This window comes from Archangium violaceum, from assembly GCF_016887565.1.
Classification (GTDB): Bacteria; Myxococcota; Myxococcia; order Myxococcales; family Myxococcaceae; genus Archangium; species Archangium violaceum_B.
In genome coordinates, this window is record NZ_CP069396.1 from 12,924,093 (window position 1) to 13,154,778 (window position 230,686).

182 protein-coding genes and 4 pseudogenes (2 of these 186 only partly in view) are annotated in these 230,686 nt (G+C 68.7%); 84 read left to right on the top strand and 102 right to left on the bottom strand.

What is annotated here, in order from left to right; translation table 11 throughout:
• Both JRI60_RS51630 and JRI60_RS51635 read right to left on the bottom strand, forming a co-directional pair.
• Nucleotides 1–3,683, bottom strand: partial view of a hypothetical protein gene (locus JRI60_RS51630; RefSeq protein ID WP_204223536.1) — the 5' portion only. 64 nt of this gene lie to the left of the window's left edge; the window shows 3,683 of its 3,747 coding nt (coding positions 1–3,683); it begins with the start codon at nt 3,681–3,683; its stop codon lies off the left edge, out of view.
• 149 nt (nt 3,684–3,832) lie between these two features.
• Nucleotides 3,833–5,203 carry a hypothetical protein gene (locus tag JRI60_RS51635; protein ID WP_204223537.1) on the bottom strand — a complete coding sequence of 457 codons (1,371 nt, stop codon included), beginning with the start codon at nt 5,201–5,203 and terminating at the stop codon, nt 3,833–3,835.
• Between the two features lie 164 nt (nt 5,204–5,367).
• Here JRI60_RS51635 and bluB point away from each other — a divergent pair, with 164 nt between their 5' ends.
• From bluB to JRI60_RS51650, 3 genes are read left to right on the top strand one after another with little or no spacing between them, the layout of a single operon-like run.
• Complete coding sequence (bluB, locus tag JRI60_RS51640) at nt 5,368–6,048, top strand: 5,6-dimethylbenzimidazole synthase (protein WP_204223538.1); 681 nt, start codon at nt 5,368–5,370, stop codon at nt 6,046–6,048.
• 60 nt (nt 6,049–6,108) lie between these two features.
• Nucleotides 6,109–7,029 (top strand): NAD(P)/FAD-dependent oxidoreductase, encoded by a 921-nt coding sequence (locus JRI60_RS51645; RefSeq protein WP_204223539.1) that lies wholly within the window; start codon nt 6,109–6,111, stop codon nt 7,027–7,029.
• A gap of 33 nt (nt 7,030–7,062) precedes the next feature.
• Entirely contained in the window at nt 7,063–7,950 is an 888-nt protein-coding gene (locus JRI60_RS51650; RefSeq protein ID WP_204223540.1) for an AraC family transcriptional regulator, read from the top strand.
• 49 nt (nt 7,951–7,999) lie between these two features.
• Here JRI60_RS51650 and JRI60_RS51655 read toward each other — a convergent pair whose 3' ends face one another.
• Entirely contained in the window at nt 8,000–8,287 is a 288-nt protein-coding gene (locus tag JRI60_RS51655; protein ID WP_204223541.1) for a hypothetical protein, read from the bottom strand.
• Between the two features lie 204 nt (nt 8,288–8,491).
• Between JRI60_RS51655 and JRI60_RS51660 the strand changes: the two genes are divergently transcribed.
• From JRI60_RS51660 to JRI60_RS51675, 4 genes are all read left to right on the top strand, one after another.
• Nucleotides 8,492–10,447 carry a CHAT domain-containing protein gene (locus JRI60_RS51660; RefSeq protein ID WP_204223542.1) on the top strand — a complete coding sequence of 652 codons (1,956 nt, stop codon included), beginning with the start codon at nt 8,492–8,494 and terminating at the stop codon, nt 10,445–10,447.
• A 67-nt stretch (nt 10,448–10,514) separates the two neighbouring features.
• Nucleotides 10,515–14,330, top strand: a complete 3,816-nt coding sequence (locus tag JRI60_RS51665) for a bifunctional serine/threonine-protein kinase/formylglycine-generating enzyme family protein (protein ID WP_204223543.1) — start codon at nt 10,515–10,517, stop codon at nt 14,328–14,330.
• A 125-nt stretch (nt 14,331–14,455) separates the two neighbouring features.
• Complete coding sequence (locus tag JRI60_RS51670; RefSeq protein ID WP_204223544.1) at nt 14,456–15,520, top strand: ADYC domain-containing protein; 1,065 nt, start codon at nt 14,456–14,458, stop codon at nt 15,518–15,520.
• Nucleotides 15,521–15,551: 31 nt separating this feature from the next.
• Nucleotides 15,552–18,545, top strand: coding sequence for a CHAT domain-containing tetratricopeptide repeat protein (locus tag JRI60_RS51675; RefSeq protein WP_204223545.1), 2,994 nt, complete (start codon nt 15,552–15,554; stop codon nt 18,543–18,545).
• A gap of 7 nt (nt 18,546–18,552) precedes the next feature.
• On the opposite strand, the gene JRI60_RS51680 is transcribed toward JRI60_RS51675, so the two are convergent.
• The 3 genes from JRI60_RS51680 to JRI60_RS51690 form a co-directional block, all read right to left on the bottom strand.
• Nucleotides 18,553–19,482, bottom strand: a complete 930-nt coding sequence (locus JRI60_RS51680; protein ID WP_204223546.1) for a DUF72 domain-containing protein — start codon at nt 19,480–19,482, stop codon at nt 18,553–18,555.
• Nucleotides 19,483–19,508: 26 nt separating this feature from the next.
• Nucleotides 19,509–20,381, bottom strand: a complete 873-nt coding sequence (gene ypfJ / locus JRI60_RS51685) for a KPN_02809 family neutral zinc metallopeptidase (RefSeq protein ID WP_204223547.1) — start codon at nt 20,379–20,381, stop codon at nt 19,509–19,511.
• 137 nt (nt 20,382–20,518) lie between these two features.
• The gene (locus JRI60_RS51690; protein WP_204223548.1) at nt 20,519–21,301 is read right to left on the bottom strand and encodes an alpha/beta fold hydrolase; all 783 of its coding nucleotides are present in this window, start codon (nt 21,299–21,301) and stop codon (nt 20,519–20,521) included.
• A gap of 263 nt (nt 21,302–21,564) precedes the next feature.
• On the opposite strand from JRI60_RS51690, the gene JRI60_RS51695 reads away from it, so the two are divergent.
• Together JRI60_RS51695 and JRI60_RS51700 are read left to right on the top strand one after the other, a co-directional pair.
• Entirely contained in the window at nt 21,565–25,440 is a 3,876-nt protein-coding gene (locus tag JRI60_RS51695; RefSeq protein WP_204223549.1) for a DEAD/DEAH box helicase, read from the top strand.
• A 1,019-nt stretch (nt 25,441–26,459) separates the two neighbouring features.
• Complete coding sequence (locus JRI60_RS51700; RefSeq protein ID WP_204223550.1) at nt 26,460–26,861, top strand: septal ring lytic transglycosylase RlpA family protein; 402 nt, start codon at nt 26,460–26,462, stop codon at nt 26,859–26,861.
• Between the two features lie 115 nt (nt 26,862–26,976).
• Here JRI60_RS51700 and JRI60_RS51705 read toward each other — a convergent pair whose 3' ends face one another.
• From JRI60_RS51705 to JRI60_RS51715, 3 genes are all read right to left on the bottom strand, one after another.
• Complete coding sequence (locus JRI60_RS51705; RefSeq protein ID WP_204223551.1) at nt 26,977–28,206, bottom strand: FKBP-type peptidyl-prolyl cis-trans isomerase; 1,230 nt, start codon at nt 28,204–28,206, stop codon at nt 26,977–26,979.
• 35 nt (nt 28,207–28,241) lie between these two features.
• Nucleotides 28,242–29,654, bottom strand: coding sequence for a hypothetical protein (locus JRI60_RS51710; protein ID WP_204223552.1), 1,413 nt, complete (start codon nt 29,652–29,654; stop codon nt 28,242–28,244).
• A gap of 132 nt (nt 29,655–29,786) precedes the next feature.
• Nucleotides 29,787–30,725: a LysR family transcriptional regulator gene (locus JRI60_RS51715; protein ID WP_204223553.1), complete on the bottom strand. Its 939-nt coding sequence runs from the start codon at nt 30,723–30,725 to the stop codon at nt 29,787–29,789.
• Between the two features lie 101 nt (nt 30,726–30,826).
• Between JRI60_RS51715 and JRI60_RS51720 the strand changes: the two genes are divergently transcribed.
• From JRI60_RS51720 to JRI60_RS51730, 3 genes are read left to right on the top strand one after another with little or no spacing between them, the layout of a single operon-like run.
• Nucleotides 30,827–31,723, top strand: a complete 897-nt coding sequence (locus JRI60_RS51720; protein WP_204223554.1) for an alpha/beta fold hydrolase — start codon at nt 30,827–30,829, stop codon at nt 31,721–31,723.
• 50 nt (nt 31,724–31,773) lie between these two features.
• On the top strand, nt 31,774–32,496 hold the full coding sequence (locus JRI60_RS51725) for an SDR family NAD(P)-dependent oxidoreductase (RefSeq protein ID WP_204223555.1): 723 nt from the start codon (nt 31,774–31,776) through the stop codon (nt 32,494–32,496).
• Nucleotides 32,497–32,523: 27 nt separating this feature from the next.
• Nucleotides 32,524–32,739 (top strand): tautomerase family protein, encoded by a 216-nt coding sequence (locus JRI60_RS51730; protein ID WP_204223556.1) that lies wholly within the window; start codon nt 32,524–32,526, stop codon nt 32,737–32,739.
• Between the two features lie 206 nt (nt 32,740–32,945).
• Here JRI60_RS51730 and JRI60_RS51735 read toward each other — a convergent pair whose 3' ends face one another.
• Nucleotides 32,946–35,150 (bottom strand): carboxypeptidase regulatory-like domain-containing protein, encoded by a 2,205-nt coding sequence (locus JRI60_RS51735; RefSeq protein ID WP_204223557.1) that lies wholly within the window; start codon nt 35,148–35,150, stop codon nt 32,946–32,948.
• 181 nt (nt 35,151–35,331) lie between these two features.
• Nucleotides 35,332–35,646 carry a hypothetical protein gene (locus JRI60_RS51740; RefSeq protein WP_204223558.1) on the bottom strand — a complete coding sequence of 105 codons (315 nt, stop codon included), beginning with the start codon at nt 35,644–35,646 and terminating at the stop codon, nt 35,332–35,334.
• Nucleotides 35,647–35,851: 205 nt separating this feature from the next.
• On the opposite strand from JRI60_RS51740, the pseudogene JRI60_RS51745 reads away from it, so the two are divergent.
• A pseudogene (locus JRI60_RS51745) lies at nt 35,852–37,078 on the top strand (cation:proton antiporter); the annotation flags it as partial.
• A 63-nt stretch (nt 37,079–37,141) separates the two neighbouring features.
• On the opposite strand, the gene thiE reads toward JRI60_RS51745, so the two are convergent.
• Nucleotides 37,142–37,804 (bottom strand): thiamine phosphate synthase, encoded by a 663-nt coding sequence (gene thiE / locus JRI60_RS51750; protein ID WP_204223559.1) that lies wholly within the window; start codon nt 37,802–37,804, stop codon nt 37,142–37,144.
• A gap of 11 nt (nt 37,805–37,815) precedes the next feature.
• Nucleotides 37,816–38,610, bottom strand: a complete 795-nt coding sequence (gene thiM / locus JRI60_RS51755) for a hydroxyethylthiazole kinase (RefSeq protein ID WP_239470229.1) — start codon at nt 38,608–38,610, stop codon at nt 37,816–37,818.
• A gap of 139 nt (nt 38,611–38,749) precedes the next feature.
• Here thiM and JRI60_RS51760 point away from each other — a divergent pair, with 139 nt between their 5' ends.
• The gene (locus JRI60_RS51760; protein WP_204223561.1) at nt 38,750–39,721 is read left to right on the top strand and encodes an SH3 domain-containing protein; all 972 of its coding nucleotides are present in this window, start codon (nt 38,750–38,752) and stop codon (nt 39,719–39,721) included.
• Nucleotides 39,722–39,726: 5 nt separating this feature from the next.
• Here JRI60_RS51760 and JRI60_RS51765 read toward each other — a convergent pair whose 3' ends face one another.
• From JRI60_RS51765 to sitA5 (JRI60_RS51770), 3 genes and pseudogenes are all read right to left on the bottom strand, one after another.
• A complete protein-coding gene (locus JRI60_RS51765) occupies nt 39,727–39,990 on the bottom strand; it encodes a hypothetical protein (RefSeq protein WP_204223562.1) in 264 nt (87 codons plus the stop codon).
• A 27-nt stretch (nt 39,991–40,017) separates the two neighbouring features.
• Nucleotides 40,018–40,302, bottom strand: coding sequence for an HNH endonuclease (locus JRI60_RS55310; protein ID WP_430384427.1), 285 nt, complete (start codon nt 40,300–40,302; stop codon nt 40,018–40,020).
• Nucleotides 40,282–41,283 (bottom strand): annotated as a pseudogene (gene sitA5 / locus JRI60_RS51770) (SitA5 family polymorphic toxin); the annotation flags it as partial. The gene JRI60_RS55310 and the pseudogene sitA5 (JRI60_RS51770), both read right to left, overlap by 21 nt.
• 108 nt (nt 41,284–41,391) lie before the next feature.
• On the opposite strand from sitA5 (JRI60_RS51770), the gene JRI60_RS51775 reads away from it, so the two are divergent.
• Nucleotides 41,392–42,045 carry an NADPH-dependent F420 reductase gene (locus JRI60_RS51775; RefSeq protein WP_204223564.1) on the top strand — a complete coding sequence of 218 codons (654 nt, stop codon included), beginning with the start codon at nt 41,392–41,394 and terminating at the stop codon, nt 42,043–42,045.
• A gap of 153 nt (nt 42,046–42,198) precedes the next feature.
• Nucleotides 42,199–43,269: a helix-turn-helix transcriptional regulator gene (locus JRI60_RS51780; protein WP_204223565.1), complete on the top strand. Its 1,071-nt coding sequence runs from the start codon at nt 42,199–42,201 to the stop codon at nt 43,267–43,269.
• A gap of 63 nt (nt 43,270–43,332) precedes the next feature.
• On the opposite strand, the gene JRI60_RS51785 is transcribed toward JRI60_RS51780, so the two are convergent.
• Both JRI60_RS51785 and JRI60_RS51790 read right to left on the bottom strand, forming a co-directional pair.
• Entirely contained in the window at nt 43,333–44,043 is a 711-nt protein-coding gene (locus JRI60_RS51785; protein WP_204223566.1) for an iron-containing redox enzyme family protein, read from the bottom strand.
• A gap of 67 nt (nt 44,044–44,110) precedes the next feature.
• Nucleotides 44,111–44,923, bottom strand: coding sequence for a GNAT family N-acetyltransferase (locus JRI60_RS51790; protein ID WP_204223567.1), 813 nt, complete (start codon nt 44,921–44,923; stop codon nt 44,111–44,113).
• 302 nt (nt 44,924–45,225) lie between these two features.
• Between JRI60_RS51790 and JRI60_RS51795 the strand changes: the two genes are divergently transcribed.
• Genes JRI60_RS51795 through JRI60_RS51815 form a run of 5 tightly spaced genes read left to right on the top strand, consistent with a single transcriptional unit; the run spans nt 45,226 to nt 50,395 of the window.
• Nucleotides 45,226–45,828 carry an RNA polymerase sigma factor gene (locus tag JRI60_RS51795; RefSeq protein ID WP_204223568.1) on the top strand — a complete coding sequence of 201 codons (603 nt, stop codon included), beginning with the start codon at nt 45,226–45,228 and terminating at the stop codon, nt 45,826–45,828.
• Complete coding sequence (locus tag JRI60_RS51800; RefSeq protein ID WP_204223569.1) at nt 45,815–46,189, top strand: hypothetical protein; 375 nt, start codon at nt 45,815–45,817, stop codon at nt 46,187–46,189. The genes JRI60_RS51795 and JRI60_RS51800 overlap by 14 nt, the downstream gene beginning before the upstream one ends.
• A complete protein-coding gene (locus JRI60_RS51805; protein WP_204223570.1) occupies nt 46,186–46,923 on the top strand; it encodes an ImmA/IrrE family metallo-endopeptidase in 738 nt (245 codons plus the stop codon). The genes JRI60_RS51800 and JRI60_RS51805 overlap by 4 nt, the downstream gene beginning before the upstream one ends.
• On the top strand, nt 46,916–48,070 hold the full coding sequence (locus tag JRI60_RS51810) for a hypothetical protein (RefSeq protein WP_204223571.1): 1,155 nt from the start codon (nt 46,916–46,918) through the stop codon (nt 48,068–48,070). The genes JRI60_RS51805 and JRI60_RS51810 overlap by 8 nt, the downstream gene beginning before the upstream one ends.
• 24 nt (nt 48,071–48,094) lie before the next feature.
• Complete coding sequence (locus JRI60_RS51815; RefSeq protein ID WP_430384358.1) at nt 48,095–50,395, top strand: helicase HerA-like domain-containing protein; 2,301 nt, start codon at nt 48,095–48,097, stop codon at nt 50,393–50,395.
• Nucleotides 50,396–50,512: 117 nt separating this feature from the next.
• Here the strand turns inward: JRI60_RS51815 and JRI60_RS51820 are convergent, their stop codons facing one another.
• Nucleotides 50,513–53,851, bottom strand: coding sequence for an amidohydrolase family protein (locus JRI60_RS51820; RefSeq protein WP_204223573.1), 3,339 nt, complete (start codon nt 53,849–53,851; stop codon nt 50,513–50,515).
• Between the two features lie 222 nt (nt 53,852–54,073).
• Here JRI60_RS51820 and sitA5 (JRI60_RS51825) point away from each other — a divergent pair, with 222 nt between their 5' ends.
• Nucleotides 54,074–55,468: a SitA5 family polymorphic toxin gene (sitA5, locus tag JRI60_RS51825; RefSeq protein ID WP_430384359.1), complete on the top strand. Its 1,395-nt coding sequence runs from the start codon at nt 54,074–54,076 to the stop codon at nt 55,466–55,468.
• On the top strand, nt 55,465–55,851 hold the full coding sequence (locus JRI60_RS51830) for a DUF2019 domain-containing protein (protein ID WP_204223575.1): 387 nt from the start codon (nt 55,465–55,467) through the stop codon (nt 55,849–55,851). The genes sitA5 (JRI60_RS51825) and JRI60_RS51830 overlap by 4 nt, the downstream gene beginning before the upstream one ends.
• 6 nt (nt 55,852–55,857) lie before the next feature.
• Here JRI60_RS51830 and JRI60_RS51835 read toward each other — a convergent pair whose 3' ends face one another.
• The gene (locus JRI60_RS51835) at nt 55,858–57,195 is read right to left on the bottom strand and encodes an MFS transporter (RefSeq protein WP_239470230.1); all 1,338 of its coding nucleotides are present in this window, start codon (nt 57,193–57,195) and stop codon (nt 55,858–55,860) included.
• A 291-nt stretch (nt 57,196–57,486) separates the two neighbouring features.
• Between JRI60_RS51835 and JRI60_RS51840 the strand changes: the two genes are divergently transcribed.
• Nucleotides 57,487–60,456 carry a serine/threonine-protein kinase gene (locus JRI60_RS51840; protein WP_204223576.1) on the top strand — a complete coding sequence of 990 codons (2,970 nt, stop codon included), beginning with the start codon at nt 57,487–57,489 and terminating at the stop codon, nt 60,454–60,456.
• A 9-nt stretch (nt 60,457–60,465) separates the two neighbouring features.
• On the opposite strand, the gene JRI60_RS51845 is transcribed toward JRI60_RS51840, so the two are convergent.
• Nucleotides 60,466–61,704, bottom strand: coding sequence for a sensor histidine kinase (locus JRI60_RS51845; protein ID WP_239470231.1), 1,239 nt, complete (start codon nt 61,702–61,704; stop codon nt 60,466–60,468).
• Between the two features lie 289 nt (nt 61,705–61,993).
• Here JRI60_RS51845 and JRI60_RS51850 point away from each other — a divergent pair, with 289 nt between their 5' ends.
• Nucleotides 61,994–62,710, top strand: coding sequence for a tetratricopeptide repeat protein (locus JRI60_RS51850; protein ID WP_204223577.1), 717 nt, complete (start codon nt 61,994–61,996; stop codon nt 62,708–62,710).
• Between the two features lie 4 nt (nt 62,711–62,714).
• On the opposite strand, the gene JRI60_RS51855 is transcribed toward JRI60_RS51850, so the two are convergent.
• Nucleotides 62,715–63,083: an Hpt domain-containing protein gene (locus JRI60_RS51855; RefSeq protein WP_204223578.1), complete on the bottom strand. Its 369-nt coding sequence runs from the start codon at nt 63,081–63,083 to the stop codon at nt 62,715–62,717.
• Nucleotides 63,084–63,203: 120 nt separating this feature from the next.
• On the opposite strand from JRI60_RS51855, the gene JRI60_RS51860 reads away from it, so the two are divergent.
• Entirely contained in the window at nt 63,204–64,604 is a 1,401-nt protein-coding gene (locus tag JRI60_RS51860; protein WP_204223579.1) for an ArnT family glycosyltransferase, read from the top strand.
• A 224-nt stretch (nt 64,605–64,828) separates the two neighbouring features.
• Here JRI60_RS51860 and JRI60_RS51865 read toward each other — a convergent pair whose 3' ends face one another.
• Nucleotides 64,829–65,395, bottom strand: a complete 567-nt coding sequence (locus JRI60_RS51865; protein ID WP_204223580.1) for an imm11 family protein — start codon at nt 65,393–65,395, stop codon at nt 64,829–64,831.
• A gap of 11 nt (nt 65,396–65,406) precedes the next feature.
• Nucleotides 65,407–66,762, bottom strand: a complete 1,356-nt coding sequence (locus tag JRI60_RS51870; protein ID WP_430384360.1) for an AHH domain-containing protein — start codon at nt 66,760–66,762, stop codon at nt 65,407–65,409.
• A gap of 249 nt (nt 66,763–67,011) precedes the next feature.
• Here JRI60_RS51870 and JRI60_RS51875 point away from each other — a divergent pair, with 249 nt between their 5' ends.
• From JRI60_RS51875 to JRI60_RS51885, 3 genes are read left to right on the top strand one after another with little or no spacing between them, the layout of a single operon-like run.
• Entirely contained in the window at nt 67,012–67,173 is a 162-nt protein-coding gene (locus JRI60_RS51875; RefSeq protein WP_204223582.1) for a hypothetical protein, read from the top strand.
• A gap of 47 nt (nt 67,174–67,220) precedes the next feature.
• Nucleotides 67,221–67,673 (top strand): PaaI family thioesterase, encoded by a 453-nt coding sequence (locus JRI60_RS51880; RefSeq protein ID WP_204223583.1) that lies wholly within the window; start codon nt 67,221–67,223, stop codon nt 67,671–67,673.
• 3 nt (nt 67,674–67,676) lie between these two features.
• Nucleotides 67,677–68,123, top strand: a complete 447-nt coding sequence (locus JRI60_RS51885; RefSeq protein ID WP_204223584.1) for a PaaI family thioesterase — start codon at nt 67,677–67,679, stop codon at nt 68,121–68,123.
• 65 nt (nt 68,124–68,188) lie between these two features.
• On the opposite strand, the gene JRI60_RS51890 is transcribed toward JRI60_RS51885, so the two are convergent.
• The 6 genes from JRI60_RS51890 to JRI60_RS51915 all read right to left on the bottom strand — a co-directional run bounded on the left by JRI60_RS51890 (nt 68,189) and on the right by JRI60_RS51915 (nt 75,360).
• Nucleotides 68,189–69,418 carry a hypothetical protein gene (locus JRI60_RS51890; RefSeq protein WP_204223585.1) on the bottom strand — a complete coding sequence of 410 codons (1,230 nt, stop codon included), beginning with the start codon at nt 69,416–69,418 and terminating at the stop codon, nt 68,189–68,191.
• A gap of 78 nt (nt 69,419–69,496) precedes the next feature.
• A complete protein-coding gene (locus JRI60_RS51895; protein WP_204223586.1) occupies nt 69,497–70,486 on the bottom strand; it encodes an RNA ligase family protein in 990 nt (329 codons plus the stop codon).
• A gap of 84 nt (nt 70,487–70,570) precedes the next feature.
• Complete coding sequence (locus tag JRI60_RS51900) at nt 70,571–71,107, bottom strand: DUF2059 domain-containing protein (RefSeq protein WP_204223587.1); 537 nt, start codon at nt 71,105–71,107, stop codon at nt 70,571–70,573.
• 113 nt (nt 71,108–71,220) lie between these two features.
• The gene (locus JRI60_RS51905; protein ID WP_204223588.1) at nt 71,221–72,645 is read right to left on the bottom strand and encodes a protein kinase domain-containing protein; all 1,425 of its coding nucleotides are present in this window, start codon (nt 72,643–72,645) and stop codon (nt 71,221–71,223) included.
• 53 nt (nt 72,646–72,698) lie between these two features.
• Complete coding sequence (locus JRI60_RS51910; protein WP_204223589.1) at nt 72,699–73,031, bottom strand: pilus assembly protein N-terminal domain-containing protein; 333 nt, start codon at nt 73,029–73,031, stop codon at nt 72,699–72,701.
• A 1,432-nt stretch (nt 73,032–74,463) separates the two neighbouring features.
• Complete coding sequence (locus tag JRI60_RS51915; RefSeq protein ID WP_204223590.1) at nt 74,464–75,360, bottom strand: sigma-70 family RNA polymerase sigma factor; 897 nt, start codon at nt 75,358–75,360, stop codon at nt 74,464–74,466.
• Nucleotides 75,361–75,579: 219 nt separating this feature from the next.
• Between JRI60_RS51915 and JRI60_RS51920 the strand changes: the two genes are divergently transcribed.
• Entirely contained in the window at nt 75,580–76,239 is a 660-nt protein-coding gene (locus JRI60_RS51920) for a tetratricopeptide repeat protein (RefSeq protein WP_204229469.1), read from the top strand.
• Between the two features lie 328 nt (nt 76,240–76,567).
• Here the strand turns inward: JRI60_RS51920 and JRI60_RS51925 are convergent, their stop codons facing one another.
• Nucleotides 76,568–76,864 carry a hypothetical protein gene (locus tag JRI60_RS51925; RefSeq protein WP_204223591.1) on the bottom strand — a complete coding sequence of 99 codons (297 nt, stop codon included), beginning with the start codon at nt 76,862–76,864 and terminating at the stop codon, nt 76,568–76,570.
• Between the two features lie 197 nt (nt 76,865–77,061).
• Between JRI60_RS51925 and JRI60_RS51930 the strand changes: the two genes are divergently transcribed.
• Together JRI60_RS51930 and JRI60_RS51935 are read left to right on the top strand one after the other, a co-directional pair.
• Nucleotides 77,062–78,414 (top strand): RtcB family protein, encoded by a 1,353-nt coding sequence (locus JRI60_RS51930; protein WP_204223592.1) that lies wholly within the window; start codon nt 77,062–77,064, stop codon nt 78,412–78,414.
• 158 nt (nt 78,415–78,572) lie between these two features.
• Nucleotides 78,573–79,508, top strand: coding sequence for a TIGR02266 family protein (locus JRI60_RS51935; RefSeq protein WP_204223593.1), 936 nt, complete (start codon nt 78,573–78,575; stop codon nt 79,506–79,508).
• Nucleotides 79,509–79,517: 9 nt separating this feature from the next.
• Here the strand turns inward: JRI60_RS51935 and JRI60_RS51940 are convergent, their stop codons facing one another.
• Nucleotides 79,518–80,099 (bottom strand): Uma2 family endonuclease, encoded by a 582-nt coding sequence (locus JRI60_RS51940; RefSeq protein WP_204223594.1) that lies wholly within the window; start codon nt 80,097–80,099, stop codon nt 79,518–79,520.
• Nucleotides 80,100–80,245: 146 nt separating this feature from the next.
• Here JRI60_RS51940 and JRI60_RS54245 point away from each other — a divergent pair, with 146 nt between their 5' ends.
• The gene (locus tag JRI60_RS54245) at nt 80,246–80,482 is read left to right on the top strand and encodes a hypothetical protein (RefSeq protein WP_239470232.1); all 237 of its coding nucleotides are present in this window, start codon (nt 80,246–80,248) and stop codon (nt 80,480–80,482) included.
• A 3-nt stretch (nt 80,483–80,485) separates the two neighbouring features.
• Nucleotides 80,486–81,805 (top strand): DUF5722 domain-containing protein, encoded by a 1,320-nt coding sequence (locus tag JRI60_RS51945; protein ID WP_239470233.1) that lies wholly within the window; start codon nt 80,486–80,488, stop codon nt 81,803–81,805.
• 67 nt (nt 81,806–81,872) lie between these two features.
• Here the strand turns inward: JRI60_RS51945 and JRI60_RS51950 are convergent, their stop codons facing one another.
• From JRI60_RS51950 to JRI60_RS51960, 3 genes are read right to left on the bottom strand one after another with little or no spacing between them, the layout of a single operon-like run.
• Nucleotides 81,873–82,391, bottom strand: coding sequence for a hypothetical protein (locus JRI60_RS51950; protein WP_204223595.1), 519 nt, complete (start codon nt 82,389–82,391; stop codon nt 81,873–81,875).
• Entirely contained in the window at nt 82,388–83,398 is a 1,011-nt protein-coding gene (locus JRI60_RS51955; protein ID WP_204223596.1) for a M28 family peptidase, read from the bottom strand. The genes JRI60_RS51950 and JRI60_RS51955 overlap by 4 nt, the downstream gene beginning before the upstream one ends.
• Nucleotides 83,395–83,931 (bottom strand): hypothetical protein, encoded by a 537-nt coding sequence (locus JRI60_RS51960; RefSeq protein ID WP_204223597.1) that lies wholly within the window; start codon nt 83,929–83,931, stop codon nt 83,395–83,397. Before JRI60_RS51960 ends, JRI60_RS51955 begins: the two co-directional genes overlap by 4 nt.
• A 256-nt stretch (nt 83,932–84,187) precedes the next feature.
• Here JRI60_RS51960 and JRI60_RS51965 point away from each other — a divergent pair, with 256 nt between their 5' ends.
• Nucleotides 84,188–85,126, top strand: a complete 939-nt coding sequence (locus tag JRI60_RS51965) for an MBL fold metallo-hydrolase (protein WP_204223598.1) — start codon at nt 84,188–84,190, stop codon at nt 85,124–85,126.
• 76 nt (nt 85,127–85,202) lie between these two features.
• On the opposite strand, the gene JRI60_RS51970 is transcribed toward JRI60_RS51965, so the two are convergent.
• Both JRI60_RS51970 and JRI60_RS51975 read right to left on the bottom strand, forming a co-directional pair.
• On the bottom strand, nt 85,203–85,946 hold the full coding sequence (locus tag JRI60_RS51970; protein WP_204223599.1) for a hypothetical protein: 744 nt from the start codon (nt 85,944–85,946) through the stop codon (nt 85,203–85,205).
• A 60-nt stretch (nt 85,947–86,006) separates the two neighbouring features.
• Nucleotides 86,007–88,280 carry a sensor histidine kinase gene (locus JRI60_RS51975; protein ID WP_204223600.1) on the bottom strand — a complete coding sequence of 758 codons (2,274 nt, stop codon included), beginning with the start codon at nt 88,278–88,280 and terminating at the stop codon, nt 86,007–86,009.
• A gap of 246 nt (nt 88,281–88,526) precedes the next feature.
• On the opposite strand from JRI60_RS51975, the gene JRI60_RS51980 reads away from it, so the two are divergent.
• Nucleotides 88,527–90,731, top strand: a complete 2,205-nt coding sequence (locus JRI60_RS51980) for a tryptophan synthase alpha chain (protein ID WP_204223601.1) — start codon at nt 88,527–88,529, stop codon at nt 90,729–90,731.
• A 72-nt stretch (nt 90,732–90,803) separates the two neighbouring features.
• Here the strand turns inward: JRI60_RS51980 and JRI60_RS51985 are convergent, their stop codons facing one another.
• The 4 genes from JRI60_RS51985 to JRI60_RS52000 form a co-directional block, all read right to left on the bottom strand.
• Complete coding sequence (locus JRI60_RS51985; protein WP_204223602.1) at nt 90,804–91,379, bottom strand: hypothetical protein; 576 nt, start codon at nt 91,377–91,379, stop codon at nt 90,804–90,806.
• A gap of 119 nt (nt 91,380–91,498) precedes the next feature.
• A complete protein-coding gene (locus JRI60_RS51990) occupies nt 91,499–92,659 on the bottom strand; it encodes an App1 family protein (RefSeq protein WP_204223603.1) in 1,161 nt (386 codons plus the stop codon).
• 114 nt (nt 92,660–92,773) lie between these two features.
• A complete protein-coding gene (locus JRI60_RS51995; protein ID WP_204223604.1) occupies nt 92,774–93,403 on the bottom strand; it encodes a YdcF family protein in 630 nt (209 codons plus the stop codon).
• Nucleotides 93,403–93,963: a putative glycolipid-binding domain-containing protein gene (locus JRI60_RS52000; RefSeq protein WP_204223605.1), complete on the bottom strand. Its 561-nt coding sequence runs from the start codon at nt 93,961–93,963 to the stop codon at nt 93,403–93,405. The genes JRI60_RS51995 and JRI60_RS52000 overlap by 1 nt, the downstream gene beginning before the upstream one ends.
• Nucleotides 93,964–94,104: 141 nt before the next feature.
• On the opposite strand from JRI60_RS52000, the gene sitA5 (JRI60_RS52005) reads away from it, so the two are divergent.
• Together sitA5 (JRI60_RS52005) and JRI60_RS52010 are read left to right on the top strand one after the other, a co-directional pair.
• Nucleotides 94,105–95,451, top strand: a complete 1,347-nt coding sequence (gene sitA5, locus JRI60_RS52005; protein WP_204223606.1) for a SitA5 family polymorphic toxin — start codon at nt 94,105–94,107, stop codon at nt 95,449–95,451.
• 26 nt (nt 95,452–95,477) lie between these two features.
• Nucleotides 95,478–95,930: a SitI3 family protein gene (locus tag JRI60_RS52010; RefSeq protein ID WP_204223607.1), complete on the top strand. Its 453-nt coding sequence runs from the start codon at nt 95,478–95,480 to the stop codon at nt 95,928–95,930.
• Nucleotides 95,931–95,998: 68 nt separating this feature from the next.
• Here the strand turns inward: JRI60_RS52010 and JRI60_RS52015 are convergent, their stop codons facing one another.
• The 4 genes from JRI60_RS52015 to JRI60_RS52030 all read right to left on the bottom strand — a co-directional run bounded on the left by JRI60_RS52015 (nt 95,999) and on the right by JRI60_RS52030 (nt 101,033).
• Nucleotides 95,999–96,943: an HNH endonuclease gene (locus JRI60_RS52015; protein WP_204223608.1), complete on the bottom strand. Its 945-nt coding sequence runs from the start codon at nt 96,941–96,943 to the stop codon at nt 95,999–96,001.
• Between the two features lie 298 nt (nt 96,944–97,241).
• Nucleotides 97,242–98,045: a hypothetical protein gene (locus tag JRI60_RS52020; RefSeq protein WP_204223609.1), complete on the bottom strand. Its 804-nt coding sequence runs from the start codon at nt 98,043–98,045 to the stop codon at nt 97,242–97,244.
• Between the two features lie 289 nt (nt 98,046–98,334).
• Complete coding sequence (locus JRI60_RS52025) at nt 98,335–100,158, bottom strand: serine/threonine-protein kinase (RefSeq protein WP_204223610.1); 1,824 nt, start codon at nt 100,156–100,158, stop codon at nt 98,335–98,337.
• Nucleotides 100,155–101,033 (bottom strand): DUF2381 family protein, encoded by an 879-nt coding sequence (locus tag JRI60_RS52030; RefSeq protein ID WP_204223611.1) that lies wholly within the window; start codon nt 101,031–101,033, stop codon nt 100,155–100,157. The genes JRI60_RS52025 and JRI60_RS52030 overlap by 4 nt, the downstream gene beginning before the upstream one ends.
• 133 nt (nt 101,034–101,166) lie before the next feature.
• On the opposite strand from JRI60_RS52030, the gene JRI60_RS52035 reads away from it, so the two are divergent.
• The 5 genes from JRI60_RS52035 (at nt 101,167) to JRI60_RS52055 (ending at nt 106,597) form a co-directional block, all read left to right on the top strand.
• The gene (locus JRI60_RS52035) at nt 101,167–101,667 is read left to right on the top strand and encodes an SMI1/KNR4 family protein (RefSeq protein ID WP_204223612.1); all 501 of its coding nucleotides are present in this window, start codon (nt 101,167–101,169) and stop codon (nt 101,665–101,667) included.
• 67 nt (nt 101,668–101,734) lie between these two features.
• The gene (locus JRI60_RS52040; protein ID WP_204223613.1) at nt 101,735–103,516 is read left to right on the top strand and encodes a hypothetical protein; all 1,782 of its coding nucleotides are present in this window, start codon (nt 101,735–101,737) and stop codon (nt 103,514–103,516) included.
• 50 nt (nt 103,517–103,566) lie between these two features.
• The gene (locus JRI60_RS52045; RefSeq protein WP_204223614.1) at nt 103,567–104,856 is read left to right on the top strand and encodes an adenylate/guanylate cyclase domain-containing protein; all 1,290 of its coding nucleotides are present in this window, start codon (nt 103,567–103,569) and stop codon (nt 104,854–104,856) included.
• Nucleotides 104,857–105,046: 190 nt separating this feature from the next.
• Nucleotides 105,047–105,877, top strand: a complete 831-nt coding sequence (locus tag JRI60_RS52050) for an alpha/beta fold hydrolase (protein WP_204223615.1) — start codon at nt 105,047–105,049, stop codon at nt 105,875–105,877.
• 60 nt (nt 105,878–105,937) lie between these two features.
• Nucleotides 105,938–106,597, top strand: coding sequence for a TetR/AcrR family transcriptional regulator (locus JRI60_RS52055; protein ID WP_204223616.1), 660 nt, complete (start codon nt 105,938–105,940; stop codon nt 106,595–106,597).
• A 79-nt stretch (nt 106,598–106,676) separates the two neighbouring features.
• Here JRI60_RS52055 and JRI60_RS52060 read toward each other — a convergent pair whose 3' ends face one another.
• The 3 genes from JRI60_RS52060 to JRI60_RS52070 all read right to left on the bottom strand — a co-directional run bounded on the left by JRI60_RS52060 (nt 106,677) and on the right by JRI60_RS52070 (nt 110,514).
• Nucleotides 106,677–108,527 (bottom strand): glycoside hydrolase family 15 protein, encoded by a 1,851-nt coding sequence (locus JRI60_RS52060; protein WP_204223617.1) that lies wholly within the window; start codon nt 108,525–108,527, stop codon nt 106,677–106,679.
• 154 nt (nt 108,528–108,681) lie between these two features.
• Nucleotides 108,682–109,314: a cyclase family protein gene (locus tag JRI60_RS52065; RefSeq protein WP_204223618.1), complete on the bottom strand. Its 633-nt coding sequence runs from the start codon at nt 109,312–109,314 to the stop codon at nt 108,682–108,684.
• 105 nt (nt 109,315–109,419) lie between these two features.
• A complete protein-coding gene (locus tag JRI60_RS52070; RefSeq protein ID WP_204223619.1) occupies nt 109,420–110,514 on the bottom strand; it encodes a glucose 1-dehydrogenase in 1,095 nt (364 codons plus the stop codon).
• 183 nt (nt 110,515–110,697) lie between these two features.
• On the opposite strand from JRI60_RS52070, the gene JRI60_RS52075 reads away from it, so the two are divergent.
• The 6 genes from JRI60_RS52075 (at nt 110,698) to JRI60_RS52100 (ending at nt 117,063) form a co-directional block, all read left to right on the top strand.
• The gene (locus tag JRI60_RS52075) at nt 110,698–111,249 is read left to right on the top strand and encodes a hypothetical protein (protein ID WP_204223620.1); all 552 of its coding nucleotides are present in this window, start codon (nt 110,698–110,700) and stop codon (nt 111,247–111,249) included.
• A 211-nt stretch (nt 111,250–111,460) separates the two neighbouring features.
• Complete coding sequence (locus tag JRI60_RS52080; RefSeq protein WP_204223621.1) at nt 111,461–112,930, top strand: MDR family MFS transporter; 1,470 nt, start codon at nt 111,461–111,463, stop codon at nt 112,928–112,930.
• A gap of 143 nt (nt 112,931–113,073) precedes the next feature.
• Complete coding sequence (locus JRI60_RS52085) at nt 113,074–113,532, top strand: response regulator (protein WP_204223622.1); 459 nt, start codon at nt 113,074–113,076, stop codon at nt 113,530–113,532.
• A gap of 53 nt (nt 113,533–113,585) precedes the next feature.
• Nucleotides 113,586–114,896: a transporter substrate-binding domain-containing protein gene (locus JRI60_RS52090; RefSeq protein WP_239470235.1), complete on the top strand. Its 1,311-nt coding sequence runs from the start codon at nt 113,586–113,588 to the stop codon at nt 114,894–114,896.
• A gap of 140 nt (nt 114,897–115,036) precedes the next feature.
• Entirely contained in the window at nt 115,037–116,260 is a 1,224-nt protein-coding gene (locus JRI60_RS52095; protein WP_239470236.1) for a phospholipase D-like domain-containing protein, read from the top strand.
• Nucleotides 116,261–116,412: 152 nt separating this feature from the next.
• Nucleotides 116,413–117,063, top strand: a complete 651-nt coding sequence (locus tag JRI60_RS52100) for a peptidoglycan-binding protein (protein WP_204223625.1) — start codon at nt 116,413–116,415, stop codon at nt 117,061–117,063.
• Nucleotides 117,064–117,124: 61 nt separating this feature from the next.
• On the opposite strand, the gene JRI60_RS52105 is transcribed toward JRI60_RS52100, so the two are convergent.
• Complete coding sequence (locus tag JRI60_RS52105) at nt 117,125–119,185, bottom strand: PilZ domain-containing protein (protein ID WP_204223626.1); 2,061 nt, start codon at nt 119,183–119,185, stop codon at nt 117,125–117,127.
• Nucleotides 119,186–119,601: 416 nt separating this feature from the next.
• On the opposite strand from JRI60_RS52105, the gene JRI60_RS52110 reads away from it, so the two are divergent.
• Together JRI60_RS52110 and JRI60_RS52115 are read left to right on the top strand one after the other, a co-directional pair.
• Nucleotides 119,602–122,541, top strand: a complete 2,940-nt coding sequence (locus JRI60_RS52110) for a serine/threonine-protein kinase (RefSeq protein WP_204223627.1) — start codon at nt 119,602–119,604, stop codon at nt 122,539–122,541.
• A gap of 94 nt (nt 122,542–122,635) precedes the next feature.
• Nucleotides 122,636–123,340, top strand: coding sequence for a head GIN domain-containing protein (locus JRI60_RS52115; RefSeq protein ID WP_204223628.1), 705 nt, complete (start codon nt 122,636–122,638; stop codon nt 123,338–123,340).
• Nucleotides 123,341–123,415: 75 nt separating this feature from the next.
• Here JRI60_RS52115 and JRI60_RS52120 read toward each other — a convergent pair whose 3' ends face one another.
• From JRI60_RS52120 to JRI60_RS52155, 8 genes are all read right to left on the bottom strand, one after another.
• On the bottom strand, nt 123,416–124,756 hold the full coding sequence (locus JRI60_RS52120; RefSeq protein ID WP_204223629.1) for a hypothetical protein: 1,341 nt from the start codon (nt 124,754–124,756) through the stop codon (nt 123,416–123,418).
• The gene (locus tag JRI60_RS52125; protein ID WP_239470237.1) at nt 124,753–126,684 is read right to left on the bottom strand and encodes a hypothetical protein; all 1,932 of its coding nucleotides are present in this window, start codon (nt 126,682–126,684) and stop codon (nt 124,753–124,755) included. Before JRI60_RS52125 ends, JRI60_RS52120 begins: the two co-directional genes overlap by 4 nt.
• A gap of 361 nt (nt 126,685–127,045) precedes the next feature.
• Nucleotides 127,046–127,399: a DUF4288 domain-containing protein gene (locus JRI60_RS52130; RefSeq protein WP_204223631.1), complete on the bottom strand. Its 354-nt coding sequence runs from the start codon at nt 127,397–127,399 to the stop codon at nt 127,046–127,048.
• Between the two features lie 29 nt (nt 127,400–127,428).
• The gene (locus tag JRI60_RS52135; protein ID WP_204223632.1) at nt 127,429–129,084 is read right to left on the bottom strand and encodes an ADYC domain-containing protein; all 1,656 of its coding nucleotides are present in this window, start codon (nt 129,082–129,084) and stop codon (nt 127,429–127,431) included.
• 85 nt (nt 129,085–129,169) lie between these two features.
• The gene (locus tag JRI60_RS52140; protein ID WP_343213384.1) at nt 129,170–133,102 is read right to left on the bottom strand and encodes a protein kinase domain-containing protein; all 3,933 of its coding nucleotides are present in this window, start codon (nt 133,100–133,102) and stop codon (nt 129,170–129,172) included.
• Nucleotides 133,103–133,212: 110 nt separating this feature from the next.
• A complete protein-coding gene (locus JRI60_RS52145; RefSeq protein ID WP_239470238.1) occupies nt 133,213–134,652 on the bottom strand; it encodes a sigma 54-interacting transcriptional regulator in 1,440 nt (479 codons plus the stop codon).
• A gap of 52 nt (nt 134,653–134,704) precedes the next feature.
• Nucleotides 134,705–136,378, bottom strand: coding sequence for an ADYC domain-containing protein (locus JRI60_RS52150; RefSeq protein ID WP_204223633.1), 1,674 nt, complete (start codon nt 136,376–136,378; stop codon nt 134,705–134,707).
• A gap of 170 nt (nt 136,379–136,548) precedes the next feature.
• Nucleotides 136,549–138,051: a mechanosensitive ion channel family protein gene (locus JRI60_RS52155; protein ID WP_239470239.1), complete on the bottom strand. Its 1,503-nt coding sequence runs from the start codon at nt 138,049–138,051 to the stop codon at nt 136,549–136,551.
• 158 nt (nt 138,052–138,209) lie between these two features.
• Between JRI60_RS52155 and JRI60_RS52160 the strand changes: the two genes are divergently transcribed.
• Nucleotides 138,210–138,809, top strand: a complete 600-nt coding sequence (locus JRI60_RS52160) for a DUF938 domain-containing protein (RefSeq protein WP_204223634.1) — start codon at nt 138,210–138,212, stop codon at nt 138,807–138,809.
• 144 nt (nt 138,810–138,953) lie between these two features.
• Nucleotides 138,954–139,934, top strand: a complete 981-nt coding sequence (locus JRI60_RS52165; protein WP_204223635.1) for an aldo/keto reductase — start codon at nt 138,954–138,956, stop codon at nt 139,932–139,934.
• 19 nt (nt 139,935–139,953) lie between these two features.
• Here the strand turns inward: JRI60_RS52165 and JRI60_RS52170 are convergent, their stop codons facing one another.
• The 4 genes from JRI60_RS52170 to JRI60_RS52185 form a co-directional block, all read right to left on the bottom strand.
• Nucleotides 139,954–140,994, bottom strand: coding sequence for a phytoene/squalene synthase family protein (locus tag JRI60_RS52170; protein ID WP_204223636.1), 1,041 nt, complete (start codon nt 140,992–140,994; stop codon nt 139,954–139,956).
• Nucleotides 140,995–141,164: 170 nt separating this feature from the next.
• Nucleotides 141,165–141,659: a hypothetical protein gene (locus JRI60_RS52175; RefSeq protein WP_204223637.1), complete on the bottom strand. Its 495-nt coding sequence runs from the start codon at nt 141,657–141,659 to the stop codon at nt 141,165–141,167.
• Between the two features lie 28 nt (nt 141,660–141,687).
• Complete coding sequence (locus JRI60_RS52180; protein ID WP_204223638.1) at nt 141,688–142,356, bottom strand: hypothetical protein; 669 nt, start codon at nt 142,354–142,356, stop codon at nt 141,688–141,690.
• Nucleotides 142,357–142,631: 275 nt separating this feature from the next.
• Nucleotides 142,632–143,018, bottom strand: a complete 387-nt coding sequence (locus tag JRI60_RS52185) for a DUF3592 domain-containing protein (protein WP_204223639.1) — start codon at nt 143,016–143,018, stop codon at nt 142,632–142,634.
• 421 nt (nt 143,019–143,439) lie between these two features.
• Between JRI60_RS52185 and JRI60_RS52190 the strand changes: the two genes are divergently transcribed.
• The 3 genes from JRI60_RS52190 to JRI60_RS52200 all read left to right on the top strand — a co-directional run bounded on the left by JRI60_RS52190 (nt 143,440) and on the right by JRI60_RS52200 (nt 147,466).
• A complete protein-coding gene (locus JRI60_RS52190) occupies nt 143,440–143,619 on the top strand; it encodes a transposase (protein ID WP_204223640.1) in 180 nt (59 codons plus the stop codon).
• Nucleotides 143,620–144,796: 1,177 nt separating this feature from the next.
• Nucleotides 144,797–145,657 carry a DUF2381 family protein gene (locus JRI60_RS52195; RefSeq protein ID WP_343213437.1) on the top strand — a complete coding sequence of 287 codons (861 nt, stop codon included), beginning with the start codon at nt 144,797–144,799 and terminating at the stop codon, nt 145,655–145,657.
• A 12-nt stretch (nt 145,658–145,669) separates the two neighbouring features.
• Nucleotides 145,670–147,466: a serine/threonine protein kinase gene (locus JRI60_RS52200; protein ID WP_204223641.1), complete on the top strand. Its 1,797-nt coding sequence runs from the start codon at nt 145,670–145,672 to the stop codon at nt 147,464–147,466.
• A gap of 39 nt (nt 147,467–147,505) precedes the next feature.
• On the opposite strand, the gene JRI60_RS52205 is transcribed toward JRI60_RS52200, so the two are convergent.
• Nucleotides 147,506–148,057 (bottom strand): OB-fold protein, encoded by a 552-nt coding sequence (locus JRI60_RS52205; protein ID WP_204223642.1) that lies wholly within the window; start codon nt 148,055–148,057, stop codon nt 147,506–147,508.
• A 104-nt stretch (nt 148,058–148,161) separates the two neighbouring features.
• Between JRI60_RS52205 and JRI60_RS52210 the strand changes: the two genes are divergently transcribed.
• From JRI60_RS52210 to JRI60_RS52220, 3 genes are all read left to right on the top strand, one after another.
• Nucleotides 148,162–148,452: a helix-turn-helix domain-containing protein gene (locus JRI60_RS52210; RefSeq protein WP_204223643.1), complete on the top strand. Its 291-nt coding sequence runs from the start codon at nt 148,162–148,164 to the stop codon at nt 148,450–148,452.
• 137 nt (nt 148,453–148,589) lie between these two features.
• Nucleotides 148,590–149,417, top strand: coding sequence for a hypothetical protein (locus JRI60_RS52215; RefSeq protein ID WP_204223644.1), 828 nt, complete (start codon nt 148,590–148,592; stop codon nt 149,415–149,417).
• 20 nt (nt 149,418–149,437) lie between these two features.
• Nucleotides 149,438–150,658 (top strand): XRE family transcriptional regulator, encoded by a 1,221-nt coding sequence (locus JRI60_RS52220; protein WP_204223645.1) that lies wholly within the window; start codon nt 149,438–149,440, stop codon nt 150,656–150,658.
• 24 nt (nt 150,659–150,682) lie between these two features.
• Here the strand turns inward: JRI60_RS52220 and JRI60_RS52225 are convergent, their stop codons facing one another.
• Both JRI60_RS52225 and JRI60_RS52230 read right to left on the bottom strand, forming a co-directional pair.
• Nucleotides 150,683–151,927: a transposase gene (locus tag JRI60_RS52225; protein WP_204223646.1), complete on the bottom strand. Its 1,245-nt coding sequence runs from the start codon at nt 151,925–151,927 to the stop codon at nt 150,683–150,685.
• Nucleotides 151,928–153,411: 1,484 nt separating this feature from the next.
• Nucleotides 153,412–155,592 carry a tenascin-X gene (locus JRI60_RS52230; RefSeq protein ID WP_204223647.1) on the bottom strand — a complete coding sequence of 727 codons (2,181 nt, stop codon included), beginning with the start codon at nt 155,590–155,592 and terminating at the stop codon, nt 153,412–153,414.
• Nucleotides 155,593–155,792: 200 nt separating this feature from the next.
• Here JRI60_RS52230 and JRI60_RS52235 point away from each other — a divergent pair, with 200 nt between their 5' ends.
• Together JRI60_RS52235 and JRI60_RS52240 are read left to right on the top strand one after the other, a co-directional pair.
• Entirely contained in the window at nt 155,793–156,080 is a 288-nt protein-coding gene (locus tag JRI60_RS52235; protein WP_204223648.1) for a hypothetical protein, read from the top strand.
• A gap of 289 nt (nt 156,081–156,369) precedes the next feature.
• Entirely contained in the window at nt 156,370–158,241 is a 1,872-nt protein-coding gene (locus JRI60_RS52240) for a protein kinase domain-containing protein (protein WP_204223649.1), read from the top strand.
• Between the two features lie 178 nt (nt 158,242–158,419).
• On the opposite strand, the gene JRI60_RS52245 is transcribed toward JRI60_RS52240, so the two are convergent.
• A protein-coding gene (locus JRI60_RS52245) for an IS5 family transposase (RefSeq protein WP_430384330.1) occupies nt 158,420–159,237 on the bottom strand; the annotation gives its coding sequence in 2 pieces (ribosomal slippage) (nt 158,420–158,895 and nt 158,895–159,237; 819 coding nt in all).
• A 413-nt stretch (nt 159,238–159,650) separates the two neighbouring features.
• On the opposite strand from JRI60_RS52245, the gene JRI60_RS52250 reads away from it, so the two are divergent.
• The gene (locus JRI60_RS52250; protein WP_204223650.1) at nt 159,651–160,439 is read left to right on the top strand and encodes a DUSAM domain-containing protein; all 789 of its coding nucleotides are present in this window, start codon (nt 159,651–159,653) and stop codon (nt 160,437–160,439) included.
• A gap of 650 nt (nt 160,440–161,089) precedes the next feature.
• Here the strand turns inward: JRI60_RS52250 and JRI60_RS52260 are convergent.
• From JRI60_RS52260 to JRI60_RS52275, 4 genes are read right to left on the bottom strand one after another with little or no spacing between them, the layout of a single operon-like run.
• Entirely contained in the window at nt 161,090–161,404 is a 315-nt protein-coding gene (locus JRI60_RS52260) for a DUF1330 domain-containing protein (RefSeq protein WP_204223651.1), read from the bottom strand.
• 20 nt (nt 161,405–161,424) lie between these two features.
• On the bottom strand, nt 161,425–164,625 hold the full coding sequence (locus tag JRI60_RS52265; protein WP_204223652.1) for a BREX system ATP-binding domain-containing protein: 3,201 nt from the start codon (nt 164,623–164,625) through the stop codon (nt 161,425–161,427).
• Between the two features lie 34 nt (nt 164,626–164,659).
• Nucleotides 164,660–165,715: a hypothetical protein gene (locus JRI60_RS52270; protein WP_204223653.1), complete on the bottom strand. Its 1,056-nt coding sequence runs from the start codon at nt 165,713–165,715 to the stop codon at nt 164,660–164,662.
• Nucleotides 165,687–166,994: an endonuclease domain-containing protein gene (locus JRI60_RS52275; protein WP_239470240.1), complete on the bottom strand. Its 1,308-nt coding sequence runs from the start codon at nt 166,992–166,994 to the stop codon at nt 165,687–165,689. The genes JRI60_RS52270 and JRI60_RS52275 overlap by 29 nt, the downstream gene beginning before the upstream one ends.
• Before the next feature lie 144 nt (nt 166,995–167,138).
• Between JRI60_RS52275 and JRI60_RS52280 the strand changes: the two genes are divergently transcribed.
• From JRI60_RS52280 to JRI60_RS52310, 7 genes are all read left to right on the top strand, one after another.
• Entirely contained in the window at nt 167,139–167,432 is a 294-nt protein-coding gene (locus JRI60_RS52280; RefSeq protein ID WP_204223654.1) for a hypothetical protein, read from the top strand.
• 1,017 nt (nt 167,433–168,449) lie between these two features.
• A complete protein-coding gene (gshB, locus tag JRI60_RS52285; RefSeq protein WP_204223655.1) occupies nt 168,450–169,409 on the top strand; it encodes a glutathione synthase in 960 nt (319 codons plus the stop codon).
• Nucleotides 169,410–169,430: 21 nt separating this feature from the next.
• The gene (locus JRI60_RS52290; RefSeq protein ID WP_204223656.1) at nt 169,431–170,768 is read left to right on the top strand and encodes an AAA family ATPase; all 1,338 of its coding nucleotides are present in this window, start codon (nt 169,431–169,433) and stop codon (nt 170,766–170,768) included.
• Nucleotides 170,769–170,773: 5 nt separating this feature from the next.
• Nucleotides 170,774–171,442 (top strand): retron system putative HNH endonuclease, encoded by a 669-nt coding sequence (locus JRI60_RS52295; RefSeq protein WP_204223657.1) that lies wholly within the window; start codon nt 170,774–170,776, stop codon nt 171,440–171,442.
• A gap of 293 nt (nt 171,443–171,735) precedes the next feature.
• Nucleotides 171,736–173,424 (top strand): hypothetical protein, encoded by a 1,689-nt coding sequence (locus JRI60_RS52300; protein WP_204223658.1) that lies wholly within the window; start codon nt 171,736–171,738, stop codon nt 173,422–173,424.
• Nucleotides 173,425–173,544: 120 nt separating this feature from the next.
• On the top strand, nt 173,545–177,567 hold the full coding sequence (locus JRI60_RS52305; RefSeq protein ID WP_204223659.1) for a hypothetical protein: 4,023 nt from the start codon (nt 173,545–173,547) through the stop codon (nt 177,565–177,567).
• Nucleotides 177,568–177,608: 41 nt separating this feature from the next.
• A complete protein-coding gene (locus JRI60_RS52310; RefSeq protein WP_204223660.1) occupies nt 177,609–178,526 on the top strand; it encodes a hypothetical protein in 918 nt (305 codons plus the stop codon).
• Between the two features lie 15 nt (nt 178,527–178,541).
• Here the strand turns inward: JRI60_RS52310 and JRI60_RS52315 are convergent, their stop codons facing one another.
• Complete coding sequence (locus JRI60_RS52315; protein WP_204223661.1) at nt 178,542–179,051, bottom strand: hypothetical protein; 510 nt, start codon at nt 179,049–179,051, stop codon at nt 178,542–178,544.
• 120 nt (nt 179,052–179,171) lie between these two features.
• Between JRI60_RS52315 and JRI60_RS52320 the strand changes: the two genes are divergently transcribed.
• Nucleotides 179,172–179,930 carry a tRNA1(Val) (adenine(37)-N6)-methyltransferase gene (locus JRI60_RS52320; protein ID WP_204229475.1) on the top strand — a complete coding sequence of 253 codons (759 nt, stop codon included), beginning with the start codon at nt 179,172–179,174 and terminating at the stop codon, nt 179,928–179,930.
• Between the two features lie 6 nt (nt 179,931–179,936).
• Here JRI60_RS52320 and JRI60_RS52325 read toward each other — a convergent pair whose 3' ends face one another.
• Genes JRI60_RS52325 through JRI60_RS52350 form a run of 6 tightly spaced genes read right to left on the bottom strand, consistent with a single transcriptional unit; the run spans nt 179,937 to nt 185,034 of the window.
• A complete protein-coding gene (locus JRI60_RS52325; RefSeq protein WP_204223662.1) occupies nt 179,937–181,502 on the bottom strand; it encodes an alpha/beta hydrolase-fold protein in 1,566 nt (521 codons plus the stop codon).
• Nucleotides 181,503–181,534: 32 nt separating this feature from the next.
• Nucleotides 181,535–182,305 carry a zf-TFIIB domain-containing protein gene (locus tag JRI60_RS52330; RefSeq protein ID WP_204223663.1) on the bottom strand — a complete coding sequence of 257 codons (771 nt, stop codon included), beginning with the start codon at nt 182,303–182,305 and terminating at the stop codon, nt 181,535–181,537.
• Nucleotides 182,302–182,853, bottom strand: coding sequence for a GNAT family N-acetyltransferase (locus JRI60_RS52335; RefSeq protein ID WP_204223664.1), 552 nt, complete (start codon nt 182,851–182,853; stop codon nt 182,302–182,304). Before JRI60_RS52335 ends, JRI60_RS52330 begins: the two co-directional genes overlap by 4 nt.
• 32 nt (nt 182,854–182,885) lie before the next feature.
• Nucleotides 182,886–184,073, bottom strand: coding sequence for a winged helix-turn-helix domain-containing protein (locus tag JRI60_RS52340; RefSeq protein ID WP_204223665.1), 1,188 nt, complete (start codon nt 184,071–184,073; stop codon nt 182,886–182,888).
• A gap of 18 nt (nt 184,074–184,091) precedes the next feature.
• Nucleotides 184,092–184,559 carry a hypothetical protein gene (locus tag JRI60_RS52345; RefSeq protein WP_239470241.1) on the bottom strand — a complete coding sequence of 156 codons (468 nt, stop codon included), beginning with the start codon at nt 184,557–184,559 and terminating at the stop codon, nt 184,092–184,094.
• Nucleotides 184,560–184,596: 37 nt separating this feature from the next.
• On the bottom strand, nt 184,597–185,034 hold the full coding sequence (locus JRI60_RS52350) for a hypothetical protein (protein WP_204223666.1): 438 nt from the start codon (nt 185,032–185,034) through the stop codon (nt 184,597–184,599).
• A gap of 512 nt (nt 185,035–185,546) precedes the next feature.
• Between JRI60_RS52350 and JRI60_RS52355 the strand changes: the two genes are divergently transcribed.
• Entirely contained in the window at nt 185,547–187,181 is a 1,635-nt protein-coding gene (locus JRI60_RS52355; RefSeq protein WP_239470242.1) for a serine/threonine-protein kinase, read from the top strand.
• Between the two features lie 17 nt (nt 187,182–187,198).
• Here JRI60_RS52355 and JRI60_RS52360 read toward each other — a convergent pair whose 3' ends face one another.
• A complete protein-coding gene (locus JRI60_RS52360; RefSeq protein ID WP_204223667.1) occupies nt 187,199–188,092 on the bottom strand; it encodes a LysR family transcriptional regulator in 894 nt (297 codons plus the stop codon).
• A 70-nt stretch (nt 188,093–188,162) separates the two neighbouring features.
• Between JRI60_RS52360 and JRI60_RS52365 the strand changes: the two genes are divergently transcribed.
• The gene (locus tag JRI60_RS52365) at nt 188,163–189,536 is read left to right on the top strand and encodes an MFS transporter (protein WP_204223668.1); all 1,374 of its coding nucleotides are present in this window, start codon (nt 188,163–188,165) and stop codon (nt 189,534–189,536) included.
• Nucleotides 189,537–189,683: 147 nt separating this feature from the next.
• On the top strand, nt 189,684–190,601 hold the full coding sequence (locus JRI60_RS52370) for a hypothetical protein (protein ID WP_204223669.1): 918 nt from the start codon (nt 189,684–189,686) through the stop codon (nt 190,599–190,601).
• 120 nt (nt 190,602–190,721) lie between these two features.
• Here the strand turns inward: JRI60_RS52370 and JRI60_RS52375 are convergent, their stop codons facing one another.
• The 6 genes from JRI60_RS52375 to JRI60_RS52400 all read right to left on the bottom strand — a co-directional run bounded on the left by JRI60_RS52375 (nt 190,722) and on the right by JRI60_RS52400 (nt 197,141).
• The gene (locus JRI60_RS52375; RefSeq protein ID WP_204223670.1) at nt 190,722–191,336 is read right to left on the bottom strand and encodes a pentapeptide repeat-containing protein; all 615 of its coding nucleotides are present in this window, start codon (nt 191,334–191,336) and stop codon (nt 190,722–190,724) included.
• Nucleotides 191,337–191,343: 7 nt separating this feature from the next.
• Nucleotides 191,344–192,990 carry a SitA5 family polymorphic toxin gene (gene sitA5 / locus JRI60_RS52380; RefSeq protein WP_430384361.1) on the bottom strand — a complete coding sequence of 549 codons (1,647 nt, stop codon included), beginning with the start codon at nt 192,988–192,990 and terminating at the stop codon, nt 191,344–191,346.
• A 241-nt stretch (nt 192,991–193,231) separates the two neighbouring features.
• Entirely contained in the window at nt 193,232–194,479 is a 1,248-nt protein-coding gene (locus JRI60_RS52385; protein WP_204223671.1) for a hypothetical protein, read from the bottom strand.
• Nucleotides 194,480–194,592: 113 nt separating this feature from the next.
• Entirely contained in the window at nt 194,593–195,951 is a 1,359-nt protein-coding gene (locus tag JRI60_RS52390) for a hypothetical protein (RefSeq protein WP_239470244.1), read from the bottom strand.
• Entirely contained in the window at nt 195,948–196,166 is a 219-nt protein-coding gene (locus JRI60_RS52395; protein ID WP_204223672.1) for a hypothetical protein, read from the bottom strand. Before JRI60_RS52395 ends, JRI60_RS52390 begins: the two co-directional genes overlap by 4 nt.
• Before the next feature lie 78 nt (nt 196,167–196,244).
• A complete protein-coding gene (locus JRI60_RS52400; protein WP_204223673.1) occupies nt 196,245–197,141 on the bottom strand; it encodes a metallophosphoesterase family protein in 897 nt (298 codons plus the stop codon).
• 70 nt (nt 197,142–197,211) lie between these two features.
• Between JRI60_RS52400 and JRI60_RS52405 the strand changes: the two genes are divergently transcribed.
• The gene (locus tag JRI60_RS52405; RefSeq protein ID WP_204223674.1) at nt 197,212–197,973 is read left to right on the top strand and encodes a hypothetical protein; all 762 of its coding nucleotides are present in this window, start codon (nt 197,212–197,214) and stop codon (nt 197,971–197,973) included.
• 30 nt (nt 197,974–198,003) lie between these two features.
• Here the strand turns inward: JRI60_RS52405 and JRI60_RS52410 are convergent, their stop codons facing one another.
• Both JRI60_RS52410 and JRI60_RS52415 read right to left on the bottom strand, forming a co-directional pair.
• Entirely contained in the window at nt 198,004–198,390 is a 387-nt protein-coding gene (locus JRI60_RS52410) for a hypothetical protein (protein ID WP_204223675.1), read from the bottom strand.
• A gap of 80 nt (nt 198,391–198,470) precedes the next feature.
• Complete coding sequence (locus tag JRI60_RS52415) at nt 198,471–199,604, bottom strand: hypothetical protein (protein ID WP_204223676.1); 1,134 nt, start codon at nt 199,602–199,604, stop codon at nt 198,471–198,473.
• Nucleotides 199,605–200,124: 520 nt separating this feature from the next.
• On the opposite strand from JRI60_RS52415, the gene JRI60_RS52420 reads away from it, so the two are divergent.
• Nucleotides 200,125–201,711 (top strand): CapA family protein, encoded by a 1,587-nt coding sequence (locus JRI60_RS52420; protein WP_204223677.1) that lies wholly within the window; start codon nt 200,125–200,127, stop codon nt 201,709–201,711.
• A gap of 263 nt (nt 201,712–201,974) precedes the next feature.
• Here JRI60_RS52420 and JRI60_RS52425 read toward each other — a convergent pair whose 3' ends face one another.
• Both JRI60_RS52425 and JRI60_RS52430 read right to left on the bottom strand, forming a co-directional pair.
• Nucleotides 201,975–203,231: an imm11 family protein gene (locus tag JRI60_RS52425; RefSeq protein WP_204223678.1), complete on the bottom strand. Its 1,257-nt coding sequence runs from the start codon at nt 203,229–203,231 to the stop codon at nt 201,975–201,977.
• A 15-nt stretch (nt 203,232–203,246) separates the two neighbouring features.
• A pseudogene (locus JRI60_RS52430) lies at nt 203,247–203,672 on the bottom strand (AHH domain-containing protein); the annotation flags it as partial.
• A gap of 290 nt (nt 203,673–203,962) precedes the next feature.
• Here JRI60_RS52430 and JRI60_RS55315 point away from each other — a divergent pair.
• The 3 genes and pseudogenes from JRI60_RS55315 to JRI60_RS52445 all read left to right on the top strand — a co-directional run bounded on the left by JRI60_RS55315 (nt 203,963) and on the right by JRI60_RS52445 (nt 205,264).
• On the top strand, nt 203,963–204,151 hold the full coding sequence (locus tag JRI60_RS55315; protein ID WP_239470933.1) for a hypothetical protein: 189 nt from the start codon (nt 203,963–203,965) through the stop codon (nt 204,149–204,151).
• Nucleotides 204,152–204,293: 142 nt separating this feature from the next.
• Nucleotides 204,294–204,623, top strand: a pseudogene (locus JRI60_RS52440) (hypothetical protein); the annotation flags it as partial.
• 11 nt (nt 204,624–204,634) lie between these two features.
• Nucleotides 204,635–205,264, top strand: a complete 630-nt coding sequence (locus tag JRI60_RS52445) for a pentapeptide repeat-containing protein (RefSeq protein ID WP_204223681.1) — start codon at nt 204,635–204,637, stop codon at nt 205,262–205,264.
• Nucleotides 205,265–205,309: 45 nt separating this feature from the next.
• Here JRI60_RS52445 and JRI60_RS52450 read toward each other — a convergent pair whose 3' ends face one another.
• The 4 genes from JRI60_RS52450 to JRI60_RS52465 form a co-directional block, all read right to left on the bottom strand.
• Complete coding sequence (locus tag JRI60_RS52450; protein ID WP_204223682.1) at nt 205,310–205,936, bottom strand: pentapeptide repeat-containing protein; 627 nt, start codon at nt 205,934–205,936, stop codon at nt 205,310–205,312.
• Between the two features lie 130 nt (nt 205,937–206,066).
• A complete protein-coding gene (locus tag JRI60_RS52455; RefSeq protein WP_204223683.1) occupies nt 206,067–207,407 on the bottom strand; it encodes a hypothetical protein in 1,341 nt (446 codons plus the stop codon).
• Nucleotides 207,404–209,749 carry a hypothetical protein gene (locus JRI60_RS52460; RefSeq protein ID WP_239470245.1) on the bottom strand — a complete coding sequence of 782 codons (2,346 nt, stop codon included), beginning with the start codon at nt 209,747–209,749 and terminating at the stop codon, nt 207,404–207,406. Before JRI60_RS52460 ends, JRI60_RS52455 begins: the two co-directional genes overlap by 4 nt.
• Entirely contained in the window at nt 209,739–211,073 is a 1,335-nt protein-coding gene (locus tag JRI60_RS52465) for a hypothetical protein (protein WP_430384362.1), read from the bottom strand. Before JRI60_RS52465 ends, JRI60_RS52460 begins: the two co-directional genes overlap by 11 nt.
• 975 nt (nt 211,074–212,048) lie before the next feature.
• Between JRI60_RS52465 and JRI60_RS52470 the strand changes: the two genes are divergently transcribed.
• Nucleotides 212,049–212,234, top strand: coding sequence for a hypothetical protein (locus tag JRI60_RS52470; RefSeq protein ID WP_204223684.1), 186 nt, complete (start codon nt 212,049–212,051; stop codon nt 212,232–212,234).
• An 803-nt stretch (nt 212,235–213,037) separates the two neighbouring features.
• Here the strand turns inward: JRI60_RS52470 and JRI60_RS52475 are convergent.
• Nucleotides 213,038–213,970, bottom strand: coding sequence for a DUF2381 family protein (locus JRI60_RS52475; RefSeq protein WP_204223685.1), 933 nt, complete (start codon nt 213,968–213,970; stop codon nt 213,038–213,040).
• Nucleotides 213,971–214,090: 120 nt separating this feature from the next.
• Nucleotides 214,091–216,061, bottom strand: a complete 1,971-nt coding sequence (locus JRI60_RS52480; protein ID WP_204223686.1) for a serine/threonine protein kinase — start codon at nt 216,059–216,061, stop codon at nt 214,091–214,093.
• A 516-nt stretch (nt 216,062–216,577) separates the two neighbouring features.
• On the opposite strand from JRI60_RS52480, the gene JRI60_RS52485 reads away from it, so the two are divergent.
• Complete coding sequence (locus JRI60_RS52485; RefSeq protein ID WP_204229482.1) at nt 216,578–217,879, top strand: MFS transporter; 1,302 nt, start codon at nt 216,578–216,580, stop codon at nt 217,877–217,879.
• Nucleotides 217,880–217,883: 4 nt separating this feature from the next.
• Here JRI60_RS52485 and JRI60_RS52490 read toward each other — a convergent pair whose 3' ends face one another.
• The 3 genes from JRI60_RS52490 to JRI60_RS52500 all read right to left on the bottom strand — a co-directional run bounded on the left by JRI60_RS52490 (nt 217,884) and on the right by JRI60_RS52500 (nt 220,072).
• A complete protein-coding gene (locus tag JRI60_RS52490) occupies nt 217,884–218,372 on the bottom strand; it encodes a hypothetical protein (protein WP_204223687.1) in 489 nt (162 codons plus the stop codon).
• Between the two features lie 282 nt (nt 218,373–218,654).
• Entirely contained in the window at nt 218,655–219,026 is a 372-nt protein-coding gene (locus JRI60_RS52495; RefSeq protein WP_204223688.1) for a hypothetical protein, read from the bottom strand.
• Between the two features lie 221 nt (nt 219,027–219,247).
• Nucleotides 219,248–220,072, bottom strand: coding sequence for an acyl-CoA thioesterase (locus tag JRI60_RS52500; protein WP_239470246.1), 825 nt, complete (start codon nt 220,070–220,072; stop codon nt 219,248–219,250).
• Between the two features lie 214 nt (nt 220,073–220,286).
• Between JRI60_RS52500 and JRI60_RS52505 the strand changes: the two genes are divergently transcribed.
• Together JRI60_RS52505 and JRI60_RS52510 are read left to right on the top strand one after the other, a co-directional pair.
• On the top strand, nt 220,287–220,916 hold the full coding sequence (locus JRI60_RS52505) for a DUF3575 domain-containing protein (protein ID WP_204223689.1): 630 nt from the start codon (nt 220,287–220,289) through the stop codon (nt 220,914–220,916).
• Nucleotides 220,917–221,079: 163 nt separating this feature from the next.
• Nucleotides 221,080–221,856 (top strand): hypothetical protein, encoded by a 777-nt coding sequence (locus JRI60_RS52510; RefSeq protein WP_204223690.1) that lies wholly within the window; start codon nt 221,080–221,082, stop codon nt 221,854–221,856.
• A gap of 24 nt (nt 221,857–221,880) precedes the next feature.
• Here the strand turns inward: JRI60_RS52510 and JRI60_RS52515 are convergent, their stop codons facing one another.
• On the bottom strand, nt 221,881–223,434 hold the full coding sequence (locus tag JRI60_RS52515; protein ID WP_204223691.1) for a patatin-like phospholipase family protein: 1,554 nt from the start codon (nt 223,432–223,434) through the stop codon (nt 221,881–221,883).
• 162 nt (nt 223,435–223,596) lie between these two features.
• Between JRI60_RS52515 and JRI60_RS52520 the strand changes: the two genes are divergently transcribed.
• Both JRI60_RS52520 and JRI60_RS52525 read left to right on the top strand, forming a co-directional pair.
• Entirely contained in the window at nt 223,597–224,160 is a 564-nt protein-coding gene (locus tag JRI60_RS52520; RefSeq protein WP_204223692.1) for a 3-keto-disaccharide hydrolase, read from the top strand.
• A gap of 148 nt (nt 224,161–224,308) precedes the next feature.
• Nucleotides 224,309–224,599, top strand: a complete 291-nt coding sequence (locus tag JRI60_RS52525; RefSeq protein WP_204223693.1) for a hypothetical protein — start codon at nt 224,309–224,311, stop codon at nt 224,597–224,599.
• 128 nt (nt 224,600–224,727) lie between these two features.
• On the opposite strand, the gene JRI60_RS52530 is transcribed toward JRI60_RS52525, so the two are convergent.
• The 5 genes from JRI60_RS52530 to JRI60_RS52550 form a co-directional block, all read right to left on the bottom strand.
• Complete coding sequence (locus JRI60_RS52530) at nt 224,728–226,245, bottom strand: M16 family metallopeptidase (protein ID WP_204223694.1); 1,518 nt, start codon at nt 226,243–226,245, stop codon at nt 224,728–224,730.
• Nucleotides 226,245–227,645, bottom strand: a complete 1,401-nt coding sequence (locus JRI60_RS52535) for a M16 family metallopeptidase (RefSeq protein WP_204223695.1) — start codon at nt 227,643–227,645, stop codon at nt 226,245–226,247. Before JRI60_RS52535 ends, JRI60_RS52530 begins: the two co-directional genes overlap by 1 nt.
• A gap of 123 nt (nt 227,646–227,768) precedes the next feature.
• Nucleotides 227,769–228,644 (bottom strand): MXAN_6577-like cysteine-rich protein, encoded by an 876-nt coding sequence (locus JRI60_RS52540; RefSeq protein WP_204223696.1) that lies wholly within the window; start codon nt 228,642–228,644, stop codon nt 227,769–227,771.
• A 235-nt stretch (nt 228,645–228,879) separates the two neighbouring features.
• Nucleotides 228,880–230,256, bottom strand: coding sequence for a chitosanase (locus JRI60_RS52545; protein WP_239470247.1), 1,377 nt, complete (start codon nt 230,254–230,256; stop codon nt 228,880–228,882).
• An 80-nt stretch (nt 230,257–230,336) separates the two neighbouring features.
• Nucleotides 230,337–230,686 carry the 3' end of a glycosyl hydrolase family 18 protein gene (locus JRI60_RS52550; protein WP_204223697.1) on the bottom strand. Its footprint extends 1,066 nt past the window's final position, so only the last 350 of its 1,416 coding nucleotides appear in the window; the start codon falls outside the window, past its right edge; its stop codon occupies nt 230,337–230,339.

Genomic DNA, 230,686 nt, shown 5'->3' on the forward strand with positions numbered 1-230,686 from the left:
AGCGTGTCGACCGTCCCCACCACCGTGCGCAACGGCGCCACGAGCGGTCCCAGGCCGAAGGTGCCCGCGACGTCCAGCGCCACCTCCGAGCCCTTCAGCGCGATGCTCGTCCAGTCCTTCGGGTCCTTGTTGAACTCGTCGTACAGGTCCTTGCCGTCGCCAATCGCGCTGATGATGCTGCCGCCCGGGATGGCCGCGCCTCCCGCCTTCGCCACCACCTCGGCGATCTTCTTCTCGATCGTCGTGCGCACCGACTCAGGCAGCGCCGCCACGAACTGCTTGGCCAGCTTGCCCATCAGCTCCAGGCCCTCTCGCCCGAAGGGCAGCGTCACGCTCGGCTTGTGCGGCCACACCGGCACCTCGAGCTTGTAGTTCTCGCCGTAGCCGATGACCTTGCCCACCGCCTGCATCACGTCACCCAGCGCTCCCGTGATGTCCCCCGACGCCAGCTTCTGCGTCGCCTGGAACACCTCGGAGATGGAGCCCGACTTCACCAGCCCCTCGTTCAGCGTGTGGTCCCCGAAGAAGCGGCCCACGCTGCCCGGCAGCTTGCTCATCAGGTCCAGGAAGCCCACCGCCGCGTCCGGGTGGTTCGTCGCGAGCTTCTCGCCCGTGGCCCCCAGCGCCTCGATGAAGCCCGGCACGTCTCCCTTCGTGAAGGCGTTCACCGCCTCGCCCAGGCTCTTGCGAATCTCCGGGTCCGACAGCGCCTCTCCACCCTGCAGCACCACGTCCGCCAGGCCCGGCGGCAGCTTCATCGTCTTCGTGAGCTTGTCCGCGATCCGGTCCTTCAGCCCGTCCGGCAGATCGTTGATCACGCCGCCGAAGGCCTCGATGGCCTGGCCGAAGTCCTTGTTCTCGATGGACTCCTTCAGCGTCATGATGTCGTCGAGCGCCGACCCCGCGTCCGCCAGGTCCTCCGCCGACTCGAAGCCGATCTTCTCCAGCTTCGTACGCAGGCCCTCGTTCTTCCACAGCGAATCGGCGATCGCCGTCATCGCCGGCGCGTTGGCCGAGATGCCTCGCAGGCCCTCCTTGATGCCCTCCGGCGTGCCGCTCAGCAGCTGACCGATGGAGGCGTGCAGGTCCTTGTTCGAGACCAGCTCCTTCACCAGGTTCTTGTCCGTCAGCACGTCCTTCAACAGGCCCGGCTTCAGGTGCTCGCCGACCTTGTTGAGCATCGTGGAGACGATCTCCGGCGAGCCCTGCAGCGCCTGGCCGAGCTCCTTCAGCGCCTCCTCGGGCTTGCCGGCGGCGAAGGCCTCGCCCGCGTTCACCAGGTGCGGCAGCGCCGCGCCCGCTTCCTTCAGGTGCTCCTGGGTGATGCCCAGGTTGGAGAGCTTCTCCTGCACGCCCGCCGGGAGCTTCTCGTAGATCTTCTGGCCCAGCTTGTTGAGCAGGTCCGGCGCCGCGCCGCCCGCCTGGCCCAGCTCGTCGAGCGCCTTCTTCCAGTCGTTGCCCTCGATGAGCGCTCGGCCCGCCTCGACCAGGTGCGGCGCCGCCGCGCCCGCCTGCTTCAGGTCCTCGGCCGTCAGGCCCACCTTGTCCAGCTTCGCCTTGATCGTCTCGTCCTTCGCCGCCGCGTCGATGACCGCGTTGCGCAGGCTCTCGTTCTTCAGCAGGCCGGCCACGCCCTCCAGCTGCTTGCCGTCCTGCAGGAGCTTCTTGGCCGACTCGAAGGCCTCGTCGTTGTGGATGAGCTCCTGGATGACCGCCGGGTCCTTCAGGATGCTCTTGCCGACGCCCATGCCCTCGGGGAGCTGTTTGGCGAGCCCCTCGAGCAGCTTCTCGCCCAGCGGGCCGCTCTTCTGGAGCGCGTCACGCACGCTGTCGAGCGCGCCGCCGAAGTCCTTGTTGGCCACCTTCTGGGCCGCGTCCAGCAGCGAGGGCAGCGCGTCCTTGGCGTGCAGCAGGTCCTTGGGCTCCAGGCCCACCTTGGCCAGCGCGTCCTTGACCGCCTGGGCCTTGCCCGCCACGTTGGCCACGACGTCGCGCAGCTTCTCGTTCTTCGCCAGGTCGGCCAGGCCCGCCAGCTGCGTCTCGCCGTTGGCCAGCTTCGCCACCGCGTCGAGCGCCGCCGCACCGCCCTCGAGCACCTTCTCGCGGACCTTCGGGTCGGACAGCAGGTCCTTCGCCAGGCCCTCGGCGCCAGCCGCCACCTTGCCGAGGAGCTTCTTGGCCACCTCGCCCTGGGCGAGCTCGGGGTTGGCCTTCAGCGCGTCGCGCAGCGAGCCCAGCGCCTTGTCCGAGTGGCCGGCCTCGAGCTGGCCCACCGCGTCGAGCACGCCCTCGGCGCCCTTGCCGAGCTTCTCGAGGTCCTTGGCCTCCAGGCCCGCCTTCTTCAGCGACGCCTGGATGTCCGTGTCCTTGTTGGCCGCCTTCAGCGCCGTGTCGCGCAGCGCGTCGTCGCGCGTCAGGTCCTTCAGGCCCTCCAGCTTCGCCTTGGGGTCCCCACCGAGGATCTTCCCGAGCGCCGCGTTGGTGCCCTTGTCGTCGAGCACCTGCTTCGCCACGTTCGGGTCCTTCAGCAGCTCGCGGCCCAGGCCCGGCTTCGCCTGCTCGGCCAGCGCCGCGAGGCCCTTCTCCGCCAGCGCGCGCGAGCCCTCGGAAGCGGCGTCGCTCAGGTGCGAGAGGGCCTCTTCCGGCTTGCCCTTCACCGCGGCATCACCGGCGGCGGCCAGGTGCTCCTGGGCCTTCTTGCTGGCGCCGGCGTACTCCTCCGGCTTCACGCCCAGCTTCTCCAGGCCCTTCTTCGTCTCCTCGGGGATGGCGTCGGCCTTCTGCGCCAGGGCCGCCTCGCGAGGCGTCTTCCCGCCCGCCACCGCCTCGGCGAACTTCTGGTCCACGACCTTGGCGGCCTCGCCGCCCGCCGCCTTGCCCGCGGCCTGGAGGATGTCCGCGAGCGCCTTGGGCTCCGTGCCCTTGCGCGCGTCCTCCAGCCTCGTGGTGGCGGCATCGCGCGCCGCGTCACCGTCCGCCGAGCGCACCAGCTTCTCGCCCAGATCCTTCAGCCCGCTGCCATCCTTGATGCCCAGCTTGTCCAGCGCCTGGCGCGTCTCCGGCTTCTGCGCGAGCCGCTCGTAGTCCTTGTTGGCGTCGAGCTGGGACTGCAGCTCCTTCGTCGACGGACCGGAGGCGCCACCCAGCTTCGCGCTGGCATCACCGCCGTTGGCCGCCTCGAAGCCGGTCTTCTGCAGCTCGTTGCGCAGCGGGAAGGGCTCGGGCTTGCCCTCGGCCTTGGCGGCCTCGTTGGCCTCCACGGTCGCCTTCTGGGCCACCTGGGCCGTCTTCACGGCCTCGGCCTTCGCCTGCTCCGCCGCCTTCTGGGCCGCCTCGGCCGCCTTCTGGCTCGCCACGGCCTCCTGGTGGGCCTTCTTCGCCTCCTCGTGGGCCTTCTTCGCCGCCGCCGGATCCTTCTTTGGATCAGCCTTCTTCGCCTCGGCCGCCTTCTTCGCCGCCGCCGCCTTCGCCGCCTCGGCCGCCTTCTTCGCCGCCGCCGCCTTCGCTGCCTGCGCGGCGGCCTTCTTCGCCGCCTCCGCCGCCGCCTTCCGCGCCGCCTCGGCTGCCTTCCGCGCCGCCTCCGCCGCCGCACGGCGACGGGCCTCCGCCTCGGCCCTCGCTCTGGCCGCTGCCGCCGCCGCCGCAGCTGCCGCCGCGCTTCCGTTGCCGCTGATCGTGGTCATCGCTCGGTACTCCCAGGCGCGAAAAGGCCCTGCTCATTGTCGGGAAAATCCGTCCGTCCGAGATTATCGGAATCCGGGATTTTGAGTTTCGCCGCCCGAGACGATCACGCCTGGGAGTCTGGCTCACCCTCACCCCTCGTGGGGGTGGCCTACCGGCCGAGCCGCAGCAGGACGGCGGAGTCGGGGGGCACCGACATTCGCCCGGTGCCGACGTCGACCGAGCCCTGGGCCGTGGAGAGGATCACCCCCTCCCCCGCGCGCGTCTCCGCCAGGGCGCTCGCGCGCAGCACGCCGTCCGAGAGGAGGCCTCGCGACCACTCGTGCCCCCCGGAACCCTGGTAGAGCTTCACCACGAAGAGGTGGTTGTCCGCCCCGCCCTTCGCGCGCGTGGGCAGCCTCGGGCCTCCCGCGTCGTCTCCCGGGCAGTACTGCCCCACCACCACCACGCGGTTCTCCTCGTCCACCGCCACCGCCGTGGCGCTCTCCGCGAAGTGGCGGGTCCACACCTCCTGGCCCTCATCATTATATGCGGCGATGAAGGCGTCCTTCCCGTCCGCCGGTTGCGCCTGCCCCCGGAAGGTGAAGGCCCCCGAGTACTCTCCCACCACGACGACGCGCCCCGACGTCACCGCCACACCCGTGGCCACGCCCTCGGCGCCCGACAGGCCGCGCGACCACACGTGGCGCATGTCCGGGGTGAAGCGGGCGATGAACGGCGTGCGCCGGAGCGCCGTGGAGAGCGGGCCGCCCCCGAGGTCCACCTTGCCCTCGAAGAAGCCCGCCACGGCGATGTGGCCCGAGGCCGTCAGCCCGAGCGACGTCACCGACAGGCTGCCCCAGCGCACCACGGGCTCGAGCGACAGCACCCCGCCATCCTCCACCCGCACCCGGCCGACGAGCGCGCTCCCGATGGCGCGCCCCGGATCGAGGAAGTTCACCGCCACCACGAGGTGCCCGTGCTCCTCGTCCAGGGCCAGGGCGCTCGGGGGGAGCAGCGTCACGCCCGGCAGTGCCGCGGGGTGGGACCAGAGGTGCGTGCCATCCGGCGCGTACTTCGCCAGGAAGGGCCCCGAGGGCACCGGCTCGCCGCCGAGGCTCAGCGAGGGCTCGCGGTGCTCCCCGGCGATATAGAGGTTGCCCGAGGCATCCACCGCCATGGCGGACACCGTGGGGCGGATGCCCGTATAGGTGGGAAAGCCGAGTGACCAGAGGTGCTTGCCCCCCGGCGCGTACTTCGCCAGCGCGAGCCCCGCTTCGCCGGGCAGCGCGCCACCACCGAGGTCCACGCCCCCGCGCTCGTAGGTGAGCGAGACGAAGGTGTTGCCCTTGCGGTCCACGCCGACGGTGCGCCCGAAGACAGCGCCCGCCACCGGACGCGCGTGGCGCGTGGCGCCGCGTTCCTCTCGCATGGCCCCTGCCTGGACCGAGGAAGGCCACGCGGACTCCGGTGACTCCCTCCCCATGTCGCAACCGACGAGCGCCAGACACACGGCGACCCCGAGTCCCCACTCGCTCTTCACGCCGTCCCCCTCCTTCACGCCCGCGGACCGCTGGCCTCGCGACGGTGTGCACGCGAGCGGGCGGCGACATCGTCCACCGGGGTCGGGCAGGCGGGCATTCTCGGATTCCGCTCCAGCACGTCCGTGCACCGCGAGCCGTCTGGAACGAAGTATCTCTTCGCGCCATGACGAAACACCGCTTTTCCCCCGCCGAGCGCGAAGCCGTCTACAAGGCCATCAGCGAGCGCCGTGACATGCGCCACTTCCGGCCCGAGCCCATCGCGCAAGAGGTCCTCGCGCGACTGCTCCACGCGGCGCACCTCGGGCCGAGCGTGGGTTTCATGCAGCCATGGCGCTTCATCCGCATCACCGATGAAGCACTTCGGGGAGAGGTCGCCAGACTGGTCGACCGGGAGCGCGTCCGGACCGCCGAGGCGCTGGGCCCGCGCGGCGAGGAGTTCATGCGCCTCAAGGTGGAGGGCATCCGGGAGTGCCCCGAGCTCTGGGTCGTCGCGCTGACGGACCAGCGCGAGCGCTATGTCTTCGGCCGGCGCACCCTGCCGAACATGGACCTGGCCTCCGCCAGCTGCGCCATCCAGAACCTCTGGCTCGCCGCGAGGGCCGAGGGCATTGGCATGGGATGGGTCTCGCTGTTCGAGCCCGCCGAGCTGGCGAAGCTGTTGGACGCACCGGAAGGCAGCGAGCCGATCGCCATCTTGTGCCTGGGCCATGTCGATGCCTTCTATGAGCGGCCGATGTTGGAGCTCGAGGGTTGGGACTCGCGCCGGCCGCTGGAGGCGCTGGTCTGGGAGAACCGGTGGGGAACAGGCGCCACCGGCACCCGCCGATCCGCCGATTCCACCTGAGAACCCGCCCTACAGACCCACCAGGCCCCTGCGTACTTGTTCCTCCGGAGGATGAGGGACATGGACTCGAAGGACGTGGTGATTGTCGGAGGAGGCCCCGCGGGCCTGAGTGCCGCGCTCGTGCTGGGCCGCGCCCGGAAGAAGGTGCTGCTCTGCGACGCGGGAACGCCCCGCAACGCCGCGGCCGAGCACATCCAAGGCTTCGTCACCCGCGATGGAACGCCTCCCCAGGAGTTCCGGCGGATCGGCCGCGAGCAGCTCCGCCCCTATGACGTCGAGTACCAGAACGTGCGAGTCCTCTCGGTGGAGCGATTGGACTCGGGCTTCCGGGTGGGCCTGGAGGGAGGCCGAGTCGTGGAGACCCGGCGGGTGCTGCTCGCCACGGGCATGGTGGATGTGCTGCCGGACCTGCCCGGCTACCGCGAGCTGTGGGGCAAGAGCATCTTCCAGTGCCCCTACTGCCACGGCTGGGAGGTGCGCGACCAGGCCTGGGGAGTGCTCGCGACGGACGAGCACATGCTCGACTTCGGCCTGTTCGTGACGGGCTGGTCGAAGGACGTGGTGGTCTTCACGAATGGAGCCCTCGCGGTGCCTCCCGAGCAGCGGTCGCGCCTGGAGCACGCGGGGGTCCGCCTGGAGGAGCGGCGCATCCGCCAGCTGCTCGTCCGGGAGGAACACCTCCACGCGGTGGAGCTGGAGGATGGAGCGCGAGTGGCGCGCCAGGTGCTCTTCGCCCGGCCGCCCCAACGCCAGACCCCGCTCGTGCAACAGCTCGTGGGGCAGCTCGGACTCGCGCTGGACGAGCAGGGATTCGTGCGCGTGGACGAGCCCCACAAGCAGACCTCGGTCCCCGGCATCCACGCGGCGGGGGACCTCACGACGCTGCTGCAAGGCGCGCTCGTCGGGGCCTCGGCGGGGGCCATGGCCGGTTACATGATGAACCACTCCCTCAACATGGAGAACGCCACGCGAGGGGGTTGAGCCAGTGCCCGGAGAGAGGCTACGACGGTGATGATGCCCTCGCGCCGAGTCTTTGAGGAGCCCAGGAACCGCCCCCCCTCGTGGGAGAAGTTCGAGCGCCACCAGCTCCCCATCTGGGTGGGACGCTACGGGCCGATCTCCTCCAGCCCGGCCCGGGGGATGACCACCCACTCGTATGCCGTCATCATGCTCATCACCCGCGGGCAGACGAAGGTGCGGCACGCGGGGCAGCAGGTGCTGAACGAGGGGGATGTGCACCTCATCCCCCCGGGAGATCCGCACGGCGCCTCCCACTTCCAGGACATGGAGGGCTGGGGACTCGCCTTCCACCCCGAGGCCTTTCCCTCCGACGAGGGCTGGGGCAGCGAGCGGGGATTGAAGCTCGGCCCCCTGCTTCGCGTGAGGAGCGGATGCCATCCGGTGCTGAAGCCCTCGGCCGCCCAGCGCAAGCGACTGGAGGGATGGATGAAGCTCCTCGAGGAGGAGCTACTCCACGAGGAGCGAGGCCAGGAGGAAGCCTGCGCGGCGCTGCTGCGGCTCATCCTCGTGGAGCTGGAGCGGATCGCCACACCGCCGCGCATGCCCGATCCCCCGGGACTGAGCCTGGCCCGGCAGGCGCTCACGCACATCGAGGCGAACTGCCTGGAGCCGCTGTCCCTGGCGAGCGTGGCCCGGGCGCTCGGACGGTCAGGTCCCCACGTGGCCGCCGTGGTGCGCCAGGAGACGGGCCGCACGGTGGGTGAGTGGATATTGGAGTACCGCATGGCCGAGGCCCGGCGGCGCCTGCGGGGCACGGACGAGCGGGTGGACATCATCGCCGAGCGAGTGGGCTACGCGGACGCAACCCACTTCATCCGCCTGTTCCGGCGCATCCACGGTGTCACCCCGGCGGCCTGGAGACGGCGCGCCACCGCCGGATAGAGGACTCGCGAGGGATGGATCGGAACGGGTTCCACACTCATCGGCGTTTCTACTCCTCCTGTCCCTCTTCCTTTCCCTTTCCCTTCCCCTTGCCTTTTCCCTTTCCCTTGCCTTTTCCCTTCCCCTTGCCGCCTTCCCCGCTGCTCTCCTCCGCCGCGACGGAGTCGTTCGCCCCGGGCTGAGCAGTCGCCGTATTCATGGCATCGGACTTCCCCTGGGTGCCCTCGACCTTGGCGGTGCCAGCCTTCTGGACCGGGGCAGGAGTCTTCGTGTCGGATGGCGGAGCGGCGAAGGCGGTACTGGCGACGAATGAGAAGACGGCAATGAGCTTCTTCATGCTGGAATCTCCAGGCTGGGAAGGAAACGGCGTGAGCACATACGGACGATACTCTTTTCGCACAGGCGTGCGCGTCCGCTGGTGAGCAATCTCATACAAAGACAGTGATGACCCTCACAGCGCCACTCGCGCGCCCACTGTAATTTTTCATCATCACCCAATTCTCGAGGGGCAGCAGCCTCGAGGCACACGGGGGGGGATGACATGTGGCGAGCGCTCGGATGGATGGTATTGGCCGCCCTGGTTCATGCCGCGAACACCGCGGCCGAAGAGGAGCGAGCGAAGGCCAGGCTGCTGGAGGCGCGGGCGGCGTTCGACAAGGCCAACTGGCTCATCGAGACCGGCAGGTACACCGAGGCCCTCAATCACAGCCAACATGCGCTCACGCTGCGTGAGGCCACGCTGGGTGACAATCATTCCGAGGTGGCCGCGAGCCTCAACCAGCTGGGCGAGATCTTCCTGCGGCAAAGAAAAGCAGCCCATGCCAGACCGCTCCTCGAGCGCGCCTTCACCCTCTCCGAGCAATACCTGCGCACCGAGGCGCTCGACCTCTCCGAGTCCCGCCACACCAGTCTCCTGCACCTCCTCCGGAACGATGAAGCGCGAATCCATGCCCTGCTCCGGGCCCATCCGGACGATGCGCGCGTGCGGCACCTGGCCCTGACCGCCGTGCTGCTGCGCAAGGGCCGCTCCATCGAGGAGACCGCCAACACCTCTCGCATCCTCAACCACGACCTCGGCGCCCAGGACCGCGAGCACTTCGAGCAACTGCGCGCCCTGCGCTCCCAGTTCGCCACGCTGACGCTCCGGGGCCCCGGCCTGCTTCCCCCCTCCGAGTACCAACGGCGCCTCGAGGAGCTCGCCTCCCAGGCCGACATGCGTGAGACCGCCCTCGCCAGGCGTGCGGCCCCCCTGCGCGCGCTCATCGCCCTTCCGCCTCCCGCCGAAATGGTCAAGCGTGTCGCCGCCGCCCTCCCCCAGGAAGCGGCCCTCGTCGAGTTCGTCGCCTACGCGGAGGACTCCGGTCAGCTCCGCTACCTGGTCCTGGTGCTCTTTCCCAGTGGACGCACCCGCGCCCTCGACCTGGGACCCGCGGCGCCCATCGACCTGGCCACCTCGGACCTGTGCAACGCCCTCGCCAGCCGTGATGCCGCCTACCAGCTCCCCGCCCAGACCCTCTACGCCCTGGCGTTCCAACCGCTGCTGCCACTCCTGGGCGATGTCCGCCGCCTCTTCATCGCGCCAGACGGCCAGCTCGGCCTGGTCCCCTTCGATGCGCTGCACGATGGCCACCACTTCCTCATCGAGTCCTTCGACCTCTCCTATCTCACCTCTGGCAGGGACCTGCTGCCCCGCCCCCAGTCTCCCCCGCCTTCACGCTCGGTCGTCGTCATGGCGGATCCACTCCTCGAGGCCCCGCCCTCCACGCCACACACGTCCCCGACCGAATACCGCTGGGCTCCCATCCCCGGCACCCGCCATGAAGCCCTGGCCATCCAGCGTCTGATGCCCCAGGCCCAGCTCTTCCTCGGCCCCGAGGCGACCAAGGAGCGCCTGCTCCAGCAGGCCGCACCCGGGGTCCTCCACATCGCCACCCATGGCTTCTTCCAGGAGAACACCGCGGCTCCCGAGGGTGCCCGTGCCCTCATCCACGTCGGCGCCCTCGGGGGCGGCATCTCCTCGCGGAACCCGACTGATCCACTGCTCCGCTCCGGCCTGGTCCTCGCCAACACCCACGCGGCGGCCTCCAACAGCTCTGGCACCCTGGTCACCGCGCTCGAGCTCGCCAGCCTCGACCTCTGGGGCACGCAGCTCGTCGTCCTCTCCGCCTGCGACACGGGCCGAGGCGACGTCAAGCTCGGGCAGGGCATCTACGGCCTGCGCCGCGCGCTCTTCATCGCGGGCGCGGAGACGGTGGTGTCGAGCCTCTGGAAGGTCAACGACGAGACCACCCGCCTGCTCATGGAGGACTACTACCACCACCTGCGTGCCGGTAAGGGCCGGGCCGAGGCCCTGCGCGAGGCCATGCGCGCCCTGCGCGGGACTCGACCCCACCCCTACTACTGGGCCCCCTTCATCGCGCTGGGCCGGGATACGCCTCTGCGTTCGATGGACCCGGACCACCGTGAACGGCAAGCCTGCCCGGCTGCTTTCTGCTGACCGGCTGCCCGGTATGGGCCGCTCGACTTGGCTCAACGGATTCTGAAAGACTGAGGTCATCGATTCCATGGGTCCGCCAAATGCGAAGGACGCTCCGGAGGACCGGACCGAGACGATTGCCGGGCTCGACCCGAAAGCGTCTCCCACGCCCAACACACCCCCGCCACCGGCGGAGACCTGGACTCCCCCCACCGAGTTCAACGAGTTCCGCCTGGAGCGCATGCTCGCTCGCGGTGGCATGGGCGTCGTCTATCTCGCCCACGACACCTCCCTGGGACGCCCCGTCGCGGTGAAGTTCATCGCCTCGGGCCAACCCGAGCCCCTGGTGCGCGAGTACTTCGAGACGGAGGCGCGCGCCATCGCCCGCCTGCAGCACCCCAACGTCGTCACCGTGTTTCGCGTCGGCGCGGTCGGCGACCACCCGTACATCGTCTCCGAGTACGTCGCCGGCCGGACCCTCGCGGAGCTCGCCCTCCCCATTCCCTGGCGGCGGGTCCTCACGCTCGGCGTGGGCCTGGCCCGGGGGCTCGCGGCGGCCCACCGGCAGGGCGTGCTCCACCGGGACATCAAGCCCTCCAACGCCCTGGTCACCGATGGGGGCGAGGTGAAGCTGCTCGACTTCGGGCTGGCCGAGCAGTTCGAGCCGGGCGAGTCCTCGCGCTCCGCCGGTGCGCACCCGCCCGCGGGCACGCCCCACTACATGGCGCCCGAGGTCCTCCGCGGCGCGCCGGCCACCCCCCAGAGCGACCTCTATTCGCTCGGCCTGACCCTCTACAAGCTGTGCACGGGCAGGCTCCCGCGTCGTGCCTCTCCGGAGAAGAACCCCAAGCCCGAATTCGAGCGGGGCGTGGATCCGGACTTCGCGGCCATCATCCTGCGGTGCCTCGCGCCCGACCCGGCCGAACGCTTCGCCTCGGCCGACCTGCTGCGCGAGGCCCTGGAGCGACTCGAGCAGCTCCACGCCGCCACGCCGCTCGCCGAGGGCAATCCCTACCGGGGCCTGGCGCCCTTCGAGGCCGAGCATCGGGCGCTCTTCTTCGGACGCGACGCCGACATCCGCACCGTGCTCGAGCGCTTGCGCAACCAATCCCTGACGCTCGTCGCGGGAGACTCCGGGGTCGGCAAGTCCTCGCTGTGCCGTGCCGGGGTGCTCCCCCGGGCAGCCGCCAACGCCGTGGACGAGGGCCGTGAAGTCTACACGGTCACGCTCTGGCCCGGTCACCGGCCGCTCCAGGCCCTCGCCGCCGCGCTCGCGCCACTGCTCGGCAGGAAGGAGTCGGAGTTCCTCACCGCCCTGACGGACACCCCGCACTGGCTCGGCCAGACACTGCGCGAGGCGTACCCGGGCAAGCGCGGCCTGCTCCTCTTCGTCGACCAGCTCGAGGAGCTCATCACGCTGGCCGAGTCCAGCCAGGCGGTGCGCTTCGCCCGCATCCTCCAAGAGCTCGCCCTGCCCTCGGTGGGGGTGCGCGTGCTGCTGGCGGTGCGCGGCGACTTCCTCACGCGCGTGTGCGCCCTGCCCGGCCTGGGCGACGAGGCCGAGCGGGCGCTCTACATCCTCCGTCCCATGTCCCCCGAGGGGGTGCGCGAGGCCATCGTCGGCCCGGCGCGCGGCCGCGGCGTGGTCTTCGAGTCCGAGGAGCTCCTCCAGACGCTCGTCGCCTCCACGGCGCAAGGCATGGGCAGCCTGCCCCTGCTCCAGTTCGCGCTCGCCGAGCTGTGGGAGCGGCGCAACCCGGCGCAGGCCCGCATCACCCGGGCGGCGCTCGACGAGATGGGCGGCGTGGCCGGAGCGCTGTCGCGGCACGCCGACGGGGTGCTCGCGAGTCTGCGCCCGGCCGAGCAACAGGCGGCACGGCGGCTGCTCCTCCAGCTCGTGACCGCGGAGGGCACGCGCGGAGAGCGCGGTGAGGAGGAGCTCGTCGCGGCCTCGGACGACGCCTCCCGCGCCGCCCTTCACGCGCTCATCGAGGGCCGGCTCCTCCACGCCAGGACCACGGGTGGCAAGGCCCGCTACGGCATCGCCCATGACTCGCTCATCACCAGCTGGGGCACGTTGCGCAACTGGCTCGACGACGACATCGGCCATCGCGCGGTGCGCCAGCGCGTGGAGGAGGCGAGCGCCGAGTGGGAGCGATTGGGACACGCCAGGGACGCCCTGTGGGGGCAGCGGCAGCTCGACGAGACACGCCCGCTCGCGCCCACGAGCCTGGGCCCCCGTGAGCACGCCTTCCTGCAGGCCTCTCGCCGTGCCTTGAGCCTCCAGCGGTGGGGCCAGACCCTGGCCGTGCTCCTCGGGGTGCTCTCCCTCGCCGCCCTCTATGGAGGGTTGCGCCTGCAGGCGTACCGCGAGGACGCGCGCTTCGTCGCCGCGGCGATGGGCACCGCGAAGCAAGCGCTCGACGAGGGCCGCGCCCTGGGAGAGCAGGCCCGGGCCCGGCGCGAGGAGGCGCTCGCGCTGTTCGACAACCGGTCTCCCGCGTCCTTCAGCCCGGTAGCCTCCTCCAGCCCTCACGAGCTCTGGCAGAGCGCCGAACGACGGTGGGCCGAGGCGCTCGACCTGCTCGAGAAGAGCAACACGGCCCTGGTCAGCGCCGACCAATCCCTCGAGAAGGCGCTCGAGCGTGAGTACGGTCATGGGGAGGCGCGACGGCTCCTCATCGAGGTCACCCATGAGCGCATGCTCCTGGCCGAGGACTTCCACCAGCAGCAAGCGCGCGACGAGCTGATGCGGCGCCTGAAGCAGTTGATCGACCGCGCGGGCGACGGGGACAAGTGGAGGCAGCGGCTCTCGGCCCCGGCCGAGCTCGAGCTCGTGACCGAGCCCCCGGGGGCGAGCATCCAGGTCGAGCGCTACCTCCCGGACGCGCGAGGGGTGCTGCGCCTCGAGCCTGGCCCGAACCTCGGCCCGACGCCCCTCACCCGCGCGCAGCTGCCCGCGGGCTCCTATCTCCTCCACCTCACCCTGCCCGGCCGCGCTCCGGTCGGCCTGCCCCTGCTCCTCACCCGGGGCAAGAGCGAGCGCGTCCACCTCGTGCTCCCCACCCGCGTGCCTTCCGGCTACGCCTACATCCCGCCCGGCTGCTTCCTGCTGGGCACCGCCGAGCCGGAGAAGATCCGCAAGTTCTTGCACAGCACCCCCCTGCACCGCTCCTGCTTCGACGAGGGATACCTGATCGGCCGGACGGAGGTGACCTTCGGCGATTGGGTGACCTACCTGGACAGCCTCCCGCCGGACGCGGCGGCCAGACGCCTCCTCGAGCAGCCACGCATGGGCGCCTTCGGGGCGATCACCCTGCGGCATCAGCGCGGCGCGGGCTGGGTCTTCTCCTTCCATCGCGCGTCCGACGACGTCCTCACCGCTCGGGAGGGAGAGACCTTCCGTTACTCCGCCCGCCCCCAACGCGACACCGCCGACTGGCGCCTGTTTCCCCTCTCCGGTGTCTCCGCCGAGGACCTGGTGGGCTATTTCTTCTGGCTGGACCGCTCGGGACGTCTGCCAGGGGCGCGCTTGTGCGGCGAGCACGAGTGGGAGCGCGCCGCCCGGGGCGCCGACGGCCGCGAGTACCCGCATGGGGACCGGCTCCTGCCCGAGGATGCCAACATCGACACGACGTACGACCGGCAGCCCAAGGCCTTCGGGCCCGACATGGTCGGCTCCTACCCGGTGTCGACGAGCCCCTTCGGACTCGTCGACATGGCCGGCAACGCGTACGAGCTCACACGGCCCGTGACACCGGAGCTCGGGCGTATCGCCCTGCGCGGTGGGGCCTGGTACTACGACGGGCTCGTCGCGCTCGTGGCCAACCGCTCGGCGGGCGAGCCCACCCAACGCGACGCCACGATCGGCGTGCGCGTCTGCGCATCGGTCTCCACGCGCTGACACGGCCAGGGGTCGTGAGCGCCGTCACACGAAGCAAGTGAGAGCGCGCACAGCCCATCCGCGCTCCTGTTGGTACTTCATCCGCAGATGGGCATGTCGCCCCCATCCAACGGAGAGGTGCCTTCATGAACGCTTGGAACAAGTCCCTTGTCGCCTCGGTGTGTCTGCTGTTCACCGCGCCCGCGTTCTCCGCGAGCCCGGCCCCGGTGACCCCGGTGTCCAAGGCCGAGCGGTACGCGCGCCGCTGCCAGAGCCATGCTTCGGACCGCGGCCGGATGCCCCAGGGAACGGCGCTGTGGGGCACCCGGTCGACGTGGAAGTCCAAGCAGCAGGGCGACGAGCGGAGCAGCGTGCTCGTGTCGGTCGACCTGAGCACCCCGCTCCTCACCGATGCCAGCGTGAAGAGCCTGCGGCTGGAGAACGGGCACCTGGTGGCCTCGCCCCAGTCGGCCACCAGTCTGGTGGGCACCGTGCTCCAGGGCACCTCCAGTCAGGGCAAGCCCGTGGAGGTCGCCCTGTGCGGAGCCGAGCCCGCCCCCGAGGATCCGGACATGGTGTGGTACCGCGTCGAGGCGTGGAACCCGGTGGCGCAGGAGTGGGAGAACCCGTGCGTGGCCAACGACACCGTGACGGACCCGCGGGCGATGGCGGTGGGCGGTGTGTGGGACGCCAGCGGGGCGCACCACGACGTGTCGGGCAAGCTGACCCTGGCGTGTGAGACCGGCGTCATCACCAAGTGCATCCGCTGGGGTTACAAACCCTGGGCCAGCCGAGGCGGACAATCCCTGGCGGAGCTGCACCAGGCCTGCACCCGCATGGCTCGCGCGGACTACTGCGGCAACGGCCGGAGTCACACGCACGACGGCACCATCATCGACATCTATGACAGGGTGGGCGTGCTCTCGATGACCCGGGAGGCCTCCGCGGGATGGGATCCGGCGCGCGCCTCCTTCGAGGCGGCCTGGGGGCCTGACGGGGCCACGTGTCTCTCGCGCACCCGGGATGGGCGGGCGCTGGAGACGATCCTCAAGGAGTGCCCGGGACGCTTCCACGTGGGCGAGCCGGTGGAGTTGGGGCAGGAGGACCGCTGCACCGCGAGGCGCGCGGACCTCAACGTGGAGACGGTGATGCTGCGCAACCGCTCGTACGAAGGCCAGAAGGGCGCCACGGCTCAGGCCGGGGGCCAGTAGTCCCGCGGTCGACGACCCCTGGAGGAATGCCATGTGGCGAGTGATTGGATGGATGACGCTGGTCGTCTTGTGCAGTGCCGCCGGAGGCGATGCCGGCGTGGAGCCCACGGATGCGCGGCTGGTGGAGGCACGGGCCGCGTTGGACGAGGCGGATAAGCTGCAAAGGGCCGGCAAGTACGCCGAGGCCCTGGTGAAAGGCGAACATGCGCTCACCTTGCGAGAAACCGTGCTCGGCGGCACACATCCACAGGTGGCTTCTTGCCTGAAGCATCTGGGCAGGCTCTCTCTGCTGCATGGGGATTTCGAGCGGGCCGAGCCTCTCATCCAGCGCGCTCTCGCCATTTACGAAGCAACCCTCGGTGAGCACCATCCCAACGTCGCCCAGACGCTCGACACTCTCGCCGCCCTCTACTTCATGCAGGGGTTGTATGACCGAGCCGAGCCTCTCATCCAGCGCGCTCTCGTCATTCATGAAGCCTCCCTCGGCGAGCACCATCCAAACGTCGCCTTCGCGCTCAACATGCTCGCCGCCCTCTACACTTCGCAGGGATTATCCGACCGGGCCGAGCCCCTCTTTCAGCGCTCTCTCGCCAGCCTGGAAGCCTCCCTCGGCGAGCACCATCCAAACATCACCCTCGTGCTCAACAATCTCGCCACCCTCTACATCGCGCAGGGATTGTACGCTCGGGCCGAGCCCTTCTATCAGCGCACTCTCTCCATTCAGGAAGCCTCCCTCGGCAAGCACCATCCAGACGTCGCCATCTCGCTCAACAACCTCGCCGGTCTCTACTTCAATCAAGGGTTGTATGACCGGGCCGAGCCCTTCTATCAGCGCGCTCTCTCCATTCGGGAAGCCTCCCTCGGCGAGCACCATCCAGACGTCGCCACTGCCATCAACAACCTCGCCAACGTCTACATCGCGCAGGGATTGTACAACCGGGTCGACGAGCCCCGCGTCCAGCGCGCACTCGCCAGGCTGGAAGCAGCCCTCGGCCTGCAACATCCCGACGTCGCCCACACGCTCAACACCCTCGCCACCCTCTACAAGGAGCAGGGATTGTACGCTCGGGCCGAGCCCTTCTATCAGCGCTCTCTCTCCATTCGGGAAGCCGCCCTCGGCCTGCGACATCCCGACGTCGCCGAGTCCCTCAACGACCTGGCTCAACTGCGCCTTGCCCAGCACCGCCTCGCCGACGCACTGCCGCTGCTGACGCGTGCTTTCTCCCTCTCCGAGCAACGCCTGCGCCAGGAGGCCCTCGGCTTCTCCGAGTCCCGCCTGGCGGACTTCCTCCAACATCTCCGCACCAAGGAGGAGGTCCTCTACGCCCTGCTGCACGCTCACCCGGGTAACACACACGTTCAGCGTCTGGCCCTCTCCGCCGTGCTTCTTCGCAAGGGCCGCTCCATCGAGGAGACCTCCAGCACCTCCCGCGCCATCCTGCGCGGCCTCGGCCCCCAGGACCGCGAGACCTTCGAGCGCCTGCGCGCCCTGCGCACCCAGCTCGCCTCCCTCTCGCTCCAAGGCCCTGGCTCGCGCGCTCCTGCTGACTACCAGAGGAACCTGAAGGACCTGGCCGACCAGGGCGATGCGCTCGAAACCAACCTGGCCAGGCACTCGACGCCCCTGCGCGCCCTGTCCGCTCTTCCCGCGCCCGACGACATCGTCGACCGGGTCGCCGCTGCCCTCCCCAAGGACAGCGCTCTCGTCGAGTTCGTTGCCTACACGAACCGGCCTCTCGTTCCCAAGCCCGGCACTCCCCCATCAAAGCGGCCCTCCCAGCCGCGCTACCTGGCCTTGGTTCTTTTTCCGGATGCTCGCATCCGTGCCATCGATCTCGGCCCCGCTGCTTCCATCGACAGTGCTGCCGCCCATCTGAGCAATGCCTTCGCCGAACGCGACGGCGCCTACCTCTCTGCTTCCCAGGCGCTCTACGCGCTCGCCTTCAAGCCCCTGCTGCCGCTCCTGGGCTCCACGCGCCGCCTCTTCCTCGCCCCGGACGGGCAGCTGGCCCTGGTGCCCTTCGCCGCGCTCCACGACGGCACTTCCTTCCTCCTCGACTCCTTCGACTTCTCCTACCTCACCTCGGGCAAGGACCTGTTGCCTCGCCCCCAGGACAACACCGCCTCTGATTCCGTCGTTGTCCTCGCCGACCCATCCTTCGGCTCACCACCGGCCACCTCGACCGCCTCTCCCGTGGAAGCGTCTGCGATTGCCCAGCGCTCCGCTTCTCTGGAGGGCTTCTTCTCCACTCTCCGGGCAGACCTGGCCAACCAACCCTGGCCTCCTCTTCCCGGCACTCGCCAGGAGGCCCAGGCCATCCAGCACCTGCTTCCCCAGGCCCAGCTCTTCCTCGGCACGGCGGCCACCAAGCAGCGTCTGCTCCAACTGCCCGCCCCCGCCGTCCTCCACATCGCCACTCACGGCTTCTTCCTCGAGGACTCCTCCTCTCCCTCCGGCTCACGCGCCCTCGTCGCTTCCAGCAGTGGCGGCTCCCCCGCGCCTCCTCCGCCCGACCCCCTGCTGCGCTCCGGCCTCGTCCTCACCGGCGCGCAATCCCTTGCGCCCTCCTCTCCTGAATCCTCCCAGCCCCGCTCTGGCAACTCCCTCGTCACCGCTCTGGAATTGGCCAGCCTCGACCTGTGGGGCACCCAGCTCGTCGTCCTCTCCGCCTGCGATACCGGCCGCGGTGACGTCAAGCTCGGCCAGGGGGTCTATGGCCTGCGCCGCTCCCTCGTCATCGCTGGCGCGGAGACCGTCGTCATGAGCCTGTGGAAGGTCAACGATGACTCCACCCGCCTCCTCATGGAGTCCTACTACCGCCACCTCCTGGCCGGCTCGGGTCGCGCGGAGGCACTGCGACAGGCCATGCGCTCCCTACGCCAGTCCCATCCCCATCCTCACTACTGGGCTCCCTTCATCGCCCTGGGCAGCGACTCCCCTCTGCGCCTCCCCGCCCCTCTTCCTCTTCACCTGCCCCCTGTCTCCACGGAGCTCGCGGGGCTCTCCGCGCCGGGTGGAACATGAGCTCACTTCACCGTTCGCCGCCCCGCTTCAACTGCCGGAGGAGCTCCCGCGCGTTCTTGATGGCGTAGCACTCCCGATCGTTGTTGAAGTACGCCCAGACGCGCTTCGCCCCGCTCTCGCGGATGCGCCGGACCCATACCGCCAGCTCCTCCTTCGAGTAGTCGTGGCGGTACCACCGCTTCGTCCCGTGGAAGCGCACGTACACGTCGTCCGCCGTGCGCACCAGCTCATCCGGCAACCGCGGGCCGCTGCACGAGCAGAAGACCGCCTTCGCCTCCCGGAAGGCGTCGAACACCCGCTCGTTCCACCAGCTCTTGTGACGAAACTCCACCACGTTGCGCCGCGAGGGATCCAGCTGGGCGAGGATCGTCTTCAACCGTGCCGGCGTGTAGTGGTAGCTGGGCGGCAACTGGAAGAGGAAGCACCCCATGCGCGGGCCGAGGAGGTCCGCGATGTGCCCGAAGTCCCGCACGAGCGTCTTCGTTCCGGAGAACCGCTTCACGTGCGTGATGAGCTCCGACACCTTCACGGTGTAGAGGAACTTCCGCCGCCCCGCCTGCCGCAGCCACGTGTTCACCGTCGCCACCGTGGGCCAGGAGTAGAACGGGGCGTTGAGCTCCACCGTCTTGAATTGGTCGGCGTAGTGCTCGAACCACCGGCTGCTCGGCATCCCCGGCGGGTAGAAGCCATCCCGCCAGTGCCAGTAGAACCACCCCGAGCAGCCGACGTGAATCTCCGTCCGCTCGCCTCGTGGCCCCGGCCTGGCCACCTTCCCGGAGGAAACGCCCTCCTCGGCCAGCTCCCGCTCGTAGGCCAGACGGGCCTCGTGCATCCGCTTCGCGCGGCCGACGTTCTGCGCCCGTTGCTGCTCCCGCCGGGCCTGCCGCCGCGCCCGTCGTTCGAGGATCCGCTGACGCTCCGCCTCCGCCTCTGTCACGTGTGGCCTCTAGAGCGGTGGCCGGCTCAACGTCCCTTCTTGCCGGACGCCGCGCCGAAGGTGTCGCACGCCTCGAGGGTGCCCTGCTCGAGCCCGCGGCGGAACCACCTGACGCGCTGCTCGGAGGAGCCATGGGTGAAGGACTCGGGCATGACCCGGCCGCTCGCGCGTCGCTGCAGCGTGTCGTCACCGATGGCCGAGGCCGCGTTCAGGCCCTCCTCGACGTCCCCAGCCTCGAGCACCTGGCGCTGTCGCTGCGCATGGTGGGCCCAGATGCCGGCGAAGCAATCCGCTTGCAGCTCCTGCAGCACGGACAGGGCGTTGGCGTCCGCCTGTCCCATCCGGCCGCGCATCGAATGAACCTTGTCGGAGATGCCGAGCAGGTTCTGCACATGGTGACCCACCTCGTGCGCCACCACGTAGGCACGAGCGAAGTCACCGGGAGCGTCGAAGCGGCGGTCGAGCTCGTTGAAGAAGGTGAGGTCCAGGTACACGCGCTGGTCCAACGGACAGTAGAAGGGACCCACCGCGCTCTCCTGGAAGCCGCAGGAGGACTCCACCGCGTCCGAGAAGAGGACCAGGCGCGGCTCGGCATAGCGCACGCCCTGGGACGCGAGCAGGTCGGGCCAGGTGTCCTCGGTGTCCGCGAGGATGACGGAGACGAAGTCCTCGAGCTCCGCCTGCGCGGGATCCACCTGCGCTCCCGAGCCGCCGATGCCCACCTGCCCCGAGGGGCCGCTCGAGCCGGACGGGAGCTGCTCGGGGTCACCACCGAACAGCATGAACAAGAGCGCCAACACCAGCGCCCCGGCGCCGCCCCCGACCGCCAGCGGACGCCCCGCGCGCATGCCGCGCCGGTCCTCGATGTTCGAGCTGCGACGACCCCCTTGCCACTTCATCCGGCCCCCTCCTGACGAATACCTCGCTCGCACCAAGGTAGGCAGCGAGGCACACGGCATCGACCACCCACCGCCCGCCCGGGCGGATGGAGGGCGAGCGAGGGGGCACTCCGCTTCGACAGGAGGGAGGAGAGGGTTCAGTGACCGTGCTTGCACCGGCCGAGGAAGCGGACCAGTTCTCCGTGGAACCACTGTGGCGAGTCCAGCATCAGCCAGTGACTGGCGTGCGGCGCAACGGAGCGAGACAGGGTGGGCCGCTGGGCCACCAGCGTCTCCGGGCCGGTGGCCGCCACCAGCGCGTGAGTGGGCCCCGTGAAGCGCTCGAAGGCCTCGTTCGGGTCGTGGCCGAAGAGCGACTCCTGGTTTCCGGCGATGGCTTCCCGCCGCGAGGTGCGCAGCGTCTTCATCACCAGCACGCGCGTCGTCTCCTTCGCCTCGAGGAGCAGCGGCGCCAGCCAGTGTTCGTGGAAGGCCCCATACTTCGCTTCGCTGAAGTTCTCGAGCCAGGCGTCCGCCTCGGCCTTGGGCTTCTGGCGCAGGTCGCCCGCCGCCTCGACGTAGAGGAGCCCGCAGAGCCGCTCGGGGTAGTACGCGGCGAAGGCACCGGCCACCGCGGCCCCGAAGCCGTGGCCCACCAGGAGGAACTTCTCGGGGACCAGCGCGTCGGCGACGGCGGCGACATCCTCCACCGCCGCCTCCACGCCGAAGGGGCCATGGGCACCACCGCTCTCGCCCATCCCGCGCAGGTCGAACGCGACGCTGAGGGTCGCCAGGCCGTGCTGCGTCTCGGCCCAGTGCGACCGATCGCCGGCGAGGTCGTGCACGAAGAGGACGGGAATGCCGCCGTCGCCCTCCACTGTCGCCATCAGCCGTCCCGCGGGTCCAGGGACGGCCGTCATCTTCGGGCCCTTGCTCTTCATCGTCACGGCTCCCGGCCCCCGGTATGGAAAGGGCCTTCGTGCGAGCCTGAACTACTCCCTCAAGGCCGTACAGCGGTCCGGGTCCTCGGGTGCCACCGGACGTTCGGTAACGACCACCCGCGCCACACAGGCCTCGGCGCGAGGGTGACCCGTGCCCTGGAGCGCGGCGCGTTCTGGAGGGCCCAGGGGCAGCCGAGCAGGCGAAGAGCCCCCATGCGAGAAGTGTCGGCCTGGCGAGGCTTCGCGGTTAGAGTCCGCCGCCCGTGTCTCTGCCCGCGCTGCTCACCGCCGAGAACCTCCGTGCCACCGCTGGAAACGCGTTCGCCCGCGGCGAAGCCTACTGGCGCGAGGGCCGTGTCCTCTCGTGCGTCCTCGAGAACGATGCCCTCGAGGGACTCGTCTCGGGAACACAGCAATACCGCGTCCGGGTGTCCGCTCCGCGCGGGTCCATCGTGGCCCACTGCACGTGTCCGGCGTGGGATGGCGTCTGCAAGCACGCCGTCGCGCTCGGCCTCTCGTTCCTCGCCCAGCGCGGCCAGGTTCCCGAGACGCCCGACCCGCTCGACGAGATGCCCTCGGGGGAAGGTCCCTTCTCCACGCGCAAGGACCTCGAGCACTGGGCGGAGGCACACCACGTCCAGTACGCGCTCTCCGTCTCCGCCGAGGTCCTCCTCCCGGATCTCCCCATCAACGAGCCCCAGCGAAACGGGCTCCGGTACGCCCTGAACGGCCTTGCCCTCCGCGACGTCGGCTCGCGCGAAGGTGCGCTGCGCCACGGCGGCGCTCGCGGAAGAGGGCTCGAGACGGCCATCCCCGAAGCGGCCTGGGACTACCTGAATGCCGAAGCCACCTCGGTCCAGCAGGCCTTCACGGAGGAGGCCGCGCGCCGCGAACTCCACCCGGACGCCGCGCTCGCTCCGCTCTGGTCGCGTCTGCTCGAGCTGCGGCGCCCCCTCCGCGCCCAGGCCTCCCCGCGCTCCCGCGAGCGCCGCGCACTGGGCACCTGGAGCTTCGACGCCCAGGCCTGCGCGCTGACGTGGAAGGAGCGCGACCGCGTGGTCCGCTCCGGCCCCGACTACTCCACCGTGAGCGTCTCCGCGCGGCTGACCTTCCCCGGTGGTGGCGCGGGACAGGCGGAGTGCAACTGCGCCGCCCGGCAACGCGGCTGCACGCACGTCCTCGCGTTGATCGACACGACCCTGGACCTGCTCGACAGTCCCCCGCGTGCCGCCGAGGCCCGTGCGCTCGCCGATGAGCTCCTCCGCCCGAGCTGGGCCCGTGCGCTCAAGGAGCTCGAGCTCTTCGAGGCCGCGGCCGCGAAGCCTCGCGCCTCCATCGAGGTGTGGTGGTGCATCGAGCACGAGCTCGGAACGCTCACCGTCTCTCCGCTCGTGAAGAAGCAGACGCGTCGCGGAACGCTCAGCACGGGCGCGCGGATGACGGCGGCCCGGCTGCTCGAGGAGCACCGGGAGCTGCTGTCCGAAGCGGATCTTCGAATCGCCGAGCACCTCGCCTCATGGGCTCCCGCCTCGCGGGCCGCGGGAACGTACCCCTCGCGGGCCTTCCTCGCGCTCGCCGGTCATCCCCGGGTCGTGGTGGAGCTCCGTCCGGACGAGCCGCTCGAGGTGAAGCGCGTCCGGCTCGGCTTCACCGCCCTCGCCGCCGAGGACCACATCCGTCTGGAGCCCTCGGTGGAGGGAGAGCGCTTCAATCCGAAGCTGCTGGGCACCCTGCTCCGGACGTTCGCTCCAGGAGAGCCGCTGTTCACCGTCGAGGAGCAACGCGCGCGGTGCCTCCTCATCGACGTGAACGAGGAGGCGCGGCAGATGTGGAACGTGCTCGAGAAGCACGGCGACCGGTTCCCCCCCGAGAGCCACGAGCAGCTGCTCGAACGGCTGTCGCGGCTCGAGGCACGCCTTCCGCTCGTGGTGCCGCACACGCTCAAGGGCCGCGAGCTGACGACGGAGACGCGCACCGTCGTCCGGCTGCGGCTCCTGCCGGACGTGTCGCTGGAGCTCGAGCTGCTCGTGCGTCCGGGAGAGGGCGCGCCGCTGTTCCATCCCGGAGTGGGACCGAGGGACGTGCTCCTGTCTCACGGGGGGGAGCGCGTCTACGTGCGCCGGCAGCTCCTGAGCGAGGACGAGCGGGCACGCGCCGCGCTCGCCTCGCTTCCGCTCGAGGACGCGGAGGAAGGCCCTCCGTACTGCTTCCGCATCGGTGACACGGACGCCGCGCTGCGGCTCGTGGCCGCGCTGCGCGAGCCCCCCAACGGGCTCGAGGTCGAGTGGCTCGACGAGAAGCCGCACATCACCTCCTCCGTCGGCCCCGAGGCGTTGCGGGTGCAGATCGAGCGCAAGCGGGACTGGTTCGGCGTTTCGGGCGAGCTGAAGATCGAAGCGGGCCGGTTGGAGCTCGCCGTGCTGCTCGATGCCGCGCGCAGGCAGAAGCGCTTCGTCCGGGTCGATGCCCATCGCTGGGTGGAGCTCGGTGACAAGTTGCGCCAGCGGCTGCTCGCGGTGTCGGACCACACGTTCATCGGCAAGAACCGCGTCGAGCTCTCCCCTGGAGCCGTGCCGGCGATCAACGCGCTCGTCGACGCGGGAGCGGAGGTCAAGACGGCTCCCGCGTGGCGGTTGCTGACGGAGCGGCTTGCCACCTCGCTCTCGTTGAAGCCCAAGCCGCCCAAGGCGCTCGCGACGACGCTCCGGGACTATCAGGTGGAGGGGCACGCGTGGCTCAGCCGCGTTGCCGCCTGGGGCGCGGGGGCGTGCCTCGCCGACGACATGGGGTTGGGGAAGACGGTGCAGGCCATCGCCATCCTGCTCGACCGGGCGCGGCTCGGCCCCGCGCTCGTGCTCGCGCCGACGTCGGTCGCCTACAACTGGGTGCAGGAGCTCGAACGCTTCGCGCCGGGGCTCCGGCCGGTGCTCTACGCGGACCAGGCCGACCGGGCGAAGTGCCTCACGGGGCTCGAGAAGAACGACGTGCTGATCGTGAGCTACGGACTGCTCGTGCGCGATGCGGCGAGTCTCGGCGCGGTCTCGTTCTCCACGCTCGTGGTCGACGAGGCCCAGGCGCTCAAGAATCCGAACACGCGGCGCGCACGCGCGGCGCGGCAGCTGCAGGCGGGGTTCCGGATCGCCCTGTCGGGCACGCCGCTGGAGAACCACCTCGGCGAGCTGTGGAGTCTGTACACCATCGTCTTTCCGGGCCTGCTCGGGAGCTGGGAGCAGTTCCGCGAGCGCTTCGCCGCGCCCATCGAACGCGGGAAGGATCCCGATGCGCGAGCCGCGCTCTCTCGTGTGCTGCGGCCCTTCCTGCTGCGACGCACGAAGCAGGAGGTGGCGCGCGAGCTGCCCTCGCGCACGGAGATACAGGTCCCGGTCGCGCTCTCCGAGGAGGAGTGGACGCTGTACGAGGACGCGCGCCTGGCGGCGGTCGCCGAGGTGAGCACCGAGGGCAAGGGGCTGCGCAACGAGCAGCAGCGCTTCCAGGTGCTCGCGGCACTGACCCGGCTGCGCCTGCTGGCGTCGCATCCGCGGCTCTACGACTCACAGTCCAGCGTGACCTCGTCGAAGATGCGGCGACTGATGGAGCTGCTCGAGGAACTGCGCAGCGAGGGGCACCGGGCGCTCGTCTTCAGCCAGTTCACCTCGCATCTGGAGCTCGTCCGCGAGGAGCTGGGGCGCGCCGGCTTCAAGTACCTGTACCTCGATGGCTCGACGCCGGCGGGCGCGCGGGCCAAGAGGATCCAGGCGTTCCAGGATGGGGAGGGCGAGGTGTTCCTCATCTCGCTCAAGGCGGGCGGCACGGGCATCAATCTCACCGCGGCCGACTACGTCATTCATCTGGACCCGTGGTGGAACCCGGCGGTCGAGGACCAGGCCACGGATCGAGCGCACCGCATCGGTCAGACGAAGCCGGTGACGGTGTACCGGCTCATCGCCCGGGGGACGATCGAGGAGCAGATCCTCTCGCTGCACTCGGACAAGCGCGCGCTGGTGGCGGGGGTGCTCGAGGGCACCGACGTGGCGGCCCGGCTCACGACGAAGGATCTGCTCTCACTGCTCGCGGGGGGCGACTCTCCGCGCGATGCGGGCGACGACGGGGAAGAGGCGCCGCCCCGGATGGTGCACTGACCGGCCTGATGCGAATCACACCAACTGGTCCGACTCTCGGACCAGTTGCTCGGCTTCACGCCCGGAAGCCTCTCCGCGTGTCGCCCACGTCGAGCGCCACGACACGCGCGAACGGCGGGGCACCTCCCCTTTTAGTGGCAAGAGACACCTTCCGCTCCGAGACATGCGCGGCGCGGAAAGCCACGCCGGTCTCGGCATGCGAACAATGACTCGTGGTGTCTCAGTGGCTCATCATGGATCAGGCAAACCGGTCCTCGCGACTTGACTGTGCCGTCGAGGACCGGCTCCCCAATCCCTATCCCCATACCCCTGAGCCGGCTTCACGAGTGGCCTTCGCCGCTCGTCACAGCCTTTACTGCCCCAACCCGCCCTACCCCTTACTGCTCTGTACTACCCGTACTGCCCCAACCCCGTACTGCCCCAACCCGCCCTACCCCAACCCCGTACTGCCCAACCCGCCCTACCCCAACCCCGTACTGCCCAACCCGCCCTACCCCAACCCCGTACTGCCCCAACCCGCCCTACCCCTTACTGCCCGACCTGCCCCAACCCGCCCTACCCCTTACTGCCCCAACCCGCCCTACCCCTTACTGCCCCAACCCGCCCTGCCCCTTACTGCCCCGACCCGCCCTACCCCTTACTGCCCGACCTGCCCCGAACTTCCGTCGACCCCTGTCGACCACGGGGAAGAGCTTTAGCATTCGCCGTGCCGACCTCCCGCGAGGCCTGAAGCTCCTGTGATTTCAAGCAGATAGGGGACGAGACCAGGGGCGACTCCAGGGCAATTGCACAGGCATCCTGTAAAAAAGCCACCCCCTCCCATTCCGGCCCTTCCGGCCCGGTCCTCGCCGCGGCCGTGCTCGAGGGACGAGCCCCCGCGGGTGGCAGCGGGGGCGCTCCATTTCGCCGCATAAAACCCGAAAAAATGGGCCTCGGCTCCATAGGGGGCGTCGAGTCTCCGCTCGAAAGAGAGAGGCCCGACCCTCTCGAATTCTCTCAAACCCAGACTGGAGATTGGCATGAACAAGACTCTCGTTCGTCGAGCCGCCATTGCCTTGACCACCATGGGCCTGCTTGGCCTGACGGGAACCCTGGTGGTGCCGTCCGCCAATGCCTCTCAGATGAGCGCCCTGGCCACCTGCAACGCGACCTGGTACGGAGCCGAGGGCGAAATCCCCGAGGGATGGCCGACCGCCAGCGGTGAGCCCTTCAGCCGGTGGGCGCTCAAGGCAGCACACAACTCGCTGCCGTTTGGCACCCGGGTCAAGGTGACCTACCAGGGACGCTCTGTCACCGTGACCATCAATGACCGTGGGGGCTTTGGCGGCTCGACCTGCCTGGACCTCACCTACGGCGCGTTCATCCAGATCGCCAATCCCGACCTCGGTGTCATCCCCGTGCAGTACGAGATTCTCCGGTGACCTGATGGACTCGCCTCAGACGACAGCGGCCCGCTCACGCCCCTGACGCGCCAGTGCCGGTTGCTGATCGCCTCGCCGCTCGCCGCCGACGACTACGACGACGCGAACGGCTCGCTCAGCCCGGGGCGGGCGCTCCTGCTTCATCCGCCGCCGGGCGGCCGGGGGAAGGCTCCGGCCCGCTCTCGAACTCGACGCGGGCGTGCTCCATCACATGGTCCACGGCCAGCAGGTGCATGGCGGCATCCCGGATGGGCCCGGCTGTCTGGGGATCCGCCAGCGCCTGGCGCGCCTCCTCCGGGCTCAGCCCGAACGGCTCCACCGCGTCATCGACGAGCGCCTCCAGCTTCTCCGGCGTCAGTTGGAGCTTGTCCCGCTCCACGATGGCCCTCAGGGCGAGCGCGATCCGCAGGCTCCGCTCCGCCTCCCGCCGCGTGGAGGCGTCGCCCAGCCAGCCGTCGAGCGACTCCTTCAACTCGTCCGCGTCGAAGTCCTTCGCCCGCAGCAGGGGCAGCTCTCCCTCCTCCCACCGCCGACGGATCTCCTCGTCCACCAACTCGGGTGGCAGGGACACCTCCCCGGTCCTCCGCACCAGCTCGTCCATGACGAGCTCCCTCGCCTCCAGCCACAGCTCCTCGGCGAGCTCCTCCTCCAGGTCGTCCGCGATCGACTCCATCACCTTGTCCACCGTCTGGCCGCGCTCGAGCTCCTGGATGAACTCCTGGCTCTCCGGGTCTGGCAGCGTCACCTCCTGGGCCCCCAACACGTCCACCAGGAAGGTCGCCTTCACGCCCCGCAGGTCCTCCACCGGGTAGTCCTCCGGCAGGGTGAGCTCCACCTCCCGGTTCTCGCCGACCGGTGTGCCCACCAGCGCCTCGCTGAAGCCTGGGAGGAAAGCCTGAGCGTCCAGCTCCAGTTCCAGCTCGCTCCGCGCACTGAAGGGGATGAGCCGCCCCTCGGCGTAGCCCAGCGTCTCCAGGAGCACCAGGTCTCCCATTCGCACCGGCTCCCCTGGCGCCCGCTCCCTCTTCCGCGCGTACTCGAGCATCAGCTCGTGGAAGCGCTCCAGCACATCCTGCTCGGTGATGTCCTCGGGAGCCGGAACGGTGACGTGCAGGTCGTCGAGCGAGGGCGCCCGCACCACGGGCAGCACGAGCTGACGCCCTGACGCGCTCGCCGGGGGTGGCGCCTGCCGCTGCTCGACCGGCTCCTTCTTCTTCTGCGCCTGCTGGGGCGGCTTCGGCTCCGGCTTGATGGGCTGCTTCCGCGCCTGTTGGGTGGGGGCGGCCTTGCTGGAGCCCGGACTCTGGCCCTTCGTTCCCGCCTTACCGTCGGATGGATTGCTCATGGCTTCATCCTCTCGCTCGCACGGGTTCCCCGCGCTCAGAAGGGCAGCTTCGGTAGATCGACCTTGGGCGGCTTGATGGCGCTGGCGAGGTCTGCCCCCGTGGAGATGGCGGCGCCCACCTGACTGACGACGGGGACGTTGGTGGCACCGACGATGGAGCCCGTGGCCCGAACGCCCGCGAGCACCTTCTTGCCGGTGCTCGCCTTCTCGTCGCGCAGGGTGTTGACGAAGGCCGCGGTATCCACGCCGGCAATGGCGACGTTGGCGCCCGGGACGAAGCGGCCCAGCGCCTTGCCTCCCACGCGCGCCCCGGCCTTGACGGCCGCCGTCGAGCCCACCTGCCGCGCGGCACGGCTCACGGACCGGGCCCCACTGGAGCGGGCGAGCTGTTGGGCCTGCCGGTTCACCCGCTCGGACACCTTGGGTGCTTTCCGGCGGGCGACACGACCCAGCACGCGCGCGGACCTGCGCGCCAGGGGGGCATCCGTCACCAGGTCACGCGCCGAGACGAGCACATCCCGGGTGGAACCGAGGGCCTTGTCCACGGCCTTCTCGCCGCGTGTGCGCAAGGCGTGGCGGATGTCTTTAGACGCCGTGAGCGCCTGTCCAGGCAGGAAGGCGCCCCTCGTGCCGAAGCCGAGCAGCCTCCGGGAGTGGCCGCCGAGCCGGCGCCCCGTGCTCAATCCGCCGCGGAGCACGCGGGTGGTGGGGTGGCGCACCACGGCCCCCGCCTTCCGTCGCAGCGCGCCCGCGCCCCGGCGCAGGCCACTTCGGTTCAAGGCTCGCGAGGCCACCCCGGACAGCCGAGCCACCGTGGCCGGCATCTTCCGGCGGAGGGTCCGCTGTCCCGCCCTCACGGCGTCGCGGGCCGCGGGCGCCTGCGCCACCACGTTCCCCACCGAGCCAAGGGCACGCGCGGTGGAGCGGACGGCCCGGCCCGCGTCCGAGAGACTGCGCGTGCGCAGCGCGCGGCGGATGTCACGACCCGCCTTCAGACCATCACCGCCCAGACGCTTCACGCTCTGGCCGAGGCCGTGTACCGCCCCGGCATGGCCGATCGCGCGGGTGGCGGGGTGTTTCACCACGCGCTCCGCCGCCCGCCGCGCGGTCGTGCCCACCTTCGTCCGCGCCTTGGAGGTCGTACGTGCCACACGCCCCGCCGCACCGCGAGTCTTGCGGACGACCTTGCGCACGCCCTGGCGGGTCTTGGTCCGCACGGTCTGGCGTACCTGGCGCACGGCCGCCCGGGTCCGAGAGACCGCCTGCCGAGCCCGGCGCACGGGCGCGCGCTTGATGATGCTACGCGCCGGCCGCGACACGATCCTCCGAGTGCTTCGGGCCGCGGACACCACCTTCTTCCGGGTGCCCCGGACCGCGGACGACGCGGCCTTCTTCACGGAGCCCAGGACTCGCCGAGGAGACCAACGGCCCAGCTTGAAGGAAGGCATGAAGAGCGACCCCCTCTCCGGGAAAAGCGGCGGAAAATCACGTGCTCTTCTCGTCGGAGGACCGTCGCGGAGAATGTGATGTGCCCGAGGGCTCGAACCTTCCCAGGCACTCCTCACGAGTGCCAGGGCGCTTCATCCGGGTTCGCGGATGCTCCTCGGGAGCTCGGCCCTCCGAGCGAACTCGGCCTTGAGTCTCGGCATGGCGAAGTCCACGAAGGCGCGAACCTTGGGGACCGACAGGCGTCCCTCGGGGGTAATCAGATGGACGGGCATCGGCGGCGGCTCGGCATCCGGCAGCAGCACCACCAGGCGGCCACTCCGAACCTCATCCGCCACCTGATACGAGAACACCCGCGTCACGCCGTGACCTTCGACCGCGGAGGCGACGGCCGCCTCGACGCTGTTCACGATCAACCTGGGCTCGAGATGGACGTGTCGCTGGGCGCCAGTCCTCGCATCGGGCGAAAAGCTCCACGAGTCCTGACCGAAGTGGCTCATCGCGATACAGGCGTGCGCCATGAGATCTCCTGGCTCGACGATGGGCGGCCGACCGACAAGATAGGACGGCGATGCACAGACGACCTTTCGGACCTCGCCGATGCGGATGGCGATCAGGCTCGAGTCCGGCAGATGCGAGATTCGAAGCGCCACGTCGATGCCCTCGTCCATCAGACTCACCGGGCGATCGAGCAGCGTCAGCCTGGCCCTGACGGTGGGGTGCAGGTCGAGAAAGGCGTCGAGGATCGGCCGCAAGACACGCGCCCCGCTGACGAGCGGAGCGGTGAGCGTGAGCAGGCCCCGGGGGGCCGCGCGCTCACCGGCGACGAGCATGTCCGCCTCCTCCAGCTCCGTGAGCACTCGCCGACAAGCCGCGGCGTAGCGCTCGCCGGCCTCGCTGAGCCTCATGGAGCGCGTCGTGCGGTGCAGCAGCTGCGCCCCGACATGGGCCTCGAGAAAGGCGATGGCCCGCGTGACGGCGGCTGGAGAGCGTCCGAGCCGCCGGCCCGCGCCCGCCAGGCTGCCCTCGTCCAACGCCGTCACGAACACACGCATGGCCTCGATGCGGTCCATGATTCTTCCTCTTAGCGGAAGAGTGGCTTTCACGCCGTAGGTATTCAGTCTCCCGGCGCAAGGCCGCATATCTCCTCGTGTCGCCGCACAGGAGACTGCCCATGAACGCCACTGCCTCTCGTTCCGCTCTCGCCGTGACCCATCATCGGACCACCCGGGTCGATGGCATCGACCTCTTCTACCGCGAGGCGGGTCCCGCCGATGCGCCGGTGGTCGTGCTGCTGCACGGCTTTCCGACGTCCTCTCACATGTATCGCAACCTGATTCCCGCGCTGGCGGATCGCTATCGCGTCATCGCGCCCGACTATCCCGGCTTCGGCCAGAGCGCCATGCCCGCCCGCGAGGACTTCCCGTACAGCTTCGCGAAGTTCGCGGACCTGATCGACGGCCTGCTAGATCGGCTCGGCGCCACCTCCTACGCACTCTACGTCATGGACTACGGCGCCCCCGTCGGCTTCCGGCTGGCCCTGAAGCATCCCGAGCGGGTGACGGCGCTCATCGTGCAGAACGGCAATGCCTATGAAGCGGGCCTGCAGGCGTTCTGGAATCCGCTCCGGGAGTACTGGGCGGACGGCTCGGCCGCGAAGCGCGAGGTGCTGCGCCCGATGATGTCGCTGGAGGTCACCCGGTTCCAGTACGTCGATGGCGTCAAGGACGTCTCCCGGATCTCTCCGGACAACTGGGTGCACGACCAGGCGCTGCTCGACCGGCCCGGCAACGCCGAGATCCAGCTCGACCTGTTCTACGACTACCGCACCAACGTCGCGCTCTACCCGAAGTTCCAGTCCTTCTTCCGCGAGCATCAGCCGCCGACGCTGATCGTCTGGGGTGCGAACGATCAGATCTTCCCCGCCGAGGGAGCGAAGGCATTCAAGCGCGATCTGCCGAACGCCGAGCTGCACCTGCTCGATAGCGGGCACTTCGCCCTCGAGGACAAGGCCGACGAGATCATCCCGCTGATGCGCGACTTCCTCGAGCGCCAGCTTCCCACCCGGTAGCAGCCACGCGAGCCCGTGGGCCCCAACGATTCCTCACAAGGAGAAACACCATGAGCACGGAACAGAAGGTCGCCCTCATCACCGGCGCGTCGCAAGGCATTGGCGCGGGTCTGGTCAAGGGATTCCGAGACCGCGGTTATCGCATCGTCGCCAACTCGCGGTCCATCAAGCCGGGGGCCGCCGGGGGTGATCCGGACATCCTGATCATCGAGGGTGACATCGCGGAGCCGCGCACCGCCGACCGTGTGGTTGGCGCGGCGATCGACCGCTTCGGCCGCATCGACACCCTGGTCAACAACGCGGGCATCTTCATCTCCAAGCCCTTCGTCGAATACTCGCAGGCCGACTTCATGGCCCTGGTGTCCGTGAACCTGATGGGGTTCTTCCACATCTCGCAGAGGGCGGCCGCGCGGATGTTGAAGCAGGGCGCCGGGCACATCGTGAACATCACGACGACGCTGGCCGAGCAGCCGCTGACGGACGTGCCGGCGGCGATTCCAGCCCTGACCAAGGGTGGGCTCAACGCCGTCACCCGCTCCCTGGCCATCGAATACGCCAGCAAGGGCATCCGGGTGAACGCGGTGTCTCCCGGCATCATCAAGACGCCGATGCACCCGGCCGACACGCACGACTTCCTCGCGGGCCTGCATCCCATGCGGCGCATGGGGGAGATCCAGGAGATCGTCGACGCGGTGCTCTACCTGGAGACGGCGGCCTTCGTGACCGGAGAGATCCTCCACGTCGATGGTGGAGCCCACGCCGGCCGCTGGTGAGCAGGCAACGCCGAAAGGGAGACTGCAATGCCATACGTCAATATCCGAATCACTCGCGAAGGAACCACCCCCGACCAGAAAGCCGCCCTGATCAAGGGGGTGACCGACGTTCTCCAGCAGGTCCTGAAGAAGGATCCGGCGGTGACCTTCGTGGTCATCGACGAGGTGCAGATGGAGGACTGGGGTGTTGGCGGCCTGCCGGTCGAAGCCTACCGGCGGCAGGTCGCGGCCAAGGGCTCCTGAGTAACCGAGGGATGTTCAGGGCACTGGGGCGGTCGCGGCCTCCTCGTCCCTGGCCCGCGCCGCCTGCCCGCGCTTCAGCGTGGAGGTCCCGGTCGCGCTCGGGAGCAACTGGTCCGACTGTCAGACCAGTTCGTCCGAAGCGCGCCCGGAAGGTGCCCCCTCCTCTTCCCGCGAGAGCACCCCTGAAAGAACCTGCTCCAGCTGGCTCAGAAGGCGGTGCCGTTGGTGCGCTTGCCAGCGGAGGCCGTGAGCGAGGAGAGGGTGTTGTGCAGCACGAACCCGGCGCCCGCGGTGGCATCCGGGCCGCGGTTCATCGACACGCCATCCGCCGAGGCCAGCGAGCTGGAATAGGTGTGGCTGTCGATGGTGGCACTGGCCGCGTTCTTCAGGGTGACCGTGTCGGTGGTGTTGGCCAGGTTGAGCGTCCCGGTGGAGGCGCCCACGGCGTTGGACAGGCCCGAGGGGACGCCGGAGGTCGCGCCGAACACCACCAGCGCCTTGCCGGGAGCCAGCACGGTGCCGGAAGCGAAGGTGTGACGCACGGCCGTGGCGTCCGACAGTGTCCATCCGCTGATGTCGATGGAAGCGCCGCCCACGTTGACCAGCTCGACGAACTCGCCGGAGGTGGCGGAGCCGGGCTCGTTGGCGAGGATCTCATTGAGGATGACACGCGCGGGAGCCGCCGCGCAGGTGAAGCCATCTCCGGTGTAGCCGGGCTTGCAGGCGCACGTGCGCGAGCCGGGGATGTTGGTGCAGGTGGCGTTCTCGCTGCACCCGCCATTGTTGTACCCGCACTCGTCGAGGTCGGCGATGACGTACTCCCTGCTGCCGGAGGTGGAGAACGTCTCGCTGGGAAGGGGCGTCTGCACGTAGCCGGATCCCGAAGCGGGCGTGAGTTGCAGGGAGGAGTAGGAGCCCGGAATCATCCGCACCGTGAACCGCCCATCCGAGCCGGAGGTGGGCGACAGGTAGTTGCTGCCGTCCGTGCTGGACCCGTAGCCCGACAGCTGGGCACCGGCGACGGGCTGGCCCAGGGTGTTGAGGACACGGCCATCGAGCAGGATGTCGGAGAGCGTCAGGTGGAGCGTGGTGCTGGTGTTGACGGCGTAGGACTGCACCACGCGCTGCGAGCCATAGAAGCCCGGCGAGGTGAACTGGACGCTGAAGTTGTAGGTGCCAGGGCTCAGGTTCAGCGAGTACTGGCCCAGCGAATCCGCGGTGGTGTACTGCGAGGGCCCCCACGAGGAGGACATGGCGGACACCGTCACCCCGGACGCCACGCTGCCATCGGCGAACCGCACCTGCCCGCCGAGGCTGACCGCGCTGGTGAGGACGAAGTCCCGCGAGGTGGAGACGGAGAACGTCTCGCCGGGCAGCGAGGTGATGGCATAGGGGCTGCCCGTGGGAGGCGTGAGCTGCAGCGAGGAATAGGAGCCCGGCACCATCCGCACCGTGAACCGCCCGTCCGAGCCGGAGGTGGGCGACAGGTAGTTGCTGCCGTCCGTACTGGACCCGTAGCCCGACAGCTGGACACCGGCGACGGGCTGGCCACTGGCGTTGAGAACACGGCCGCTGAGCAGGATGTCGGAGAGCGTCAGGTTGAGCGTGGTGCTGGCGCTGACGGTGTAGGACTGCACCACGCGCTGCGAGCCATAGAAGCCCGGCGAGGTGAACTGGACACTGATGTTGTAGGTACCAGGGGCCAGGTTCAGCGAGTACGCGCCCAGGGCATCCGAGGTGGTGTACTGCGAGGAGCCGCTCGTGGTGGAGCTGGCGGACACCGTCGCTCCGGATACCACGCCGCCATCGGCGAACTTCACCTGCCCGCTGAGTCTGACCGCGTTGGTGAGGACGAAGTCCCGCGAGGTGGAGACGGAGAATGTCTCGCCCGGTAGGGAGGTCACGGCATAGGGGCTGCCCGTGGGAGGCGTGAGTTGCAGGGAGGAATAGGAGCCCGGCACCATCCGCACCGTGAACCGCCCATCCGAGCCCGAGGTGGGCGACAGGTAGTTGCTGCCGTCCGTGCTGGACCCGTAGCCCGACAGCTGGACACCGGCAACGGGCTGGCCACTGGCGTTGAGGACGCGGCCATTGAGCAGGATGTCGGAGAGCGTCAGGTTGAGCGTGGTGCTGGTGTTGAACGTGTGAGACTGCACCACCCGCTGCGAGCCATAGAAGCCGGGCGAGGTGAACTGGACGCTGATGTTGTAGGTGCCGGGGATCAGGTTCAGCACGTACAGGCCCGACGCATCCGAGGTGGTGTATTGCGAGGAGCCACTCGTGGTGGAGCTGGCGGACACCGTCGCTCCGGACACCACGCTGCCATCGGCGAACTTCACCTGCCCGCTGAGGGCAACCTGCGCCCAGGCGGAGCCGGGCAGGCACAACAGGACCAGGGCCACGAGGGCCATTGGGTAGACAGAAACAGTGCGCTGGGACTTCACGGTATGGGCAGCCTCCATGGCGCGTCGGCGCCAAGGCCATGACATTCCTGCAAAACCGTTTTTACGGTTTGCACGGAGACGCCAAGCACTGTCGGGAAGACGCCAGCCGTTGGCCTCGTCCCCTGCTGTCCGGACCGCCCCACGAGCGCTAGAGCTCCTCCTGCGCCTCGGCCTCTCCGGCCTCAGGCTCCTCGGAGGCGGCACCAGGTTCCTCGGCGGGCGTTTCCGGCTCGGCCCGCGCATCCGCGACCTCCTCCTGCGGGTCCTCCTCGACCGGCTCCTCGCCTTTGAAGGAGAGCACCACGCCCATGAGGATGAAGAGGAAGCCGGACACGTACGCCGCCACGCGCGAGGCCATCCCGACCTTGGGAATCTTGAGCTCCCTCACCTCGAGCCCGCCCCCCACGATGCCCGTCAGCACCAGGAGCGCGCCCAACCCGCACATCAACACTTCAACCGTCATGGATGTCCCCGAGGCCAGTCACGCCTTCGTCCACCAGGACGATGGGGACGCGCGTCCGTGACACGCTCACAATCCCGCGCACCCGCCTCTCCCCTTGGGAGCAACAGAGGAGAAAGCCCCTGGGTTGACGCACTCCGTCATGGATTGGTAAGCGCCTACTCAACAGACTGTCGAGCAAGAACCCGCCCACCCGCCGGGAGGCTCCATGCATCACCCCCTCACCCTCAGCGCGGTCAGTCTGCTGCTCGTGCAATGCATCACCATCATCGGGGTGTCCCGGCTGCTGGGCCGGGGCATGCGCAAGCTGGGGCAGCCGCTGGTCATCGCCGAGGTGCTCGCGGGCATCCTGCTGGGGCCCTCGCTGCTGGGGTGGGTGGCCCCCGGAGTCATGGAGGTGCTCTTTCCCGCCAGCTCCATGCCGGTGCTCAAGATGCTCAGCCAGGTGGGGCTCATCCTCTTCATGTTCCTCATCGGACTGGAGTTGGATCCCAAGCTGCTCGAGGGCAAGGGACACGCATCGATCATCATCAGTCACACGAGCATCGTGGTGCCCTTCGCGCTGGGTTCCGGAGCGGCGCTATGGCTCTACCCGCGGCTGAGCGACCCGTCCGTCTCCTTCACCTCCTTCCTGCTCTTCATGGGCGTGGCCATGAGCATCACCGCCTTCCCGGTGCTCGCGCGCATCCTCACCGAGCGGCGGCTGCTCAACACCCGGGTGGGGGCGCTCGCCATCACCTGCGCGGCGGTGGACGACGTGACGGCGTGGTGCCTGCTGGCCTTCGTCGTCTCCATCGTGCGGGCCGCGGACGTGGCGCACGCGGCGTTGAGCACGCTCATCACCCTGCTCTACATCGCCTTCATGCTGTGCGTGGTGCGGCCCTTCCTGGCGAGGCTGGGCAGGCGCGTGGCCAGCCGCGAGGGCCTCAACCAGAACGTGATGGCCCTCACCCTCCTGCTGCTGCTGGCCTCGAGCCTCGTCACGGAGCTCATCGGCGTCCACGCGCTCTTCGGCGCCTTCCTCTTCGGGGCCATCATCCCCAAGGAGGGCGGACTGGCCAGGGCGCTGGCGGAGAGGCTCGAGGACGTGGCGGTGGTGCTGCTGCTGCCCCTCTTCTTCGCCTTCAGCGGCCTGCGCACCCAGGTGGGGCTGCTCAACACGGGAGGCCACTGGGCGCTGTGCGGCCTCATCATCCTCCTGGCGTGCGTGGGCAAGTTCGGCGGCGGCACGGTGGCCGCGCGCCTCACGGGGCTGCGCTGGCGCGAGGCCAGCGCGGTGGGCATCCTGATGAACACGCGCGGGCTGATGGAGCTCATCGTGCTCAACATCGGCCTGGACCTGGGCGTCATCTCCCCCACCCTCTTCACCATGATGGTGGTGATGGCGCTGGTGACGACGTTCCTCACCACGCCCATCCTGCGCCTGCTCCATCCTCTCGGGGGAGCAGAGGAGGCCGCGCCGGCTCCCGCACGAGGCACCCCCTCCTGAAGGAGCCCCTCAGGGAGTGGGACGCCTCGAGCCGGGCCGTCCCTGCCGGACGGCCCTGGCGAGGGTGCTCGCGGCCACCTCGCAGTCGTCCGCGGAGCAGATGGCGGACACCACCGAGACGCCGTCCGCCCCCGCGGCGATGACGGCCGCGGCGTTGGCGGGGGTGATGCCACCGATGGCGACGACCGGGACGGACAGCTGGCGCCGCAAGCGGGCGAAGTCCTCCAACCCGAGCGCCGGGGTGGCGTCCGCCTTGGAGGTGGTGGGGAAGAGAGGTCCCACGCCGGCGTAGTCCACCACGGAGGGGTCCAACGTCGGCAGGTCTCCCGGCCCGGTGATGGAGAGCCCCACCAGCGCGTCGGGCCCCATCAGGCGTCTGGCCACCTCGGGCGGCAGGTCGCCCTGTCCCACGTGGACACCGTCCGCGCCCAGCGCCAGCGCCAGGTCCACCCGGTCATTGACGATGAGCGGCACTCCGAGCGGCCGGAGCCGTTGCAGCAACACCCGGCCCAGCTCCAGCGTCTCGCGCGCCGGGGCGTCCTTCTCGCGCAGCTGCACCACGGTGACACCGCCCCTCACGGCGGCGAGCACCACGTCCACCAGCTCGCGCCCGCGAGACAGGGTACGGTCGGTGACGAGGTAGACGGACAGGTCGGGCACGCGGCGGGGCATGGCGGGTCTCCTCAGCGCACGCGGGCACGGGCCCGCACGGTGGCCTCGTCCAGCGTGTAGAGCACGTCCAGCAGGTGCACCTGCAACGAACCGGGTCCCCTGGACTGCTCGGCGGCGAGCTCGCCCGCGAGCCCCAGCACGGAGAGGGCGTGCGCGGCGGCCAGCACCGCGTCGGGCTCCACGGCCAGGAAGGCGCCCACGAGCGCGGACGCCGTGCACCCCATGCCCGTCACCCGGGGCATGAGCGGGTGACCATTGTCCACCGCCACCACACGGGAGCCGTCGGTGATGAAGTCCGTCTGGCCGGTGACGGCCACCACGGTGCCCAGGCTGGAGGCCAGCCGCCGTGCCGCCTCGAGCGAGTCCTCGGAGGACTGGGTGCTGTCCACACCGCGCGTGGCCCCCGCCTCACCGGCCACCGCGAGCACCTCCGAGGCATTGCCGCGGATGACGGCCGGAGCCTGGCGCGCCAGCTCGGCCGCGGTGGCGGTGCGGTAGCGCGTGGCCCCAGCGCCCACCGGATCCAACACCCAGGGCACCCGCGAGCGGCGCGCGGATTGGATGGCCAGATGCATGCCCTCCACCCACTGCGGCGAGAGGGTGCCGATGTTCACCACCAGCGCCTGCGAGATGGCCGCGAAGTCCGCCACCTCCTCCCGCGCGTGAACCATGGCGGGCGAGGCCCCCACGGCGAGCAGGGCGTTGGCCGTGTTGTTCATCACGACGTAGTTGGTGATGTTGTGCACGAGCGGAGACCGCTCCCGCACCCGCCTCAACGACTCCCACACGCCTGCGCTCAGATCCACCGAGGGTTCCTCCTGGCGCGTCATCTAGCACCATCGCGCCAGGAGCAAGAGTGGGAACCTCCGCGAGGCCACACCGCGAGTCGCGGATACGGTAATGCTCCCGCACCCTTGTTCCGGGTCCCTGCCCGAGGAGGCTCCCGTGCCCCATCTCCGTCTCGTTGCCGTCACACTCGTCCTGCTGTTGGGCCAGACCGCGCGCGTGCTGGCCGCCGAGCCACCGAAGGCGGAGAAGCAGCGCATCACCGCGGCCTCGGGGGTGAAGCTGCGCGCCACGCCTGGCGCTGGCGGGCAGGAGGTCGCCCGGCTCTTCATCGGCACGGAGGTGCGCGAGCTCGAGCGCTCCGAGCGGCAGGAGACGGTGGGGGGAAAGACGGACCACTGGTACCGCGTCGCCACGCCCGAGGGTCAGGAGGGCTGGGTCTTCGGCGCCTTCGTCCCGCCCTTCGAGCCGGAGCAGAGGGTCAAGACCTATGTGGAGATCGCCAACCAGCGCATGGCGGACGAGAAGGCGCCCTTCGTGGACCGTGCGGACCTAGCCAACTTCCTGAAGCGCGTGGTGGAGAAGGAGTCCGACAAGGCGAGCGCGGCGCGATTGGAGCTGGTGCGGTGGCGCGCGGTGCGCTGGGCGCTGGAGGCCATCAGCTCGGAGGTGCCCAAGGCGACGTACGAGCCCTGGGCGAAGCGCCAGGGCGAGGCGCTGGTGTACAGCGAGCTGTCGGGGGAGTGGCTCGTGAAGACGAGTGTCCTGTGGAAGCTCGAGGAGAAGTACCGGGGCCTGCCCGAGGCCGAGGCCTTCGCCTGGGATGCGGCGACGGCGCCCACCCAGGGCGAGTGCGAGGGGTATGTGCCGTGCAGCCTGAACATGATCAACACAGCGGAGGGCGAGTACCTGCGGCGCTACCCCAGCGGGCCGCATGCGGAGGAGGCCCTGAAGAATATCTCGGAGGCGCTGACCATCGACGAATCCATCACCGAGCTCGACAAGGACGGACGCGCCGAGTTGCACAAGGAGCTGAAGGCGCTGGAGGGGGCGGTCGCCAAGGTGAAGCCCGAGCAGAAGAAGAAGATCCTGGAGCAGATGAAGGCCATGCGGAAGGCCACGGGCGGCTGACGGCGTCATCCGCTGATCTGACGACGTACCCAGGGGCTACCCACATCGTGGCGCTCCGCTTCCCAGCCTTGTTGCAGCACCAAGACTTCGACAAGGCTGGGATCCCGCTCGACCAGGTGGTTCAAGCCAACCACTCGCGGCCCATCACCGGGTTCATGCTCTTCCCCGCAGAGGAACTGCCAGTCGCCGTCCTCATGCGCGACCAACCGGATGGGCCGGCTACCGTCGAACACATGGCAGCACACGAATGCGGCACGTTCGCGATTCAAGATCAGCTCCAGGTCGTTGCTCTTGAACTAACGTTCTTTTGGAGGAACCCAGTCAACATCCACCTCCCTGGCTCCTTTCTCGCGGTTACACGCTCGGCAGGAAGGAGCCAGATTCTCGGCTGAAGAGGAGCCACCTTTGATGTACGGCTTTCGATGATCCGCCTCATAGGATTTCGACTGCCCCGACTCTCTTACCAGTTCTTCGTCGCAGTACTCACAGCGCGCTCGGCCCGTTGTATCCTGGCTCTTATCGTAAGCCGCGTCGCGGTCTGCCTTGCTGAATCGACGTGGTCCCCGCGCATCCGACGTCATGGCCACTGCACCCGGAGCCAGGGTGAGGGTCAGGTTTTCGGCGGATACGGCAACCGTCTGCACCTCCCCCAGTGCCACGAGACGGATACCCACTTGCGTCTCCGCCTGCGCCGCCGCTTGTATCGAGCCAGGAAGCTTCGGCACCTTCGCCGCCAGACCTGGCGCAGTGTTACCAATGGCTGCCATGGTCAGCATGGCGAACGCTCGCGCCGCGTTCTGGCCCATGACCTTGCCGTAGCGCTCACCCGCCTTGCGTAATTCGTCGAACGTCGTGGCCCGGTCCGCATCCTCCATCAGCCGCTTGAACCCCACGATGAGGCCCCAGAAGGTATCGACCCCCACATAGGAAATGAGCGTGGCGGTCATCACAGCAGCGAGGCCCTTGGAGACGGTCACGTCGGGAATCGAGAGGAGGACCATGTACGTGGTCCAGGTCCAGGGAACCGCCGCCACCATGGCATGAGGGTCGGCCATGTCCTTGAACGCCTCCAACATCTCGTCCAGCACGACACCTTTGGCGAGGGCCATGGCCAGAGCGAATCGGCCGTCCCCATTGACGATGGAGCTTTCCATCAACAGGCGCAGACAGTCCCCGGGCCTGCCGGTGCGCTCGCACCAGCGCAGGTAGGCGCGCGTCAACTCCACTTCCGCTGCCGTCGACCCCCCCGCCAGGTGTTCGCCAGGCCCGAGTGGAGTGAGGTGGGAACCGCGTATCTCGTACGTGTATGAACCGCTGCGCGCATCCACCTCGAACAGTTGCCGGGCGGCCTCTTGAGGCCGAGAGGGAAGTCGCGCGTCCTGGGCAAGCTTCGCCATGGATTCCTCGAACTCGACATCGTCCACTTCCACCGGCTCGGCGGTCGAACGCGGGGTGAAGACAAGGGTGTCGGTCCGGCCCGTCTCCAGGCGCACCACCCGAGAGCCAGTACCACACCCAAGAAGGAGCACCAGCAGCAACACGACCGTGCAGTACGGCTTCATGGGAACTCCTCCTGGTTCTGGGCACTCCTACCGTGGCCATCCTGGCGTTCTGACCTCTTGTATAAGGAACCTCGGGAACATCAAACCCACCCAGACGGGGCTACTCACATGAGAACGATTGGACTCATTGGCGCGGGACACATCGGAAGCGCCCTGGCGAAGCTCGCGATCGACGCGGGCTACGACGTGGTGCTGAGCAACTCACGCGGTCCGGAGACACTCTCCGGCCTCGTCGCCCAGCTCGGCCCGAAGGCCAGGGCCGGCACGACGCAGGAGGCCGCCAGGGCGGGCGACATCGTCGTGGTCACGATTCCGCTGAAGAACTACAAGTCGGTTCCGGTCGAGCCCCTCAAGGGTAAGATCGTGATCGACACCAACAACTACTACCCTCAGCGCGACGGGCAGATCCCCGAGCTCGACTCCGAGAAGACCACCACCAGCGAGCTGCTGCAGGCTCACCTGCCAGAGTCCAAGGTGGTCAAGGCCTTCAATCACATCTGGTTCGAGCACCTCAAGACGCAGGGGCAGCCCGCGGGCTCCAAGAATCGCCGGGCGCTGGCGATCTCCGGCAACGACGCCGAGGCCAAGAAGGTCGTCGCCGGGTTGATCGACACGTTCGGTTTCGACGTGGTGGATGCCGGCCCGCTGTCGGAGGGCTGGCGCTTCCAGCGCGACCTGCCGGCCTACAACCGCCCCTTCAACGCGCAGGAGATGAAGGTGGCCCTCGGCGAGGCCAAACGCTACGCCGAGCTCGGGCGTTAGCTGGTGGACGATTGGACGGGGGAGAAGCGGAGGAACGTCGGACATACCTCCTTGGTGGTACGGAGGAAGCCTCCCTGGGGCTCTTGTGGGGACGTACCTTCTTGACGTTAGGCTCGGGGTGTCTCCGAGCCCCGGTCATGGAGGACACGCGCCATGGACATGTCGGATCTGAGCTCCCATGAGCGGAAGCTCGCGTTCATGCTCCAGGACATCTTCCTCAGCTCGCTGGACCTGGCGGAGGTGTTCTCCGCCGCCAGGGAGCCCTTTGCCCGGCTGCTTCCGTCGGATTACGCCGCCCTGGGCGTGTCCAGACCCGGGCAGCCCACCGCCTATGACTGGCTGGTGGCGGAGATGCCGGCGCCGTACTTCGACGACTACCCCGAGCTGGCCTCCGACGACTTCGTGCGCAGTTCCGTGGTGCGTCAACCCGGCAGGGTGCTGCGGGATACGGAAATGGTCGCGCGTGAGGTGCTGGAGCGCAGCGCTCTCTACCGGCATGGCCGAGAGCTGGGCATGCCGATGGAGCACGTCATGGCGGTGATGTTGAACGTGAGCCAGGACAGTCACGCGGGGTTCATGCTGTACCGGGCACGGCGTCGGCCCTTTTCCGATCGCACCCGGGACATCCTCGAGTGGCTGACGCCCCGGCTGGTGGCCACGGTCCGCAATTGTCAGAGGTTCTCCGAGGAGGTGAAGCACAGGCAGCTCCTGGATGCGCTCGGCCGCTACCAGCGGGAGTCGCTCCTCGTACTGGCGCCTCCCGCCATCGAAGTGAAACGCACGGGGCGTACCACCGAGCTGTTGGAGAAGTGGTTCACCGCCTCCGAGCGCGGTCCCTCGGGTATTCCCAAGGTGCTGCTGGAGCGGTTGTCCATGCTGGTCCGCGTGGAAGGAAGCATGGGCCTCGCGCCAGACACCTGGGAGTGGGAGCGCCCGGAAAGCACGCTGAAGGTGACGTGCAACCGGCTGCCCGTGGAAGGCCGTCTGCTGTGGGTTCTGACACTGGAGGAGGTTCCGATGAATCTGCTTTCGACATGGCGCAAGAAGCTCACACCGCGCGAGTTGGAGATCGCGGACAGCGTGCTCGAGGGATGCCAGAATGAAGACATCGCCGAGGAGCGCCGCTGCGCGGTGGGCACGGTGAAGAAACACCTGTCTCGCATCTACAAGAAGCTGGGCGTGGACGGCCGGGCGGACTTCATCTCGAGAGCGCTCCGCCCATGACCCCCCTCCCCATGCAGGGCATCCGCATGGGGAGGCGGAGTGGATGAACCAGCGGTCTTCCTCCTAGGAAGTATGGGCCGGGTGCTTCGCCGTCTCCCTGGCGAAGAGGCCGGTGTAGAGGGCGCGCGTGGTGCGGGCCGACAGCAGCAGCGCGGACTGTTCCGCCGGGTCCGTCAGCGAGCGCAGCACCGAGACCAGCTCGGCCACGTGCGCTCCATCCGCGTTTCCGTGCCCGCGCAGGAAGGTGACGGCCTTGTGGATGTTCGGAATGGTGTTGGCCGCGAGCAGGCGCTCCACGGTCGCGCTGGCGCGGTGCACGGACAGGTACTCCAGCACGTAGGCCGTGCCGAGGAACGCGGCGGGCATCCCAGACATCGTCGTATAGCGATTCCACGCGATGTAGGCGGTGACGGCGGGGGAGCGTCCCGCGCCCTCCACGCGCTCGGCCGGCCACCCCAGGTTCCGCAGATCCGCCAGCAACCACCGCTCGTGCCCCCGCTCCTCCGCTGCCTTCTGGATGAGCAGCTCCCCCAACTCGGGGTGCAGACCCAGATGCTTCATCCTCTGGCCCGCCTCCGCCAACAATGGCGTGCTCCACCGCACGTAGTGGTACGTCTGCACCAGGTAGCGGGCGTAGCCGCCCGCGTCGAGGGTCCCATCGAAGAGCCGCCGGGCGGCGGGATGCGCATCCAGTTCCTCCAACAAGGTGCGCGCCTCGTGCTCCAGGGCCTCCGTCCAATCCGTCCGAGTCTGCGTTCCGGTCTGCGTGTGCATGTACGTCTCCTGTCCGGGGCCGTCGCCGGTCCCGAGGGTGAGGGGAAAAGAAACCGTGTGGAGGGAATCAGGCTCGGGCGCGGAGCGAGCTGCCGCGGCGCAGGGCCTCGAAGCGGTTCAACGTGCTGGCGGGAATCTCATCGAGCGCAGCGACGAGCGGCAGGGAGAAGCGGTGGAAGCCCGCGTCGTAGAGCGGCTCGGCGATGAAGCGCGCACCCATCTTGTGAGCGAAGAACGACAACACCCGGGGCATCCGCAGACCCTCGAGCTGTCCCTGCCTGGCGCGTGCCCGCTGCGCGGGAGTGAAGTGGGGCGCGCTCGAAATGTCGGGAGGTCTCGGGGGCTCGAGGGCCCGGGCACGCCAGCGCTGGCTCAGCAGTCCCTGGTGCGCCGCCACCTGGAAGATGAGCTGGGCGTCCTCGGCGGAGTCCGTCTCCATATTGGCCGAGGCAATCCAATGCGTCACACCCCGGCGCCGGCTCTCCTCATGGAGCCCGACCTGTAGCCACACGAGCGCCTCGGAGTGGCGCCACGCCTCGAGGACGCAGAAGCGCGTGCTCTCCGCGAACACGAGACCCGGTCCCCCCACGTCCGACAGGTCCAGCTTCCGCTCCAGGTCGATTCCCCACCGTCTCCCCGTGGCGAGCGCCACCTCGGGGTTGGGCAGCAACAACCGGCAGGTGGCCACCGGCTCGTCATCCGCGTAGACGACGAGGTGCACGGTGGTCTCCAGCGTGTCGAAACAGTTCACCTCCCGCGGCGCGGGTGGAACGGATTCCCCGAACAATCCCAGCTCCGCACCGAAGACGGCCCAGCGGACGCGCAGCGCATCATCGAGCTGCCGCTGGGTGGTGGCGACCCGGCAACACAGTGTCGTCATGGCTCCCCTCGCTTGAAAACGAGACACGAGGTCACGGGCTCTCACCGTGTCCTCGTCATGAACTTCGGAGCCGAAAGGCAGAAGTGCGCCGTGACATGTCTTTTTTCTCGCCGCGCCGTCCAGCCACCAGGAGGGCTTCCGGCGCAATACCCCCAAAGTGGTACAGACGCCGCGACCCGGCGTCATCCAACCTCTCCCGCCATGCGGAATGGGTTCCCGTCGAACTTCCCCGGCGCGGAACCGAATGAAGGGGGTGAGACGCGATGAACGCGTGGGCGAAACAGTCCCGGCGAGGAGAGGGGATGCGCAATCCACCACCAGAGGATGAACGGGCTCTGCACGAGCGTGTGCTCCAGCACGATCCAGTAGCCCCCACGGACGTCTTCAAGACGTACATGGAGCTGATCGAGAAGGTCCTGAGGAAGATGGGCGTTGACGAGGACGCGGCCCATGACTCCGCTGTCGAGGTCATCTGGTCCTACCTCGACACGCCTGGTCGGTATGACCCCGGCAAGAAGGTGAGCCTGTTCACCTACCTCAAGCGGGCAGCCATTCACCGGGTGGTGGACAAACGTCGCTCAGCGGACGCGCGAGCCCGCCGCACGCACGAATTCGTCCGTTCTGTCGAACAAGGCGCGAGGACTCCGAATGAGGTGATGGAGGCGTCCGTGAGGTCGAGAGAAGCCGTGGATCAGCTGGAGAAGGGGAACTACCTGACCGAGCGGGATCGCGCCGCCCTCCGGCTCATCCTCGCCGGAGAGGTATCGACCGAGGAGATCGCCAAGGCCCTGGGGCTCCCCCCCAAGCCCCTGGCCGAGCTGCGGCGAGAGGTGAAGCGGCACAAGGACCGCCTCATGAAGTTGCTGGAGCGTTTTGGAAAGGAGGATTCCGATGACGAATCCTAAGTGGCTCAAGGTCGCGGCCCAGCGCAGCGGGCAGCGCACCTGGACGCTCGGCTACGTCTTCGAGCAATACCGGAAGTACGAGGACAAGTCCGTCGAGGAGCTCGCGGCGGAGCTGGACTGCTCGCTGGAAGTGCTCGACTGGTTGTCGCTGTGCCGGCGCCCCGACAAGGAGCGGTTCACCGAGCACCTCGATGTGATCGCCAAACGTTTCGCAGTGAATCCTTACCGGCTCGCGGCCGTGATTCGGCATGTCGAGGTGTTGGATGTTTTCCCCGCGAGCAAGGAGGACGGGGAGGTGGGGGAGGATGCCTTCCTGCTCGCGGCGAGAGATCACACCACCGACGACGAGACGAGCTCATGATTGAAGGTTGGCTGCGAGAAGCCGTGAAGGCATGCGGTCTGCCGTCCTCCCCAACGCTCGGCGACCTGCGCGATCAGGTGCGCATGTCGCTGCCACTCACCCTGGTGAAAAGGCCACGCCTCACGTGTGGCCTGGCCCGGGACTGGCTGGATTCAATGGGGCGCGCGCACGGCGGGCTGCCTCGCACGGACCGTCGTCTGCATGGGTGCATGGTGGCACATGGGGGCGGCGGCATCCTCTTCTATGACAGCCAGGACGATGAGCTCCAGCAACGCTTCACCCTGGCGCATGAAGTGGCGCACTTCGTGCTCGACCACCACCTGCCCCGGGCCCGGGCGCTGCGCTCCTTCGGGGAGACCATTCTCCCGGTCCTCGACGGCAAGCGCCCCCCCGCCCCCCACGAGTCCCTGTTCTTGATGCTCGAACGCATCCCCACGGGCGTCCAGGTCAGGCGCATGGAGCGCAACGACTCCGGCGAACCCTGTACGGGAAGGGAGATGGAGGCGGAGCTGCACGCGGATCGGCTCGCCTTCGAGCTCCTGGCCCCGGCCAGGGAAGCACTTCCCCTTCTGAGACGCGCCTCCAGACAGGAGGCGGCCGCCGAGCTGGCCTCCCGATTCGGGCTCCCGGAGAGAGAGGCACGCGCCTACGCCCGGTTGCTGATGGCCCGGGAGCCCGCCCGGCGCTCCTTCTTCGTGAACCTCGTGCCCGTGGAGGAGTGCTCGCATGAGTGACGAAATCCCGCCGGGTCTGGGAGGTCGCTTGATTGGAGACGCGGATTACCAGGCGGGGTTGAGCGAGGATCTCTCCACTACGCTGGACCTCTCCACCTGGGAGAAGGGGTGGGACATCGAGCGGTTGATCGCCCGCATCAGGTCCCAGGTCACCAGTGCCGAGAACGCGGAAGAACGCATCCGGGCCGCCATCCGCAACGAGATCCTCCCCGACCTCCGGAACCAATCCATGATCCCCGAGGCGGGAGTCTATGAGGCCAGTCCCAAGCGATTGAAGACCGTCTTCGAAAGCCTGCTCTTTCCGGGACGGGTCGAGGCGGTGAGCAGCATCGTCGCCGCGCATGACAGCCTGTCCCTGGGAATCACCCAGATTGGTGTTTCCGCCGTCGGCTATGGGGGCAGGTCTGGCACCTTCTCGCAGCGTGTCTTCCGCAAGGACATGACCGCCCGGAACCAGGATGCCTTGAGGGTGGCACAGGCTTGCATCGACAGGCGTCATGAGCGCGGCCAGAGGGACCTGTTGTCCGAGCTGGCACGCCGTGGCATCCGAGCCTACGCCGAGCGGGCCATTCTCGTGGACAGGTCGAAGGCCGAGTGGCGCATGGGCCAGGGCAATCCCTGCTCGCGGGAGATGCTCTCCGGCTCCAATTACATGCCGCTGTTGAGGGCCTCGCTCGGAGTGCTGGAGCGGCTCATCCTGGAGCACAAGAAGTTCGTGTTCGTCCCCAGGGTGCTCAACGAGCAGGGATATCTGACGATCGGAGATGCGCTGAAGGCGGGCGAGTACGCCATCCTCCATACGATCGAAGCGGACAGCACCCTCTTCGTCGAGCGGTGGCACTACGATGTCGGGATCGGGGAGGCGCTCGAATTCGTGAGGAAGTGCTGCCCGAACGTCTTCGTCGGGCTCTTCCGGGCCTCGGAGCAGGCTCCGCCGCGTCTCTTCTACGCGCACCGGGAGCACGTCCACATGGCGGCCCACATCGCCCTGGCCGACAGCATCCTTCGACCCGAGCGGGGCTTCCCCATGCTCCTCGACGTCGCGGACGCATCATGCCGTGGCGTCTTCGGCCCGGAATCCTTCCTGGGTCTGGTGAACGACGCCTACACGCGGGCGGGAGCAACCTTCCACTACACCGGACGCTGAACGCGCCGCTGGGAGACATGACACATGGCTGATGACAAGACTCCGAAGTCTCCGGGTACGGGTGTGCCTCCAGGCGGAAACACCCGCTCGCCGGTCACGCAGGGAAACTCCAAGACGCCTCCGCATCCGGCCGCTGGTCCCCGCGGGGAGTCCGCTCGTCCGGCCCCTCCAGCGGGTCAGAACGCTCCGCGGCAGGCAACGATGGGTCCCCCTCGGGGAAGCATGACTCCGCCTCCGGGAAATGGCCGTCCGCGCGGCGAGCCCGCTCGTCCTCCACCGTCCGCCTCCAGCCGGGCCGGGCCGCCTCCGGGCGTGGGCCAGCCCCGGAGCGGGCCCACCCGCCCCCCTCCGGCCGACGACAGGGCTCCACCCCGGCCAGAGACCGACGTGCCTCACAATGAGATCGTCCGCCCGATTCCGGACAAGGAGCTCGAAGAGCTCGACGCGCTCGAGGATCTGGCGGCCTCGGAGACCGCGGAGCTGGACCCCGAGCTCGAGAAGGCGGTGGGCTTCACCCACTTCGACACCCCCGCGAGCCACGACAATCTCGTCACCATCCTGACCACCCGGGAGGATCTCCACCTGCTCGCGTCCCAGACCCTCGTCCGGGTGAAGTCCCACGAGGACAAGCGCTCCTACCTGGGCCTGGTCGTCCGCGGTCCCTTCGCCGAGCCCGATGCCGTCTCCACCAACTCCACCATCGCCATCGGCGTGGTGGTCCAGGGCAAGAAGCTCACCTATACCTTCGACTACCACGGGCGCGCGGAGATCGAGATCCTCGGCGAGGAGAGCGACGGAAAGCTGATTCCTCCCGGCCGCCGGCCCCGGCCCAAGAGCCCCGTCTTCCTCCTCGATGACGCGGAGAGCGAGCACGTCCTCGGGATGGCTGGAGACATGTGTCTGGGAATGGTCGTGGGCTACGAGTACATGGAAGCCCGCTTCCATCCCATGGACAAGGCCATCCTGCCTCGCCACACGGGCATCATCGGAACGACGGGCGGCGGCAAGTCCACTACCGTCGCGACGCTCATCCACCGGGCCCAGGAGGCGGGAATCTCCACCATCGTCTTCGACGTGGAGGGTGAATACACGCATGTGGACAAGCCCACCGATGACCCCTCCATGCTCGAGGCGCTCAAGCGCAGGAAGCAGAAACCCCAGGGGGTGAAGGAGCTCCACATCCACCACCTGATCGGCCGGGACAGCCGGAATCCCCATCACGAGAACCTGCACCCGTTCGCGTTGAACTTCTCGAGCCTCTCCCCCTATGCCATCGCGGAGATCCTCGACCTGTCGGACGCGCAGCGGGAGCGCTTCCACAAGGCCTACGACGTCACGAAGCTGTTGCTGGAGGACTTCAACATCTTTCCAACGACCCCCGAGGAGCGTCGGCAGGTGCTGGAGCTCGACGAGCTGTCGACGGGCTTCCCCCGCATGACCATCCAGCACCTCATCGACGTCGTGAGTGCCTATATCTACAGCCTCAGCGACGAGGGGAAGACCGAGACCAAGAGCAGGTCGAAGTCCACGTCCCGGAAGCAGGCTGACCTCCTGGAATCAGCCGAGGGCGCCGAGGGCGCCACCGAGGGCGCCAACCCGGAACCGCCTCTGGCGAGCACCCTCACCCTGTACAGCGAGTTCCGAAGCAATCCCGGCCGGGTGATCGGCCGGGTGATGGCGCATGGCAGCAGGAACGAGATCAGCTGGAAGACCCTGGCCGGCAAGCTCCACTACCTGCGGCGCCTCAAGCTCTTCGATGTCGGATCGACGAAGGGCGTGGATTACGGCTCGATGCTGAGCGCCGGGCGCGTGTCGGTGATCGACCTGTCGGACACGGATTCGCCCCAGCTCAACAACTTCGTCATCGCCGACATCCTCCGTGGACTCCAGGAGCACCAGGAGGCGCTCTACCAAGAGGCCAACGAGCGCGGGCAATCCGTCAACCCCGTCCTCATCATCATCGAGGAGGCCCACGAGTTCCTGTCCGCCAGCCGCATCTCGCAGATGCCCGTGTTGTTCGAACAGGTGGCCCGCATCGCCAAGCGCGGCCGCAAGCGCTGGTTGGGACTCGTCTTCGTCACCCAGCTGCCCCAGCACCTCCCCAACGAGGTGCTGGGACTCCTCAACAACTTCATCATCCACAAGATCACGGACAGCACCGTCATCTCCCGGATGCAGAAGACCGCCGGCTCCATCGACGAGAGCCTCTGGAACCGCGTGTCCAGGCTCGCCCCCGGTCAGGCCCTCGTCTCCTTCAGCAACTTCACCCGCCCGCTCATGGTCGCCGTGGACCCCGCTCCCGTGAAACGGTTGCTCGTGGAGTAACGGCTCGGAGCTCGCGGACTCGGGCTCAACCCGGGACCCGCGATACCCTCACCCTCCGCCCTCTCCCGAAGGGAGAGGGGACTTCCTCCTCGTCCCCTCTCCTTCTCGTGGTCTGGCTCAGTCTTCCTGCGTGCTGATCGTCATCGTCGGGCCCCAGGTCTCCTGGCCCTCCCGCTCGAAAAAGAGCGGCTCGCGCTTGAATTGACGGCCGCCCACCTCGTTCAGCGTCATCGCGTCGAACAGCCGGCCTCCCACCATCGTGTAGCGGATGGTCGAGCTGTTGCGCAGATCCTCCAGCGGGTTCTTGTCCAGCACCAGCAGGTCCGCCAGCTTGCCCTCCTCCAGCGAGCCGATGTCCCCATCCAGTCCCAGGTAGTGCGCTCCCGACAGCGTCGCCGCCTTCAGCGCCTGCAACGGCTTCATCCCTCCCTGGCCGAACATCCAGATCTCCCAGTGCGCTCCCAGGCCCTCGCGCTGGCCGTGCGCCCCCAGCTGCACGCTCACGCCCTTGTCGTTGAGCACCTTGGTCACCTCCGCCACCCGGATGTGGTTGAACTCGTCCTCCGGCGCCATCACCGGCCGCCGGCTCCGCGAGTCCACCACCCGCCTCGGCACGAACGCCAACAGCCGCTTGTCGTCCCACACGTTCGTCTTCTGGTACCAGTAGTTCTCACCCCACACGCCGCCGTACCCCACGATGATCGTCGGCGTGTAGCCCGTGCCACTCCGGCCCCAGAGCTGCAGCATGTCCGCGTACGCGCGCGACACCGGCACCGAGTGCTCCACCCCCGTGTGCCCGTCCACCACCATCGTCATGTTGTGCTGGTAGAGCGAGCCTCCCTCCGGCACCACCATCATCTGCAGCTCGCGCGCCGCCTGGATGACCTTCTGCCTCTGGTCTCGCCTCGGCTGGTTGTAGCTCTTCACGCTGAACGCCCCCACGGCCTTCATCCGCCGCAGGTGCGAGCGCGCGTCATCCAGCGTCTCGATCGGCGCGCGGAACGCCCCCGCCGCTCCGTACAGGATGGTGCCCGTCGAGTAGACGCGCGGGCCCACCATGCCGCCCGTCTTCACCAGCTCGCTCGTGGCGAACACCGCGTCCGTGTCGTTCGACGGGTCGTGCACCGTCGTCACTCCGAACGCCAGCGACGACAGCAGCTTCCAGTTCTGCTCCGGCAGGATTCCCTCGTCCCCCATCGACCCGTGCCAGTGCACGTCCACGATTCCCGGCATCAGCGTCTTCCCGCTCACGTCCACCACCTTCGCCCCCGCCGGCACCGCCACCTTCCCCTTCGGTCCCACCGCCACGATGCGGTTGCCCTTCACCACCACCACGCCCTCCTCGAGGACCTCGTCCCCCTTCATGGTGATGACCCGGCCTCCCACCAACGCCACCGTCCCCGAGGGCACGTCCGTCTTCGCCTGGAAGCCGATGTCCTGCCCCTTCTCCGGCACCTCCGGCAGCTTCTCCGGCGCTCCCTCCTGGAAGCGGAAGGACTCCTTCAGCTCGCGCGTGTAGAGCTCGGGGCCCAGCGCCCAGTGCAACCGCTTTCCATCCCCCGACCAGTGCAGCCACTCGCCCGAGTCCCGCGAGACCTTCGACACCGGCAGCGCCTTGCCCTCGGGGCTCGCCACCGCTCCCTTCGCCCCGCGCGGCAGCGGCTGGATGAACGCGTTGAAGTTCTCCCGGAACGCCACCCACTTCTCGTCCGGTGACACCCGGTACTCCGTCGCCTCGTCGCTCGACAGGTGCGTGCGCTGCTCGCTCCCGTCCAGCCGGATGCTCTTCAGCGCCCGGTCATCGTCCTTCTCGCGGTAGTCCACCGTCAGGAAGAACACCCGCTCCGAGCTCGCGCCGAAGTGCGGCTGCTCCCCGTCCTTCGCCAGCCGGCGCGGAGTGCCGCCCGCAGCCGGAATCACGAACAGCCCCTGCTCGTGGCTGTAGAGCCCGCTGCGCAGGTAGCCGCCGCCGATGGTCCGGTACACGATGGACTTCCCGTCCGGAGACAGCGCCGGCTCCACGTAGTGCCCCGGCTTCGCCGTCACCACCCGGCCCTCGCCTCCCGTCACCGGCACCACCCGGATGCTCCCCAGCTTCTCGTCGTCCCACGTCGTGTAGACAATGCTCTTGCCGTCACGCGAGAACGACGGGTACAGCTCGGCGTGGTCCGTCTGCTTCGTCACCCGCTTCGGCGTGCCGTTGGGCAGGTCTCGCACGTACAGGTGTCCCAGCGCCTGGAACACCACCTTGTCCGCCTTCGGCGACACCTGCACCCACCGCAGCATCTTCACCTGGAAGGTGTCGGGCGACACCGTCTGCGGGAAGCGCAGCGCCTCGTGAAGGGTGCGCGTGCCTCGCACGCGGAAGGGGATGGGCGTCACCTTCTTCGTCGCCACCTCGATGCGCTGCAGCTTGCCGCCCGCCCAGAACACCAGCGACTTGTTGTCCGGCGTCCAGGCCATCGTCGGGTACACGCCGTGGATGGCCCACGTCTCCTGCATGTCCCGCTCGAGCCCGTCGTACAGGGGGCGCTCCGCGCCGCTCGCCAGGTCCGCCACGTACAGCGTGCTCTTGCCGCGCACGCGGCGGACGAACGCCAGCGACTTCCCATCCGGCGACGGCGTGGGGCGGATGGAGCCGCCCGGACCCACCACGAAGCGATCCGTCTCCCGCGTGTCCAGGTCCAGCCGCTGGATGACGTAGATTTCGCCGTTCGGGTCCTTGTTGTACTCGAACGTCTTCCCGGGCGTGACGTCCTGGCTGTAGTAGACGTAGCGGCCGTCCGGGGAGAACACGGGCTCGCCCAGGTCCTTCTGGTCGTTGGGGCGCTCGGTGAGCTGCACCCCGTCACCGCCCGAGCGGTGGTACATCCAGATTTCACCCGCGCCCAGCGAGCGCCGCGAGGTGAAGTGCTTGCGCGCGATGACGAACTGCCCGTCCGGCGACCACGCGGGGCTGTTGAGCAGCCGGAACTTCTCCTGCGTCACCGCGGTGGGCTCGCTCCCGTCCCGCTTCATCACCCAGATGTTGTCGCCGCCACCGCGGTCGCTCGTGAAGGCGATGGATTTGCCGTCCGGGCTGTAGCGCGGCTGCATGTCCCAGGCGACGCCGCTCGTGAGCGCCTTCGCCTCGCCGCCGCCGATGGGCAGCACGTAGAGGTCGCCCAGCAGGTCGAAGACGAGCTCATCTCCCTTGGGGCTGACGTCCAGGCTCATCCACGTCCCCTCGGTGACGTCGATGTCCACCTGGGTGGCGGGGAAGCCGGGAGCGTTCACGTCCCACTTCTCCTCGGGCTTCTTGTCCTCGGGCTTCTTGTCCTCGGGCTTGCCCGCGTCCTTCGACGCCTGGGGCACCGGGGGCTTCACTTGTACGGGGGCCGGCGCCTGCGCGCGGGCGGACAGGGGCAACGCGCTCGTGAGCACGAGCGCGAGGCAACGGAGGCTCAGTCGATTCACCGCGAATCCTCGTCGGGGGTGCGTGAAAAAGCGGAGCGCAGACTACCCCGGCGCGGGCGCATGTGGAGTCCGTTACAGCAGGCAAGCGGGCACGTTCCACGCGGGGTGCGGGCCAGAGACGGACTCCCAAAAGGGGTGGAGTGATGTGACTATCGGTCTCTTTCGGAGATCCGCGGGCCGTGGTTTCCAACCCGTGCGATTCTCGTCTGGAGAAGTGCGACCATGTCTCCGCATCCTGTCCACCCGAGCCTCCCGTCCGAACGGCCACACCGTTGCCTGAACGCACTGGCCTTGAGCACCTTGGTGCTACTTGCCGGATGTGTCACGGCAGCTCCCGCCGGTGGGGATCGCCCCTCCACGGTCCGGGAGTCCCACGAAACGCGGGACCGGGTGGCGGCGGTGCGGGCGCCCAGGGTCGATGACGACGCGCTCGTGTTCGCCACGTTGCCTACCCGCTTCGAGCCGGTCCGGATAGGTGACACGGAACTCACCGCCGCGCTGACAACGATGGTGCTCGACATGCCGCTGCGGGTGGCTGTCAATCGTCCCCCTCTTTACGTTGGCCGCAAGCTGGCCTTGGCGGCCTCGTCCACGGAGACAGAGAGCTGGCACTCGGAGCTGGCCCGGGCTTACGGGCGATTCTGCGAGCGACGAGGCGCTCCGGGAGATTGCCTGACGCTGTACGAGGATGGTCCCCCTCTGCACGACGATGACAGGCGTAGCATCGCCCTGGCCCTCGCCGTGGGCCCGGCCCTGGAGAGTTTGGACGCAGAGTTGCGGACCATGCTCTCACCCACGCGACTGCTGGCCACCGTCAGCATCAGCATCACGGCCCACATGGCGCTCCTGGTAGCCCCCGAACCGGTGTCCAAGGGAGTAGCCACCACCCTCACGGTGCTCTTGTGGGGATATCTCGGGTGGGAGTTTTTCGACCTGATACGGGGCTACGTGCAGCTCTCGGAAGCATCCGCCCGAGCCACCACTTTCGCGGAACTGCGCGAGGCGGGCGAACGGTTCGGCCGGGTCATTGGCCCCAACAGCGTGCGAATCCTCGTGCTGTTGGGCACGGCGGCGGTGGGCGAGACGGCTGCACTCATGTCCAGGGCGCCAAGGCTGCCGGGCTTCACGCAAGCCGCGCGCTCGGTCGAGTCGAGCACTGGGTTGCGCCTGGTCGAGGCCGCGGCAGGAACCGAGCGGGTCATCGTCTCCGTGCCCGAAGGTACCCTCCGTGTTGTCCTGCCAGCCAACGCCCTTGCCGTAACTGGACAGGACTGGGGAAGAACACCCCCCGTCACACATGGAAATGGGCATCGAGCCTTCAAGACCTTCAAAGCCTTCAAGAAGTTCATGGGACCTGCTGGTGAAGGCAAGCAGTGGCATCACATCGTCGAGCAGCACGAGGGCAATGCACAGCGATTCGGACCCGAAGCCCTTCACAACACCGAGAATGTGATTCCCCTCGAGGAAAACATCCATCTGGAAATCAACCGCCTTTATTCCTCCAAGAGTGACGAATTGGGCGGCATGGTGGTTCGCGACTGGCTCCGCACTCAATCCTACGAGCAGCAGCGAGCCTATGGGTTGAGGATCTTGAGAGCATTCGGAATCACCCCATGAAGAAAGCGCGACTGAAGACCCTCTCGACAGAGAACTTGATCGAGGAGTTCAGGACTCTCTCCTCCGAGCACATACGTGCCATCAGGGAGGGCCCGCTGGGCCATGCCAATCGTAAGTACGAAACCCTCGTGGCAATCCGCGGGGAGTTACGAGAACGAGGCAGCGAGGCAAAGCACCAGCTGCTGGAGTTGCTTACCGCTCCAGATCTGGGGACCCGCTTCTGGGCTGCCTCCTCCATTTTGACGTTCGCCCCCCATGCCGGAGAGCGGGAACGTGCCGAGCAGGTGCTCACCGAGCTTGCACAGACCCAGAAGAACTCACTCGGGTTCAAGGCAAGCATGGTGCTCGAGCAATGGAAGGCGGGCACTTTCAATCCCCCTTGATGCCTCTCAATCCTCCGCCGGCTCCATCCGCCTCGCGCCCTCGCGCATCCCCGTGGCCACCTCGGGAAGGATGCCCAACCGCTCGTAGATGGGCCGCACCCGCTCCCGCAGCGCCGGCAGCTTCACGTGGAACCACGCCGCCGCCAGCAGACACACCACGCCCCCCACGACGATCGTCGCCGGCGCCCCGAAGCGATCCGCCAGCGTCCCCGCCAGCAGGCTCCCGAATGGCGCCGTCCCCATGAACGCCATCGCGTAGAAGCTCATCACCCGGCCCCTCATCCGCTCCTCGACGATGGTCTGCAACAGCGTGTTGCACGCCCCCGTCGTCACCATCATCCCCGCCCCCGTCACCACCATCGTCACCAGCGACAGCACCACGCTCCTCGACACCCCGAAGGCGATCAGCCCCGCCCCGAACAGCGACGCCGTCAGCACGATGACCCTGCCGAATCCCCTCACCGACCGCCTCGACGCCAGGTAGCCCGCCCCCACCAGCGCGCCCATCCCCGACGCCGCCATCAGGAAGCCCAGCGTCGACGGGCCTCCCTTCAGCACGTTCGACGCCATCACCGGCATCAGCACCGTGTACGGCATCCCCATCAGGCTCACCACCGCCAGCAGCGCCAACATCGCCCGGATGGGTGGGAAGTGGAACGCATACACGAAGCCCTCCTTCAGCTCCTCCACGATGCGGCCGTTCGCCCCCTCCCGCTCCTTCCACGTGATTCGCATCGCCACCAGCGAGGCGATCACCGCCAGGTAGCTGAAGCCATCGATGAGGAAGCAGCCCCCCTCCCCCACCCACGCGATGAGCCCTCCGGCCACCGACGGGCCCAGCAGCCGCGCCGCGTTGAACATCGATGAGTTGAGGGCGATCGCGTTCGGCAGATCCGCCCGGTCTTCAATCATCTCCACCACGAAGGCCTGCCGCCCTGGCACATCGAAGGAGTTGATGAGCCCCTGCACCATGCTCAGCACCGCCACGTGCCACACGGCGATGACTCCCGTGAGCGCCAGCACCGCCAGCGCGAAGGACTGCAGCATCGACAGCACCTGCGTCACCACCAGCAGCCGGTGCCGGTTCCACCGGTCCACCAGCACCCCCGCCACCGGCGACAGCACGAACGCCGGTATCTGCCCGCAGAAGCCCACCACCCCCAACAACAACGCCGAGCCACTCAGCCGGTACACCAGCCAGCTTGTCGCCACCCGCGTCAGCCACGTGCCCACCAGCGACACGCTCTGCCCCACGAAGAAGAGCCGGTAGTTGCGATGGCCCAGCGCCCTGAGCAGGAACCTCCACCCTTCCTCCCTCGCCTCTCCCGCCGCTCGCACCGCCATTCCGGGTTCTCCTCACGGGCGGTCACCGTCGTTCCTTCAGGCGCGCCCCTCCACCTCCCGTTAAAAGTAGGGCCATCCGCCGGCGCTGCCGTGCCCCTCACACGCCTCCTGCCTTCCCGGGGCCCGTCCGTCCGGCTGCCAGACACAGCTGTCTCCTTGGGTCATGATGCAGCGCGGTATGCAGCCGACCATCCCCTCAGAACCTGGAACAACATTCTTCCAGCTTTTTCGGGATTGTAATATTCTATTAATACCACTGGGTGAGGATCCGACGCAGTCAGGGGGTGGTAAGTGGAAAACCTGAAGCGGTCGAAACCGGAACAGCAGGTGGCCCTACCCGAGAGGGAAGGTGCCCCGCATCCGGACGACTGCCCGGGTTGCCCCCACTGCGTGGGCGACGCGCTGCTGGAGCAGGAGCTGCTGCGCGCCCAGGCCAAGATGAGCGAGAGCGGGCTGGAGCCCACCCGGGTCGTCGGCCCTCCCTCGCCGCTGCCCACCCCCGCCGAGGCGCCGCCCCCCGCTCCCGAGGCGCTGCCCCGGGGCACCTCCGTGGGACGCTACCTGGTGCTGGAGCGGCTGGGCGCCGGCGGCATGGGCGAGGTGTATGCGGCGTTCGATCCCCAGCTCAACCGCAAGGTGGCCATCAAGCTGCTGCTGCCCGGGGGCGAGGGGCTGGACCGGAGCGAGGCGCGCCTGCGGCTGATGCGCGAGGCCCAGTCCATGGCCCGCCTGTCGCACCCCAACGTGCTGCCCGTGTACGACATCGGCGAGCACGGGGACCAGGTGTTCATCGCCCTGGAGCTGGTGGAGGGCTGCACGCTGCGGCGCTGGCTGAAGGAGGAGAAATCGCGGCACTGGCGCGAGGTGGTGGAGGTGCTCACGCGGGCCGGGCGCGGACTGGCCGCCGCCCACGCGGTGGGGCTCGTCCACCGCGACTTCAAGCCGGACAACGTGCTGGTGGGCCGGGACGGGCGCGTGCTCGTCTTCGACTTCGGCCTGGCGTGCGACCAGGGCACGGCCAACCCCCAGGCGCCCGCCCCGGTGGACCTGGCCGAAATCCTCCGCGCCGAGCCGACCGCCTCGCGCGACTCGGGCTCCATCTCCGGCATCCGCACCCGCGAGCCGCTGGAGACGCCGGTGACGCGCGCCGGCCTCATCATGGGTACTCCGGGCTACATGGCCCCCGAGCAGTACCGCCAGGAGCCCGTCACCGCCCAGGCCGACCAGTTCAGCTTCTGCGCCACCCTCTACTACGCCCTCTATGGTGAGCACGCCTTCGAGGGCAGTGGCGCCGCGTGGCTGGCCCGCGCCACGCTCGAGGGCCGCCTGCGTCCGCCACCCCGGGACTCGCGCGTGCCGGGCTGGCTGCGGCGCGTCGTCCTCAAGGGACTCAGCCTCCACCCGCGCGAGCGCTACGTCTCCATGGGGGCGCTGCTGGATGCGCTCCAGGACGACCCGCGCACCCGCCTGCGGCGCGACGTGTTCGTCGCGGTGGCCGCGGCCTTCCTCCTGGCGGTGGTGGCCGGCGCCGTGGGCCAGTGGCACCAGCGCCAGGGCCTGTGCCAGGAATCCGCCGCGAAGCTGGACGGGGTGTGGGACGCCCCACGCCAGCAGGCCGTGGAGAAGGCCTTCCTCGCCACCGGCCAGCCCTATGCGGCCACCACCTGGGCCGGGGTGAAGCGCGAGCTGGATGCGTACGCCTCGGACTGGGTGGAGCGGCAGCGGGAGGCGTGCGTGGCGACGCGGCTGCGCGGCCAGGCCTCCGAGGAGCTGCTCACCGCGCGCACCGCCTGCCTGGAGCGTCGGCGCGCCGAGCTCAAGGCCCTCACGGACGTGCTCACCGAGGCCAACGTCACCGTGGTGGAGCGCGCCGTGGAGGCCGCGCGCGGGCTGTCGGAGCTCGGCCCCTGCGCCGAGGTGGAGCCGGCGGCCGCGCACGTGAAGCCGGACCCCCAGCTGGAGCCCCGGGTGGAGGGCCTGCGCGCCTCGCTCGCGCGAGCCCGGGCCCTGCGCATCTCCGGCCAGTACCCGGCGGGGCTCTCCGTGGCCGCCCCCGTCGTCGCCGAGGCGCGCACCCTGGGCTACCCCCCGCTGCTGGCCGAGGCCCTGCTGGAGCTGGGACAGCAGCAGGCCGACTTCGGCAACCCCGACGCCGAGCACACGCTGAAGGAGGCGGTGTGGAGGGCCGACGCGGTGCGGCTGGACGAGGTGCGCACCGAGGCGCTGGTGGCCCTCACCCAGCTCGTCGCCTACGACGCGGCGCGCGTGCACGACGGCCATGACTGGTTCCACCAGGCGCGCGCGCTGCTGGTGCGCACCCGCCGGCAGGGCCGCATCCTCGCCGAGCTGGAGAGCTCCCACGGCCTGGTGTACGCCGCCCAGGGAGACGTGGCCGCCGCCGAGGCCTCGCACCGCAACGCGCTCGCCGTGCTGGAGCAGGTGTCCCCCGAGGAGAACCCCGAGAAGGCGGTGGTGCTGCGGCGGCTGGGCAACGCGCTCTCCGCCCAGGGCCGCTACGAGGAGGCGCTGCTCGTGTACCAGCGTGCCCACGCGGACTTCCGCAAGGCCCTGGGGGACGAGCACCCGCGCGTGGGCAGCTCGCTGGTGAACATCGGCACCACGCTCACCGCGCTGGGCCGCCACGGCGAGGCCCTGGAGCCACTGCGCCAGGGCGTGGCCATCGTGGCGCGCACGCTGCCGGTGAAGCACCCCTTCCGCTCCCAGGCGCTCAACGCGCTGGGCTTCGCGCTGTGGCGCGACGGGGACACGAAGCAGGCACTGGACGTGCTGCGCCGGGCGGTGGCGACGGCGGAGCACACCCGCGGCCCGGAGCACCCGGAGGTCGCGCAGCCGTGCAACACCCTGGGCCTGGTGCTGCTGGACGCCGGGGAACCCAAGCAGGCCCTGGAGGCCTTCGCCAGGGCGCTGCGCATCCGCGAGCACGCGCTGGGGGCCCATCACCCGGAGCTGGCCGGGCCCCTCACCGGCCAGGGCGAGGCGCTGATGAAGCTGGGCCGTACCGCCGAGGCGCTCGCGCCCCTGGAGCGCGCCCTGTCGCTGCGCACCACGCATGCCGTGCCCCCGGTGGAGCTGGCCGAGACGCGCTTCGCCCTCGCCCGCGCGCTGTGGGCATCCCACCGGGACACGGCGAGAGCCAGGCAGCTCGCCCTGGTGGCCCAGAGCGCGCTGGAGCAGCCGGGCGGCGAGCACCTGCGCGCGGAAATCCAGGACTGGCTCGCCTCCCACGCGCCCCGCGAGTAGCGGCGCGCCTCACTCCGCCCCTTCGTACACGGGGAACTCCAGCCGCAGGCGCGCCCCACCCTCCTCCCGGTTCTCTGCCACCAGCGAGCCGCCGAACTGCTCCACCAGCTCGCGCGAGAGGGCCAGCCCCAGCCCCGTCCCCTTCTCCGGCCCCTTGGTGGTGAAGAAGCTCTCGAAGAGCCGGGGCAGCACCTCCGGGGGAAAGCCCGGGCCGTTGTCCTCCACCCGCAGCAGCACCCGGGAGCCCTCCCGCCCACCGGTGACGCGGACCTCGGAGCCGACCCGGCCATCCAGCGCGTCCCCCGCGTTCACCAGCAGGTTGAGCAGCACCTGCGCCAGCCTCCGGTGCACCGCGAGCACCGGGGGCAGCTCCTTCGGCACCTCCACCTCCACCCGCGCCACGTGCTCGAGCCGCAGCCGGGCGATGCGCACCGCGTCTCCCACCACGTCCGCCAGCGAGCACGCCGTGGGCCCCTCCGCGTCCATGCGCGAGAAGCCCCTCAGGTCCGCGATGATCTGCCGCACGCGCTCGAGGCCCGCGCGCGTCTCGCCGAAGACCTCGGCGAGCTCCTCCCGGGACGGGTGGGGATGCGCCAGCACCTCGCGCTCGAGGAAGTCGAGGTTGGCGCGGATGTAGGCCACCGGGTTGTTGATTTCGTGGATGACGCCCGCCGCGAGCCGCCCGATGGTGGCCAGCTTCTCGGACTGGGCCCGGCGGCGCTCACTGATGGCGAGCGACTCCATCGCCTCGCGGCGTCCGCGCTCCAGGCGGGCCTCGCTCTCCGCGCGCAGCGCCTGGCGGAACTGGCTGGAGCCGTACGCCCCGATGAGGGTGGTCGTCGCCGTGAGGCCGGCCCACAGCACCGCCTTGCTCCACGGGTGCCCATCGGCCAGTTGCAGACCCGCCGCCCCCAGGCCACACAGCAGGCCGCTGATGGTGATGGCGCTCGCGTCCCGGGGATAGCCCAGGGCCAGGATGAGCGGCAGGAAGGGGAAGAAGGCGTTGTAGGGACTGGAGGTGGCGCCCGTGACGCGCACCAGCCCGAAGAAGCTGAGGCTGGCGAGCACGCTCTGGAAGGCGATGTGCCAGCGCACCCCGGACACGGACCGCTCGTCCAGCAGCAGCGCGGAGGCCAGCAGGCCCAGGGCCCACACGACGCGGATGGCCAGGATGCGCACGTCGTGCCCCACCGAGAGCATATCCAACAGGTACTGGGAGAGGACGGCCCCGGAGAACATCAGCAACATCTTGCGAGGCGGTGCCCCCGAGATGGGCGCCGGGGAGCTCCCGGCGACACGCGGGCCGGTGTGCACTGCCGGAGGGGCCGGATCAGCGCGGGGGACGGGGGGGAGGCTCATGGATCGCACCCGGGGGCGGGAACGAGCCTGATCCTATCAGTTCAGAAGTTGAGACTGAGGCGAGGCCTGCCCATCGGCCCACTGCTCGATGGAACTCTCGAATCCCCTCTCGAGCCATGAGAAACAGGGCGACGGTGTCGCTTCACGTAGGATGCGCACCCGTGAGGGAGTGGAGGCAATGACGGAGCGCAAGGGGCGCGAGGCGTGGCCGCCGGAGCTCACCGAGCAGTTGCGCAAGGTGGACCGGCTGCGGCGCAGCGGGCGGTACGCGGAGGCGCTCTCCCGGATGGGGCGGCTGGCGGAGGAGCACCCGCGCCAGATGCGCGTCCTGTTGGAGATGGGGCTGACACTCGGCGTCTGGGGTGGCGCGCCCGCCGAGGCGCTGCCCTGGTTCGAGCGCGCCCTGGAGATGGCACCGGGCCACGTGTCCGCGCAGCTGCACCGGGCGCTCGCCCTGGCCCGGCTGGGCCGGCACGCGGAGGCCGTGGCCGACTTCGACGCGCTCGAGGCGGTGGGCTACCGCAAGGCGCTCGTGCTGTACATGAAGCGCGCCGAGTCCCTGGAGGTGCTCGGCCGGCTGGACGACGCCGAGCGGGATTGGACCCAGGCGCTCGCCGAGGACCCCGGCAACCCGTGGCTGCTGCAGCAGCGTGCCTCGGCGCGGGCCCGGATCGGACGGTTGCGGGAGGCCATCGAGGATCTCTCCGACGCACTGGTCGCGGGTGAGGGAGAGGTGGACGCGGAGCTGCTGCGTGACCGGGGCGTGCTGCGCGCGCGGCTGGGGGATACGACGGGAGCCCGCGCGGACTTCGAGGCGGGACTCGCCGCCCTGCGCGAGGGCGACCCACCCGGGCTCGCGGAGGAGCTGCGCCGGAGGCTCCAGGACAATTCCTGACGCTTCAGTCCTGGAGGCCCAGCTCGGCCACGAGCAGGGGACGCGCCCGCGTGAACTCCCGCTCCACCTCGTCCAGCAGCTCCCCCGCTCCGGCCAGGCCCTGCTCCCGCACGAGGTTCTCCAGCGCCTTGCAGAGCTGACGCACCCGCATCATCCCGAACATGCCGCTGCTCGAGGCCAGGCCATGCGACTCGTTGGCGAGCCTCGCGGCATCACCCGCGGCCAGCAGCTTGCGCATCTGGCCCATCCGCTCCGGAGAGCGCGACAGGAAGCCACGGGCGAGATCCACCACCACGTGCGGATCCTTCTCGTCCTCCAGCACACGCAGCTTCTCCAGCTGCTTCACGTCGAACACGGGGGCCGACTGCTCCATGGGAGTCATTCTGCACGACTCGACGCCAGATGTTCAGCGGCCCCCCTGGGTCCTCCCGGTAGCCGCCCGGAGTGGGATATGAGGGCTCCCGCCCCGATGTCCCCCTCCGACTCCCCCCGCATGCCGAGCCCCATCGCCTGGGCCGCGCTCGTCTTCCTCGGCCTCACCACCGCCACCTGGTGGCCCCACACGGACCTCGGGGACTCGCAGCTCTACCAGGTCGTCGCCCGGCACATGGTCGAGGACAGGAGCTGGACCCGGCTGCGCTACCTCCCCACCGTCCACCCGCGCTTCTTCGAGCACCTGCCCTTCGGCTTCTGGCCCTTCGCCCTCGTCATCCGCCTGTTCGGCGAGCCCGCCCTGCGCCCCCTGTGCGCCGCCTTCTCCCTGGGCACCCTCCTGCTCACCGGCTCCGTCGCCCGCCGCTCCGCCGGCACCTGGGCCGGCGTCACCGCCATGCTGGTGCTCGCCTTCCCCGATGGCTTCTTCATCCGCGGCGGCCACCCCTTCCTCGAGCCCCTCCTCCTCCTGCTCGCCACCGGCTCCGCCGTGCCCCCGCTGCTCGGTGTGCCTCGCGCCCGCGACTGGCTCGTCTGCGGGTTGCTCGCCGCGGGCGCCTGCGCCGTGAAGGGGCCCTTCGGCCTGCTGCCCTTCGCCGGTGCCACCGTCGCCCGCGCCCTCGTCGAGCGCTCCTGGAAGGTGCTCGTCACCGGCACCCTCGTGGGCCTCGTCTCCACCGTGCCCACCGTGCTCTTCCTCGTCACCCACCCGGACTGGTGGGAGGGCTACGTGCGCCACCAGGTCCTCGCCTCCGCCACGGGCGAGCGGCTGGATGGACAGAACGCCTGGTACATCCCCTTCAGGACCCTCGGCAGCCGCTTCTGGCCCGGACTGCCCCTGCTCACCGCGGGCGCGGTGCTCGCCCTCGGCCGGCCCGCCCGCGCCTTCCGCGCCCTGCTCCCCGAGGGCACTCCGGAACCTGCCCGCGTCCTCCGCTCCGCCCGCGTGCTGCTGCTCGCGAGCCTGTTCGTCCTCCTCGCGCTCTGCGTTCCGGGCCGCAAGGTGTGGAACCACTCGCTCGTCGCCTTCCCGCTGCTGGCCATGCTCGTCGGCGTGGGGCTCGGCCCGTGGCTGGAGGCCCGGCTCGCGCCACCCGGGCGAGCCCGTCGTGCCCGGCTCGGACTGGCCGTGCTCGCGCTCACCGTGCTGGGCGCCTCGGCCGCCGGAGCGGGCCGGCTGCTCTTCCCCAAACGGTGCCCCGCCTCGGGAGTGCTCGCCCCGGCGCTCGCGGACGTGCCACCCGGTGCGCCCGTGCTGGTGGTGTCGACGCAGTACGAATGGACCACCCTGGCCGCGTTCGCCGTGGAGCGGCGCTGGTTGCCCAGGCGCCTCCCCGAGCTGGGAGCGGAGAACCCCGATGGGGCCCACGTGGCCTTCGTCGCGGACGGTGCGCCCGTGAGCGCCTCGGGTTGGCGCGAGGTGGGCCGCGACGGCCGCTGGCGACTGCTGCTCGGTCCGTGAAACGCACCCCTTTCAAGGTCGAAAAGCAGGCTCTGTCGTCCGCGGGTACTTCGCGTACCATGCGGTACCGACGAACAACCGGATCATCGGCCGTTTCCGAACGGAGGTCATCCGCGCGTGGGCGAAGAGCCTGCGACGGCGAAGCCAGCGTCACCGGCTGAACTGGAAGCGGATGACTCGGCTCGTGGACCGGTGGCTACCCCGCAGAAGAACACCGCGCCAAGCTACACCTCTTTGAACTTCGTCCCTGTGGCCCCGATGCGCTCCAGGGCCTCCTTGATCTCCTCGGAGACGATGAGGGCCACCGTCCATCCCCAGGGGCGAAACACCTTAGCGTCCCCCATCTTCGAGGGGTCCATGCGCATGCCGTACACGGCGCGGTATTGTCCTGTCTTCTCTGGCCTCCCATCTTCCGGCTTCCAGTACCGAACCTCCTCGGAGGCCTGATCGTCAATGCACTTCACCACGCGGGTGACATTGAGGATGAGGTACTGCTCGGGGTGCCCCTCAATGTCCACCGGAAAGAACTGCACATCCTCCGCAGCCAGTTCCTTGAAGACGGATGCGGCTCTGACGTGGACAACTGGAATGCCCATGGCTGCATGGGAGAAGTCGAGTGGTTTACCAGCAATTTTCACAGGGGCCTTGATGCGCCCCTCGATGTGTGCAGGCTCTCCCCGCATAAGCAGCGCGGGCCATACCTCTTCTCCACGCTGATCGCTGAGCCTGCCCAGTTCCCATCGGCCAGGAAGGTAGACGTCATCGGACAGTCTGAAGTATCGCATCTCCATGAGGGGTCCTGTCACTGCGCTCTCTTTGTAATGAGCCTGTTGAGTTTCGAGCCCTCCGTGGCGATCTCACTGGCCAACGCACGAAGTTCGGCCACCAATGCTTCCCGGCACTGCTGAATGCTCCGACATTCCAGCGTTGCTGCGTTCAACCGGTCGTACACCTCCTCGTGGTACTCTTGCGGGTGGGGCCCCTTGTGGCCCCTGATTCGGACAAAGTTCGCCGGATCGTTCAGCGACATGCCAGCCCGGTCGAAGAGCTCCTGGAAGCGGGGCGTCCATGGACCACCGCCGTGGGTGGCCTCGGTCCACTTGTCCGTGGCGATGTGGTGCTCGCGCCACTCCGCGTCCACCGGCCTGGAAGCCGTCCCATAGATGCTCTGGACCGTCGCGGCGACCGCATTGGGAGCCAGGGCGATGGTGACCGCATCGGCGGTCACGGCCACGGCCTCCACCTGCGCCACCTCGATCAGTTGGACTCCCACCCGCGCGCCCGCCACTGACGCTTGAGCCGAGCCGGGCAGCGTGAGCACCTTGGCCGAGAAGCTGGCAGCCGTCTGGCCGATGGCGGCGGTGAGCAGCAGGGCAAATGCTCGCGCTGCATTCTTCCCCATCACCTTGCCGTACTTTTTCCCGGCCTCTCGGATCGCCGCGAACGAGGTGGAGTGATCCAGTTCCTCCGCCATCCGCCTGAAGCCCTGGATGAGCGTCCAAAACGTGTCCACCCCGATGTAGCAGACGAAGCTGGCCGTGACGACCGTCGCCAGCCCCTTGGAGAACACCGGCTCGGGCGCCAGCCACATCGCCGCGTAGATCGCCATCGTCCAGTAAAGGGACGCCTTGATCGCCTCCGGATCGGCCATGTCCTTGAAGGACTGCATCATCTCCGGAACGATCTCCTCGATGGCGAAGGACATGCCCAGGGCGTAGCGGCCATCCCCGGTAAGGACAGGGTCGTTCATCAGTGCCTTGCGGCAATCCCCAGGCGTCCCGAGGGCCTCGCAGAACTGCAAGTATTCCCGCGTCACTCGCGCGGCCACCTCGGCCCACTGCGAAGCCGGGGGCGGCGCGTCCAGCGGAACGACACCTTCTCCCTGGGTGTACCGGTACCAGCCGCTGCGAGGAGGGACTTCGAACAGCTCCCTCGCGGCTTTCTCGGGATTGGCCGGGGGCCTCTTCTGCCGAACCTCTTTCGCGATGGTCTTGACGAGTTCCTCCTTCTCCAACTCCACCGGCTTGGACTCGCCCGTGCGGGGGATGTGAATGAGGGGCTGGCTCTGCCCCGCGTCGAGGCGTACCACGGGCGTCATGCTGCACGTCGTGGACAGGGCCAAGAGCAAGACCGCAACGACCGGACGACGAAGAGCCATCAGACGTCCTCCAGCTCGAGGAGGGCTCCAGCCTACGGGAAGGTCCTCCCAGAGGCGATCCGGGAGGGAGAAACGCGCCTGAGCGGTGAGTAGCCGCCCAGGATGTCGCTGTCAGGTTGGGAGTACGCCGAGACCTGATGGACTTCTTCTGGGGAGGCGCTTCCGCCTATGACCCACCCACGGATCGCGCGGAGTTCGATAGGACGTTCCAGGGGAAGATCTACAACCTGCTCTCGAGCAACTACCGCAGTGTCGCCGCAGTACGAATGGACCACCCTGGCCGCGTTCGCCGTGGAGCGGCGCTGGTTGCCCAGACGCCTCCCCGAGCTGGGAGCGGGTGCGCCCGTGAGCGCCTCGGGTTGGCGCGAGGTGGGCCGCGACGGCCGCTGGCGACTGCTGCTCGGTCCGTGAAGCCCCCTCGTGCCCAGGGGCGGTGAAGCTGCTATCCACCGTCTGGCATGGCGAGCGACGACGCGTTCCCCCCCGACAGGCAGCAGATGATCGAGAGCATCAACCGCTTCATGGACGACTCCGTCCCGCACAACCGCGAGCTGGGACTGAGCGTGGTGGAGCTGGGGGCGGAGGAGGCCACCATGCGGCTGCCCTACTCGGAGAAGCTGGTGGGCAACCCCGAGACGGGCGTGCTGCACGGCGGCGCGGTGACGACGCTCATCGACGCCACCTGCGGCATCGCCGTGTTCATGAAGATGGCGCGCCTGGCGCGCATCGCCACGTTGGACCTGCGCATCGACTACCTGCACCCGGCCACTCCGGGGAAGGATCTGCTGGCGCGCGCCGAGTGCTACAAGCTCACGCGCGCGGTGGCCTTCGTGCGAGCGCTCGCGCACCACGGGGACGTGGACAACCCGGTGGCCTCGGCGCAGGGCACCTTCATCATCGTGGAGGACTGAGGCATGGAGAGCACGTCCACCCGCATCGCCGAGCTCCTCCGCCAGGTGCGCCAGACGGGCGACTACCGCCTGCTCACCGAGGCCATCCCCTACACGCGCTTTCTGGGCATCGGCGTGGAGAACACCACCGGCGAGGTGCTCTGCCGCATGCGCTACGCGCCCATGCTGATTGGCAACAGCTCGCTGCCCGCGCTGCACGGAGGGACGCTCGGCGCACTGATGGAGTCCGCCGCCATCTTCGAGCTGCTCCTGCGCACCCAGGAAGAGCGCGTGCCGAAGATCATCACCATCACGGTGGACTTCCTGCGCTCGGGCCGGCCGCAGGACACGCTGGCCAAGGCCACCATCACCCGGCTCGGCCGGCGCGTGGCCAACCTCCAGGTGCAGGCCTGGCAGGAGGACCGCTCCCGCCCCATCGCCAGCGCCAACGCCCTCTTCCTGCTGTCGTGAGGCGAGCGGCATGCCCTCCGCATGCCGCTCTCGAGCAACGACCGCGCCGTCTTCGAGACCTCCAATTACCCGCCCAGGCTCCGGCCCAGCTCGCCGGGAGAGGGCATCAGCCGCTCGACCTCGCGAATCAGCCCGTTGAACAGGTCGTCGAGCTGCTTGTTCGTCGCTTCGATCTTCCGCTGGAGCGCGGGATCCAGGCTCTTGGCCTTCTTCAGCGCGTCCACCGTCTCCGGGTCGAAGCACTCCTTGCGAAGCGCCTTCAGGGCTTCCACCGTGTCGGGAACGGCCTGGGCCCGCTGCTGCGCGGTGGACTTGGGGTTGCCCATGATGCCGTCGAGCTTGGACCACTGCTCGCGCAGGTTCTTGACGCTGTTGCCAAACGCCTCGGAGTTCGCGTCGCTGGCGTTGACGTCGAACTTCTTCTTGGTGCCCTTCAGCAGCACGCTCTTGTCGCCCACCAGGTCGAAGGAGCCGGTGCTCTCGAGTCGCTTCAGGCCCGCGTTGAACGTGCCCAGCGCGTCCGTGAGGAGCTGGCTGTTCTTCGGCGTCTCGAGGCCGAGCTTCGTCAGGCCGTGGTTGAAGACGTGGTCGCCTCGCTTGTAGCCGCCCTTGCGTCCCGTGTTGGGCGTGCCACCGCTCGTCTGCACCTCCGGCGTGTTCGGCCGCGGCGGTGGGGGCGTGCCTCCCGCCATGGCGAGCCGGGGATTGGGGACGCCCGCGATCTCCGCCAGCTTCTCGCCCACGTTGTCGAGCGCCTTGCGCAGCGGCTCGATGTACCCGGCCACGTCCTTGTTCTGCGAGAGCTTCTTGAAGAAGCCATCCAGGTCCGCGCCCTTCAGCGCGTCCAGGGCCTTCTTCGCGGCCCCCGAGTCGGCGGCCTTGAGCGCGTACTTGGCGCCCTTGCCCACCGCGTCCCCGACGCCGGGGATCAGCGAGACGAGCGAGAGTCCTGCCTCCAGGTAGTTGCCGCGCGCCGCGGAGATGCCCGCGTTCACGAGGTCCGCGGCCTCACCAATGCCCGGAATGAACCCGACGACATCCAGCGCGGTCTGCAGCCCGTCCAGGAAGCCATTCCCCGAGTCCTTCTTCTCGCCGGGCGGAGGAGGCGTGGGCGAGGCCCCAGGCGACGGTGAGGGCGTGGGCGACGGCGTGAAGCTGTCTGTCGTTGGCAGTCCACTGGGACGAGCCGCCGGAGGCTTCGCGCCCGGAGACGCCTCGGGGGAAGGCTTGGGCGGAGGCGGGTTCGGCTTGGGAGTGGGGGTCGCTCGATGTTTGGGAGTCTTGTCGATGGCCATGTCCAAGTCCGCGGAAACGATGCAACGTTCGATGAGGTTATCGCGCAGGGGACGCTGGGGTTGCGGCGACCTCGTGAATCATTGCGAGTCGTGTGGCGCGAGCGCTGCCTGGATGAGCGGCAAGGCGCGTTCTCGGATTCTCGCAGAGAGGAAATCCTCCGCCATGGCGTCGAGCGAGCGATAGGCGAGGGGAAACGCCAGCTCCAGGTCCATGAGCACGTCGAGGACCACCTCATCGAGAAGGGGTTCGACCCGGTCCCGTCCGCACTTGGAGAGCGCACTGGCGATGCGGGCGGGGTTGACCAGCCGTGCGGACCAGCCCGCCAGGGCTTCCACGGAGAGCGGTTGGTGGGGGTTCCATGCCTCGCTCTCGTCGAAGCGGCCCTCGCTGAACTCCTCGATCTTCCGTTTGAAGGAGGCGCGTGCGCTGGGGGGGACGCGCTGATCGCTCTTGATGACGAGCCCCTCGGCCACGTTGTCGGCGATGGGCGGCAGGCCCAGCAAGCCTGGGACCCGTGTCGGGCCGCGCGTGGGGACGGTGTCCATGTCGGAGCGAGTCCCTCGCCGGAGGACGGGCGGCGTCAGGACTCCCGCGTCGCTGGCCACGGCCTCCAGCTCGTGGTGGGCCAGCAAGGTGCCCTCGTCCTCGTCATCGCGAGCGACCAGGACATCGAAAGGAGACCAATGCAGGTCCGGCGCGTACCAGATACCTGTCTGCACGGCGGACAGGCCCGGCACGGAGGGCACCGCTGGGTGGGGGTAGTGTCCGCCGAACAGCTCACCGTAGAAGTACACGGTGCTGGCCTCGGCCTCTAGCGCCTGGGTCATGCGTCGGGCCGCGGCCCCCAGTGGCGCGCGCAGGAGCTGCCAGCCAAAGAAAGACTCTTCCTCGGACAGCCACGCCTTGCGCTTGCCGAACCACACCTGCCCCGCGCGCACCGCGATGACGAGCTGCGCGCCGTGAATCTTCTCGAGCGCGATCCAGGCGCCGCCAGGGCTGGGTTGGGACCTGGGCTCCCCAGAGGCGGGCATCTTGGCGTAAGGCCGGAAGCGCGGAGGCTGTTCCATGGACGGAAGAATGCCCGAGAAGGGGACTCGCCGCTGCCTGACAAGCGCCTGGACATCACGCGACTTCCCGTTGTCCACGAAGGCCTACAGCTGCTGGCCCTCGCTGCTCACGCGTTGGTGGCGCGGCTCCCGCTCCTCCTCCGCGAGCGCCCGGAGCGTCTTCTCCGCGAGCCTCAGGCCCCACTGCTCGCCCAGCCGCATCGCCTCCTGCATCACCACCGGCTGCGCCGCGAGGAAACGCTTGCCGGCCGGTGACTCGTGGAAGGCGATGGCCGCGTCCAGGTCCTCCTCGGAGAAGTGGTCCATGTAGACCGGCACCAGCAGGTCCACGATGGACTCCTGCCCGGCCACCTCGCGGAACTTCTCCAGGAAGCCCGGGGGGATGTTGGACATCTCCCCGAAGTGCTGGGTCATCGAGTCGAGCATCCGCTTGCCGGTGTCCTCCGCCCCCGTGAGCACCATCAGCTTGCGGACCTTCTCTTCCTTGCGGTGCTCGGACGTCCGCTCGGCCACGGGTGGGGAGGACTCCACCGGGACACTCGCGCCCGAGTGCGCGCAGCCCACCGCGAGAACCGCGAGAAGACACCACCGCCAGGACGCCAGGAGCCGGAAAGAGCGCATGGAGCAGCCCTCCGCATCGAGAGGAGCTCCAGGATAGTCCCCGCTCCCACGCGCCGGTAAAGGGGGGCTCCCCCGCTCCAGGCCCGAGCCCCCTCCGCCGTCGACTGCCCGACTCAGGGCGCTCGCACCGACACGCGCCAGTCCCGGCGCGTGCCGTCCCGCTTCCATACCAGCAAGTAGGTGGTTCCAGGCTTCAACGGCTCCAACCGCACCCGGTCATCGCCCAGGGGCCGTACCTCCACGAGATACGGGTCTCCCACCGCGACGCGCTTCATTCCGGGCACCTCGAGCTCGTGCCGCTCGCCCATCACCAGCGTGAGGGGCAGGGACTCCGGATGGGGCTCCGCCGTCTCCGTGACTTGTGACTCCCGCTTGCCCCACGTCACGAGGTCGGCTCCCGCGAACACCAGGCACACCGCGGCCACCAGCACCACCGGCCGCCAGCGCGGAGTGGGAGGCCGGGCCAGCGCCGCGAGCAGCTCGTCCATGGAGGGAAAGCGCGCCTCCGGCTCCAGGGACAGCCCGCGGTCGAGCGCCGCCCTCACGTGTCCCGGAAGACGGGGCCGCCGTGGCACCGGCACGCGCCGCCAGCGCGCCTCGTCCCGGGCACGGGCCTCGAAGGGACGCACGCCGTGGAGCGCCTCGTGGAGCGCCACGCAGAAGCTGAACTGGTCGCCCCGCGCGTCCACCTCGAGGCCGGCGAGCTGCTCGGGGGACATGTACGCGGGTGTGCCCGGCACCGCCCCCACCCGCGTGAGCGCCGACTCCTCCGGGTCTCCCAGCACCGCCCCCGGAGTCCCGCCCTCCTCGCGGGTGCCGTGGCGCACCAGCCCGAAGTCGGTGACGCGCGGCCGTCCGTCCGCGCCCACCAGCACGTTGGCCGGCTTGAAGTCCCGGTGCACCAGCCCCGCCCGGTGCGCCGCCGCCAGCCCCTCGCCCGCCTGGAGGAAGAGGGCCAGCACCTCGCGCCAGGGCCGCTCGCGCTCCCGCAGCCAGCCCGCCAGCGTGGGTCCCTCCACCCGCTCCATCGCGAGGAAGACACGCCCCTCCTCCGTCCCCAGTTCGAAGAGGGGCAGCACGTTCGGGTGCGAGAGCCTCGCCATGGCCTGGGCCTCGCGCACCAGCCGCGCCCGGCCCTCGTCCTCGCCCGTGCCCGCCCCGGGACGCAGCAGCTTCAACGCCACCGTGCGCCCCAGTGATGGATCCTTCGCCGCGTACACCACGCCCATTCCACCCGCGCCGAGCCGCGTCTCGATGACGTAGCGGCCGAGCCTGTCGCCCGGATTCAGCGCGGGCGACTCGGGATGCGCGGGCAGCGTGGGCGCGCCCGTGTCCAGGCGGGTGGGTGCGTTCGTGGACCCGGGCGAGGAGGACTCGGCCGCCACCGCCGCCACCAGGGCGCGGCACGCGGCGCAGTCGTCGAGATGGGGCTCCAGCTCCGGCACGTCTCCGAGGGACAGCGCGCCGGAGGCGAAACCCGCGAGCACGTTCTCGTCCGGGCACCCGTCCGGCGCGCGGGGCTGCGATTGCGGAGACATCGCGGGCAATCCTCGCACGCTCGCACCGGGACGGGAAACCACCGGGGCCAGGCTCAGCCCTGGGTGACGATCCGGTACGCCTTGCGCGCACCGTCCTTCGTCCACACGAGCAGGGTCGTCTCCCCCTTCTTGCTCCCGGTGAGACGGATGATCCTGTCGTCGGGGCCCTCGAAGGTGACCTCGGCCACCTCCGGGTCTCCGATCGCCACACGGACGAGGTTCTTCACCTCCAGGGTCTGTCCCTCGCCCTTCATCAGGGTGATCGTCTTCTCGACCTTGTCCTGGGCCGAGGCGGGCGCTGGTGGCTGCTCCGACGCGCCGACCCCCGAGCCGAACAGCGTCACCGTCAGGACCACGGCCACTCCGACCATCTTCTTCGCGTACATGGGTGTCTCCCTTTTTCGACCTCTGCCCGGGTGACACCGGTGGCCGCGCGGTGTTGCACGGCGGCGCGAAAAAAGTGCGGGCCCCTCTCGAAGAGTCCTATCGGAGGAGCCTCGGACTGCACCCCCACAGCGTCATGTCCTCGGAGACCGTGCTGCACTCCCAGTCCTCGCCGCAGGAGTCGAGGTCCCTGGGGTCACACCGGCGGTAACAGGTGCTGACGGTGGGACTTCCCACGCCACAGACCTGGCCCTCGGGGCAGCTGTCCGAGCGAAGCGGGTTGCAGAGAGGCGCGCACCAGAAGACTCCACGACCCCGAAGCAGGTTGACGTTGCAGCGCTCTCCCTGGGGACACGGTGTCTCGGGACAGACGCCCCAGACCTCCGCGAGACATTGGTAGCGCGTCCCCCCGAGCTGCTTGCACCGCTGCCCCTGGGGACACCCGAGCGCGCGGCAGTCCGGGAGACAACCCGGTCCCTCCAGACTGTCGTCCTCGCAGCTGAACCCCTGGGGGCAGCTCTCGGGAGCATCGAGACGGCAGGGCGTGCCACACATTCCGCGGACACACACCAGTCCCTCCCGGCAGGAGCCCAGGGGAGAGATGGGCATGGAGTCACAAGGCTCGCCCTCGCGTCGGAGTCCTTCGGGCACGCAACGGCGGATGGGCGTGCCTCCCGTGGTTCCAGTGTCGACGCGGCGGCACACAGAGCCGGGGAAGCAGTGGGCATCCACCTCGCACTCGGAAGCCATGCATTCGAGGCGGCGTGTCTGACGGTTGGGCACGCACCCCCGGCCCGGCGGGCAGTCCCCATCCGTGCGGCAATCCCCGCAGGAATAGACCCCCCCGTCGCGTGTGCAGCGCAGCCCGGAAGCCGGAAGCCCGTCCGCCGAGAGCTCCGCGGAGGGCAGCGGCAGGCTCACGGAGATCGATGACTCCCGAGAACCGAGCTCCAGGCGGGTGGCGTCACGCAATCGCGATGGGTCCGCCTGTGTCCACGTGCCCGTCGTGGATGGCGATGCGGAGGCGGATGAGAACCCCCCTACCGGCAACTCGCCGTCAGCCCGCGCACTCGCGACCGCTCCCGAGGGCTCCACACGTGTGGAGTCAGCTCCGAGGCCATCCCCTGGCTCGGGAAGGGCGACGGGCCCCATCGAACTGGAGAAGGACCAGGACATCAGTCCCATCATCCCCACGACGGCAACGGTCGCCAGGAGCACGAGCACCCGCTGTACGCCCTCATGACGAGGTGAGCGCCGCACGTTCGTCTCGCGATGAGCGCTGGCTGCTAACGGTCACAGGGAACGATGCTGCAGCACATCATGTTCCTGTTCTTCATGACCTGCACCCCCCGTCAGCGCTGCCCTTCATTGTGAAGAGGCGACTCCGACTCCGTCCATCGACCGCCCCTCGGACTGTCGGGTGAAGGGCACTCCTCACTTCGCGCTGGCGAGGAGCGCGGAAAGACTCTCATCGAGCTGAGCGGGCACATCGCGCAGGAGGCTGTTCAGCTCACCCGAGGAGAGCCGGAGGCGCTCGGCCAGGCGGGCGCGGGTGCCGACGAGCACCTCCTCGCGGGCGTGGGCCAACCAGCGCGAGACGGTGGACTTGTGCGCGCGGTACAGCGTGCCGATGCGCTCCAGCGCGAGCCCCTCCACCAGGTGGAGCCGGAGCACGGTGCGCTCGCGCGAGGGCAGGGCCGCGAGGGACTCGGCGAGCGCGGCCTGGAAGTCGGCCCGGTGGCGCTGGCGGAGGAGCTCCAGCTCGGGGTCGCTGTTGGGGAGGGTGGCCTCGGCGAGCGCCTCCTCCTCGGCGTGGGCCTGACGCCGGGCCGAGCGCCGCAGGTTGAGCGCCATGCGGACGGCGGCGGCGCGCAGCCACGCCGCGAGCGGACCCTGGCCCTGGTAGTCGGCCATGCGGGGCGGGCGACCTCCCTCCGAGGTGAAGAGCTTCTCGCGCAGCAACTGGCACACCTCGGAGGCGGCATCCGCGCTCGCGTCCACGCGGGCCACGGCGGCGGCCACCTTCGGGAAGAAGTGCGCCTCCACGAGCCCATGCGCGACGGCGTCCCCCCGCACGCAGGCACAGGCGAGGAAGAGATCCGCCGCGTGGATGGCGCGCAGGGTGCGCTCGGGTTCGGCGCTCGGCGGAAGACGCTCGGCCAGGTGGCGGAGGAAGACGGCCTCGTCGAGCCGCACCTGGGGCCATGCCCCCCGGGCGGAGGCGAGCAGCTCCGCGAGCACCGTCTCCAGCGCGGGCAGCTCCGCGTACACCCGGGACTCTGATCGCAGATGAGGGGCGAGGAAGCGGGCGAGCGGTGGGTGAGGAAGCATGGGCTCTGACTCGGGAGGGATTACAGCATGCGAGCGGGGCTCCCGGCCTTTCTTACAGGGACTGGGAGAACGTGGTGAGCGGGGAGCCAGCGAAATCCCTCTCGAAGCGCCGGGTTGGGGAGCGCGTTGCCCATTCCGATGCCCGGCACAGCCCATGCTTGTACCCCGGGGGACAGGGTGGGCGGGGACGGAGCTCGTGCGCGGCTGTTGGGGGTGGAGATGGGGGTGAGGGAGTTGAAGGAAGAGGCGCTGGACCTCTACACGCGGCGGAAGTTCGCCGAGTGCGCGCGCACGTACGGGAAGCTGCTCGAGCTGGAACCGAGGGACCCGCACTTGTACGTGCGCCACGCGGAGGCCTGGCGGCGCGCGGGAGACAAGGGGAGGGCGATCGCCTCGTACCGGACGGCGGCGGAGCTGTTGTTGCAGCTGGGATGCGAGGCCCGGGCGAGGGCGGCGCTGAAGGTGGCGCTGGAGTTGGATCCGCGGGACACGGAGGTGGCGCGAGCGCTGGCGCAGCTGTCGCCCACCTACGCGCCGCGCCGCGAGGAGGTGCCGGGCGCGAGTGCGGAGCCGCGGAGCAGGCCGCCCTCGAGGATTCCTGAGCACCAGAGGGAGCAGGTGGAGCTGCACACGAGGCAGGCGAACGTCCCGGGGAGACTGGCACTGCCACCGGTGCCGGCCGCGCCCGCGGCGCCACTGCCCTCGCCGGCGGAGGTGCGCAGGCTGTCGGGGAACACGCTGGCGGTGAGGTCGGCACCTGGGACGAGGTGGCTGGTGGTGTCCTCGCGCACGCCGCTGACGGCCTACGAGGTGGACGAGCTGGAGCGGGTGAGGGCGAGAGAGTTCACGCTGGAAATCACGGAGTCCCCCGAGGTCTGAACCTCCCCTCTCCCTTCGGGAGAGGGACGGGGTGAGGGTATCAAGACCTCCGGGTTTGACTCCGTGTATGCCCCCTCTCCCCCTGGGAGAGGGCTGGGGTGAGGGTCTTCCGCCCGAGTCACCCGATCCGAAACGAACGCGCCAGCCCGTGGAAAAACGACCCGAGTCCCGAACTACGGCACCGGGCCAGAGCGGAGCGCTGGCGGCACCATCCACGACGAGTCCCAAGTCACGAGAGTCCCGGGGGGATCCTCTCCACTCACGCGAGGAGAAGACCCTCACCCCGACCCTCTCCCAGAGGGAGAGGGAGCCTACGACCGCCCAGGACTCAGAGGGCGGCGGAGCACTGCTGAGCCTGCTCGGTGGAGGAGTCGGGCTCGAGGGAGAAGAGCTGCTGGGCGGTGGAGGCGTTCTGCTCGGAGGAGACAGGAGCCTGGGCCATGGCCTCGCAGTGTTCGCTCTTTCGCTTGGGGTGGCAGTGGCGGATGCCGTAGACGTGGTGGCAGCCGCAGGCATCCACGCGTTTCTTGGCACAGATGGCCGGGTTGAACACCGGAGCCGTCTTCACCTCGACGGGTCCCGCATTGACGGTTACAGCCACCAGCAGCGCTCCGAGAATCCCCATCACCCAGCCCCCTTGAAGCTCCGCGAGTAGAAATGGGAATTCTTCAGTGAAGGGGCAACTGCGGGATCACGCCAGTGGACATCCGCGGCACATCAGCCGTTGACCGATCGCACGAAGGGACGCCCGCTCTGTTCGTCAGCATCCAGAGGACGCATCCGTCGCTGCCAGCGGTTGAACCGACCGAGGGGACAAACGCCATGAGCTGGACGCAAAGGTTGGAGAAGGTCGCGGAGGGGCACTACGTCCTGCCGAAGACCAAGACGATGAGGGTGGATGCCCACCTGTTCCTGTCGGACAAGCTGCTATGGGGCGAGGGCCCCGAGCTGCCGGGTCTGGAGGAGGGCGTGTTCGACCAGGTGGTGAACGCGGCGTCCTTCCCGGGGGTGACGCGGGTGGCGGTGACGCCGGACTGCCACGTGGGCTACGGGGTGCCGATTGGAACGGTGGTGGAGACGGAGGGAATCCTGCTCCCCACGGCGGCGGGCTACGACATCGGCTGCGGCATGGTGCAGCTCAAGACGACGCTGACGGCCGAGGACGTGGCGGACAAGGCGAAGCGCCGGCGGTGGATAGAAGAGGTGACGAGCCGGATCGCGGTGGGGGTGGGGGCGTCGCGGGTGCAGAAGCAGCGGCGCATCGACGCGCGCACGTTCGCCGAGGTGGTGCGCCACGGGGCCAAGGCGTTGGGCCGCAACGCGTCGGTGACGGAGCGCAACTTCATCCCGGTGGAGGACGACCGGGTGGACATCCCCGAGCGGGCGTACGAGAAGAGGGATCAGCTGGGCAGCCTCGGGGGAGGCAACCACTTCACCGAGATGCAGGTGGACGAGGAAGGGCGCGTGTGGGTGATGTTGCACACGGGGAGCCGGGGCTTCGGGTGGAACATCGCGAAGCACTACTTCGTGGAGGGGGCGGCGGAGCTGGGGCTGAGCAAGCGCAGCGAGGACTTCATCTGGCTGGACGCGGGGAGCCGGCTGGGGAAGGAGTACTGGAACCTGCACAACATGGCGGCCAACTTCGCGGTGGCCAACCGGCTCATCATCGGAGAGGCGGTGTGCGCGGCGCTCGAGGACGTGTTCGGCGGGACGGCGGACATCTACTACGAGATTTCGCACAACCTCATCCAGAAGGAGTCGGGGAAGTTCGTGGCGCGCAAGGGGGCGACGCGGGCGTTTCCGGGAGGGCACCCGGGGCTCAAGGGCACGCCGTGGGAGAAGTCGGGCCACCCCATCCTGATTCCAGGCTCGATGGAGACGGGAAGCGCCATCCTGTTCGCGGAGAAGGGAGCCGAGCAGTCCATCTACTCGGTGAACCACGGGGCGGGACGACGACTGTCGCGAGGCGAAGCGCGACGTGTGCTGAACCAATCCGAGACGGACAAGCGGATGGCGAAGGCGGACATCCTGCTCAACACGAGGACGACGCCGCTGGACGAGTCGGGGCCCTGCTACAAGAACCTGGACGACGTGCTGGACACGGTGGAGATGGCGGGGCTGGCGAAGGTGGTGCACCGCCTCAAACCAATCGCCTGCATCAAGGGAGCGGACTGAGCCCCCTCCCCTCTCCCTCCGGGAGAGGGACGGGGTGAGGGTACCCGGCGCCCTCGGGTTTGACTCCGTGTATGCCCCCTCTCCCCCTGGGAGAGGGCTGGGGTGAGGGTCTTCCCCACTCGTCACCCCAGTGGGCGCACGCTAAAGTATCCCCCGAAATGACCGCGCCGTCGCCCGCCGCCCCGTCCCAATCGCCATCCCGCGAGGCCGACCTCGCACGAGCCGAGGCCGAGCAGGCCAGCCAGGAAGCCCGGCTGGCGGATCAGCTCAACCGAGCGGCGGCGGAATCGGAGACCCTGTCCCACCGGCTCGCCGAGCTCCGGCAGCAGGTGTCGCAAGTACCCGCGGAGCGCCAGGGAGACGAGCACGTGCGGGGAGCGAGCGCGCGGCTGGAGTCGGCCTCGGTGCACACGGGGTCGACGGAGGACGCGCGAGAACGAGCACTCTCCGCGCGAAGCGAGGCGCTGGAGTCCCGGCGGCAGGCGGCGCAGGAGGTACAGGCGGCGCTGAAGACGCTGCAGCTGCTCAACACGCGGGCGCAGCAGGAGCTGGCGGAGGCGGAGGCGGGGCTGAAGCGCTCGGCGGAGGAAGCGGCGCGGGCGCAGCGCGAGCGGGAGGCGGCGGCCCGAGCGCAGCAACGCGAGCGCGAGCAGCGTGAGCGCGAGGCCACTCAGTCCCGGCAGGTGACGGTGCCGGCGCGGCAGGCGGCGGCGGTGGCGGCGGGGAACATCACGATTCCGGAGCCGAGGCCGCTGGGGGCGCGCACGTCGCGGGTGCGGATGCAGACGATGATCGATCTGCGAAGCGACTCGAACTTCTTCACGGGCTTCTCGACGAACATCAGCGAGGGGGGCGTCTTCGTGGCGACGGTGCAGACGGTGCCGCGAGGGACGACGGTGGACGTGGACTTCACGCTGCCGGGGGGAAGACCCATCAAGGTGACGGGGGTGGTGCGCTGGACGCGGGAGGTGAACGACAAGACGCCCGAGCTGATGCCGGGGCTGGGCGTACAGTTCTCGAACCTGCCGCCGGAGATCGCGGGCACCATCTCGGACTTCGTGGCCACGCGAGAGCCACTGTTCTTCCCGGACTGAGCCCCTGACTCAGGCGAACAGCTCGGCGACGGGAAGCGCCAACCCGGGAAGCGACGAGGAGGAGAGCGTCTCACCCACTCCGAGCGTCCGCATGGTGCGATAGCGGCCCGTGTCCGGGTCCGGCTCGGAGTACACCTCGACGGCCCGGCCCGCCACATCCACGACCCAGTACTCGCTCACCTGGGCCCGCGCGTAGATGCGGCCCTTGAGCAGCCGATCCCTCCGCAACGACTCGTCCGCGACCTCGACGACGAGCAGCGCGGAGCGGGGGTGCACCGGGGCGGACTCCTCTTCCTGACGGGTGACGATGGCGAGGTCCGGCTCCGGCTCACTGTCGCCCGCGAGCGAGAGCGGGAGCTGCGGGCGGACGCTGTAGGCGTCCCCGAGCACTCCGGTCAGGAATCGGTTGAGCCTCGAAACCACCAGCGCATGGGCTCGGCCTTGTGGCGCCATCTCGACGATCACCCCCTCCAGCAACTCCACGCGCTCATCCTCGCCGAGCACTCCGACATCGATGAGCCGGTGGTACTCGTCCAGGCGGAAGAGACGCGGGGCCACGAGCCCGCTGCCGAGGATGTCTGGGGAGTGCATGGCCGAGCCTCCTTGCTCCCTCAAGCTAGTGCCCTGTTCCGTGGGCGTCCACCGCTCCAAGACGCGCAGCGAATCCTTGATTTACCGTTTTGAAGCGAATAGGCCCCTCCCAGGTGGATGGACCTCTCGGAGCACAGGAGACCGGAATGCGGATGATGCGCCTCATGGCGGTGGTGGCGGTACTGGGAATGAGTGCCGTGGGCACTCCGGCCTCGGCGGGCCTGCCGTACCCGACGCGGAGCGCGTACCGCATCAAGGGACTGCAGCCGGACTTCTGGCCGAGCTACGACGAGGTGGCGGGCAACAACACGGGCGGGGTGGCGATGAACCTGACGTGGTTCACCTGGGAGCCGAGCGTGAAGGCACCGCCATGTGCCTCGTGACAGGTGGAGTACGGCGGACGGTGCTTCGTGGTGGACGCGGCGGTGGACGCGGCCATCCGCGAGTGGACGGCGCGGGGCGTGGTGGTGACGGCGGTGGTGTACGGCGTGCCGGCGTGGGCTCGGGCCGGGCGGGTGTGCACGCCAGCCGCGGCGGGCTTCGACATCTTCTGCGCCCCCAACAACGCGGCGGACTACGGCCGCTTCGCCGGCATGCTGTCCTGGCTCTACAACGGGGAGAACGGCCACGGCCGCATCGCGGACTTCGTCATCCACAACGAGGTGAACTCGAACGTCTGGTTCGACGTGGGCTGCGGCCAGGGCGCGGGGGCCTGCGATACCCAGCGCTGGCTCGACACGTACGCGGCCAACTACATCGCGGCCTATGACCAGGTCGTCTCCTGGCAGCCGGCCGCCAAGGTGCTCATTTCCATGGAGCACCACTTCGGCACGGAGTTCGACCAGCCGGGCGCCAACGAGCCGCTGCTGTCGGGCATGACGTTCCTGAACGGCTTCGCGGCCCGGGTGGGCTCGCGTGCGTGGCGGGTGGCCTGGCACCCCTACCCGCCCGACCTCACCCGGCCGCAGTTCTCCGCGGATGACTACCCCCGCGTGACGTACGGCAACATCGGCGTGCTGGCCGGGTGGCTGCGCAAGACGTTCCCCCACGTGCCCTCGGCCTGGGAGATCCAGCTCACGGAGAGCGGCGTCAATTCCATCTCCCCCAACTCCAACGAGGCGGCCCAGCAGGCCGGTGTCTGTGATTCGTTCCGCAACGTGCTCGGGACGCCCGGCATCGAGAGCTACATCTACCACCGCATGACGGACCACCCGGTCGAGGTCGCCCAGGGCCTGGGCGTCGGCCTGCGCCGCGCGGACGGGAGCGCCAAGCCGGCCTGGAGCACGTGGGCGCTCGCCAACCGCAACGACCTCAACCCGCCGAAGCTCTCGTGCGGCTTCGAGGAGCTGCCCTATACGCGCCTGCGCCGGGGCTACCACTCCTCGCGAGGCCACTGGGCCTCCTCGCGCCTGCTGCCGCCCGGCTTCACGCTCGAGCGCTCCTGGCGCCTGCTGCGCGAGCCCCAGGCGGGCACCCGGATGCTCTACGAGTGCCGCGTGGGCAACCACAACCTGCTGACGCCGGACGTGAACTGCGAGGGACTGCAGCCGCTCGGCCCCGTGGGGTACGTCTACACCTCGCAGGTGGCGGGCACGGTCCCGCTCTACCGCTGCCGGATCGGCGCCGGACAGGACCACTTCGTCTCGCCGGCGTCCAACTGCGAGGGGCAGACCTTCGAATCGCTGCTCGGCTACGTGGTGCAGTGAGTCTCAAACCAGGAGGCGGATACCCTCACCCCGACCCTCTCCCAGAGGGAGAGGGAGGATTGTTGGGTCACAGCGCCATGCCCACCTCGAGCAGCGTGAGCCCGTAGAGCAGACCCAGGCCAGGTCTGTCCGTGCCCACTCCCACGCCGAGCTCCAGCACGGACACCTGCGCGCTCCCCAGATTGAAGCGCGCGGGCGCCAGCGTCACCCCGAGCCCCAGCGCCGGCCCGGTGATGGCCACGGGGTGCTCGGGGGTGAGGAAGTCCAGCCTGTCCCCGAAGACACCGGTGAGGTTCACCAGCGCCGCGGGAGACCACCACCCCTGGCGCTGCACGCCAGCACCCACCCGCACCGAGAACGCCGAACCCAACCCCGTGAGCCCGTTCGCGTCGGCCTGGAGCAACCACCGCCCGTCCACCGTGTCGCGCAGGCCCAAGCCACCCCCCACCCCTCCCTGGGTGCGCGCCGGAGAGAGGTACACCGTCGCGCCCGAGCGGACATACAGCGAGAGCTGATGCCGGGGCGCATCGGCCGGAGCCGGCGAGGAGGCCAGCGCGGAGAGCACGAGAAGCGTGGAGACGCTCATGGCAGCGGTCCCTCCGCCCAGAAGGAGAGCCCGGCCGCGGACAGCCGGGTGACGTCAGCGAGGAAGTCGGGGTCGAGCGTGGAGGGCACGTCGGTGTCTTTGTGGTAGTGCGGGTTGCGGAAGTTGGCGGTGTCGGTGAGGAAGAGGGCGCTCTGTCCGGCCAGCCAGAAGGGGGCGTGGTCGCTGCGCATGAGGTTGCCCGAGGCGGGGCCGGTGCCATCGTTCGGCGTCACCGCGCCTCGCACCGAACCGAAGCCCAGCTGCGCGTTCAGCGCGTACAGTTCCTCCAGCCGCGGACGGGACTGCTCGTTGGCGATGGCCGCGATGAAGTCGCCCGTGGTGGGCATCGGGAAGCCCGGCAGGCCCTGCTGGGCACCGGGGCTCGGGTCCTTGTAGCCGACGCAGTCGAAGATGACGGAGGCGATGATCCGCTCGTCCGGGTGCGCCTGGATGTAGCGCGTGCTGCTCACCAGACCGAGCTCCTCCAGGTCGAAGCCCAGGAAGCGCACGGTGCGGGCGAAGCGCTTGCCCGAGGCCAGCCGCGCCATCTCCAGCATGGCGGCCACCCCCGAGCTGTTGTCGTCCGCCCCCGAGAAGAAGGCGTCGTAGTGGGCTCCCACCACCACCACCTCGTCGGGACGCTCGGTGCCGCGCACCTCGGCGATGACGGTCGAGGTGGGGAAGCGCGGATCCTCCGTGTCGTGCAGGGAGACGGTGTAGCCGAGCGACTCGAAGCGCGCGCGCACCAGCTGGCGGGCCTTCTCGCGGGTGAGGTTGCACACGGGCCGGCGCGCCGTGTCGATCTCCGTGGGCGGGAAGAGGCCGCAGTCGAGCGGGGTGTCCTCGCGGTGCGAGGCGACGAGCGCGTCCACGTCCGACATCAGCCGGCCCTTGTCCACGCCCGAGGCGAAGTCCCCGGCGCGGGAGACAGACGCAGCGTCGACGGAGGGCCGCGAGGAACAGGAGCTCACGGCGAGGAAGAGCAGTGCGGCGAAGAGCGGTCTCACAGTGTCATCCCCAGGTGGACGAGGCCGAGTTGCAGGCGCAGGGTGGAGCCGGGCTGGTTGAGGGAGGTGCCCCACTGGAGCTCGAGGGCACTCGCGGTGAAGCGCTGGAAGACGAAGCGCAGGGGCGCGGCATGGAGCGCGACGTAGGCGGGCCCGAGCTTCTCCGCATGGCGGCGCGAGAGGTCATCGGGGAGACCCCCTCGGGGATTGATGACGACGGGCAGGCCGCTGAGGCCCAGCTCCGGGCCCACCGCGGGCCGCCACGTGCCCAGGCTCGGGCTCAGCAGGGCGCGGGCGAAGACCTCGACGGGGAAGCTGCCCTGGCCGGCGGGGGCCCAGCGGATACCACCGCCGAGCCGCCAGGAGCCGAGCTCGTTCGAGTAGGCGGCCTCGAGACCGAGCCGGGGAGAGGTCACGTTGTAGATGCCGCCGTTGGTGAGGATGACGGCGGTGGCGCCGAGGGACACATCGTGTCCGGCGGCGGCCGCGGCGCTCGGGAGGAGCGCGGCGGCGAGGAGGAACCAGGAGCGCATGGGGGAGGACTCTACCCCTTCCCGGGCAGGAGAGCGGGCGCGAGTCGCACCGAGCCCGCCAGGTCCACGGCCAGTGAAGCCCCTGCCTCCCTCTCCCCCTGGGAGAGGGCCGGGGTGAGGGTATGTGCCCACCGCCAGGCAACCGAGCGCCCCCGCGCCCCCGACATCTGGCTCGGAGGATGACCACATCTCACCTTTGCGAGGAACGAAGCCACGGGCCCGGCGAGGCCGGCCAAAGGCGGAAGGGAGCGGCGGGATGCGCGTCCACCATTTGAACTGCGTGACGATGTGCCCACCGGGTGGGCGGCTGATGGATGGCAGGCGCCGGCCGAGAGGAGTACCGGCGGCCCTGGTGTGCCACACCCTGTTGTTGGAGACGAACCAGGGGCTGGTGCTGGTGGACACGGGCTTCGGGCTGGAGGACGTGCGCAACCCGAGGCAGAGGCTGAGCCCGTTCTTCCTGGACTTCCTCTGCCGGCCGCAGCTCAACGAGGCGATGACGGCGGTGCGGCAGATCGAACGCCTGGGCTTCAAGGCCGAGGACGTGCGGCACATCGTGCTGACGCACCTGGACTTCGATCATGCGGGAGGGCTGGACGACTTCCCGTCGGCGCGGGTGCACGTGATGGCGGCGGAGGCGGACGCGGCGGTGTCGCAGCTGACGTGGCTGGACCGGCGGCGCTTCCGCCCGAGGCAGTGGAGCACGCAGCCGCACTGGGTGACGTACCCGATGCCACGCGGGGGAGACCGCTGGTTCGGCTTCGAGTGCGTGAGGGACCTGGAGGGTCTGCCGCCGGACATCCTGCTCGTGCCGCTGGTGGGGCACACGCTGGGGCACGCGGGGGTGGCGATCCAGCAGTCGGACGGGTGGCTGCTGCACGCGGGCGACGCGTACTTCTACCACGAGGAGATGAACCCGACGCGGCCGCGGTGCACGCCAGGGCTGTGGGCGTACCAGGAGCTGATGCAGAAGGACGGGCGGATGCGGCGGCTGAACCAGGAGCGGCTGCGCGAGCTGGTGCGGCGGCACGACCGGGACGTGCGGGTGTTCTGCGCGCATGACGCGGTGGAGTTCGAGCGCCTGGAGGAGGACGCCCGCGCCCACGAGCCGCACGCGCTGCGCGGCCTGGCCTCGGTGGAGGAGACGCGCGAGCCGCCCCTGCCTCCGGTGCCGCCCATCATCCCGACGGTGTGAGCACCCGGCGGCACAGGCACGAAGGTCTACCCTCACCCCGGCCCTCTCCCAGAGGGAGAGGGTGCTCGCAACCCGCTTACAGCTGGATGTTCTCGTGCTTCACCAGCGCCGTGAGCGCCTCCTCCATCACCGCTCTCGCCGCCGCCGTGTACTTGTACAGCAGCGCGTGCACCTGCCGGTCCTCCTCGTTCCGGTTCTCGCAGTGCTTCGAATACTCCTCGAACGCCTGCAGGCTGCTCACCAGCTGCGACAGGTGGTTGGGGCACTCGCACTGCACCGCGCTGGATACCTCCAGCAGCTTGCCCAGCTTCTCCGGTGAATACAGCGGCGCCCTCGGTGTCGCCGGCACCGTCACCGTCGCCAGCGTCCCCGAGCCCGCTGCCCCCAGTTGCAGCGCCGGCCCCGCTGCCCCCGCCACCGGAGCCGCCTGCGCCACCGCCGCCTTCGCCGGCACCGGCTGCAGCATCGCGTCCAGCACCGCCAGGTGCACGTGCGCCCTCAGCAGCGACAGCGAAATCGGCCCCTGCAACAGCCTCACCTTCCCCGCCGGGTACTGCTGCAACACGCCCCGCCTCGCGAACCGGTACGTCACGATGGCGTGCCTCGCCCCAGAGCCCTCCATCAGCGTCGGCACCACCCCCGTCTCCACCCCGTTCAGCTCCAGGAAATCCAGCGCCAGCACGTCTGGACGCTTCGCCGGCACCTCCTCCCGGAACGCTCCCAGCGACGTCCCCGACCACACCACCTCCACGTCTCGGAGCGCCTGCGGATTCTCCCGCAACTGCGCGGGATACGACTCACCCAGAAGGGCCAGCTTCACCATGACTCACCTCGCGGACTTCCCTCAGGGTGTCCTGGCCCCTTACCCCGTTCAATCTGACTAATGCACCAGCCCCGGAGGCTGTGAGAAGGCATCCACTTCCCGACTCGCGGGTGAAATCGGCAGTTCAACCGTGAACGTCGCGCCCTCCCCCACTTCGCTGTCCACCCGGACGGTGCCCCCGTGCGCCTCCACCAGCTGCCGGACGATGTAGAGCCCCAGCCCGAAGCCCTCCTTCTTCTCACCCTCCGTCGGCGCCTTCGTGAAGCGCTCGAAGATGTGGCACTGCTGCTCCCGGGGAATCCCCGGCCCGTGGTCTCGCACCCTCAACCGCCCGTGGCCGTCCGTGCGCTCCACCCGCACCTCGATGGGGCGGCCCTTGCCGTACTTGAAGGCGTTGGACAGCAGGTTCGTCAGCACCCGCTCCAGCCGCAGCCTGTCCCACTTCCCCACCACTCCCAGCTGCACGTCCAGCATCAGGCGGCTGCCCACCTCCGCCGCCTGCTCGGCATGCCGCGCCACCGCCTCGTGCGCCAGCTCCGCCAGGTCCACATCCCCCAGCTCCAGCTCCATCCTCCCCGAGCCCAGCCGCGACAGGTCCAACAGGTTGTGCAGCAGCCGCCCCAGCCGCTGCGTGTAGCGCACCGCCGCGGTGAGCCCCTCGCGCAGCTTGTCCGGGTCCGCTGGCGGCGCGCGCCGCAGCTTGCCCAGCATCAACTGCAGCGCCTGCAGCGGCGAGCCCAGGTCGTGCGAGGCCACGCCGATGAGCTCCAGCGCCGCCTGCGCCTCGCGCAGCAGCCGCGCGTTGTCCAACGACAGCCCCGCCCTCCCCGCCAGCTCCTCGACGAACACCTGGTCCGTCTCCGTGAAGCGCCGCTCGGGCCGCTGCGTCATCAGCACCAGCACGCCCAGCGTCCTCCCCCCCGCGCGCAGGGGCACGCTGAGCGAGGAGCCCGTCCCCAGCCGCTGCACCACCTCCTGCTGCCCTCCCTCCCCCGCCACCTGCTCCCGCCGCTGCGGTGTCACCTCCGTGACGAGCTCGGAGCGCCCCGTGCGCAGCACCTCCCAGAGCCGGTGCAGCATGCCCCTCGTGGGCGTGCGCCGGTGAACCATCTCCCACAGCATTCTCTCCACCTCCGGGGACACGTGGCGCACCGCGCGAGGCGTCAGCTCCCCCGAGGGCGTGAGCAGGAAGAGCAGGCAGCCATCCGCCAGGTCCGGCACCAGGTGCCGCGCCAGCTCCGCCACCACCAGGTCCGGGTCCCCCGCCGAGTGGAAGAGCCGCTCGGCCTCGACGAACAGGCGCTGGGCGCGCTCCAGCCGCCGGCGCTCGGTGATGTCGCGGGTGAGCACCACGAACCCCTCCAGCCGGCCCCCCTCGTCGCGCAGCGGCGTGAACAGGGACTCGGCCCAGAAGCGCGAGCCGTCCTTGCGCAGCCTCCAGCCCTGCGCCTCCAGCCGCCCCTCGCGCGCCGCCTGCTCCAAATCCCTCTGCGGCTGCCCCTCCACCACCTCCTCCGGCGGGTACAGCAGCGCACCGGAGTGATGGATGATCTCCTCGGCGCGCCAGCCCTGGATGCGCTCGGCGCCCGGATTCCAGCTCGCCACCCGGCCCTGTGAGTCCAACAGATAGAGGGCATAGTCCTTCACCCCCTCCACCAGCAGCCGGAAACGCTCCTCGGAGGCACGCGCCTCGTGGTGCAGGGGCCACAGCGCGCGGGTGAGCACCCAGGCCAGCCCCATCGCCACCAGCAACCCCAGCGTGGCCGCGGAGAGGATGAGCCAGAGCGCCCGGCGGTCCGCCCGCCGATCGTGTTGGAATCCCTCCTCCAACCGCTCCTGGGTGAGCCGGGCCAGCACCTTCAGCGCCTCCTCCGTCCGCTCGCGCGCCTGGCGCGTCGCCTCACTCAGCTGCTTCAGCTCCGTCACGGAGCCCCCCCGCCGCAGCGCCTCCCTCTTGCGCGCATGAAAGGCCTGGTGCGCCTCCTCGCTGGCGGCCACCTCCTCCAGCGCCCGCAGCTCGTCCCCCGTGGCATGCGCGCGCAGTTCCTCCAGGGTCCGCTGGAACTGCATCCACGCCTGCTGCTCATCCCACCCGAAGGCCTCGTTGCGCGTCAGCTCGTAGCCGCGCTGGGCCGCCAGCTTCTCGCTGAAGGCCCGGCGCAGCTGCTCCACCTGCGCCATGTGAACCAGGAGCTCCGAGGTGTACTGCTCGTTGCCGGTGAACACCGAGCGCAGGGCAAGCGCGGAGATGGTGGCGATGGCCAGCGCGATGGCCAGCGAGGCAGCGAATCCCACCGCGATACGTGTCGCGAAAGTCCAGGGACGCCGCATCAGCTCCCACACCCCCCTCACGCGAGCGGCAGCCCGCCCACGCAAGGTGGCGCCATGAGGCGGATGTAGGAATCGGTGCTCTCGGGCAGGGGGGTGTCCGGAACCCGTCACCCCCCTGTACCCGAGAACGAGCCCCATCCGTTCACCGCACGTCCTCCGGACCCTGCGGGCCCCTTCCCTCGCGGGGAGGGCCGCCACAGGTTGTGCGCTCGTCGGCCACTCGAAGCGTGGGCGAAGGGCAGGGGCATGGGCGTGCGGTGGAGCGGGCTCCTCGGGTGGGTGGGCCTGGTCTCGGTGCTGCTGGGGGCATGCGGGGGGACGGTGGATGAGGATCCACCCCCGGGCAGGCTCGCGCGCAACGGGTGCCAGCCGCGCGGCTGCGAGGAGCAGGGATTGGAGTGCGGCACGGCCATCGACGGCTGCGGCGGCGTCCTCTACTGCGGCACCTGTCCCGAGGGTCAGGTCTGTGGCGACAGCGGCCTGCCCAACCGGTGCGTCCCGAGTCCGTGCACACCGGCCTCGTGTGAGTCGCTGGGCGGCAACTGTGGCGCCGTGCCGGATGGGTGCGGGGGGATGCTGGAGTGCGGCACCTGCGTGCCCCCGGAGACCTGTGGAGGAGGCGGCACCCCCAACGTGTGCGGCCGGTCGCCCTGCACGCCCGTCACCTGCGAGGCGCTCGGCAAGAACTGCGGAACCGTGGCCGATGGCTGCGGGGGAACGCTCGAGTGTGGCACCTGCCCCGAGGGCCAGACGTGTGGCGGAGGCGGCCCCAACGTGTGCGGCCGGGCGCGCTGCACGCCCACCACGTGCGAGGCGCTCGGGAAGAACTGCGGCACGCTGTCGGACGGATGCGGGGGGACGCTCGAGTGCGGCACCTGCCCCGAGGGCACGACGTGCGGCGCCGGCGTGCCCAACGTCTGCGGCAGCCCGCCCTGCGCGCCGGTGACGTGCTCGGGGCTGGGGAAGAACTGCGGCACCCTCCCGGACGGGTGCGGGGGAACAATCGAATGTGGCACCTGTGCCGACAGCGAGTCCTGCGGCGGAGGCGGAGCGCCCAACGTGTGCGGCCCGGCCACGTGCATTCCCACCGGGTGCACGGCGCAGGGGAAGAACTGCGGCATCGTCTCCAACGGATGCGGCGGGGTGCTCGACTGCGGTCAGTGCTTCGGGAGCGAGACGTGTGGCGGAGGCGGCGTGGCCAACGTCTGCGGCTCGCGCTGCATGGCGGCCACGTGCGCCGAGCTGGGCAAGGACTGTGGCGTCGTGCCGGACGGGTGCGGGGGGATGCTCGACTGCGGCACCTGCGGGCCGGGGGAGACGTGCGGAGGCGGGGGCGTGCCCAATGTCTGCGCCGAGACGGCCTGCCGGCCGTACACCTGCTGCTTCCTGGGGAAGAACTGCGGCATGGTGAAGGACGGGTGCGGCGGGACGCTCGACTGTGGCACCTGCCCCGAGGGCGAGACGTGCGGCGGAGCGGGCGTGCCCAACGTGTGCTACCGCTCGACACCGGTGTGCGCGGACCGGGACCTGGGCAGCGAGCTGCCGGTGCGGGTGAAGGGGAGCACGGCGTACGCCAATGACGACCACCAGTCGGCGTGCGGGGGCCAGGGCGCGCCGGACCGGGGCTTCTTCTGGACGGCGCCGAGGAGCGGCACCTTCACCTTCGACACGGCGCGCTCGGCGCTGGACACGCTGCTGAGCCTGAGACGGGACGGCTGTGGAGGCGCGGAGCTCGCGTGCGCCACGGACGGCATCAGCTACGGCGGAGGCGCGCGGGTGACGGCGACGCTGGTGGCGGGCCAGCGGGTGCTGGTGGTGGTGGACTCGCCCGCGGGAGGCAACTTCAGCGCGGGGGACTTCGAGCTGCACATCGACGAGCTGCTGGCCACGGAGGCCGGGCGCTGCTTCGACGGCACGGACAACGATGGGGACCGGTGGGTGGACTGCGCGGACACGGACTGCCAGGACGCGCCGGGCTGTGGCGGGAGCGGGTGCGCGGACACGGACCTGGGCAGCGCGCTGCCGGTGACGTACCTGGGGGACACGACGCAGGCGGGGGACGGCTTCCAGGGCACGTGTGGCGCGGTGCTCCAGCAGGACCGGGCGCACCTGTGGACGGCGCCGAGGAGTGGCACCTTCGTCTTCGACACGGTGGGGAGCGGCTACGGCAACGCGCTGTACGTGCTGACGGGGTGCCGGGGGCGGGAGCTGGCGTGCTCGGCGAGCCGCACCGCGGGGAAGACGGGCGCGCCGGTGGTGAAGCTGGCCCTGCTGCAAGGACAGACGGTGCTGGTGGTGGTGGACGGCCTGGCCAGCGACGACAAGGCCTCACCCATCCGCTACTCGCTGCACATCTCCGAGTACGTGTCGCGCGAGTCCGGCCGCTGCTCCAATGGCGCGGACGACGACGCGGATGGCCGGGCGGACTCGGCCGACTCCGACTGCCAGTGAGCCACCCACCGGGGCCGGACTTCCCACGGGAAGCGGCCCCGGTCCTCCCTCCAGGGGAGAGAGATGAGCGGCTCAGGTCTCGAAGGCGGTCTGCTCGAAGACGATGACCTTGTGCGACTGCGGGAACAGGACGACGTACAGGTTGAACCAGCCCGTCGAGCCCGCGGCCACCAGGTAGCTGGTGTAGTAGCGCTTCACCTGCACCGTCTCCGCCCCGTTGCTGTACGCGGCGAGCAGGGACGGGGGCACCGGCAGGAACTCCGAGTACACGTCCGTCTTGAACTGCGCGAAGCTCAGCACCACGCCCGGCTCACCGTAGAGGCCATAATCCTGCAGGCCCAGGACGGCCTCGGCCGCCTTGTCCAGAGAGGGCGAGCCCGAGTACGGCCACGCGAAGTCGAACTCGCGCAGGTAGCCCTCGGACCAGTAGTGCGCGGCATTGCCCGGGGCCAGCGCCGACAGCGGCCCCGAGTCCACCGGAGCCTCCTCCAGCTCGAGCTGATAGTTCGCCGGGGGCGCGGGCAGCACGGCCTGGGTGCCCTGACCGAGCTCCGCCTCCTGCACGGACTCCGCCGCTCCACCACAGGCGCCCAGCAGGGCCACCGGCACCACGCACAGCAACGTCTTCATCCACTTGCGACGCATCATCATCGTCCTCGGGGGTTGTGGACGGGCCCCCCAGGCTCCGCCCTTGGTCCAATGCGCCGTCTGCCACGCGCACCCGCGCGACTCAAGCAACAACGGAGAAACCCCGGAAGACTGGCGGCTCAACCGGGCTCGCGGTCGAGCTTGTCCAGGACGGAGCGGGCCTCGGCGTCCTGCTGCTGGTGGGCCTGGACCTCGGCGACCTCGCGCCAGCGAATCCAACCCTGGCTGGCGGCGTGGCGGGCGGCCGTGACGGTGTCGTCCACCATGAGCATCTGACTGCCGGCGGCGCGGATGTCCTCGGCGATGCGGGCCAGCTCACGCTCGCGGCCGGAGCGGTGCCACACGTTGCGGATGTAGACGCAGTGGATGCGGCCGGGGAACTCGCGGACGATGGTGCGGTAGTGCTCGGCGTCCTCCTGCCCGCTGTCGCCGATGAGGATGAAGGGCAGCGACTCCAGCGTGCCCAGCACCCCGCGAATCTTCTCCAGCTTGTGCCCGTGCCCGCCCCCGGGCGCGAAGCCCTGACGGCTCAGCCCCCAGTCACGCAGCAGCAGGGGCCCGGCTGGAATCCGGTGCAGCCCGAGGAACTCGTCCAGGTGCTCGTACAGGTTCCACGGGCTGGAGGAGACATAGAAGATGGGGTTGTTGGCCGAGCCGCTCTTGCCCTGGTGGAGCGCCTCGTAGAAGGCATCCACGCCCTCGAAGGGCAGGCGCGTGCGGTGCTCGGTGAGGAAGAGCGTCCAGGTGCGCTTGAGGAAGTTGGTGACGTTGGTGACGATGACGGTGTCGTCGATGTCGCTGATGATGCCGTACTCGGCCTCGGAGCCGGCCACCAGGACGGGGGTGCGCACGCGCTCCACGCCCTTGGGGGAGGGAGAGAGCAGCTCCAGCTCCACGTCGTGCCAGCCGGACTTCAGCCCCTCGGGAGGGGATACCCAGAGCTCCAGGAAGCCCTCCTCGTCGGTGGTGCCCTCCCAACGGTGCTCGCCCCAGCGCGCCACCAGGCGGGCATGGGGAATCTCCACCGTCATGTAGCGCTTCCACGAGGCGATGGCGCTGCCCAGCAGGGTGTGCCGCTTCCAGGGCGGACGCACGTGCCGGTTCTCCAGCACGCGGGCCTTGATGACGGCCTGCCCGGCCGTCCCATAGCCGCGGTAGGGGAGGATGCGAGGCCGGCCGGCCAACCCCAGCTTACGCCGGAGACGCCAGCCCCACGATTCGGCGTAGTGCTCGACATGGAAGGCGAGCCGGACGAGGGCGTTGGGCGGCTTGCGGGACATGGGGTCGGGCATCTCCGGGAAAGGTCCACACTCCATCCGTCCGCGCCCCTCGTCAACGAGCACGCGCGGACCCTGCTCGGGGGGTGAACACCCCGAGGGGGGGGTTATTGGAATTCAAGAAGGCTCGCGAGCCAACAGCACGCGGGGGTGGGCGAGCAGCGCGAAGGCCTCGCGCACCGTCCAGTAGAAGCGGTCGAGGGCGCTCAGGTTGCGCTCGGTGAGGAAGGCGGGGCTGGTGGAGACCTCGAAGCCGTGGAGCCGGAAGTACTGGCGGGCGCGCAGCAGGTGGTACGGGTCGGACACCACCACGACGCGGCGGGCCCCGAGCGAGCGCAGCAGTGTCGTGGAGAAGCGCGCGTTCTGCTCGGTGGAGTGGCTCTGATCCTCGAGGAGACAGGCCTCCGCGGGTACCCCGAGCCGCACGGCGACGTCGCGCATGACGCTGGCCTCGGAGGGGGGATTCACGCCCACCCCGCCGGAGAAGAGGAGCCGGGGAGCGAGGCCCTGGTGGTAGAGGTCCACGGCCTTCTCGATGCGGGCGAGCAGGGCGGGAGAGGGGACGCCGTCCGGCAGCACGCGGGCACCGAGCACCACCACGACGTCGGCGCGGGTGGCGCGCTCACGCTGGCCGAAGCGGTCCACGACGAAGGCCAGGCCGAAGACGCCGCAGGTGAGGACACCCAGGCCCACGAGCAGTGAGCGCCGGAGGGAGCTCGGACGCTTCTGGAGAGCGAGCGGAGGCATCAGCGCGGGGGCAGGCGGCGGAAGAGCCCGGGGTAGTCGAGGACGAGGCCGGCGGTGTCGACGGGGAGCTCGGCGCGGTAGCCGGTCTCGAGACTCTCGAAGAGGTAGAGCGAGGGGCCGAGACAGCTGTAGCGCTGGCGGGCGCGGCGGACGGAGAGCGAGGGGATGTCGAAGTAGACGACGGTGACGTCATCGGACGAGTCGGGCGCGAGGCCCAGCCGCCGGATGGGGAGGGTGTTGGTGAAGGGGCTGGCGGAGATGTCCACGTCGATGCAGCCGTCGAGCTCGGGCAGGGGGTGGCCCTTGTCGTCGGACCACCGGCCGGCGCCATCGGAGCGAAGGGAGAGCCGGGCATCGCCCCCGAGGAGGGCCAGTTCCACCTCACGAACGCGGCAGGCGGAGTCGGTGCGCAGGAAATAGCGAATGGAGAAGCGGCGGCCCTGGTCCGAGACGCCCTCGACGGTGCTGTGCGCGGTGAGAGCACCGGAGACCTCGCGGAGGACCAGATGCTCGTGACCCGGGCCGGACCAGGGGGCCCAGGCGACGTGTAGCTCGTTCATGCTCGGGCGCAGCATACGGGAGCCCAGGCCCGGAGCCAGGAGAACCTGCACGCTTGAATCAAGAGTGCGCGACCCTGTCGGAGACGCCCTCTAGCATCCTGTCCCACTCTCCCAACCCAGATGGGCAGTGAGGAGGAGCACATGCGCGGCTCATGGAGTGGACTCGGGTTGCTGCTGGTGGTGCCCTGGTTGGCGAGCTGTGCGAGCGGGCCCGAGATTCGCCTGCATATTGGTCAGGGCACACCCATCGTCTACTCGCCGCCGACCGCCCAGCCCCCGCCAGTGCAAATCCGCCAGGAGGAGTTCGTCTCGTCCTTGGTGGACCTGCTGCTGCACATGCCCCTGACCGTGGACATGCCCCGGTGGGAGGGGCGGATACAGCATGCCTCCTGGGAGGGAGGCTCGCGAGACCCGGCCCAGGGGATGATGGAACGTCAGTGTGCGCCCTCGGAGCCACCGGATGGATGCCTCGTACTGCCGAAAGACGCGCCGCCTCCGGAGACGCTGGCGCGCATGCGGCTGGCGCTCTCGTTCGCCATGGACACCGTGTGGGAGGGGGCCGCCGTTCCCATCAGCGAGTACCTCGATCCGCTGGCCTTCAAGATCATGGTCTGCACGGCGATGAGCACCTATCTGCTCACGCTGATGATTCCCGAGCCGGTGACCAAGGGACTGGCGGCGATACTGACGTTGTACCTCGTGGCGTACCTGGGCCTGGGGCCAGTGTGGTCCATGGTGGAGGCCAGTTGGAAGTTGCTGGAGGAGACCAAGCGCGCCACCACCACCGAGGAGATGAAGGAGGCGGGCCACCGCTTCGGCCGGGTGCTGGGGGACAGTGGCATGCGCGTGCTGCTGCTGCTGGCGACGGCGGCGCTGTCAGGTGAAACGAACTTCGTGGGCAAGGGACCGAAGCTGCCGGGCTTCGGACGAGCGGCGCTGGCATCGCCGGCGCGCACGGGCGTGATGCTTGAGGCGGCGGGGCAGGTGCGGTCGGTGGCGCTGGGCGTCAAACAACTAACAGTGGTGCTGCCGCCTACTGCGATGGCCGCCACTGCCATGGGGCCGGGCAGCGGGGCTCCGCCCAAGAAGGGCAGCCTCACCGGGCAAGCCAAGCAACCTCGCCCCAACGACGACAAGGAATCGACCAGGGGTCGTGAGCGCGAGAACGAGTCGGCCCGCCTGCTCGCCGAGAACGGTTACGATGTGGAGCAGAACCCACCGGCCAAAACCAATGGTAAAAATCCCGATTACAAAATCAACGGACAGTACGCGGATTGCTATGCCCCCAGTACCAACAATCCCCGCAACATTCGCGACACAATCGCACGAAAGGTGAACCAGCAGCAGGCAGACAGAATCGTCCTCAATCTCGAGGACAGCCGGGTAACACTCGAGGCCCTCAAGAAACAGCTCTTGGACAACCCCATCGCCGACCTGAAGGAACTCATCGCGATCAGAGACGGACAGCTCATCTTGCTCCATCCCTGAGGGACTACCCTCGAAAGGAGTCTGACATGGCTTTGGACTACGATCTTTTTCTGTCAACCCGTATGAAGCCAGCACAAGCTCTGGAGAAACTGGCGGGTCAGCTCCCCGGACTGGATTGGAGTGAAGACAGATTCTTCTTGTTCGACACGACAGTGTCGATCTGCGCCACTGAAAGCATGAGCGAGGAGTCCATCAAGGACGCTTTTCATTTCACCCCAACACTCACCGTCGGGTTCCGCCGCTCGCACGATGCGGACTGGGATGGATTCAGACAGGTCTTGCTGGACGCATGCCTGCTCTTGCTAGACGAAGCAGAAGACGCGCTCCTCCTCTTCAACGGAGAACGCATAGAGTTCCAGCGGTTCGGAGGGCAGTTCGTCTTCAACGCGGAATCTGGCTATTGGCGCGATGAAGCTTGGCTGAAGAGTCAGCTCACCATTCCCTTTGAATGCCGCCCCTTGCCATCACCACTGCTGTAGGAGTCTCGAGCACTCTGAAGGACGGCTGGACACTCCAGAAGCCTGTCGACGGTGAGCCCAGCCCCGACTCACCCCACCTGACGGAAACGCTCGTACCGCTCCTCCAGGAACCGCTGTCCTGGCTGGTCCTCTCGATTCCGGGGCAAATGGAGATTCTGGCCATGGAAGGCCTTCACCGCATGCTCCAGTGTCGGACCATCGCGGGTCTCGAGCAGCGTCTTGGACAGTTCGATGACCCCGTCAGGCCGGATGCCCATCAGGTCCGTGTCGAATACGCCGTGATGCAGCCGGCATAGCGCCAGTCCGTTCGGCACCACTGGCTCGCCCTTCTCCTCCCGGTCCGGCACGATGTGCGCCGCGTCCAGCAGTTCCGCCCTCGGTAGCCGACATACCGCGCACCGCGTCTCGTAGGCTCGCAACACCTCCAGCCGGAACCGCGCTTGATGCAGCCTTCGCTTCGCCTGGACCGTGACGTACTCGCGGCGGCTCTCGCTACCCTTCGCATCCGCCACCATCGGCACGCCGAGTTGCCTCACCATCATCACCGCATCGTCGGCCGAGAGCGTGCACTCCATCCGCTCCCGGTCGATTCCCCGGATGTAGATGGGCCAGATGGGTTGGTAGACGCCCACCTCGACCGCGCAGAAGTAGATCAACGGCACCGACCACTTCCACGCCCACTCGAGCAACTGATTGTCTCGATTGTCCGGATCGTCCCCCTGCAGCTTGTAGACGAAGACCCCATCTTCCTTCTGGGAATCCTCGTAGCGAGCGACGCGGCCACCACGCGGAATGATGGTCTTGATCGAGAGTGGGCCCCCTCCTCGCATCTCCTTCGGCCGGAAGATACCTCGCGCCTTGGTGGCGAAGTGGAAGTGCTGGCCCTTGAAGTCGAAGCCTCGCTGGAGGGCGTCCCACTCCAACGTGGGCCCATGACGCGCCACCAGCCACTCCAACGTCTGGAAGGCGGCGACACGGATTTCCCAGTCTGGATCGACTGTAGGTAGGGCCATCAGGGCCCGACCAGGTTAGCGGGCCCACTTCCATCCCACAACCCTCCGGGTTCCGGCCGGCACGCGAGACCTGCTCAGGCGCTGATGGGAGGGGGCCTCCGGTCGCGCACTCGAGCAACTGGTCCGATAGTCGGACCAGTTGGAGCAACTCGCGACCGGAAGGGGCCCCGGCCCCTCGGGTTCAGGAGGGAAAGCGAGCCCCGGGCCGCTGGACGTCAGTGCATCCGATGATGCGCAGCGGTCGACCTCCTGGTGTGCGTGGTCCCAGTATGCAGATGACGACCATGGGCCTCGTCCGCTAATGCCGCCCCAACTCCCTGTCCCAGGCAGCCAACTGTACGGCCACCGAGTATTTCTCGGCGCTGGAGAGGTCGTCGAAGTCCTTTGGGGGAAGCGCGCAGAGGCGCTCGCGCAGGAAGTCCGGGTCGCTGAGCACCTCGCGGTGCTTCAAGTCGGTGTCCCCCTTCACCAGGACAGGCATCAACCGGAGCACGGCCTCCTCGCCATCTTCTCGGGTAGCGCGAGCCATGCGCTCCACCGTCAGGGCCAAGTGCTCGCGGACCGAGGCAGGGCCTCCGGGGCACCAGGCCTCCAGGGTCTTGCGGTAGATGTCCTCCATGAGCTCTTCCAGCGTGTACTTCCTACCGGGCCAGAACGCGTAGCGAAGCCCCTGGAGCACATCCCAGAAGCGGAGCAGCGAGGCGAGTCGGTTCGCCATGCGCTCCGCGCTCCGCAAAGGGGGTGGAGACACGACATGGTAGAGGGCCCCCCATGGGGTGCCCAGGCAGAAGGACTCGAAGGCGTCCCTCGTGCGTTGACGCTCCTCCTCCGGGACGCCTTCATTCAAATCCATGAAGACGCCGCCGAACATGTGCACCCGCCAGCGCGGGCGGGACCAGTCGAAATCTTCGGCCCCCGAGTGCATCACCAGCACCTCGCCGGGCTGCACCTGGCGCATCTGCCGGGGCTGGGGAAAGGCACCGGTCTTGAGGTACTCCCGGGCCCACCAGCGGCCCTCGGCTCTCACCTTGCGGCGGATGGCGGCGGTGGTGTCGTAGAGCCACGCTGGAAACTCGAGCACCGGACATTGTTCCGGGGTCATGGCCTTTCGCCCTACCACAGCGGTCAGAAGCGCCTCAAGCGCCAGGCACTTCGCTCGCTCCGAGGGCGGCGGGTGCCTCCCGCCTACTCAGCGGCAGTCCACGGACAGGTAGACCTAGCCCTGGATGCCCTTGGGCCGTTCGCTCCCTTCATACGCAGCCCGGATCGCCTGCTCGGCCAATTCACCGCGCTGTTCTATTTCTTCCCTGGGCAACTCAACACCCTTTGAACAAGAGCGGAGTTCCTTCGCGCACGGGCTCCGCTCTTGCCGCACCAACTACGCCTCGGGCTCAGTAGGGAAAGCGAGCCCCAGGCCTCTGAACGTACGTGTGCACCATGGGGTCATTGAGAACGGTGGCGCCAGGGCTGTGGTCCACCTTGGTTGGGTCGACCTCGACGCCCCTGATCGGGAAGGCCGCGTACGTCTCTACTCCGAACTCCTTCTCGGTGGCCAGGTCCACGGCCACCGCGCAAATGAGAGATGGCACGCGGCCGTGCGTCGGATAGAGCTGATCGAGATAGATCCGGTCGAATCGAACGTAGACTCGATCCGGGAACACCTTCGCCTCACCCTTCACCCAGTAGGTCCTGTCGTCGGGCAAGATCATCCATCCCTCCACCGGGCCGGTCCGGATGTTGACGGCGGCCGACTCCGTGACACCCGCCAGGGTGGTGGTCACCAGTTCGACGCGCGTAAGGGGACCCTTGAGGTTCATCTTCTCGGCTGTCGCGAGGGCCTCTGAAGGGCACCGTTCGAGGACTTCCCCATGGTCAGGCCGAACGGGCGTTCCCGCACACGCCAGGAGGTTCGCCGAGGCCGCGCAGACACCGAGCAGCGCGCAGATACCGCCGAAGGGTCTTGGGGGCGCGGAGAGCACGGAGGAGTCATCGTCAGTCCAGGAAGTGAGCACGGGTGTGTGTCCTTTCTCGGTAGGCGCTGGCATGACCAGCGTGGTGGAAGCCGCGCCGCGACACGCCTCTTCCAGGGCAGGCGCGCACACCGCGCGGACGAGCCACCACCCTATCCCGAGCAGAACCCACCCGAGAGCGAGCACCGCCAGCGCCCTTTCCCAGGTTGCGTGATGCGGCGCCTCCTGGTGCCGCTCACCCGTGCGCCCAGCCTCCGTGGGAGTTTCCTGAACCTCCCCTGTTCCCGATGGGAACGGCTCCTCTTCGCTCTCGGTGGGAAAGGCATACGGCGCCGTCCAGGCTTCCGTCGCCTCGTCCCTTCGCAGCACTCGCATCAGTTCCTGGTGAACAGCCCTGGCATTCGGAGGGCGCTGCTCCGGCGCCTTCGCCAGCAGCCTCATCACCAGAGCGTTCAGCTCTGGCGGCACTCGCGGATCCAACAACATGGGTTCCTTGGGCGGAAGGAACTCGATGGCGAGCAGGAGCTGTGCCGGAGGCAGACGGGGATTGAAGGGATGACAGTCGGTGAGGGCCTCGTAGAGCAAGGCCCCGAAGGCATAGAGATCGGCCGAGGGCTTCGCGGGGAGACGAGCACCTTGCTCCCACTCGCCACCTCGTAGGAAGGCAGCCACCTCCGGGGGCATGTTGTGGAACGTCACCGGAGGCAGAGCCTGCGTCAGCGTGTAGGCCCCCGGCAGGAACACCGCGCCGAAGTCGATGAGAAAGGGCTTTTCATCGCCATCCCGCACCAGGATGTTGTCGGCCTTGATGTCGCGGTGGCACACGCCTCGCTCGTGCAGCTCCGCCAGCACCAGAGCCATCTCTCCCAGCACCCCCACCAGCCGGCACAACGGGGCGTGAGTCCTCCAGCGCCACTCATTGAAGGTGAAGCCGGGGACGTAGTCGGTGACGAAGAAGAAGTGGCCCCTCTCCAGGTCCGGCCAGCGGCCCATCTCGTGGACGACCAGCAGGTTGGGATGCCGGAAATGCCCCAGCGAGATCGCCTCACGAAAGGCTCGCTCATCCTCACGAGCCTCGTCATCGTCGCTCGGCGGATGTGCAGCCATCTTGAGTGTGTAGGGCTTGCCTTCGTGCTCCACCAGGAAGGTGATCGCGAAACCACCACGGCCCAGGCGACGAACCACCCGGTAGTGCCGAATGGAGTCTCCCGGCTGAAGCAGGTCCGGGTGGAAGGACTTCGTCATGGCGGCAACCTCACATCCTCCAGACGCAGCGTCCGGGGACCCTCCTCCTCCAACGTCAGCGCCAAACACTCGACCCCCTCCGGCATCCGCACGATGAAGGTGTGAACCTGCCCTTGATGCCCGTCTACGGCCTTCGTCATGAGAGTGGGAGGCGGGAGTTCCACACCCGCCTGAGCGTCCTTGCACCGGGCTTCCAGCCGAAACCTCATGATTCGCCAGGGTCTGGAGGTGGCTCGGAAGTACTCGATGGCCACTGTCACGAACAGTCGTCGATCAATCCGGAGCAGGGACTCAACCCTGGCCCGAACATCACCTGCTCGCGTGAAGCTCTGCACCTCCTTGTGGATGACGAGCGACAACCTCGGTTGTGAGCCCGGCTCGTGACTCGCGAGGAGCATCCTCGCCACCGCGTCCGCGTCATCTCCCTCCGCTGTCTCCGCCCGCCCGGCCTGCCCCGGCACGAGCACCACACGCGCCGTCAGGTCCACCTCGTCCCTCCGAGTGACGAGCGCCAGCGTCACCGTGCGCATCTCCCCCGTCTCCGTCCTTCCCGTCACCGGCAGCAGGACACGCTCCCCGTCCGCCACGTCGCGCAAGGGGACGACCACCAGGGAGCAAGCCCCCACCCGAAGCACCCCGACCCGCTCCTCCACCTCGGGCGGCAGGAGCACGTGCGGTTCGAGCAGGCCCTCGAAGTCCACCAACGTGGACAGTCCCGCGGCCACGCACAGCACGGGTGGCGCCCCTCCCGGCTGTCCCGCGAGGAGCACGGTCCCCTGCCTCTTCTCCCTCCCGGAGGCCCATGCCTCCCGCGCGGTCACCGTCGTGGACACGAGCAGGACCCAGAGCACCACGGTCCAGGGGAGAGAGCGCACGGAGCCTCCGTGAAAGGGGCCGCAGGGTAGAGGAGCCCGCCTGCCAGGGCAAGGACTGTTCAACTTCCGGAGTCACTCCCTCACAGGTGACTCGAAAAATCGTGTCCGGGTCCCTAGAGTCGCTCCCGCACCCATGTACTTCGACCGATTCCTCGAAATGGTGGCCCGCAGTCACTTCCCCAATCCCCCTGCCTCGCCTCGGCAGATCGAAGCGTTCGAGACCCGTGTCGGCTGGAAGCTGGATGACGAGCTGCGCGCCTTCTATCTGCGCTTCAATGGCGCCGCCCTCTTCAAGCGGCCCGACTCGCCCTACCGCCTCCTCTCCCTCTCGGAAATCGTCCGCGCCCGCGTCGCCCTCTTCGGCCCCAGCGGCGACACCGACGCCCACGGGCCGGCTTCCTGGTTCGTCCTCTGCTCCGTCCAGGATGGGGACTACGTCGCCATCGACGTGGGCCGCTCCTCCAATGGCCGCCATCCCCTCTTCGACTGCGTCCACGAGCTGCTGCCCGGCTCTCCCGCGAACGCGCGCATCGCCTGGTCCTTCTCCGACTTCCTCGAACGTGCCCTGGAGAGCGAAGGCCGGCTCTATTGGCTGAGCCGCGGCTGGACACTCGGAAAGCCAGACACGCCGTAGGCCCGGGAACCAGCCGAGCACTCACGGGTGGCCAGACATGACGGCCGAGGTCATATTCTGGCTACCTATGGCTGAAGTCGACCTGTCCCATCCCGAGAAGCTCCCCCTCAAGGTGTTCCGTGAGGCCGTCGAGGCTCGCCTGGAGTCCTGCTCCGCCGACGAGCTGCGCGCCATCCTCCGCACCCTGTCCCACCGCGTCCGCTCCTCCGAGCGTCTGGCCTTCCTCGAATCGCTCGCGCATCCCCTCCGCGCCGAGAGCGCTCACGGAACCCACCCCCAGGACGCGCTCCTGGACGACATCACCGAGCTCACCCAGGAGCTCGCCGGGCGGATGGAGAACGCGGATGCCTGGGACGAGGACTATTACGACGAGGACACGCTCGGGCCCTACGAGGAATTCGTGGCGCCCCTCACCGTCCTCTTCGAGCGTGCACGCGAGGCCTCCGAGCGGGGCCAGTCCCAGCTCGCACGCGAGGCCTACCAGGCGCTGTTCTCCCTCGTCCAACGTGAGGACGATTACGGCCGGGGCCCGCGCGCCGAGCACCTCTCCCAGGTGGACCTCCCCGAGGCCCGCGCCCGCTACCTGCGCGCCGTCTACCTCACCACGCCCCCCGAGCAGCGCGCCCCCGTGCTCCTGGAGGAGATGCGCCGCGTCCGATCCCTCCTCCCCGAGGAACCCCGGCCCCGGATGCGCGAGTGGCTCGACATCTCCTCCGAGCCCCTTCCCGACTCCGAGGCCTTCCTGCGCGACTGGGTCTCCCTCCTGCGCCAGCACGGCGACCCGGACGCCGATGCCTGGTTGCGCGAGGCCATCGCTCTCTCCCAGGGCCCGCGCGGGCTGCGCGAGCTGGCCTTCTCCGAGCCCACCCGCCACCCTCGCGCCTTCCTGGACCTGCTCGCCGCGCTGGAGCGCGAGGGCAAGCCCCGCGAGGTCCTCTCCACCGCCCGCGAGGCCCTCGACGTCCTGCCCGCCGGCCTCCCCCTGCGCGCCGCCGTCGCCAGCTTCCTCGCCTCCGCGGCCACGCGGCTGAAGCAGCCCGACACCGTGTGCGCCGCGCGCTGGGAGGCCCTCGTCGCCCAGCCTACCCTCCCGCATCTGTTGGACCTGAGGGACGCGCACGCCTCCGAGCCCGAGCGTGCCACCGTCATGCTCCGGGCCGCCAGGCACCTCGAGGGCGCCCTCCACGAGCCCCGCCGGCTCTCGGGCTCCCTGGTTCCACCGTCCGAGGACGCGGAGGACGACCTCGAGACCCCCGCCCGCGTCGACCGGCGGCTGCTCGCCCACGCCTGGCTGCTCGCTCATGACTGGGAGGCCGCCCACGCGCTCGCCGCGAAGGACAGCGCGCTCGGGTGGACGTACGGGGACAACCCGCAGGGCACCGTGGTGCCGTGCTTCCTCGCGCTCCTGTCCGGCCAGCCTCCCGGAAAGCTGCCTCGCAACGTGGCCCGGCTCTGGCAATGGGCGCTCGAGACGGGCACCCAGGCCGGGGACTGGTACTCGGGCGATGGCCGCCAGGACGCGGCGCTCCAGAAGCGGCTGGAGCGTGCGTACGCCGAGGCCCTGCCCGAGCTCCTCCTGGAGCCCCCGGAGCAGGAGCGGATGCTGGAGTGGTGTCTGGAGGTGGCCCGCAAGCGCGCCAGCACCATCGTCAGCCGCAAGCACCGGCGCAGCTACGACAAGGCCGCCGTGCTGCTCACCGCCTGCGCCGAGGTGCTGTGGTTGCGCGGCGAGGAGGGCCGGGGCAACGTGCTGCTCGCCGGCTTCCGCGAGGGCTTCCGCCGCCACCGCGCCTTCCAGGCCGAGCTGGACGAAGCGGTGGGGCGCTCGTCCCCCCGCCTCCTCAAGTAGGTGGTAACAAGGTGACGGGGCGCCTCCTCCTGGCGCTATCCTGCCCTCCGATGCCCGCCACCACCGGCTCCAAACCCCTCCCCAGCGGGTTCGATGCCCTCTACGGGGAGACCCTGCTGAAGCTCGAGTCCCGCGTGGCGACGGTCGCCACCGTGGCCGGCATCGTCGCCACCTGCCTGGTGCTCGCCGCCGTCGTCTCGGGCTCGCCCATCCCCCGCGTCATCCTCGCCGCCACCCTGGGCTTTCTCGGCTGGTACCTGTGCATCTCCCTGCTGCTGCGCACCGGCCACTTCCGCCCGTGGATGCGCTACGCCTCCTCGCTCGTGGACGTGTCCATGGGCACCTTCGTCGCCCTGCTCGACTTGCACGTCAACGGCCCCGCATTCGCCATGTCCGCCGGGGGGCCCGCCCTCTATGCCGTGGGCGTGGCCACGGCCACCCCCCGCCTCCAGCCCCGCCTGTGTCTCTTCGCGGGCCTGGCCGCCTCCGTCCAGCTCATCGTCGTCATCCAGTTCATCCTCCGCCCCGCCGCCTCCCCCGAGCTGCTCGCCACCGGCGCGTATGACTTCTACGTCACGCTCGCCAAGGCCATCTTCCTCGTCACCATGGGCGCGCTCGGCATGGTGGCCAGCCGCTCCATGCGCGCCATGCTGCTGCGCCTCACCGAGAGCGCCGTCGAGCGCGAGCGCGTGCGCGGCCTGCTGGGCATGCACGTGAGCGAGCAGGTCATGGAGCACCTGCTCTCCGGCCGCATGCCCGAGGGCGGCGAGCGCCGCGCCGTCACCATCTGCTTCACCGACATCCGCGACTTCACCCGCCTCTCCGAGTCCCAGTCCCCCGAGGAGACGCTGCGCCTGCTCAACCTCTACTTCGGCCGCATGTGTGAAATCGTCGCGAGCCACGGCGGGCTGGTGAACAAGTTCCTCGGCGATGGGATGCTCATCGTCTTCGGCGCGCCCACGTACCAGCCGGATGATGCCCGGCGCGCCCTGGACGCCGCGCGCGAGATGCTCGCCGAGGCCGACCTCATGCGCGAGCGCGGCGAGTTCCCCGGCCTGCGCATCGGCGTGGGGCTGCACCGCGGCGAGGCCGTGGTGGGCAACGTGGGCGGCGCCCAGCGCCAGGAGTACACCGTCATCGGTGACACGGTGAACACCGCCGCCCGCGTGCAGGACCTCACCAAGGTGCTCGGCCGCTCCCTGCTCCTGTCCCGCGAGTGCCGCGAGGCCCTCGACGGGGACGCCGCCTTCGAGCCGCTCGGCGCTCATGCCGTGAAGGGCCGCCTGCAGCAGCTCGAGCTCTTCGGCCTGTCCGAGCACGACTCGCGCCAGGCTGCTTGACGCGGTGGTCCTCGTGGGGTCCGAAATACCCTCACCCCGGCCCTCTCCCAGAGGGAGAGGGGATGTCACGAAGTGATGGGCAGCGGACGGTGGTACCGCACCCGCGTCCCCTGTCCTCCCCCTCGCCTCCTGGAGCATGACTGCGCCCCCGCACGAGGGATGGACCCGAGTGCCCCAGGGGGACACGCACATGGCCGAGACACGCAAGGGTGGGGCTCGCATCCACTACGACGACCTGGGACAGGGTGAGCCCGCGCTCCTCTTCATCCCCGGCTGGTGCACCAGCCGCGCCGTGTTCCGCAAGCTCGTCCCCCCCTGTAGCGCCCTCCACCGGGCGCTCGTCGTGGACCTCCCCGGCCATGGCGCATCCGACGCCCCCGGCCAGGACTTCGACAACACCACCGTGGTCGAGCATCTGCGCGCCGTCATCGACGCCAGCGGCGCTCGCCGCGTCGTGCCCGTGGCCCTCTCCCATGCCGGCTGGTGGGCCCTCGAGCTGCGCCGTCAGCTCGGCCCCCGCGTCCCCGCGCTCGTCCTGCTGGACTGGCTCGTGTTGGAGCCGCCCCCGCCCTTCCTCCAGGCCCTCCACGTCCTCCAGACGTCCCAGTGGAAGCAGGCCCGCGATGGCCTCTTCTCCCTCTGGCTCCAGGGGGTGAGCTCCCCGGACGTCATCCGCTTCGTCCAGGAGGACATGGGCTCCTTCGGCGAGGACATGTGGAAGCGCGCCGGGCGGGAGATCTCCCGGGTGTACGCCCAGCAGGGCAGCCCGCTGAAGGCCCTCGCCACCCTCTCGCCCCCCGCCCCCACCCTCCACCTCTACGCCCAGCCCCATGATGACGCCTGGCTGGAGTCCCAGCGGTCCTTCGCCTCCTCGCACCCCTGGTTCCACGTCCAGCGGCTCGCCTCCCACAGCCACTTCCCTACGCTGGAGATGCCCGAGGAGATCGCCGCCCGCCTCCACCGGTTCATCGACACCTCCCTGGGCACCCGTCCTGAAGGGTTGTCCCCCTCTCCCCCTTGATTCCCACCCCGTCGAGGAGTTAGTTAGTTAGCACTAGCTAACCAATCAGCGGGCGGTTTCATGGGGCGTCCCCGACAGGTCCTGGACGAAGACATTCTGGTAGCGGCACGCGCCTGTTTCATCGAGCACGGAGCCTCGGTGAGCACGGAGACGATCGCCGCGCGTCTGGGGGTGTCGGGGCCGGCGCTGCTCAAGCGCTTCGGCAGCAAGCGGGAACTGCTCAAGGCCGCCTTCGGCGTGGCCAAGGTGCCGCCCTGGCTCCGGCTGCTGGAGAAGGGCCCGGACGAGCGGGAGCTGACGGAGCAGATCCGCGAGGTGGCCGCCGCCATCGATGCCTTCTTCCGGGAGATGGTGCCGGCCTTCTCCGTCCTGCGCGAGGCGGGCATCACCCCCGAGGAGTGGCGCGGAGAAAACAAGGATGTGCCTCCACCAGCGCGCACCTACGAGACGGTGACGGGCTGGTTCCGCCGCGCCCAGGAGCAGGGCCGCCTGCGCGAGGGGGACCCCAGCGTGATGGCCGGCATGTTCCTGGCGAGCCTGCAGTACCGCTACTTCCTCGCCCACATCACCAACCAGCCCGTCCCCACCGAGGAGGAGGTCCCTTGGATGCAGCGCATGGTGGACATGTTCTGGCGCGGCGTGGCCCCGGAGTCCGAGCCGGGCTCCTCCTCCTCCGACAAGGCCCGCCCTCAGCGCGGCAAGGGCCCTCGCGTCGGGTGACGGGGGCTCGCTCTTCCCAACCCGGGGCCCGAGATACCCTCACCCCGTCCCTCTCCCAGGGGGAGAGGGGATATGATGGTCAGTCCCGGTGGCCCAGCGCCTTGTCCAGGTTGTACGCCGCGCTGATGAGTGACAGGTGCGTGAGGGCCTGCGGGAAGTTGCCCAGCGCCTCCCCTGATGTCCCGATCTGCTCCGCGTACAGCCCCAGGTGGTTCGCGTAGCCCAGCATCCGCTCGAACGTCAGCCGCGCCTCGTCCAGCAGGTCCGGCCTCGTCACGCTCGCCCGCGTCATCGCCTCCACCAGCCAGAAGGTGCACAGGTTGAACGTGCCCTCCCTCCCGTACAGCCCGTCCTGCGTCGCCTCCACGTCGTAGCGGAACACCAGCCCGTCCGACGTCAGCCCCGCCTTCGCCGGCGCCTGCCGCACCCGGTCCAGCGTCGACAGCATCCGCGGATCCACCGGTGACAGGAAGAACACCAGCGGCATCAGCAGGTTCGCCGCGTCCAGCGACTTGCGCTCGTACGACTGGATGAACGCGCCCCGCTTCGCGCACCAGCCCTTCTGCATGATCTCCTCGAAGATGAGATCGCGCGTCTGCAGCCACCTCGCCCGGTCCGCCGGGAAGCTGCGCTTGTCCGCCAGCCGGATCGCCCGATCCACCGCCACCCAGCACATCATCTTCGAGTACACGAAGTGCTGCTTTCCCCCTCGCACCTCCCAGATGCTCTCGTCCTTCTCCCGCCAGTGGTCGCACACCCAGTCCACCAGCCGCCTCAGGTGCCTCCAGAAGTCATACGAGATGGGCGCCCCGTGCTTGTTGTACAGGTACACCGAGTCCATCAGCTCCCCGTAGATGTCCAGCTGCAGCTGGTGCGCCGCCCCGTTGCCCACCCGCACCGGCTTCGCCCCCCCGTACCCCGACAGGTGCCACAGCTCCTGCTCCTTCGGCACCTCGCCTCCGTCCAGCGCGTACATGAGCGGCAGGGGCTCGCCCTCGGGCAGCTCCGCGATGCGCTTCTCCAGCCAGCGCATGAAGGCGCCCGCCTCGTCCCGGAAGCCGATGCGCATCAGCGCGTACACCGTGAAGGCCGCGTCTCGAATCCACACGTAGCGGTAGTCCCAGTTGCGCACCCCACCCGGTGACTCCGGCAGGCTGCACGTGGGCGCCGCCACGATGGCCCCCGAGGGCTCGAACGTCATCAGCTTCAACACCAGCGCCGAGCGATGCACCACCTCGCGCCACCGCCCCGTGTAGCTGCACTTCGCCAGCCAGTGCCGCCAGTAGTCCACCGTGGAGCGGAAGAGCACCTCGGACGCATCGTGCCCCAGCACCCGGTCCGTGCAGGAGTCCGGCGCCCCCTCGCGCAGCGTGAACACCGCCGACTGGCCCTCCTGCAGCGTGAAGCGCGACGTGAGCCGCTGCCCGTCCGTCTCCAGCTTCATCGCCGTGGCCAGCGTCAGCTTCAGCTTCTCCGACAGGAGGCTCGCCCCTCCCTGGATGAGCCGCACCGTGTGCGGCTCCCTCCCGTAGTCGAACGCCGGCAGGCACTCCATCCGGAAGGCCAGCTCCCCTCTCACCACCCGGATGCGCCTCACCACCTGGCGCACCCGCTCCCCCTTCCCCACCGGCATGAAGTCCACCAGCTCGCCCACGCCATCCGGTGAGTAGAAGCGCGTCACCAGCACGTTCGTGTCCGGCCAGTAGAACTGCTTGCGCATCACCCGCTCGCCGTCCAGCTCCGGGCTGATGCGGAAGTGTCCCCCCTTCTCCGGATCCAACAGCGCCGCGAAGACACTCGGGCTGTCGAAGTGCGGAAAGCACAGCCAGTCCAGCGTGCCGTCCGTCGCCACCAGCGCCACCGTGCGCATGTCGCCGATGACGCCATGGTCCTCGATGGCTGGAGGTCGCGACGTCTTGTCGCCGTTCATTCACTCCTCCCGACTGAAGAACCTCGGAGCATTCCTATTCGGAGGCACTCCCGCCTTCAGAGTCTGGAGGGGCCCGGTGCCCCATGCTCGCCCGCTCGCATGGGCTCCCGCTCCCGGGTGGGCGCCCGGCCGCCCGCATGGCGGCCTTCCGGGCCTACTCGCGCAGCGCGCGCACCAGCGCCCGCGCCGGCGAGCCCCACTCCGCCTTCACCTTCAGCGGCAGGCACACCAGCTCGTGCATCCCCACCTTCACCTCCGTCAGGTCCAGCCCCTCGATGAGCCACACCCCCGCCTCCCTCATCAGCTGGTGCACGCCCCGGCTCTCCGCGTGGAAGCCCGCTCCCGCACGCGACACGTAGTCCACCCCCACGCACGCCACCTTGCGCTCCACCAGCAGCCGCGCCGCCGCCTCCGACAGCATCACGAAGTCCTCCCCGTGCGGCTTCTTCCACCACTCCCGCTGCGAGTTGCGCGTGCGCAGCAGCAGCCGCTCCCCCGCCCTCGGCTCGTAGTCCGCCAGCGAGTCCGCGCGGATGCAGTCCACGTCATCCAGGTGCAGCACCCTCGCCTTCCCCACCGTCGCCGACAACGGCAGCCTCTCCGTGTCCTCCAGGTCCAGCTCCAGGCTCGGCGGCGCCGTCACGTATGTCCCCATCCACGCCGCCCTCTTCAGCCACTCCGCCTGCGCCTCCACCCCCTCCGGGAGCCCTCCTTCTCCCGCCGCCGCTCCCTCTCTCGAAGGCTCCTCTCCGAACGGCACCGAGATGTCCAGCCAGGCTCCCTCCATGTGTTCCTCCTTTTCGGGGCGCAGATGCGCTGTGCGTAGATGGGAAGACCCTCACCCTAGCCCTCTCCCAGGGGGAGAGGGGATAGACGCAGTGTCACCCGAGTCTCACCCCCGGGAGAAGACCAGGATGTCCTTGATGTCCGTCCTCTTCTCCCCATTCACCACCTGCGCGTAGTCCTCCGGCCGGTGTCTCGCCGTGATCAGCTTCTCCACCTTCCCAGGCCACTTCGTCCGGAAGTGTCTCAGGTCCTCCACCGCCGCCTCGAAGTCCACCGCCGCCGCGTTCACCGTTCCGATCAGCACCTGGTTGTTCATCACCCACTGCTTCATCAGCTCGCCCTGGTCCAGCTCCTCCTCCTCGCTCTCCGACACGCCCGTGAAGACGAACACCCCGTTGGGTGCCAGTCCCTTCACCAGCTCGAACGCCGCGCTCGCCACCCCCGCCGCCTCGTACACCACGTCCGCCTTTCCCCTCTGCTTCACCAGCTCTTCCACCCTGTGCTGCTTCGAGGACACGTAGGCCGCTCCCAGTGACTCCGCCATCTCCGACTTCGCGTCGGGGGGCGGCTTGCGCGAGTACACCGTCGTCTGGAAGCCCGCCCTCATCAGCGCCATCGCCCCCAGCAAGCCCACCGGCCCCGCTCCCAGCACCACCGCCCTGCCCGGCAACGGCCTCTTCCACGGCAACCGCGTCTGGATGTGCGCCACCTCGCGCAGCGCCTTCTCCGCGATCGTCAGCGGCTCCGTCAGCACCGCCACCTCGCGCAGCTCGCGCGGCACCTTGTGCAGGTACTCCACGTCCTCCACGAAGTACTCCGCCGCGAAGCCGTGCGCCCCGTGGATGCCCCGCTCCGTGTACTCGCCCGTCACGCAGAAGTCCGTGTTCCCCGTGCGGCACGGCAGGCAGTCCTCGCTCGGGCACGGCCTGCGCACCCGCGGCACCACCAGGTCCCCCGGCGCCAGGTTCTTCACCTGCTCGCCCACCTCCACCACCTCGCCCACGCACTCGTGCCCCACGATGAGGTGATCCTCCCCCTCCGGCGGCTTGCCGTGCTTGAACTGCACCACCTCCCTGTCCGTCCCGCACACCCCCACCTCGAGCGTCCGGACCTTCACCTCCGAGGGAGCGCGAAGCCTCGGCTCCGGCACGTCGATGACCTTCACCTCTCGGCCCTTGGGAAAAACCGCCACCGCCTTCATGGCTCCACCTCCTGTGTCCCCGTCGTTGCCCTGGATCGGCCCCGCGCGCACCTGCCCCGTCACCGGGAGCCCCGCTGGTGGACACTCCCGCGCGCCGCCCGTCTTCCATCCGACCTTCGCGCATCGACTCCACCGCGTGCGTTCGCGCGTGCTCCCACCGCCCGGCTGGTCTATGAGGAGGCCGTGAGCAACCCAGCGCCTTCCGTCACACCCTCGCGCTCCCTGTTCATCGGCGCCACCGGCGTCCTGGTGCTCTCCATCCCGTTCTTCATCTTTGGACTGGCCTTCCTCGACATCAAGGCGCGCGTCGAGCTGCAGTGCCAGCGCGGCGGGCCCTGCACCCTCACCCGCGTGGGCTGGCTCACCCGGGACGAGGTGGGCACCTTCCCGCTGTCGGAGCTCCAGGGCGCCCGGGTGGATCGCGATCGCAGCCCGCGCGGCGCCCAGCCCAACATCTATCGTCCCCTGCTCGTCACCACGCGGGGTGAGTTCCCCCTCTCGCGCGAGTGGATGGCCGAGGAGGCCGAGGTCCAGCGCGCCGTCGACGCCTTCGACCGCTTCCGCCAGAACCCCGAGGTCTCGGGCTTCGAGCTCGTCTACGACGATCGTCCCCGGGCCAGCCGCCTGGGGGCCCTCTTCACCGTGACGGCGGTGCTGGTGCTGCTCCTCGGGCTGTGGCTCACCGCGCGAGCCTTCAAGCGGCGCGGCGAGGAGCGGACAGCGCGCGCTTCATGATCGGGTTGCGCATGCTCCCTCTCCCCCTGGGAGAGGGCGGGGGGTGAGGGTCTTCGTCCCTTGCCGTTTCCCACCGTCATCACCAGGGAGCACAGTCGGTAGACCCTCACCCTGACCCTCTCCCAGAGGGAGAGGGGACGACGCTTGACGATGGCGGCCCCTGCTCCCACCCGTTAAGCAGGGCACCTCTTCCCAGCTCCGAATCGACAGCATGCGACCAACCCACCGCCCCCTGACCACCGTCGCCCTCGCCCTGTGCCTCTTCATGGCGGCCCTGGAGATGACCGTCGTCTCCACCGCCATGCCCACGGTGGTGAGCGAGCTGGGCGGGCTCGAGAGCTACGCCTGGGTCTTCACCTCGTACATGCTGTCCTCCACCATCACCGTCCCCATCTTCGGCAAGCTGGCGGACCTCTACGGGCGCAAGCCCGTCCTCCTCTTCGGCATCGTCCTCTTCCTCATCGGCTCCATCGCCAGTGGTCTGTCCACCTCGATGAGCATGCTCATCGCCTTCCGGACGCTGCAGGGCCTGGGCGCGGGAGCGATGCAGCCCGTGTCGCTCACCATCATCGGAGACATCTACACCCTGGAGCAGCGCGCGAAGGTGCAGGGCGCCTTCAGCGGGGTGTGGGGCCTGGCGGGACTGGTGGGCCCGCTCACCGGTGGCCTCATCGTGAAGTACCTCACCTGGCACTGGGTCTTCTTCATCAACGTCCCGGTGGGGCTGGCCGCCCTGGGACTGCTGCTGGGCTTCTTCCACGAGCAGGTGCAGCGCAAGCCCCAGAAGCTGGACTTCGCGGGCGCGGCGCTGCTGTCCGGCGGGGTGGTGGCGCTGCTCTTCGGCGTGCAGAGCCTCGGCCGCAACCTGCTCGCGCTGCCGGTGGCGGCCGTGCTGCTCATCGCCTTCGTCCTCGTGGAGCGCAAGGTGGCCGAGCCCGTCATCCCCCCCTCCCTCTTCAAGATTCCCGCCATCGCCATCTCCTCGGCGGCCGGCGCGCTCTTCTCCGCGGCGATGTTCGGCGCCACCACCTACGTGCCCCTGTACGTGCAGGGCGTGCTGGGCGGCTCGGCCACGCTGGCGGGCGGGATGATCACCCCGATGATCGTCGGCTGGCCGCTGGCGAGCCTCGTGGCGGGACGGCTGTTGCTCAAGACGGGGTTCCGCCCGCTCATCGTCGGAGGGCTGGGGCTCACGGTGCTGGGCACGGGGCTGATGGCGCTGTTCCTCAACCCGCACTCGTCCATCCTCGTGCCGGAGCTGGCCATGGCGCTGTTCGGCATCGGCCTGGGCTTCACCGCCACCGCGCTGCTCATCGCCGTGCAGACCAGCGTGGGCTGGGAGCTGCGCGGGGTGGCCACCGCCAGCCACATGTTCTTCCGCACCATCGGCGGGGCGCTCGGGGTGGGGTTGATGGGTGGCGTGCTGGTGTCCCACCTCCTGAAGGATCCGCGCGTGCCCGTCTCCGCCGCCAACGAGCTGCTCGGCCCCGAGCACGGCCGCGGCCTGCCCGCGGATGTCTTGCAGACCCTGAGCGGCGCGCTCGGCACCGGCCTGTCCATCAACTTCTGGATCATCTGCGCGGCCACCATCGCCGCCTTCGCCGCCGGGCTCTTCTTCCCCAAGAGCAAGCGCGAGCCGGGGACGTCCCTGCCCACCACCGACGTGGCCGCGCCTCACTGACGCCGCTCGCGCCGTGAAAAGCCTTTCACAAACACTTCGCGTGGTCTCAATGTCTGTCTCCGGGTGAAACCCGCATCGACGTGGGACTCGCCACCGTGCGGCGTATCATCCCCTCCACGAGCCCGCCGTGAGAAAACACTCCCATGTATGACCCGAGCCAACGCGTCATCCTTCTCGTCGAGGACAACGCCGACGACGAGCTGATGACCCTGAGGGCCTTCCGCAAGAGCAACATCCACAACCCGGTGGTCGTCGTACGCGATGGGGCCGAGGCGCTCGACTACCTGTTCATCCAGGGCAGGCACGCGAACAGGGATCCGAGCATCCGGCCCCAGGTGGTGCTGTTGGACCTGCACCTGCCCCGCATCGACGGCCTCGAGGTGCTGCGGCGCGTGCGCGCCCACGAGCAGACCCGCACCCTGCCCGTGGTCGTCCTCACCTCCTCCAAGGAGGAGAGGGACCTGATGGAGAGCTACCAGCTGGGCGTCAACAGCTTCGTCCACAAGCCGGTGGACGTCACCGCCTTCTTCGAGGCGGTGCGGCAGCTGGGCATGTACTGGCTCGTCCTCAACGAGCTGCCTTCTCCCAGACGGGCTGGGTGATTCACACGCCCCTGGGGCAGAGTCGGGGGATGCACCTTTCCCCTCCTCCGAACGTGTCTCGTGGATTCGCGCGCGCCCGCCTCCTCCTCGCGGGCGCCGTGCTGGCCCTGCTCGCCGCGTGCGCGGCTCGTCCCGAGGCGCCCCCCGCCTCGCGGGAGAGCCGGGTCCTCCGCGTGGGAACGAGCGGCGACTACCCTCCCTTCAGCACGCTGAAGGAGGGACAGGCCTCCGGCTTCGACGCCGCGCTCCTGGAGTCCTACGCCACCGAGCGCGGGCTGCGCCTCGAGTGGGTGCGCTTCCGCTGGCCGGAGCTGGTGGCGGACCTGCGCGCCCACCGCTTCGACGTGGCGACCAGCGGCATCACCGTCCGGCCCGAGCGCTCGCTGACCGGGCGCTACACCGTCCCCGTGGCGCGCAATGGCGCCCTGCTGCTCCTGCGCCGCCCGACCTGGGCGCCTCCCGCCGGCGGTGGCACCTCCGAGGAGCCGCTCGCGCTCCTGCGCGCGCTCGACCGGCCCGACTTCCGTCTGGCGGTGAACAAGGGCGGACACCTAGAGCGCGTGGCGCGTGCGCACTTCCCGCACGCGCGCATCCTCGCCATTCCCGACAACGCGGCGGTGCGCGAGGCGGTCGCCTCCGGTCAGGCGGACGCGGCCCTCAGCAACACCGTCGAGGGTCCGCGCTGGGCCGAGGGCCTCACCGGCCTCGAGCTGGTCGGCCCGTTCACCCGCGACGTGGTGGCGCTCTACGTGGACCCCTCCCAGCCCGAGCTGGCCGCGGATCTGGACACGTGGCTCCTGCGGCAGGAGGAGAGCGGAGCGCTCGGGGAGCTGCGCGCGCGCTACCTGGGCCCCGGTGCCACCGGGCCCACCGCGACGCCGGTGGATGCACTGCTCTCCGCCACCGCCGAGCGCCTGGCGCTGATGCCCATGGTGGCCGTGGCCAAGCAGCGCGCGGGTCAGCCCATCGAGGTGCCCGCGCAGGAGGCGAAGGTGCTGGAAGCCGCCCGGTCCGAGGTCCAGAAGGCCGCGGCCGCCCTGGGTGTGTCCCCGCCTCCGGACGAGGCGCTCACCGCGTTCTTCCAGGCGCAGATGGACGCGGCCAAGCAGCTCCAGCTCCGCGCGGCCACCCCGGCGGATGCGCCCGCGCACTCGCTCGATGACGAGCTGCGGCCGGCGCTCGCGCGCATCAGCTCGCGCATCAGCACCCTCGTGCCGCGCGTCCCCGGAGGGCTGGACCGGGACGCCATCCGGCACAAGGCGCACGAGGAGCTCGCCTCCACCGGCCTGGAAGCCGGGGAGATCGACCGCCTCGCCGATGCGCTGGTGGGGCTCGGTACGAGCCGCCCCGCTCCCGCTCCGTAATCCCTTGTCTAGAGCCGTATTCCGCGTCTTGCCCGTTTCCTTGGAAGTTGATAACAAGCCGCGAAAATCGCGACATCGAAGGAGAAGGCACGATGCGGCTCGAGGGAAGCGGTACGCGGTCGGCTCTGCGGACATTGACCATGGCTGTCTGCACGATGGCTGTCACCGGTTGCGAGTCCTCGCTCCCGGCGTATGTGCTCGATGATGTCGACGTGGGCACGGTCGAGGCGGGAGTGAGCACCGCTTCCGGGACGCTCGGTGGCAAGGCCGTCTGGGCCTACTTCAACAACCCGCCCGCCTTCGGTGGCGTGGACGCCACCATCACCAACGAGGTGAAGCGTCTCATCGACAATACGCCCGCGGGCGCCACCATCCGCGCCGCCATCCACTCCGTGAGCCATACGGGCATCGCCGATGCCCTCCTCGCCGCGCAGAACCGCGGCGTCACGGTGTACGTCGTCATGGACGCCAAGAACGCGAGCACCGGCTACGCCGCCGTCGAGACGCTCAAGAAGCTCGCCAACTACAAGTTCTGCACCAACACGAGCGGCGGTGGCGGCTGCATCAGCACCAGCGCCGCCAGCAACATGCACACCAAGCTGTTCACGTTCAGCCAGACGAAGGATCCCAACGGCGTGCTGCGCCCCTACGTCTCCTGGTTCGGCTCGGCCAACCTCACCGGCGCCAGCGGCACCGAGGCCTTCAACAACGCCATCGTCATCTACGACGCCGTCACCCTCTTCGACGGTCTCAACGCCAACTTCACCGACATGTGGAACCGGCGCCACTACACCGGCAATGACTACTACGACTCCGCCTCCGGCCGGGGTTACTACCTGGCCAACCCCGCCGATGCCTATGCCTCTCCCGAAGGCGTGGGGCAGACCGATACCATCGTCACCCGTTTGAATGACATCACCCCCGATGCCAACTGCCGCATCCGCATCGGCATGTCCTTCGTCACCACCGGCCGCCCCGCGCTGCTCTCGCAGATCAAGAGCATGAAGGCCGGCGGTTGCTCCGTCTGGATGGTCGTCAGCGGCAACTCCACCGACGGCATCGACATGTCCCAGTCCGTCTACAACGAGCTGCTCGACGCCGGTGTCGCCATCCGCCGCAAGGACAAGGTCCACGACAAGTTCTTCGCCATCTACGGCAAGTTCGGCACCACCTATCACTACCGCGTCTACACCGGCTCCCAGAACTGGTCCCAGGACGCCCTCAACGAAAACGAGGAGCTCTTCGTCAAGCTCGCTCCCGAGTCCGGCACCGTTCATCCCATCTACGACGCGTTCGTCGCCCACTTCAACGACGCGTACAACAACGGCGTCACCTGCTCCAAGGCCAACTACCCCTGCAAGTAGTGTCGGGGCTTGCTCGCCCAGCCGCCAGGCGCTCCTCGTCCCCTGACACGCTCGCGCGCCACCGCATCACAAGGACAGCCACCTCCCTCTCTCCCGGACAGAAGAACTCCAGGGAGAGGGCACGACATCCCCTCTCATCGAGGTTTGTCATCATGGCTACTCCTGCCCGGTCGCTCCTGCCCACCCTCCAGCTGGGCTCCCGTGGCCCCGACGTGCGCGAGCTCCAGACCCTGCTCAACGGCAAGGGGTTCGACTGCGGAACCGTGGACGGCGTCTTCGGCCCCAAGACCCAGGCCGCCGTCGAGGCCTTCCAGCGCGCGGAGAAGATCACCGTGGATGGCATCGCCGGCCCCCAGGTCTGGGACCGGCTCGAGGCCCAGAGCCCCACGCTTCCTCTTCCTCCTCCGGGCTCCCCCGCCACCGCCGAGGCCTTCGTCCAGATGGCTCTCTCCCAGGCCGGCGATCGGTATGTCTTCGGCGCCGAGGTCCGGCTCGATGATCCCAACCCCGAGGAGTTCGACTGCTCCGAGCTCGTTCAGTGGGCCGCTCACCAGGTCGGCGTCTCCATCCCCGATGGGACCATGAACCAGCTCCCGCATATCCAGCGCGCCGGCAAGGAGATCTCCGTCGAGCGGGCCTTCCGCACCCGCGGCGCCCTGCTCTTCCGCCCGGGTCACGTCGCCATCAGTCTCGGCGACGGCCGCACCATCGAGGCCAAGGGCTCACAGTACGGCGTCGGGGTCTTCAGCGCCCACGGCCGGAAGTGGACCACCGGGGGTCTCATCCCCGGGTTGATGTACTGATGCGCGCTTCGTGAAGACCCTCACCCCGTCCCTCTCCCAGAGGGAGAGGGGTGATTGTCTTCTAGAGATCGCCTCTTGGCGTCGTCGCTTCGTACAGATGCTCGATGAAGTCCGGTAGGAGTTGCGCCGAGAGGATCCAGATCCTCCCCTCCCCCAAGTCCGCCAGCTTCGCCCTCTCCGTGTACCCCGTGTGCTCCGTCTCCACGTAGTGCACGAAGACGTCCAGCCCTCGCTGCCGGTACCACTCCGCCGCCCCCGCCAGCAACGCCAGCATCGCCTCCTGCCCCTCCGCAGAGGCTTCGTCCACCAACGGCACGATCCGCAGTCCGTCCAACACGTGGAACAGGTTCAGCCCCGGGTGCGCCGTCTCCAACACCCCCACCGCCAGCGCTCGCCCCTCCTTGCGCGCCACCAGCACGTCCCGCTCACGCTTCAGCCCCGCCTCGCTCCACTTCCTCTTCAGCTCCGTCAGCTCGAACCGCTCCGGCACCAGGTCCAACGCCTCCCGGTACGCCTCCGGCCTCGTCTCCTTCACCCGCTCGAAGAACGCCTCCTTCTCCTCCTCCGTCGGCGCCCCCAGCGTGATTCCCTCCGGCTTCTCCCACTCCCGCCTCGCGTCCGCCTCCATGAACCGGAACGGCACCATGCACGCCTTCCCCGTGTGCTGGTACCACTCCGCGAAGTCGAACGCCGTGAAGCGCACCCACCTCACGTGCGCCTCGCAGTACGCCAGGAACCACTTCACCTCCGCGTCCATCTGCGCCGGCTCGAAGCCCCTCAGATAGATGTCCCGCAGCGCCTCCCGCGCCGTCCCCCGCGCCCGCTCGTTCCCCGGCTGATGCCTCGCCAGTTGGTGCCCCAACCAGCTCCCCGAGTACGGCTTCAGCCACGACAGGCTCGCCTCCACCGCCTCGCCCCCAGGCGTCGGCCTCACCACCCGGTAGCCCAGCCGCGGATTCCTCTCCAGCCGCTCGTGCGCCTCCCGGTACTCCGCCTGCATCCGCTCGAAGTCCGCCGGGCTCTTCCCCGACAGCCGGAAGTACCCCGAGCGCTCGAACAGCTCCCACGTCCCCTGGTTCCACTCCCCCGTCACCCGCGTGTTCGGATGGCTCTGCTCCTCCACCAGATTGCGCCAGCGGTGCGCCTCCTCCGACGTCACCGGCACCACCGACATGCCGCAGCGCCGCCCCAGGGACGAGCCCGTGATGCTGCGCACCTCCGCCTTCAACCGCACCGGCTCCCTCCCCGGCATCCCCACTTCGATCTCCGGCAGCACCAGCCCCGGGTACATCACGTCCTCGCCCGGATTCGTGCAGAACGACATCCCGTCGTACGACAGCTCCGCCAGCTCCCGCTCCACCCGCACCTGCGGCCACAACGGATGGCTGAAGCGCACCGCGCACCCGCCCCACGCCGGAGCCCTCCTCAGCCACCGGTGCCGGTAGCGCACCAGCTCCTTCGGCAACGGCACGCTCCACAGCCCGTCCTCGTACGTCGCGTGCTCCACCTGGAAGTGCAGCACCGAGCTGTAGCCGAACATCTCCAGCGTGAAGGGCACCGACGGCAGCACCCCCATCACCTCCCACGCCACCCGCCCGTCGTATTTGTCATACAGCGCCGCCACCAGCTCCACGTCCCCCGTGCTCGCGCGCGCCATGCCCCGGCACCGCCTGGCCGTCAGCGCCTCGAAGATGCGGCAGATTCGATCCGCCCGTGTAATCCGCTCCCGCCAGATGGGCCTCGAGCGCGGCATCTCCAGCTCGCCCTTGTCCCTCATCCCCTCCAGCACCGACACGATGTGCCGGCCCTGGTCCAGCGGCGGCGCCACGAAACGCAGGCTCAGCTCCGACGCCTCCTCCGGCCCCGGCACGTGCACGTTCGTCACCTGCGCCCTCAGGGACGTCCTCTTCCCTCCCACCCCCAACACCACGTTCGCCGTCTGCCCGGGCCTCAGCACCGTCGGCCTCGACAGGCTCAACGTCAGGTCCTCCGGCGACAGCTGCACCAGCCTCGCCTCGGGTTGCTCCCCCTCCACCGACGCCTCCGCCCGCAGCCCTGGCCCCAGGCGGTAGCCCAGGATGCTCTCTCGGGCGCGCGTGACGTCCACCTTCTCCGTCGCCATGGGAACTCCGTCTGTCTTGGAGAGCCGAGTTACGTGAACCATGAAAGTTTTTTGCGCCACCGTCTTGACTGACACCGGGTGGCCTTCCGTTCCGCCAATGTGGACACACGCCCCGGGGCTTGCAGCCGCATCCGGGGGTGGGATCCGTGGAAGCGTTGCGGACCCATCGGGTCATCCGTTCGCGAACGACAGTGAACACACTCCCCGTGCACCCGGTGGGGATTGCCCCTTCCACTCCGCGTGCACAGGGCTCACCCGCCGCGCGCCTGGGGGGACCCCGGGCCCGGTGTGCTCCCGACGGCGCTCCCACCTCCCGGAAACACGGGTGGAATCCGCTCCCGTTGCACCCTCACTCGAAAATCACGACGGTGGCTTTCGACTCGGAGCCGCCCGCCATATAAACTCGGCTTCCTCGAATGGCTGGGCCAAGGCAACCCCTCGCGCCGGACGATGTGCGCGGCAGGCAGATGGGCAACTACGAGGTGCTCTGCCGCCTGTCCACTGGCGGGATGGCGGAGATCTTCCTCGCGTCCAAGCGCGGCCTGGCCGGCTTCCACAAACCCGTGGTGCTCAAGAAGATCCTCCCGGACATCCAGGGCCAGGAGGAGTTCGTCCGGATGTTCCTGGACGAGGCCAAGGTCACCGCGGCCTTCAACCACCCGCACATCGCCCAGGTGTTCGACCTGGACGTGGCCCAGGGCGAGCTGTTCCTCGCCATGGAGTTCGTCCCCGGCGCCACGCTGCTGGAGGTGGCCCGAGCCTGCCGCGCCGCCGACGAGCCCATGCCCATCGGCTTCGGCCTGGCCTCCGTGCGCGACACCGCGCTCGCGCTGCACTACGCGCACACCTTCACGGACGCGCTCGGCCAGCCCTCGCCCGTCATCCACCGCGACGTGGCCGAGAAGAACATCATGGTGACGTACGAGGGCGTCACCAAGCTGCTCGACTTCGGCATCGCCAAGAACCTGGCCGGCGCCCACCGCACCCAGGTGGGCATGGTGAAGGGCACCAACGGCTACATGTCGCCGGAGCAGATTCTCGGCGAGCCGCTGGACGCGCGAAGTGATCTGTTCAGCCTGGGCGTGGTGCTGCACGAGTGCCTCACCGGCATGCGGCTCTTCCCGGGCAAGGTGCCCTCGGCGGTGTGGAACGCCGTGCTCAAGGGCCCCATCGCCGAGCCCTCGCGCACCAACAAGGCCATTCCCCCCGAGCTGGATGCCATCGTGCTCAAGGCGCTCGCGCGCCGGCGCGAGGACCGGTACGCCAGCGCGCTGGAGTTCGCCCGCGAGCTGGAGCGCGCCGTGGGCCCGCTCATCTGGCTGCCCGAGCGCAGCGGCGAGCTGCTGCGGCGCCTCTTCGCCGAGCGCCGGGAGCAGACGCGCCAGCTGCTCGCCAGCGGACGGGCCGCCGCGGGGGGCACGGGCGAGGTGAAGCTCGCGCAGCTCTTCTCGGACAGGGAGACACCCTCCACTCCGCCTCCCGTGCCCGCCACGCCTCCGGCGCCCTCGCCCGGCGTGGCCGCTCCGAGGGCCCGGCCGCCCCTCGCCCCGACGCCTCCGCCCGGCGTGGCCGCTCCCCCGCGCATCTCCACCGCGGGGCTCATCCCCGTCATCTCCGCGCCCAACTTCCCCGTGCCCGCCGCCGCGTCCGACCATACGGACGTCGTCCCCTACCCGGCCGTCACGAAGTCTCCGGCGCCCGCTCCGAATGAGGTCACCCGGATCGCCGCCCCGCCCCCGCCTCCGGCCCCGGCGCCTCCCGAGGAGACCCCGGGCCCGAATCGGCCGGTGCTGCCCGCGCCTCGCGCGCCCGCCCGTGCCTCGGGCCGCCAGCCCCCTCCGCCGGAGCCGCGGACCCCGGCACCCCCCGAGCCTTCTCCCGCGCGCCCGCGCGGCCCGAACCGCACCGACGCTCCCCCCGCGGTGAAGGAGCCGGTGGAGCCGGATCTCAAGACGGCCGTCATGCGGCCGCGCCGCCCCAGCGATCAGCCCGTCACCCCGGACCCCGGTGCCGCCTCCGGGGGCGGCTCCGCGCGTGTGCCACGCCGGCCCTCGCTGTCGCACCTGGACGCCGTCACCCAGCCAGCTCGCTCGCTCGAGCCCTCGCTGTCACACCTGGATGCCGTCACCCAGCCGGTCCGCTCGCTCGAGCAGCCCGGGACTTCCGCGCCGGAGCAGCCCTCCCCGCCCGTCTCGCGTCCACCACTGCCCCCTCCGCGCAAGCTGGAGCTCGACGACGAGGACGCCCCCGAGTACCCCACCGTCCCCGCACTGAGGCTTCCCACGACCCCCGCGAAGCTGCGCCCGATGGGGTTCGAGGATGACGAGGACGCTCCGGAGTACCCCACCGTCCCCGTGCTGAAGTCCCCCCTGCCTCCGTGGTCGGCCCCGGTCGAGCCCCAGCACGAGGAGCATGAGGAGCGCACCTCGCCCAACGGCCTGGTGATCGAATCCCAGGAGAAGGAGCTGGCCGCTTCGAGCCCGCCAGCCCCAGAGCCCACGTCCTCGCGCCGGGGTGTGCTCGTGGCCACGCTGGTGCTCGCGATCCTCCTGGGCGCGGGAGCCGCCATGGTCGCGCTGCGACTGGACGGGGGACTGCTGTCCTCGCGGCTGTTCCCCCAGGACCCGGCACAGGCTCGGACCCAGGCGGCCGAGGCCCCTCCTCCTCCCGCTTCGACGGCCGCGCCGGCCAGCACCGGGGATGCCGCTCCCGTGGTGCCCCAGACCGGCACGGGTGACACGCCTCCGGCCGACCCGGCCGCGCAGGCGGCTCCTTCGAGCGCCACGCCGGAGGCCACGGCTACCTCCGCGGCACCCGCCACCCCGGAAGAGGCCGCCGCCGGTGCGGGTGCGGCCGAGGGGCAGAACGAGGCCGTTCCCACCGATGCGCCTCCGCCCCCGGGCGCGAGCGCAACGGACGGTCAGGACGACGCCCCCGAGGCCGCCGCCCAGGTCGAGTCCCCCGAGCCCGCGCAGTCGGCGAAGCGAGGCAAGGTGGCGGCGCCGTCCCGCCGCAAGCGGGCCTCCTCCGCGGACGTGGAGAGCGCTCCCGAGCAGGTGACGAACGCCAACGAGGCGGATCGGGCGTGGGAGGCGATGGAGCGGGAGCGCACGGGCGCGGCCGAAACGTCCGGAGAGACGGGCAGCCTCACGCTCACCTCGGATCAATACGCCAAGGTGTACCTGGGCAACCGCCTGCTGGGCGAGACGCCGCTCTTCCGCGTGTCCCTCCCCTCGGGCAAGCACACCCTGAAGCTGGTGGGTCCCGACGGCAAGTCGCAGAAGGTGTCGGTGGAGATCAAGCCGAAGGAGCTCTCGTCGCTCCGCGTCTCGCTCGGGAAACAAGCCCGGGAGTAGGCGGCCAGGCGGCGCGGGTGCAATCGCTCCGGCCGCCGTGCGTACCTCGGAGGACACGAGGCCTCGCGCCTCCTCCTTCCCGAGGTCCGCCCAGATGATGCTCCGCACGCTGCTCCTCCCCGTCGCCCTCCTGGTGTCCGTGCCGGCCTTCGCGGAGGCCCCCGCCGCCGACTCGCCCAAGGGGCAGATCGAGGTTCCCGACTTCCGGGGCGTGGCGGTGAGCCACGGCATCCGCGCCGAGGTGAAGCCGGGTCCCAAGTCGGTGCGCCTGGAGGGCCGCTCGGAGGACCTGTCCCGGGTGAAGCTCGTCGTGGAGCACGGGGTGCTGACGACGCAGGTGGAGCGGGGCTCGCTGTTCTCGAGGGGGATGAAGGAGGTGCGCCTCTACGTCACCAATCCGCGCGTGGAGAGCGTGTCGGCCAGCGGGGGCGCGCACGTCGAGGCCGAGGCCACGGCGGCGAGCACCTTCGAGGTGGAGGCGAGCGGGGGCAGTGAGGTCAACGTGACCGGCCTGGACACGAAGAAGCTCGAGGTCGAGGCGAGTGGAGGCGGCGAGGTATCGCTGAAGGGCCAGACGGGAGAGATGCACGTGGAGGGCAGCGGGGGCGCGGTCATCAAGGCGCGGAAGGTGCGGGCCGAGTCGCTCGAGGTCGAGGCCAGCGGCGGCACCCATGTCGAGGCCTCCCCCGAGCGGAGCCTGAAGGGCGAGCTGTCCGGAGGCTCGACGGTGAAGGCGTCGCGCAAGCCCGAGAAGGTCGATGTGGACACCTCGGGAGGCTCCGAGGTCGAGTACGAGTAACGCGTCGCGCGAGAAGCGTGGCACTGGGGTGGAGCCGCGGAGCCGGGGGGCTGCGTGCCTCCACCTCTTTCTTTATCATCCCCGGTGCCGCTCGGCCGCACGGTAGAATTGGGTGAGGGAGTAGTCCAGCAACGCCTGACACGAGCGCATGTAGTGGTGAGCCCGGGCAAAAGGAAACCATACACGGTTGCCTACGAGCACCTGGGCCTCCTCCAACTTCTGGCGCGGAATCCACTGACCGCCGAGGTTGCGCACCAGCACCTCTCCCAGGTACGCGCCAATGGCGGGCACCACGTGTGCGTCGATGTCCTGCCGTTCGAACACCCTCGGAAAGTCCTCATACCAGAACTGGTAGTCCACATCGCTGAGTGATTCGGGTGTCTCCTCGAAGATGGAGGGTACCTTCGTGTGCAGCAGGGCCACGAGACGCTCGGCGAGGGTGCTGTAATGCTCGCGAGCGCGCTCCGGGGCATCCACGTCCGGAGGCAGAGCGGAGACCGCGGGGCGCCACTCCTGGGGCTCGGGTGGGCGGTACGCGTTGAACTCGGCAATCCTGCGCTGGCGCTCGTGGCTGGCGACGCGGTCCACGACGCGCGATAGCAGAGGCGCCACGTCTGGGTGGAAGCGAGGCTCCACGGGGGCCAGCATGGCACTGCGCTCGCGCAGGGTGCGCAGCACGGTGTCGAAGTCCAGATCCGGTCGGAGGTGGACGAACGCGCGGGCCTGGGCGAGGCGCGCCTCGTCGCTGGCGAAATCCGCGGCGGTGGGCCACGTCACCAGGAGGACGGAGCCGTTTGGGAGTTCCTCCAGCCGGTGGGCTGGCGTGGACAGCATGCGCTCACGGCCAACCATCTCCACCAGCTTCGGGCCGAAGACGTTGAGCCAGAAGACCTCGTAGATTTTGTCGAACCCGTCTCGAATGGAGGTCTGCTGATCGCGTCCGAAGCGGGGGGAACCCGCCAACTGCGCGTCATCGGCGCTGTGGGCCCTCGCATGAGTGACCGGATAGCGGGAGGCCCAGGCGCGCACCATCTCCACGAAACCTTGGCAGAGCTGCGCCTCAGCGAAGAAAGAGAGAGGCTTCACCTTGATGATGATGTCCAGTTCGGGAGCCCGCGGTGGGAGCCACAGCCAAAGCCGACTGTCCAGGGCGGGCCACTTCGTCCGATAGAGTCCAATGGACGTGCTGTTCCCATCGCGCCGCTCTTCCAGCGCCTTCCAAATGGCGTTGCGGGCGTATTTGCGTTGGCGCTTGCCGGTGACGACATCCGGCATCCACCGGCCTGCGTACTCCTCCAACGCTTCAAGGAAAGGCTCGAGCTCACTTGTCAGTGCGGCCTGTGGATTCATGGCGCCTTTGAAGATGAGCCCAAGGTGGTCCTCGCTCTTCTCGCCGTGAAACTCCAGTACTTTCATTGGAACAGCACCTCTACTTCCGGAACCTGACTCCTGGTTTTTTCCATGGCTGCATCCAAGTAGTCTGGATTCGTAGGTTTGAGTTTGCCACCCTCGTAGACGAGGCGAACCCTCGGAACCCGCACCTCACTGCCCCCTGGAAAAAGGGGCTGGAGGGAGTCTCGACGGATGTCCAGCGTCTCACCGTAGTTCCGTAGAGCCTCCTTCGCGTCGGCAATCATCTGTGCCTCCAACGCCGTCTCTCTCAACCCCGAGAGTTCTCGGCTCTTGAAGCTGAACGTCTCCACGCGACGCGGCTGTCCGCCGAGCTCGCCCGCTTCGATGACGAGCACGTCCGCGAAGCGCAAGCCGGAGTCCGGCTTCCTCACGCCCACATTCGTCTCGATGCGGGGCTTGTCGAAGTCGCCGAGGAAGCGGCGCTGCGCGCGTGGCAGCCGTGCGTCAGCCTGCAGCAGTGTCACCATGACGCGCTCGAAGGCCAGTCCTCGGGCAAACCACACCCGCATCTGCTCGTAGGCCTCCCACGGCAGGGGGCCCTTGGCGGCCTTGCTCTCCTTCACCTCTCCCAGGCGCTTCTCGTAGTAGTCGACGTACTCGCGCCAGCGTGGGTTGCCCCGGGCCTCGGGCGGCGGGGCGTCGAGGGAGGGACGCTGCTTCTCCAGCACGCCCACGTCCTTGGGCAGACGCGGGTTCGTGGACTCGAGCTCCACCGCCGAGAGCTTTGCATCCACCACCTCCCGCGTGTAGCCAGCCCCCTCGTCCACCAGCGAGGCCAGGCCATCAGGGCGCTCCACGCCGCGCGTCTCATTTGGGGAGGGTCCGCTCCTCCCCACGGAGGTGCCCGTGGCCCCGGGCCTGGCCCTGGACATCAGCGGCCGTGCCTTGGCCACATCTCCCCGGGCCTCGTACAGCGCCAGCGCGGCGTCCACTCCCCCCACGGCGACGAAGCGGCCCGACTCCCGGCTGGCTCGTAGGTACCGGGCCAACTCCCGCAGGCCGTCCGCGCCCAACAACCCTTCCAACCGCCGCGCCGTGTGCTCGAGGGCGCGCAGCCGCGGCTCCATGGTCTCGAGTCCGGTGGGGAGGTGCGGCCCCATTCCCGGTGTGCCTCGGGCCTCGGAGAAGTGGCGTACGCCCTTTCCTCCCACATAGATGGCCACCAGCAGCGTCGCTGGCGCCAGCTCGCGCGTGGCCTGCTCGTACTCGCCTCGCGCCAGCGAATGCGCACCATGGCCCGTGCTGGCCAGCAAGCCGTAGAAGCCCAGCGGCACGCCGAAGGTGAGGTGGTCCAAGCCGCCCAGCACCACGTTGCCCGCCGAGAAGTGCCGCGCCGCCCACCTCTTCTCCGCCTCGTCGAGGGCCTCCTGGTAGTCCGGCGGCAGCTGGCCTCGTATGGTGGAGAAGGTAAAGGCCGCCCCGTCACCGCTCACCGGAGAGCTGGTGAGCGCGTCCCTGCCAGCGCGGGCAAGGCCTCGTCCCACGTCTCTCGTTTCAAAGTCCCGGTCCGGACGGGCCGTGGGTTTCAGGCCCCGCCTCTCCAGGGCCGTCTGGAATGCGGGCAGCAACGCGAGCATCTCCTCCAGCCGCTTATCCTGGGCCAACAGGAAGAGAATCTCCCGCAAGTCATCGTCATGGGACGAGTTGACGATGAAGAGGGCGAGTACCTGGGCTCTGACGGCTCCATGGTCCTCGGTGGTCTTCACGAGGAGGGAGGCGCGCTTGAGGTTGAGGAGGCGAGCGACATCTTCGCGCGCGGGGCCCTGGGCACCGAGCCGCACGGCGCGCCAGTCGTCCAACGCCTCCACCAGCCGGGGCATGTCCACGCGCTCCTGCAGCGCGAGGAATTCCGCGGGCGAGGTGCACGTGAGGAAGGGGGCGAGGAGTGCCTCCCCGTCTCCGGAGGAGAAGTCGGGCCAGCCTGGGGGCACGGCCTCTCCTCCGCAGGCGGCAGGGCCCTGGGTGGCATTCCCCCCGCCGGCCACCTCGTGCGCAGGCGTGCTCGCCAGGAGCACGTCCGGGCCCAGACCCCGGGCGCTCGGGCGGCGGTGCGGCCGATCCTGCCCACCAGGCCCGGTAGAAGCGAGAGGGGAGGAAGCGTCGAGTGGGGGCGTACTGGCCCCCGTCTCTCGCAATGCGGAGAGGGTACGCGGGCCCGTGGGGTGTCTCGCATCGGGTTGCGGTGCCAGCGTGACGCAGCCGGTGGACAGCAGCACGGCCCCAAGCAGCACCGCCGCTGAACCAGGCGAAGAGCGGAAGAGCCACGTCACCGGGGCAAGCCCACGCTGGCCATCAATCCTCATAGACAATCTTCACCGGTTCTCCCGCTACCAGTTTCTCGAGGTCGTCCTCCCCTCGAAGCCGGAACTGGGAGTAGGTGACCTCGACACCTTCCTCGATTGGATCATCGTCACATTTGATGATCTTGCGGACACCCGCGAAAACCCAGCTGGCCGGATGGTCGTCCCAGAAAAACGTGCCTGAGCTATCTCCCTCCGCGGCCAATGCCTTCGCCACTCCCTTCCTGTGCGCCTCCTCTGGAGATTCCGCGGCCACCAGGTAGATGTTCTCCCAGACTGGCACGTAACCCGCGAAGCCATCCTTGAAGCTGACCCTCATGATGGCGTGCACCGCAAACCATGGCATGGATTCACCGCTCCTGACGCGCGCCCGCGCTACGGCATCTGGGCGTACTCGTTCATCGAAGGCAGGTAGCCCATCTGCTGAACCAGCGTATAGCCCCATACGCTCAGGTCCCGCGTGGACGTCGCGTAGGCCCCGTCCTGCTGCCGGTACCACAGCCAGAGCACGGGCGTGGTCCCAGACACATTCGGCCCCATATAGACATAGCCCTCGAGGTTGTCGACGCCATCGGGCTCATAGCCCGCCGGCGCCTGCATCCCCATCAGCAGTGAGAGGAAGCCGTTCCCCGTGGTGGAGCGGTAGCGCAGCAACGGCCGCGTGGACTGCAGCACCGGGAACGTGTGCGGCACGTTCCGTCCGAGGATGCTCCCCTCGAACGACTGCGCATGCGGCAGATCCAACAGGTACTGCTCCGCGCCTCCCACCTGGGACACGTACCCGTCGCCATTCGGCGCCATGGCCGTCGCGGCCGTGGTGAGGAATTGGGCCGTCTGCGGCTTCTTGAAGCGGTACAGCCCCGTGTCGATGTACGTCGAATAGGAGAACAGCATCGAGCCCTTGCCAATCAGCTCGTCCACCGAGAGCTGCTCGCAGTAGAACGGCTCGTGCTCGCGCTGGCGCGGATCCGGCAGGCTGTAGGGGCACGTGCCTCCATACTTCAGCGTCGACCAGCGCTTCTTCGTCAGACACAGCGCCTTGCCCCGCACCGCCCTGCTCTCGCCCGTGCGCTCGAAGACATACACCGGCGTCCCCGTCCACGCCGACTCGAAGAAGAAGTCACCATCCGCTCCGAAGGGGCCCGCCGACACATACTTCGTGAGCGGATCCTCCGGCTCCACCTGCGTCTCCACGTCCCCCTTGTTGAACATGATGAGCGGCGTTCCATTGATGGTATTGGGCATGCCCTCCCCGCAGTAGTCCGCCGAGGCCATCGCCGTGCAGGCCGCGTGGTACTCGAAGGCCTCGACGATCGACGTCGCCGGGACCACCGGCTCCCCGCCCGGCATCGGATCCGCGCTCAGCCACGGCGCATAACCCCAATCCACGCACTTGGCCGCCACCCCTCCCCCGATGAACCGCGTCTCCTGCCCCTCCTCACTCCTCACCGGACGGCACGCGAAGGAGAACGCATCCGGCTGCGTGTAGATGAGCACGTTCAGGCGCGCGTTCGGATCCCCCGCGTTCGCGTCCGTCTCCCCCGCCTTCACCGTCTTCCACCGGCCGGGCATCGCCAGCGCCCAGGAGCCGTTCGGGCACAGATTTCCGGTCCGAGTCGGCGAGCTCCATTCCACCTGGTACTCCCAGGCGGTGCTCGACTCGACGCCCGTGTAGACATTGGCGTGCCGCTGGGCCGCGACGACCTTGAATCTCACCACCTGGCCCTCCACCTCCGCGGAGAAGCTCACGTCCCTGAACTGATCCCCCCTCCTGGGGCTCCCCTGCCACATCCCCACGAGCTGGCCTCGATCGATTCCCACCTGCTGGAAGCCGACGCCCTGATACCTCGCGCTACTCAGCAGCAGCGTGATGGGCTCGAACTTCCTGTCCACCGTGCCGTGCAGGTGCGTCCCCTGATCGCTCTGGTAGCCCCCCACCTGCGCCCAGGCCGTGGTGGTGGCGAAGAGCACCAGCATCCCGCCGAGCAACCTCGCCCCTACCGGCCGCTTCCTCCGCGTCCCCGAATCCATCGGTCCTTCCTCCTCGAGCGCCTCGCGCTCGCTTCCCCGCTGTCCCCTAGCAAGGGTCCTGCCAGGGTATCTGGAAACGGGGAATTCAGGGAACCGGGTCAGGGACGGGTGGATCCGCGCAGACGCGCAGGCCGACGAGCGGCGTGCGCAGCGAGGGATCCCTGTTGGTGTAGTGGTTGTTGCTCCGGGCGTCGATGAAGCTCTGGTAGTAGCTGCCGCCCGAGTAGAAGGTCGAGCCAGGCATCGCGTTCAGGTGCACCCATTCCCAGACGTTGCCGGAGAGGTCCGAGACGCCGAAGGGGCTGTCGGAAGCGGGGTGGCTGCCCACCTCGTCGGGGCCAAAGGCGAGGTTCTTCTGCCCGTAGGCGCGATCGAAGTTGGCGTCCTCGGGCCCCAGCTCGTAGCCGTGGGGGTAGAGCCGAGCATCCGCGCCGCGGGCGGCCCGCTCCCACTCGTAGATTTCACACAGGCGCGCCCCGGGCAGCTTCCCCGAGCGCGACAGCCACGCGACATAGGCCTGGGCGTCGTGCCAGGAGACGCCCGACACGGGAAAGCGCAGCCAGTCCTGGTCCACGAACCGCGTGCGCTCCGGGTAGTGCACCCGCTCGCCCTCGCGCACCAGGAAGGTGTGATCCCTCGGCTTGAGCAACAGCTGCCACTGCCCACCGGGCAGCTCGCTGAGCTCGACGCTCCCGTTGAAGTGCTGGACGCGCGGCCGGCGCTGCTCGCGCTCGGCGGGGGGCAGCTCGCGCAGGAAGCGCAGCCAGTCGGCGTACGTCACCTCGTGACGGGCGATGAGGAAGCCGCCCGTGCGCGCCTCGTGCAACGGCTGCACCCGCAGGATGTTGCGACGGACCGTCTCCTCGTCCTCGCTGCCCACCAGGAAGCGGCCGGGCGGCACGTAGACGTAGCCCTCGGGCACGGAGGCCGGCAGGGGGATGTGCAGGCGCAGTTGCTCCCCGCGCGCCACGAGCACCGGGTAGTACACGGGCGGGCGATCCGGCAACGCGAGCACCAGCCGGTACGAGCCCGGCTCCAGCTCCACGTCCGCCAGCGGAGTCGTACCGAGCGGCCGGGGCTCGGAGGGCCGCAGGTGCCCGCCCTCCCGGACGTAGCGCTGCACGGAGACGGTGGCGCCCGCGGGCCCCGTCTCCACGTCCAGCCGCGCCGGAGCCTGGAGGCGGCGGTGGTACTCGCCCGTCCCGTCGTACAGGTCGAGCTGGCGCTCCAGGTCTTCCCGCAGCGAGCCCTGGTGGGCTCGCTCGGCCAGCAACAGGCGCTCGTAGATGGCACCCGCCAGGAGCTGGCGCGTGTCCTCGCGGCCGGGGTCCTTCAACAGGGCCCGCCGCAGCTCCTGGTTGATCGGATCATGCAGCTCCTCGTTCAACCGGGCCGCCTTCCGCAGCGCGCTGGCCCAGAGCTCCTCCCCCTTCTTGTCGTCTCGGACCTCGAGGGTGGCGAAGGCCTGTTGCCGGAGCGACTCGACGGCGGCGCCCTCCTGGCGCGCCTCCTCGAGCAGCTCCCGCGCCTTGTGGAGGTGGGCGTCCACCTCGCGCCGCGTCTCCAACCGCACCAGCAGCAGGTTGCCCCCGTAGGCGAAACCCGCGGTGAGCGGCAGCGCCAGCACCGCCCCGAGCCGCACCAGCCTCCCCCGGCGCACCGCCCGGCGCGAGGCCGCGAGGAAATCCGACTCCTGGGGCGCGAGCCCGCCCGGCTCCAGCGACGCGACCTCCGCCAGGGAGCGCGCGCCCCACAACGCGTCCGCCGGACGGCCCAGCCGCCGCCACTCCGCCGCCGCCCGCTCCAGCCGCTGGTGGGCCGCCCGCCGCTCGGCGTCTCCCGCCAGCCAGCCGCGCAGCAAGTCCCACCCCGTCAGCAGCGCCTCGTGCGACACCTCGTAGGTGGCCTCGCCCTGGGCCTCTCGCGCCACCAGCAGGCGCCCGCGCACCAGCGCCTCCAGGGCCGCCCGCTCCTCCTCCGCCTCCACGCCACCGCTCAGCAGCTCCGCCGGGGTGCGCCGCGCCCGCGTGCCCTCGGCGGTGACGAGCTTCAGCAACAGGCGCCGCGCCGCGATCCGCTCATCCGGCAGCAGCCGGGCGAGGACTCCATCGGCATGGCGGGCCAGCGCCCCCGCGACGCCTCCGAGCGCCTCCAGGGCCGCGGCGGGGATGAGGCGCCGCTCCGCGTCCCGCGCCTCCCAGAGCTCCGCCAGGGCGAACTGGAGCAGCGGAAGCCCTCCCTCCGCGCGTCCCGCCGCCACCAGCGCCTCCACCAGGGCCTCGGACTCGAAGCCCACCCCCCGGGCCCGCGCCGGCGCGGTGATGGCCTCGCGCAGCCCCGCCTCCGACAGCGGCCGTAGCAGGTACAGCGCCCCGGAGAGCACCTCGCCCAGCCCGGGCAGCGCCGCCAGCCGCGTGAGGAAGTCCCCGCGCGCCGTGGCCAGCACCCGCACGCCGGGCAGGCCCTCCGCCAGCGTCCCCAGGGCCTCGGAGACGAGCGCGGCCTCCTCCGGCTCGGCCAGCGTGAGCAGCTCCTCCAGCTGGTCCACGAAGAGGAGCGTACCGGTGGCGCCCTGGTGTGCCCGCAGCAGCCGCCCCAGCCCCTGGGCCCCGGCCCGCAACGCCTCCACCACCCGCGCCTCGTCCAGCCCCGGCAGCGCGGCCAGCGCCGTGGCCAGCGCCGCCACCGGGTGCCTCCCGGGGACGAGCGTCACCACCGTCCACGCGCTCCCGAGCGCCCCCTCCGCCACGCGCGGCAGCAGGCCCGCACGGCACAGCGAGGACTTGCCCACGCCCGAGTCACCCGCCACCAGCACGAAGGGCTCGGCGCGCAGCCGGTCCAGCAGCGCGCGCACCTCCGCTCCCCGGCCGAAGAAGACACCGCGCTCCTCGGCGGAGAAGGCGTGCAGTCCCGGGTAGGGCCGCTCCGTCACCACCAGCTCGGTGTGGCCTCCCTCGCGCAGGGACTCCAGCGCCTCGCGCAGCTCCTCGGCCGAGGAGAAGCGGCGCTCCGGCTCGAGCTCCAGGCACCGGTCGACGATGGCCGCGAAGCGCGAATCCATCCCGGGCACCTTCGAGGACACCGGGGCCGCGCGGCCGCCCAGCACGGCCTGCCGCAGCTCGCTCAGGCTCGGGCCCTGGTGCGGGGCGTGGCCCACGCACATCTCGTAGAGGACGCCCCCGAGCGAGTACACGTCGCTGCGGGCCGAGGCCGGCTCACCGCGCCACACCTCGGGCGCCATGTACCGGGGCGTGCCCACCCAGGCGCCCGCGGCCGTCAGCCCGAAGGCCTGTCCTTCCTCCGGCTCCGGCTCCGGTGACTTCCCCGACGCGGGCTCGCTCCGGGCGGGCTTTCCTGGAGAGGACAGCGTCGCCAGGTCGTCCTCCCCCGTCCGCTCCGTCACCGGGGAGGACGAGGACTGGGGCTTGCCCGGAGAGGACAGCGTCGCCAGGTCGTCCTCCCCCGTCCGCTCCGTCACCGGGGGGGACGGGGCCACCCACCGCGGTGCTCCGTCTCGCGCTCCCTCGGCGGCATCCAGCAGCTTGGCCAGGCCGAAGTCGAGCAGCTTCACCTCCCCGTCCTCGGTGAGCATGGCGTTGGCGGGCTTGATGTCGCGATGCAGCACGCCCTTGCGGTGCGCCGCCGCCAGCCCTCGCGCCAGGCCGATGCCCAGTCCCAGCACCTTCTCCCACGGCACGGGCCACGACTGCTTGTCGAGGCTCTCGCCGCGAATGAACTCCGAGACGAGGTAGGGCCGGCGCAGCACCTCGCCGATGCGGTGCACGGCGACGATGTTGGGGTGCTGCAACCGGGCGACGGCCCGCGCCTCGGTGCGGAAGCGCTCGCGCTGGCCCTCGTCCGGGGCGACCCCGGAGAGGAACTTCACCGCGACGAGCCGGTCCAGCAGCGTGTCCTGCGCCAGGTGCACCTGTCCCATGGCCCCATGTCCGAGCGGGCGGATGAGCCGGTACTCCTCGAAGGATGAAGGTGGCTCCCATTGGGGAGCGGGCGCGGACACGGTCGGGCATTCTCCGCTGCCCTCCTGTCACGGGCAATGCTCGGGCACCGGGCAAGACTTGCCCGCACGGCAAGAGCCGCCTGGCAAACCTTGCCTGCTCCCCCTCCGAGCTACAGCCCGTACTGCTTGCACTTGAAGGTGAAGGTGCGCAGCGGCATGCCGAGTATCTCGGCGGCTCGCACCTTCACCCCCCCTGTCTCGCGCAGGGCCTTGGCCATCGCCTCGCGCTCGATGGCGCGCAATTCCTCGGCGAGCGGCATGCGGCGGAGCGGCTCGGAGTCGGTGGAGGCCTCTTCCGGCGCGGCCTCCGGCTCCAGCTCCGGCGGACGGTGCGGTGCTCCAGCGGCGGCGGGCGCGGGGGGCGTGGGAGGAGACAGCGCGGCGAGGACGCGCTCGGGCAGGTGGCTCGGCCGCACCACCGCCTCCGTTGCCGTGGCCGCCACGTAGTCCAGGGTGTTCTTCAGCTCGCGCACGTTGCCCGGCCAGCCGTAGCTCTCGAGCGCCTCCAGGGTCTCGGGTGCCAGCGACATCGGCTCGCGCCCCGAGGCGGTACAGGCGGCGGCGAGGAAGCGCTCGGCCAGCACGTGCACCTCCCCGCGCCGGTCGCGCAGCGGGGGCAGCACCACGGTGGCGGCGCCGAGTCGGAAGAAGAGATCCTTGCGGAAGCGCCCCGCCTCCACCTCCTTCTCCAGGTTGCGGTGCGTGGCGGCGACGATGCGGATGTCGATCTCCCGCTCCTTCGTCCCGCCCACGCGCAGGATGCGCCGTGTCTCCAGCACGCGCAGCAGCTTGGCCTGGGCGGCCGCGGGCAGCTCGCCCGCCTCGTCGAGGAACACGGTGCCCCCCTCCGCCGTCTCCAACAGGCCCGGCTTGGTGGTGGTGGCCCCGGTGAAGGCGCCCTTCTCGTGGCCGAACAGCTCGCTCTCCACCAGCGTCTCGGCGATGGAGGCGCAGTTGATGGCCACGAAGGGCTTGCCCGAGCGGCGCGACCAGTGGTGCACGGCGAAGGCGGCGTTCTCCTTGCCGGCCCCCGTCTCCCCGAGGATGAGCACCGTCAGCTCGCTGGCGGCCAGACGGCGGATGAGCTCGTAGAGGCGCAGCATGGCCGGATCGGCCACCACCACGGTGCGCTCGCCGAGCACCAGCTCCGTGGCCTGGGCCGCCCGGCCACCCTGGCCGGCGAACGAGGCCGCGGAGGACGCGGCGTACAGCACCAGGTTCACCTCGCCGATGGACACCACGTCGCCCGGCTGGAGCGGAGACACCTCCTGGATGAGCTGTCCGTTGATGCGCACGCCGTTGTGGCTGTCCCAGTCGGAGATGCGCACCTTGCCGCCCTGGACATAGAGCCGTGCATGGCGGCGGGAGACCGAGCGGTCCGCGACGCGCACATCCATCTCGGTGGCCCGGCCGATGTTCAATTGCCCCTCGACCGGCAGATCCACCATGGACGACGTCGTCCCATCGACCACGAGCAGGCGGAACCGCTCGACATTCTTGCGCACGTTCACCTGGCCCACGCTCCAGGTCTGATCGTCACCCTCGTCCATGGGGCCGGATTGTAGCCCCAGGGACGCATGAGCGGAGTACCCCGAGTCACGGTCAGGGCAACTGGGAGTAGGCGCTCATCGAGGGCAGGAACCCCATCGGCACCGGGCCGGAGAGGTCGAGGTAGCCCTGGGCCGTCATGTCGCTGGTGGTCGTCAGGAAGCCCGGGCCTGGAGTCTTCTGCCAGAGGCGGAGCGCGGGTACCCCCGCCGGTGGCATACCCACGTAGATGTACCCCTCGGTGTTGTTGGACCCATCGGGTGCGAAACCCGGGGGCACCTGCGCGCCTTCCACCAGGGTGACGTGGCGCCGCTTGCCATCCGGAAGGGTGGAGGAGTAGCGCAGCAAGGGCCGCGTGTGCGCGAAGCCCGGAACCGACGAGGGTGCGTTCGCGCTGAAGAGAGGGCCCTCGAAGAAGGGTCGGTTGGAATTGATGTCCGGCACGAAGTCAGCCGCGCCCGGGATGCTCGGATCCGGCTTGTAGTCGGGATATTTGCCGGACGGGCCGACGTCCACCCTGGCAGTGGTCAGGTACGCGCCGGTCGTCGGGTTGACGAAGCGGTAGAGCCCCGCATCGACATAGCTGGAGTAGGAGAACAGCAGCGCCCCCTGCGACAACAGCTCGTTCCTGGGCATCTCCTCGCAGAACCGGGGAGGGAGCGGGACGGCGGGGCGAGGGCGGGTGGTGGCGGCAGCCGGGGGCTTCCGGGGATCCTGCACGAAACCGGCGTCGAGGGTGCAGGCGCCGCTGATCGGCAGGGTGGACCAACGCTTCTTGGTCAGACACAGCGCCTTGGGGCGCAGCCCGGAGCCGGTGGTAGTGGCAGCGGGGACCGCCGCCCAGGCCGCCTCGAAGAGAAACTCCGCCCCCGAGCCGAAAGGACCGGCCGCGACGTAGGGGGTCGCGTTGCCCATACCATCCTTCCCGTTCTCCACGTTCTGGGTGTTGAACATGACGATGGGCGTGCCATCGACGGTGTTGGACCTGGCCTCGCCGCAGTAGTCCGCGGAGGCCATGGCGACGCAGGACACGTGGTAGCGCAGCGCCTCGTCGAGCGTGGTGGCCGGGTAGACACCGTTGCCCGGAAGAGCATCCTTGTTCAGCCAGGGCGGGTAGCCCCAATCGACGCACTTGGCGGCCACGCCTCCCTTGGCGTACCAGGAGCTCCCATTGGGGTTCTGCGTCTCGAGCGGCACGCAGGCGAAGGAGAACATCGGCCGCGGCTCGGACGGAATGTAGACGTTCCCCTTCCAACGGCCCGGCAGCGCGAGCGCCGGCCTCCCGTCCTTGCACAGACTGCCACTGCCGTTCGGCGACTCCCACGTCACCTGGTACTCCCAGGCGGTATTCGATGGCCTCTCGGTGTAGACGTTGACGTGCCGATTGGCCGATTGGACCGTGAACTTCACCGTCTGGTTCTGGTTGTTCACCATCACCGTCGTGAAGAAGGTCACGTTCTTGAACAAGGAGCCCTTCAACGGCCCGCTTCCCTTCTGCTCCAACAGGCCCGATTCGAGCGAGACCTCGATGCTGGCGCCCTGGTGCATCGCGGAGCTCAACGGAATGCCGATGCGCTCGTAGAGCTCCCCCGCGCTGCCACTCAAGCGCGTGCCCTGATCGTTCTGGGTTCCCCCCTGCTGAGCCCCCGCCGTGGTGGCGAGCAGAGCGACCACACCCGCCGTGAGCGCGGCTCCCGCCGACCGCCTCCACATCGTCCCGAAATGCATCGATCCATCCTCCCCGAGCGCCCGAGCGCTCCTGACGGGGTTGCCTGTTGCAAGCGCCCTACCAACGGGCATCGCGAGGTGGAGCACCCCGTGGAAAGCAACATCTTGCCCGAGCACCAGGCAAGACTTGCCCGGTGCCAGCCCCTCTACCGGGCAAGGTTTGCCCGGTCTCAGCTGAGCCGGAAGATGCTCTTGAGCCGGCCGAGAATGTGGCTCTCCTCGGTGATGGGCGGCGTGTCGCCCGAGGCCGTCATCACCGCGTCCAGCTGCGTGCGCCGGTGCGCCAGCATCCCCGACAGCTTCGGCGCCAGCTCGGGGTGCTCGCTGAAGAGGCGGGCGAACACCGGCCGGTCCAGCTCCAGCAGCACCACGTCCGTGAGCGCCACCACGGTGGCCGTGCGCGGCTCGCCCGTGAGCAGCGACATCTCGCCGAAGTAGTTGCCCCGCGTGAGCCGTGACACCTCCACCCCGCTGGCGCGCACCGACAGCTCTCCCCGGCCCACCAGGTAGAAGGTGTTGCCGTGCTCGCCCTGCTCGATGACGTGCTCGCCCCGGGCGAAGCGCTTGGGCACCATCTCCCGCCGCAGCCCCGCCCGCTCCTCCTCCCGCAGCACCTTGAAGAGGTCCACCCGCCGCAGCATCTCGGCCACCACCTCCTCGGGGAAGTCCGAACCCGCCGGACCGCTGTTCATGTGCATCTTCCGGTTCGGGTAGGGCAGCTCGATTCCCTCGCGCCGGAAGCGGTACCAGAGCCGGGTGTAGATCTCCTCCATCACCCAGTCCGCCTGCCCGAAGTCCTCCACGAAGTAGCGGATCTGGTAGCGGATGCCCACCTCGTCGAAGCCCCACGTGCGGCAGATGGGCTGAGGCTCGCGCAGCACCAGCGGCACGTGCTCCAGTGCCTCCAGCACCGCCTCCTTCACCTCGTTGGGCGCCCGATCGTACGGCGCATGGAAGTAGACGTCGGCGCCCACCGGCTGCGCCGCCCGCGAGTAGTTCTTCACCGCCTCCTTCGAACAGATGTTGTTGGGCAGGGTGACGATCTCCTTGCGGCCCGTCTCGATGCGCGTGGCGCGCCAGGCGATCTGCACCACCCGGCCGGTGATGTCCCGGATGGTGACCCAGTCCCCCACCTGGAAGGGGCGCTCGAGCTGCAACGACAGGCCCGCGAAGAGGTTGCCCAGCGTGTCCTGCAGCGCCAGACCGAGCATCACCGAGAGGATGGCGGAGGTCGCCAGCAGGCTCGTCAGGTCGACGTCGAACTGCGTCTTGAGGATGGAGATGATCGCAACGATGTAGAGCGAGACGTCGATGACGTCGCGGAGGATCTTCGGCTGGGGGATGCGCGAGCGCAGGCGCAGCAGGAACAGGCCGAAGGACACGACCGTGCGGATGCCACCGAAGGCGAAGGTGAGCATCCACGCCATGCCCAGCAGCTGGCGCGCCCGCGGATGCAGGAGCGGTCCGAGCTCGGCATCCACCGCGCGCAGCACGAGGAAGGTCATCAGGAAGCCGAGCCCCCCGCTGAGATCCTTGCGCAGCTGTTGATCCGAGCTCAGCGCCCGAGCCGCGAGCACCAGCAGCGTGAGGATGACTCCCACCGCCAGGGAGGTGTGGCTCTGCAGGAAGGGAAGCACGCCGCGAGCCTGCTCTCCCGCCGCTCGGAGGGTCAAGGCACGCGGAGTCTCGCTTCACGGGTGGAGCACGGGGACGGAGACCCTCGCCCCGCCCCTCTCCCGGCGGGAGAGGGAGGGAGGCGCGAATTTTTCGTTCGATTCACAATCCGAGGCTCGCCCGGATAGAAGAGGGTTTCATCCTCCGAGCCCGAGCCATGAAACGTCACGCCCCCTCCGCCGAGCGCAACCGCGAGCCCATCCTCTCCGTCCTGCGTGAGGTGCTGCCACCTCGGGGCACCGTGCTCGAGGTGGCCAGCGGCACGGGCCAGCACGCCGTCTTCTTCGCTCGCGCCTTCCCGGAGCGGGTGTGGCAACCCACCGACGCGGACCCCTCCGCGCGCGAGAGCATCGAGGCCTGGCGTCAGGAGGAAGGGCTCCCGAACCTGCGCCCTCCGCTGGCGTTGGATGCCAGTGCTTCCACCTGGCCCGTGGAGTCCGCGGACGCCATCGTCTGCATCAACATGATTCACATCTCCCCGTGGGAGGCGTGCCAGGGATTGATGCGCGGCGCCGGCCGGGTGCTGCCTCCGGGCGGGCCCCTGGTGCTCTACGGGGCGTACTTCATCGAGGGCCGGCCCACCGCGCCGAGCAATCTCGCCTTCGACGCCTCGCTGCGTGAGAGGGATCCGACCTGGGGCGTGCGCGAGCTGGGCGCCGTCACCGAGGAGGCCCGGGCCCACGGGCTGGAGCGGGACCGCGTGGTCGACATGCCCAACAACAACTTCACCGTGGTCTTCCGCAAGCGCGCCGGGTGAGCGGCGAATCCTCCCCAACTTCTCCACAGGGGAGTGCCCGTCCCGAATCCTCCCCAACTTCTCCACAGCCTCGGCGTCCACTCCCGCGCGGAGGCTTCACGGAAGCCTCCCCGGACCCCGTCGCTTCGGGTTAGGCAGGAGGCCATGTCACGCACCCTCGGGGCCTCCGGGCCCACCGTGTCTCCCCTGGGACTGGGACTCGCCGCACTCGGCCGTCCCGGGTACATCACGCTCGGACATGGGAAGGACCTCGGTGGAGATCGCTCCGTCGAGGCCATGGAGCGCCAGGCCCATGAGGTGCTGGATGCGGCGTACCGTTCGGGCATCAGGTACCTGGACGCCGCGCGCTCCTACGGCCGGGCCGAGCAATTCCTCTCATCGTGGTTGGCCTCTCGTGGCGTGCGCCCCGGGGAGGTCGTGGTCGGCTCCAAGTGGGGCTATACGTACACCGCCGACTGGCGCGTGGAGGCCGAGCGCCACGAGGTGAAGGACCACTCGCTCCCCACCCTCCGCCGGCAATGGGAGGAGAGCCGGGCACTGCTCGGATCCTGGCTGCGGCTGTATCAAGTCCACTCCGCGACCTTCGAGAGCGGGGTGCTCGATGACACGAGCGTGCTGGAGGAGCTCGGGAAGCTGAGGGACTCGGGCGTGCGCGTGGGACTGACGCTCAGTGGACCCCGGCAAGCGGAGGTCCTGCGGCGCGCATTGGACATCCGGATCGGAGGGTCCCCCTTGTTCTCGTGCGTGCAGGCGACATGGAACCTGCTCGAGCGCTCCGCGGGTCCCGCGCTCGCCGAGGCCCATGCGGCGGGCTGGGGCGTCATCATCAAGGAGGCCGTCGCCAACGGGCGGCTCACCGGGCGCAACGAGGATCCGGGCCTGCGCCCCCTGCGCGAGGTAGCCGAGGGCTTGGGAGTCGGAGTGGACGCGGTGGCCATTGCCGCCGTGCTCGCGCGGCCGTGGGTGTCCGTGGTGCTGAGCGGGGCCACGACCGTGGAACAACTCCAAGACAACCTGCGTGCGCTGGAGGTGAAGCTCGGGGACGAGGCGTGGGAGCAATTGCAAAGCCTTGTCGAAACCCCGGAGACCTACTGGGCGAAGCGCTCCGCCCTGCCCTGGAACTGAGCCACTCGAATCAGCTGGCTCAGGCCGGCAACGGGGCGGTGAGGGCCGCGAACATCATCTTCAGCACCGAGTCGCGCGCCACCAGCAGCTTCGTCGAGCCCAGCACCCACTTCACCGTCCGCCGGGAGATCTTCACCGGCTGCTTCTCCAGCACCGCCTTGTTCCCATACACCTTGCGCAGCGTCATCACCGCCAGGAACAGCGGCCAGAGGCAGAACAGCCGGATGCCGTGCTCTTCCCGGGGCAGCGCCATCACGTACTCGAAGGCCTGGCGCAGCTCCCGGTGCGCCACCGCCACCAGCTTCCCGTGCGCCTTCATCGCCTCGTCCCGCTTGTCCGGCTGCAGCAGGGACTCCGGCGTCAGCCCGTACTCCGCCAACACCGTCCTCGGCAGCCAGCAGCTCCCCCGCTCCAGATCCTCGCGCACGTCCTTGAGGATGTTCACCAGCTGCAACGCGTTGCCGAACGCCACCGCCCGCGGCTCCAGCTTCTCCGCCCGCTCCGCCACCGCCGGCGAGTACCAGGTGAACAGCCGCGTCAGCATCTCCCCCACCGTCCCCGCCACGTAGTAGCAGTAGCGCATCGTCTCCTCGAGGCTCTCCAGCCCCAGGCCTCCTCCCGAGACGCGGCCCTTGTCCCCCATCCTCCCCATCCCCTCCGTCATCGTCGCCACGCACGCCGCCACGTGCCCACGCACCGGCGCCTCGTGCACCGCCAGCGCCTCCAGCACCCTCGGCGTCCCCTCCAGCAGCCGCAGCTCGGCCGCCGGCGTCTGCGCCCGCAGCACCCGCAGCGCCTCCTGGGTGAAGCGCTTCGCGTCCGCCTGCCACCCCTCCGGCAACGTGCTCAACCGCGCCAGCTCCGTCAGCAGCGCCGCGCTCGCCGGGCCGTGCGCCTCGTCCTCCAGCGTGTCGGCGATCCGACACAGCAGGTAGGCCACCATCACCGCCGTGTCCAACGGGCCGGGCAGCACCGGGATGTTCAACGCGAAGGTGCGCGACACGGCGGGCAGCACCTCGCGACAGAAGGAGACGGCGTCGGGTTCGTTCCGCGGCGACATGGTCGGCGAGAGGCTCAGCTCCAAGAGACGACCACCCCTCGCTCCCTGGCTGCTCCCACCCCCGGAACCGGGCTCCCCGGCTGTCGCTCGTCCATCGCTCTCCCCTCACGTCACAGAGGCGCGGGATTCAACCCCACCCGGGCTCCAGGTGCACGGAATCCCTTCGCCCCTCACCGCTCCGGCGCTTCTCGCTGCTCCGTGCCCGACTTCTGCCCGGATGCGTCACGCTTCAGTGGCTCGAGGGCGTTCACCACATAACCCTCCTCCTCCAGGGTGAAGCGCGCCCGCACCTCCTGCCCGGGTTGGAGTGCCTGGCGCCGGTCCGGGCTGAAGCGCGTGTCCTCCGTCAGCTCGAGCGGGAAGACGGCCCCTCCGTGCCGCAGCCAGAGCTGGTCCCCTCGCACGTTCACCACCTCGCCGTGGAGCTCGCCCTCCTCGCCGGTGCCGGCCAGGCCGGAGCCACCCGTGCCCTCCTCGGACTCCAGCGTGACGGGCGAGTCGTCCGACTGCGGCGTCTGGCGGAAATCGTCCATGTTGTCGGGAATGTCCTCTGGCAGCTGCTGCCCGTCGACCTTGCCGCGATCGCCGCTCAGCACCTCCTGCGCGCCCGCCACCGGGCCCACCAGCCCGAGCACCGCGAGCCATGCCAACGCCTTGCCTGCCATGGGTACCTCCTGTGCTGCCTCTGCCCTCCTATGGAGATGGAGCGCCCGCGCCGCCCTGGCCCGGCGACTCCCCCGCGGAGGAGGCCGGCGGGAGGGCCTCGTCCGAGAGCAGGAGGGCCAGGAGGGCACCCTCTTCGATCTGCGCGAGAGGAATGACGTTGCTGGGAATGCGCAGCGTCACGGGGACGGGAGGGCCTCGGGTCTCATCGCAGGTGCGCCAGCCAGAGTAGTGATTGCCGGCCAGGGGCAGCGAGTAGCCGCAGCCTCCCACCGAGCCGGCGATTCCCGTGGGTGTCAATGACAGCTCGGCGGTGTCCGCGCCGAACCAGCCGCGCAGCTCCATCCCGGGCTGGGGCGAGCGAGGAAGGGCCACGAGCTCCACGGACGCGCCGGCCGCCCGGCCGGTGATGTTGCCGTCCTCGTCCCACGTCAGCTCCACGGGGAGGTTTCTCAGGGTGCCCCGGAGGCCATTGCCGGTGCGGCGCAGCTCGAGGCCTCCACCGGAGATGCGCTTGGACTCGACTCGAACCTGGAGGCGGCGCTCACCGACCGCGAGGAGAAGGAGCGCTCTACCGGAGACGGTGACCTCGGCCGCCGCGGAGGAGCCGAGGCCCAGCGCGAGCACCAGCACGAGCGAAGCGAGGACACCACGCCTCGGGGAAGCGGGCTGCGTCAAGGTGGACCTGCCTTTCGTCACCACCTCTCAAGCTAGGGGCGCGGGTGAGGGGCAGGCACGCATGCTCCCTCGGATGCTCCGGGAGCGGGCCCCAGGAACTCCGAGGCCCTTGGGAATCAACCCTCAAGCCGAGGGGAGCACCTGCTCCAACGTCGTGAGCAACAGGCCAAGCTCGGATTCCCGCTCCGACTCGAGGCCAGGTACAGGAAGTTCGACCTTCCCCAGAACATGGTTCAGGGACTCCGTGCCCAGGCCCCTGCCGCTCACCTCATGGGAGCGCGGCGGGGATTCCACCCTCAGTAGCCGCGGTTCCGGACCACGAACGCGCTGTACAGCCCCATGGCGCCGACGAACAGAAAGGCGCCCGGCAGGAGCCAGAGCTGGCTCGCGTCCCCGTAGCGCGCGGTACCGACCGGGTCGTACTCCTTGTACAGAACCTTGACGGTCTTCCCCAGCCGATGGAGGCCCGGCTGCCCATAGTAGATGGCGGCGGTGTGCTCGTTGCCGGATGAATCCGAGAACGTGACCCTCTCCGGGTAGCCCTTGAACATGAGGTATTGGCCGCGCTCCCGGCTGCTAGAGACCACCACTGCTTGCGCCGCCTCGGCGTACAATACGAACCGAAAGGTGCGCAGGAATTCGAAGCCGCTAAACGCCAGGGTGGCCACGGCGATGACGATCATGACCCAGAATAAGCGACTCTCGGAGTCGGAAGAGGACATTGAGAGAGCCTAGCAGCTCATCACTGGCGGCGGCCACGAATGGCGATCCAGAGCAGCAGCGCGCCCAGAGATGGTGTCCCAGAGACGGTGTCAAAGGATTCGAATTCGACCTTACCCATTTTTTTGGGCCCGAGGGTGCGGGCCCAGGCCGCGGGTGAGAAGCTCGCGGGTTCACGGCGAGATCAGTACCTGACACCGCAAGTGGGCGCAGGGCGGGCGAGTGGGCAGTAGCTCATCCCGCCCTGTTGCGTTTCCGGAAGAGCCTGCTGACGGATGGGCGAGGTGCACCCTTGGGCGTGGCTGTCGGAGGCGCCAACGTCAACGACCACAAGCTGATGGCCAGACGCTCCAGTCGCTGCCGGTGCGGCGCCCTCGTCCTGGCGTGCGACGCAAGCAGGGGCTGTGCGTGGACAAGGGCTATGACTACGACGAGGTGCGTGCCCTGGCCCGCCGGTATGGCTTCACCCTGCACCAGCCTCGTCGCGGTGAGCCGCACGAGCCACTTGAGCGAGGCGGGCTCAAGAAGGCGCGCCGCTGGGTGGTGGAACGCACCCACTCCTAGATTCAACCGGTTCCGTCGTTTGCTGGTACGCTGAGAGAAGCGTGAGGACACCTACTTGGCGATGCTCCACTTCGCCCTGGGCATCATCACTCGCCTAAACGCACTGCGACGACAGCTCCGGCTCCGAAGTCTCCTTGGGCCGGGGCTTTTCTTTCGTCTCTGCGCGGGCTGGGTCCCTGCGCCATTACTGGCAGAGGTTGACGGTTCCGAAGCATTGAAAGGAGTAGCTCACCTCTGCTGCAAATTCCTTCCACGAGAGCCGTGTGCAGCTCGTCTCTTGTGTCGTCGCACCACAGAGTCCAGCTGCCCCGCACGTCGCGGCAGCTTGGTTCTTTGCATTTTGTAAAGCGCGGTGCTCTGCCGTGTAGCACGAAGTGTTGAATGCAACTCCATAAGTTCCGTACGTGGTGCTGGGACACCCTGGCCGTGCGCTGTCTGGTGGCTGGAAGTCGAAGCTCAGGGGCGGCGGCTGATTGCTACAGCCACAGCACAGACACGCCGACAGCGTAACCCTCGGCACTCCGGGCGACCATTCCCCGGCGTAGAGGAGGACCATGCCTGAGAGGTTTCGGGACGAGCGAAGTGCAACGTACATGGGCGGGCTCGGGTTGCCATTCCCGTCCGGTGGCACCTTGAGCCAGCCGTGGTCCGGGGGCGTTGAGGTGCAGGGAACCGGGACGAGTTCGAGGTAGCCAAACTCTGGGCTGGTGGCCGTCTCCTGGAAGCACTGGCACGCGGCGAGTGCGGACTGGAGGGGTGCAGCCAGAGCAACGAGGAGGACAACGAGGAAGTGGTGGATGGGCATGCCGCCATTGTCGCCTGAGGCTGTGCAACTAGGCACCATCGCGGCGTAGTTGGCGCACGGAAGTGAACGGCCAGGGTGTTGGCAGCACCAACGCCCCGAACTGCTCAGCTTGAGTCCTGAAGCACGGTGCCTGCCTTCCTCCAAGCCATGGGCCGCTGCCAGCACGCGCAGCTTCTCCTCCGCCGTCCACCTCTTGGGCGCCGCAGTTGCTTCTGGCCTCTTCGCTAACGCGTGGGTCCAGCGAATTGTTTTCGTCGTGGTGGAGTGAGCGCGCTGCCACATCTGACGCACAGCGCTGGCCGCTCCGCGTGCGGCATCTGCTAGGGTAGACCGGCGAGGTCACCCCCACTGACATTACCATCACCCCTTCTCCTGGCCCTCCTCCCCCTCTCCCTGGCGACGCCGGCGGCAGCGCAGACTCCGCCGTCCGCCCGCGAGCAGCAGCAACGCCAAGTCGTCCTCCCCAGCAACCCCAACGAGCCGGTGCCGGAGGCGCGGGTGGCAGCCAACGTCGCCACGTACCTGCGCTTCGACGCCCCCATTGAGAGGGCCTCGGTGGAGGTAGAAGGCCGGCCGGCGCGTTTCCGGTGGGTGGACGTAGGCGAGCGCCTCCTCGCACTGGAGCCCTCCGTGGATTTGGGCGCCGAGGAGAAGCTGGTGGTGCGGGTGCGCTACCGGGACGGGGCCTCCCCCACGGTGGCCACGCTCGTGCTCGTCTCCCACCCCTCCCTGGTGGACAAGGAGGTGGAGGTGGTGCGCCGCCCACGCACGGTGGAGGCGCTGGAAGCGGCCCTGGCGGAGAGGGAGGCGGCGCTGGCGGCGCTGCAGGGCGCGAGTGGGCCCGCCGGGCTCGTCTTCTCCGGGCGGTTGGACCTCGAGGGCGTACAGGCCCGGCCCATCGAGCTCGTTCCCACGGGGCCTCAGAATGGGCTGAAGGTGGTGAAGGGGGAGGCGTACCGCGCCAGCACCTGGGCGCTCGCCGTCGTCCGCGTGCGCAACCTCCCGGGACAGAAGCCCTGGGGGCCGGGAGAGGCGCGGCTCACTCGGCCAAACGGCACGCCCGTGAAGGTGCGCTCCGTGGACATGGACAAGGCGCAGCTCGGGCCCGGGGAGGAGGGCCTCGTAGCCCTGGAGACGGAGGCCCCCTTCTGGGATGCGGGCGAATTCCTCCGCCTGGAGCTGCTGGACAAGAGCGGCACCCGGCGTCTCTCCCTTCCCCAAGTGAAGCTGTAGGAGCGCCAGCCCATGACGGCGGAAGCCCTGCATCCCGACCTCCTCCAACCCGGCCACATGGTGGGGCCCTGGCGCATCGTCCAGGTACTGGGCCGTGGCGGCTCCTCCCGCGTCTTCTTGGTGGAGCGCGACAACAGGCCCTACTCCCTGAAGATGGGGCTCCTCCCCCTCTCCGAGGCCCAGGAAGAGCTCTCGGAGGAGGAGTACGTGGAGGAGAAGAGCGCCTACCGGCGGCTGGCGCGAGAGGCGGCAGCCCTCTTCACCTACGCCTCCCACCCCAACCTGGTGCGCCTGCACGCGGTGGACTGCTGGCCCAACCCCACCCAGGGCTACCCCTTCCTCGTCACCGACTACGTGGACGGGGACAACTGGCACCAGTGGCGCTGGCGCACGCCCCCTCACGCCGCCAGGCTGGTGGACACCTTCTCCGACGTGGTGCGCACCGTGGGTGTGTTGCACCAGCGCGGCGTGTACCACCGGGACTTGAAGGCGGAGAACCTCCTCATCCGCCGCGAGGACGGGCGCCCCTTCCTCATCGATTTCGGCACCGTGCGGCTGCCCGGCACCCTCACCAAGACGCTGGGCGTGCCCGAGGGCGTCATGCACCTGCTGCCGCCCGAGCTGCTGGCCTACACACGCTCCGCGGCGTGGAAGAAGGGGGTGCCCTTCCACGGGGGCGCACCCGCGGACCTGTACGCCTTGGGGGTGCTGCTCTTTCAGGCCCTCACGGACCTGCACCCCTTCAGCCCGGAGTTGCCGGACGAGCAGCTGGTGGCCGCCATCGCCACCGTCTCCCCGGCCCCGCCCCACCTCCTCAACCCCCTGGCGCCGCGCTCCCTCAGCGAGATTGCTTTAAGGCTGCTGGAGAAGAAGCCGGAGGACCGGTACCCCAGCACCGGGGCACTGCTGCAGGCACTGGAGCAAGCAGCCGAGCAGGAGAGGCGCTCCTCCGCCTGGAAGGTGCCGCTCTTCGAGGCCGAGCTGGGCCCGGTGGAGCCGGCGCCCCAGGAAGAGGTGGCTCCGCCGGCCCAGCCGCCCGAAACGGCCCACGCGGCCCCAGAGGCCCAGCCACCCGAAGCGGCCCGCGTGGCCCCGGAGGAGGCTCCGCAGCCGCAGGAGGCCCTGGCGGCTACTCCTGGCAGTCCCCGGCACGCAAGGTGGCCCCGGGTGCTGTTGGCGGGCCTGACTGTAGTCGGCCTTGTCTTGTGGCTGGCGCGCTCCACACTCGCGCCTCTCCCCGAGGCGCTCCCGCCTCGGTCTGGCCATGCCGAGAAAGGAAGTCCGCCCGTGTCCACCACTTCCCCCTCCCCCTCCTCGAGTGTCCTCGCCGCCTGGCTGTGCGCCGTCGCCGGCATTGGCTGCCCCGCCGTGCAGGTGAGGCCCCCGGAGCCCGAGGACTGCCCCAAGGAGGCGGCCGAGGCCATGGCGGAGCTGAAGCTTCGGACGGGCAGCCCGCTTCGGGCCGTCGTGGACATCAACCAGCCCGGCGACGCCAGCGAGGCCGGTATCTACCAGGACGGTCCCGTCACCGGGCGTCTCGTGGAGGGAGACGGCAACCTGCCCGAGGGGACGGTGCTCCACGGACGCCTCTGGACGGGAGCTGGCATCTACGAGGTTGCCGGGACTGAGAAGTTCCCAGCTGTCCTGGGCCGCTACACCCAGGCCGTGCTGCCCGATGGGCGGAAGTACCCCGTGTGCATCGTGCTGGGAGACAGGGACGGGCGGGTGCCCATGGTGGAGGGCTCCAAGCCCGGCGCCACCGTGCTGGCGCGCGAGTTGCCGGTGAGCCCCGTCTGGCGCTGGCCGTGAGGCCCGGGGCTCCGAAGAGGCGGCTCCGAGCTCGAGCGACTACAGCCCGACGAATTCACACTCTCGCACGACGACGTTCATGAGCAGCCCGTCCACCCGCCCGCGGACGGTAACGCGCGCGCCCTTGGAGAGGGAGGCGGCCTTCTGCACGTGGGCATCATCGAAGAGGCACTGCACCACGGGGATCTCAATCTGCCGGCCGGTGCCCACCGTGACGTAGATTTGGTCCACGATGTCGCGCTTCACGTCGTCCACGATGCCCGTCGTCTCGATGATGCGGCCCTTGTAGTTGGCGTCCGCGCGCACCTCGTTGTCCCGGTACTCGGAGAGGAGGGTGCGGATATCCACGGACTTGGCGGCCTCCGTGGGCCTCAGGCTCGCCCTGGCGGCGGAGGTGGAGCCGCCGTTGAACGCCGACACCACCCCGCCGATGAGGCAGGGGATGAAGCAGAGCGCGCCCAGGCTCACTCCCACGATGGCCAGCACCTTGCCCGTGGAGACGCCTCGGGGCCGCGCTGCTCCGCACTGAGGGCAGGCCGCCGCGTTGGGTGCCACTTCACCACCACACTGCTTGCACTTCACCACCGCCATTTGTGCTCTCCGGGGAGGGGGCTGCTGCCACGTTCACGGCGCTAGCGACACGACGCTAGCGACGTGGTCCGCCCGTTGTAGGCGCTCCTACGGTCCGCCGCAAGATGCCACGGCCCCGCCGAAGCCGGCCTGAGCGGGCCGAGCAGTACGAGAGCGCTGCCTACCGCGACCTACAGGCGCGGCTGGCAGCGGCCGTACGGCGTCTCCGCGAAGAGAAGGGCTGGACGCAGGAGGAGGCGGCGCACCGCTGTGGCATGACGACTCGCCTCTTCCAGCGCGTGGAGGGGGAGGACGTGAACTTGACCTTCACCTCACTCGCCCGCCTCTGCGAGGGCCTTGAGGTGGATGTGGTGCAGCTCTTCAAATACCCAAGCAAGGCCCACGCGGACGAGTGATGCCCCAAAGCATGGACTTGTTCTGCTGAGCATGGTCCCGGTGCGACTTATCGCCGAGTCCTCGCACATCATTACTGGCAAAAACCATCGAAATATGCCTATAAGTGGCCGAGTAGGTATCCGACACCGAGGGCCGGATGGCGAAGCGCTATGTGGGTGCACGTAAGATTTTCGAGCAACATGTACCCAGTAAATTCATCGACGACTGGCTGAGACTCTTGGTCAAACGCATCAAGCGCGCCAAAGAGTTGGTGAGCGGGTCGATGTCCCCGGAGATGGCCCGGGATGCCCTCCCCCATTTTCGTCGAGGCCTCATTGAGGACCTACTCTTCCATCTGGTCGGGCTGCATGGAGGAGAAGCGCATCGAATGCCCAATGCGTCCGACAACTCGAAGCACACCGAGGGCATATTTGGTCCGGTTCTTCTGACTGTGCACGCGGTTCGGGAGTTGAGAGAACTGCCTCGCTACGCAATTTTTCGTGAGGGGTTGACCCACGAGTCAGCACAGGGGCGCTTCTACTTCATGGAGGAAACGCCGTCGCGCCCTGACAAGGAGAGGCCGTCTGGAGTTTACGCCCAGTTGCTCTATGGTCCAGTGGATGAGAGGACCGGTTTTCCTGCTTTCGCTAGGATTGCGTTTCCTCTCCCGGGTGGTCGCGAGTTGTTCACGGAGTCCATAGACCTCACCGCGCGGCTGTCACAGCTCCTTTACCGGCAGATCGCGGAGGAGGTCATCGGCGATGAGCTCCAGATGAACTTGGCGGCCCCGCAGAAGGTTGGGGAGGAGGTCATCGGCGATGAGCTCCAGATGAACTTGGCGGCCCCGCAGAAGGTTGGGGAGGAGGTCATCGGCGATGAGCTCCAGATGAGCGTTTCGACTCAGCAGCATGATGAGGAGATCATTGACGATGAACTCCAGATGAACCTGTTTGCCCAGAAGAAAGAGGGGCAGGGTGAAGGATGAAACTTGGGACTCCTGGCTTCGTGCGTACGCGCCTGATAGAGGCGCGGGAAGCACGGGGCCTCACTCAGCTTGCGCTTGCCGACCAGGTGACTGGATTGACGCAAGAAGTGACTCGACTGACACGGTCGGGCATTGCCAGCTTCGAACTCGGAGATAGCACTCCTCGCCCAGAGACACTCACGCGCATTGCCACAGTGCTTGGCTTGCCCGAGCGGTATTTTTTTTGGCCGGATAATGCACCAAAGCCGAGCACGACATTTTGTCGCGCACCCCGTTCGGTCTCTCCCATTTTGAGCACGCGCGCAGATCGCCAAGCCAAGTGGGCAGGTGATGTCGCGAGTGAACTCTCTGGTGTGATGGGTCTCCAGAAGGTGGATTTCCCCAAGTTCGATATTCCCAACCCAGAAGCCCTTACCGGTGAGCGCATCGAAGAGTTGGCTACCCAGGTGCGAAGATACTGGGGACTCGGGGATGGCCCCATCAGCAACGTCGTAAAGTTGCTTGAAAATAAGGGCGCTATTGTCGTGCGTTGCGAGCTTGGAGAGCCACGGCTGGACGGTCTTTCTCATTGGCGCGGTGAGAGGCCGACCATCATGCTGGCAGCAGATCGCGGTTCAGGAGCTCGCTCGCGATTCGATGCTGCACATGAATTGGGTCACCTCATTCTCCACCGAGCGGTGCCTGCAGAGCGACTCAGGAATGGAGCGGACTGGCGGCTCTTCGAGGACCAAGCACACCGTTTCGCGGGTGCATTTCTCTTCCCGCAGAGCGCATTTATGGAAGAGGTGTTGCTTGTGGACCTCGACGCTCTTCAGCCACTGAAGCTGCGCTGGAAGGTCTCCATCAAGATGATGGTCAAGCGGGCAGCCACGCTCGGGCTAATCCCCCCAGAGCGTGAACGGCACTTGATGGTGAACTACAACCGTCGAGGCTATCGGCTAAATGAACCGTTCGAGAACGCCGTGGAGGTAGAGAAACCACGATTGCTGAAATTAGCTATCGAACTGCTTGTGAATGGAAGGGGACCTGATGCGGCATTGGACCTCCTTCCGTACCCACTAAGCGATTTGGAGCGATTGACGGGGATCTCCCCCAACCTTTTCAGCAAAAATCATGGAGCCGTAGTGAGTGACGTAATTGTACTGAGCTTTAAAACACCATCGGAACCACCATCAGAGCCAACGCCAACTCGACATGAGCGCGGCACGCTCGGGGAGATCGTTCCATTTCCCCGTCGATGACGGCAGCTCATATGTCCGTGACATTCACGGCCCCCCGTCCATGGTGGCCCGGAGAAGCTCGCCAATGCCCTCGAGCAGCCGGTAGTACATGTACTCCGGCACTGGGCCGAAGGCCTTGAAGGTGGAGGCAATCCGCTCCACCTGCGCCCGCGGCCCGTGCACCAGCAGCGCGAGGAAGCCGTACGCAAGGTGGACGAGCTGCACCATCCGCTTCAGCCCCGTCCACGTGAGGGCGCGGACCATCTCCAACTTGAAGCCCTGCTTCAAGAACCTGTTGGCCTCCTCGATGCCCCACCGCTCCAAGTAGATGTCCACCACCCTCGCCGCGTCCTCCTTCGTCTGGACGTCCTCGGTGGTGAGGATGACGAGCGGCTTGAGCCCTATGCCCTGGGCGACGACGAGGGAGTAGCGCCTCTCGCCCAGCTTTCTCTTGGAGGGGCGGCCCCCGGAAGTGTACTTGGGCAGGTGCACGTCTCGGACGAAGCCGAGTTTGAGAGACTGCCTCCTGCCCGTGATGTCGGGGCGGTGGTACTTCGTGCGGTGGGTGTGCGGCTGCGGCAGCAACTCCACCAGCTCGCGCACCTTCATCTTCCCCTCAGGGGTGTGGACGAAGCGGTTGTTGCTGAGCTTGACGCGCACCGCGTAGGAGATACCGAGCCCGTCGAGGCGCTCCAGAAAGACGCGTCCGTCGAAGCCGGAGTCGAACACCCAGAAGGCGTCCTCCGGGACGTGCGGGGCGACGGTGGCGACGGCTTCCAGGGTGGTGGCGTTCTGGCTTTTGAAGCCCGGCGCGGACTGCGAGAAGAGCCGGGAGACGAGCGGAAGGCGCCGGCCTCGCACGCCCACAGCTTCTATCGAGACGACCTGGTACCCCTTGGCTATCTCGTCCTTGGAGCCGTCGTGGACCTTGTAGAGGTACGGCATTTTCCGGGCGCGGGACTTGGCGATGTCGGTGAGGTCCACGGCAATGACGGGCCGCGGGTAGCGCTCGTCCCGGAGGATGGGGGCCACGAGGCGCAGGTAGTCCTCCTCCACGGCGGCGTCGTCGTAGCGCTTGTTGGCCAGGTTGCGCGAGAGGCGCTTCTCCGTGTGAATGAGGCGGGAGTCCTCCCTCAGCGCCCGGCCGATTTGAGAGAGGAGGACGCTCCTCTTGTCCACGAGCCCGAAGAGGGCCTCGCGCAGAAAGCGGCGGCACGGCTTGTACAGCCGCCCTCCCACCCTCTCCACGTAAGCGTCGAAACGCTCAGCGATGGACTTCTCGCGAGGCACACCTCTCCCGACGCTGGACTCGTGCGCCGAAGGTGCCTACGTTCCCCGTGTCCCCTAGCAAGGACGGGAGCAGGCATTCCAGTGCCGGTTCCAGCTGTGAATGGGTAGGCAGGGCTGTTCCAGCAGCTCCGCCGCCCGGAGTGAGGGTCGGACTTTCCAGGTCCGGCCCTTTTTCTTCGCCCGTCTCCTTCGGCTGCACCTCCTCAGTGCCAGGCCCTCAGCCCCGTGTTTTTGCCGAACGGCAAGCTCTCGTGGCCTCAGTGAGCTCCGTGCCAACCCCACTCACGCGGTAGCCCACCACCAGTTGCCCCCGAAGATGGGGACGCCGCACTCCACGTCAATAGCCGTCTATTATTGAACGGCAGCGCGGAAGCCGCATTGCTGACACCACGCCCCTCGCGGCCTGGAGCGACTGCACGGCGCCGCGCAGAAGAGCGCACCCGGGCCTTCCAGGAAGAGAGGAGTGGAGACCCTTACGCGTAAGGGCAGCGGAGAAGAGGCGTCAGCGCTCGGCCGCAGCACGCAGAGTGCCGGGGGCGCACGACGCAGGAGGGAAAACGGGAGGGGAAGCGGGCTCACCACTGCAGTTGGAGAGCTTGCCCGAGAAAGGCCTCGCCCCTGCCGCAAAAAATGACACTCGCAATTCGAGTCAATTACTTACATTTCGGTACCGACATCCATGTAGTGGAATTGGAGGGGCGCCCCGGCGTGGAATGAAACCTCCCTGGGTCAGGCGCCGCGGCGGGTGCGGCTGGCCGCGGGCGGCTCAAAAAATGGGTAAGGTCGAAATTCGAACTTCGACCCAAGCCAGCTGGAGCAGGTTCTTTCAGGGGCGCTCTTGCAGGCAGGAAAGGATGGGGCACCTTCCGGGCGCGCTCCGGACGAACTGGTCCGACAGTCAGACCAGTTGCTCCCGAGCGCGACCGGGACCTCCCTCCTGAAAGGACTTCCCCCACCTGGCTTAGACTGATGCAGCTCATGGTGAGCAACAGGCTTCAGTCCCAGGTGGGGTGTCTCGATGCGGTTCTTTTCGACTCTGGCAGTGCTGACAGCATTGGTGGGATGCGGAGAGCTCTTGAAGCAGGAAGAACTGGCGGATGTACCGATGAAGGTCGCCAGTGATGAGTGTGGGCCGAATACAAGAGTCTATTGTGGTTGTGGCATCTGCTACGACACCCTCACGCAGTGCCCGATTCTGCCAGATTGCGGCGACCTGACCGCACCACCCGTGCAAGAGCAGGCCACCATTCAGTCCGGGCTGACGTGTGGCCCCACGTATACCGCGGTCTCCTCCATCTCCTCCGAGGAAGCCTGCGCATTGGCCACGGACCAGGCCGAACAGTTCTGCGCGGATTACGGAGGGCTTCGCCTCAGCTCCCGCAGGTGCATGATGACAGACGGTCCGCCTTACTACGGCCAGGTGAGAGCCTGTTGTAACCAGTAGAGTCCTTCGAGCGCCGAGGCAACGCCTCCAGGCGCTCCTCTCACGGCACCGCGCGCACCGGATCCTCGTGATGATCGTGCCCCGGTCCGCCGAACGTACCCGGCCAGGGCGCCTCCGCCGGTTCCAGCTTCGGCAGCATGAAGCGCTGGAAGCGCGCCCTGCTCTCCGCGAAGGGTGGATCGCACTCGCCGCACGTCGTCGCTCCGTCCATCAACGTCAGCGACCCCGGACCCAGCTCGAACAGCTGCGGCACCGTCCTCGGGGTGTAGCCCAGCTCGCAGCGGAAGGCCTCGCTCCCGTCCTTCGCCCTCACCCCCACCAGCACCGGCTTCACTCCCTCCGCCGCGAAGCCCAGCACCAGCGGCTGCGCCACCCCACCCTCCGGCCACGTCCCCAGCCGCAGCTCCTTCGACGTGAAACTCGCTCCCCCCGGCAGCGTGTACGTCCACGCCGGCGCCAGCCCCGGCACCGTGTACCCCCGCAGCCGCGTGGACTCCGGTGGCACCACGTCCGGGTTCACCGTCGCTCCCTCGGGGCTCGGCACCAGCACCTCCTGGGTCGCCACCGCCCGTCCCAGCTTCGACGGCAGCGTCCCCGCCACTCCACCGTCCGACGTGCGCAGGGGCTCCGTGCCTCCCTCGGGTATCAGCAATCCCCGCACCAGCCCCAGCTCGCCTCCTCCGAAGGCCAGCGTCCTCCTCCAGCGCGGCACCCCGTCCGACGAAAACGCCATCACCAGCGTCGGAGACCCCGGCCTCAGCGGCGCCCCCGTGTTCAACGTCGGCGAGAACGTCACGTACAAGTCCCCCACCGTGTCCGACGCCAGTCCGAACGGGTGCGGGTGGTTGCACTCGGACAGCAGCGGATCCTCCAGGGCCTGCGCCGACACCATCCCTCCCATCGCGTCCAGCACCACCAGGTAATACAGCCGGCACTGCGTCCTCGAGTCCTGCCCCACCGGGTATGCCTCGAAGAGCGCCGCCAGCCGATCCGGCGCCATCACCGCCAGCCTCGCCAGGAAGAGCGTCGACGTCTTCGCCGCGATGTCCGGCCGCGCTCCCGCCAGGTCGAACGACCACCGCGGTGTCCCCGTCGCCCGCTCCATCAGCGACACCTGCCCCTGCCTCGGCACGTCCATGCACAGCAGCCGCTCGTTCCACAGCATGCATCGCCGACCCGACATCGGCGTCTCCAACCGCGAGGCCTCCGTCGCTCCCAGCACCGCTGGCGCGAAGTAGCCCGACAGCGTCAGGTCCCCCGTGGGGCCCACCATCAGGTCGTGCAGCTTCTTGCCCTCGGCCGCCGCGTCGTACGTCCAGCCCGGCTCCAACACCTTCGCCGGCGGCCGCATGCACACCGAGCCCTGGCATCGGCCCTCGTCCTGGCACGGCGAGGCCGGCGCGCACACGAAGCGGTCCGGCGGATCCCTCTTCACGCACGCGCCCTCCACGCACACGTCCGCCAGATCGCACCCGCGCGCCTCTCCACAGAAGGTGCCATTGGCCGCTGGCCGCAGCTGGCACCCCTTCCGGGCGTCGCAGTAGCCCTCCTGGCATGCCCCATCCCCCGGGCACGGCGGCGCCGGCACCGACTGGCACCCGTCCAGCGGGGCGCACACATCCGTGGTGCACGCATTCCCGTCATCACAGACGCGCTCGCGGCCCTTGCACCGGCCCTCCCGGCACACCGCGTCCAGCACGCACTGGTTGCCCGGATCGCACCCCGTGCCGTCCGCCAGCACCTCCTCGACGCACTCCTCCTTCACCACGTCGAAGCGGAAGCGGTGGCAGGCCACCGGCGTGGGACAGGCGGGCACCGGCCGGCCCTCGCCCGACAGCCGCAGCGTCACCGTGCGGCCCTCCTCGTCCCGGCCCACCAGCGTCACCTGCACCGGCTCCGCCGCCGTGGGGGCGAAGCGCACCCGCACCGTGGGCTCCCCCGTGGGCTCCACCCGCTCGGGCAGCCCCTCCACCCGGAAGGGCTCGGGCACCGGGTCCCATTCGACCCGCACCGGGGCCCGGCCCGCGCTCACCAGCCGCACCGTGCCCTCCCGCGAGGCACCCACGTACGTGGCCGGAAAGGCCAGTGCCTGCTGCGAGAAGCGCACCTGGCCAGAGGACCCCACCAGCGGCGGCTTCTCCTCATGGCAGGCCCCCAGCAGCCCCGTGAGCAGGACCACCCACACCAGCTTCCACCCTCCTTCTCTCGTGTCGCGCGTCATCGGTGAGCTCCCGGGTGCCCGGGAGATAGGCCTCCGTCTTCCGGACCGCGAGGGGGCTCCCCTGCTTTCCGGACTTACCCGTTCACCGCATCACCCTCGGGGGCACTGGCGTTTCTACGGTCTCCCGGGGTGGGGAGCCTCGCCAACCCCCCGGAAACACTGGAACCGGTGCCGGTACGGTTCTCGCACGGCTCCCGGACATGGCTTCCATCGAATCCGCCATTTCCGAGCAACTGGCGCAGGCCTTCACCGTCTACATCCCGCTCGCGCTGCAGCCGCGGATGGATCAGCTGCCCGCGGACGTCCGCCACACCCTGCTGGGCGAGCTCTTCCGGCTGGCCGTCCAGGCCTGGCACGAGCGCTGCCTGCTGCCGCGCCAGGGCCCCGTCACCCTCGAGTTCTTCCTGGCCGGCTGCGACGTGGGCATCGAGCTGGATGCCTCGCGCGCCCTGCTCTCGCTCGTCTCGCTGGTGCGGGGCCGGCACTGAGCCACCCGGCTGCCTTTCCACAACTCCCCGTTGTCCCCAGGCCCCTCTGTTTCTTCACTAGAGTAAGAGAGGTATTGATCAAACAGGGGTAACAGCAGGGGCTGTGGGCTTGTGGAAAAGTCTGGAAGCACTCGGAATCATTCAGGATTCCAGAATGTGCTACATGTGGGGAAGTTGGCGCTTATCCCCGGGCTTCCACAGGGGTGGGTGAGGTGGCCGGGTTATCCACAGGGAGACCCACAGCCATCCACAGGCCGTCCACAGGGTGTGTGGGCTATCCTCCGCGGCCATGTCCGGACCGGCCAAAGAGCCTCAGACGCTGAGCTCCCCCAACATCGATCTGCACTTTGGCGAGCGCATCGGAAGGTACCAGGTGCTCGCGCAGCTGTCGGTGGGGGGGATGGCGGAGCTCTTCCTGGGCTTCACGTCGGGACCGGGCGGGTTTCGCAAGTATGTAGCACTCAAGCGGATTCTTCCGGACGCGCGCAGCAACGAGCAGTTCGAGAAGATGTTCCTGGATGAAGCGCGGATCACCGCGGCGCTCAACCACGCGAACATCGGGCAGGTGTTCGAGCTGGGGCAGGACGAGGAGGGCCTCTTCCTGGCGATGGAGTTCATCGCGGGGCAGAACCTGAACCAGATCAGCTCCGTGTGCCGCCGCAGGGGCGTGGCGCTGCCGGCGGGCTTCAGCCTGTCGGTGGTGAGGGACGTGTGCCTGGCGCTGCACTCGGCGCACACCTTCACGACGCCGAGCGGCAAGCCCTACCCCGTCATCCACCGGGACGTGGCGCAGAAGAACGTGATGGTGGCGTACGACGGGGTGGTGAAGCTGCTGGACTTCGGGATCGCCAAGGCGCGAGACGGGGCCAGCCGCACGCAGGTGGGGATGGTGAAGGGTACCGCGGGGTACATGTCACCGGAGCAGGTGCGGTGCGAGCCGCTGGATGGGCGGAGCGATCTGTTCGCGGTGGGGGTGATGCTCCACGAGCTGCTGACGGGCAGGCGGCTGTTCGCGGGGGAGAGCGAGCGTCAGGAGATGGAGATGATCCTCGACGCGCCGATTCCGGTGCCGACGGCGCTGGTGCCGGCGATTCCGTCCGAGGTGTCGACGGCGGTGCTCAAGGCGTTGGCGCGCAAGCGGGAGGAGCGCTACGCGAACGGCCGGGAGATGGCGAGGGCGATCGAGGCGGCTGCGGGTCCCCTGCTGTTCGACGCCGAGCAGCGAGCGGCCTTCATGCGCGAGCACTTCCAGGATCGGATGGAGGTAACGCGCCGGCTGCTGGAGAGCGCGGACGAGGCGAGCGCGCAGGTGGACACGGGGACGGCGCGGATGCTGGGAGGCGCGGTGGAGGTGGGTACCGGCGGGGAGCCGGCGGAGCCGAGCCCGGCACGAGCGGAGAGGCAGCCCGCGGCGCGCGAGCGCTCGAAGCAGCCGGTGCAGGGACGGAGGCGTGAGGAGGTAGGGCGGGAGCCGGGCGACACGGCCAGGCTCGAGGCGCCGGCGGCGGGTACGCGGGCGGTCGCCACGACGGGCCGGAGGGTGATGCGTGCCACGAAGGAGGAGGAGGGCCCGAAGGAGCCCGTGGCGGCGAAGGAGCAAGGGGCCACGGAGCCGCAAGGGAAGGCGGGGGCGGGAAGGTTCTGGGGGGCGATCCTCGTGTTGCTGGTGGTGGGAGGAGGCCTGGGTTTCGGCGCGGTGAAGGTGGTCGCGATGATGAAGGAGCAGGAGGCGACCGGGGCGCCGGCCGTGTTCGTGGGAGACCCATCGCCGATGACGCCCATCCAGTTGGAGGGCGGGGATCGGAAGGCGGGCGGAGCGGAGTCGTCGGCGGGAGCCAGCGCGCAGGCGGACGCGAAGCCGCAGGCGGAGACGAAGGATGGGAAGGAGACGCCGGCAGCGGCGAAGAAGGACGGTGACGGCGAGTCCCCGAGGAGTGTGAAGCAGGGGGCGCTGACGCTGGTCATCCTGCCGGAGGCGGAGGTGTTCCTGAACGGGCGCTCGTTGGGCAAGACGCCGCTGTTCAAGGTGCCGGTGCCGGTGGGCAAGCACCTGCTGTTGATCAAGGGAGCGGACAAGAAGAAGAGGGAACTCTCGGTGCCCATCGAGGTGGGCAAGACAGCGCAGTTCAAGCTGGCGCTGACGGACATCCCCGAGAAGTGAGTCCCCCCACCGTCACACCCCGCTCCAGGATGGAAAAGCAGAATTCCAGTCCGCGCCTCTGGGTAGTTGTCCTCATAGGTGGGCTCGTGTCGGGTTGTGCAGCGGCCATCGCATGCCGACCAGGAGACTCAGAGCTCGTTTCAAAAATGGACCTGAGAGGTCAGGTAACATGCCCTGCCTATTCAGGGCCATTTCGTAAATGGCGCTCAAGCACGCGATAGAGAAGGAGGCAGTGGCCAAGGCGAAGGAGTGCCAGGTGCATCTGTGGGTTCCGCTCTTCGCGAATCCGCAGGCGTTTCATCTGGTGGAACCAGTCCAGGGAGCGCTCCACCACCCAGCGATGGCGTCCCAAACGCTCCTTCGACTCCACGCCTCGGCGGGCGATGCGGGGAACGATGTGGCGCTTCCGTAATCCCCGGCGGGTATCGGCATAATCGTACCCCTTGTCGCCGTGCCCTTTCGCCGGACGCCTGCGTGGCCTGCCTCGTGGCCCCTTGATGGGGAGGATGGCGTCGAGGAGCGGCAGCGCCTCGCGCTTGTCGTGCACGTTGGCGGCCGACAGCAAGGTGGCCAGCGGCAGGCCCCGGCGGTCTACGACCAGGTGGTGCTTGCTGCCCGCCTTTCCTCTGTCCGTTGGATTCGGGCCTGTTTGGGCCCCCCTTTTATCGCCCGTAGGCTGCTGGAGTCGAACGAGGCCCGGCTCCAGTCAATGAGCCCCTTGTGCCCCAACTCGTTCAGCAACACCCGCTGGAGCTTCTCGAAGACTCCTGCTCGGCTCCACTTTCGCAGCCTCCTCCAGCACGTCGCCCCGCTGCACCCGAACACCTCGGCTGGCAGGTCTCTCCAGGCGATGCCCGTCCTGAGCACGAAGATAATGCCCCGCAGGCACGCCCTATCGTCGCGCAATGGACGACCTCTTCTCCCTTTGCGGCGATGTCGTGGCAGCAGCGGCTCCACCCTCGCCCACAGCTCGTCCGGGACCAGTTCGCGCCTCATGCTTGCGAGGATGAGCACCAGGTACGTAGAGGGAAGTCTGGATACCTCTGCGGTTCATTTATGAAACAATCCCGGGGAGGCAGGTCAGATGACCTAGGCTCCCTGGTCCATTTTTGAAACGAGCTCTCAACAGTGGACTGCTGCATAAAGAAGTACCCGCTGAGCCCTCTGGAGAACTGCACCGCCAGCCGTTCGGACGTGATCCTGGTCCTACGGGACATTTCGCTGAAAATCGACGATCAGGAGTTCGAGAACAACGAAGACCTTCCGGAGTGGAAGCAGGAGTGCATCAAGAACTACGTCCATTGCGTGGACGACAATTGGGGCGGGCCCTGTTACGACTGCATCCGCCGCTGTGAGGGCCAGCACAAATGGCCTGCGGATATGTGCCCTCCCCCGGAAGACGAGTAATCGTGTCGGCCAAAATCAGTTGGGATTCCATTCGTGAACTAGCCCGACGAGTGTTTGAACACGGCGAGTCGCTGGAACTGACGGAAGGCACGCGGGCCCTCCTGCTCAGGACCGCGCAAGAGGTGGGCATCAGTCAGCAGGAGGCAGAGGATGCCCTCCGAGACGTGAACATGGCCACCACGCTGCTAGAAGAGACCATGCGGCGCATCAACGACGGCTCCGACCGGGTTACCAGAGCACTACGCCAGAGTTCTGGCCTTCGTGACAAAGGGGACCTTGATGGGGCGTGCCAGCAACTGCGCGACGTGCTCGCCGTGGAGGTTGTTCCCCTCTACATCAAGCAGGTTGAAAAGAGACTCAAAGAGGTGACTCAACTGGCAGAGGTGAGCGCAACCGGGCGCGTGAGTGCGAACCTACCTGACCGGGACCAGCTCGCCGTTCTTGAACGCCGTGTTCAGCAGGGGCACGCACTAGAACTCACTGACGACCTGATCGCCCTTCTACGCCGGACCGCGCCCACGGCTGGAATCAGCGAGGCCGAGACGGAAGAGGCCCTCGAGAGCCCGGGAGGCGCAGAGGCCATCATGGCGATGATTCTCTCTCGCTTCCGAAATGGCAAGAAGAGGCTCACTCACGCTCTGTTCCGGATGACGAGCCTCCGGGACGCAGGAGATCTCGAAGGTGCGCGCCAGCAGATGCGTGACGTGCTCGCCGTGGAGACGGTGCCGCGATTCCGTCAGGCGGCCGAGGAACAACTAAGGGGCCTCGACAGTCCACCCCTGGAGTCGTAACCCCAGGGATTATTGTGAGAGCACCTAAAGCTACTTTCATTATATCATCCAGATAAAGTTGATTCACTTGGCCCTAAAATCAAAGAAGTGGCCATCGAAATGACGAAGGAACTGAATGAGGCTTGGGCGAAAATCGAGTCCAACCAAGCCTAATCGTGACGAATCTCGAAAAGTGGGTTGAGGACTTCGCGCGGCATGTGGAAGCGCAGACGGCGGCGATATGGCGCGGAGACGCCAAGACCGGGAACAAGCATGCGGAACGGTGCTTGGCCGCGTTCGATAAGTTGTGCGCGCATGGGGATTCTGGACGGGATGCGCTTGCTACTCTGTTTACGCATCCAAACATGGATGTGAGGACCACGGCGGCGGCTCGAGCAATCTTGGAGGAGGCAGCGAAAGGTGAGGGTCTGGTAGCGTTTGCCGCCTCTCAAACGTTGAAACGCTGGGAGGAGGGCTCCTGGGCCCTGGACCCTGCCGAGGATGCCGCGGGGCAGCCGGAATCACCCCGCGCGGCGCCGCCTGGTAAGCGCAGTCGACCACACACCGAGCGCGCCGTTGCCGCTACTGACAGACGCAGGGGCGGCAAGCGCGATAAACCCGGCGGTTGATCTTGAACGGGGCGTGTTGCGGCTCGCGGAGGATGTCTTTCCTCACTTCCTGGTGGGATCCGCGCCCGGGGGTAGACCCTCGACGAGGAGCATCTCCGTGTGCGTACACGCCTGCCGGAGGGCCTTGGCCGCGGCGTACTCGGGAGAGGCCCACCAGGCGCGGGCCTGCTCGGTGGAGGGGAACTCCAGGATGACGAAGCGCTTGGGGTGCCACGAGCCCTCGAGCGCCTCGGTCGCGCCGCCGCGCACGAGGTAGAGACCGCCATAAGCGGCGATCGCCGGCGGAGCGAGCAGCTTGTACCGCTCGTAGGTCTCCGCGTCCTTCACATCGATCTGCACGACCACATAGGCAGGCATTCACTTCCCTTTCGTCGCAATCAGGAGCCGGTGCGTCGGGCCTCGGCCTGGGGCAGTGTACGGGCGGCGAGGCGCAGCAGCTCATCATCCGGAATCTGCTCGGTGGAGAGCACGGACGGGTCGGCCTTGACGGGCTGCACATGGCCCGCGTTGACGACGTGGAAGTGGCCGGTGGCCTGGCCGGGGATCTTCGCGGTGAAGTCCACGCGGGCCTCGCTGAGCATGGGCTTCATCTTCTCGAGCGAGTTCTTCTCCCGCACGCGGCCGACGAACCAGGAGCGGATGGTGTCACGGCACTTGTAGTCGAAGTCACCGGGGCTCTGGGTGGCGAGCATCAAACCCAGACCGGCCGAGCGCGCACGCCGCAGCAGGTTCTCCATGGGCTGCTTGGTGGCGGGCTGCCGGGTGGCGGGCAGGTACATGTCGGCCTCGTCGAACATGAGCACGGCCTGCAGGCCACTGGAGGGGTTGCGGCCGAGCCAGCGAGACACCTCGATGAGGAGCTGGGACACCCAGAAGAGGACGCGGTCGGTATCTCCGAGGAACTTGGTGCTGATGACACTCAGGCGCGTCTTGCCGGGGAGCGCGTGGGCACCGCGGCCGAGCAGCAGATCCATCTCGAGCTTCTCGCCGCCGCTGCCCAGCAGGGCCTCGTTGTTGATGCGCAGCGTCTCGAGATCCTGCACGAGCCTGTCGAACAGCTTGATGTCGAGCCTCCCCACGGCGTTGACCAGCCGAGGATCCTTCTCGTCGATGAAGTAGACGAGCTTCTCCAGGGTGACGCCGGCGGGGGAGAGCTGGACGAGCTGATCGATGGCCTGGATGAGGATGGTGCGCAGGGACTTGTCGCGCCCGGTGTGCTTGTAATTGAGCATGCCGCCGAGGGCGTCACCCGCGAGCTGGGTGGCCTGCTTGCGATCGAACTCGGGCAGGGAGTCGAGCCCATCCGGGACGATGGGGATGGCGAGCGGGCGGCCATGGGGGTGCCCGGGGGTGAAGAGGGCCACGTCGAGCCGTTCACGCAGCAGGGCGCGGCGCTCGGAGCGGCGCGGATCATCGAGCTGGCGTGACCAGAGGGTATCGGTGGCGTAGCCGGCGAGGTCACCCTTGCGGTCGATGAGGATGGCGGGGACGCCCTGGATCAGCAGCTGCTCCACGGCGTTGAGCGCGACCGTCGTCTTGCCACTGCCGGTGCCGCCGAGGAACGCGGCGTGCTGCATGAGATCGCCGGGAGAGAGGAGGACGGAGTCCTTGGAGAGACTGTCCAGCTCGCCGATGCGCAGGGGCTCCAGCTTCCGGGCAGGCGCCGGGGGAACGGGCGCGGGCTGCACCGGAGCGGCGGGCTTCGGCGCGGTGCGGATCGCGGGGAGCGGCTGGGCGGCCTGCGGTGCGGTGGTCTGCTGGATCGCGGGAGCCGGACGCGCCGCGGGACGCAGACGATCCAGATCGAGGATGTCACGCAGCGCCTTGATCTGCGTGAGGGGCCGGGCCGAGCGCAGCCAGGCGGCGAAGTCGGCGCGGGACTCGTGGCGCCCGCGGAAGTCCCTCAGCGCGAGCAGGGTGCGGTGATCGCTGTCCTCGATCACCGAGCGGCGCCCACCCTGGCTGATGAGCCGGCCGAGCTCCTCGGCGGCCTGGGTCTTCGGGTTGTTGGGGAAGGCGGTGGTGCGGACGACGACGGGGGTGCGGCCCTTCTTCTCCTTGCGGGCCTGTTCGATCTGCCGCGCGAGCGCCCCACCCTGCGGCCTGCCATTGCACAGGGCGACGTGGAGCTTCCCGTCCCCGGGAGAGACCTCCACGTGGATGGACTCACCAAGAGTCGTGGCCTCGAAGCGGTGCCCGCTGTCCACCTCGTCGGTGCTGGCACGCAGGGCCCAGGCGAGGAGCACCGCCAGCTCGGAGTCATCATCGGGCGGCGAGCCCTTGTACCCGGCGCGGAAGTCGTTCCAGAGCTGGTCCAGAGCCGAGCTGATCGGCTGGGGATGCTGGGTGATGCGCTGCTCCACCTTCCCGGGCAGGTCCTCCACGAGGGGGAAGTGCTCGGGGAGACGGCCCTCGCGGATGGCGCGCTCGCGGTAGCGGCGGCACTCGTTGAGCACGTCGCGGGCACGCATGCCAGCGAGGGCCTCGAAGCCCTCATGCGGGAAGGGGTACGTGGGCTCCGCCGCGTCGAAGGGCGCGTTCTCCTGGTCGTAGAGGTACTCGAGGCGGCGCTCGGCGATGAGCCGGGCCTCCTCGGCGGTGCGCAGGCTCTGCAGGATGATGGGCGCGGGGTCCAACAGGATGCGATCCAACATGGGCCGCGTGAGCTGCGTGTTCATGCTGTCCCAGAAGTCGCGCAGACAGCTGATGACGATGAGGGACGAGGGGACCCGGTCCGCCAGATCGCAGATCGTCTGCATGGCGCGCCGGAAGGGCATGCCCGCGTCCTGGGGCTCGTAGATGTCCTCGAGCTGGTCCACGCACAGCACCAGCGAGTGCCCCAGCGCCCGCATCAGCCGGCCGAGGTGCTCCACCATCTTCTTCGGATCGTCATCGTGGATGCGGGGCACCATCCCGCCGAGCACCTTGCGATCCGGATCCGAGAGATCCTCGCAGCGCAGGTACTTGAGGACGCGGCTCTTGATCTTCGGCTCGTTGCGCTGGAGGTAGAGGATGGCGCGCATCAGATCCAGATCGATGTCCGTGAGCTCGGGCAGGGAGATGAGCTCGTCGGTGGCGTCGCTGATGATCTGATGAACGTCCTCGACGTCCGTCTCGTGCTGCGTCAGGCCAGCGGCCCACTTGCCACAGCGGGAGAAGAGCGCGCTGGAGAGCTTCATCAACCCGGAGCCGGGCTGCGAGGGCTCGCAGTAGGGCTGGTCGAGCGAGTCGATGAGGTTGGCGAGGACGTAGCGCCCGTAGTTGGGCGTGGCCGTCGTCATCTGCATGTAGCCGACGAAGCCCAACGACTTCTCGTGCACGCGGGCGCGGAAGGCGCGCACCAGGTGCGTCTTGCCGCAGCCGGACTCGCCGAGCAGCAGCAGGATGCGCCCCGAGTCCAGGCCGGGCGGCGTGGTGGCGCGGGTGAGCAGACGCTCGAAGGAGGTGCGCGCCTCCTGATGCACATGCTCCACGTCGAACGGGTCGGGCCGCCAGATCTCATGGCGGTGCTGGATGGAGTGGAAGACCTCGGTGCGATCCGAGAGGAATGCGGCGAGACGGAGATCGGGCTGGCTCATCGGGAATCCCTTGCACCCGCGAGAGAGGAAGCGACTACAGGGCGATGAAGTGGAAGGTGGCGCCGAGGTAGCGCGTCTCCGAGTCGGCGACGTCCGCCGGATCCATGGCCTCCACCAGGTCGGCCCGGCTCAGCGAGAGGAACCGCTCGCGGTTGGCCGCGATCAGCCTGTCCTTGAAGCTCTTCTCGTCCAGGCCCTGGAGCTGGTCGCGCAGGGAGCGCCAGACGTGGGAGATGAAGATCTTGTCCTCGCCGAAGCGCCCGCTCGTCGAGGCCTTCGCCGCCTCCCGCACCCGCTCGGCGAAGCCGCGCAGGTCCTCCTGCTTCGGCTCCGAGTCGAAGAGCGGCGGCTCGGGAGGAGCGGCGAGCTCGTTGCGCCGCGCCGGGGAAGTGGAGGGAGCCGTGGGGGCCTGGGTGACGGGCTCCGAGGAGGGTACGAGCCAGGAGCGCATGGCGGCCAGACGGAGGCTGTCCGCGTCCGAGCGCCGGGCGCCGACGCTCTTGGCCGCGAGCTGCCGCATGGCCTGGGTGGGCTCGGCCTCGCGCGAGGCCTGGAGGGCGCGGGCGAGCAGCACGGCCTGCACGGCGGCCAGGGTGAAGGGCTTGTCCGTCTCGATGCCGAGCTGCTTCCAGCACAGCGCGTCACGCACCTGGGTGAGGCTCCTGGAGCCAGGAGCCTCGTTGCCCAGGTGCTTCTGCACGAGCACCGCGCGCATGCCATCGGCGGTGCCGAGCCGGGCCAGGTTGCCGGAGGACGGTGGCAGCTCCAACACCCGCGCCAGCAGGTGCGTGTTCTTGAGCTTCTTCCAGGAGGTGCCCTCCAGGCGCTTCACCCCGAGCCACGCGAGGGCATGGGTCCGCCCCTGGGAGGTGAGCTCGAGACCATTGCGCGCCGTGCGCCGCGCGAGTCCGCCGGCCTCCAGGGCCGCGAGCGTCTCGTCGAGCCGCGTGTTCCACTCGCTGGCGCTCCAGCGGTGCTCGGTGAACGGCTTCAGCGCGCGAGACAGGTCGCTTCGAGCCCCCTTGCCTTCCGCGCGCGTCGACAGCCACGCGAGCGCCAGCTCACCCAGACGAGAAACGTGCCCCTCCATGATGATCTACCTCCCCCCGCGAGGGCTCCTTCATGAGGGCCTCGCGTCGTTGCGAGATGACTTCCGAGATAGTGTCGAGGATTTCCTCGAGCCGCGCCACCACGTCCTGGGCGAGGAAGCGCAGCACCAGATACCCGTGCCGTTGAAGTGCGAGATCCTTGCGCCGGTCGCGCCGGTAGTCCTCCGGATCCTTGAAGTGATGGTAGCCGTCGATCTCCACCGCGAGCGAGAGCCGACGGGCGAGCAGGTCCACCTCGACCTGCCTGCCCCTCAGGAGGAAGCCCGGTGACGCGTTGAGCTCGAACAGCCCGTGGGTGGTGGGGTGCTCTCCGAGGCAGGCGTAGAGGAACCGCTCCTCGGCGCTGCGCGCGCGATCCTCGGGCCCGTCTCCCCGAGAGGGCCGCTGGTGCTCGCGGACCACTTCGCCGAAGAGCGTGAGCACCTCGTCCGACACGCCGTCCCGCGCGAGCCGGGCCAGCGGGGCGGAGAGCTCCTTCGACGGCTTCACTCCGAGTGCTTCCAGCTTTCGACCGAGTGTCTCGGCGGAAGGAGCGTCGAGCTCGAGGAGGCCCTCGCGCACCATGGTGAGGGCCTTGGACGCCTCGCCGTGCAGGTAGGCGTCGAGCGTGGGCCGATCCGCGGTCAGGGCGATGACGAGGGAGGGAATGGAGGCACACAGCTTCGAGGCGATGCGGGCCGCGCGTGCCAGTCCCTCGGCGCCGGAGCCGGTGAGCAGCAGTGCGGGGGCGGTGGCCGGGGGGAGGATCGCATGAAGTGCCGCGAGCGCGCGGATGGCGTCCCGGCCACAGGCCTCGAGCACCGCGTCGAGGGGGACACCTGGATTGTGGACAACTTGTGGTTGGAGGAGACACCTGCACACGCGGGTGGAGTCTCCATCGGGAGCCGAGGGGAGCAGCTCCTGGAGGAGGACGTCTCGCTCGTGGGACGTCTTCGCCTTCAAGCGGGAGGGCAGCTCGCCCGGAGCGAGGCCAGCGGCCCCACCGAGGAAGTCCGCCGCGGCGGACTCCAGACTTCCGAGGCGTGCGAGCGTCTCCAGCCAGGCGCGGGTGACCTCGACCTCGCTGGTGGCGAGCACGGTACAGACGGGCCGGTGGAGGGAGTCGAGCCAGCGACGCCAGAGGGAGGAGGCGAGACCGGGAGGGCCTGCGAGCACGGTGAGCGTGGGGATGCCCTGCTCACGCCGACGCTGATGCCGTTCCAACTCGTGGAGGGCGAAGGCATCGCTCCGTGTGTCGGGTCCGCCAAGGGGCACGGACACGAGCGTCCTTGAAGTCGAGGCCCGGCATCAAGGGGGGCTACCCGGGTCCGGTGTCAGGCAGTGGGCATCCCACGATGGAGAGTCGCTCCCTCCACTTCGAGGTCCATCGAGCGTTTGAGGCATCATCCAGCCAGGGGGGAGTTCATGGGTCAACGCGCCATGCTCACAGCCGCGATGGGGCTGCTGGTCCTGGGAACCGGGTGCCCGCATACCTATCGAAAGGGCGGTACGCTCGATCGGGCGATGGAGAAGGACGAGCGGGAGAATCGCCAGCAGCGCAATCAGGAGTTCAGGGAAGAGGCGCTCCGACAAGAGGTGAAGCAACGAAACAATCAACAAGAGAAGGAGGAGGAGGAAGACGAGGAGAGGATCTGCCCCGATGACAAGGTAGAGGACTGGAATTGTAGGACCCTGCCCTGTCAGGTGACTTGCAAGTGAATCGAAGCACTCTCCTTGCCCTGGCTCTTGGGTTCTTGCTCCCGTTACCGCTCGTGTTCGTTGCCGGCACGGCGTATCGGGAATCCTGGAATGACTCTCGTTGGAGAGCCGCACAAACGGCTCCCGTATTGCCAATGGAGGAGACCTGGAAGCTGCAGACCTACGGAAAGCACTGTTCGGGACGTGGGGATTGTGAACATCCCCTCGGGTGTTTGAGCTTCATCCTCGACGAACGCGATGGGCTCTGTACCGACAGCAGATGTCAGACGGACTCACAATGCGAACAGGGAGAGACCTGTCAATCATTCCGCACGTTGGATGAAGGTCCTCTGGTTCGTGTGTGCGTGAACCCGGGATTGAGAGCAGAGGGTGAGTCGTGCGTGCACACGACGGATCGTGAAGAGAAGACCTGCGCACCGGGTCTGCGCTGCAACGAGGGATGGTGTGGCCGCCCCTGCCTGTTGGACGAGCCACCGGGTTGCCCGGAGGGCTTCTTCTGCCAGGACGGCCTGAATGGACCCTCGTGCTTGCCCACCTGTGAGCGCGGGGTCTGCTCCAAGGGTCAGCAATGTGTCCGGATGAAGGGCGGCGCCTCGGTGTGTGGCGTGCTGCGTGGGAAGGGATGTCTCAAGAAGGCCTGCCCCGAAGGCCAGCAGTGCGTCCTCGGAGAACCCCTCCAGACGGATACGGGCCTGGAGATATGGATGTCGTGCGCCCAGTCTTGTGGCACGGACAAGCCCCTTTGCGCTAAAGGCTCGGTCTGTATCCTGGGAGTGTGCCGCTCCACCTGTGATCCCGAACGGCCAGAGGCCTGCCGTCCGGACGAGCTGTGCCTTTCCTACCCCCGGGGTGCTGGATCCGCTGTGTGCTGGCCGCGGTAGTGATGCCGGGCCCTCGGTGTGTCAACCGCGTCACCCGGAATCCTCGCCCCGCGTGCTTTTTCTCTCGCGCGGCCGCCTCCGTGCGTCTACTCAACGGGTATCATCTTCGTCCCCGCTCAGGAGGCACCCGCACCCCATGGCCGCGCTCACCATCGGCTTCCTCATGGACCCGCTCGAGGGCGTTCGGGTGGATCATGACTCCACCTTCGCCCTCATGCTCGAGGCCCAGCGACGCGGGCATCAGGTGCGCTACTTCGAGCAGCCCTGGCTCCGCTTCGGCGGCACCTCCGCCGAGGCCCGCATGCGCACCGTCACCGTGCGCCGCGAGCCCGGCAACCACTTCGACCTGCTCGACGAGCAGATCCGCCCGTTGTCGAGCCTCGACGTGCTCTTCCTGCGCAAGGATCCGCCCGTCGACGCCGACTTCATCCAGGCCACCCAGCTGGTGGAGCTGTGCAACGGCCGCGAGCCCGTCTTCCTCAACAACCCCACCGGCATCCGCGATGCCAACGAGAAGCTCTTCGGCCTGCGCTTCCCCGAGCTCATGCCCGAGACGCTCATCGCCCGCGACATGGTGGCGCTCTCCCGGTTCGTCGCGAGCCATCCCCAGGGCACCATCCTCAAGCCCGTCGAGGGCTTCGGCGGCCAGGGCATCGTCTTCCTCCAGCCCGGAGACCGCAACACCCGCTCGCTCCTCGAGGTCCTCACGCTCGGAGGCCGCAAGGCCATCGTCGCCCAGGCCTACCTCCCGGAGAGCCGCCAGGGTGACAAGCGCATCATCCTCGTGGACGGCGAGCCCTGTGGCGCGGTGCTGCGCGTCCCGGCCCAGGACGACCACCGCGGCAACATGGCCGCGGGTGGCACTCCGGTGAAGACGCAGCTCACCCCGCGCGAGCTGGAGATCTGCGCCCGGCTCAAGCCGTCGCTCCAGGCGCGGGGCCTGTACTTCGTGGGCATCGACGTGATTGGCGACTGGCTCACCGAGGTCAACGTCACCAGCCCCACCGGCATCGCGGAGGTGGACAAGCTGGACAACACCAACGTCGAGGCGAAGGTCATCGACGTCGCCGAGCGGCTAGCGGGCAGCAGGCGCTGAGCGCCGTGGGGACGACGCACCATGTGGGTCAAGGAACTGATCATTCATAACATCCGCAGCTTCGAGAGGCAGGAGTTCTCCTTCACTCACGAAGACAAGCCTTACCGCTGGGTGACCTTGCTGGGTGAAAATGGTGGCGGCAAGAGCACGGTGCTTCAGGCACTTGGCCTTCTCATGGCAGGGCCGGAGGGAGCGCAAACGTTGATTCCCCGCCCGGTGGGATGGTTACGGGATGAGTCGAAGCAAGGCCTTCTGCACGTTCGCTTTCACCAAGGGAAAAAGGACCCGGGAAAGGCGAAGAAGCCATCGAAGCTGTTTCACCACGACTTGATGGTGACAGGTAGGAAACCCCTATCTTTGAGGGGCCGGGTTTATACGGAGCCCACCATCGTAGGGTTTCCCTCACCGCACCTGTCGTGGCTGCGCGAGCACGCCTTCTCCTCAAGGGGACAGGGGTGGTTCGCAGCCGGATACGGCGCCTTTCGGCGTCTGACACGTTCTCAGCAGGTCATTGTCCCAGCACTAGAGCCCCAGGCGCGTTACACGAACTTCCTCACCCAGTTCAACGAGGACGAGCCCCTCGCGACATTCGAGCGGTGGATGGTCTACCTCGACTATGTCAGCGCCAAGAGGCGTCAAAGCTCCCGTCAAGCCGAGCGCCAGCGCGACCTGGGCATTAATGCGATCAATAGCATGCTGCCTAGAGGGACTCGCTTCGATAGCGTAACTGAGCAGGGACGCATCCTCTTCGACGTGGGAGGTCGGAAGGTGCCAACGATCGCGATGAGCGATGGCTACCGGAGCGTCCTGGCGCTCGCCGGAGATCTGGTCTGGAGGCTCATCCAAGCCTTCCCCAAGAGTGCCAATCCCCTTCATGAGGAAGGGGTGGTGCTCATCGACGAATTGGACATCCACCTGCACCCCCGCTGGCAGCGGTACATCGCCGGCTGGCTGCGTGAGCAATTCCCGAAGCTCCAGTTCTTCGTCGCGACGCACAGCCCCTTCGTGGCCGCCGGGGCCGGGGAGGATGCCCTCACCTTGCGGCTGACACTCGATCAGGGCGTCACCCGGGTGGAGCAGGTGGAGACCCTTGCGGCCCTCAGCGTGGACGGCATCCTCCAGAGCGAGGCGTTCGGTCAGTTGTCACCCTACTCGCCTCCAACACAGGCCGCTATTGACCGGTATGACGCTCTGGCTCGCAAGAAGAGGCGCAGCCAGGCCGAGCAGAAGGAATTCGCGCGGCTGCGCGCGTTCATGCAGCAGGCCAGGCCCCTCGGAGGTCCACCTGAGCCGGGCTCACTCGATGCGAAGCTGGATGCCTACATCGACAAGGCGCTCCAGGGGAAAGGCCGGGGATGATCCGGGTGAGGCGTGGACGCGCGCCCGACGTCCTGACTCGCAATCGGGCGCGGTGGTTGAGGGACCTCCAGACGGCACGTACGCCGAAGGAGCGCCAGCGCGTCCTGGACAGGTACCGGCACGAGGACGTGAAGGATGCGCTCGTCACGCTCTTCCACGGCAAGTGCGCATACTGCGAGAGCTCCATCCTGCACGTCGACTACGGACACATCGAGCACTACCGGCCGAAATCGAAGTACCCGAAGCAGGCCTTCACCTGGTCCAACCTCGTCCTGGCCTGCGGCGTGTGTAACGGCAGCGAGCACAAGGGTGACGAGTTCCCGCTCAAGGCTCAGGGAGGCCCTCTCGTCAACCCCTGTACCGAGGACCCGGAGCTGCATCTCTCCTTCGAGTACGATCCCGTGACGAGGCTCGCCAGCGTGCGGGGAAGGACGACACGGGGGGACACCACGGAGAAGTGTCTCGGGCTCAATCGCCAGGATCTGCGCAGACACCGATCGACCCGCGTCAAACAACTCTGGTTCATTGCCCAGCGTGCCACGATCGATCCCAACGCGCGGCGCCTGCTCGACGAAGCGGCCTCGGCATCCGAGGAGTACTCCGCGTTTGCGAACCTGCTTCGGGATGCTCTCTTGAAGGGAATACCGCTCTCGTCCGTCCCGCTGACGAGCTGACCACTTCGAGTCCGTACTGCTGGCCGATCCACTCCAGGTCCCTTCCGTCAATATGGAAACACCGCGTTCCCTGCTGGCCGGAGTGGGAAGCGGAGGAAGGACACCTGGAAAGTATGAAGCGTTGGGCCGTGGTGTTGGCGCTGTGTGGACTGTCTGGGTTTTGGGGCTGTGGTGGCGATACACCCGGGGCGCAGCCGCCCGTGGCATCGGAGAGTGATGCCGGAACCGGTGGGACCCCCAGTGACGGAGGTAACACCCAGGGTGATGGAGGTACTTCGGAGGACGATGCGGGCATGGCGGTGGGGAATGCCTTTCCCCTCTGCAACGCGGAGGGCTGGTGCTGGGAGAACCCCCGGCCGCAGGGCAACCATCTGAAATCCGTCTGGGCCGCCAGTGCCAGTGACGTGTGGATGGTGGGTGAGCGCGGCATCCTCCAGCGCTGGGACGGGACGGGCTGGACGTACTTCCCCTCGCTGACCACCGGCACGCTGAACTCGGTGTGGGGCAGCAGCCGGCGCGACGTGTGGGCCGTGGGCGAGGCCGGCGTCGTGCTGCACTGGGACGGTACCGGCTGGAAGTCGGTGCAGAGCGGCACGAGCAAGGTGTTGTACGGCGTGTGGGCCAGTGGCCCGAGCGACGCGTGGGCCGTGGGCGAGGCCGGCACCCTGCTGCATTGGAACGGCTCGGCCTGGACGTCGGTCACGAGTGGAGCCACGACCACCTTCCGCTCCGTCTGGGGCGCGAGCGCGAACGACGTGTGGGCCGTGGGCGGGGCCGCCTCGGGTGGCTGGGTGCACCACTGGAACGGGACGGAGTGGACGTCCGTCTCCATTCCCATCACGGTCAGCTCCCTCTACGACGTCTGGGGCAGCGCGCCCGGTCATGTCGTGGCGGTGGGCACGAGCGGCAAGGTGCTGCGCTGGAATGGCAGTGCGTGGTCCGTCGTCACCACGCCCTACAGCGCGGACCTGACCTCCGTGTGGACCCGGGGTCCCGACGACATCCGGGCCACCGCTCCGACCGCGGTCATCCGCTATGACGGCTCGAGCTGGTCCGCGGCTTCGTTCCCGGTGCAGAAGGTGAACGCCGTGGGAGGCACGAGCGCGGGGGATCTCTGGATCGTCGGGGATTATGGCGACGTGCGGCACTTCGACGGGCTGGGCTGGGCGCGCAGGTCCGAGGGCGAGAGCAACCAGAACCTCCAGGGTCTGCTGGCCTTCGGGTCCAACGACATCTGGGCGGTGGGTGGCACGGATGCCGGTGTCCTGCACTACGACGGCGAGGCCTGGCGGACGGTCTCGACGGGCAGTGACTACCGCTTCAAGGCACTGTGGGGCAGCGCCCCCAACGATGTCTGGGCGGCCGGGGAGATCCTCTACCGGTGGAACGGCGCGACGTGGAGCTCCGCCGCCGCGCAATCGGGGCTGTGGCTGGGCGGTTACAACGACGTGTGGGGCAGCGGCCCGAGTGACGTGTGGACGGTGGGCACCAACAAGGTGGGGCGCTGGAACGGCTCCACCTGGAAGGTGACGCAGGTGACCTCCACGACGACCCTCACGGGCCTGTGGGGCAGCGGACCCGACGACGTGTGGGTGACGGGCAGCGATGGCCTGCGCCGCTGGAATGGCACCGCGCTGACGACGGTGACACTGCCGTCCACGGCCTGGCTCAACGACGTGTGGGGCAGTGGGCCCGGCGACGTGTGGGTGGTGGGCAAGGCGGGCAAGGCCTTCCACTGGGATGGCACGGCCTGGACGGATGTCTCCACACCCCTGGGCGTGGAGCTGTTCTCCGTCCGTGGCAACGGAGCGGGAACGGTCTGGGCCAGCGGGGACAGTGGCACCCTGCTGCGCTGGACGGGCAGCAGCTGGGCCACCGAGGACACGGGGGTGAACCGCCCGTTCCGGGGTGTGCTGCCATTGGGTGACCAGGGCCTGCTCGTCGTCGGCCCCGGTGGCACCATCCTGCGCAAGAGGCCCTGAGCGGGACTCCAGGCGTTGACCTCCGAGGCCCGCTCTGGCCTCGGAGGAGTGTCACGACCCTCCGCATCCGTACGTCCTCCCGGCAGCGCTTTTCACGGCTGCACGCTCAGGACGCCACCGATGCCCAACATCGTCACTCCGCAGATCGCTACATCCGCAGAGCTCTGGTTCGATCCCTCCGGGGGCACGGAGCAGCCAACGCGGATCGACTTCTCCATGACGCAGACGGATGGGGTCAATGCCCCCTATCCCGGCGGTGGAACGATCACCCGCAGCCGCGAGGGCATCGACCTCTACCTGGACATCGCCTGCACGCAGAAGCTCAATTTCTCCGAGAACCAGGCGCGCCTCACCCCCGCCCAGCTCAAGACCCAGGACTTCGGCGGTGGCAAGACGGGCATCACCTGTTACATGAAAGGGATTGTCGCCACCGGCATCGTCCCGATCCGTCTGACCCTGGTGTTGGATCTCCTGGAGACGTCGGAGCGGAAGCAGACCGACTTCATCACCGGCGCCAAGAGCAACCGCATCAACGTCATCCAGAACGACGCGGGCGCCTCCAAGGACATCACCGTCAAGGCCGCCGCCGTATTGACCCCCAAGGTCCTGATCGGCAACACCGAACCGTTCGACCCTCGGGTCTACCCCAGCGGCGCTCCCACCGTCGTCACCCTCACCTACGAGAGGACCGACAACGACTCCACCGCCGCCTACAACGGCACCGGCGAGCTCTCCCTCTCGCCGAAGGACGCCAGAATCCAGCTCTACACCGACGCCTCCTGCACCACGAAGCTGGCGGTGACCGACGGCAAGGCGGTGATTCCCTCCGCCAACCTGGCGCTGAATGCTCCCCTCCCCTTCTTCATGAAGGCGGCACCGGATGTCTCCCCCGCCACGGTCATCCTGACCCTGGGCCTCAAGCCCCACAGTGACCCCAAGCAGGTCGTACCGGCCGGAACGGCGGCCCGGCAGGTATCGTTGCTCCCCGTCAATACCGTGACGCCCCGCGTGGCGCTCGACCTTCCCCGGGAGCATGACGGCGCCCTCTGGTTCCCTTCGCTCGTTGGCACCTCGCCCAAGGTGCTGCTGTCGATCGATCAGACCGCCGGCAAGGTCCTCCCCTACAAGGGCGCCGGAGTGCTGCAGCGCGGTTCCCCCAGCCTCCAGTTGTTCTGGAACGAGGAACGGACCCGGCCGGTCGCCTTCTTCGACAACCAGGCTGTCATCCCCAATGCTCTGCTCACCGCGGGCAAACCCCTCGAGCTCTACCTCGTGGGCACGGCCCCCGGTGATGTGGCGTTGAGTCTGTCCCTGCATGATCCCAAGGACAGGGCGTTCGCGCTGGCCTCTCCCGCCTCCGTCACGGTCCCCGTCAAGGCAGCCAACTTCATTGGCAAGACGCTCGCCCCTCAAGGAACGGTGGCGCCGGGGCGGTTGACTCCCGTCAAGGTCGCCATCACCCAGAGCAATGCGTCCGCGTCCTATGGTCAGGATGGCACGTTGGTGCGCGGCGATGCCCGGCTCCTCGTCTTCGCCGCCCTCGATGGGACTGGAAAGGGCAAGGATCCGCTCTTCGCGGACAAGAAGCTGGATGCTCCCATCTCCAACGTCGACCTGAAGGCGGGCAAGACCTTCTACCTGACCTGGGACGGTCCGCTGGACAAGGAGGTCTCCTTCGCCCTCGAGTTGCCGGCGCCGAACAAGCCCTACTTCATCATCCAGCCCTCCAATCAGCTCAAGCCCGAGACGGTCAACGGCGCGGTGCCGGTCTTCGTCGAGGCCACCAACACCGTGACGCCGGTCATCGACACCGAGTACGACCTGGTGTTGCTCGACACCTCCTCCGAGGCGAAGAACAGGACCACGCCGGTGCGGGCGCGGTTCTACGTCACGCAGAGCGCGCCCAACACCCCCTACACCTGTGACGGCGAGCTGAAGCGGGACAACGGCAACGTCCGGGTCTACCTCGACGAGGCTTGTACCCTCGAGCTCAACTTCCGCGACGACAAGGCCCTCATCCCCAATGCGGCGCTCGTCGACCCGACCCGGGTCTACTACTTGCGAGGCGTTGCGTCCGGAAAGAGCACGCTGACCCTGAAGGCCAAGGCGCCGGAGCCGTCCGTCTCCGCTCCGGCTGTCACGGTGGCCAGCGAGGCGAAGCGGGAGCTCGCCGTCATTCCCTTGAAGCTGACGGTCCATCGCGACGACGGCGGCACCTCGCCCATCACCGAGGTGCCCATGACCCCCCGGGGCATGCGCCAGGAGGGCCGCTTCCTCCACGTCCAGAACGTCCAGAAGCAGTACGGTCGCGCTAAGTTGGTGCTCAAGAAGGTCGACACCAGCACCTGGCCGGTGGCGGCGGCCTCGTATCAGGTGCTCGTGAGCGTCGTCTCCACCCAGGACCGGTTGACCCTCTACGACAGCGAGGCCGGAAGCACCGTGGCCGCGGACAAGGATCACCCGCTCGCCCTCGGCAAGACCGACGTGGGCGCCAGCGACAAGTCCTATTGGGCCGAGGGCAAGGCGGTGAGCGCCGACCTGTGCGACGTCCGCGTCGAGCTCGGCCTGCGCCGCGACGACCGTGTCGGCGAGAGCTGGCCGGACCGCCAGCCTTCACTGCGCAATGGCGACTGGGCGGCGATGACCGTGGTCAAGATCGTCCGGGTCACCCCCGATATCGATGGCTGGAAGCAGTATGTGAACCAGCCGCCGGATCGCTCCCTGCTCGCCAACGACAACGGCAATCCCTCGAAGAACGGCCGCGGCGTCCTGGTCACCGCCGAGGTCGAACCGGCCAAGGCGGGCATCGATGTCGACTTCATGCTGTGGGGGTTCAATGGCAATGGCAACGCCGCCGTCGGGACCCCCCGGGTGCCCAACGTCCCGGACGAGCTCAAGGCCGCTGACAAGCACGTGACCGCGGCGACCGGCTCCGATGGCAAGGCCAGTGCCCGGATCAAGCTCTCCCGCTACGGTGGTGACAAGTTCCACGCCGTGGCCTTCCTCGCCGATGACGCCCGCAAGGGCGAGACCGAGCTCGGGGCGAAGGGAGACACCGCGCCGGCCAACACCCGGTCCAAGCCTCTCCAGGTCTGGCAGAAGATCTTCTATACGCTCGCGGTGATGCGGCGCCATGGCGGTGGCGACTACACCAACCGCGCCAATGAGCCGACCTTCATCAACCAATACGCCGCCTCCTTCCTCGAGATGGAGCGCAAGGGCAATGTCCTGGTCGTTCCCCATACGGGAGTGGTCACCAAGGCCAATGCCACGGGTGCGTGGTGGAATGGCAACGGGCTGCCCGCCCCGACCGAGCGCACGTTCGACCTCGTGCTCATGGATACCATCGCCTCCGGCGCCCCCACCCCCAAGCAGATCCAGATCACCGCTCCCACGCTGGTGATGGTGTCGAAGGTGCTCAATGACCCCTACGACCTCTCCGCCAAGGCCAACTGGCTCGTCGCGGGAAGTGGGAAGGTGCTGGCGCTGGACAACAGTGTGATCAACGCCATCCCGGATGACCGCGTCTCCCTCACCTACGAGGGCGAAGCCAGCTTCAAGCTGAAGATCAACATCTTCGACCTGTTGGGCGGGCGCGCGCTCGACCAGGTGAAGGTCCAAGTGACCTTGAGGAGACAGACCATCGTCTCGGGCTTCTCCTCGGGGAGCAAGACCTTCGTGGGCATCCGCAACCGGGAGCAGAAGGCGGCCACCCTCGCCGGCTACGACGCGACCGCGTCCGCCAACCACACCATGTGGCACGAGACCGGCCATTACCTCGGCCTCACCGCGAACAAGGTGCCGAACCAGGGACAGAACGGCAATGTCCATTGGTATCTCGGTCGCAACAACCAGACCCGCTACAACTTGAAGAACCCGCCGCCGCCGGACAGGGTGAGCGAGGTCGCTCCTCCCTACGGCGCCCAGATCGGCACGGGCAATCATTGCAGGTCCGCGGTCGAGACCTTCGTCGCGGCCCAGCTGGACACCGGCCAGCTCGTCGATGTGGGAGTCTCGCCCTCGTGCATCATGTACCACTCACTCTCCACGCCCATCACGGTGAACTACTGCCCCAACTGCGGCCAGGCCCTGCGAGCGAGGGATCTCTCCGTCCCCAAGGTGGTGGGAGACACCGACTTCTAGGCACCTTCCGAAGAGATTCCCTCGACTGAGCGGAGCAAGACATGAGCGACGATTTCCGCATCCCCGCGACCCTCTGGTACGACCCGCAGCCCTCCTCACCGAAGTTCACCCAGGCCTTCGCCAACCTGGCCTTCACGCTTCAGCCCGGGCAGAGCGCCAATGGCCCGAGCGTCGCCTTGCTCGGTGTGTATGAGCTGGGCTGGCCCTACACCGAGCTCTACGGCGAACAGCTTCCCAAACCCGTCACCGTGGTGGCGATCCACTCCACCAGCGGGCAGGTCTTCCTGTCGGACCTCAATCCCGCCATCGAGGACGAGGAGGAGGACGCCATCCTCCCGCTGATGAGCGACGAGGATGCCGCCGGCCCCGGGCCCGCCCGCAATGCCTTGCGCGAGAGCGGCTACTTCAACGTCGACCTCTGCGCCCTGCTCAACCTTCCGCCGGATCAGGCCTACTACCAGGTCTTCCTCTGGTTGGATGATCTGGTGACGCCCATCCAGACCGTCCAGGTTCCGGCCAATCCCGCGCGCAAGGGAACCGGGCAGTCGCCCTACGAGGTGAAGAACGGCGACCTCCTCGCTTTCGGCGCGTCGCCCAAGTCTCCCAAGGCCGTGGCCGGGGTCATCCGGACGGATCTCGACTTCCAGGCGGGCAAGTCCTACCGCGTCCAGGGCACGCTGCCGCCGGGAGCCCTGGACACTCCGCCGACAGGAGGAGCCTCTGGAAGCCCGGTGCTCACGGTGCTGGCCTTCGATCGGCAGAGCCGTCTGTACGCCTGGAACGCCAGCACGGCGGCCTACGGCAAGATGAAGAGCAGCGCGGCGCCCTATTTCAACTTCGACCCCTTCCGCCTCATCAGCCAGCCCAGATCGCCCGAGAACATCTACGTCGTCACCGTGCTCGGCAACGTCCGCAACGAGGTGCTGGTCATCTTCACCGACTACCAGCGCGCTCCCTGACGTCTGGAGCCGCGCTCAGCTCCCCTCGCCCGTGATGGCGAGGGAGATGCTGCAGCCGGTGTTCGAGCCGTTGGTGATGTCCGTGGTGCTCAGCGTCGCGGACAGCACGCGGCGGCCCTCGTGCAGCGACACGGAGCCCGTCGCGCTCACGTCCAGCACCCTCGGCTGGGTGTCGGACTGGCTGGCGGAGCGCACCACCGAGGAGTTGAGCTGGAACGAGCCGAGCAACGCGGCGTCCTCCTTCGGTCCGCGCGCATAGACATCGCCCGTCAGGTGCACCTCGAGGTTCGAGGACGGATCGATGACGTCGAGGGTGGCCTTCCGCCCGCTGTCGCTCTGCAACAGCTGCACGGTGGGCGCCAGCAGGTAGGGGCTGAAGGGGCACTGCCCCACCGGTGTGGCGTTCTGGACGGTGTACACCCCGGAGATGTCCGGACAGCCCTCGGTGCAAGGCTCCAGCTGGCTGCCACAACCACTGGAGGCCAGCGCCAGGAGCACGACGGGAAGGGAGACGTGGCGGACCATGGTCGGGCAAGCTGTGCATCACTCCGGGTGAAGCCAGCCCCGGCCCCCCGGAGGGCGTGCGCGCTGTGCACGGCCGGATAGAGTGACGGCCGTGTGCCCGACAGTTCCGAGGACCCCGTGATGCCCGCGCCGGACGAGACGCTCGACTCCATCGGCACCGCGGGCGTGCGGGTGTTGCAGCGCCGGAGCGGCTACCGCTTCACGTTGGACGCGGTGCTGCTCGCGGCCTTCGCGGCCACCGAGGGCTCCGACGCGGGAGGCCCGTTGTTGGAGCTCGGCGCGGGCAGCGGCGTGGTGTCCTTCCTGCTGGCGTGTCAGTTCGGCCTGGGACCGGTGGACGCGCTGGAGCTGCAGCCCGAGGTGCACGCGCGGCTGATGCGTGCCGTGGCCCTCAATGCCTGTGAGGGACGGGTGCGGCCCGTGCTCGGGGATCTGCGCGAGGCGCGCTCGCTGTTTCCTCCCGGGGCCTACGCGCACGTGGTGTCCAACCCTCCGTTCCGCCCGGCGCACGCGGGGGTGCGCAGCCCGGACGAGGAGCGTGCCGTGTCCAAGCAGGAGCTGGCGTGTGACGCGCCCTCGGTGGTGGCGGCGGCCCGGCATGCGCTGGGCCCGGGGGGACGGGTGAGCCTCGTGTACCCGGCGGCGCGCGTGGCGGAGGTGCTCGGGCTGCTCGTGGCGGCGAAGCTGTACCCGGTGGCCCTGCGCTTCGTGCACGCGCGCGTGGAGGCTCCGGCCACGCGCTTCCTCGTGCACGCGGTGCGCGACAGGCAGCGGGGGCTCGCGGTGCGCCCGCCGCTCATCGCTCACGGAGAGGGCCCCGGGGGCTACTCGCCCGAGGTGGCCTCGCTGATGGAGCCACCCCGGGCCGAGCGGGACTGAGAGGGATTACCGGGGCGGGTAGAGGTACTGGAGGATGTCCCCGAAGCGCGCGGCCCAGGACGCCTCGTTGTGACCTGCGCCCTCCTTCTCGGTGTACTTCAGGTCGGAGCCGGCCACCCAACCCTCGCCCACCAGCGCGTCGTACAGCTCCCGGGTATCGGCCACCGTCTCTTGCCCGTTGCCACCCTCCTCGGTGCCGATGTCCAGCCAGATGCGCAGCGCCGGCTTCTGTTCCAGCGCCTTCACCTTCGTGATGATGTCCTTCTGGCCCCAGAACACCGAGGGAGAGACGACGCCCAGCCGGCCGAAGGTCTCCGAGCGCGTCATGCCCAGGTACATGGACACGAGGCCCCCCAGCGACGAGCCCGCCAGGCCCGTGGACTGCGCGTCCGTCTTCGTGTGGTACTTCTTGTCGATCATCGGCTTGAGCTCCTCGGCGAGGAACCTGCCGTAGTCATCCGCCCGGCCGCCGTTGGCGCCATCGACCTCGGGGTACCGGGGATCCGGCACCTGCGTGTACTCGGGGCCTCGGTCCGAGGTGTTGTAGACGCCCACGATGATGAGCGGCTCCACCTTGCCCTCCTCGACGAGCTTCTGCGCCGTCTCGTCCACGCCCCACTCGAAGCCGTACGCCGCCGTGGTGGCGTCCATCAGGTTCTGCCCGTCGTGCATGTACAGCACCGGGTAGCGCGTCGTGGTGTCATTGGCGTCGTAGCCCGGCGGCAGCCAGATGATGACGTCCCGCTTCTTGAGCGTGGTGAGGGTGGACGTCACGTCCTTCAGGTACTCGATCTTCCCGGTGAGCACCTGGGGCGGCGGCACGCTGCCGAAGTCCGCCCACGAGCCCACCGTGATGGAGACGCGCTCGAAGCCTCCTCCCGTCTTGAAGGTGTGGTCGCCCACCTCCCGGCCCTCGGCGCTCTTCTCCACCGTCTCCCACGAGCCGCGCGTCGCCTTGAATGCCAGCGAGGTGCCCGCCGCGAAGGTGAGCGTGGTGGCGTAGCTGTTGTTGACGGCCTTGTAGAGCTTCACGCCCGCCCCGTTCCAGTTGCCCAGCTCGGGCTGGTTGCCAGACAGCCAGACCTCCGCATCCGGCGGGGTGATGTCCGGGACCGCGACGATGAAGACGGTCCGTGCCCCGGTGGCGCCACCCTCCGGGCCCCAGCGCTCCACCTCGAAGCCCACCTTCTCCTCGTTCTCGTGCACCTGGACGGTGCGAGCGGGCACCGCCACCCCCGCCGAGTCGAGCGCCACCTGCGCGGACGGCGCGGTCATCTGGATGGTGTAGGTGAGCTCCTTGTCCTTGGGCAGCCTCGCCTTCACCGAGAAGGTGGTACCGCCCTGGTAGATGAGCTCCAGGCCCTTTCCAGAGGAGCCCTTGAACGACGGATCCGAGCCCACGAGCAGCAGGGTGGCGTCGACGGGCGTCTCGGGCGGCACCGTCACGTCGAACTGGACGTCGGAGTGGGTCTGCTCGGTGGGGGTGGTGGGAGGCTTGGGCTCACAGCCGGCCAGGGCCGTCAGTGCGAGCAGCAGGAGGAACGTGGAACGCGAGGGGTGTGGGTGCGTCATGTTCGTGCGTGTGCCTGGGGGTGGGGGGGAAGTCAGAAGAAGAGCTCGCCGAGGATGCCGAGGACGAGGACGATGCCATCGCCGACCAGATCCATGTTTTTCAGCTCGCCCTCCACGTACTGTCGCTGCTGCGACGAGGCGAGAAGGACATCGACGTTCGGAATGGCGTTCGAGCGGTGGTGCTCGGGCTTGCGGTGGAAGTCGTCCAGCTTCGTGTGTGTCATCAGCAGCTGGGCGGCCACCTCGGGTGTCACGTCCCTGCGCGAGCCCGCCATCCTCTGGGCGTCCTGGACGGTGGTGCGCACGCAGTCCGGATCCAGGAGGGAGAGGGGCGCCTGGCAGCGCACGCAGGCGGTGAGGTTGGCGATCCGCACGGGCTCGCCGCAGTCCGAGCACATCAGGGTGTCCACGTGCTTGCGCAGCTCGGCGAGCTCCTTGGGCTTCAGGCTCCGGGCGATGCCCTTCTCGCGCAGGAAGTGGAAGAAGGTGATGAAGTGCCCATGTCCCCGGGTGCAGCGCGAGTACTGGAAGCGGTTGTTGTGCGCCAGGTCATGCGTCGGCTCCAGCTTCGAGTCGCAGCGCGGACAGGACAGGAAGGGGGTGCCCCGCTGGCGGCGCTCGCCCGGCCGGCCGTGCATCTCGCGGAAGAGCCGCAGGGTGCCCCCCGGCGCGAGCTGCCGGCTCTCGTGCCTGTCGAACCACAGCCCCCGGCAGCCGTGGCACACGTCCACGGCGACGCGGTTGCCGGCGACTCCCTCGAAGGACTGCTCGGCCATCGGCTGCTTGCACTCCGGGCACTTCATCGCACCTCCAGCGCGCGGCGCATCACGTGGAACACGCTCTGCCTGTTGCCGAACTCGGCGATGACCTGCTTCACGGGCTGGAAGCCCAGGCGCGTCCAGAAGCGCTGGCCCGCCGCGTTGTGCTCCGACACCGCCAGGCGCAGGTACGCGGCCTCTCGCCGCCGCAGCCACCCGATCAGCGCGTCCATCAGCTTCTCTCCCAGTCCATGATTGCGATGGCCGGGGTCCAGCACCAGCAACCCCAGGTACCACTCACCTGGCTCCGGGTAGTCACGGATGACGTCGATGCCTCCCACCAGCCGGCCCGTGCCATCGAAGACGCCCATGCCGAACTTGTCCGCGAGCGTCTTGTTCGGAGGCAGGTCCGACAGCAGCTCGCGAATCATCTGCGCGGGGTCGGGCGGCGAGCCGTAGTGCAGCTCGATGTGCTCCAGACAGCGCTCTCCCAGCTCGCGCAGGAGCGGCGTGTCCTCCTCCGAGACCCGTCGCACCCGGTACTCCCCGACCTCGAACAGGAACTCGCTCCTGGGAGCTGTCGTCCGCCACATTCGGGGGGCAACCCTAGCAGGTGGCGCGAGCCTCAGCCCACCCGGGCCCGGGGCCGGCGCACCTTCACCGCGCCGCAGGCCCTGGCATGACGCGTCAGGGCCTCGTCGAGCGCCGCGTCGTCCAGCTTCACGCCCTTCTCCCTCCACAACTTCTCCACACGCAGGACGCCGTCCTGGATGCGTGCCTCGAGCCGCCCCACCAGTTGCCCCCGGTGCAGGAGGGGGCACACGTACCAGCCCCAGCGGCGCTGCTCCTCGGGCTTGTAGACCTCCCAGGTGTACTCGAAGCCGAAGAGCTGCTTCACCAGGGCGCGGTCCCACAGCAGAGGATCCAACGGGCCGAGTATCCGCATCCGCTCGTCCGGCGGTGTCACGGGCCGCGAGCGGAAGCCCCGGGGCGCGAGGTAGCGGCGAGGCGAGTCCGGCAGGGCGATCTCCTCCAGGACACCCTCGCGCACGAGCGTGTCGGGCAGCGGCGAGGTGCGCACGGGGGACAGCGTGGACCAGTGAGGCCCGGCCACCCGGGAGAGCAGACCCGCGGCCTCGACGCGCTCCCCGAGGCCCCAGCGGGCGAAGCCCTCGTCACCGGTGTATCCGACGGAGGCCCGCGCCACGTCCGGCAGGGCACGGTGCGGCACGTCGTAGCGCTTGCCCCCGGGACCCCGGCCGCACACGACGATCTGACAGCGCGTCCACAGCACCTCGAGCGCCATGGAGGTGGCCTTGCCGGTGCCCTTCCACCCGCTCCAGTCCAGGGGCTGCACCGCGCCGTGGTCGGTCAGCTCCGAGGCGGTGAGGGGGCCATGGGCCTCGAGCTCCTCCAGCACGGCGCCGAGCACCTTCTCGGGCAGCCGCTCCAGGCGGGTGGCGAGGTGCCACCAGGGTGTTTCGAGGGAGCGCTCGCGGTAGTGCGGGAAGGCACTGGCGGGGAGGATGCAGCGCTCCTTGGCCCAGTGCTCGAAGGCGTGGCCCGGGTAGAGGTGGCGGTACACGTCGCCCTTGGAGATGCCATCCACGCGCGCCAGTGCGACCAGGTCCGCGTTGGTGCCGATGACGTCCAGCGGATCCAACTGGATGTGACGCAGGTGCAGCAGCAGGGAGCGCACGCCCTCGGCGCCCGGGGGGTACGCGGGTGTGGCGAGCCCCAGGTGGCTGACGAGGAAGGCTCGCGCCTCGTCCAGGGGCAGCGTCACGGGAGAAGGAGAGGTTGGCTTGGGCATCGAGAGGTGGGGGCGAGTCTACCTGCCGAGCTTCGCGAGCTCGCACGCTTCGGAGATCTGCTTCGACTGGGGAAAGACCCCACGGGCGTTCTCCGCGATTCGCGCCGCCTCGTCCGTCTTTTCCTGCTCGCCAAGCGCCTCGATGAGGCCCGCCCATGACTCTTCCAGCAGCTCCAACGCCCTCGTCGAAGCCTCCCGATAGAGAGCCTCGGCGTCTCGAGGTGAATCACGCACGACGCTCATGAAGCGGGCCAGTCCGATGAGGGCCGCGGGTTCCCGGCTCGATGCCTCGACGGCGTCGTGGAGCATCCGCTCGACCTCGTCGAAGAAGGCCTCGGGTGGGCCGGCGCCTTCCTCTCCCCAGAGCTCGGCCCTGCTCGAAACCAGGAGCGCGGGGACGAAAGCTGGGCAGTGTGTCCGAAGGTTCTCCAAGAGCTGCAACTGTCGGGGGCTTCCCAACTCCAGGATACTGGCTTCGGAGAGCATCTGCTGCAACTCGCGCGGGCTCGGGTGCATGATTTTCTCAGATCTTCTGAAGAAGCCGCGAACTGTCCTTCGCGACATCCTTCAAGAGCTTCAACGCGGTCTGGAGCTCTTTCTTCGAGGCAATGCTGAAGTCATTACCGTCGTACATCTTCTGGATTTGAAAGCGAGTGAAGTCCTTGTGTTTCGCTGGAAAGCTCGGGACTCGCTGCAGCCGGGCGGGAATCTCTCCCAGCTTCATCGAGAGGTCCGCGATCTGCCTCCGCAGAGCGACCGCGGTCGCCTGCTCGATCAGACTCGAGGAGGCGGATTCGGAAATGAGCGCCTCGGCCTCCGCGAACTGACCTTCGGAGATGAGGTGGTTGATTCGTGCTTCCGCGGTGTTGCGTCCAAGATCCGCTCCTCCACCCGTGTCGCGAGGATGTGCGCAGGAAGGCAGAGCGCCCACCAGCAGAAGCGCCATCAAGAACGCGGCCATGCGTGGAGTCAGGGCCATGTCGCGGCTCCGGTGGATTCGAGTAGATATGACGCGGATGTCGCAGCGGCGAGTGTGCCCCGAGGAGCGGTCAGCGTCACGGGAGGGGGGGTCGTCGTCGTCCTGGGCATGGGGCGCGCCGGGAGTCTACAGGGCCGCATGAGAGGCGGCACGGTGATTGCTTGGTTTCGGGCGAGCTGCTACCTGGCTTTCACTTTCGAGGGGGGATACGAGATGCGTCATCTGGTTCGTCTGTCTTTGGGGCTGGTACTGGTCGCCTGCGCGGTGGTGCTCGCGACCGATGAGGAGTACGGCTACTTCGCTCCGATGCCCTGAGCCATCGGCCATCGAATCGTCGAGAGACCGAGCACGGCGCCGACCCTCCGGACGCGCGCCGCGCGAACTGGTCCGACTGTCGGACCAGTTGCCGGAATCCGCGCCCGGAGGGTCCCCTCCTCTGCCTACACGGACCTCCCTGGCAGGGGCGGGCGTTTCCGGGTATGGCCCCCGCCATCATGCGTCAAGTCGTTGAAATCCCGCCCGTCATCTCCCTGGAGACACGGGCGGCCCTGTCCGCCAGCAGTACCGAGGACGGGCGTGCACTGCTTCAGGAGCGCCTCGGGTTGTTCGGAAAGGTGGGCCTCCTCAGCGCCTTCGCCTACCACGTCGCCTTCCTCCTGGTGTTGTGCTCGCAGGATCTGACGATGGGCCTCGAGACACTCTCGAGGGGGTTGCTCCTCATCGAGATGCTCAGCCAATACGTCCTCTTTGGAGGGGTCTGGCTGCTGTGCCGCACCGGGAGGCGCTCGCAGCGGGTGCTGGAGGCCCTCGACACGGGCAACACCGTGCTCATCGGAGCGGTCATGGCGCTCTCGCCCTTCGATCATCCCTACCCGGTCGCCGGAGCGTACGAGATGGTGCTGGCGCTGATGGCGGTGTTGTGCCTGCGCGCCATCATCGTCCCGAGCAGCGCCCGCCGCACGTTGTTGCTGAGCATCGGCGTGGTCACGGTGGGAATGGCGGCGCTCCTGGTCGCCACGCGCATCCGGGACACGTCCCCGTTCGCTCCCAGGCTGCTCTTCCTGTTGGTGCTCTGCTGGAGCGCCCTGGCGGTCACGGCCGGTACGGTGGCCTCGGCGGTCATCTACGGGCTGCGCAAGCAGGTGCGCGACGCGCGCAAGCTGGGCCAGTACACGCTGCTGCAGCGGCTGGGCGCCGGCGCCATGGGCGAGGTCTACCTGGCCAGTCATGCCATGCTGCGCCGCCGCACCGCCATCAAGCTGCTGCGCGCGGGCTCGGATGGTCAGGGCCTCGAGCGCTTCGAGCGCGAGGTGCAGCTCACCAGCCAGCTCACCCACCCCAACACCATCGCCATCTACGACTACGGCCACACCGCGGATGGTCTCTTCTATTACGTCATGGAGTACCTGGAGGGGGTGGACCTGGATGGGCTGCTCGCCGTCTCGGGGCCGCAGCCGCCCGCGCGTGTCATCCACCTGCTGCGTCAGGTGTGCGACGCGCTGGAGGAGGCGCACGGGCAGGGACTGCTGCACCGGGACATCAAGCCCGCCAACCTGTTCCTGTGCCGGCGGCGCGGCGTGCCGGATCTGGTGAAGGTGCTCGACTTCGGGCTGGTGAAGGACCTGGGAGAGTCCCGGGACTCGGCGAGCTCCCGGAGCGGCACCCTCACCGGCTCGCCGCTGTTCATGGCCCCCGAGGCCATCTCCACTCCCGGGAAGGTGGATGCGCGCAGTGACCTGTACTCCCTGGGAGCGGTGGGGTACGCGCTGCTCACGGGCACGCACGTCTTCGAGGGCCGGGGCATGGTGGAGGTCTGCGCCCACCACCTGCACACGCCCCCCGAGCCGCCGAGCCAGCGGGTGGGGCACGCCCTGCCGGAAGACCTGAGCGGACTCCTGCTGCGCTGTCTGGCGAAGCGGCCCGAGGAGCGCTTCGCCAGCGTGCAGGAGCTGCGAGACGCGTTGGAGGCGTGCGCGGACGCGGGGAAGTGGACGAAGGTGGACGCCGAGCGCTGGTGGCTGCAACACGGTGCCGCGGTGGACGCGGCCGGGTCCACCCGGCGCGTCGCTCCGCCGCTCACCGGGGCCCAGACGGTGGTGGCGAAGGATCCGATGTCGCGCGCGGCGTAGCCCGGAGGTGTCTGTCTTCAGGGTCCGGCGCGGCGCAGCGATTCCACGATGAAGGACTTGAGCGCCCTCGCCGCCGCCGTGAGGTACTCCTCGCCCCGGTGCACCAGCACCACCTGACGCCTCGGGCCTCCCTTCGTCACCTCCACCACGTCGAAGCCCCGGGCCTCGTGCTCCCGCGCCATCAGCGCCGGCAGCAGCGCCACCCCCAACCCCTGCTCCACCATCCGCCGCAGCCCCTCGGCGTTGTCCACCTCCACCGCCACCCGGGGTTTCACCCCTCGCGCCTCGCACGCCGCCTCCAGCGCGTGCGTGCCCGACATCCCCGGAATCACCACCAGCGGCTCCTCCACCACCTCCGTCAGCGCCACCGGCCTCTTCAGCCTCGCCAGCCGGTGCCCTCCCGGCACCACCAGCACCATCTCCTCCTCCCACAGCTTCTGTGCCACCAGATCCACCCGCCTCAACGGCAGGCTCATGATGCACAGGTCCAGCTCTCCACTGGCGATGCCCGCCTCCAGTGCGTCGTGCATCCCCTCGCTCAGCCTCGGGAGCACCTCCGGGTAGCGGCTCTTGAACTCCCGCACCAGCTCCGGCAGCAGGTACATCCCCACCGTTTGAAGCGCCCCCAGCGACACCGTGCCCCTCGGCGTCGTCGTGAGCTCTCCCAGCTCGGCCGTCCCCGCCGCCAGCGCGTCCAGGGCCCGCCTCGCGTGTGGCAGGAAGCGCTCCCCCGCGTCCGTCAGCACCGCCCCGCCCGGTGTCCTCACGAGCAGCCGCACCCCCAGCTCCTTCTCCAGCGCCTGCAGCTGTCTCGACAGCCCCGGCTGCGACATCCCCAACTGCTTCGCCGCCACCGTCAGGCGGCCCTCCCGCGCCACCTGCGCGAAGGCCCTCAGCTGCTCCGTGTTCATGCGCTCTCCGCATGCACTCTATGCAAGAGATGCGCTTTCCGCATGCCCCCAGGTTGGTTACTCCACCCCCATGGACGCGAGCATCTCCGAGCTTCAGCCGGCCGCACGCCCCGGCACCGCCCGCCGCATGGCCACCTCCGCCGTGCTGCTCGGCCTCGTGGTCGCCGCCTTCGAGACCACCGTGGTCACCAGCGCCATGCCCACCCTCACCCGCGAGCTCGGCGGCCAGGAGCTCTACTCCTGGGTCTTCTCCGCCTACCTCTTCGCCTCCACCGTGGGCGTGCTCCTCTTCGGCAAGCTCGCCGACCACCTCGGCCGCAAGCCCGTCTTCACCCTCGGCATGGGCCTCTTCCTCCTCGGCTCCGTCCTCTGTGGCGCCGCCTGGTCCGTCCCCTCCCTCATCGCCTTCCGCCTGGTGCAGGGGCTCGGCGCCGGCGCCCTCCAGCCCACCACCATGACCATCAGCGCCGACCTCTACACCCTGCGTGAACGCGCCGCGATTCAAGGCGTCTTCACCGCGGCCTGGGGCGGCGCCAACGTCATCGGCCCCCTCATCGGCGGCTGGCTCGTCATGCATGCCTCCTGGCGCTGGGCCTTCCTCGTCAACGTCCCCGTCGGCCTGCTCGCGCTCGTCATGCTCCACGTCTCCTACCGGGACCCCGCACGCCGCCCCGGCCGCGTCGACCTCTGGGGCCCCGCCCTCATCGGCGCCTCGCTCGGCCTGCTCCTCTTCGCCCTCGAGCGTGGGGGCGCCAGCGGCCTCCGCTCCGCCTTCGCCCTCGCCGCCTGTGTCGGCCTCGTCGCCGTCGTGCGCCAGCAGCGCACCTCCCCCTCCCCCCTCGTCCCCCTGGAGCTGGTGCGCGACCGCACCGTCCTCAGTGGCGTGCTCGGCGGCCTGCTCGGCGGCGGCCTCCTCTACACCACCACCGCCTTCGTCCCCCTCTGGATGACCGAGCGCGGTGGATACAGCCCCCTCATGGCCGGCGTCGCCCTCGTGCCGCTGCTCGCCGGCTGGGCCTTTGGTTCCACCTTCGGCGTCCGCGTCTTCATGCGCGGCGGGCTCCGCGCCAGCGCCGGGGGCGGCTTCGTCATCGCCCTGCTCGGCGCCTCCCTGCTCGCCCTCGGCGTGGCTCGCGGCTGGGGCATCCCCGCCACCTTCGCCAGCCTCGCCCTCCTGGGGCTCGGGCTCGGCCCCGCCGCCTCCACCTCCCTCATCGGCCCCCAGACCCGCGCCCCCTGGCACCACCGCGGCATGGTCACCAGCGCCATCTACGCCACCCGCATGCTCGGCGGCTCCTTCACCATCGCCCTCGTGGACCTCGTCCACGGCGGGTTCCCCCTCCGCTTCGCCCTCATCGCCCTCGTCGCCGGGGTCGCCGCGCTGTCACTCGGGGGGTTCGCCCCCGGCCGGGTCGTCACCGACGCCGAGCCCGCCGCCTCCTGAGCCCCAGCCCCCGACACGCCCGCCTCCTCTCCTCCCGTGCGCCCTTGCCTCCCTGACGGGTTTCTTCGCTCTCGGGCCCGGGACACTGCATGATGCGCCGCCATGGGAAGTACGAGGTCTTCATCCAAGCGGCTCCCGTCCCCCCTGGTGTTCCTCTTGGGAACGCTGGTGCTGGGCTCCGCCGCGCACGCCCAGGACGCGGGCACCCCGGACACCGGTACTCCGGACGCCGGTCAGGCAGAGTTCCAGGCCCCCGCCCCGGCTTCGGCTCCGGCACAGCCCGCCTTCGTGGAGACGGAAGTCACCCAGTGTGGCGCCAAACAGGTCGGCACCGGCGAGGGCATGCTCCGGCCCCTCGGGCATGGTTTCTATCTCGATGGCCACCGCGTCCGCCGCGGCTGCACCCTCCTCCTCCAGCGCCCCCTCAAGAACCGCCCTCCCGTCCCCTTCGCTCCGGATTCCTTCCGCCCCCTCGGCTGCGGCTTCTTCCGCTACGCCACCAGCATCTATTGGAGCCAGTCCCTCGGCGGCGATGACCATGTGAAGGAGCCCAACGGCCAGCTCGCCGACGTGCTCACCCGGCTGGATCTCGCCGACGCCGAGTCCTTCGAGGTCGATCGCGAGTGCCGGCCCCGCGACGTCCGCTTCTTCTATCTCAACCACACCAGCCGCCCCGAGTTGCCTGCCTTCGTCGCCGTCCCCCGCGGTGATGGTCAGGGTTATGAGGAGCTCGGCTGCGGCTTCGTGCGCTACGAGGGCCGTGTCTTCTTCGGCACCCGGCTCGTCGAGGGCGCTCATGTCCCCTCCTTCACCTCGGTGCTGGGCCGGCTCCCTTATGTGGAGTGTGGCTCCGCCATGTACGGCAGGGACCGCGCCAAGGTCTGGTGGCAGCACCTGATGGTCCGCGGCGCCAAGGCCAAGACGTTCCGCGTTCCCAAGGACGAGAACCCCGAGCTCCGCATCGCCTGTGACGGGCGCCGCTCGTTCCAGCAGGCCTCCGTCGACAAGAAGCCCAACCCCCTCTGCCGCCCCGCGAGGAAGGTCACGGTCAAGAAGCGCAAGTGAGCGCCCCTCCGCGCTGGGTTCACGGGCGGGAAGACGGGGACGAGAACGTCTCCGCCTTGCCTGCCCACTCCTCGATGGACTCCGAGCGTCAGTGCCAGAACGCCGTGGCCGGGTACGCCTCTACATGACGACCCGCGGCACCTGCTCCAGGACTGTGCGGAGCTCCTCGGCCGTCGTGTCCAACTTCTCCGCGATGGTGGGGGCGTGCCACGTAGTGGCCACAACACCTTCGAGTTCCTCGGCAAGCCCCTTGATCACGACCTGACCGAAGAGGCCGGGCCACTCGTGGCGGCCCAGCTCCGCCGCGTGCCCCCTCGGGTCCATGAAGGTGAAGCACGGCCAGCGTGGCAGCCGAATCGTGCTCATGTCGCAGTTGAAGAACCGGCACCCATGGAGCCGGGCTTCGGTGAAGTCGCAGTCCTCAATCCCGCCGAGCCGCCACTTGTCGAGATCGTCCTCCCGGAAACCGAAGTCGTTGCCCGTGAACCGGCCCGTGAACCGGCAGCCCTTCAAATTCATCGTCCCCCACCGCAAGGTGGTCAGCTCGCTCTTCGCCTGGATGGTGCAGTCGATCAGGTTGCCCGACATGAGAGTGAGCCAGCGCGCCGCGACGCTGATGACCAGGGTGCTGCGGCGAAACGTGACGTTCGGGCCGAGCCAGTAGATGGCGTGCTTGGGCAGCTCCACCCGCTCGCCTTCAATCACCCGGTCCTCGTAGTGGATGTTGGGAGTCACTCGGACCTCAGAAGAAGATCATGCGAAAGAAGGTGCTCGCCATCCGGCGCCCGTGCAGCGCGAAGTTGGACTCCGTACCAGACAGGATCTCGTAGTGGTAGCTCTGCCCTGCTGGGCCAGTGATATCAACGCCCCGCTCGTTCCAGGACAGCTTCGGAAACAATCTCTGCAGGCGTGCCTCGACCCAACGGCCTCGAGCCTGTCTCTCCAGCAGGTTCGCGCGATGCTCCAACCCGCGAGCCCGCATCCGGTCGATGGCGGCGCGCTCCGGACCCGTCAGCTCTCCCAAAGACCACTTCGCCGCCGCTTCCTTCACGGCTGCCTGCAACTCGTCACCGAGCCGGTCCTCCGCCGCAATGTCGTTGAGGCCCTTCCCGCGTGGGAGGTGCCACCGCTCCCCGTTGCCGAGGACCACCTGCTTGTTGCCGCCGCGGTGCTGAATGGCCACGGTGCCTGAGTGCCCTCCAGCAGCTCCGCCGACGCCACTCTTCGCAAGGACGTTGATGGCCACCGGCGCCTGCGGAGACGTGAGGACGACGAGCGCGCGGCTCTCCACCACCACCACCTCCACCGCTGCGGCCTCCTCCATGGCCACCGCCACCGAGCCCTCCATGCCCTGGGCCGCCCACTGCGCCTGCACCTGGTTGAACCTCGGCAGCGAGCGCACGTGCGTGGCCACCTCGCCGAGTGTCCGCCCGCTGAGGGTAGCCACCGCGAGAATGAGAGCTCGAGCCGCGTCCGTCCCAATCACCCGGCCGAAGGCCTCACCCGCCTCGCGCAGCTCCTCGAACGTGGTGGCCTCGTGCGCCCGGTGCGCCATGCTTGCCCATCCGTCCATGAGGCCCCACATGGCGTCCAGGCCCAACCAGGCCAGCAGCACCACGGAGAGAGCGGCCGCCACGGCCTTCGTGCTCGGCTCTGGTAGTAGCCAGAGCGCCAGGTACAGGCCCGCGGCCCACACCAGCGAGGAGAGCAGCGCCTGCGGGCTGAGTTCGCGACTCAGGGCCGCCCGCGTCTCATCGAGCACCGTGCCGAAAGCCAGGGCCAGAGCCAGGGTGCGCCTGTCGTCCGTGCGCAGGTAGGGCCCGTCCGTGAAGAGGCCCAGGCAGTCACCCCCTCCGCGTTGCTCGCACCAGCGCAGGTACTTCTCTTTCAGCGCCGCCTCGGCCTCGGGTACGAGCGGCCCCTTGTCGTTGAGCGGCACCAGGGTGAGGACCCGGTCGCGATACACCTCGGCGAGCAGTTCCTCCTCGGGCATCGCCTGGAGCAGTCCCTGGGCTGTCTCCTGGGGCGTCCCCTGCACCTGAAAGTGGTGGCCGAGCTGCGCCACCGCGCGCTGGTACTCCTCCGGGGTGAGCGCCACCACTCGCGTCTTCCCTCGCGCCTCGAGGAGGTTCGCGTAGACGACCACCACCGGCTGCAAATCCCTCGGCGTCGAGCGCGCCTCGCTCCCCGCTTCCGGATCCCTTGAGCGGCCGTCCCCTGCCACTCGGCTTGCCATGGGCGCCTGTGTCGCGCATGCGGCATGGAGGAAGAGGACGATGAGGGAGAGGGCGCCTGCCGACGCCCACCGGGGCGAGCCTCGCGAGCTCCGCCGCGCCTCGAACTGCGTACCACCCTCCCCCGCCCCAGGACTCCGGTGCTCCTCTGCCATGACGCTGCCCTTTCCCTCAGGTGCAACAGCCCTGAAGGATAGGACGCGTGGAAGCCAATCAGTCAGCCGCTTCATCACCGCTATGTGTTGAGTCCCTCGTCGACTGCTCGGGCGCGCGGCCCCGCCGCTCGGTGCAAGTGAGCGCCCCTCCGCGCTGGGTTCACGGGCGGGAAGACGGGGATACTTACCCTCACCCCGTCCCTCTCCCAGAGGGAGAGGGGTTGTTGTTGCTCAGCGTTGTTTAGAAGGGATCCTCCAGCGGTCCTGGCATCACCCAGAGCGCCTCGGGCTCCTCGTAGCCCCCCTCGAATGAGTCCAGGATGGGCTCCCAGCGATCCCAGAACGTCGCCCAGCCGTACTCCGTCGGCGGCGCCGTGAGCACGTTGCCGTCTCGTTCCGGTCGGTCGTACGCGTACTCCGCCAGCGTCCACTCCAGCGTTCCGAAGTGCACCACCAGCATCGGCGTCATCGCTCGCATCACCTCGGGGCGTGACACCTCGTCCCCGTGCTCCGTTGCCGGCGTGAACGCCAGCTGCACCGCGTCGTGCTGCTCCCGCCATGCCAGGTAGTTGTTCGCCACCGCGATGAGGGCCTCGCGCTCGCCGGGCTCGGACGTGAGCCGCGCCCGCTCGTAGAGAGCGAACGCCGCCACCACCAGACTCCGCCCGTCCATCCCCGGGAAGAGCGTGTCGAAGGCGAAGGGCCTCGGCGTGTCGTGCACGTGGGCCAGTGCGTAGCCGTAGGCGAGCCGCGTCTCCTCTGGCCTCGCGCCAGGCAACTGGAAGTCCGCCAGCACGCGCTCGGGTGTCACCGCTCCGGCTGTCTGCCGCCAGTCGAGGTACGCATTCGCCGCGCCCCCGATGTCCGCGAAGATGGCCACGTTGCCCTCGTGCAGGGTGCGCTCCAGCGTGCGCACCACGGCCTCCGCCTTGTCGAGGGGATGCACTCCCGGCGCGCTCCAGTACAGCGAGGCGAGTCGTGACGCGGTGGTCAGCAGGGTTCGCGCATCCGCCAGGGCCTGGCCATTCATCCCCGTGGTGAGCGCGCCGAGTGCCGTGGCCGCGTCCGTGGGCAGGCCCTGGAGCACGAGCTCCAGCGAGAGCTGCTCCACGGAGAGGCGAAGGATGCCCGTGAGTCCCAACCGGTCGAGCGCCCCGGCCACCGACAGCGACGGCTGTCCCCGGGCCGCGTCGAGCAGGTGCCGCGCCATGGCCGCGTTGAGCATGCCCTTGCCGGCCTCGTGCGAGGCGTGGGGCGCGAAGCCGAACCAGTTGGGGCGGACGCTGCTCGTGCCTCCGGGTTGCAGGCCCGGGTCGAGCAACGCCTGGAAGGCGTAGGCGAGCTGGATGTAGCCCGTGGTGATGCGGTGGTTGTCCTCCAGCGGCGTGGGGCTCTCGTCGGCGCGTGCTGGCGGAGGCACCAGCACGGAGAGCAGGAGGATGGAGAGGACGAGCGCGCGGGGGGAGGCGTGCGAGGAACCTTCGGCCACGAGGGTGCTCCCGATGTCGATTCAGGGGAGTCGAGGGTAGTCATCGCGAGGAGCACTCCAAGCCCACCCCGGGCCGCTGCGTTCCCCTGGATGTTCAGGGGACGACTGTCTGTCTATGGAGGCCCGGAGCCCGCCGAGGCCCCCGCACCACCCGGGAGCACGCCGCCGAGCTTCGCCTTCAACGTGCTCAGCCCCTGGTTGCCCGCCTCGAGCGCCTTGTCCATCACTCCCCCGGCCTCGCGCACCACGTCCTCGCTCTTCACCGCGGCCAGTCCGTGCACCACCCGGTCCATCCACGCGACGGGCGCGTACACCTGCCGGGCCCGCTCCTCGCCCAGCAAGGTGACCAGGATCTCCTCCATCCCGCCTGCCCTCGCCACCAGCGCGCGCACCAGGATGAGCGCCGCGCGGTGCTGCCGGAAGATGGGCAGGCTCTTTCCGTGCTGGCGCAGCTCCTCCGCGCTGGTCTGGAGCTCCTGACGCGTCGGCTCGTCCAGGTACGGGCTGCGTGCCAGCTTGTCGAGGTTCACCGCGGCCTCCGCGTAGTTCTCGCGGCGGTAGTGCACGAAGGCCCAACCCCACCACGTCAGCTCGTTCTCGATGCCGAGCTTCTCCAGCGACTTCAGCCCCCGCTCCACGTCGTCCGCCGCCGGCTCGTCGCGCTTCAGCTGCATCCGGTTCCACGCGCGCAGGAAGTAGCCCGCCGCCAGCAGGCCCTCGCGCGTCCGCTCCGGAGTCGCTCCCCTCTGGCTCAGCTGGCCCAGCAGGCGCAGGTCCACCTCCGGCAGCGCCTCCACCTCGGTCACGTAGGCGGTGAGCTCCTCCTCGGAGGCGTAGTGGTAGCGCCCCTGCATGAAGGACAGGCCGCGGCCCGCCCGGGACACCGTGCGCAGGAGGGCTGGCCACTCGGGCCGTGGCGTGGCGCGGGAGAACTCGTAGAGCGTCAGGTCCGTCATCGGCAGCCGGTTGCCCTGGTCCGCCGTGTCCAGCATCACCAGCAACAGCCCCTCGAACAGGTGCTCCATGCCGTTGTCGTAACCGGGGAACAGCGGCTCGGGCGCCGTCTGCTTCGCGAGCTCCAGCTTCGTCCACAGCAGCGGGTAGTCGTCCTCGTCGTGCTCCCGCAGCGTCTGCTTCGCCCGGTAGAAGGCGATGGCCAGCTTCAGGTACGTCGCCGCCGCCTGGCGCGTCTCCTCCTGGGTGAGCTCCCGCTGTGGCAGCTTCTGCGTCTCCAGCACCATCTCCCAGAGCGCCGTCACCGCCTCGGGCTGCTCCGCCGTGCCATATGCCCTCAGCGTCAGCTTGAGCGCGCGGTAGGGCACCAGCGTGTTCGAGTCCCGAATCTGTTTCTCGATCTTCGCCCGCTCCTCCGCGGCACGCTCGGCGTCCGTCTTGTGGCAGCCCCCGCACGCCGTGAGCAGCGCCAGCATCAGCGCGGCCAGCCGGGAGGCTCCTCGGGAAGGCGACCTCACTTCGCCTCCACGCCCGCGTGATCGTGGACGCTCGGGGCTCGCGCCGTCTTCTTCCCGCGCGTCTCGTCCCAGATGTGGTTCAACGTGTCGGACAGGATGACGAGGGCCCGGTGGGCGATGCGGTTCTCGTCGGAGCTCTCCTTCTCGCCGAGGCCGTCGAGGCTTCCGTCCGCCAGTCTTTGCACTTCGCTCAGGACCCGGTCCTTGCTCGCCAATGCCTACCTCCAGGTAACTACTGTACGCGAAAGTGCATCCTTCCGCTTCTGGTGGACGGTGAGCGCCCGGGGTGGGCGTCAATGACAGACGCCCTGGCCCCGGTCCTCGAAGCCGCCCTCCGCGGAGAGGAACTCCCACGAGTAGGTGCCGTCCTCCAGGGTGAGCTTCAGCACCCCGAAGGTATCGGCCTGGCGCACCTCGCTGTTCGGCAGGGGATCGCCGAAGACGTAGGACTCCTTGCCTCCCGTTCCCACCACGAACTCCCGCAGGCCCCGCTCCGGATCCGCGCGACCGTCGGGAGTCTGCGGGGCGAAGCGCTCGTAGAAGTGGTCATGGCCCGACAGCACCACGTCCGCTCCCGCCTCGTAGAGCGCGTCCCACATCTCCTTCACGCCCGGGTTGTCCCGCTCCCACCCCGAGCTGAAGAGCGGCCGGTGCCAGTAGGCCAGTGTGCACCGCGCCGGGTGCGCCTTCAGGTCCTCGCGCAGCCAGCGCTGCTGCTCGGCGCGCGCCTCCTCCGGAAGCTCGGTGTTGAGCACCACCACGTGCCAGGTTCCCGCCTCGTAGCTGTAGTAGCCCTGGCCCGGCTTGCCCGCCGCCTCGCCGAAGTACTCGAAGTACGGGTGGGCCCGGGTCGTGTGGTACTCGTGGTTGCCCGGCGTCGGGCGCGTGCGCTGCTTGTGCCGCCCCCATGAAGGCGCGTAGCACTTCGCGTAGTCTTCCGCCGAGCCATCCGGATAGGCGTTGTCCCCCAGCGTGAACACCGTCCCGTCGATTCCATCCAGCAGCTTCGCCGTGGCCTCGTCCTGGTCCGACTCGCAGCTCGCGATGTCTCCGGCTCCCACCAGCACCGCCGGTGGCGGACGCACCTGCGCGGCGCCCCCTCCCGTCGAGACTCCCGCCGTCTGGCAGGCACCGAGTGACAACAGCAGGGCCGCGCTCCCCGCGCGGCGCAGAAGGTGGGGCAGGTTCATGGGATCCACTCCGGAGGGTTTCGAGCAATGCACTGCGAGGCACCGAACGGTAGCGTTGGGAGGAGCGGGGATGTCACATCGCGCAAGGGCACTGCTCGGTCTCGTGCTGATGGGAACGATGATCTCGGGCTGCTGGGTGCTCGAGCCCGGCGTGGCGGTAGATCCCGGCTATTACCCCCAGGACGATGGCTCCCCGGACGAGGGGGCCTGTGCCTCCCGGCTGTCGCCCTCGGGCATCGTCCAGGCGGGCGGGGTGCCCATCGACTACAGCGGGGGGAAGGTGACGGTGACGGCCGTGCACAAGATGGACGTGGACGCCATCGAGGACCGGTGTGTGGCCCGGCTCGAACTCACAGTGTCACTGGCCGAGGGGCAGTGTCCCCTGCGGCTCGTCTTCACGGGGAGGAACGGTGTCCAGGGAGGGCTCGCGGAAGCGCGGCTCACGGCGGACTCGGCGTGCCCGGGTTTCCTGGATGCGGTGGAGGGGGTCTACAGCGCTCCGGCGGGCTTCGCGCCGTGGAAGCCACTCGGGCCCCAGGAGGTCCCCGAGCGCATGGCCGAGCGGGTGTGCATGCGCACGGTGCGGGTGGGCTTTCCGGCGCGTCCCCTGCGCCTCTACCGCACGAGCCCCTCGCCCGCGGAGCTGACGGTGAACCTCGAGGGCCTGGAGTTGCGCGGAGACCTGCTCAGCACGGGAGACCCCGACGCGAAGTGCTTCGAGGCGTCGGCCTGCGGGCCCGGCCTGCACGACGGAGGCGATGGCTGGTGCGTCGAGGCGGGCAGCTGCTCCCCGGGCTACCGCCTGTCGCTGGAGGGAAGCTGCACGCCGTGAGGGAGCGGCCCTTCCGCTCCAGGGGACGGCTCAGCCCGGGAGGACGAGCTTCACGGACTCGGTGTGAACGTGACACTCGTCCTCGGTCACGGTGACCTGCTGCTGCACGGTGCGCTGGCCGTCGGCGCTCGTGGCTTTGATGACGAACTGGCCCGGCCGCTCGTACTCCGTCACCCACGTGTCGCAGGAGCCCTGCTGCGGGGCGCTACCGCCATTGCAGAGGGCCTGCTGCTCGGGGCCGCCGTCGCGCGTGAAGGTGACACGGGCGTCCCGCTGGGGATTGCCCTGGGCGTCCACCACCGTCACCTGCACCGAGGAGCGTGCCTCGAGGGTGCAGAAGTGCTCCTCCCCCAGGGAGGCACAGGCGGGAGCGAGGGTAGAGACGGCGAGCACCACGGCGATGGGGAAGAAGCGCATGGGGAATCCTCGTGAGGATGGGGAACAATCCTGATGCCGACCCTCTCGCAGTGGAAGAGGGTCTGTCCACGGCCCAAAGCTCATTCCTCGCGTTCCTCTGGCTTCAGGACGAACTGACGTGGGCGGCGCAGGACATGGGCGCGGCCCTCGCGGACGAGCTCTCCTTCACAACGCACGGGCCGTGCTTTGAGATGTGCTTCGATGGCTGTCAGGTAGTCGTTGGCTTCCAATTCCAACCTCACCTTGCGGAGGCTGGCGTCAACCACCCCCGCGATGATGACGATGCCCGTGGTGGCTCCCTCCCCTCGTTCGAGCCGGATGACGAGCCCCTCCAGCTCGAAGTCCTCGCGAGGGGCGCTCGCGCGGAAGACGCGCGCCGCTTCCCGGAGCACGGGGGCCACATCCGCCGAGAAGGAGACGTGCCGCTCCTCCAATCCGGGGCGGCTGGGGGCCCCGGCCACGGTGACCTCGCACGTGCGTGCCCCACTTCGCGCGACGAGCCCGGCGAGTGCCTCGCACAGGTTGGCGCTGACACCCGATGCCACCTCCTGGTGGAAGGGCTGGAAGGTCGCACCGGAAGCCGCGCGGATGGCGGCGCGATGTGCGCTCGCGAGCGAAGTGGCCAGCGTGGAGATGACCCGGCGCTCGAAGGGCTCATCCGCCTCGGAGAGAAGAGTTGCCTGATGGGCCAGCGTCGGTGGCACTGGAGAGCGCACCGTGACCACGTAGCTTCCCCTTGCTGGAGGCGCGAGCTGGACGGTGGTGAGGTATTCGAGTGCCCGTGTGGGCTTGCGAGTGGAGAAGACCGGGCGGGGCCCAACCGTCGCGCACGCCGCGGCGAGCAACAACTCCCTCACGTTTTCGTAGATGTGCACCCCGTGCTCGACGGTGACCGGGTGTTGCTCGAAGGTGTGACCCAGGAAGCGGAAGCGGACGGTGTCGGCTGTCGTTGCCGCTACGTCTTCGAGGATCTCCGAGCGTGGACGTGCCTCGACCGCTTCCAGAGACGAGACGACCTCCGCCATCCGTGACACGTAGTCGCCTGGCGTGGGGTCCAGGGGCAGGAGGAGCTCCAGCTCCTCTCCTCCCCGCTTCGCCAGCCAGAGGGAGGCACGCTCGCCCAGACGCTCGGTTTCCCGCCATCCCCGGCTCCGCAGATAGGCGGCCAGCTCCAATGGACGCAGGGCCATCAAGGATTCCGTATCGGGTTTCATGGTGCCTCTCCCCGGTCGATGCGCTCCATCATCATGTGGAGTGCCTCTGGACTCAGCACCTGATGGCGAGGGAGCACGACCGTGACGGTTCCGGTATTGGAGGTCGGGGCCTGCGGCGCAACACTTCAGTGCCTCGCGCGGCGATGCCCCAGTCCACGCTGTCATCATCGACCTCGGGCCTGTACAGCGTGAAACCAGCCACCGTGGTGACAGCGCGGAGGTACGCCTCGCCAAACTTCTCCTTGCGCTGGTTGATGTCCATCCCCATCCCCTACCCCTTCCATCCGATCCACCGAACCCGAGAGGTGGACTGTAGGGGGCTTTCCTGGCCAACTCAAGCGGTCAGGTGAGGCCGTGGGTGGATAGGGCCCAGGGTGCTCTGCTCGCCTCCTTCGGGACATCGGGAATTTCCTCTACCTCACTCCCGGAAGCCCGCCCGGCTGCTCCGCCGTCGAGCGCTGGACGTGTGCGCACGCTTTCCTCTGTCCGTGGGCCTGGGAACCGTAAGATGCGCGCCCTCATGCGCTCCCGCTCCCTTCTGCTCTCCGTGCTCGCGCTCTCCGCCCTCGGCGGTTGCGCGACCGCTCGCGGTCCCTCCGTGGCCGAGTCCGAGTCCGCTTCCCGCTCCCAGCCCACCGATTCGGGTTCCGCGAGCAGTGCCGCTCCCGCTCCCGAGGCGCCTGCTGCTCCCGCGGCCCCGGCTGCTCCCGCGGCTCCTGCTGCTTCGGCCGCTCCCGAGGCACCCGCCGCTCCCGCCGCTCAGGCCCAAGACCCTCACCCCAACCCTCTCCCAGGGGGAGAGGGAGCTGACGCGCTCTACGCCCGGGGCGTCGAGGCCCTCAAGGTCAAGGACGCCAACGCCGCCATCGACTCCTTCTCCGCCTGCACCCGCGCCGCTCCCTCCCGCATCGACTGCCATTGGGAGCTCGGCTGGGCCTACTCGCTCGTCAACCGCTGGTCCGACGCCCTCTCCGAGTGGACCCAGGTGCAGAAGCTCGACCCCAACCATCCCGACCTCGAGGACGCCCTCACCCAGGCCCGCGGTCAGTCCTCCCTCCAGCAGAAGCTCGCCTCCGTCGACTCGGGCAAGCCCGCTCCCCGCCCCGCTCCTCCCAAGAACGCCCGCCTGCGCATCCGCGCCGTCGGCGACGTGATGCTCGGCTCCTCCTTCCCCGAGGGGCTCCTTCCCCCAGACGATGGTGTCGCCAGCCTCGCCACCGTCGCCCCCCTCCTGCGCGACGCGGACCTCACCTTCATCAACCTCGAGGGCCCCCTCTGCGACAACGGCGAGACCAAGAAGTGCCGCAAGGGCGGCAACTGCTACGCCTTCCGCTCCCCTACCCGCTACGGCAAGTACCTCCAGGACGCCGGTGTCGACCTGGCCTCCACCGCCAACAACCACTCCGGTGACTTCGGCGAGCTGTGCCGCCGCGAGACCGAGGCCACCCTCGATGCCCTCGGCATCCGCTGGAGCGGCCCCGCCGGCACCGTCGCCACCGTCGAGCGCAATGGTCTGCGCATCGGCATGATTGCCTTCCACACCTCCGCCAACTGCAACTACGTCAACGACACCCCCAGCGCCGCCGCCCTCGTGCGCTCGGTGAAGCAGAACCACGACCTCGTTCTCGTCTCCTTCCACGGCGGCGCCGAGGGCTCCAAGGCCCTCAACATCCCCCGTGGCCCCGAGATGTTCTTTGGCGAGAACCGCGGCAACCTGCGCGTCTTCACCCACGCCGTCATCGACGCTGGCGCCGACCTGGTGCTCGGCCACGGGCCCCACGTCGTGCGCGCCATGGAGTTCTACAAGGACAGGCTCATCGTCTACTCCATGGGCAACTTCGCCACCTACGGCACCTTCAACCTCAAGGGTCCCCAGGGACTCGGCATGGTCGTGGACGTGGAGCTCGACTCCCAGGGCCGCTTCCGCTCCGGCCGCATCCTCCCCACCCGCCAGGAGGGCCGCGGCATCCCCCAGCCTGATCCCTCCGGCGAGGTCATCCCCCTCGTGCGCCGCCTCACCTCCGAGGATTTTCCCGACACCGGCGCCATCGTGGGCACGGACGGCGTCATCACTCCTCGCAAGGCGATCGCCACCGGCGCGGAGTAGCCCTCTTCGCTTCACGGGGAAAGGGCACGGGGACGGATACCCTCACCCCGGCCCTCTCCCGGTGGGAGAGGGAGTGCTTTTCCGACGTCCAGACGTTGCTCGCTCTATTTCCCTGGCTCTGTGAAGAACCACCAGGCCTGGGTGCTCGGCTGGGGCAGGCTCAGTGGCGCTCCCCTCCCTGCGGCAGTTGTCGCGACGTAGTGTGCCGGTGGGCACGTAGCAGCCGTGGCGACCTTGTCCAACTGTGCTTCCCGACATGCCGGCTACACGGCTGCTCGCCTGTTGGCGCGCGATACGTGCTCCTCCCCGCTTTCCGCGAAGCGCCGTGCGAGCTCGGCCGCGCCCTCCGCGCCACGCATCAACACGTACTCCAGTTCCGCGGGCAGCAGGGCCTTGACGGTGACGAGCCGCACGTCACCGAACGGCGTTGGAAAGTGCCTCGGCAGTGTGCGCGACTCCAAGCCGAGCAGCACGCCCACGCGACCCTCAGTGGTGACAAGGGACGCGGGCATGCCCATCACCCCCACCTCCAGCGCGAGAAGGCCCGTTTGGGCCCCCTCCCGCACGTGCTCGTGGGCCACCACCTCCTTGGAGACTCGCTCCAATAGGTTGTAGGGCCAGCTCCCCTCAATGGCATCGAGAGGAAGCTCCGTCCCCTCAGTCTCCAGGGCGAGCTCCAGACCAAAGCCGACCGAGGGCTCCAGCTTGGTGATGAACGGGTCCGAGAGGCCTTCGGAGACGAGGAGAATACGCCCTGCCTCCCGATGGATGATGGCCCAATCCTGGCGGTGTCCCGGCCATTCATAGCAGATGGCCCTGGGAGCAACGGCCAGTTCGTCCAGCACGCCGAGCGACTTCCACGCTGCCCGTCTGGCGGCCGGTGGGGGCTCCAGAAGCTCACGGCACCGCTGCTTGTAGGCGCGCTCCTCGTCGCTGATTGGGCTGGGTCCGGTGACTTCCGTGAACTTCAGTCCCGTGGCGCCGGTGCGCTCAAGGGCGTCCTTCACATCCTCGGCAACGAGAAGGGCGGCTGGATAGCCCCAGGGCCGGAAGATCCTGGCATCACCCACTTTGGACGGGTCGATCCGCATGCCGTAAACGGACAGATAATATCCAATCTTGTCGGGCAAGTTGTCTTCCGGTTCCCCGTAGCGCACCTCCTCCGAGGCTGCCTCATCAATGCACCTCACCATCCGCGCGACATTGACGAGGAAGTAGGGCTCGGGCCGCGAGTCCACCTCGGCGGGGTAGAGTTGCACGTCGCCAGGAGCCAGTTCGGCGAGGGTGCTGGCGACCCTTTCGGTGACAACGGGGAAATCCCCGGCGTCCGCCAAGGAAAAATCCAGCGGGCTGCCGGGATGGAGGATGGGAACCCGGAGGCGACCATCGAAACGAGTGGGCGCCTCATTCAGGTACAGCCGCGCTCCCACCTTCTTTCCCTGGGCGTCCAGGGTGTCGTGTAGCACCCAACGCTCCGGGCTGCTCATGTCCTCGTTCAGCCTGAAGTACCTCTTCGACATGTCGCTCTCCTAGCCTCACTCGGTCCGGGTAACGAGCTTGTTGAGCCTGGAACCCGCCTCCTGAAGTTCCGTGGCCAGCCGCTTCAATGCCCGGGTGAGGGCCACCCGACACTGCTCCGTGGTCTCGCAGTGCTTGACTGCCTTCCCAAGCCGTTGAAAGACCTCCTGATGGTACTCCTCGGGGTGAGGACCCTTGTGCCCCGGGACTCGGACCTTGTTGGCCAGGTCCTCCATGGACATACCGGCCTTGTCGAAGAACTCCTTGAGTCTTGGAGTCCACGGCCCGCCACGCGCGGAGGACTCGTTGTTCCTCACGGTGCCGATGTGGTGGATGTGGCCCTCGTCGCCCTCCCCCTGATTCTGCATGGCGAGGATGGCACCTGAGCCCGCTGGAAGCGTGAGCGCGAGCCTGCCCTCCACCACCGACACCGAGGTTGCTGCGCACCCTGGAGGCGGACGGACGGCTGGAGGCGGGCGCGGTGTCGGCGGCCACCGTGCGCCGGCTGCTGCGCGAGGCGGGGCATACGCGCCAGGTTCTGCGCGACTCCTCCTAGCCTCGGGGGCGAGGATTATGAAATGGACGCCGGCCACCTGGCCGGCCGCGTGGTGACGCTCTGCCGCTGCCTGGTGGACGCGCAGGTGCCCTCCTCCAAGAGCGCGCTGGTGGGGGAGCCCTGCGCCAGCGCCAGAGCGTGGTGCTCACCGGCGAGTCGGGCGTGGGCAAAACCTGCGTGCTGCGCCATCGGCTCCCGCATAGCGGCTTCCGCCTCACCTACTGCCACAACGCCACCCTGGGCCGACGCGACTTCTACCGCCAGCTGTGCCTGGCGCTGGGCCTCAAGCCTGCACGAGGCGGCCAGTGGCGCCCTGCGCGACATGGACAGGCTGACCACCGCCGCGCTGCGCGAGGCTGCTCGTAAGAAGAAGACGCTGGTGGAGCGCGACACCTTGGCACGTGTCCTCGACACCGACTCCCATGAGGACTGACATGGACGCGCACCTGGAACTCATCCTGTGTGCCCCGGAGCTGGCCGTGCTCTCTCAAGAAGGGTCCGGGGAGTGGACCAGCTTCAGGAGGCGGTGACGAAGGCGGCGAAGGAGTGTGGGCCCGACAAGCTGTCGGAAGCGGAGATGGACGCCATGAAGAAGGCCATGAAGCAGGGCAGGTACTGGCTGGTGCGGTTGTTGGAGCGGGAAGCCCGGGGGCGCTATGTGCAGGAAAAGGTGCGCGATCGATTGAAACATCTCTACGACTTCAGCCTGAGCAAGGGAGTCGACGTGATTGACTCCGCGACGGGCCGCCAGTACGAGATTCTTTCCGGGACGGAGTCGAACCTGGCGCGGCATGGCAGACGCATGGCGACCGAGTTCTTCCGGATGCTCACCTTCTGAAAGGGCAGCGGATGCTCTACAACAAGGTCTTCTACGAGAACCGGGAAATCGAAAACGAGCGACTGGAATTGACCGACAAGGGCTCGCTCTATTTCCTTGGCTCCGGACTGACGCTGCGTAACTGCACGGTCATCGTGAAGGTCTCCGGCAGAAACCTGTTCATCGATGGAGTCCGGTTCATCGACTGCACCTTCGAGGTGAAGCAGGAGTTGAAGAACCATCAACAATGGATACGAGCTTCTCTGAAGAGGTGCCGGTTCAAAGGGCGTCTGTCGGGGTGTGACTTCGGGCACTGGCCCGAGTACGGGAGTGAACCGGAGTATAAGCTCGGCGCCATCGAGGACTGTGATTTCACCGAGGCCAGGCTGGACGGGTGTCGTTTCATGGGCTGTGACCCCAGCACCCTGCGGTTTCCCAGGTGGCCCTGCTTCACCATCCTGGACCCCCTCAGCCGAGCCGCTGAGCTACGCAGCGTCCCGTGGCCCGGGAGTTTCGGTTCCGTCGTCATCGAGTATCTGCACGAACGGCCACGGGCCACCAGGGCCGTGACGTACTACGCCCCCGCCATCGCCAAGCGGCACGAGACCACTCTGGAAGAGCTCGAGGCCGTGGTCGAGAAGTTCGATTGCATCGTGTACTGATGCGGCTGCCGGGATGAGCTGACCCGCGAGACTTCGGCTCCCCCCTCAGAAGAGGATGCAGTCGAACTTCTCGATGACGGCTCGGAGCTCCTCGGGGGTGGTCTCGAAGCGCTCGGCGGCGGAGGGAGCGTAATAGGTCAAGGCCTTGGTAGACGCCGGGTGGGTATGCAGGTTGTCCACGACGATATCGCCAAAGCTCCCCGGCCATTTGACGCTGCGTAGCTCGGGAGCTCGGCCAATGGGGTCCAGGAAGGTGAAGCAGGGCCACTTGGGGAAGCGCAGGGTGTTGATGTCGCAGCCGTGAAACCGACACCCAGCCAGCCGAGCCTCGGAGAAGTCGCAGTTTTCGATGGAGCCGTGCCCCGCCCTCTCCGAGTAGTCAGGCCAGTGCCCGAAGTCGCAGCCTGACAGGCGCCCCTTGAACCGGCACCCCGTCAAGGAGGCGAACACCCACTGCTGGTGGTTCTTCAGTTCCTGCTTCACCTCGAGGGTGCAGTTGATGAAACGCGCGCCATCGAAGAACAGACGCCGGGCGGACACCTTCAGCACCAGGGTGCAGTTCTTCATCGCCAGGTTGGGGCCCAGGAAGTAGTGCGCTTCCTTATCCGTCAACTCCAGCCGCTCGTTTTCGATGTCCTTGTTCTCGAAGAGGACGTTACCGAACCGGTCCATGGCCACCGCCCCTTTCAGAAGGTGAGCATCCGGAAGAGCTCGCCCGCCATGCGTCTGCCATGTCGGGCCAGGTTCGACTCCGTTTAGGTGCCTGCGGAGCAGAGACACGCGCACCGTGTCGTTTCACTCCTCAGCCTCGGTGCCGCTCGGCCACGCGGTAGAGGTAGGTAAGTGAGCAGTCCAGCAGCGACTGTCGCGAGCGCATGTAGTTGCGAGCCCGGACAAAGGGGAGCCAAACGCGGTTGCCCACGAGTACCTGGGCCTCCTCGAGCCTCTGGCGCGGAATCCACCTGCCGCCCAGGTTGCGCACCAACACCTCACCCAGGTACGCGCCAATGGCGGGCACCGCGTGCTCGTCAATGGCTTCCCGCAGGCGGCTCTTCGGGAATTCCTCGCGCCAGAAATAGAAATCAGCATCTGTGAGCGACTCTGGCGTGGCCTCGAAGACGGAGGGCACCTCCGTGTGCAGCAGCGCCACGAGGTGCTCGGCAAGGGTACTGTAATGCTTGCGAGCGCTCTCCATGCCCTCCACGTCCGGAGGCAGGGCGGAGTCGGCGGGGCGCCACTCCTCGGGCTCGGGGGGTTGCCACGCGTTGAGCTCGGCAATCCTCCGCTGGCGAACATGACTGGCGGCGCGGTCCACCACACGCGAGAGGAGCGGAGCCACGTCCGGGTGGAAGCGGGGCTCCACGGGGGCGAGCATGGCGCTTCGCTCATGCAAGGTGCGCAGCACAGCGTCGAAGTCGAGGTCCGGCCGGAGGTGGGCGTGGGCGCGGGCCTGCGCGAGCCGTGCCTCCTTGCTGGCGAAATCCGCCACGGTGGGCCACGTCACCAGGAGGACGGAGCCGTTGGGCAGCGCCTCCACCCGCCAAGCAGGGGTGGACAGCATGCGCTCGCGGCCCACTGTTTCCACCAGCTTGGGGCCGAAGACGTTGAGCCAGAAGACCTCGTAGACTTTGTCGAAGCCGTTCTTCCGAGAAGTCTTCTCGTCGCGTCCGAAGAGGGGAGAGCCCGCCAACTCCATGTCATCAATGCTGTGGGCCATGGCATGCGTGACGGGATAATGGGAGGCCCAGGCGCGCACCATCTCCACGATGTGGTGGCAGCGTTCCGCCTCCGCAAAAAATGAGAGAGGCTTCACGTTGATGAAGATTCCCAGTGTGGGTGGCAGCGGTGGAAACCAGAGACTGAGCGACATGTCCAACGCGGGCCACTTCGTCCGATAAAGTCCGAGCCCTGATGTTCTTTTGCCGCGCTCCTCTTCAAGGGACTTCCAGACGGCGGCGCGGGAGTACTTGCGTCGCCGCTTACCTTCGATGACGTCGGGCATCCACCCGTCGGCGTACTTCTCGAGCATCTGGAGAAAGGGCTCCAGCTGCCCTTCCAGCGCCGCCTGCTGGTCGAAGGCAGTGTCGAAAGTGAGCCAGAGGCGATCCTCCGGTTGCAAATCGTGCACGCTCAGCCGCTTCATTGAAACACCACCTCGACCTCCGGAACCGCTGCCTTGGTTTCGTTCACGGCTCTATTCAACAGGTTCACATTCGTGGGCATGAGTTCGCCCCCCTCGTAGATGAGGCGGACCCTCGAAACCTGCACCTCGCCAGCCTCGCCGAAAAGACGTTGGAGGGAGCCACGGCGGATGTCCAGCCTCTCGCCGTATTTCTGTAGGGCCTCGCTCGCGTCCTCAATCATCTGCACTCTCATGGCATTGCCGTCCAGCCCCGAGAGGTCGCGGCTCTTGAAGCTGAACGTCTCCACGCGCCGTGGCTGCCCGCCAATTCCCCCCTCTTCGATGACGAGCACGTCCGCGTAGCGGAGGCCGGGGCCCGGCTTCCTCACGCCCACGTTCGTCTCGATGCGGGGATTATCGAAGTCCCCGAGGAAGCTGCGCTGGGTCCGAGGCTTCTTCGCGTCAGCCTTCAGCAGCTTCACCATGTCGCGCTCGAAGGCCATCCCCCGGGCAAACCACGCGCGCATCCGCTCATAGGGCTCCCACTTGAGGGGGCCCTCGGTGGCCGTGCCCTCCTCTACCTCTTTCAAGCGCTTCTCGTAGTAGTCGACGTACTCGCGCCAGCGCGGATTGCCACGGGCCTCGGGCGGGGCGGCGTCGATGGAGGGTTGGTGCTGCTTCAGCACCTTCGCGTCCTTGGGTAAGCGCGGGCCCGTGGCCTCGAGCTCCACCGCCGCGAGCTTTGCCTCAACCACCGACGGCGTGTGGCCAACCCCCTCGTCCACCAGCGAGGCCAGGGTGCCCTGGCGCTCCGTGGCGGGGGCCTTCATAGGAGAGGGGCGTGCGGCCTCGTCCGCCGCGGCGGCAGCTTCTCCAGCGCCGGCCCCTTCACCGCCCTTCACGGCTGGGGAGCCCGTGGCTCCGGGGCTGGCCTTGGACATGAGTGGCCGCGCCTTGGCCACATCCCCGCGGGCCTCGTACAGGGCCAGGGCGGCGTCCATTCCCCCTATGGCCAGGAGGCGGCCCGCCTCACGACTGGCCTGTATGTACCGGGCCAGCTCTCGCAGGCCCTCCACGCCCGCGCCCAGCCGTGCTTGCAGCTCCCGCGTCCTCTCCGCGAGGAGACTCACTCGCACCCGCACCGTCTCGAGCCCCCGCTGGAGTCCGGCTCCTCCTCCCCGAGCCTCGTAGAGCGTGCGCACGCCCTTACCACCCACATACAGGGTTGCCAGCAGCGCGACGGGCGTCAGCTCGCGAATGGCCTGCTCGTACTCGCCCTGCGAGAGCGAATACAGCCCATGGCCCGTACCCGCCCCGAGGTAGTAGAAGCCGAGCGGCACGCCAAAGGTGAGGTGGTCCACGCTGCCCAGCACCACGTTGCCCGCCGAGAAGTGTTGCTTCGCCGCCTCTCGTTCCACCTCGTCGAGGTTCTCCTGGTAGGACGGTGGGAGCTGGCCTCGTTGCCGGGTGTAGTGGGTGTACCAGGCATTTTTCTCCTGCTCATGGGTGAGCAGCTCGGTGACAGCGCGGCCTGCCCCCCGCATCAGGTCTCCAGGTTGGAAGTCCCTGTCCGGACGGGCCGAGAGCTTCAGGCTCCGCACGTCCAACTCCGCACGGGCCCTGGGCATCAGCCCCAGCGTGGTGTCCAGCCGCTTGTCCCGGGCCAGCCAGAAGAGAATCTCCCGCAGCTCATCGTCATAGGCCGAGTCGAGGAGGAAGCGGACGAACACTTCGGCATGGGCGACTCCATACTTGTCGGTGGCATGGAGGAGGAACGAGAGACGCTTGCGGTTGAGAATGCCTGCCGCGTCCTCTCGCACGGGTCCCAGCGAGCCAAGTCGCACGGCATCCCAGTCCGTCAGCGACTCCACCAGCCGTGGCATGTCCACGCGCTCCTGGAGCGCGACGTATTCCGCGGGCGAGGTGCACGTGAGGAAGGGGGCGAGGAGTGCTTCGCTGTCGTCGGCGGAGAAGTCGGGCCAGCCTGGGGGCACGGCCTGCCCTCCGCACGAGGGCGACTCCTGAGGGGCTGGCACCGCGCGGGCTACCTCGTACGCGGGCACCTCGCCCGAGCTCGCCAGCGCAGCGTCCGGGCCCAGTCCGCGGGCGCTGCGGCGGCGGTGCAGCCGCTCCTGCTCACCCGGCTCGGCGGAGAGGGCGCGCTCGCCCAGCTCGGTAGACGCAATAGAGGAGGGCGCCTCGAGCGGGGGCGCAGTGGCCGCCGTGTCTCGCAATGTGGAAAGGGTGCGCGGGCCCTCCACGGTGCTGCCGCCCTGTCGCGGCGCCAGCGTCACGCAGCCGGAGGAGAGCAGCACTGCCCCCAGCAGCGCCGCCCACCTCTGCGCCAGGGCTTCAGCGCGCATTGTCCACCCCCAGGCCCAGGGAGGCGAAGGCGCCCGGGTGCAGGGCCCCGTCCGGCTGCGGGTACAGCAGGGTGCCGCCCTCGGCCAGCGCGTACAGCTTGTGGCCGAAGCGCCAGCGCACCTGGCCCGAGTACAGGTGGCGTGCCCCTGGCTGGCCCAGCCCCAACGCCAGCCCACTCAAGGCCACTTCCAGGTTGCGGTTGGCCAACTGCGCCGCGAGGCGCCCGTCCACATCCACCCGTCCCCAGCCAAACACCTCCGCGCCCAGGGAGAGGGACAGGTGGCGTTGCAGCAGCCCTCCCAGCCGCACCCCGTCCCAGGCCACCACCGCCTCGGCGTAGGTGGAAAAGCCCTCTGGGAAAGGCCCCTGTGCCTGCGGCAGCGCGGGGGAGCCCACCGCGTGCAGGCGCCCCAACTCGTAATCCGGGCCGAAGTACCCCTGGCGAAAGCCCCCGTGCTGCCGCCGCACCTCCAGCCGCAGCTTCATGTCCAGGGTGGCGGAGAGGACATCCACCCCCACGCCGGACACCGCCCCCCAGGCGCCACCCACACCCGGGCGGCCTCCCCAGCCGCCCAGCACGTGCAGCTCGAAGCCCGGGCGCACCACCAACACCGCCGTCCCGTCCAGGTGGGCCAGCGTCACCGGAGGAGAAGCACCTCCGGCCCTACCCCAGTCATGCACCGCCGACAGCCCCAGGGTGTAGCGGCCCCGCTGCCGTGGTGGGCCGGTGAAGAGGTGCTGCAAGTCCACCTCGGCCTGGGCGCCCATGAGGCGCGCGCCCAGCACGTCCGAGGCGAAGGCCTCCACGTAGAGGGGGCCGAGGGTGCCGGTGAGGGAGGCGCCAGCCGGGTGGTAGTCCGGGTTGGCGCGGTTGGAGTAGCGGCGCACCAGGTGCCCGGAGAGGAGGCTGTATCCCTCCAGGGCACCCACCCATAGGCCCACAGGGGAAGTGTCCGAGCCCAGCTTGAGGGCATGCATCAACTGCCCCCAGTCCGAGAGGCTGTCCCAGTCCTCCCGGCGCACCAGCCCAGCGCCCAGCTCGCCGCCTGCCAGCCGCAGCCGCACCGGGGCGCCCAGGTTGAGGCCGATCGCTTCGCCGCCGTCCACAACCAGCATGGGCGTCAGTTGGGCATAACCCTCCACTCCGCCCACGCCGCCGCTCGGCAGCAGCGCCAGCCCGGTGGCCTCCAGGCGGGTCAGGTAGCGCCACCCATCTGTTGAGTATGTCGGGGGCGGTGGAGGCATGGCCTCACCGGAGGTGGAGTCGGCCTGTCCTGCCTGGGACAGCAGCACCAGCACCAGCACCAGCAATGTGGAAGTCATCGGCGCCCCCAACAGCGGACCCCGAGACTAGCAGAACTCTTCTGAAATCCGGAGAGACGGGAGATAGCGGGCGAAATACTACTTCGCAGGTCCGAAGCGCCATCTTACTCCTTACAGCATGTTTCGCCCGTTCTTTCGGGCCTTACTGCTCCGCGACTGGGCCGACGCGAGCGCACATCGCGCCAAGCGCGGCGACCGGTCCATCAACACTCTCGACCCAGCGGTGCTCTTGGAGGCTGCCGGAGGGCACCCAGCTTCGTTTGTTGCATACTGGTTCGTCGCGTGCGCACTCCTCGCGCCCGTGCCTCCTCTGGAGACGCTGGCGGCGGAGCTTCCCCTCGACGTTATTGAGGCGACCTGGCCCTACAACCTCCTGGAGCGAGTCTCCAATGGAGGTTGTGGCCCGTGAGTACGTGCGCGAGAGGGCAAAAGCGCGCCTTCTCGCGCTGGAGGCGGTGGGCAACGGCACGCCCGCGGACTCGTTACCAAGGGGGGCCGGGTCGGCGTGTGCTCGGCCTCGAGTCGCGCATGCTGCCAAGGCAGTTTCCCACCTCCTTCTGCGACGTGCGGCTCGTCACCGTAAAGGCCCTGCTGCCTGCGGAGCTGGAATACGTGTCGAGTGCGGCGAGGCGGGCATGGACGCACCGGCGCGGCGCTTCGCGCAGACCGGGGAGGAGCACGTCTCCCGCGCCAAACGGCAGGCGGTGGTGTAGCCGGCACGTCCGGAAGCCCCCTCGGACAGGGGGCACCACGGCGGCCCCGTACCCACGGCCGCACACGGTCGCCGAAGACGGCGCATCCACCAGCGCTGCGGGTAATGCGTGGGCCGGGACTCATGCTATCGCGGGTGTAACCCGCCGCGAGCGGCTGAACGCGCGCGCAGTACAACTCAAGAACCAATAGGGAGTCCGCCGTGGAATCACTCGACCTGACACCGCAGCTCTACTTGGAGATCATCGACAACAGGCCGCAGGTGTGCTGCCCAACGTGCTGAAGGGATGGTGCAAGCTGGCCTCCGCGCAGCCTGACGGCATCCACGCCAAGCTGTTCCGCAATGCGGAGTCGGCGTTGGCCGAAAGCCAGTTGGATGTGGTGCTACATCACGTTCGAACTGCACGAGACGGCAACTACGATGCCAAGAAGCACCTTGCGACCCTGTAGGGGCGCCAGAATGTGGAGCAAGTGTGCTCCGCCAGCGCTGCCGAGCTTCCCGCTATGGTTCGAAGGATTCGCGCGTTCCAGCCGCATCGCCGCATCGAAACGGCGCGACCGGCTAGCGGCATCGAAGACGCATCGGACCTCCCCAAAGAAGCCAAAAAAGTAGACGAGCCACTGATTCGACCCTGCTTTCGTTGATGCCGTCCCCGTTCACCTGTCCATCCCATAAGGAGCTTTTCATGACCATCTACAACACTCCTACGATGAGCCACCTCTGGCGCGCCGCACACGAGGGCGCTGAGATCCCGCCCGGTAGTCTCGCGGAACGTTTGGCGCGGGCATGCGGTGGCGCGAGCGCGGCTATTGACTCCATCGCCGCCGCCATCACCTCCATGGAGAGGCCGCCCGCGACAGTAGCACTTCCGAGTGTGCCGGACGCCTCGGTGCAGGTGCGGCCGAGCTCAATACTCCTAATCCTTCCAGCTACCGCGTCACAGAGAGACCGAGAGGTTGCCGTGGAGGTAGCCGGAGAGTTAGCGCTGACGCCGAGCCCTGGCTCATCCTGGGCCCGTGCACCGGAGAATGAGGGGTGGGTTGTGCGGCGCCTTACCCTCGACAAAGTCGCCTAGAGTGAAGGGCCAAGCCCGGCGTGCACCCGTCCTGCGTCGATGGCTACACGGGACCCATCCGGTCCCCTGCTCCTCGGGACCTCCCGGTGGCCACCGCACTTACCCGTGCGAGGCACTTCCCGGAGATCGGTGGGCGCTCCACCCCTTGAGGCTCGGCATAGCTCGCAGTGGCCGTGCTCATGGTCCCGCCTTCTGGCTCACCGGGAACGTGACGTTCCCGACGGTGACGGTACGGGGCCCCTGTTCTTCCCACAGCTTGAGGGTGCAGGGACAGCTGAGCTGATCCGCTGGCTTCTCAGCGCCCACCACGACAAGGCCAGTCGTGCCGGAATCAACGGCCAACTCCTGCCACACCGAAAGCGCTATCTCCGCGCCCGTCGTGTCCTTCAACACGGCGCCCTCCGCTCTCCAGGACTCGGTGCCAGGGTTGCTGAGTCCAAGCCTTACCGCCAGTCTTCCCTCATGGCTGTAGCTCCGGGCCCTTTCTGTCCAGAGAGCGTTTGCCGGGTGGTGATTCAAGTCCAGCCAGATGTCTTTTGACACAACGGCGCCTCGACGCTCCAACCACGCGGCTCCCATGAGTCCGCCCGGCTCTTTGCGCTCGACCAGAAGCCGCGCCTTGTCCTCCTGACACTGGCGCGCTTCGGCCTGTGCCTCGGTTGCCTCTTTCTTGAGCGCGTCCGCAGGGTGCGGCTGGCGGAATACCTCCACGCGCCTTGCCCCCCTCGCCGCGTGGCCCACCAGCCAGAAGCTCGCACTTGCCGGGGCTGCACCATCCGCGAATCGCACTGTGACCTTTATCCGTTCCCCTGGAAGGTAGTTTTCCTTGGGAATGACAAGGACACTCCGATCCTCCTGGCCCTGGGCCCAATCCGCCAAGCGGCCTTCTGGCTGAAACTCCACTGCTCTCGGCGCCAGGTGGGAGTCAAAGACCAATGTCGTCGGCTCGTCCGGGCTGACGCACACTTCGGGTGCCTGCTCCATGGAGTCCGCCACCAAGTCAATGCGGGGCTTCGCGGCGCAGTGCGGATGGAGGGGGGGCTCGGCGGCCTCTGCCGCGCCAGCGAGGAGAACCAGCGCCAGGAAAGCGCCGGGAGACAGAAGCAGCACGGGAATTCAACCTCCAAAGGCACGGGGTAGCCTCCGGCAACCGGCGTGGCCCCCCTGTTGGATCCAACGGTGCAACGATCGAGCGCACACCGCACCAGCCCTACCGGGCGGCACTCGCCATTACCTGCTCTTTCCGAAGACGGGAAAGCGCGTAGCACTTTTCATGTTGCCCGGCCTGCTTTCAGGTGTGGGGCACTCACCCAGTCCTACGGGGCAAGTCGAGCCATCAGGCCAGGCTCCCGGAGCGTCTCGAGCAATGACCACACAAACGGGGTAGGTCCCACCGCCTGGAATCCGCGCCTGGGTGAAGGTGCCGTAGAAACGGTTCTCCCCAAGCTGCATCGTCCCAGAAAGCAAGGTGCCCCCAGGCAGATCGCCAATTCCAAATCCTGACACCACGACGTTGGCAGGGCCTTCATGCACGGTTGCCCTCTCCGTGTTCCTCCCCTCATACCCTTGCAGCACGACGTCTCCGCTATGCCCGCCAATGTCAAACCGGGCGTGCGTCTCGCGCCAACCCGCCGGGCATTCGACAGGCTCGGGAGTGGGACGCACCTGGGCACCAGAGCAGCCCGTGAGAATGATGGTGCAGACACCGGCCGCCGTGCATACCTTCTGGGGAATGGGAATACAGCGCCGGGCCTTGTTCGGCGACTGGGGCGTGAGCTTCTCTTCGGGCTTCGGGCGGGAATCTTTCTTTCGAGACATGGCGGTAGGAAGAGGCGCGGGGGGTTGGGCCCTGTCGGGCGCCGCGTCTGATTCAGATTCGGCAAGGTTTCCCGGTCGCGCCACTTCACGGAAAGATATGGCCTGAGTCGTCACCTCCCCCTGGGCGGATGCGTCAGGTGGGGAGGTGGTCCCGTCCGCCACGGAGGCGGGCGTGGCATCCGGCTCGGGCCCCGACGCGCTCAGCGAACCCACCACCAGCGCCACCGCCACCGTGAGCCCCACCACCAGCGCCAGGGAAAGCCGCTCGACCCTTTCCACCCGCAAGGGGCGTACGTCCTGGTCCCGCCCTGGCCCTGCTCCGTCAGCCACCGCCGGCACGGCGGGCGCCTCCGGGCACTGCGTTCCCTCGGCTGTTTTTGTCTCTCGCGAGGCGTTCGTTTCCGCCGGCACGGCGGGCGCGGGGGGAATGGCCACGGTTGGCTCCGCGGGTGGTGCGGCTGTCTCTTCCCGCGCCGGCGGCTCTTCCTCCGGCCACCAGCCGCGCCGGGGCTCGTGGGCCATCCACTGCTGTTCCTCCTCCGGTTTCCCGTCGGACTCCCCGCTCGCCTCCGGGGGCTCCATCAACGGCACGTCCCAGCTCGCGTCCCCCTCGGCCTCGGCCAGCACCGCTTCCAGTGCCGCGCACAGCTCGTCATCCCCCTTGAAGCGCTCGCGCGGGTCCTTCGCCAGCATGCGCATACACAGCCGGCTCGCCGCCTCGGGGACGCGCGGGTTCAGGTCGTGGGGCGCCCTGGGCGTATTCTGCGATATCCGGTCGTGCAGCCCCTGCTCCATCCGGTCGCCGAAGGGCATTTCATCCGTCAGCAGCCAGTACAGCAGCACCCCCATCGCCCACAACTCGTCGGAGAGCGTGTATGTGTATGTGATTTCTTCTGTCTCGCCCCTCAGGAATTTGATCATCTCGGGGCTGCGATACTCGGGTGTCCCGGGCGGCACACGGCCCGGCTTCGTCTCCGTGGGCACTCCCTTCATCGCCCCGAATCCGAAATCGATCACCACCGGCTCGCCGTCGTCGGCGCGGATCATGATGTTCGTTTCCTTCAGGTCCCGGTGCAGCACTTCGAGCCGGTGCACCTCCCGCATGGCTCGCGCGACCTTCAGGAACGTGTGCACCCCCACCCGGGCCGTGGGGTTGATGCTCTGCGCCCACTGGTCCATCGTCAGCCCGGGGACGTAGTCCATGACGATGTAGGGGTAGCCCAGGTCCGGGTGGGGCCACCTCTCGCACGCGCGAAAGCCCACCACGTTCGGCAGCTGCAGGCGGAGCATCAGCGTGATCTCCCGCCGGTTCCAGCCCGTCAGCTCCAGGTCCGCCAGGAACTTGATGGCGAAGAGTCGCTCGCCCCGCTCGGCCTTGTACACATGGCCCGAGCCTCCCTCTCCCAGCTTCTGGGTGATGATGTAGTCGCCTACCCGGGCGCCGATTCTTGGAAGGTGGATGACCAGGGTCGTGGACCTCCGTCCGGACGTCCGCGCGACCCTAGCAGAACCCGACTTTCGCGGTAGTGTCTCCGGGGTGGCCGGCATGTCTCCTCTTCCATCTCTCGACCCGACCTCTCCCGTGTCCTCCGAGGGCTTCCCCGACACCGGCCACCGGCAGGAGCACGGGGATGGATACCCTCACCCCGGCCCTCTCCCAGAGGGAGAGGGAGTGCTGCGCGGTCCGTCATGCCTCGGCACTCCGGTACGTCCCTCTCTCCTGGGCCCGATCACTCCCATCCCTGGTGTGGTTCGTGATTTGTTTGTGTTCATAGGAATTCGTCACGGCTGAAGGCTTGCCGGAAGCCCACCAGCCGGGTCGACGAGCATGCGCTCCTAGACGTGTGCGCAGGTGCCCACCGAGCGTGCGTCACCCGGATGCGTTACAAGGGATGCGCCGTGCGAGCCCTCCACCTGTCTCGTTTCTCTTCGCTCCGCGCTTTCGGGCACCGGGATTTCGTCCACGTCTGGTCCGGCGCGCTCGTGTCCAACATCGGCACCTGGATGGAGCTGATCGCCCTGGGCGTGTTCGTCACCACCGTGACGGGCCGCGCCGAGGCCACCGGTGGCATCGCCGCCCTCACCTACATCCCCGCCGTGGTGCTCTCTCCCGTGGGCGGCGCGCTCGCCGATCGCTTCGATCGGCGCGCCTACGTCGCCCTGGGCACCCTCGTGCAGGCGCTGCTGGCCGCCATCCTCACGGTGCTCGCCTTCACCGGCCGCCTCACCGTGCCCGCCGTGGCCGTCATCTCCTTCTTCAACGGCTGCGCCAGCACCCTCATCGGCCCCGCTTTCTCCGCCCTCATCTCCGAGGTCGTCCCTCCCGAGGACCTCCACAGCGCCTTCAGCCTCAACTCGGCCCAGTACAACCTGGGGCGCATCATCGGCCCCATGCTCGCCGCCCTGGTGCTCGCCACCGGCGGCCCCGCCTGGGCCCTGCTGTGCAACACCTTCTCCTTCCTCGCGGTGCTCGTCGCCCTGTGGCGCGTGCGTTCCTCCGGCCGCGAGGCCCCCCGCGCGCGCGAGGAGCTGTGGCCCGGCATCGTGCGCGGCATCCGCGTGGCCCGGCAGGACAGCGGCATCTTCCTGGTGATGATGGGGACGCTGGCGCTCTCCGTGCTGGTGGCCCCCTTCATCGGCCTGGTGCCCGTGTACGCCATTCGCGTCCTCAACCAGGGCGAGGTCGCCACTTCGCTGCTCGTCACCGCCCAGGGCGTGGGCGCGGTGTGCGCCGCGGTGATGCTCGGACCGCTGGTGGCGTGGATCGGCCGCAAGCGGTTGATGGAGTGGACCGTGCTGCTCATCGGCCCCATGGCGGCGCTGTTCTGGATGGCGCCCACCCTGCACTCGGCGGCGCTGGCCATGGTCGGCCTGGGCGCGCTCTACATGGCCACGCTCACCGGCTTCAACACCACCTGCCAGCTGCGCGTGCCTCGCGAGCTCCAGGCCCGCATCAGCAGCCTCTACGGCATGATGCTCGGCGTGGGGTACGCGGTGGGGGTATGGTTGCAGGGGGCGCTGGCGGACCGCGTGGGCGTGCGCTTCGTCACCGCCAGCTGCGCGCTGCTCTTCCTCGCGCTCGTGCTCACGCTGCGCCTGCTGCGCCCGCGTGCCTTCGACGCCACGGAGACTCCCAGGCAGCTCGTCCCCGCGGGCGCTCCGAGCCCCTCCGTCCAGCTCGAGGGGCCCGGGGACTTCTAGCCGACTACTTCGTCTCCACCGTGAGGACCATCCACCGGTCCGTGGAGTGGTCGATGCGCAGGTTGCTCGCGCCGGACTCCTGGAGCTGCTGCACCACGCGCTCCAGGAACTGCAGCTGCTCCTGCGACGCGTCCACGAAGACGTTCTTCGGGCCGGCGCCCTTCGCCTTCGGCTTCTTCGCCGGCTGGGCGCTCGCGCCGTTCATCGGCTCGGACGAGGCCACGGCCTTCAGCCGCGACGCCGCGTCGTCCGCCGGCGTCTCGTTCTCGGACTCCGACTCGCTCGAGGTCTCCTCGGCCTTCTCCTCGGCGCTGTCCGCCTCGCTCAGGGCCTGCTCGCGCAGCTCGTTGAACGTCTTGGCGTTCAGCGAGGCACCGAACTTGTCCTTGTAGGCGTCCATCGCCTCGTTGCGGCTGATGTCCGGCTGCTTGCGGAAGAGCTCGAGCAGGAACGCGTGGCGCTCCTGAGCCTGGTCCTGGGAAATCCTTGCCATCGTTGGGGTCCTCGGTTTGCTGCGTACTGCACCACTGCGGAACGCAGGGCGGCGCAAACTACCCGAGCCCCGGGTGGAGCGGAAGTGGCCCCCGGCGAACCCCCACGACGGCCTCCGCCCCTCTTCACCGCTCGTGCGGAGTCCCCTCGCTCGCCGCCCGTTTCTCACCGGGTGGAACGGCTCCGGCACGAGGGCCGGGAAAAAAGAGAGGGCCAGCCTCCGGGACGAGGAGACCGGCCCTTCGTGCCTCACGGCTCCGACACCCGGAGGTGCCGCGCGGGACTAGCCGCAGATCTCCTTGCACGCGGCCGGGGTCTTGGTCGCGTCCATGTAGTCGGTGCAGGTCTGGGCCGCCTTCGCGTCCGAGCAATCCGAGGCCTTGCCCAGGTCGTACTTCTTTCCGTCGGTGCAGGCCTCGTCGTACTCCTTGCGATCGTCGCACTTCGCGACGGCGTACTGCTTGGTCTTACACTCCTCGGCGTTGGCGCCGTAGGCGGCCTTGAACTGCTCGGTGGACTTCACCTCGTTCGACTGGCACTCGAAGGCGCGCTCACAGGCGAGATCGATTCCGGACTTGCACACGGCCTCGGGCGAGGTGCAACCCACGGCGAACAGAGACACGGCGGCGCTGCTGATGAGGAAGAACTTGCGCATGTGACTTCTCCTGTGGCGACTGCGGGGAGTGCTACCTCCCGGACCGACCTCAACCCCCCCTCCTGAGGTGGATGACCGTCCGACCGGAGAGGGTCGCCTTGTTAGCATTTCGTGACACAGAAGGCCAACTTCGGGCGCACGAAAGAGAGTCTTGCGCTTCGCGTCAATGCTTGACGGTGTCTGGTTCTTCCTCGCTTTCCCGAGAAGACAGACGGTATGGCTCAACGCGTCGCCGGGAACACCGCCGCCATCTGGCGCAGCTGTGCGAGCAATTGACCGCTCTCACTCCACAATTCCGCTAAATCATCCGCGTAGCCCTCGGAGGCGTGACGGGAGTGGCCGGTGCGCAGGTAGAAGGCATCCGGAGCGGCCTGGGCGAGCGGCAGCGGCGCGTAGAAGTGCGCGGTGTAGTCCATGGTGGCGCCGTTGCAGAAGCCATTCACCCGCGAGAGCGCGGCGGGCGGGTATGCGTCCAGCAAGCCCACCACGAGGGGCGCATCGAGCGGCGTCGGGACGCACGGGCGGATCCACCCACCGGAGCGGGCCTCGGCGGCACCCGAGTAGGGCGCGGCTCCCACGCACCAGCGGAAATCGAACTGGGCGCCGAAGGTGGGGAGCACCTCGCTCGGGACGGGGGTCACGTCGGAAGGAGGAGGCACCCGGGGCGGGCGCGCCTCGTCATAGACGAGGGGCGTCTCGCGCGAGATGGCGAAGGTGGCGCTCGCGAGGCAGGCCACCTGACCGGCCTGCTCCAGGCGCGCGGACAGGTGAGTCACCTGACGGCCGGCGCGCTCGACGCGTACCGCCAGCAGGGCCTCGCCCTCGGACACGGGAGCGCAGAAGTGCACGGTGAGCGAGCGCGGCGCGCGGGCCGGGTCGTTCAGCTCGCGCATCATCGAGCGCAGCAGGGAGCCTCCGAGCATTCCGCCGTAGGCGCCGCGCCCCTGGAACCACTCGGGGCGGATGTCACCGCGGTAGCGCCCCTCTCCCAGCGAGCTCCAGGTGGTGGCGGTGACGAAGGGGGATTCGATGGTGTTCGCGGACATGGCCGCACCCTAACCAACACCGTGGAGACGGGCCACGATTGGTGAGTCCGTGCTCGCCGCGTCCGCGTAGGGCACGTGGCAGCGCGAGGCCCGGGTGCGTCGCTGGGGTGGCGGGAGGAGGGGGCGGCGTGGTTCCGTGTGCCTCGTTTCTCCGAGTGGACAGCTCGTGCACGGGGGTTGCAGAAGGTGGAGCCGGAGCGCCCCGGAGGATGACATGCACGGTGTGGCGGGAGTGATGACGGCACTGCTGCTGGCCGCGGCGAGCAACGAGGGTGAGGCGGCCACGAGCGCCACCGTGCCCCTGTTCGAGCCGCGCCGGATGTTCGTGGGCGTGACGGTGCCGCTGATGGACCGCAACGGGTTCTCGGTGGAGGGGGAGCGGGAGGTGGACGAGCACGTCAGCGTGAACCTGGGACTGCGGGTGGCCTTCGACCTGGAGACGTGGAATGGCCTGCTGGGCGAGTCGGACGAGGCGTACCTGCGGGTGGGGCTCGAGCCCGGGGCGCGCTTCTATCTGACGGGCTCCTCGCTGAATGGGATGTGGGTGGGTCCCCGGCTCGAGGTGGCGCATGGGTGGCGGGAGTTGAATGACGGGGAGCACCCGGTGCGCTCGTTGGAGAGGGCGTGGAGCGTGGGAGGCGCGGTACTCACGGGCTACAGCCTGCGCCTGGGTCGGGGCTTCACGGTGCAGGCCGCGTTGGGCGTGGGTCTGACGTATGAGCGCGGCACGGTGAGCGAGCCCACGACGCTGACGAGTGGTGGTGGGTTGTTGGAGCTGCGCACTCGCTATGACGATTGGAGCGCGGGCCCTCGCGGGCAGCTCGCCGTGGGATGGACGTTCTGAGCGGGTGACGCACTCCGTGTGCGCCCGGGCAGTCAACCGGTGTGCGTCGACACGGCCACAAGCGGCGGTGGATCATCACTGCTCATGGGGTTCTGCCGCGCCTGTCTGATTTTGTCATTGCTGGTGGGGGTCGAAGGAACTTTGACACCATGACGGAGGCCCCATGAGCCAGCAGCCCGCCTCGCTCGTCGACGTGAAGCCCGTCGTTCCCCTGCTGGACGTGCTGCTGCGCATCCGCGAGGACATGAGAAGCCGCGCGACAGGGCCGTACCTCTATATCGGCATGCCCGACGTGGATCGGGTGATGTGCTTCATCGGAGGTTATGGGGAGTGCCTCCGCTCCCTGGGGATCGAGGAGGGGGCGGACTCGCTGTTCGGCGAGTGGTTTCGCGATGTCAAGAAAGCCTGGCCGGGTCGAGGGTGGGAACCTGTTTATCTGGAGGAGTTCCACGGAGACCAGAAGCGTGCCCTGCTCAAGTTCCTGGACTTCGTCGCCGAGTTTCGAGCCCTCTCCCCGGAAGCGCTGGCCTCGATCCCGTGGCACTTCAGCGGCGAGCACCCGGCGGCCCGGGAGCCGTCCTGGATTCCCGCGCACCCGCCCACGCCCACGCTGGACATGCTGCTGGAAGTCCGCCGGGAGATTGGAGACGTGCCCGGGAGGCTCGGGATGTTCATCGGTCCCATCGACGTGAGGCGGATGGCGGGCTTCATCGATGGGTACCGGTTGTGCCTGGCGCTGGCGGGTGCCAGGGACGAGGAGTACCCGCGCTTCCAGCGCTGGCTCCAGGAGGAGAAGGGCCTCCCTCCAGGTCAAGAATGGACGTCACCGCTCCTGCAGGCGAGCCAGGGCGACTCGGAGCGGGCCATCCGCCAGCTCCTCGCGTACGCCGCCGAGTTCCGCTCCCTGTCCCAGAAGCGGAACGCTCCCGGCGAGGGCTGACGCCCAGCCTCCCGCAACCCACCGTCACGCGGGTGGGGCGGTGGGCGGCGTGAGGTTCGCGGCTCCCGGTGCCGGCCGCGGTGGTTCCTGCTCCTCGGCGCCCACGAGCTGCGCCCGCTCGAGCTGCTTCCGCACCTCCTGGTACTTCGGCCAGTCGAAGTGCTTCAGGAAGATGGCTCCGGCCGCCACGCCCCGGAGGAACAGGTCCACCTGCTCGTCCGCGCTCAGGTCGAACTTGAGCCAGTCGTGCGGGCCCGTGTCGATGGTGGTGATGAGCTTCTTGTAGTCCGGGTTCTTGTTGATGAAGTCCTCATCGAGCGTCTGCCTCGCGGAGTTGAAGATGGCCGCGCCGAGCTGCCCCAGCGGCCTCGCGCTGAGGCCTCGTGACATGGCGTCGATGCGCTTGCGCTTCTCCAGCCCCAGCTTCACGCCGAACGTCGGCGTGCGCGGGATGGCCGTCGAGTGGAACTCGCTGATGGGGAAGTTCGACATGATTCCTCCGTCCACCAGCGTGCAGGAGTCCACCGGCGTGCCCCCGTCGTAGTCGACCAGCTCGTTCCACTCGTCATCGTTGCGCGGCATGTCCTCCGGCCGCAGCGGGCGGAAGAAGAACGGCACGGACATGGAGGCCCGGACGAAGAGCGACGGGTCCACCTTCTCCGCGTCCTTCCAGAAGAGCCGCGCCATCTGCGGGAAGACGACCTTGGTGCCGGTGGAGACCTCGGAGGCGACCAACGCCAGGCGCGGCCTCTTGTCCTTCGGTATCTCGATGGGCTTCGGTGCCTGGCCGTCTTTTTTCTCGAGGAGTCTGTCCGGCAGCGCGGTCATCCGCTTGTTCAGGTCCCCGGCCGTCGGCACCTGGTGGGCCTCGAGAATCTTGTGGACCCTCTCCAGGAAGCGCTCACCCGGGTTGAGGCCCAGCCGGCGCAGGATGCTGGGACACGACAACACACCCCACTGGAAGCGCGACACCCCCACCGCGAGGGACCTCAGCCGCCCCTTCACCCGAGCGCCCCACCCGGCGTCCTGCTTCGGCTTGGGCACCCGCCGCTGGACCGCCCGGATGAACCGGCTCACCGGGAACCTGCTGTCCAGGATGGTGGGCAGGTCCAGCTCCGAGAGCATGTGGAACAGCTCCTCGGCCTTCGCCTGGCGCTTGTCCTGTTTCGCCGCCGCCAGCAACAGCGCGGTGATGGACCCGGCCGAGGTTCCTCCAATGCTCAGGAAGCGGATGCCCATCGACTCCAGCGCGTGGATGTACCCGAGCAGCGCGATTCCCAGCGTTCCCCCTCCCTCCATCACCAGGTCGACGTATGGGTGGCCTTCGTCATCGACGATGTCGGAGAACCGTTTGCCTTCGCACTCGGCACGGAGCTGTCTGAGTTTCTCATTCACGCCCGCATGGCCGAGGAAGTGTTTCTTGAAATCCAACGGCGAGGGCTTCCGCTTCACGTCGAGCTTCAGGCGCGCGACGTCCTGGCGCGCCTGCTCCACGGTCACCATCCAGTCCTTCCACTCCCTCTTCTTCTGCTGCCTTTCGTCCCGCTCCTGCTGCTTCTTGCGTTCCTCTGGTGTCATGACACTCCCCCAGATTGGACGGAGTGGCGGCTCTGGAGATGTGATGGGAGTCGCTCCTCGGATGCCTGCCGTACAGTCAGGGGACGACTCCGTCCTCCAGATGATGGATGTGACCTCGTGCGTTTGCTCGCGGGCCCGCGCTCGCGTCACCCTGACAGGCTCATGGACTCCTTCGAGACCCTGTCCTTCGACATCCCCGGCGCCTGGGCCATGGCCGGCGAGGGTCGCTTCGTCCCCGTCGGCCCCGGTGTCCTCGAGTCCGAGGGCGGCTCCGGCCTCCTCTGGTACACCCCCTCTGAGTTCTCCGACTTCCGTCTCCAGGTGGATTGGCTCGCCCACTCCATCGAGGACAATTCCGGCGTCTTCTTCCGCTTCCCCACCGCCGAGCTCGCGCGCAAGCAGCCCGACTGGAAGGCCGGCTTCGAGGTGCAGATCGACGACCGCGGCGTCGACCCCGAGCACGGCACCCAGGGCAGCTCCCTGCACCTCACCGGCGCCCTGTACATGCTCGCTCCCGCGCTCCTGCTGGCCTCCAGGCCCCTGGGCGAGTGGAATACCTTCGACATCCTCGCCGGTGGGTTGGACCTGCGCGTCGCCCTCAATGGCGTGGAGGTGTGTGTCTTCACCGCGCCCGCCTACAAGCCTCGCTCCGGCCGCATCGGTCTGCAGGCCCACCACGCCGGCTCCCGCGTGCGTTTCCGCTCCCCTCGCATCCAGCGGCTCTGAGGCTCGCACCGGCGCTCACGCACCGGCCGGGCGGGCCTGCGCTCGTCCCTCCCCGGGAAGCTTGGAGCGCCCCGGGTGCGCCCCACATTGAACCTCGGAGTGGCGCGCAACTCCGCGCGTCCGCGGTCCCTACGAGGAGTCCGTCACCATGGCCGGCAACGACAAGGGAAGGAAGTACAACCCCGTGCACCCGAAGGAGGACGAGAGCCGTAAACCTTCCTTCGCCAAGGACCGGGTCGAGCGCGGTCTCGAGGCCGATGACACCCGGCCCCTCTACGCCGCCGACTCCATCCACCCCACCCGCGAGCAGAAGTTCGCCCTGGACAGTGACGCCGAGGTCGGTGGCTACGTCCCCGATATCCGCAGCCCCATCGACGAGGCCGATGAGGAGCTCCGCCGCCAGAGGGGCGAGGAGAAGCAGGACAGGAACAGGGAGTGATGGCACGGTGTGACGCGGTCGACCCTCACCCCGACCCTCTCCCAGAGGGAGAGGGCCTGACCTGGTTCCTCACCGTGGATGTCCCCTCTCCCTCTGGGAGAGGGCCAGGGTGAGGGTATACCCGCGGGTCACCGCTTCGTGGCCGGCGGCTCCACCGGGTTCTCCGCCACCAGCTTGCCCAGCTCCAGCGGGCCCACCTGCTGCTGGATGACCTCCGGGTCTCCCACCAGCACCACCTGCATCGCCTCCGGGCTCAGGTACCCCTCCGCCGCCCGCTGCACCTCCGCCGGTGTCGCCTTCTCCAGCCCCTCCACCGTCCTCGCGAACTCGTCCATCGGCCTGCGCAGGAAGAAGAGCTGCGCCGCGCTCGAGCCCAGTCCCTCCACCGACTCGAACTCGCCCGGAATCGCCCGGATGAGGCCCTCCCGCGCCGCCTCCAGCTCCTTCTGCGTGATGGGACGCTCGCGTATCCCCTTCAGCTCCCGGAAGAACTCCGCCACCGCCGGGCCCGTCACGTCCGCCCTCACCGCCGAGGACGCCGTCAGCGGTCCCACCCCCAGCCTCGCGTCCGAGTTCGCCCCCGCCCCGTAGCTGTACCCCTTGTCCTCCCGCAGGTTCATGTTCAGCCGGCTGCCGAAGAAGCCGCCGAACACCGTGGTCGCCAGGTCCAGCGAGTGCTCGTCCGGGTTGCCCAGCGCGATGCCCGGTCTCCCCATGACGATCACCGTCTGATCCAGCCCCGGCTTGGGCACGAACACCACCTGCTGCCGCGCCGGCACCGGCGGCGCGGGCGGCACCGCCGGCGGCGTGGCGCTCCCCTTCCAGTCGCCAAAGGCCTTCTTCGCCAGCTTCACCGCCTCGTCCAGCGTGATGTCTCCCGTCACCACCAGCGCGGCCGCCTTGGGGCCCATGTTCTTCTGGTAGAAGGACTTCACGTCCTGCAGCGTCAGCGACTCCACCGTCGCCGGCAGGCCGCTCACCGGGTGCCCGTAGGGGTGCTTCGGGCCGAACACCGCGTTGAGGTACGCCTGCTGCGCCAGGAAGCCCGGGCTCCCCATCGCGCGCACCAGCTCCGCCAGCTGCAGCTTCTTGCGCCGCTCGAAGTCATTCTGCGCGAAGTTGGGCTTGCGCACCACGTCCGACAGCAGTGCCAGCGCCGCGTCCGCGTTGCGCTTGAGCACCCGCGTCCCGATGAAGGCCCCATCCGGGTCCGTGCTCACCGAGGGCGACACGCCCAGGTCCTGGAACGCCCGGTCCAGCGCCAGCGTGTCCTTCCCCGCCGCGCCCTCCAGCATCATCTTGTACGTCACGTCCGCCAGGCCCCACTTGCCCGCGGGGTCCTGCGCCCCTCCCGTGGCGAAGGCCACGCCCACGTAGACGAGCGGCAATTCCTTGCGCGTGCTCACCAGCACGGTGAGCCCGTTGTCCAGCTTCGCCTGCTCGAACTTCGGCAACACCAGCTCGGGGGGCTGACCCGGCTTCGGCGGCTGCGCGCGGAAGGCCTCGGCGTCCTCCTGGGGCTGGGGCGCGGGGGCGGGCGTCTCGGGCGAGGGCGCCGGCGTGGGCTCCTCGGGCTTGGGCAACGGGGCGCTGATGCACCCGGTGGCGAGCGTCAGGACGGAAACGGCTGTGAAGAGGCGGCGCATCAGCGGGTCTCCTTCTTGGAGGAGGCGGGGGACTTCTGGGCGGGCACGGCGTGCACCACCACTCGGGCTTCGGGCTTCAGCAGGTCACGGGCGAAGTCCCGCGCCTTGTCCACCGTCACCGCGTCGTAGCGCGCCAGGTCCTCGTCCAGGTAGCCCGGGTCGCTCACGTAGTGGTTGTAGCTCTGCAGCACGTCCGCCTTGCCGCCGAAGCCGCCCACCGACTGCAGCCCCGCCAGCATCTGCGTCTCGAAGCGCGTGCGCGACCGGTTCAGCTCCTCCTGCGTAATCCCCTCGCGGCGCACCTCGTCCAGCACCGCGTCGATCTCCCGGGCCAGCGCGTCGCTGGAGATGCCGGGCCGCGCCACCGCCTCGATGATGAAGACGGACTGCGCCCCCAGGCTCTGCTGGCTGGCGCTCACGCTCTGCGCCAGGCCCTTCTCCAGCACCAGGCGCCTGTAGAGGCGGCTGGACTTGCCGGTGCCCAGCGCGTTGGCGAGCACGTCTCCGGCCGCGTCCCCTTCCGTGAAGTACGCCGGGGTGAGCCAGGCCATCATCACCGTGGGCAGCGTGCCCACCTTCTCGTCGTGGCGGATGACCTGCTCCTTCGTGTGCTTCACCGCGGCCACCTGGGGCTTCTCCGGCTTGGGGCCGCTGGGCAGCGAGCCGAAGTACTTCTCGATGAGGGCGCGCGCCTGCTTCGGGTCGAAGTCCCCCACCACCGCGAGCGTGGCGTTGGCCGGCGCGTACCACTTGCGGAAGAAGTCCTTCACCTCGTCCAGCGTGGCGGCGTCCAGGTCCTTCATGGAGCCGATCACCTTGCCGTGGTACGGGTGCGGCGCCGGGAAGAGCGTCTGCCACAGCTTCTCCTGCGCCACGCCGTAGGGGCGCGTCTCCACGCCCTGGCGGCGCTCGTTCTTCACGACCTCGCGCTGGTTGTCGAGCTTCTTCAAATCCAACGCGTCCAGCAGGAAGCCCATGCGGTCGCTCTCCAGCCAGAGCGCCGTCTCCAGGTGGTTGCTGGGCACCGTCTCGAAGTAGTTCGTCCGGTCGAAGTTCGTGGTGCCGTTGAGATCATTGGCGCCCAGCTGCTCGAGCATGGAGATGTGGACGTCGTCGGGCACGTGCTTGGAGCCCTGGAACATCATGTGCTCGAAGAGGTGGGCGAAGCCGGTACGGCCCGGCTGCTCGTTGTAGGCGCCCACGTGGTACCAGACGTTGACGGCCACCACCGGCAGCTTGGTGTCCCGGGCGAGGATGACCTCCAGCCCGTTGGGCAGCTTGTACTTCTCGTACGGAATGGCCAGCGCCTCGCGCCCGGGCTCCAGCGGCTTCGCCTCCTGCTGCTGGGCGAAGGCCGGGAGGCCGAGGGCGAGGACGGCGGCGGCGATGAGCGCTTTCATGCGGAGCGGTGCCTCCTCGGGTTGTCCAGAGGCAATCCGCTTAGCACGTGCCTTGTTCCCGGCGCAGGGGGAATGTCCCCGGGAATCGTGTTCTGGGCCCCGCCCGCGCTCGGCGGCCCCTCGCTACGGGGGAGACTGGCAGTGCGCCGAGCTGAACCGGCAGAGGCCGTTGTAACACATCTTACAGTCACCGCAGCTACGGCCGCACGCGCCACAGTTGTAGGGATCGTTCATCGTATCCGTGCACATCCCATCGCAGCTGCTCGTGGTGGACGTGGGGAGCTGGCAGGTGCCGTTGACGCACGTCTGGCAGCTCCCGCAGGAGTTGCCGCAGGCACCGCAGTTGGCCGGATCGCTCAGCGTATCCGTGCACGTCCCATTGCAGCTGCTCGTGGTGGGCGTGGGGAGCTGGCAGGTGCCGTTGACGCACGTCTGGCAGCTCCCGCAGGAGTTGCCGCAGGCACCGCAGTTGGCCGGATCGCTCTGCAGGTTGACACAGGTTCCGCCGCAGCTCGTGGTGCCCACCGTGCACACGGGACACCTCTCGTCGAAGAAGCTACGGGAGTAGTCCGCGGTCCCGCCGCTCGAGTTGCAGCCCGTGCTGGGGCTTCCGTAGTAGGTCATCCGGGCGGAGATTCGGACCGAGTGATTGCCGCCGGAGTAGTCGCGGCAGCCGCTGTAGTTCAGGGTCTTCGTGAAGGTCCCCCGGCCGTACTCGCCACTGGTTCTCGCGCCACCCGTGAGCTGGTCGGGGCCGGCGACCCATTGATCGTCGAGGTAGTAGGTCAGTCGTACACCGTCCATGGGTTCGGGGACCGACCAGGTGCCTTGAATCTGCAAGACGCCGTTGGAGGCCGTCGTCGTGTACGAGAGGGAGGGCCACTGGGGCATGCATTGCGTCTCGGCCTGGGGCACGGAGCGGAAGGTTCCCTCGCCGCTTTCCTCATCCGGGATCGTGGTGCCACACGCCCCGAGCACCAGCGCCGATGCGAAGGCCACGGCGGTTGCTCGCCAGCACACGAGAAGGTTCTTCCTGTCCATAGCGGTTCATCTTTCCTGGAGATGGGTTCGCCCATGCCGCGTCCTGGGACGGGCATCGGCTTGGTCGCTGGACTGGAATTTCGTGGGAACTTTTCTTCGCGGCCTGGCGAAGTCGCTGGAATTCCTCGGCTTTTCTCCGCCCACGACCCACCCGGATGGGAAGTTCACCCGGGTGGGAGTCGGAGGAGCCGGCTCAGTTACACGCGTAGAGGTACGAGCTCGGGGTGCTCCAGGTGCCGTCGGGGTTGATGGTCCGCACGGTGTACCCGCTGCTCGGGTAGGTGGTGCCCCAGCAGTCGCGGGCGCGGACGTCGTTGCTGACGGCGGAGGTGAAGTTCCAGTTCCCCCGGCGGCGCTGCTTCTCGTAGGCGGCCACGCGGTCCACGGCCTCACGCCACGTCGAGTCGTTGTAGAGCACGTCGCGGCGCTTCTCGAGGAACTTCTGCAGGAAGGCGCTCTCGGTGATGCCGTTGTAGCCAATCGCCGGGGCGACCTGGTTGGGATTGCCCAGGGCGTTGTTGGCCGCGGTGATGAACTGCTTCAGGGTGCCGTGGTTGATATAGGCATCGTAGAAGGCGGCCTTGGACAGCGCCGAGGTGAGGCCCCACTTCTTCGCCTCGTTCAGCGCGGGCGTGAGGTACAGCCGCTCGCTCACCTGGTCCTGGCAGCTCTTGAAGTCCGCCCGGGTGGTGGTGTTGTTGTAGCTCGTGCCCCAGTCGCTGACCCAGTTGCCGACGGAGTCGAGCTCGGCCGTGGACGCCTGGTTCTGGCCCGTCGAGAGGAAGCGGTTGTTGATGGTGGTGAGCCCCGGCATGTACTTGGCCATCAGGTTGCCGTTGGAGGCGCTGCGGAGATTCACGTAGCACTGGATGACCTGGATGGCGTCGCCCGTGCCGGTGCAGAAGCCCGCGCGCCCGTTCGTATACCCGCGGCCATCGCCGATGTTCTCCGCGTACGCGTACGCGAGTACCGGCGTGTCGTTCTCCCAGATGCTGGTCAGCGCTTCCGCCACCTTCTTCTGGTTGTCCGTGAGCCCACCGTCGGTGCCGCCCGTGCCGCCGTCACTGCCCGTGCCGCCGTCGCCGCCCGTGCCACCGTCACTGCCCGAGCCCGCGTCGCTGCCACCGCCGCCGCAGCTGGGGTCGCTGATCTGCACGTTGGTGGCGGTGAACGAGACGTTCGAGTTCGTGGAGTAATAGAACGTGTACGAGGCGTTCACCCCCACCGTCAGGCTCGAGGTCCTCGAGTACGTGCAGGTCGTGCCGCTCTGGGTGTGCGACCAGCCCGGCTCGTCGTGATCGCACGTCACGCCGCTCGGGACGTTGAAGGCGATGCGCGGGCTCGTCATGGCGCTCGTGCCGGTGTTCTTGAAGATGATCGTGCCCCAGTAGTCCGGGCCGTCGTAGGTGTTCGTGGTGAGGGTGTACGAACAGGCCGCGAGCTCCTGCCAGGCCTCGCCCGAGAGCGTCTCCGCTCCTCCCACGTCCCCTCCTCCACATGCGGCGAGCGCGGTGGCCATCCCCGCGAGCGCCAGCTTCAAACCCCCGATCACAGCATGATGTCTGTTCATGAAGGTATGTCCTTTCAGAGAATGCGGCGGCCGCCTCGCGACAGCCGCCTCGGTTGATGGAGCGTTTCAGTCCTGAAGCCTTACAGCTGCTCGAGCCGGAACTGCTGGCAGTCGTTGTTGGACCAGGTCCACTGCTGGATGTTGGTCCCGTCGCCGCTCGTCGTGCAGCTGGTGACGTCGATCACCTTGCCACTGTGACGCGCCTCGAGCCGGTAGTAGCCATTGCCGAGCGACACGGGCTTGAACTGCTGGTTGGTGGCGTTGAATGAGGTCCACTGATGGATGTTGGCGCCATCCGCGGTGCTCGGACCGGAGACGTCGATCACCTTGCCGCTGTAGCGCGAGACGAACCGGTAGTAGCCGCTGTCGGTGGGCTCCATCGTCCACTGCTGGCTGGCGCCGGTGTGGCAGGTCCACTGGTGGATGTTGG

Excerpts from the sequence above, each read along its gene's own strand:
- bluB (WP_204223538.1), top strand. The coding sequence starts at position 5,368 with ATGACGAAACACCGCTTTTCCCCCGCCGAGCGCGAAGCCGTCTACAAG.
- JRI60_RS51645 (WP_204223539.1), top strand. The coding sequence starts at position 6,109 with ATGGACTCGAAGGACGTGGTGATTGTCGGAGGAGGCCCCGCGGGCCTG.
- JRI60_RS51650 (WP_204223540.1), top strand. The coding sequence starts at position 7,063 with ATGCCCTCGCGCCGAGTCTTTGAGGAGCCCAGGAACCGCCCCCCCTCG.
- JRI60_RS51655 (WP_204223541.1), bottom strand. The coding sequence starts at position 8,287 with ATGAAGAAGCTCATTGCCGTCTTCTCATTCGTCGCCAGTACCGCCTTC.
- JRI60_RS51660 (WP_204223542.1), top strand. The coding sequence starts at position 8,492 with ATGTGGCGAGCGCTCGGATGGATGGTATTGGCCGCCCTGGTTCATGCC.
- JRI60_RS51665 (WP_204223543.1), top strand. The coding sequence starts at position 10,515 with ATGGGTCCGCCAAATGCGAAGGACGCTCCGGAGGACCGGACCGAGACG.
- JRI60_RS51670 (WP_204223544.1), top strand. The coding sequence starts at position 14,456 with ATGAACGCTTGGAACAAGTCCCTTGTCGCCTCGGTGTGTCTGCTGTTC.
- JRI60_RS51675 (WP_204223545.1), top strand. The coding sequence starts at position 15,552 with ATGTGGCGAGTGATTGGATGGATGACGCTGGTCGTCTTGTGCAGTGCC.
- ypfJ (WP_204223547.1), bottom strand. The coding sequence starts at position 20,381 with ATGAAGTGGCAAGGGGGTCGTCGCAGCTCGAACATCGAGGACCGGCGC.
- JRI60_RS51690 (WP_204223548.1), bottom strand. The coding sequence starts at position 21,301 with ATGAAGAGCAAGGGCCCGAAGATGACGGCCGTCCCTGGACCCGCGGGA.
- JRI60_RS51700 (WP_204223550.1), top strand. The coding sequence starts at position 26,460 with ATGAACAAGACTCTCGTTCGTCGAGCCGCCATTGCCTTGACCACCATG.
- JRI60_RS51705 (WP_204223551.1), bottom strand. The coding sequence starts at position 28,206 with ATGAGCAATCCATCCGACGGTAAGGCGGGAACGAAGGGCCAGAGTCCG.
- JRI60_RS51710 (WP_204223552.1), bottom strand. The coding sequence starts at position 29,654 with ATGCCTTCCTTCAAGCTGGGCCGTTGGTCTCCTCGGCGAGTCCTGGGC.
- JRI60_RS51715 (WP_204223553.1), bottom strand. The coding sequence starts at position 30,725 with ATGGACCGCATCGAGGCCATGCGTGTGTTCGTGACGGCGTTGGACGAG.
- JRI60_RS51720 (WP_204223554.1), top strand. The coding sequence starts at position 30,827 with ATGAACGCCACTGCCTCTCGTTCCGCTCTCGCCGTGACCCATCATCGG.
- JRI60_RS51725 (WP_204223555.1), top strand. The coding sequence starts at position 31,774 with ATGAGCACGGAACAGAAGGTCGCCCTCATCACCGGCGCGTCGCAAGGC.
- JRI60_RS51730 (WP_204223556.1), top strand. The coding sequence starts at position 32,524 with ATGCCATACGTCAATATCCGAATCACTCGCGAAGGAACCACCCCCGAC.
- JRI60_RS51735 (WP_204223557.1), bottom strand. The coding sequence starts at position 35,150 with ATGGCCCTCGTGGCCCTGGTCCTGTTGTGCCTGCCCGGCTCCGCCTGG.
- JRI60_RS51740 (WP_204223558.1), bottom strand. The coding sequence starts at position 35,646 with ATGACGGTTGAAGTGTTGATGTGCGGGTTGGGCGCGCTCCTGGTGCTG.
- thiE (WP_204223559.1), bottom strand. The coding sequence starts at position 37,804 with ATGCCCCGCCGCGTGCCCGACCTGTCCGTCTACCTCGTCACCGACCGT.
- JRI60_RS55310 (WP_430384427.1), bottom strand. The coding sequence starts at position 40,302 with ATGACGTCGGATGCGCGGGGACCACGTCGATTCAGCAAGGCAGACCGC.
- JRI60_RS51775 (WP_204223564.1), top strand. The coding sequence starts at position 41,392 with ATGAGAACGATTGGACTCATTGGCGCGGGACACATCGGAAGCGCCCTG.
- JRI60_RS51780 (WP_204223565.1), top strand. The coding sequence starts at position 42,199 with ATGGACATGTCGGATCTGAGCTCCCATGAGCGGAAGCTCGCGTTCATG.
- JRI60_RS51785 (WP_204223566.1), bottom strand. The coding sequence starts at position 44,043 with ATGCACACGCAGACCGGAACGCAGACTCGGACGGATTGGACGGAGGCC.
- JRI60_RS51790 (WP_204223567.1), bottom strand. The coding sequence starts at position 44,923 with ATGACGACACTGTGTTGCCGGGTCGCCACCACCCAGCGGCAGCTCGAT.
- JRI60_RS51795 (WP_204223568.1), top strand. The coding sequence starts at position 45,226 with ATGCGCAATCCACCACCAGAGGATGAACGGGCTCTGCACGAGCGTGTG.
- JRI60_RS51800 (WP_204223569.1), top strand. The coding sequence starts at position 45,815 with ATGACGAATCCTAAGTGGCTCAAGGTCGCGGCCCAGCGCAGCGGGCAG.
- JRI60_RS51805 (WP_204223570.1), top strand. The coding sequence starts at position 46,186 with ATGATTGAAGGTTGGCTGCGAGAAGCCGTGAAGGCATGCGGTCTGCCG.
- JRI60_RS51810 (WP_204223571.1), top strand. The coding sequence starts at position 46,916 with ATGAGTGACGAAATCCCGCCGGGTCTGGGAGGTCGCTTGATTGGAGAC.
- JRI60_RS51815 (WP_430384358.1), top strand. The coding sequence starts at position 48,095 with ATGGCTGATGACAAGACTCCGAAGTCTCCGGGTACGGGTGTGCCTCCA.
- sitA5 (WP_430384359.1), top strand. The coding sequence starts at position 54,074 with ATGTCTCCGCATCCTGTCCACCCGAGCCTCCCGTCCGAACGGCCACAC.
- JRI60_RS51830 (WP_204223575.1), top strand. The coding sequence starts at position 55,465 with ATGAAGAAAGCGCGACTGAAGACCCTCTCGACAGAGAACTTGATCGAG.
- JRI60_RS51835 (WP_239470230.1), bottom strand. The coding sequence starts at position 57,195 with ATGGCGGTGCGAGCGGCGGGAGAGGCGAGGGAGGAAGGGTGGAGGTTC.
- JRI60_RS51845 (WP_239470231.1), bottom strand. The coding sequence starts at position 61,704 with ATGTTGCTGATGTTCTCCGGGGCCGTCCTCTCCCAGTACCTGTTGGAT.
- JRI60_RS51850 (WP_204223577.1), top strand. The coding sequence starts at position 61,994 with ATGACGGAGCGCAAGGGGCGCGAGGCGTGGCCGCCGGAGCTCACCGAG.
- JRI60_RS51855 (WP_204223578.1), bottom strand. The coding sequence starts at position 63,083 with ATGGAGCAGTCGGCCCCCGTGTTCGACGTGAAGCAGCTGGAGAAGCTG.
- JRI60_RS51860 (WP_204223579.1), top strand. The coding sequence starts at position 63,204 with ATGCCGAGCCCCATCGCCTGGGCCGCGCTCGTCTTCCTCGGCCTCACC.
- JRI60_RS51865 (WP_204223580.1), bottom strand. The coding sequence starts at position 65,395 with ATGGAGATGCGATACTTCAGACTGTCCGATGACGTCTACCTTCCTGGC.
- JRI60_RS51870 (WP_430384360.1), bottom strand. The coding sequence starts at position 66,762 with ATGGCTCTTCGTCGTCCGGTCGTTGCGGTCTTGCTCTTGGCCCTGTCC.
- JRI60_RS51880 (WP_204223583.1), top strand. The coding sequence starts at position 67,221 with ATGGCGAGCGACGACGCGTTCCCCCCCGACAGGCAGCAGATGATCGAG.
- JRI60_RS51885 (WP_204223584.1), top strand. The coding sequence starts at position 67,677 with ATGGAGAGCACGTCCACCCGCATCGCCGAGCTCCTCCGCCAGGTGCGC.
- JRI60_RS51890 (WP_204223585.1), bottom strand. The coding sequence starts at position 69,418 with ATGGCCATCGACAAGACTCCCAAACATCGAGCGACCCCCACTCCCAAG.
- JRI60_RS51895 (WP_204223586.1), bottom strand. The coding sequence starts at position 70,486 with ATGGAACAGCCTCCGCGCTTCCGGCCTTACGCCAAGATGCCCGCCTCT.
- JRI60_RS51900 (WP_204223587.1), bottom strand. The coding sequence starts at position 71,107 with ATGCGCTCTTTCCGGCTCCTGGCGTCCTGGCGGTGGTGTCTTCTCGCG.
- JRI60_RS51905 (WP_204223588.1), bottom strand. The coding sequence starts at position 72,645 with ATGTCTCCGCAATCGCAGCCCCGCGCGCCGGACGGGTGCCCGGACGAG.
- JRI60_RS51910 (WP_204223589.1), bottom strand. The coding sequence starts at position 73,031 with ATGTACGCGAAGAAGATGGTCGGAGTGGCCGTGGTCCTGACGGTGACG.
- JRI60_RS51915 (WP_204223590.1), bottom strand. The coding sequence starts at position 75,360 with ATGCTTCCTCACCCACCGCTCGCCCGCTTCCTCGCCCCTCATCTGCGA.
- JRI60_RS51920 (WP_204229469.1), top strand. The coding sequence starts at position 75,580 with ATGGGGGTGAGGGAGTTGAAGGAAGAGGCGCTGGACCTCTACACGCGG.
- JRI60_RS51925 (WP_204223591.1), bottom strand. The coding sequence starts at position 76,864 with ATGGGGATTCTCGGAGCGCTGCTGGTGGCTGTAACCGTCAATGCGGGA.
- JRI60_RS51930 (WP_204223592.1), top strand. The coding sequence starts at position 77,062 with ATGAGCTGGACGCAAAGGTTGGAGAAGGTCGCGGAGGGGCACTACGTC.
- JRI60_RS51935 (WP_204223593.1), top strand. The coding sequence starts at position 78,573 with ATGACCGCGCCGTCGCCCGCCGCCCCGTCCCAATCGCCATCCCGCGAG.
- JRI60_RS51940 (WP_204223594.1), bottom strand. The coding sequence starts at position 80,099 with ATGCACTCCCCAGACATCCTCGGCAGCGGGCTCGTGGCCCCGCGTCTC.
- JRI60_RS54245 (WP_239470232.1), top strand. The coding sequence starts at position 80,246 with ATGCGGATGATGCGCCTCATGGCGGTGGTGGCGGTACTGGGAATGAGT.
- JRI60_RS51950 (WP_204223595.1), bottom strand. The coding sequence starts at position 82,391 with ATGAGCGTCTCCACGCTTCTCGTGCTCTCCGCGCTGGCCTCCTCGCCG.
- JRI60_RS51960 (WP_204223597.1), bottom strand. The coding sequence starts at position 83,931 with ATGCGCTCCTGGTTCCTCCTCGCCGCCGCGCTCCTCCCGAGCGCCGCG.
- JRI60_RS51965 (WP_204223598.1), top strand. The coding sequence starts at position 84,188 with ATGCGCGTCCACCATTTGAACTGCGTGACGATGTGCCCACCGGGTGGG.
- JRI60_RS51975 (WP_204223600.1), bottom strand. The coding sequence starts at position 88,280 with ATGCGGCGTCCCTGGACTTTCGCGACACGTATCGCGGTGGGATTCGCT.
- JRI60_RS51980 (WP_204223601.1), top strand. The coding sequence starts at position 88,527 with ATGGGCGTGCGGTGGAGCGGGCTCCTCGGGTGGGTGGGCCTGGTCTCG.
- JRI60_RS51985 (WP_204223602.1), bottom strand. The coding sequence starts at position 91,379 with ATGATGCGTCGCAAGTGGATGAAGACGTTGCTGTGCGTGGTGCCGGTG.
- JRI60_RS51990 (WP_204223603.1), bottom strand. The coding sequence starts at position 92,659 with ATGTCCCGCAAGCCGCCCAACGCCCTCGTCCGGCTCGCCTTCCATGTC.
- JRI60_RS51995 (WP_204223604.1), bottom strand. The coding sequence starts at position 93,403 with ATGCCTCCGCTCGCTCTCCAGAAGCGTCCGAGCTCCCTCCGGCGCTCA.
- JRI60_RS52000 (WP_204223605.1), bottom strand. The coding sequence starts at position 93,963 with ATGAACGAGCTACACGTCGCCTGGGCCCCCTGGTCCGGCCCGGGTCAC.
- sitA5 (WP_204223606.1), top strand. The coding sequence starts at position 94,105 with ATGCGCGGCTCATGGAGTGGACTCGGGTTGCTGCTGGTGGTGCCCTGG.
- JRI60_RS52010 (WP_204223607.1), top strand. The coding sequence starts at position 95,478 with ATGGCTTTGGACTACGATCTTTTTCTGTCAACCCGTATGAAGCCAGCA.
- JRI60_RS52015 (WP_204223608.1), bottom strand. The coding sequence starts at position 96,943 with ATGGCCCTACCTACAGTCGATCCAGACTGGGAAATCCGTGTCGCCGCC.
- JRI60_RS52020 (WP_204223609.1), bottom strand. The coding sequence starts at position 98,045 with ATGACCCCGGAACAATGTCCGGTGCTCGAGTTTCCAGCGTGGCTCTAC.
- JRI60_RS52025 (WP_204223610.1), bottom strand. The coding sequence starts at position 100,158 with ATGACGAAGTCCTTCCACCCGGACCTGCTTCAGCCGGGAGACTCCATT.
- JRI60_RS52035 (WP_204223612.1), top strand. The coding sequence starts at position 101,167 with ATGTACTTCGACCGATTCCTCGAAATGGTGGCCCGCAGTCACTTCCCC.
- JRI60_RS52040 (WP_204223613.1), top strand. The coding sequence starts at position 101,735 with ATGGCTGAAGTCGACCTGTCCCATCCCGAGAAGCTCCCCCTCAAGGTG.
- JRI60_RS52045 (WP_204223614.1), top strand. The coding sequence starts at position 103,567 with ATGCCCGCCACCACCGGCTCCAAACCCCTCCCCAGCGGGTTCGATGCC.
- JRI60_RS52050 (WP_204223615.1), top strand. The coding sequence starts at position 105,047 with ATGGCCGAGACACGCAAGGGTGGGGCTCGCATCCACTACGACGACCTG.
- JRI60_RS52055 (WP_204223616.1), top strand. The coding sequence starts at position 105,938 with ATGGGGCGTCCCCGACAGGTCCTGGACGAAGACATTCTGGTAGCGGCA.
- JRI60_RS52060 (WP_204223617.1), bottom strand. The coding sequence starts at position 108,527 with ATGAACGGCGACAAGACGTCGCGACCTCCAGCCATCGAGGACCATGGC.
- JRI60_RS52065 (WP_204223618.1), bottom strand. The coding sequence starts at position 109,314 with ATGGAGGGAGCCTGGCTGGACATCTCGGTGCCGTTCGGAGAGGAGCCT.
- JRI60_RS52070 (WP_204223619.1), bottom strand. The coding sequence starts at position 110,514 with ATGAAGGCGGTGGCGGTTTTTCCCAAGGGCCGAGAGGTGAAGGTCATC.
- JRI60_RS52080 (WP_204223621.1), top strand. The coding sequence starts at position 111,461 with ATGCGACCAACCCACCGCCCCCTGACCACCGTCGCCCTCGCCCTGTGC.
- JRI60_RS52085 (WP_204223622.1), top strand. The coding sequence starts at position 113,074 with ATGTATGACCCGAGCCAACGCGTCATCCTTCTCGTCGAGGACAACGCC.
- JRI60_RS52095 (WP_239470236.1), top strand. The coding sequence starts at position 115,037 with ATGGCTGTCTGCACGATGGCTGTCACCGGTTGCGAGTCCTCGCTCCCG.
- JRI60_RS52100 (WP_204223625.1), top strand. The coding sequence starts at position 116,413 with ATGGCTACTCCTGCCCGGTCGCTCCTGCCCACCCTCCAGCTGGGCTCC.
- JRI60_RS52105 (WP_204223626.1), bottom strand. The coding sequence starts at position 119,185 with ATGGCGACGGAGAAGGTGGACGTCACGCGCGCCCGAGAGAGCATCCTG.
- JRI60_RS52110 (WP_204223627.1), top strand. The coding sequence starts at position 119,602 with ATGGCTGGGCCAAGGCAACCCCTCGCGCCGGACGATGTGCGCGGCAGG.
- JRI60_RS52115 (WP_204223628.1), top strand. The coding sequence starts at position 122,636 with ATGATGCTCCGCACGCTGCTCCTCCCCGTCGCCCTCCTGGTGTCCGTG.
- JRI60_RS52120 (WP_204223629.1), bottom strand. The coding sequence starts at position 124,756 with ATGAAAGTACTGGAGTTTCACGGCGAGAAGAGCGAGGACCACCTTGGG.
- JRI60_RS52130 (WP_204223631.1), bottom strand. The coding sequence starts at position 127,399 with ATGCCATGGTTTGCGGTGCACGCCATCATGAGGGTCAGCTTCAAGGAT.
- JRI60_RS52135 (WP_204223632.1), bottom strand. The coding sequence starts at position 129,084 with ATGGATTCGGGGACGCGGAGGAAGCGGCCGGTAGGGGCGAGGTTGCTC.
- JRI60_RS52145 (WP_239470238.1), bottom strand. The coding sequence starts at position 134,652 with ATGGACGAGGGTGACGATCAGACCTGGAGCGTGGGCCAGGTGAACGTG.
- JRI60_RS52150 (WP_204223633.1), bottom strand. The coding sequence starts at position 136,378 with ATGCATTTCGGGACGATGTGGAGGCGGTCGGCGGGAGCCGCGCTCACG.
- JRI60_RS52160 (WP_204223634.1), top strand. The coding sequence starts at position 138,210 with ATGAAACGTCACGCCCCCTCCGCCGAGCGCAACCGCGAGCCCATCCTC.
- JRI60_RS52165 (WP_204223635.1), top strand. The coding sequence starts at position 138,954 with ATGTCACGCACCCTCGGGGCCTCCGGGCCCACCGTGTCTCCCCTGGGA.
- JRI60_RS52170 (WP_204223636.1), bottom strand. The coding sequence starts at position 140,994 with ATGTCGCCGCGGAACGAACCCGACGCCGTCTCCTTCTGTCGCGAGGTG.
- JRI60_RS52175 (WP_204223637.1), bottom strand. The coding sequence starts at position 141,659 with ATGGCAGGCAAGGCGTTGGCATGGCTCGCGGTGCTCGGGCTGGTGGGC.
- JRI60_RS52185 (WP_204223639.1), bottom strand. The coding sequence starts at position 143,018 with ATGATCGTCATCGCCGTGGCCACCCTGGCGTTTAGCGGCTTCGAATTC.
- JRI60_RS52200 (WP_204223641.1), top strand. The coding sequence starts at position 145,670 with ATGACGGCGGAAGCCCTGCATCCCGACCTCCTCCAACCCGGCCACATG.
- JRI60_RS52205 (WP_204223642.1), bottom strand. The coding sequence starts at position 148,057 with ATGGCGGTGGTGAAGTGCAAGCAGTGTGGTGGTGAAGTGGCACCCAAC.
- JRI60_RS52210 (WP_204223643.1), top strand. The coding sequence starts at position 148,162 with ATGCCACGGCCCCGCCGAAGCCGGCCTGAGCGGGCCGAGCAGTACGAG.
- JRI60_RS52215 (WP_204223644.1), top strand. The coding sequence starts at position 148,590 with ATGGCGAAGCGCTATGTGGGTGCACGTAAGATTTTCGAGCAACATGTA.
- JRI60_RS52230 (WP_204223647.1), bottom strand. The coding sequence starts at position 155,592 with ATGACGCGCGACACGAGAGAAGGAGGGTGGAAGCTGGTGTGGGTGGTC.
- JRI60_RS52235 (WP_204223648.1), top strand. The coding sequence starts at position 155,793 with ATGGCTTCCATCGAATCCGCCATTTCCGAGCAACTGGCGCAGGCCTTC.
- JRI60_RS52240 (WP_204223649.1), top strand. The coding sequence starts at position 156,370 with ATGTCCGGACCGGCCAAAGAGCCTCAGACGCTGAGCTCCCCCAACATC.
- JRI60_RS52260 (WP_204223651.1), bottom strand. The coding sequence starts at position 161,404 with ATGCCTGCCTATGTGGTCGTGCAGATCGATGTGAAGGACGCGGAGACC.
- JRI60_RS52265 (WP_204223652.1), bottom strand. The coding sequence starts at position 164,625 with ATGAGCCAGCCCGATCTCCGTCTCGCCGCATTCCTCTCGGATCGCACC.
- JRI60_RS52270 (WP_204223653.1), bottom strand. The coding sequence starts at position 165,715 with ATGGAGGGGCACGTTTCTCGTCTGGGTGAGCTGGCGCTCGCGTGGCTG.
- JRI60_RS52280 (WP_204223654.1), top strand. The coding sequence starts at position 167,139 with ATGGGTCAACGCGCCATGCTCACAGCCGCGATGGGGCTGCTGGTCCTG.
- gshB (WP_204223655.1), top strand. The coding sequence starts at position 168,450 with ATGGCCGCGCTCACCATCGGCTTCCTCATGGACCCGCTCGAGGGCGTT.
- JRI60_RS52290 (WP_204223656.1), top strand. The coding sequence starts at position 169,431 with ATGTGGGTCAAGGAACTGATCATTCATAACATCCGCAGCTTCGAGAGG.
- JRI60_RS52300 (WP_204223658.1), top strand. The coding sequence starts at position 171,736 with ATGGCGGTGGGGAATGCCTTTCCCCTCTGCAACGCGGAGGGCTGGTGC.
- JRI60_RS52305 (WP_204223659.1), top strand. The coding sequence starts at position 173,545 with ATGCCCAACATCGTCACTCCGCAGATCGCTACATCCGCAGAGCTCTGG.
- JRI60_RS52310 (WP_204223660.1), top strand. The coding sequence starts at position 177,609 with ATGAGCGACGATTTCCGCATCCCCGCGACCCTCTGGTACGACCCGCAG.
- JRI60_RS52315 (WP_204223661.1), bottom strand. The coding sequence starts at position 179,051 with ATGGTCCGCCACGTCTCCCTTCCCGTCGTGCTCCTGGCGCTGGCCTCC.
- JRI60_RS52320 (WP_204229475.1), top strand. The coding sequence starts at position 179,172 with ATGCCCGCGCCGGACGAGACGCTCGACTCCATCGGCACCGCGGGCGTG.
- JRI60_RS52325 (WP_204223662.1), bottom strand. The coding sequence starts at position 181,502 with ATGACGCACCCACACCCCTCGCGTTCCACGTTCCTCCTGCTGCTCGCA.
- JRI60_RS52330 (WP_204223663.1), bottom strand. The coding sequence starts at position 182,305 with ATGAAGTGCCCGGAGTGCAAGCAGCCGATGGCCGAGCAGTCCTTCGAG.
- JRI60_RS52335 (WP_204223664.1), bottom strand. The coding sequence starts at position 182,853 with ATGTGGCGGACGACAGCTCCCAGGAGCGAGTTCCTGTTCGAGGTCGGG.
- JRI60_RS52340 (WP_204223665.1), bottom strand. The coding sequence starts at position 184,073 with ATGCCCAAGCCAACCTCTCCTTCTCCCGTGACGCTGCCCCTGGACGAG.
- JRI60_RS52345 (WP_239470241.1), bottom strand. The coding sequence starts at position 184,559 with ATGCTCTCCGAAGCCAGTATCCTGGAGTTGGGAAGCCCCCGACAGTTG.
- JRI60_RS52350 (WP_204223666.1), bottom strand. The coding sequence starts at position 185,034 with ATGGCCGCGTTCTTGATGGCGCTTCTGCTGGTGGGCGCTCTGCCTTCC.
- JRI60_RS52355 (WP_239470242.1), top strand. The coding sequence starts at position 185,547 with ATGCGTCAAGTCGTTGAAATCCCGCCCGTCATCTCCCTGGAGACACGG.
- JRI60_RS52360 (WP_204223667.1), bottom strand. The coding sequence starts at position 188,092 with ATGAACACGGAGCAGCTGAGGGCCTTCGCGCAGGTGGCGCGGGAGGGC.
- JRI60_RS52365 (WP_204223668.1), top strand. The coding sequence starts at position 188,163 with ATGGACGCGAGCATCTCCGAGCTTCAGCCGGCCGCACGCCCCGGCACC.
- sitA5 (WP_430384361.1), bottom strand. The coding sequence starts at position 192,990 with ATGGCAGAGGAGCACCGGAGTCCTGGGGCGGGGGAGGGTGGTACGCAG.
- JRI60_RS52400 (WP_204223673.1), bottom strand. The coding sequence starts at position 197,141 with ATGAACCTGCCCCACCTTCTGCGCCGCGCGGGGAGCGCGGCCCTGCTG.
- JRI60_RS52405 (WP_204223674.1), top strand. The coding sequence starts at position 197,212 with ATGTCACATCGCGCAAGGGCACTGCTCGGTCTCGTGCTGATGGGAACG.
- JRI60_RS52410 (WP_204223675.1), bottom strand. The coding sequence starts at position 198,390 with ATGCGCTTCTTCCCCATCGCCGTGGTGCTCGCCGTCTCTACCCTCGCT.
- JRI60_RS52415 (WP_204223676.1), bottom strand. The coding sequence starts at position 199,604 with ATGAAACCCGATACGGAATCCTTGATGGCCCTGCGTCCATTGGAGCTG.
- JRI60_RS52420 (WP_204223677.1), top strand. The coding sequence starts at position 200,125 with ATGCGCTCCCGCTCCCTTCTGCTCTCCGTGCTCGCGCTCTCCGCCCTC.
- JRI60_RS52425 (WP_204223678.1), bottom strand. The coding sequence starts at position 203,231 with ATGTCGAAGAGGTACTTCAGGCTGAACGAGGACATGAGCAGCCCGGAG.
- JRI60_RS52445 (WP_204223681.1), top strand. The coding sequence starts at position 204,635 with ATGCTCTACAACAAGGTCTTCTACGAGAACCGGGAAATCGAAAACGAG.
- JRI60_RS52450 (WP_204223682.1), bottom strand. The coding sequence starts at position 205,936 with ATGGACCGGTTCGGTAACGTCCTCTTCGAGAACAAGGACATCGAAAAC.
- JRI60_RS52455 (WP_204223683.1), bottom strand. The coding sequence starts at position 207,407 with ATGAAGCGGCTGAGCGTGCACGATTTGCAACCGGAGGATCGCCTCTGG.
- JRI60_RS52460 (WP_239470245.1), bottom strand. The coding sequence starts at position 209,749 with ATGCGCGCTGAAGCCCTGGCGCAGAGGTGGGCGGCGCTGCTGGGGGCA.
- JRI60_RS52465 (WP_430384362.1), bottom strand. The coding sequence starts at position 211,073 with ATGACTTCCACATTGCTGGTGCTGGTGCTGGTGCTGCTGTCCCAGGCA.
- JRI60_RS52490 (WP_204223687.1), bottom strand. The coding sequence starts at position 218,372 with ATGGCAAGGATTTCCCAGGACCAGGCTCAGGAGCGCCACGCGTTCCTG.
- JRI60_RS52495 (WP_204223688.1), bottom strand. The coding sequence starts at position 219,026 with ATGCGCAAGTTCTTCCTCATCAGCAGCGCCGCCGTGTCTCTGTTCGCC.
- JRI60_RS52500 (WP_239470246.1), bottom strand. The coding sequence starts at position 220,072 with ATGTCCGCGAACACCATCGAATCCCCCTTCGTCACCGCCACCACCTGG.
- JRI60_RS52505 (WP_204223689.1), top strand. The coding sequence starts at position 220,287 with ATGCACGGTGTGGCGGGAGTGATGACGGCACTGCTGCTGGCCGCGGCG.
- JRI60_RS52510 (WP_204223690.1), top strand. The coding sequence starts at position 221,080 with ATGAGCCAGCAGCCCGCCTCGCTCGTCGACGTGAAGCCCGTCGTTCCC.
- JRI60_RS52515 (WP_204223691.1), bottom strand. The coding sequence starts at position 223,434 with ATGACACCAGAGGAACGCAAGAAGCAGCAGGAGCGGGACGAAAGGCAG.
- JRI60_RS52520 (WP_204223692.1), top strand. The coding sequence starts at position 223,597 with ATGGACTCCTTCGAGACCCTGTCCTTCGACATCCCCGGCGCCTGGGCC.
- JRI60_RS52525 (WP_204223693.1), top strand. The coding sequence starts at position 224,309 with ATGGCCGGCAACGACAAGGGAAGGAAGTACAACCCCGTGCACCCGAAG.
- JRI60_RS52530 (WP_204223694.1), bottom strand. The coding sequence starts at position 226,245 with ATGCGCCGCCTCTTCACAGCCGTTTCCGTCCTGACGCTCGCCACCGGG.
- JRI60_RS52535 (WP_204223695.1), bottom strand. The coding sequence starts at position 227,645 with ATGAAAGCGCTCATCGCCGCCGCCGTCCTCGCCCTCGGCCTCCCGGCC.
- JRI60_RS52545 (WP_239470247.1), bottom strand. The coding sequence starts at position 230,256 with ATGAACAGACATCATGCTGTGATCGGGGGTTTGAAGCTGGCGCTCGCG.